This is a genomic window from Amycolatopsis sp. NPDC114504 (genome assembly GCF_055633595.1).
Window position 1 is genome coordinate 1,523,094 of the sequence record NZ_JBVKDU010000003.1, and the last position, 223,978, is coordinate 1,747,071.

The following is a 223,978-nucleotide window of genomic DNA, read 5'->3' on the forward strand; positions in this document are numbered from 1 at the left end:
CCGCCACCGCCGCGATCGTCGAGTTCCTCCGCCCGATCCCGGTCACCGCGCTGGTGCCGCTGGTGCTGCTGGTGATCGGCTCCGGCCCCGACGCGAAGATCTCCCTCGCGGTGTACGCCTCGCTGTGGCCGATCATGTTCAACACGATCTACGGCATGGGCGAGATCGACCCGGTGCTGATGGAGACCGCGCGGGCGTGCGGGACCAGCCGGTTCCGGATCCTGTCGTCGGTCGCGCTGCCGCAGACCGCGCCGTTCATCTTCACCGGCCTCCGGCTGTCGGCGACGATCGCGCTCATCGCGGTCGTCAGCGTGGAGTTCCTGGCCGGCTCCGAACTCGGGCTCGGCAACTTCATCCTCGTCGCCAGCACCGGTTCGACCCGGTTCGACCTGGTGCTGGCCGGTACCGTGGTGGCCGGGGTGCTGGGTTACCTGATCAACGAAGGCCTCGAACAGCTGGGCAAGCGGCTGTTCCGCTGGAGCAGCATCGACCGGGAGGCGATCGCGTGAGCACGGCGACTCTTTCCGGCCGGGTGGGCAGGCGGGCCGCGCGCGGCGCCGCCACCGTCGCCCGCAACTGGCTGCTCTTCGCGGTCCTCGTGGTCGTCTGGGAGTTCGCCGCCCGCGCGGGCGGCAGCAAGTTCTTCCCGCCACCGACGGAGATCGCGGTCGCGGCCGCGAAACTGTGGTTCACCGGGCCCGCGTCACACCTGTTCCTCACCGACGCGGTGTTCGACAACGTGTTCCCCAGCCTCGGCCGGATGCTCGGCGGCTGGGCGCTGGCCGCGATCGTCGGCATCGCGCTCGGCGTGCTGGTCGGCCGGTCCGCGCGGGGCATGGACTACGTCGGCCCGCTGTTCGCGTTCTTCCGCTCGATCCCGCCGCCCGCGCTGATCCCGGTGTTCGCGGTGCTGTTCGGGCTGAGCTCGGGGATGCAGATCGGCTCGATCATCTTCGGCGCGGTGTGGCCGGTGCTGCTCAACGCGGTCGACGGGGTCCGCTCGGTCGACCAGGTGAAGGTCGAGACGTCGCGTTCCTTCCGCACGCCCAAGCGGTACTGGATCACGATGGTGGTGCTGCCCGCGGCGGCGCCGAAGATCTTCGCCGGGCTGCGGGTGAGCCTGTCGATCTCGCTGCTGCTGATGGTCGTCTCCGAGCTGGTCGGCGCGTACAACGGCATCGGGCGCTCGCTGATGAACGCCCAGCAGGACTTCGACTTCCCGACCATGTGGTCGTGGCTGGTGCTGCTCGGCATCCTCGGCTACGTCTTCAACACGATCTTCCTGGCCGCGGAACGACGGGTGCTGGCCTGGCAGCCGACCCGCCTCGGCCGCGACTGACGCTGGAAAGGCCTCTCCCATGTCAACCATGCTCGAAGTGTCCGGCCTCAGCCACCGTTACGGCAGCGGCCCCAAGGCGCACACCGCGGTGAACGACCTGTCGTTCACCGTCGAGGCCGGGCAGCTGGCCAGCATCGTCGGCCCGTCGGGCTGCGGGAAGTCGACGCTGCTGCGCTGCGTCGCCGGGCTGACCCCGCCGACCGACGGCACGGTGAGCCTGCACGGCGACCGCGTCTCCGGCGTGCCGGACGACCTCGCCGTCGTGTTCCAGGACTACAGCCGGTCGCTGTTCCCGTGGCTCTCGGTGCAGAAGAACGTCGAGTTCCCGTTGCGCTGGCGGAAGATCTCCCGCGCGGAACGGCGTTCGCGCGCGGCCGAGGCGCTGGAGCAGGTCGGGTTGTCCACGGTGGGCGGGAAGTTCCCGTGGCAGCTGTCGGGCGGCATGCAGCAGCGGGTGTCGATCGCCCGCGCGCTGGCCAGCCGCCCGTCGTTGCTGCTGATGGACGAGCCGTTCGCGTCGGTCGACGCGCAGACCCGGTTCGAGCTCGAAGACCTGACCCGGCGGGTGCAGCGCGAGCAGGGCACCACGATCCTGGTCGTCACGCACGACATCGACGAGAGCGTCTACCTGTCCGACCGGGTGCTGGTGCTGTCGAAGTCGCCGGCATCGATCGTGGCGGACCTTCGCGTCGGACTGCCGTCCGAGCGCAACCAGATCACGACGCGCGAGTCGGCGGAGTTCGTGACGCTACGCGGAGAGGTGGCGCGGCTCCTGCAGGGCGGCACCCCGGCGGACGCGGTCGTGGCCGCGTCGGACGCCGCCGAGTGGGAGCTGGCCGAGCGGGCCAAGACCGGGACGCGGTCGAAGACCGGGAGCTGACCGGTCCACTGTGGACAGATCGAAGGGCCCTTCCTCCCGGATGACGGGAGGAAGGGCCCTTCGGCTAGCGGTCCGCGGAGTCGGGGAAGACGACGTGCCGGTCGGTGTGCCAGTCGAACAGGCGCCACTGCTCGACGTCGCGGCCCGCGCACGCCGGGAAGACCTCGATCACGATGGGGCCGCTGAGCTCGAGCGACAGCATCCCCGCTCGTCCCAGTGCCGCCGACTCGACGAAGCACTCGTGCTCCGTGACCATCCCGGTCAGCTGGCGGGCCTGGCGGTCGTACTTCGTCCGGTACTCGTCGAACGCCGTCTCCGCGTCCCCGGTGTCCCGGTAGCTCATGTCGACCGAGCCGAACAGGATCTGCTCGCGGTACGTCACGCGGAACGGGCACTGCGCGTGGAGGCGCTTTTCGACGTCCTCGCCTCGGAAGCCCACGATGGCGATGTTCACTGTCCGGGAGAACTCGGTGACCCGGCAGCCGATCAGCCGGGTCACCGCCTCTCTCAGCTCTTCGGTTGTCGACAAGTCAGTAGAGCGTCCGGTCCGACGGGGTCACCCGGATGTGCACCAACGTCGGGCGCTTGTCGTCCAGGGCGGCCGTCAGGCCCGGGACCAGGCCGGCCGCCTCGGTGATCGTCACGCTCTGGCAGCCCATGCTCGACGCCAGCGCCGCGAAGTCGATGCCGCCCAGCTCCGTGCCCGGGAGCTTCTCGCCGCCGATCGTCTCGCCGAGAATGCGGACCGCCGCGTACTCGCTGTTGTCCATGATCACGATCGTCAGCGGGAGCTCCTGGCGCGCGGCCGTCCACAGTGCCTGGATGCCGTACATACTGGACCCGTCGCCGACCACGCCGACGACCTTGCGGTCCGGGCAGGCGAGCGCCGCGCCGACCGTGCCCGGGACGCCGTAGCCGAGGGTGCCGCTCGCGATCGTCAGGAACCCCGTGTCGGTCGAGGTGATCGGCAGGTGGTCGTGCAGGATCCCGCGGTGGCTCGGTGCCTCCTCGACGACGATCGCTTTGTCCGGCAACAGGTCCGACAGCGTCGAGTAGACGTACTCGGCGGTCAGCTTCTCGCCGCTGGGCTTCGCGGGCCGCTCGATCGGCGCCGGTGCGGGCCGCGTGCTCTTGCTGACCGCGTTGAGCAGGGCGCGGATGCCGAGCTTCGGCGTCGCCCGGATGCCGGTGCCCTCGAACGCGCGCGCGAGGATCTGCTCGTCGTCGCTGACGATGAACAGCGGCGGCAACGGAGCCGCGTCGCGGCCGCGGTCGACGTGGTAGGTGAAGGCCGGGGCGCCGAGCACGACGACGAGGTCGTGGGCGGCCAGCTTGTCGGAGACGGCGCCGCGTTCGGGGTCGAGGAAACCCTGGAACAGCCGGTGGTTCTCCGGGAACGAGCAGCGGAACGACATCGGCGCGGCGTACACGCCGGCGTTGAGGCGCTCGGCCAGCGCGACGGTCTCCACGACGGCACCGTCCTGGTCGACGGCTCCCCCGACGACGATCGCCGGCCGTTCGGCGGCCTCGAGCGCGGCGGCGAGCTCGTCGATCGCTTCGGGATCCGCTGCGTAGCCGCGGATGCGGGGCCGGGAGATGTGGGGACGCTCGGTGGTGACGGTCCAGTCGTCGGCCGGGACGGACACGAACACCGGCCCGGACGGCGCCTGCGTCGCGACGTGATAAGCCCGCGACAGCGCGGCCGGGACGTCTTCGGCGGTGGCCGGTTCGATGGACCACTTCACGTACGGCTTGGGGAACTCCGGCGCGTCCATCGCCCCCAGGAAGGGATCGTGCGGCAGGAGCGCGCGGTTCTGCTGCCCGGCGAGGATGATCAGCGGCGTCCGGTTGCGGTAGGCGGTGAAGAGGCTGCCGAGCCCGTGCCCGACCCCGCCCGCGGAGTGCAGGTTGACCAGCACGGCCTGACGCGTCGCCTGGGCGTAGGCGTCGGCCATCGCCACGACGGAGGACTCCTGCAGGCCGAGGATGTAGTAGAAGTCGTCCGGCCAGTCGGTGAGGAAGGGGACCTCGGTGGTGCCGGGGTTGCCGAACACCGTGGTGAGGCCGAGTTCGCGGAGGAGGTCGCGGCTGGCGTCCAGGACCGTGCGCTTGTTCATCCGCTCAGCCTAATGCTTAGTCTTGCGAAGGAAAGCCCCCAAAGGGCCGCCGGAACCGTGACGAGCACGGCACCGGCGGCCCCGGGAGAACTCAGCCGATCAGGCCGGACAAGCCGCTCCCCTTGAAGGAGCCCCAGCCCGTCACCTGGTCGTACCCGGTCCCGGCGGTGAAACCGGTCGTCCCGTGCAGGGTGTTGTTGCCCGTCGTCACGTCGTGGAAGCCCGTGCCGTACGAGGACCCGTTGCCGATCGAGTAGAACTTCGGGTTCAGGTTGCCCAGGCCGCCGCCGTGGACCTGGTTCTGCAGCGTCGCGAACGCCGCCCACAGCGGGGCCGCACCCGACGTGCCCCACACCGTCTCCCACGAACCGGCCGTGTAGATGTAGTAGCCCGAGCCGCTCGCCGCGTCGGCCGAGACGTCCGGGACCTTGCGGTAGGTCGTGCTCTGCGAGGACTGCCACGACGGCGCCGTGAACACCGTCGAGATGCCGCCGCCCGTCGAGCCGTTGGACGCGCCGTCGTTCCACGCCTTCTCGCTGCTGTACGCGTTCGCCGACGTCACCGTCAGCTGCGTGCCGCCGACGCCCGTCACGTTCGGGCTGGACGCCGGGAAGTCCACGGCCTTCGCCGTCGAACCCGTCTGGCGGTAGCAGTCGGTCGTGCCGTCGTCGCCCGCCGCCGCGAAGTACGAGATGCCCTCCGCGGTGCCGGTCGCGATCGCGTTGCTGACGCTCTTCGCCGCGCTCGATCCTTCCGCGGATTCGCAAGCGCCCCAAGAGATCGAGACGACGTTGACCGTGTGGTCCGACGCGATCTTCTGGTACATCGCCAGCTCGCCGGCGTTGCTGTTCGGCGCCTCGTAGACGTAGTCGTTCGCCGCGGCCGCCAGCGCGTGCACGACCTCGATGTCGAGCTCGACCTCGATCTGGCCGTCGCCCGGCGACGAGTCGTAGTTCGCGCCGCTGACCGGGACCGTGGTCACCGAGCCCGCCGAGAGGCCGTACGTGCTGTCGTACTTGGTGATGTTGGACTTCTGGTAGCCGTCGAACTCGACGAAGCCGACCTTCACGCCGCTGCCGGTCGCCGAGAGACCGCTGGTGCCGTAAGCGGTCTTGAGGACCGGTGGGGTCACCGCCTTGACGACGTTGGGCTTCGCGACGGCCTGCGCGTGCGTCCGCAGCGCGTGGTTGTCGAGGCCGACGACGTTGCCGACGACGCTCGAGACGTCCGCCGGCACGGTCGGCGCGGCGTCGTTGGCGAAGAAGTCCCGGCCGGACGACTGGTCGTGGTAGGTCCCGATCCGGGTGTGGAACGCCGATTCGAGCTGCGCGGCCGAGCCGGTGAACGTGATGGCCTGACGGTTTCCGGAAACCTCGATCCCGGTGACGCCCGATTTCTCGAGGAATGAGACGGCCTTGCCGACGTCGGCCTGGGTCGGACCGTACTGCGCATTGAACTGTTCAGGCGTCAGAAAGCGGTGGTATTGCGGAGAAGCGGGGTTCTGCACGTCGGCGAGGAACTTTTCCAGCGCCTGCTGGTTGTGCAGTTTAAGGGAGAGGGCCGCGGTGATCCGCTGCCCGCCCGCGACGTCGCCGGTGCGGGCGCTGCTGACGAGTGGAGCGGCACTGTCGGCCAGGGTGACCAGGGGTTCCGTCGCCGCGGCGGCGGGGACGACCACGGCGAGGCCGAGCAACGCCGGCAGCGGCACGGCGGCCGCGACGAGCTTGCGCAAGCGCATGGGAGGATTTCCTCTCGGCGGTGGGGACCGGGCCTGCGCGGAATGGTCGCCGCAGGTTGCCGAGAAGCATAAGAAGCCGCCGACGCGCCGAGGAACCTACTTTTGTCTACCCTTTCGCGGTTCCCATTTTCATTTTCCGGGTGGTTTACCTCGCCATGGACATTCGATTATCGTCCGGAATGCCCGAGATCGTCGATCCGGTCGACGATCTCCCTTGCGTCCGCATTGCCGGAAAACCGGCCGGCCGCCGCCGACAGCGAGTGCAGCCGCTGCCGCGTCCGCGGTGACCGCAGCGCGACCGCCAGCCGGATCGCCTCCTCGCCGACGGCCGCGGCGACGTCGAGGTCGCCGTCCAGCGCGTGCACGGTGGCGAGCCAGATCAACGTGAGCGAGCGGCTGCGCGTCATGCCCCCGCCGTACCCGGCGATCGCGTCGGTGAGCGCGGGGATGCCGTCGCGGCCGTGCCGGATGTCGACCATCTGCGCCAGCTCGCCGTGCACCGTGCCGACCATCGCCGCCATGTCGGTGGGCCCGAAGAACGCGTCCCACGGTGAGGGGTCGCGCCCCTCGGCCTCCGCGAACTCCCGGCGGGCGCGCCGCAGGTAGGTCAGCGCCTCGGTGACGTCGGCCTTCTTGGCGTGCGCCCACGCCTGGTTGGCCGACAGGAGCGCCTGCGCGAGCTTGGAGTGCGCCAGCAACGCCGCCTCCCGGCCCAGCGCGAACTCCGCCAGCGCGGCGTCGACGGCGCCGTAGTGCAGGTGCAGCCGCCCGGTGCGGTACCGGATGTTGGCCTGGAGGTCGTCGTTCCCGGCTTCGACGGCCAGCTCCAGCGCCCGCTTGAACGCGGCCAGCGCGGCGGCGGGGCGGTCCTGGTCGAAGTTCGTCCAGCCGGCCAGGTTGTACAGGTCCGCGACGGCGGTGCAGAGCCTCCCCAGCACGACGGTCTTGGTCACGCCTTCCAGCAGCGCGACGGCCGCGGGCAGCCGCGACTCGACCGCCACCCGGCAGGCACCGCCGCCGTAGCGGTAGTCCAGGCCCCTGAGCTCGGCGACGACGTCCTCGAGCCGCCGCACGTCGGCGAGACCCACGCGTGCGCCACGCCGGTCATCCCGCCCTGCACTGCCGTCCATGGCAGCCCTCCGTCCGTAGAGGGCCGCTGATGGGCGACCCCCGTTCATTCCCCGCCGGGCCAGGCCGGAGCCTGCTCCTTCGAAGGACTGGCGCCGGGCAGCACCCCGGCGGCGGTCAGCACCACTCCCGTGGCGGTTTCCGCGATCTTGACGGCGGCCAGCAGGCCCGTGAGGGCGAGCGAGCCGCCGAGCCCCAGTTTCACGAACTCGTCTTCGGAGGGTCCGGTTCCGCGTTGACGCGGTAGCGCGCCGGTCACGATCCGGCCTTCCGGCTCGGTCCGGACACAGTCGGGCGACAGCCGCGGAGAATCAACCGCTGCCGCGCGACAGAAATCCACCGCATGGTCGAAGTCCTGGTTTCCTGCTGTCCACGCCACGAGTTCTCGAACTGAATACGCGCGCACACGGCGCCGCCTCCCGCACTGCAGATCGATTCCTGATGATCGCCCGGATCGTGAAATGCCGGACCACCGTAGCCAGCCGATCGCCCCGAAATCAGCCACCAACCAGGTCATATCCCGAAATGCGCGTGCAGCCGCACGCGCGGCGCCGGCTCGGCTCCTGCACGAGCCGAATGCAATTTCACCGTAAAGGAGGTGATTACCCGCACCCGAAAACATCGGCGGAAATCGTTTTATCCCGCCGATGTTCCGAGGAATTCCGGAAGTCGATCAGGATTTCACGAGTTCGACCCAGGTGCGCACCGATTCGGCGTCCACGGGAGCCTGCCAGCCGCCGGGCCGGACCGCACTCCCGACATGGAACCCGCGTACCCCGCCCGCGCGCAAGAGGTGCACCTGCTGCGCGCGCAGGCCGCCGCCGACGAGCAGGTCCGGTCCGCTGTCGCGCTGCGCGAGCCGCTGCAGCACGGAAAGCCCACTGCCTACCCCGTTCGGGTGCCCGGCCGCGAGGACCGTGTCACAGCCCAGCTCGGCCAGCTGGTCGTAGGCGCGCAACGGGTCCCGCGTGCGGTCGATGGCGCGGTGGAACGTCCACGGCAGACCGTCGACCTCCTTGATGAGCGCCTCACAGGCGTCCAGGTCGATCTCGCTGTCGATGTTGAGGAACCCGAAGACGAACTCGCGCGCACCCGCGTCGATCAGCCGGGCGGTGTCGGCACGCAGCCCCTCGAGGTCGCCGATGGCGAACGAACCGTTGTCCCGCAGCATGACCCGCACCGGGAGGTCGGTCGCCGAAAGCACGTCACGCAGCGTCTCGATCGACGGCGTCAGGCCGTCCTGAGCCATGTCCGTCACCAGTTCGAGGCGGTCGGCCCCGCCCGCCTGCGCGCCTTCGGCGTCCGCCGCGTCCAGCGCGATCACTTCCAGCAGGGGCGTCTTCGAGCTCATGCCTCATCCGTTTCACTGGTTCCGGGTGTCGTCTCCCCTCGCGTGCCGCCCTCGCCGGAAGCCGCCTTGAAGGCTCGTCATCCGCTCGCGCACCGCTTCCGGGGAAAGAGAGAGTATCGGCCGCTGCTCCGGCACCGCTCCGGGGCTCGCCGCCGAATCGGCGGCCTTCAGGAACGGCCAGGTGTCCTCGGCGCCGTCCTCCTGCTCCAGCTCGGCCGGTGTGGGCCACTCGTAGTCGGGTTCGATCGCGGCCGGCGGCGCGACGGGCGTCAGCCGCGGCTCGGTGTCCTCGTCGTCCGGGTTCGGCTCGGGCGCCGGCAGCGGGGGCGGCGGCGGAGGCGGGGGTGGTGGCGGCGGTGGCGGGCCCGCGGACAGCGCGTGCCGCGGCTCGGGCTGGACGGGCCGGGGTTCCTGCGCCACCGGGAGCGGTTCCACCGGCCGCCGCGGCGTCTCGGGTGCGGCCGCCCCGGGCGCCGCGGACGCGTCGAACCAGCGCGACAGGACGTCGCGGTAGGCCGGCATCCGCTCGGTCGGGGCGTCGAGGTCCAGGTGCGAGTCGTCGTCCGTGGTCGGCCACTCCGGGCTGTGGTCCCGGGCCACCACCGGGGCGCGGCGAGGCGGGCCCGCCTCGATCGACGGCGGCGTCAGCTCTTCCGGCTCCGGCTCGGGCTCGGGTTCCGGCGGCGTGAGCGGGGCCAGCGGGGCCAGCAGCTCCGGCTCGGGGGCCGCGGCGGGCTCGGCGGAGGGCGGCGGCGGCCCCGGCATCGGCGGCAGCTCGACGATCAGGCCGGCCGGCACCAGCACGGTCGCGATCAGCCCGCCGTCCCGGCCCGCGCTCAGGCTGACGTCGATGCGGTGGCGTGTGGCCAGCGTCGCGACCACGAACAGGCCCATCCGGCGGGACACCTCGACGTCGACGTCCGGCGGGTTCGCCAGCCGCGCGTTGGTGCGGTCGATCTCGGCCTGCGGCATGCCGGCGCCGTGGTCGATGATCTCGATCTGCCAGTCACCGTCGTGGGTTTCGGCGCTCGCGACGGTGACGGTCGTGTTGCCGGAGTAGCGCGTCGCGTTCTCCAGCAGCTCCGAGACGACGTGCACGAGGTCGTTGACGGCCTCGCCGCGGACCGCGACCTGCGGCGCCGGGCCGAGCTCGATGCGCTGGTAGTGCTCGACCTCCGAGAGCGCGGCGCCGACGATCTCGTCGGCCGCGACCGCGCCGGCGTCCTCGCGCGCCGAGTCCTGTCCGGACAGGACCAGCAGGTTTTCGCTGTTGCGCCGCATCCGCGTCGCCAGGTGGTCGAGCTCGAAGAGCCCGGCGAGGGTGTCCGGGTCCTGCTCGTCGGCCTCCATCCGGTCGAGCACCGACAGCTGCCGCTCGACCAGGTCCTGGCTGCGCTGCGAGAGGTTGACGAACATCGCGTTGACGTTCTCGCGCAGCATCGCCTGCTCGCCCGCCAGCCGGACGGCTTCCCCGTGCACCGCGTCGAACGCGCGCGCCACCTGGCCGAGCTCTTCGCGCGTGAACACCGGGACCGGGGCGACGGCGAGCCGTTTCCGCAGGTTCTCCGGCGCGGGCTCGGGGTCGGTGAGCAAGTTCTGCACGGCCGCGGGCAGCCGGTGCTCGGCGACTTCGAGTGCGGTCCGGCGCAGGATCCGCAAGGGGCGCAACAGGGACCGCGCGATGACGACCGACAGCACGCCCGCGACGAGCAGGACGCCGAGCACGACGCCGCCGTCCCAGATCGCGGCCGCGCGGGCCTGCGCCGCCAGGGCATCCGTGCGTTGCTGCAACTGGACCAGCAGCGCCTGCTGCACCTGGTGGGCGAGGTTCACCGTGTGCGTCGCCGAGACGTCCCACTGGTTCGCGTCGAGGCCGTTGAGGTTCTGGCCGTTCTCGGTGCGGGTGAGCGCGGACTCCACCATGTCGTTGCCGATGTCGACGACCAGGCCGATCACCGTGTCGTCGAACATCCGCTGCTGCTCGGGCGTCGCGAAGGTGCGGTAGTCGTTGCGCGCGGCGGCGAGCTCGGCTTCGGCACCGAGCAGCGCGCGCGTGCGGTCGCGGTTGAGGCTGCCCGCGGCGAGCGCCTCGGCCAGCACCGCGCGCTTGACCGACATCTGGTCCTTGATCCGGGCCAGCGCGTTGCCGGCCAGGCGCAGCCGCGCGAGCTCCGGGTCCGAGACGTCGGCGGCGGCCGAGTCGCTGATGTCGAGCAGACCGGAGATCAGCTCGCTGTAGGAGCGCAGCACGGCGTCGGCCGGGAACGCCGAGTGCTCCGCGGAGAAGCGAAGACCGCCGAGGACGCGCAACCTGTCATCGGTCTGTTGCAGGCTTTCCGCCGCCTTGGCGTCGAGCCGGGGTTTACTGTCGGCGAGGGTCCGTTCGAACGTGCCGATCGCCTGGTCGACGCGTTTGCGCTGACCGGTGAGGTCGGCGGTGTCGCCCTGGCGGTCCTGGGCGACGAACCGGACGGTGAGGTCGCGTTCGCGCTGCAGCTCGTGCAGGGCTTCGGCGACCGTGCTGTCCACGCGGCCGCGGGTGGCGAACTCCGCGAGCTGCCGGGCGTCGCGCAGGTCCGAGCTGATCCGCAGGCCGACGAGGGCGATCACCGCGAGCGCGGGGATGAGGAGGACGGCGAAGAGCTTCGTGCCGAGACGCCAGTTCCGGAGCCGCCACCGGCCACCGGCCGGACGTGGATCCGCCGCGTCGCCCTTGGGGGGACGCTGATCGCGACGGGTCACCTGGTTTCCTCTTCCACCGCGGGCGGGAACCCGCGTACCTGACGACACTCGAACCTACTGAACGGTAGCCCGCTCGATGAAGATCCGAAAGCCGCGCTGGCGCGATACGGCCCTGCCCGCGATCGTATGGGGCGCGGACCATACGATCCAGCACGAGAACCAGATTCTCGCGGTAGGTGAAGGTTCATGATCAGACGCGGACGGACGATTCCGCTGGTAGCGGCGCTTCTGGCGACCGCGGGGTGCAGCGTGTTCTCTTCCGGCGCGACCGCCACTCCGCCGCCATTGGAACGGACCACCCTGCGCGTGGGTGTGGGCAACGCCATCGACACGGCCCCGCTTCGGATCGCCGTCGCGGCCGGGAAGTTCGGCGCCACGGGCCTGAACGTGCAGCTCGTCGAGCTCGGCGGCGAAGACGGACTGGCCAAGGTCACCGCCGGTGACCTCGACGTCACCTTCACCTCCGACGTCGCGATGTTCCGCGCGGCGGCCGGCGGGACGACCCTGCAACTGCAGGGCGAGGCGTACACGTCCGGCCCCAACACGATGGCGCTGGTCACCCTGCCCGGCTCCGACTACACCGTGCCGACGTCGAAGAAGGCGCCCGAGATCGCGGTGAACATGCTCGACGACGTCGGCGCGCTGGCCGCCCGCTCGGTGCTCGGCACGGCGGGCGTCGACGTGGCGAAGATCAAGTTCAAGCAGGTGACGTTCGACGGGATGCCGCAGTCCCTGCAGGCGGGCGACGTCGACGCGGCCCTGATGATCGAGCCGTACATCACCCGCGCCGAGAAGGACCTCGGCGCCCACATCCTCGCCGACGGCGCCCGCGGCGCGACGCTCGACTTCCCGCTGTCGGCGTACGCGTCGGCCAAGCCGTTCGCCCAGGCCAACCCCCGGACACTGGCGGCATTCCGCACAGGACTGGGAGCGGCCCAGCAGAGCGCGACCGACCCGGCCATCGTCCGCGACGCCCTCCCGAAGTTCTCGGACATCGACACGACCACAGCAGCCCTGATCTCCCTCGGCTCGTACCCGGCGTCGCTCAACGGAATCCGCCTGCAGCGCGTCGCGGACCTGATGCACAACTCGGGCCAGCTCGCGGACCGCCTCGACGTCCAGTCGCTGCTCCCCGACCAGAACAGTTATTAGCTGTCACCAAACTTGCACTTGGTCTACTTTTGCACTCAGTCTACTTGAGGAGTGCGTGATGACCGACGTCCTGATCGCCGGAGCCGGCCCGACCGGACTGATGCTCGCCGCCGAACTCGCCCTCTCCAGCGTCGACGTGACCGTCCTCGAACGCCGCGAGGGCCCTGGCCTGCCGCGGCCCGTCGGCCTCCAGCCCCGCACCGCGGAACTGCTCGACCTGCGCGGCCTGGACACCGGCCCGGAGCTCGACGGCCCCAGCGGGCACTTCGCCGGTCTGCCGGTCGCGCTCGACCACAGCGTCTGGCGGACCCGACACCCCCGGGTCCTCAACCGCACGCAGGACGACGTCGAGGCGATGCTGGCCGAACACGCCGTGAAGCACGGTGCCGTCATCGAGCGCAGCCACGAGGTGACCACCGTCGACACCGACGCGGACGGCGTCACCGTCGATGGCCGCCGGGCCCGCTGGCTGGTGGCCTGCGACGGCGCGCACAGCACCGTCCGGCGGCTGCTCGGGGTGCCGTTCCCCGGCCGCACCGAGACCTACGTCGCCACGCTCGCCCACATCCGGCTCGCCGCCGCGTCCGAGCTCGTCCCGGCTCGCGCCGCGCACTTCAGCCAGGTGACGCGGCAGGCGAACGGCCACTGGTCGATGCTCACCCCGCTCGGCGACGGCGCTCACCGCTTCGTGTTCGGCTCTACGACGAAGCAGCCAGGCCGCGACGCGCCGGTGTCGGACGCCGAAGTGACCGAAGCGCTGACAGCCCTGTACGGCGCCGAGACGCGCTTGGGCGAGGTGTACGGCGCTTCGCGCTTCAACGACGCGACGCGGCAGCTGGAGCGCTACCGGCACGGCCGGGTCCTGTTCGCCGGCGACGCCGCGCACATCCACCCGCCGCTCGGCGGCCAGGGGCTCAACCTCGGCGTCCAGGACGCGATGAACCTCGGCTGGAAGCTGGCCGCGACGGTCCGCGGCACGGCACCGTCCGGGCTGCTCGACAGCTACCACGACGAACGCCACCCGGCCGCGGCGCGCGTCCTGCGGCACACGGCGGCTCAGCGCGTCTTCACGACGCCTGACCGCGACGAGAACGTCGAGGCGCTGCGCGAGATCGTCGTGGACCTCATGCGGACGCCGGACGGCAACCGCTACTTCAGCGGGCTGCTCTCCGGGCTGGGCCACCCGGACCGCGTCCCCGACCTCGACCTGACGACGGCGGACGGCCCGACGCGGCTTTCGGCGCTGCTGCACGACGGCCGCGGGCTGCTCCTCGACCTCGGCGACCACGCCACGCCGCCCGGCTTCCGCGGGCAGGTCGACGTCGTCCGCGCGGCCACCTCCGACGACGAGTACCGCGGCCGGCTCCTGCTGATCCGCCCCGACGGCTACGCCACCGACCCCGCCGACCTGGTCCGCTGGTTCGGCTAGATGTTCTCGCCCGGCGGCGCCAGGCACACGGTCCGGCGCGGCGGGCCCGGGTAGCTCAGCACCTGGTCGGCGTCCGGGCAGCTCTCCTCGCCGCGGTAGCCGGTGATGACCTCGGCGCGTTCCTTGGCCGCCGGGTCGTTGCAGCTCACCTTGCCGATCGTGGCCTGGTCGTCGACGTCGCGCAGGCACTCGCCGGTGCTGACGTTCAGCGCCAGGCAGAGCGTGCGCCGGGCGGTCGCGGCGGTCCCGGTGATCTGGAACCGCACGTAGTCGCCGGAGCCGCAGCGGAACGTCCCGGTGTAGCTGTCGTCGACCTTGTAGGTCGCGCTGTCCGTCCCGCAGCCGACGCGGTGGTAGGCGAGCGAGCCGCCGGTCTCGCGGGTCAGGTACAGGCAGTCGCCCTCGCCCGGCGGGCCGCTGCGGTCGGCCCAGTAGATGGTCATCGCGCCCAGCGAACCCAGGGCCAGCGCCAGGACGACGCACGCGGCGAGCGTGATCTTCACCTTCGTCGTGAACCAGTGCGGGATCGGCTGCCGGCCGGGCACCGGCGGCGGCATCGGCGGGGGCGCCGTCGCGTGGTCCGGCGACCGGAACGGGTTGTCGTCGAACGGTGGTGTGGTCAACGTGCCCTCCAGTGATCCCCTCGGCAAATCGTCCCACCGGCGACCCGCGACGGGAGCGGGCCGGAGCGAGCCACGTATAACAGTAGTTGTGACTGATGGCCCGCTGATCGTCCAGTCCGACAAGACCGTGCTCCTGGAGGTCGACCACCCCCAGGCCGGTGACGCGCGCGTCGCGATCGCGCCGTTCGCCGAGCTCGAACGCGCCCCGGAGCACGTCCACACCTACCGCATCACCCCCCTGGCCTTGTGGAACGCGCGTGCCGCCGGCCACGACGCCGAGCAGGTCGTCGACGCGCTGACGACGTACTCGCGCTTCCCGGTGCCGCAGCCACTGCTGATCGACGTCGTCGACGTGATGGGCCGGTTCGGCCGGCTGCAGATCGCCAACCACCCGGCGCACGGCCTCGTCATGTCGACCACCGACCGCGCGGTGCTGACCGAGGTCTCCCGCAACAAGAAGATCAGCCCGATGCTCGGCGCCCGGATCGACGACGACACGGTCATCGTGCACCCGTCCGAGCGCGGGCGGCTGAAGCAGGCGCTGCTGAAGGTCGGCTGGCCGGCCGAGGACCTCGCCGGGTACGTCGACGGTGAGGCGCACCCGATCGCGCTCGACGAGAAGGACTGGCACCTGCGCGACTACCAGCGGATGGCCGCGGACGCGTTCTGGGCGGGCGGGTCCGGTGTCATCGTGCTGCCGTGCGGCGCGGGCAAGACGCTGGTCGGCGCGGCGGCGATGGCGAAGGCGCAGGCCACGACGCTGATCCTGGTGACGAATACGGTCGCCGGGCGGCAGTGGAAGCGCGAACTGATCGCGCGGACGTCGCTGACCGAAGAGGAGATCGGCGAGTACTCCGGCGAGAAGAAGGAAGTCCGGCCGGTCACCATCGCGACGTACCAGGTGGTCACCCGCAAGACCAAGGGCGAGTACCGGCACCTGGAGCTGTTCGACTCGCGCGACTGGGGCCTGGTCGTCTACGACGAGGTCCACCTGCTGCCGGCGCCGGTGTTCCGGATGACGGCGGACCTGCAGTCCCGCCGTCGCCTCGGCCTGACCGCGACGCTGGTGCGCGAGGACGGCCGCGAGGGCGACGTCTTCTCGCTGATCGGGCCGAAGCGCTACGACGTGCCGTGGCGCGACATCGAGGCGCAGGGCTGGATCGCGCCGGCGGAGTGCACCGAGGTCCGCGTGACGCTGACCGACGCGGAGCGCCTGGGGTACGCCACGGCCGAGGCCGACGAGCGGTACAAGCTGGCGGCGACGGCGCAGACGAAGACCCCGGTGATCAAGTCCATCGTGGAGAAGCACGCCGGCGAGCCGACGCTGGTGATCGGCGCGTACCTCGACCAGCTGGAGATGCTCGGCGACGAGCTCGACGCCCCGGTGATCCAGGGCGCGACCCGCAACAAGGAGCGCGAGGAGCTGTTCGACAAGTTCCGGCGGGGCGAGATCAAGACGCTGGTGGTGTCGAAGGTCGCGAACTTCTCGATCGACCTGCCCGAGGCGTCGGTGGCGATCCAGATCTCCGGGACGTTCGGTTCCCGCCAGGAGGAGGCCCAGCGCCTCGGCCGGCTCCTGCGGCCGAAGGGTGACGGCCGCCAGGCGCACTTCTACTCGATCGTCTCGCGCGACACGGTCGACACGGAGTACGCGGCGCACCGCCAGCGGTTCCTCGCGGAGCAGGGGTACGCGTACCACATCGTCGACGCGGACGACCTGCTCCGGCCGCTCTGATGGCCCTGCTCGACGACCTCGCGCTGGCGTCCACCGCCACGGGTGCGCTGCTCGACCGGGTCGAGCCCGGGCAGTGGACGGCGCCGACCCCGTGCGACGAGTGGACCGTGCGGGACCTGACGGGCCACCTGGTCGGCATGGACCTCGTGCTCACCGCGATGTTCGCCGAGCAGCCGCCGCCCTCCCGCGACGTCGACCACCTCGGCGCCGACCCGGCCGGGGCGTTCCGCCGGTCGTCCGCGGCGCTGCTGGCCGCCGCTTCGGTGCCGGACGTCCTCGACCGCGTCCAGACGACGCCGGTGGGCACCACGACCGGTGGGGAACGGGTCCGGTGGCGGATCGCCGACCTGCTCACCCACTGCTGGGACCTCGTGCAGGCCACGGGATCGGCGGCGGACGTGCCGGCGGACCTGGCCGAGCGGACGCTTTCGTTCACCCGGGCCCAGCTGCCCGCGCAGCAGCGGGGCAGCCGGTTCGCCGAACCGCGGCCGGTGGCGGAGCACGCGCCGGTCCTCGACCGGCTGGCGGCCTTCACCGGCCGCGCCGTCCCGTGGCACCCGGCGCCCTGATCCCGACACGGCAGTGCGGGCCACGCCCCCTCGACGTGGCCCGCACTTCCGCGTGGATCAGTAGTTCGTGAGCTGGAAGCCGCTCACCCCACCGGTCTGCTCGACCCACGTGCCGTACGGGCCGCCGTCCTTCACCGTCAGCGAGCCGTCCGCGCGCAGCACGCCCACCCGGCCGGTGGGGGCGTCGACCTCGATCTCGGCCGCGCCCGAAAGCTGGTTGATCCAGCCCGCGTACAGGTTGCCCTGCTTGACCGAGGCGAGGCCGTCGGTGAAGACCACCCCGAGGTAGTCGCCGGACAGGTCGACCTGCTTCACCCCGGACGTCTGCTCGACCCAGGCGCCGTAGAGGCCGCCTTCCTTGACCGTCAGCGAGCCGTCGGTGCGCACGACCGCGAGCCGGCCGGTGCTCGCGTCCACCTCGACGTCGGCCGCGCCGGGCAGCTCGTCGACCCAGCCCGCGTACAGGTTGCCCTGCTTGGCGAACACCTTGCCGTTGTTGTCGACGACGGCGATGTAGTCGCCCGACAGCTCGACTTCCTTGGCGTTGTTGGTCTCCTCGACCCAGCCGCCCTGCAGGCCGCCCTCCTTCACCGCGACGGTGCCGTCGGTGCGCAGCACGGCGATGCGGCCCGCCGCCGACTCGAGCGCGAAGTCCTTGACGCCGCTCGCCTGGTGGACCCACTGCTGGTACAGGTTGCCCTGCTTGACGAACAGGTCGCCGTTGCCCGTGAGCACGCCGACCATGTCACCGTGCACTTCGGACTTGACCGCGCCGCCGCCGTACACGTTCGTCCAGCCCTCGAAGAGGTTGCCTTCCTTCACCTGCACCGAGCTGTCCCCGAACCGCACGCCGAGACGCGCGGTCACGGGCTTCTGCGGCTCGGACAGCCCGACCGGGCTGACGAACGCGGAGATCTGCTGGCCGGCGAGGTACTGGCCGACCCGGCCGGGCCCGGACCCGAACTCGACGCTGGTGGTGCCGGGGCCGCCGGAGCCCCAGTTGCCGTTGATCGTGCGGATCGTGCCGTCGGCGTTGACCGTGTCGACCATCCCGACGTGGTCGGCGTACCCGTTGCCCTGGTAGTTGAAGACGACCGCGTCACCCACCTGCGGGACGTAGCCGGAGTCGGTGTGCAGCGTGCCCTTCTGCTGGCCGTACAGGTAGAAGCTGCCGGCCGCGGCGGTGAGCCGGTCGACGTCGAGGTTGCGGTTGCCCCACACCCATCTGACGAAGTCGGCGCACCACGCCCACTGCATCCGGCAGCTGTCCATGAACCCGGTACCGCCGAGGCTGTTGGTGCTGCAGGTCTGCTTGTGCAGGTTGGCCGCGGCGAGGTCGCGGACGTCGGTGCGCGTGTCCGCGTGGGCCGGGACGGCGCCCAGCAGTGCGAGGACGGTGGCGGCGAGGACGGTCGTGGTGACGCGTTTGAGCGACATGGCGTTCTCCTTGAGGGGAATCAGCGGGTGCAGTCGATGGCGCCGTCGGCGACGGGGAGCGAGCCGCCGTTGAAGTAGGCGAGCGCTTTCTTGTAGTCCGCGCACCGGTTGAGCGACTCGGCCGGGTCGATGGCGTAGGAGTAGCCGATCGCGCGGCCCACCGCGCCCATGTCGTAGTTGTCCGCGGCCGCGTTGATGTTGTGGGAGCTCCAGTACCAGCGCGCGATCTTGGCGCTCCAGTCGAGCGACGCGGCGGCGTCCGGGTTGCCCAGGAGGTCGTAGCCGAGCGCGGTGCCCGCGGACCGGTAGTTGAAGTCGTTGGTCAGCTGGATGAAACCGCGTCCCCGGTACAGCTCGGAGTTCCCGGCTTCGCCCGCGTTGTAGCGGAAACCGCTCTCGTGCTTGAGCGTGGCGAGCAGCGCGGCCTTGCGGCTCGGCGTCGTGATGCCCCCGGCCGTCATCTCGGCGTTGAGGCTCGGCAGCCCGGCCGCGACGGTGTCCGTGGCGTAGGTGGAGCCGTAGACGGCGGTGATGTCGGCCAGCGACACCTGGCCACCCGTCGAAGGCGCGCCGGCGGCGGCGAGGGCCAGCTGCTGGACGCCGCCGGTCTGCTCGACCCACGTCCCGTAGAGGCCGCCGTCCTTGACGGTGACGCTGCCGTCGGTGCGCAGCACGCCGATGCGGTCACCGGCGATCTGGAGGTTGGCGGCGCCCGGGAGCTGGTTCACCCAGCCCGCGTAGAGGTTTCCCTCCTTGACGGTCGCGAGCCCGTTGCCGAGCACGACCCCGATGCGGCTGCCGGACAGCTCCAGCTGCTTGACCCCGGAGACCTCTTCGACCCAGGAGGACCACAGGTTCGACTCCTTGACCGCCACGGTTCCGTCGGTGCGCAGGACGCCGACCCGGTCGGCGGAGAGCTCGAGGTCGGCGACCGAGCCCATCTGGTCCACCCACGGCGCGTAGAGGTCACCCTCCTTGACGGTCGCCAGGCCGTTCTCGAACACGACGCCGACGCGGGTCGGGGTCAGCTCGAGGTCCTTGACGCCGCTGGTCTCCTCCACCCAGGGCGCGTCCAGCGCGCCGTCCTTCACCGCGACCGTCGTGTCGTCGCGCACCACGCCGATCCGGTTGCCGGCGAGCCGGAAGTCGCGGACGCCGCCCGCTTCCTCGACCCAGCTCGTCCAGAGGTTGCCTTCCTTGACGAAGAGCCGCGAGTCCGTGGTCAGCACGCCGATCCGGTCACCCGCGATCTCGAACTTCCGCACCCCGTCCATCTCGGGAACCCAGGAGTCGTAGAGGTTTCCCTCCTTCACGAGCAGCTTGCCGTCGGCCAGCACGCCGATGCGCTGAGCGCCCGGCGGCAGCTCCCCGGCCGACGCCGTCGCCTGCAGCCCGCCGATCGCGAGGCCCGCGACGAGCGCCGCGGTGGTCACCGTGGTCCTGACCGAAGACATGGTCGATCCCTTCTTCACCATGGGAAATCCGCACCGTCCCCTGTTCTCCTTCGGGGACGGGACGAGCCTCTCCCGGCGGGGTCAAAGAAACCTGAAAGCCGTTCTTCAGCTGCCGACCGGGCGGACGGCAGTCGCGAGCCGGCGTGGCTCCTGAGCCTCCCGGCTGCCGTGCAGCCGGAAGAGGCCCTCGGCCTCCGTCCACGCCGCTTCGGCGCCCGCGGTCTCGCCGAGGGCGTCGAGCGTCGTGGCGAGATCGCGCAGGGCACGGGCCCGCCAGACCGGCAGCACGAGCGCGTCCCACCACTGGACCGACCGTTCGAGGTGGGCGCGCGCTTCGGGGAACCGCCCGGCGGCCAGCTCGAGCTCGCCGAGGGTGCGCAGCATCAGGCCCTGGCCGAAGCCGTCCTGCATCTCGTGGCACGTGGTGAGGCACGCGAGCATGGCGTCGCGCACCTCGTCACCGCGTCCCTGGCGGATGCGGACCTTGACGAGCGCCTGCACGGCGTACGCGGACATCAGCGGGTCGTCGGCGCCGCGCAGCAGGTCCACCGCCTCTTGGCTGTAGCGGGCCGCTTCGCCGAGCCGTCCGGCGGCGCGGTGCACGAGGCTCAGCGAGCGCAGGGCGACCGCCCGGCTGGTCGCGTCCGCGTACCCCGCGACCGCGGCTTCGGCGGCGACGAGCGCGTCGGCCAGCTCGCCCTGTTCGGTGAGGACGCGGCCGAGCCCGTGCAGCGCCTCGACCTCCGCCTGTTCCTCGCCCAGCTCCCGCAGCACGGGCAGGACGAGGTCGAGGGAGTGCCGCGCCTGGGCGAACTGGCCGTACTCGCACTGCACGGTGCTGAGGTCGAGGCGGCTGACGGCCTGCCCGTGCCGGTCGCCGCCGAGCTCGTACGCGGCGAGGGCCTGCTCGTGGTAGGCGATCGACTCGTCGAAGCGGTCCTGCTCGTAGCGCAGCCAGCCCAGGCCCGACAGCAGCCTGGCCTCCCCGGTGCGGTCACCGGTCCGCCGCGCGGCCGCGAGCGCCGCGTTGTGCGTGCGCCACCACTGGCCGAACAGGTTGCGCACGGCGAACACCGACGAGCACAGCGCCGCGGCCAGCCGGGTGGCGACGTCGGTGAGGTCCAGCCCGCTGACGCGCTCGACCACGCCGACGAGGCCGGTCTGCTCGGCGTCGAACCACGCCTCGGGGTCGGTCAGGATCTCGTCGATCCGCGCCGGGTCGAGGTACCGGACCAGCGCACCCGCCTCCGCGGGGACGTGCGGCGCCCGGCGGCCCGCGAGCTCGACCAGCTCGAGCCAGCACTCGGCGGCCCGCGCGGTGACCGCCTTGACGTCGGCCGCGGACTCCTCGGCCTCCCCGCGTTCGCGGGCGAAAGCGCGCGTCAGGTCGTGGATCTGGTAGCGCGCCGCACCGCCGTCGTCCACTGTGGACAGGTCGAGCAGCTGGGCGTCGACGAGCCGTTCGACGGCTTCCTCCGCCTCGTGAGCAGCGCAGTCGAGCAGCGGCGCGGCGACCCACGCGCCGAACGAGGAGACGTCGAGCAGTCCGAGCCGGCGCAACGCGGTGCGTTCCCGTTCGCCCAGGTCGTCGTAGCTGAGGGCGAGACTGCCGCGTACCTCCAGGTCGCCGAGGGTGAGCTCCTCCAGGATGCGGTGCTGCACGCGAAGGCGTTCGGTGAGCTTGCCGACCGGCCACTGAGGCCGGGCGGCGAGCCGGGCCCCGGCGATGCGCACGGCGAGCGGCAGGTTGCCGCACAGGCGCACCAGCTCGCGGGCGGCTTCGGGCTCCTCCGCCACCCGCGTGCCGCCGGCGACCCGGCTCAGCAGCTCCAGCGCTTCCGCCTCGTCCAGGACGGGCAGGTGCAGGTGGGTGGCGCCGCCGACCGCGCCGAGGCGTTCCCGGCTGGTCACCAGCGCGGCGCAGGTGTGGCCGCCGGGCAGCAGCGGGCGGATCTGGCGTTCGTCGGACGCGTCGTCGAGGACGACGAGGATGCGCCGGTCGGCGAGCATCGTGCGGTAGAGCTGGGCGCGCTCCTCGAGGCGCGCCGGGCAGTCCTGGTCCGGCACGCCGAGCGCGCGCAGGAACCCGGCCAGCACCTCGGCCGGGTCGGCGCGGACGACCTGCACGCCGCGCAGCGAGGCGTAGAGCTGGCCGTCGGGGAAGTGCTCGCGCACGCGGTGCGCGACGTGCGCGGCGACGGTGCTCTTGCCCGCACCGGGTTTGCCGTAGACGGCGCACAGCCGCGACCCGGCGTCCGGTTCGGCCAGCGCCCGGGTCAGCTCCGCGACTTCGCGCGCGCGTCCGGTGAAGTCGGCGATGTCGAAGGGGAGCTGGCTCGGGACCCGCTGGGTCTCCCGCCGCGAGCGGCCAGACCGCCGTTCGTGTTCGTCGCGAAGGACGCGCTCGTGCGCGGCCTGCAGCACCGGGCCAGGTTCCAGGCCCAGCTCACCGAGGAGCGCCGCCCGGCCGTCCTGGTAACAGGCGAGCGCATCCGCCCGGCGGCCGCTCTGGTGCAGCGCGAGCATGAGCTGGGCGCGCAGACGTTCCCGCAGCGGGTGTGCGGCGACGGCCGCGGTCAGTTCCGGGACGAGGGAATCCCCTTCGCCGGTCTCGAGTTCGACGTCGACGCAGTCTTCCAGCGCGGCGACGCGCAGTTCGTCCAGCCGGGCGCGTTCGTTGTCCGCCCACCGGCCCTGCGTGCCGCCCAGCGCGGTCCCCCGCCACGCGGCGAGGGCATGCCGGATGAGGGCGACCGCGCGGTCCGGTTCCCCGGCGGCCCGCGCGCGGCGGCCGGCCGACAGGTCGTGGTTGAAGGCGTGCAGGTCGACCTGGTCGAGGTCGACGGCCAGCCGGTAGCCACCCCCGCTGCGCGCGATCACGTCGGGGTCGCCACTGCCCGCCAGCGCCCGCCGGAGGGCCGAGACGTAGGTGTAGACGGTGGCGCGGGCCCGGTCCGGTGGATCCTCGCCCCAGATCGCGTCGATCACCTGCTCGAGCGGGACGACGTGCCCGGCGTGCACGGCCAGCAGCGCGAGCAGGGTGCGCGGTTTCGGGCCGCCGAGGCCGATGACCCGGCCGCCGACCGCCACCTCGACCTGCCCCAGCACGTGGAACTCCATGCACCCTCTCCGCTGCCCGTTCGTCCTGGACGAGCCTGGCAATCGATCACCGCCCAGGCAAGATCCGCACCGGTGACCGGTCTGTCGGGTTCGTCTCGTCGTGCCCGGCCACCCCTTCGGCCCAACGGCGTGTCTCAGCAACACCTTGTGTCACACGAGTATCAGCAACGCTCTGACCTGCACGTTTGCGGATTCACTCGAACGGATGAGCGGCCGGATCGCTGGAAATTGTCGGACCCTCGAACTACTGTTCGAGGTGCAGTAGCCGAACACAAGTTCGAGGGGACGTCCATGACGATCGCACCGCTCCGCCCCGGTACGCCCGCACCGCCGGTCCAGACCCTGCCACCGGGCTCGTGGCACGGCCGGCTGTGGGTGTCCGACCTGCCCCTGACCCGGCCCGAGCGCTACCTGGGCTGTGTGGCCGAGTTCGAGCGGTCGGGGTTGTGGCCGGTGCTGATCCCCCACGACCAGCGTTTCGCGGCCAACGGCGAAGACTGGATCGACGACCGAGGCCGCCTGGCCCCGGCAGGCCACCGGGTGGGGTCGGCAGACCCGGCGGGAGCATTGAGCCGCTGGTGGGACACATCCTGCTGCGACGGCGCATGCCTCCGCCCATTCGGCGCCCGGTTCCCGGGCCTGGCGAAGCGAAGCCCCCGAAGGTCGGACCCATTGGCCGAGGCGGGCAACACGGGCTCGATCCTGTCGGCGCGCGCCCCACACAGGCTGGGCCTGGTCCAGACCGAGCGCCCGGCGGACATCCCGGCCCTGCTGGGCTGGACGGGCATGATCAAGTGCACGGACCAGGTGGCCGAGCTGTCGGCGGTGTTGCGCAGCTGGGAGGACCGTTTCGGGGCAACGCTGGTGGTGCTGGGGTTCGACACGCTGGAGCTGTCGGTATCGGCCCCACCGAGGAACCAGGCGAGGGCATTGACGGTGGCGGCAGAGCACCGGGCGTTCAGCCTGCCGACCTTCGCGGGGCAGCCGGGGAACTTGAGGGAGTACGCGTCGGGGTTGGTGCAGTCGAGGGTGTGGCGGTTCTCCTGGGCTTGAGTCGGGGGTGGAGGGCCGGGGTGGGGGGATCGGAGCTGCCGGGCGGCGACCCTCCGGCCCGAGCGGCGGAGGGCCGCAGGACAGCTGGCAGGCCGGGGCCCTGAGGGCCTGGGCGCTGGGCGGGGAAGCGGGGCCGGGCTGGCAGGGCCGCAGCGCGGGCGGCCGCGAAGCGGCTGGCCGCAGGGGGCCGGAGCCGCAGACGGCCACCAGCGAACTGAGACCACCGGAACCAGCCCACCACCAACCGCCAGCAAACAAACAAACCGAAGACCGAAAAAAGAGCTGGGAGGTCATCCCGTCGCCTGAGGCCGTCAAATCACTTCGAGCCAGGCCCGCAACCACCCCACCAAGGCAGGACAACAGCGCAACCTTGCGGGCCTGGCTCGAAGTGATAGGCCTCAATCAGGCGACGGGATGACCACCCAGCGACCCCAAAACAAACCCAACGACAAAAGCAACCCCCAGGCCATCCCAGAAGCCTGCCCGTCCGGCGAGGACAAAAGCGACAACCCAAAACCATGAGCAAACACCTCAAGGGCCCCATAAGACGCCCGTCCCCAAGATCAGGTCACCTGTCCCACCCCACAGCCCACCTGTCCGGGCACCACCCACACAGCCGAGTTTGGCCACCCCGTAGACCGGGAACCACCCCCCGCGGAAAGGCGGTGAGAACAATCGCCGAAATCCGCATAGGCACATCGGGCTGGCGCTACCCGCCATGGCGCGACGTGTTCTACCCCCACGGACTCCCCCAGCGGCGAGAGCTCGAGCACCTGTCCCACCGAATGAACACCGTGGAGATCAACGGCTCCTTCTACTCACTCCAACGCCCCGAGCGATACCGAGCGTGGTTCGACGAGACCCCAGCCGACTTCCTCTTCGCGGTCAAAGGCGGCCGCTTCATCACCCACATGAAGCAACTCCGGGACGTGGAGACAGCACTGGCGAACTTCTACGCCTCCGGAGTCCTCGCCCTCGGAGCGAAACTGGGCCCATTCCTCTGGCAGCTCCCACCCCGGCTGACGTTCGACCCCGACCGCCTCGCGAACTTCTTCGCCCTCCTCCCCCGCACGACGACCGACGCGGCAGAACTCGCCAAGAACCACGACGACAAGCTGAAAGGCACACCCCACCTCGAAGCCGGGCCGCGCAAACCGTTGCGGCACGCCCTCGAAGTCCGCCACCCGTCCTTCGCCGAACCCGCGGCGAAGGAACTACTGCGAAAACACGGGATCGCCCTGGTCGTAGCCGACACCGCCGGCCGGTGGCCGTTCCTCGAAGACCAGACCGCCGACTTCACCTACGTCCGCCTCCACGGCGACAAGGAGCTCTACGTCAGCGGCTACTCCGACGAGGCCCTCCGAGGCTGGGCCGACAAGATCCGGACCTGGCACGACGGCGGGAAGCGGGACGTCCACGTCTACTTCGACAACGACGTCAAGGTCGAGGCCCCCCGCAACGCCGAGACCCTCGCCGAACTGCTCGGCATCGCTTCACCGAACAAGACAGTGAGTGGACAGTGAGCGCCATCGGCTTGAGTAACCACGCGGGCGGACCGGCTTGCGTGCTGTCACTGGGGGTCGGCACGCGGGCGGTCCGCCGCACACACCCCCGCGTCAGCTCGCGGCGCCGACCAGGGCCGCCAGCTTCGCCCGGACGTCGTCCGCGTCCGGGTGGCCGATTTCCGTCAGCAGCCGGACCGAGCGGACCCAGCACTCCCTGGCCACCGCCCGATCGCCGTAGCGCAGGTGGATCGTGCCCAGCTGAGCCAGCACGTCCGCCGCCTCGTACTGCTCGCCCATCTCGAAGAACATCGAAACCGAGGCGCGGATGCACGCGATCCCCTCGTCGACCCGGCCCAGCCCGACCAGCGCGAGCCCGCGCGTGTGCTGGGTGAACCGCGTGTCCACCGGCTCGCCGTCCGGGCCGAGCACCGCCAGCGCCGCGTCGGCCAGCCGCAACGCCTGCTCGTGGTCGCCCATCGACGTGCAGATGTCGCCCAGCGCCCGCAGCACACTCGCCTCGAACGCCCCCAACCCCAGCTCGCGGACGATCTCCAGCGCCTGCATGCCGTGTTCGTACGCCCAGGCGTAGTCGTCGAGGTTGTGCGCCGCCATCGCCAGGTTGTACTGCGCCCGCGCCTCGCCCTCCCGTGCGCCGAGCTCGCGCTGGATCGCCAGCACCTGCTCCAGGAACCGCCGCGACTCGTCGTACTGCCGCGCGACGCCGTTGACGACGCCGAGCCCGCTCAGGATGCCCGCCTCGCCCGGCCGGTGGCCGCCGGCCTTCGCGGCTTCGAGCGCCACCGCGAACACCGAACGCCACTCGTCGAGCCGCGAGCGCGTCACGAAGTAGCTCTGCAGCAGCCACGCCAGCTTCCAGCAGACGTCGTCACGCCGGCGCCGCGCCAGGTGCACCGCGGCGATCAGGTTGCCGGCTTCCTCGCCGAACCAGTCCAGCGCGTCGTGGTACGACGCGAAGGTCAGGCCGCCGGGCGGGTCGTCGAGGTCCAGCAGCCGGTAGTACCGCTCCGGCCGCATCCGCCGTGACGCGTTCAGCGCCGACGCCAGGTACCAGTCCAGCAGCCGGTCCAACGCCGCGTCGCGCTGCGAAGCCGAGTCGACCTGCGAAGCGACTTCGCCCGCGTACGCCCGGATGAGGTCGTGGAACTGGTAGCGGCCCGGCCGCGGCTGGGCGAGCAGGTGCGCGGCGGCGAGGGTTTCCAGCATCGGCCGCGTCGCCGCGACGTCCAGCCCGGCGACCGCAGCCGCCGCCGGCACCGTGAAGTCGACGCCGGTGGGCAGCCCGAGCAGCCGCAGCAACCGCGCCGCCCGCGGCTCCAGCGCCTGGTAGGAATACGAAAACACCGAACGGATGTTCGTCCCCTCGCCGTCGGCGAGGTCGAACGAGCCGAGCAGGTCGGCCTCGAGCGAGTCGATGAACTCGTCGAGCGCCAGGTCGGGGAACTGCGCCGCCCGCACGGCGAGGATCCGGATCGCCAGCGGCAGCCCGCCGCAGTGGCGCACGAACCGCTCGGTCGCGCCGGGGTCGCGCGCCACCCGATCGAGGCCGATCGCCGACGCGAGCAGCTCGACGGCGTCCTCCTCGCCGAGCTCCTCCAGCGCGATCCGCCGCGCGCCGTGCGTCGCGACCAGCGCGCGCAGCTGCCAGCGGCTCGTGATCACGACCAGGCAGCCCGGCCCGGGCAGCAGCGGCCGCACCTGCTCGGTGCGGTTGGCGTTGTCGAGCAGGACGAGCAGCCGCCGTCCCGCGCTGTGCGTCCGCCAGCTCGCCGCGCGGCCGTCGAGGTCGCCCGGGATCTGGTCGCACGGCACGCCCAGCGCGGTGAGCATCGCCTCCAGCGCCGCGGACGGCTCGACCGGCTCGCCGGGCCCGTAGCCGCGCAGGTTGAGGTAGACCTGCCCGCCGGGAAACCGGTCGGCGATCTCGTGCGCGAAGTGCACGGCCAGGGTCGTCTTGCCGATGCCACCCATGCCCTCGACGGACGCGATCGGCGTCGACGTGTCGGCGTCGATCGCCTCCGGCAGCAGCGCGTGCAACGCCTTGAGGTCGCACTCGCGCCCGGAGAAGGCCCGCAGGTCGGCGGGCAGCTGGTGCGGCACCTGCGGTTCGACGCCGAGCCGGTACCGCGGCGGCGCGTGACCGTTGTCGGCGCCGGTGAGGATCGCCTGGCGGGTGCGCTGCAGCGACGGCCCGGGGTCGAGGCCCAGCTCCTCGGCCAGCACGGTGCTGATCCGGCGGTGGACGTCGAGCGCCTCGGCCTGCCGGCCCGACCGGTACAGCGCGACCATCAGCTGCTCGTGCAGCCGCTCCCGAAGCGGGTTCTCCCTGGTCAGCCGGGCCAGCTCGGGAATGACGGTGCCGTACTCGCCGACGTCGAGCAGGGCGTCCGCCCACTGCTCGCGGACGCGCAGCCGTTCTTCGGCCAGTTGCCCGGCCTCGTCGCGGTGCAGCGCGTCCGACTCGACGTTGAGCAGCGCCGCCCCACGCCACTGCCCGAGAGACTCGGCGAAGTGCGCGGCCGCTCGACGGCTTTCGCCGCGGTCCATCGCGGCCTTGCCCCGGATCGCGAGGGCGCGAAACCGGGAGAGGTCCAGCAGGTCGTCTTCGAGCTCGATCAGGTAGCCGCCGCTCTCGGTGCGGATCGCGACCTGGTCGCCGAGGGCGCGGCGCAGGCGCAGCACGTACGTCTGGAGCGCGCCCTTGGAGCGGCGGCGGTCGTCGTCCCAGAGCCAGCGGCCGAGCTCGTCGACCGGCACGACCCGGTTCGCGCGCAGCAAAAGCCCGGCCAAGACGATCAGCGGCCGGCTGCCCCCGAGCGGCACCGGGTGGCCGTCTGCCGTGACCTCGGCCGGACCCAGCACGCGGAAGTCGAGGACCACGGAGTCATTCTGGCCGGAAACGCGCTGTTCGGCACCCGTTTGCCAAAGTCGGGGATGGCATGATCGGCGACGATGAAGGTTTACGCGATCCCCCTGCGCAATCGCTTCCGCGGCATCACGGTCCGGGAAGGCGTCCTGCTGCCCGGCCCGGCGGGCTGGGGCGAGTTCTGCCCGTTCGCCGACTACTCGGACGCCGAGAGCGTCCCCTGGCTGCACGCGGCGCTCGAAGCGAGCGAGACGGGCTGGCCGGCGCCGGTCCGCGACCGGGTCGAGGTGAACACGACGGTGCCGGTCGTCGGCCCGGAGAAGGCGTACGAACTGGTCCGCGCTTCCGGCTGCCGGACGGCGAAGGTGAAGGTGGCGGACCCGCGTTCGTCGCCGGCGGACGACTGCGAGCGGGTGGCGGCGGTCCGCGACGCGCTCGGCCCGGCCGGCGCGGTGCGCGTCGACGCGAACATGGCCTGGGACGTCGACACGGCGGTCCGCGCGATCACGGACCTCGACAAGGCGGCCGGCGGCCTGGAGTACGCGGAGCAGCCGTGCCCGACGATCGAGGACCTGGCGGCGGTCCGCCGTCGGGTCTCGGTCCGCATCGCGGCCGACGAGTCGATCCGCCGCGCCGAGGACCCGCTGAAGGTGGCGGTCGCGGGGGCGGCGGACATCGCGGTGCTGAAGGTGGCCCCACTGGGCGGCGTACGCCGGGCGCTGGAGGTCGCGGAGGCGTGCGGGCTGCCGTGCGTGGTGTCGTCGGCGGTGGAGACGAGCGTCGGCCTGGCCGCGGGCCTGGCACTGGCCGGCGCGCTCCCGGAGCTGGAGTTCGCTTGTGGACTGGGGACGATTTCGTTGCTGGAAGGCGATGTCTGTGCGGCGCCACTGTCCCCTGTGGACGGTTACCTGCCGGTGCCGCGCCAGGCTCCGGAGCCGACAGACGCGTATCAGGCGTCAGCCGAAGTGCGGGCGGCGTGGGAAGCCCGGCTCGAGCGAGTGCGCGCCCTGTCGTAGGCCCGCACCCTCGCGAGCACATGGTTTTCCCCGAGGACGAGTTCAGGGTCGGGGTCCGGGCCGTTCCCGATGTGGGCGGGGGTCTCCGGAAGTCAGTATTGAGCCATGACGAACAGCGTGTACACCCCCGAAACCACCAAGAAGCTCCGCCGCAGCACCAGCGACAAGATGCTCACCGGCGTCTGCGGTGGCTGGGCCACCTACCTCGGCATCGACGCCAGCGTGCTGCGCATCGGCATGGTCGCCGCCGTGTTCCTGTCGGTCGGCGTCGCGATCCCGGTCTACGTCGCCGCCGCGATCCTGACGCCCGAAGAAGGCTCCTGAACCCGGGCGGGCGCCGGCTCGCAGGGGGAGCCGGCGCCCGCCGGATGATCGGGGGGTGCACCGATGAACGGCCCGGACGCCAAGGGGACGTCCGGGCCGTTCGGCGTAGTGCCGTGGGCCGACCGGCCCAAAAGGACACCGTGAACCCCGTACGAGGGGTTAGGGTTCGCGGTCGTGGATCAAGGAAGCAGGCAGGCCGCCAAGATCGTGGTCGGGGTCCTGGGTGGGCTCTACCTGATCGCGGGACTGGGCCTGACCGCGTTCGCCGCCTTCTTCGCGCTCGCCTTCAACGACACCGGCAGCACGAGCGTCACGAAGACCGTCCTGTACACCGCCGCCGGATTCGCGATCTGGGTCCTGCTCACCGGAATCGGTGCGATCGTCGTCGCGATGGAGGCGGAAGAAGCGAGCACTGCCTGGCTCGGGGGCCTCGGGGTGCTCGCGCTGGGCGTCGTCATCGTCGGCGCCTTCGCGGTCTGGTTCTTCACCCGGCCATGAAGAAAGCCCGGCCCGCCGAAGCGGACCGGGCTTTCCCGGAAAGCGCGTGGATCAGAAGTCCATGCCACCCATGCCACCGGACGGGTCGGCGGGAGCGGCCGAAGCCTTCTCCGGCTTGTCCGCCACGACGGCCTCGGTGGTCAGGAACAGCGCCGCGATGGAAGCGGCGTTCTGCAGCGCGGAGCGGGTGACCTTCGTCGGGTCCGGCACGCCGGCGGCGAGCAGGTCCTCGTAGACACCCGTGGCGGCGTTGAGGCCGTGACCCTGCGGCAGGCCCTTGACCTTCTCCACCACGACGCCGCCTTCGAGGCCGGCGTTGATCGCGATCTGCTTGAGCGGGGCCTCGACGGCCACCTTGACGATGTTGGCACCAGTGGCCTCGTCGCCCTCGAGCTTCAGACCGGCGAAGGCAGCCTCGGCAGCCTGGATGAGAGCGACGCCACCACCGGCGACGATGCCCTCTTCGACGGCGGCCTTGGCGTTGCGCACGGCATCCTCGATGCGGTGCTTGCGCTCCTTCAGCTCGACCTCGGTCGCGGCGCCGGCCTTGATGACGGCCACGCCGCCGGCCAGCTTCGCGAGCCGCTCCTGCAGCTTCTCACGGTCGTAGTCCGAGTCCGAGTTGTCGATCTCGGCGCGGATCTGGTTGACGCGACCCTGGATCTGGTCGGCGTCGCCCGCACCCTCGACGATGGTCGTCTCGTCCTTGGTGATGACGGCCTTGCGCGCCTTGCCCAGCAGCGACAGGTCGGCGTTCTCCAGCTTGAGGCCGACGTCCTCGCTGATGACCTGACCACCGGTCAGGATCGCGATGTCCTGCAGGATCGCCTTGCGGCGGTCACCGAAGCCCGGGGCCTTGACGGCGACGGACTTGAAGGTGCCGCGCATCTTGTTGACGATGAGGGTGGCCAGGGCCTCGCCCTCGACGTCCTCGGCGATGATCAGCAGCGGCTTGCCGGACTGGATGACCTTCTCCAGCAGCGGCAGGACGTCCTTGACGGTGGAGATCTTGGAACCGAAGAGGAGGATGTAGGGGTCCTCCAGCTCGGCTTCCTGACGCTCCGGGTCCGTCACGAAGTAGCCCGAGATGTAGCCCTTGTCGAAGCGCATGCCCTCGGTGAGCTCGAGCTCGAGACCGAAGGTGTTGCTCTCCTCGACGGTGACGACGCCTTCCTTGCCGACCTTGTCCAGCGCCTCGGCGATCAGCTCGCCGATGGTGCGGTCAGCGGCCGAGATCGAGGCGGTAGCAGCGATCTGCTCCTTGGTCTCGATCTGGACGGCGGCCTTGTGGAGCTGCTCGGTGATGGCCTCGACGGCCGCCTCGATGCCGCGCTTCAGGCTGATCGGGTCGGCTCCGGCCGCGACGTTGCGCAGGCCTTCCTTGACCAGGGCCTGGGCGAGCACGGTGGCGGTGGTGGTGCCGTCACCCGCGACGTCGTCGGTCTTCTTGGCAACTTCCTTGACGAGCTCGGCCCCGATCTTCTCCCACGGGTCCTCGAGCTCGATCTCCTTGGCGATGGAGACACCATCGTTGGTGATGGTCGGCGCGCCCCACTTCTTTTCGAGCACGACGTTCCGGCCCCGCGGGCCGAGGGTCACCTTGACGGCTTCGGCGAGGATGTTCAAGCCACGCTCGAGACCGCGGCGGGCGTCCTCGTCGAACGCGATCAGTTTGGCCATTGCGGTGTGGTCCTCCGGTATTGGGCGCCACCGCCGCGCTGTCTTGCGTTGCAGCGGCGGCAGCAGGACTCTTTTCCTCGGCCAGGCTCGGTGCCCGCGACGGACGACTGGACCCGGGTGGGGGCCAGCCTCACCGTCCCGACCTTTGGCACTCGACGGCGTCGAGTGCCAACTCCGTGTTTAGCACTCTGCGGGGGAGAGTGCAAGAAGGCCAGCTCAGCGCGGCACGATCAAGCGGGGGTCAGTTGCCGGGCTTGATGGAGATCGACGTCGGCGGGGCGTTCAGCGACGACGTCGGGTTGGTCTGCGAGTCGCCCGGGCCGACGGGGATGTTCGGGGCGGTCGTCGTGCCACCGCCGCCGCTGCCACCGTCGCTGAACAGGAAGATCGCGCCGACCACCAGGCCGGCCACGACGACCAGGCCCAGCACGATGAAGATCCACTTCTTGCCGCTGCTCTTCGGCTGGTGGAACGCGCCCGCGCCGCTCGCGGGCATCGGCGGGCGCAGCCGCATCGGGTCGCCCGGCGGGCCGTACCCCTGCGGGGGCATGCCCTGCGGAGGCATGCCCGGCTGCTGCGGGTAGCCGTAGCCCGGGGGCGGGCCCTGCTGGGGGTAGCCGTAACCGGGCGGCGGGCCCTGCGGCGGCATTCCCTGGGGTGGCATTCCCTGGGGCGGCATGCCTTGCGGCGGCATGCCCTGGGGTGGCCCCTGCGGCCCGGGCTGCTGGCCGTAGCCGGGCTGCTGCTGTCCTCCGTACGGATGCACGGGGGCCCCCTCTCCCTGCGGTGCGCTGTTCTGGTGCGGCCCCTGTTGTACCTGACCGGGGCGCTGCGGCGCGGGGATTCCACCCGAATTGGACCCGGGTGGGCCCGGTGGGGTGTCGGACGCCGCCTGGGCGCCGAGCGCGCGGCGGGCGGCCGCGATCAGCTCGACGCAGCTGGGGTAGCGGTCCGCGGGGCTCTTCGCCATCCCCTTCCGGATGACCTCGTCGATCGCCGGCGGCAGCGCGACGGCGCGGGAGATCGCCGGCGGTTCGCCGTTGAGGTGACCCTTGATCACGGTCGGCACGTCGCCCTTGAACGGCGGGCTCCCCGTCAGGCACGCGTACAGCACGCAAGTCAGGGCGTACTGGTCGGTGCGCCCGTCCAGCGGCTCGCCGCGCAGGTGCTCGGGCGCCGCGTACGTCGGCGAGCCGAGGAAGTCGCCGCCGCGCGTCCGGTGTCCCGTCGCGCCGCGGCGCGTCAGCCCGAAGTCGGCGACGTACACGTGCTCGCGCGAGGTCTCCTTCTTCGTCACGAGCACGTTGGCCGGCTTGACGTCGAGGTGGACCAGACCACGGTTGTGCAGGGTGTCGAGGGCGTCCGCGACCTGGTCGAGCATCGTCAGGGTGCGCGCGGGCGCGATCGGGCCGGCCGCGATCAGGTCGGCGAGATCGCCGCCGTCGACCATGCGCATGGCGATGTAGAGCATGCCGTCGAGCTCGCCGAAGTCGTACAGCGGCACGACGTTGGCGTGGTCGATCGCAGACGTGTTGCGCGCCTCGTCGACGAACCGCTCGCGGAACTCGGCGTCGGCCCCGAGGTGGTCACCGATGACCTTCAGCGCCACCTTCCGGCCGAGCCGCACGTCGGTGGCCTTGTAGGTCACACTCATGCCGCCCTTGCCGAGCACCCCGTCGATGCGGTAGTTGCCCAGCCGGCGACCGGTGAGGTCCCCCGACACATCGCCTGTCACGCCCGGCAGCCTAACGTCCCTGGTTCCGAGCCTGCCGGGGGTTCGCCAATCGGGTGATGGAGGTCGTTACGACACCTTGCGTACGTCGGCTGCCTGGCTGCGACCGTCGCGCCCGGACTGGACTTCGAACTCGACGCGGTCTCCTTCGTCCAAAGTGCGGAATCCGTCGGCCTGAATGGCCGAATAGTGAACGAACACGTCCGGTCCTTCGGTGGATTCGATGAACCCGTAGCCCTTTTCCGAGTTGAACCATTTGACGGTGCCGACAGCCACGGCGCCCTCCCTCAGCACAAAGGATCCGCTGGCCCGAGCGGATGCCAGCGGCGGAAGTGTCAATCACGCTACCGGAATTATTCCCCTCGGCAATGGGCAATTCGTCTGAAGATCACGCGCGGGAAAGGCGACTGTTGCGCGCCTGCACGAGCACCGTCCCGGGACCCGCGAAGTCGACCGCGAGCCCTTCCCCCGTGCGCAGCGACTGCGGTCCGCCGGGATCGAGCGCCCGCAACCGGCACTGCACGGTGTCGGGGTAGGCGAGCAGGTAGTCCGGCCGGACCGTGACCAGCTCGCCCTTGCCGAGCTCGAAGGCGTCCACCGGGCCGGGCGCGGCCAGCACGAGCGGGCCGGTTCCGCTGTAGTGCTCGAGGAACCCCGAGTCGGCGCCGAAAAGCTGCTGCAACGGCGTCCAGTTCGGGTCGTGCCGGACCGACGACGGCCGCACGAGCACGGCGTCGCGGTGCACCGACCAGCCCGTGCCGCCGCCCAGGTCGAGCGGGTAGACGTCGCCGGGGCGCAGCGGCGCGAAGTCGATCCAGCCGCCGTCCGAAGGCGCGGTGTAGACGACCGCCGTGGCCTTGCCCGCGCGGACGCCGCCGCGGCCCGCCGCCGCCTCGGTGACGCCGAAGCGGCTGGCGAGCAGCGTCTCGGCCGCGGCCTGCACCGACTCGCCCGGGTCGAGCAGGACGCGGGCGACGCCGAACCCGGGGGTGTGCCGGGTCTGGACGCGCATCAGCGGGACGGGACGTGCGAGATGATCCAGCTGACCAGCGCGGACGGGTTGCGCGTCTGCGTCATGATCTGGCCGGGACCGACGAAGTCGAACACGAGGCCTTCGCCGCTCTTCATGGACTGGATGATGCCCGTCGCGACCTTCCGGATCTGGTACTGCACGGTGTCGGCGTACGCGACGACGTGCCCGGTGTCGACGGTGACCATCTCGCCCTGCTGCAGGGTGATGGTCTCGACCGCGCCGTAGCAGGCGACGAGCAGCTGGCCCTGGCCGGTGGCGTGCGTCAGGAACCCGCCTTCGCCGCCCATCAGGTTCTTCATCCCGCCCCACTTGGTCTCGGTCTGCACGCCGTGCGACGACGCGAGCCAGCAGCCGCGGGTGACGGCCCAGCCGGTCCGGCCGTCGAGCGGGATCACCTGGATGTCGCCGGGCAGGTTGGCCGCGACGTCGACCCAGCCGCCGTTCTGCGGCGCGGTGAAGGTGGAGATGAAGAAGGACTCGCCGGAGAGGAACGCGCGGCCGAGGCCCTTCATGATCCCGCCCTGCGACTGGGACTGGACCTGGACGCCGTAGCTGGTGGCCATCATCGCGCCGGACTCCACCTGGCACGGCTCGCCCGGCGCCAGCATCATCCTGGCGACGGCGAACGAGGGCTGTTGACGGACCTGGACCTGCATGCGTGCTCCCCTGTGGCGTGCTCTCGAACGACGAGAGTCTTGCATGCCCTTCACAGGGGTGGAGGATGGTCCGGTGATCTCCGTCGACGACTACCGCGACCGGGTTGCCGCGCTCCTGGGCACCTCTCCCGCCACCGCCCTGCCCCTGGCCGACGCGGCCGGCCTCGTCCTCGTCGAGGACGTGCGGGCCGGCGTTTCCCTCCCGCCCTTCGACAACTCGGCGATGGACGGCTACGCGGTCCGCGCCGCCGACGTCTCGCGGACGCCGGTGACCCTGCCGGTCGCCGACGACATCCCGGCGGGCCGCGTCGACGTCGGAACCCTCGAACCGGGCACGGCGCACCGGATCATGACCGGCGCCCCGCTGCCGCCCGGCGCGGACGCCGTCGTGATGGTCGAGGACACCGACGGCGGCACCGAGACCGTGACGATCTCCGCCGCGGCCACGGAAGGCGCGCACATCCGGCACTCCGGCGAGGACGTCCTCGAAGGCACCATCGCGCTGCACGCCGGGACCGTCCTCGGCCACTCGCAGCTGGGCCTGGCGGCCGCCGTCGGGCTCGCCGAGGTGCGGGTGCACCGGCCGCTGCGGGTGCTGATCGCCTCGACCGGCACCGAGCTGATCGACGCGCCGGCGCCGCTGCGGCACGGCCAGATCTACGAGTCCAACAGCGTGATGCTCGCCGCGGCGGTCCGCGAGCTCGGCTGCGAGGTCGAAGTGGTCCGCAGTGTCGTCGACGACGTCGAGGAGTTCCGCAAGGTCATCGAGCCGAAGCTGGCCGACGCCGACCTGCTGGTCACCTCCGGCGGGGTCAGCGCGGGCGCGTACGAAGTGGTGAAGGACGCGCTGACCGGCCAGGGCGTCGAGTTCGCGAAGATCGCGATGCAGCCGGGCGGGCCGCAGGGCTGCGGCCGCTGGCAGGGCGTGCCGGTGGTGACCCTGCCCGGCAACCCCGTCAGCGTCCTCGTGTCGTTCGAGGCGTTCCTGCGCCCGGCGCTGCTGACGGCGCTGGGGCACACCGACGTCTCGCGCCGCCGCGTCCGGGCCCGGCTGACCGAGGCGATGTCGTCGCCGGGCGGACGCCGTCAGTACCGCCGGGGCGTGTTCACGCCGTCCGACCGGGAGGTCACCGGGGTCGTCGGGCCCCGCGGCGGCCCCGGTTCGCACCTGCTGGCCGCGTTCACGCAGGCCAACTGCCTGATCGTGCTGCCGGAGGACGTCACATCGGCTGCGGAAGGCGAGGAAGTGGACGTCCTGCTGCTCTGACCGGGAAGTCGCGCAGCTTCCGGTACGGCGCGAGCAGCGGCAGCGCGGCGATCAGCAGCACGGACGCGACCCAGAGCGTCTCGCGGACGCCGATCACCTCGCCGAGCGCGCCGCCGAGCACCCCGGCCAGCGGGATCGTGCCGTAGGCGACGAGAGACGCGCTCGAGGTGATCCGGCCGAACAGCTCGGGCGGGCAGTAGCGCTGCCGGAACGTCGCGGTCAGCACGTTCGAAGCGACGACACCCGCGCAGACGCCGAAGTCCGCGAGCACGAACAGCACCAGGCCGGGGCCCGGACCGGCGAGCGGGCCGAGCAGCATCATCGGCGCCGCGAAGGCTTCGCAGAGCAGGAACGCCCTCGCGGCGCCGAAGCGCGCGCCGAGCCGGCCGGCCAGTGCCGCGCCGAGCACCCCGCCCGTCGCGGCCAGGGCCAGGACCAGGCCGACGAGGCCGGGCCCCGCGCCGAGCGTGCGGGACAGGAAGACGATCTGGATCGACGTGTACCCGGTGAGCGCGAGGTTCGAGGCGGCGGCGAAGGCCATCATCGACCGCAGGTACCGGTCGCCGGCGACGAACCGCAGTCCTTCGGCGATCTGGCTGCGCAACGGCGTGCGCTCGGCCGGGACGACGGTCTCGCGCACCCGGATCGCCCGCACGCACAGCACGGAGATCCCGAAGCTGACCGCGTCCGCGAAGATTCCGCTGACCGGGCCGAACGCCTGCGCCAGCAGCCCGGCCAGGCCCGGCCCGGCGACCTGCGTCGCGGACTCGCTGCCCTGGATCTTGGCGTTGGCGCCGAGGAGCTCGTCCTGGCCGACCAGCGCCGGCAGGTACGCGCGGTAGGCGAGGCTGAAGAAGACCTTGGCGGCGCCGCCGAGCAGGGCCGCGCCGAGCAGGTACGGCATGGTCAGCGCACCGAAGGCGGCCGCGACCGGGACACTGCCGAACACGAGCATCGACACCGTGTTGCAGACCAGCATCACCGGCCGCTTCGGCAGCCGGTCGACCCACGCGCCGGCGGGCAGGCCGACCACCAGCCACGGCAGCCACGCGGCCGCGGTCAGCACGCCGACTCCGAAGGTGCTCGCCTGCAGCGTCAGCACCGCGACCAGCGGCAACGCCGTGCTCGCGACCATGCTGCCGAGCATGCTCGTGGTCTCGCCGGTCCAGAGCAGCCGGAAGTCCCTGTTCCCCCAGAGCCCCTTCACGGCTTGCCCAGCGAAGTCCGCGCGACGAAGAAGACCGGACGGCGCTCGACGCCGTCACCGGGTTCGGTGCGGTCCTCGAACTCGGCCAGCAGCAGCAGGACCCGCTCGTTCAGCTCTTCGAGCTCGGCGGCGGACAGGCGCATCCAGGTGTCCGTGCTGAACGCCACGCCCCGCCACTCCGGCGGGTAGGTCTCGCGCGTCGCGAGCCACTCGCGCGCGACCGCCATCTGGTGGTCGAGGGTCAGCACCTCGGCGGCCTCCGCGACCGGGTCGTCGGGGAAGTCGGCCGCGGCCCACCGCAGCGTCTTCGCTGTCCGCTTCCACCAGCGTTCCCGCTGGTCACGGGCCAGCTCGGGGGCCACTTCGACCAGCTTGGCCGCGGCCAGCACCTTCATGTGGTGGCTGATGTTGCCCACCGCCTGGTCGGTCTTGCCCGCCAGCATCGACGCCGTCGCCGGGCCGTCCAGGTGGAGCAGTTCCATCAGCCGTCGTCGCAGCGGGTGCGAAACCGCCGCCAGCACCTTCGAATCCCGGATCTCCCGGACGTCGTCGCTCATGAAGCACAAGAGTAGTTGTACAAGAGATGTTGTGCAATGACTCTTGTACAACCACCCGGGTAAGCTCGCGCCATGGGTTTCGTCGCATGGGTGATCTTCGGGGCGATCGTCGGCTGGGCGGGGAACCTCGTCGTCGGCGGCCGGGACCGGCGCCGGCAAGGCTGCCTGGTCAGCGTGCTCGTCGGCGTGGTCGGCGCGGCGCTCGGCGGGCTGGTCTACCGGCTCGCGACCGGCCAGTCCAAGACGTTCGACTTCGACTTCCCCAGCTTCGGCGTGGCCATCCTCGGTGCCGTCGTGCTGCTGGCGATCCTGCGGCTCGTGAACGGTCTCGGCCGTCGACCGAGCGACCATTCGTAACTTTTGCCGGACGAATCCCGAGCGGTGCCGTTCCGGACGTTAAAATGCTTCCTCACGCGCATCGCCCGGTGGCCGGGTGCCTGCGCCGTCGGGGGGCGCAGGCACCCGGCCGCGCTTCTTCGCCTCGATGACGACGTCGACGGCGCGCACCGGGTCCACCAGCCGCGGCACCGGCACCTCGTCGATCTCCCGGCACCACGCGCCCAGGAGCTCGTCGAGACGAGCTTCGGCGGTATCGCGGTGATCGGTCATCGTCCCCTCACAAGGTCTCTCGGCAGCGCCCCGAACGGCGTCGACTACTCAGTGTTGTCGTCGAATTCGACCTTGTGTTACCGGGATGTGGCCGCTCCCACCCGCTGCGGGGACACCCTCACGAGGGAGCCGACCAGGGGCGCGCGCCGACCCTCACCTGGGGCAGCGGTAGCGTGGGGGCGCCCGTACGCGGCCGCCGGACCCCGGCGCCGACGCGTCCTTCCGACACGAAACCAGGGGACCCGACCATGAGCGGCACCCGGCCGGAACCCGCCGGCAATCCCGTCGCCCACGCCCTTCAGCTCGCCCGCGAGACGCTGCCGCCGATGCACCCGGCCGGTCGCCCGTTCGTGGCGGGCGGCGTGGCCGCGACGCTGGTCGCCCGCCGGTTCTCCAAGCGCCTGGGCGTCCTCGGCGCGCTGACGACCGTGGCGATGGCCGCGTTCTTCCGCGAGCCGAAGCGGGTCCCGCCGCCGCGTGACGGCGTCGCGCTCGCCTCGGCCGACGGTCTCGTGTCGCTGATCGAGGAAGCCGTCCCGCCCGCCGAGCTGGGCCTGCCGGCCGAGCCGCGGATGCGCGTGTCGGTGTTCCTCTCGGTGTTCGACGTGCACGTCCAGCGCGTGCCGGCGAACGGCGTGATCGAGCGCGTCGCCTACCGGCCGGGCAAGTTCCTCTCCGCCGACCTGGACAAGGCCAGCGACGACAACGAACGCAACTCCGTGCTGATGCGCACCGAAGACGGCCACGAGCTCGTCGTCGTGCAGATCGCCGGGCTGGTCGCGCGCCGCATCCTCTGCGAGATCCGCGAGGGCGACAAGGTCGGCGCCGCCTCGACGTACGGCATCATCCGCTTCGGCTCGCGGGTCGACCTCTACCTCCCGCCGGGTTCGCGCGTGCTGGTCGCCAAGGGCCAGCGCACGGTCGGCGGCGAGACGGTGATCGCGGAGCTCCCCGCACTGCCTGCGTCCCTTTCGGAAGGCTGATCGATGGTCCGCGTGACCACCCCGGGCGTCCGGCTGCTCCCGAACGCCATCACCGTGCTCGCCCTGTGCGCGGGCCTGTCGGCCGTGCAGTTCGCGCTGACCAAGAACTTCGCCATGGCGATCGCCTCGATCGGCATCGCGGCGGTGCTCGACAGCCTGGACGGCCGGATCGCCCGCCTGCTCGACGCGACGTCGAAGATGGGCGCCGAGCTGGACTCGCTGTCCGACGGCATCTCGTTCGGCGTGGCGCCGGCGCTGGTCATCTACGTGTGGCAGACCGGCGCGGACCGGATCGGCTGGGTGGCGTCGCTGATCTTCGCCGTCTGCATGATCCTGCGGCTGGCCCGCTTCAACACGCTGCTGGACGACACCGAGCAGCCGGCGTACGCGAGCGAGTTCTTCGTCGGCGTCCCGGCGCCGGCGGGCGGCCTGCTGGCGATGCTGCCGCTGGTGGCGTGGCTGCAGTGGGGCGAGGGCTGGTGGTCCTCGCAGTACGTCGTGTGGGCGTGGACGGTCGCCATCGCCGCGCTGCTGATCAGCCGCATCCCGACGCTGTCGCTGAAGACGGTCAAGGCCCCGGCCAAGGCGATCGCGCCGCTGCTGCTCGGCGTCGCGCTGCTGGCCGCCGCGATCATCCAGTTCCCGCTGGTCGCGCTGATCGCGGCGATGATCCTGTACCTGGCGCACATCCCGTACTCGGTCTACCGGCACCGCTGGCTGGCCGCGCACCCCGAGGCCTGGACGGTCCCGCCGCGCGAGCGCCGCGCGATCCGCCGGGCCTCCCCGCGCCGCCTGGGCCTGCGGCGCCCGCTGCGCCGCCGGGTGGCGGGCGCGGCGATGCGCGCGGTCCGCCTCCCCCGCACCGGCGAGCCGATGCGCACCCCCCGCGAAACCTCCCAGAACGGCAACGGCCAGCGCCGCCGCTCCTGGCGCCAGATCGGCCTCCGCCGCAAGTAGCCGTGTCGACCCGCCAATCACGCGTGATGCCCTCCCAATCACACGTGATGCCTCCCCAATCACGCGAGATGCCCTCCTGGTCACGCGAGCCGACCGGGCCGGTACGGCGATCACGCGTGATCCGAGGGGCTTCACGCGTGATCAGCGGGGCATCACGCGTGATTGAAGGGGCATCACGCGTGATCAGGCGGTCGACACGCGTGATCGGGGAGACGACACGGGTTCTCGGCTCCTGGACGGCCGCCGGATCGCTAGGGTGAACGGCGTGAGCCACCCGCAGATCACGCTGACCGTCCGGCACACGCCGTCCGCGCTGGACACGCGCCGCGGCGTCGTCCGGCTGCACCCCGAAGTCCTCGACGCGCTCGGCCTGCGGGCCTGGGACGCCGTGCACCTCACCGGGGCCCGGGTCAGCGCCGCCCTCGCCGCGCCCACCGACGAGGCCGACGTGCCCGGCATCGTCCTCACCGACGACGTCACCATGTCGAACCTCGGCGTCACCGAGGGCGCCGAGATCGTGGTCGCGCCCGCCGACGTCGCCGGGGCCAAGACGGTCACCGTCGCCGGGTCGCGGCTGGCCAGCGTCTCAGTCAGCCCGCACATGCTGCGGCTCGCCCTGATCGGCAAGGTGCTCACCGTCGGCGACGCCGTTTCGCTGCTGCCGCAGGACCTCGCGCCGACGCCGGGGTCCGACCCGGCCGGCCTGCGCGGCCAGCTGTCCCGGGCGATCGGCGCGACCTGGACGAACGAGCTGCTCACCGTCACCGCGACCGAGCCGGCCGGCCCCGTCGCGGTCGGACCGTCCACTGTGGTCGTCTGGCGCGACGGCGCACGCCCCGCGCCCGAGCCCGCCGCGCCCCGGACGGCGACCGCGCTCGTGCGTACCTCCGCCGTCACCGCGGCCGAGGAGTGGATCGACGCGGAGATCGTCGAAGACGAGGTGGTGCTCGCGGAGGCCGTCGAGCCGGTCGTGCCGCTGGCCGACCTCATCGGTGCCGAAGCGACCGCGCGCAAGCTCGCCGAGTGGTTCGACCTGGCGTTCCACCGGCCCGAGCTGCTGGCCCGGCTGGGCGCGCCCGCCCACCTCGGCGTCCTGCTGTCCGGCCCCGAGGGCGTCGGCAAGGCGACGCTCGTCCACTCCGTCGCGAGCGAGTCCGACATCCGCGTGGTGCAGGTGGCCGCGCCGAACCTCGCGGTCCTGGACCCGAACGTCGCGGTCGCGCGCCTGCGCGAGGCCATCCGCGCGGCGGAGGGGCCCACGGTCCTGCTGCTCACCGACGTCGACGCGCTGCTGCCCGCGGCCACCCCGCCGCCGGTCGCCACCGTCGTGCTGGAGGAGCTGCGGACGGCGCTGCGGCGCGAACGCTTCGCCGTCGTCGCGACGACGGCCCGCGCGGAGTCCGCCGACCCACGGCTGCGCGCCGCCGACCTGCTGGACCGCGAGCTCGGCCTCGCCCTGCCGGACGCGAAAACCCGTCGCGAGCTGCTGAACGTCCTCCTCCGCGACGTCCCGCTCGACACGGGCATCGACTGCGGCGTCCTGGCCGAGCGCACTCCGGGGTTCGTCGCCGCCGACCTGATCGCCCTCCGGCGGGACGCGGCCCTGCGCGCGGCCCTGCGCCAGCGGGAGGCCGACGAGCCGCGGATCTCGCAGCAGGACCTCCTCGATGCGCTGGCCACCGTCCGCCCGGTCTCGATGTCCACTTCGGACAACCTGGCCACCGGCGGCCTGACCCTGGACGACGTCGGCAACATGGTCGACGTCAAGCAGTCGCTCACCGAGGCGGTGCTCTGGCCGCTGCGGTACCCGGACTCGTTCGCCCGCCTCGGCGTCGAGCCGCCGCGCGGCGTGCTGCTCTACGGCCCGCCCGGCGGCGGCAAGACGTTCCTGGTGCGGGCGCTGGCCGGCACCGGCGCGCTGAACGTCTTCGCGGTCAAGGGCGCCGAGCTGATGGACAAGTGGGTCGGCGAGTCGGAGCGCGCGGTGCGGGAGCTGTTCCGCCGGGCCGCCGAGGCCGCGCCGTCGCTGATCTTCCTCGACGAGATCGACGCGCTGGCCCCGCGCCGCGGCCAGTCGTCGGACTCGGGCGTCGCCGACCGCGTGGTCGCGGCGCTGCTGACCGAGCTCGACGGAGTCGAGCCGATGCGCGAGGTCGTCGTCCTGGGCGCGACGAACCGGCCGGAGCTGGTCGACCCCGCGCTGCTGCGGCCGGGCCGGCTGGAGCGCCGCGTCTACGTGCCGCCGCCGGACGCCGAAGCTCGGACCGCGATCCTGGTGGCCAGCTCGAAGAACACGCCGCTGGCCGCCGACGTCGACCTCGCCGAGGTCGCGTCCACTCTGGACGGTTACTCGGCCGCCGACTGCGCGGCGCTCATCCGCGAGGCGGCGCTGACGGCGATGCGCGAGTCACTGGAGGCCCGCGAAGTCACGGCGGCGCACCTGGACGCGGCGCGCAAGACGGTCCGGCCGAGCCTCGACCCGGCCCAGCTCGCGGCACTCGAGGCGTACGCGAAAACCCAGGTCGGCGAATGAAAAAGCGGCCGTCACCCCTGGGGTGACGGCCGCTCTCCCAAGCTCAGCTGCCCTTGTGGCCGGCCTGGTATTCCTTCGTCACGATCACTATCACGCCCGGGCTCGCGCCCTCGATCCCCGGGAAGCGCGGCTCCGCCTTGATCCCGAACTCCTGCGCGAGCTGTTTGGCCGCGGCTTCCTCGTCGGTGCCCGGGCGGTAGAACGCCGTCGTCGTCGGGATGGTGCCCTGCGAGTAGTTGCTGACCTCGTTGATGGTCCAGCCGCTCCCGCGGAAGTCCTCCGCCGCGCGGTCCGCCAGGCCCTTGATCGTCGAGTTGTTGAACACCCGGACGGTCACCCACTTGTTGCCCGCCTGGTGGTCACCGGGCTGGCCCGGCTGGCCGGACGTCGGCTGGCCCGGCGTCGGCGTGGTCGGCGACGGCGGGGTGGGCGACGTCGGGTTCGTCGAAGTCGAGGACGGCGGCGTCGTCGAGGTCGACCCCGGCGGCGGCTGCGACCCGGTGGAGCTGCCCGGTGAGCTGGGCGTGCCGCTCGGCCCGGCTTCGTTCGACCCGTCACCACTCAACGCGGACACGCCGCCGATGACCGCGGCGATGATGGCCACCCCGATCAGGACGACGCCCGCGGCCTTCATCGGCCGGGACATTCCCGAAAACACACTCATTTCAGCTCGATCCCCAGTCGCCGGGCGCCACGCTTGCGCTGGCGGGCGGCGCGCGTCTTGCGCAGCCGCTTCACCAGCATCGGGTCGGCTTCGATCGCTTCCGGCTTCTCCAGCAGCTTGTTGAGCAGCTGGTAGTAGCGCGTCGCGGACAAATCGAAGCGTTCGCGGATGGCGTTCTCCTTCGCCCCGGCATGTCGCCACCACTGGCGCTCGAAGACGAGGATCTCGACCTCGCGTTCGGTCAGGCCGGGCACGGGCTTCGGCGGCGACGGCTGCGGCTCAGCCATCGACTCCGCGGCGTCCATCCGAGTCCCTCTCAATCGGGCGTATGGCGAATCAGACCTAGCTCTTCCGCGGGCGCCATTCAACCACGGAAGCGCACGCCGACGTGGGCATCCGCGTCGGCGCGTCACGGTCTGATGCAGGTCTACCAGAGGGGTCCGACTAAACTGCGTGGTCGTGACCATCCACCCCATCGTGATCGCCGGCGAACCCGTGCTGCACCAGCCGACTCGGGAGATCACCGAGTTCGACGAGAAGCTGCGCACGCTCACCGACGACATGTTCGAGACGATGTACGCCGCCGAAGGAGTCGGTCTCGCGGCCAACCAGATCGGCCTCGACCTGCGGGTGTTCGTGTACGACTGCCCGGACGACGAGGGCGTCCGGCACAAGGGCCTCGTCGTGAACCCCAAGCTCGAGACGTCGGAGATCCCGGAGACCATGCCGGACCCGGACGACGACTGGGAGGGCTGCCTGTCCGCGCCCGGCGAGTCGTACCCGACGGGCCGCGCGACGTGGGCGAAGGTGACCGGCTTCGACGTCGAGGGCAACCCGATCGAGGTCGAGGGCACCGGCTACTTCGCGCGCTGCCTGCAGCACGAGACCGACCACCTCGACGGCTTCATCTACCTCGACCGCCTGGTCGGCCGGCACGCGCGCGCGGCGAAGAAGATGCTGAAGTCCAACAAGTGGGGCGTCCCGGGCAACTCGTGGCTGCCGCCGAAGACCCCCGAGGACGACGGCGCCGTCCTCTGACCCGCCCCCCGGTCGTGAGTGAGAAACAGGGTTAGAACACTGTTTCTCACTCACGACGGGTTTCAGCAGCCGAGGAAGTGGCAGCGCACCACCTTCGGCGTCTCCAGCGTCGAGCCCGCCTTGACGTCCTGCGCGAGCCGGACGTACTGGGCGTGCGTCCAGGCCAGCGGGGTCGCCGAGTTGTTCGGCGTGCCCGTCGCGAAGCCCGGCTGCCCCGACGGCGCGTTCTCGTCCCACACCTGCTCCGGCATGGTCTCCGCCGAGCTGCTCACCCGGCCGAGGTCACGCAGCCGCCGCGCGGCCGACGCCGGGTCGCCGAGCGTCAGCTCGTACTCGCCGCGCTCGCCGGCCAGCAGCGGCCACAGCCGGCCGAACGTCGTGCGGCTCTCGGCCGGGAACGTGTAGTCCCACGGCGAACCGTCGGCCTGCTCGCCGTAGCCGTCCTTGGTGTAGCGGTGCCAGAACTGGCCGGTCGGCGTCGTGAACGCGATGTCCTTGTCCGTCACCTTGATGCTGTTGCGAACCACCGGGTCGTCCGCGCGGTAGATGCCGAGCCGGACCAGGTCGAGGAAGCCCGCGTCGGTGACCGCGCGCTGGTCCATCGTGACGCTCGAGTTGCCGAGGTTGTACGTCGTCCCGGCGTTGGCGTTCGCGTCCTTGGTCAGCCGGACGAAGTACGGGTCCTTCGACAGCGGCCCGTTCGTGGTGATCGTCTGCTTCGGCAGGTCGGCCTTCATCTTGTCGGCCGCCGCGAGGTACCGGGCGGCGTCCGCCGGAGCTCCGTTGTGCGAAGCGATGTCCGCGGCGCAGACGAGCCCGGCGATCACCGACGCGATGGTCGACGGGGACCAGCCGTCCTGCTCCTCCCAGCGCTCCTGCTGGGTGTACGGCGCCCGCTGCCCGTTCGGGCCCACGTACCCGAGGATGAAGTCGGCGGCCTTCCGGACGCCGGGCCACAGGTCGTTGCGGCCGAGCTGCTGGGCCAGCACGATCGGGAAAGCGGTTTCGTCGAGCTGGATCGACGTCCAGTACGGCACGCCGTCGACCCGGCTGTTCTGCGGCATGTGCCCGTCGGCCTGCTGCTGGGTGCCGAACATGTACGACACCGAGCGGTTCGCGGCGGCCGTGTCGCCGCCGGCGGCCAGGCCGGTCGCGATCTGGTAGAGGTCACGCGGCCAGACCAGGTGGTAGGTGCCGGACGGCGACCACTCCGGGTCGTTGTTCCCGAAGCGCCACGGCATGCTCGGCGACGCGATGAAGGCGCCCGGGTGGTGCTTGTCCTCGCTCGCGGCGAGCGTCAGCATCGACGCCTTGTAGAGGTCACGCTCGGCGTCGGTCTTCAGCGACGACGGCGGCTTGCTGACGCCGCGCAGGTACTGTTCCCAGCCGCGGTCGTACGCGCGGGTGATGTCGCGGACGCCGCGTCGCTGCGACGCCTGCGCGCTGCCGAGCGCGTCGGCGGCCTTCGCGCCCATGCCTAGGGCGAGGGTGACGTGCCGGTTCCGGACGCCGTCGGCGCTCGTCTGCCCGGTCAGCAGGACGTTGCCCTTGGCGGCGGTGTCGTACTGCGCCAGCTTGAAGGTCTTCGTGAGCTGCGTGTTGCCGTCGGACGAGCCCGCGTAGCCGACGCTCGTCTTCGTGAACGCGGGCTTGGCGGTCAGCGCGGCGGCGTTCGTCGCGTCCTGCGCGGTGACGGCGTCGCCCTTGCGCGCGGCCGAGTCGTCGGAGCCGTCGTTGGTCAGGTCCGGGTCGGCGACCGCGTAGAGCTGGTACGGGCGCCCGGTGAGCGACTGGAAGTCGACGTCCACCAGCACGGTCGTGGCGGCCGGGTCGGTGACGTAGGTCTTGCGCAGCCGCCAGCGGTGCTGGTCGTCGGTGATCGTCTGCTCGTAGGTCAGGCTGTCGTCGTCGGTCCGCCGCACCTGCTGCGCCTTCTCGGCGTAGTCGAGGTCGGCGAAGCTACGGCCGTCCGTGACGACGAAGTTCATCGACCGGACGCTCGGCGTCGACAGGTCCGGGTAGTAGACCTCGGACATCTGGCCGCCCTGGAGCGTGAACCAGACGTTGCTGGACCGGTCGTGAGCCGTGCCGAAGCCGGTCTTGTTCGCGGGCAGCCAGCTGGGATGGGTCCCAGGAGCGCCGGGAGCCTCTCCCGCGGCCGCCGCGATCCCCGGGATCAGGCCGGTGACCAGCAGCCCGGCGAGGGCGCCGAACATGAGTTTTCGCATATCAACCCCACAGAAAGTCACTTCTGCACCGTTACAGAAGCGCCTGGAAGTGTCTCGCCGATCCTTCACCGGCGCATGGTCCGATCCGGTGAACCACTGACCGTCACTGGTCCGCCCGGCCGGTTCTCCAGCAGCGAACGGACTTCGGGCGCTTTCCGGCGCAGACTTGTAGTACCTGCAACGGTGTAATCGAGGTGCTCATGGAAGACGCGATGGACGCCTACTCGCGGGCGGTCAGCACGGTCGCCAAGACCGTCACCCCGCACGTCGCCGGGGTTCAGCTCGCGCGCGGCAGCGGCTCGGCCGTCGTCTTCGCCGCCGATGGCCACCTGCTGACCAACGCGCACGTCGTCGACGGCAACCGAAAAGGCGTCGCGACCTTCGCCGACGGCAGCGAAGTGCCGTTCGACGTCGTCGGCGCCGACCCGCTGTCCGATCTCGCGGTGCTGCGGGCACGCGGCGAGACGCCGTCGGCCGCTCAGCTGGGCGACGCCGACCAGCTCGTCGTCGGGCAGCTCGTCGTGGCCATCGGGAGCCCGCTCGGCTTCTCCGGCACCGTCACCGCGGGTGTCGTCAGCGCACTCGGCCGGGCACTGCCGGTGCGCCACGGCCGCGCGGGGCGCGTGATCGAAGACGTCATCCAGACCGACGCCGCGCTCAACCCGGGCAACTCCGGCGGCGCGCTCGCCGACTCCACCGGCCGCGTCGTCGGCATCAACACCGCCGTCGCCGGCATCGGGCTCGGGCTCGCCGTGCCGATCAACGCGACGACGCGGCGGATCATCGACACTCTCGTCGTCGAAGGCCGGGTGCGGCGCGCGTACCTCGGCGTCGTCGGGGTCCCGGCGCCGCTGCCGGACGACATCGCCGAGCGCACCGGGCAGAGCGCCGGGCTGAGGGTCCACGAGGTCGTCTCCGGCGGTCCCGCCGACCGCGCGGGCCTCAAGGCGGGCGACCTCGTGCTGACCGTCGGCCGCACCCGCGTCTCGGACGCCCAGGGCATCCAGCGGCAGCTGTTCGCGGAAGTGATCGGCACCGCACTGCCGATCACCGTGCTGCGCAACGGAGCCATGGTCGACGTGTACGCCACTCCGGCCGAGTTGGTCGGGTGACTTGAGTATCGCGCTCCGGCGTGGCATGGTCGGTGGCACAACACCAACGCGGGAGCTCGCGCCATGGCGGGCTGAGAGGGTGACTTGCGTTTCGCAGGCGTCACCGACCGCATGAACCTGACCGGGTAATGCCGGCGTAGGGAGTGAAAGTCGTTGACGACGCTCGAAAACAAGGACGTCTCCGTCACCACCGGCCCGATCACCGGTTCACACAAGGTGTATCACCAGACCGAATCCGGCCTGCGTGTTCCCGCACGCCGGATCGACCTCTCGAACGGCGAACACTTCGACGTCTACGACACTTCCGGCCCGTACACCGACCCCGAAGCCGAGATCGACGTCCACAGTGGACTGCACCGGCTGCGCGCCGGCTGGGCCGACGGGCGTGAGCACAACACCCAGCTCGGCTGGGCCAAACAGGGTGTCATCACGCGGGAGATGGAGTACGTCGCCGCCCGCGAACGGGTTTCCGCGGAGTTCGTGCGCGCCGAGGTCGCGAGCGGCCGCGCGGTGATCCCGGTCAACCGCAGGCACCCCGAGTCCGAACCGACGATCATCGGCAAGAACTTCCTGGTGAAGATCAACGCCAACATGGGCAACTCGGCCGTCTGGTCGTCGGTCGAGGAAGAGGTCGACAAGATGGTGTGGGCGACACGCTGGGGCGCCGACACGATCATGGACCTTTCGACGGGCAAGCGGATCCACGAGACGCGGGAGTGGATCATCCGCAACTCGCCGGTCCCGGTCGGCACCGTGCCGATCTACCAGGCGCTGGAAAAGGTCGACGGGGAACCGGAAAAGCTGTCGTGGGAGGTCTACCGCGACACCATCATCGAGCAGTGCGAACAGGGTGTCGACTACGTCACCGTGCACGCCGGCGTGCTGCTGCGCTACATCCCGCTGACCGCGCGGCGCGTTACCGGCATCGTCAGCCGCGGCGGGTCGATCATGGCCGCGTGGTGCCTCGCGCACCACCAAGAGTCCTTTTTGTACACGCACTTCGAGGAGCTCTGCGAGATCCTCCGGCAGTACGACGTCACGTTCTCCCTCGGCGACGGCCTGCGCCCCGGCTCGATCGCCGACGCCAACGACCGCGCCCAGTTCGCCGAGCTGGAGACCCTCGGCGAGCTGACGCACATCGCGCGTTCGCACGACGTCCAGGTGATGATCGAGGGCCCCGGCCACGTGCCGATGCACAAGATCAAGGAGAACGTCGAGCTCGAGGAAAAGCTTTGCGGTGAAGCGCCGTTCTACACCCTCGGTCCACTCGCGACGGACATCGCGCCGGCGTACGACCACATCACGTCGGCCATCGGCGCGGCGCAGATCGGCTGGTACGGCACGGCGATGCTGTGTTACGTCACACCGAAGGAGCACCTCGGCCTGCCGAACCGCGACGACGTCAAGACCGGCGTGATCACGTACAAGATCGCCGCGCACGCCGCGGATCTCGCCAAGGGCCACCAGTACGCCCAGGAGTGGGACGACGAGCTGTCGAAGGCGCGCTTCGAGTTCCGCTGGAACGACCAGTTCAACCTGTCGCTCGACCCGGACACCGCGCGCGCGTTCCACGACGAGACACTGCCCGCCGAGCCGGCCAAGACCGCGCACTTCTGCTCGATGTGCGGGCCGAAGTTCTGTTCGATGCGGATCACGCAGGACGTCCGCAAGTACGCCGAGGAGCACGGTCTGTCCACAGTGGAGGCGATCGAGGCCGGCATGGCGTCGAAGTCGGCGGAGTTCACCGAGTCCGGCGGCAAGGTCTACCTGCCCGTGGTGCAGCCGTGACACCGCCCACCGCCCTCACCATCGCCGGATCCGACTCCGGCGGTGGTGCGGGCATCCAGGCGGACCTGCGGACGTTCTTCGCCAACGGCGTACACGGGCTCGTCGCACTGACCGCGGTGACCGTGCAGAACTCCCTGGGCGTCCAGGGTTTCACCGAGATCCCGGCCGACGTCGTCACCGCACAGATCAAGGCGGTGGCGTCCGACATGGGCGTGAACGCGGCGAAGACGGGCATGCTCGCGACGGCGGAGATCATCCGCGCGGTCGCGAAGACCCTGGATGAGCTGGGGATGGACTTCCCCTTGGTGGTCGACCCGGTGGCAGCGTCGATGACCGGCCACGCGCTGCTCCGGGAGGACGCCCTGGAGGCGATCCGCACAGAGCTGTTCCCGCGCGCGACGCTGATCACGCCGAACCTGGACGAAGTCGGGCTCTTGACCGGCATCTCGGTTTCCGACGAGGCTTCCCAGCACGCGGCGGCGGAGGCACTGCTGGAGTTCGGCTCGCAGTGGGTCCTCGTCAAGGGCGGCCACATGCAGGGGACGTCCGAGTGCGTGGACCTGCTGTCGGACGGAAAGTCGTTCATCTCGTTGAGCGGCCCGCGGTTCAAGACGGAGAACACCCACGGCGGCGGCGACACGATGGCCTCGGCGATCACGGCGTCACTGGCGAAGGGCGCTTCGGTGCCGGACGCGGTGGCAGCGGGGAAGAAGTTCATCGAGCGCTGCGTCGCCGAGTCTTACCCGCTCGGTGCGGGTGTCGGGCCGGTGTCGCCGTTCTGGGTGCTGGACCGCTAAACACCGGTCGCCGGCCTGGCCGAACTCAGCGGCTAACGGACCGGCTGCAGCTCCCGGCCGTCGTACTCCTCGCGTGACGAGCGGATGCGGTCGAAGTTCGCCTGCGACCACGTGCTCAGCGCCACCAGGTGCGCCCCCACCTCCGCGCCCATCTCCGTCAGTGCGTACTCCACCGTCGGGGGCGTTGTCGGGTACACCGTGCGCGTCAGGAAGCCGTCGCGCTCCAGTTGGCGGAGGTTCTGGGTCAGCATCTTCTGGCTGATTCCGTCGACCGCGCGGCGCAGCTCGCCGAAGCGGTGCGGGCCGCGGGCCAGTGCGCCCAGCATCAGGGCCGTCCACTTGTTGGCCAGCAGATCCAGCACGTCCCGGCAGGGACAGCTGCGGAGGTAGACGTCCCAGGGTCCGTCCTGGTCACAGGTAGTTTCCACGAGGTACCTACTTTACGAACAAGTGCCTTCTGGCGAAAAGTGACGAACGCTCCGAGTATAGGGGGACACCCAGGAAGAAGGAGAGCAGAGATGCGCGTCGTGACCCAGGAGACCCTCGGCGGACCGGAGGTGCTCCGCGTCACCGAAGCACCGCGCCCGGAACCCGGGCCGACGGAGGTCCTGGTGCGGGTGAAGGCCGCGGGCATCAACCCCGTCGACTGGAAGGTGCGCGCCGGCGGTGGGTTCCTCGGCGAGCCACCGTTCACCGTCGGGTGGGACGTCGCCGGCGTCGTCGAGGAGGTCGGCTTCGGTGCCACCGGTGTCCGGGAAGGCGACGAAGTCCTCGGCATGCCGTGGTTCCCGCGCCCGGGCAACGCCTACGCCGAGTACGTCACCGCGCCCTCGCGGCACTTCGTGCGCAAGCCGGCCGGACTGTCGTTCGCCGAGGCCGCCGCGCTGCCGCTGGCCGGGCTCACCGCCTGGCAGGGTCTCGTCGACGTCGCCGATGTCCACAAGGGACAGCGCGTCTTCGTCGACGCCGCCGCGGGCGGGGTCGGCCACCTCGCCGTGCAGATCGCCAAGGCACGCGGCGCGCACGTCATCGGCACGGCCAGCGCCGGCAAGCACGACTTCCTGCGCGAACTCGGTGTCGACGAGCCGATCGACTACCACGACGCGCAAGCCACCACGTCCGATGTGGACGTCTACTTCGGACTCGTCGGCGAGGACAGCGATCTGCGCTGGCTCCCCGCGATCAAGGAGGGCGGCCTGCTGATCGGCGTGCCCAGCGGCGTCGCCGACCAGGTTGCCCGAAAAGCCGCCGAGCGCAATGTCCGCACCGAGCGGATCCTCGTGGAGCCGGACCGCGGCGGGCTGACCGGCCTCGTCGAGCTGATCGAGGCCGGTCAGCTGAAGGTCCGCGTCGAGCAGACCTTCCCGCTGGAAGACGCCGCCAAGGCGCACGAGCTGGGTGAGTCCGGCCGGGTGGCCGGCAAGCTCGTGCTGACCGTCTAACCCCGGGCGAGCACCTGCGGCAGCACCGTCGTGAGCCCGGTCCAGTCCGACGTGATCACCGACGCGTGCTGCTTCGCCAGGTCGGCGACGCGCTGGTTGGCCTGCTCGACCGTCGGGTTGTGCGCGTCGATCGCCGGCGCGACGTTCTGCCCGTCGGTCATCACGACGTAGTAGTGGTTGGCGTCGTACCACCACGGCCCGGTCTGCGTCACCCACGCGTTCGCGTCGCCGTCGAACACGACGAACCACGGCTTGAGGTCGGCGGTGTACTTGTCCCGCGGGTCACCGCCGGCCGCGCCGTGGACGGTCGGGAAGATGTTCGCGTCGCCGAGCTTGCCGGCGTTCTTGAGCCCGACCAGGTAGCGCGCGTACTCGACGTCCGTCTTGAGCGTGTCGGTCGGGTTCTGCTCCTCGACCGTGCCGGGGATGATCTCGGTGATCACGCGGCCCCGCAACGCGTCCACGGACGGCCAGTTGTCCGCTTTGGACGCGTCGTCGAGCGTGGCGTAGCTCCCGAGCAGCTCGGCCGGGCGGAACGCGACGCTGCCGAGGTGCGAGCGGAACGTCGCGTCCAGCTCGTCCGGGCCCATGCCGGTGTTGTCCGAGAAGCCCGTCTTCATCTCGAGCTTGAGCGTGATCGGCGTGTGCCCGGGGTGGGCGGCCAGCCAGATCCGGATGTCGTCGAGGCAGTACTCGAGGTTCTTGTTCTTGCCGCCGGTGTACAGCTGCGACGCCGACGTGGCCGCGACGCAGTTGTTGTTGTTCCCCAACGGGTTCGAGTGGCTGACCTTCCACTCGTGGGTGAAGAAGTCCGGCCAGACGTCGAGCTCGATCAGCGACGACCCGGCGTCGAGCGCCTGGGCCAGATAGCCGTAGGCCGCCGGGTCGTACGTGTTGTGCACGCCGACCGTCGTGACATGGGAGAGCTTTGGGCTGTCCGCGTTGGCAGCAGTCGCTCCCGAGAACGTGAGCGCTGCCGCGAGGAGGACCACCGAGAAGAGCTTCATCCAGGCTCCTTCGAACGTGAGTAACGTTCACAATGTCTCACCGTGGTTGACTGTTGATGAAGCAAAAGAGGCCGATTGGCCTAGACCAGAAGTCGGGAAACCACCATGACGACGAGCCCTCCCACGGCGTTGACCATCGCCGGGTCGGACTCCGGCGGTGCCGCCGGGCTCCAGGCGGACCTGCGCACCTTCCTGACCTGCGGCGTGCACGGCCTGGTCGCGGTCACCGCCGTCACGGTGCAGAACACCCTGGGTGTGCACGACCGCGCCGACCTGCCGCCGCACATCGTGGCCGGGCAGATCGAGGCCGTCGCGGCGGACATGGGCGTCGGGGCGGCCAAGACCGGTATGCTGGCGTCCGCGGAGATCATCAACGCCGTCGCGGCCGCGTGCGACAAGGCCGGGATCGGCCGCGACGAGAAGATCCCGTTCGTCGTCGACCCGGTCGCGGCGTCGATGCACGGCCACCCGCTGTTCGACGACGCCGGCCTGCACGCCCTGCGCGACGAGCTGCTGCCGCGCGCGACGGTGCTGACCCCGAACCTGGACGAGGTCCGCCTCCTGACCGGCATGACCGTGAAGGACCGCGAGGGCATGCACACCGCGGCCGTGGTGCTCCAGCGGATGGGCCCGAAGTACGTCCTGGTCAAGAGCGGTCACCTGCAGTCCGACCCCGAATGCGTCGACCTGCTCTTCGACGGCTCGACGTTCGTGGAGCTGCCGGGCGAGCGGTATCCGACGCCGCACACCCACGGCGCGGGCGACACGATGGCGTCGGCGCTCACGGCGGGCCTGGCCAAGGGCATGCCGGTGGTCGAGGCGGCGCGGTACGGCAAGTGGTTCGTCTCCCACGCCGTCGAGCACGCCTACCCGATGGGCGCCAAGGTCGGACCCGTCTCGGCCTTCTGGCGGCTGGCACCCGAAGAGCGCTGAGCACCCGCCCGGTTACCATCCCTGCGTTTACTCATCCTTGAACTGAGCAGGGGGCGGCCTTGACCGGGCGCGAGCGGGTGGCGAAGGTCCTCGAGGACCGCCGCTTCCAGAACTTCATCATCGCCGTGATCGTGTTCAACGCGACCACGCTCGGCATGGAGACGTCGACGTCCCTGATGAACGGCTACGGGACGCTCCTGCACGTCCTCGACCACATCGCGCTGGGCATCTTCGTCGCCGAGCTGCTCGCGAAGTTCTACGCCTACCGCGGCGCGTTCTTCCGCGACAACTGGAACGTCTTCGACCTGCTGGTCGTCGGCATCGCGGTGATCCCGGCGACCGGGCCGTTCGCCGTCCTGCGATCCCTGCGCGTGCTCCGGGTGCTGCGGCTGATCTCGGTCGTGCCGTCGATGCGCAAGGTCGTCTCCGGGCTGCTCGCGGCGATCCCCGGCATGGCGTCGATCGCCGCGCTGCTCGCGCTGATCATCTTCGTCGCCGGCGTTATGGCGACCAAGCTGTTCGGCGTCATCTCGCCGGAGAACTTCGGTGACCTCGGCACGTCGCTGTTCACGCTGTTCCAGGTGATGACCGGTGAGGCGTGGCCGGACATCGCGAAGGAGATCATGGTCCAGGCGCCGATGGCCTGGATCTTCTTCGTCGTCTACATCCTGGTGTCGAGCTTCGCGGTGCTGAACCTGTTCATCGCCGTGGTCGTCAGCGGCATGGAGGACGAGCTGCGCCAGGACATCCGCGAGGAAGAGGCGAAGCAGGCCGAAACCCAGGCGGCCGCGAACCAGGAGATCCTCGACGAGCTGCGCGCCCTGCGGGCCGAGCTCGCCGAGCTGCGGCGGGAAGCGGCTTAGCGGTCCTCGTCCGCGATCAGCGCCTCGAGCGCCGGGAGCGCCGTCGTCAGGGCTTCGCGGTGCTCGGGCGTCAGGCGGTCGAGACGTCGGTTCAGCTCCTGCACCCGCGTCGACCGGACGCCGGAGACGAGCCGCTCGCCCTCCTCGGTCGCCTTCGCCAGCCACGCGCGGCGGTCGACCGGGTCGGACTCGCGGCTGACGTAGCCCGCCTCGACGAGCGACGCGATGATCCGCGACATGGTCGCCGCGGCGACGCCCTCCTTCGCGGCGAGGTCGCCGAGACGCAGCTGACCGGAGATCACCAGCGTCGCGAGGGCCGAGATGGCGCCGTGGCCCGGGCCGGGTACCCCGGCCTGCCGCAGTGACCGGGACAGCCTGCCGACGGCGAGGTACAACCTGCCCGAGACGTCCTGGACGGAGGTGCTGGTCACGGCTGGCTCCTTCTGCCCTTGCCCCGCCGCGGGTGCGCCGGAAAGTGCCGACAACCTTACGGGTTCGCGGTGCACGTTCGGCGTTAAGGCACCCGTGTTCACCGGGGTGGACTCGATGCCTGCGCCCAGAACCGCTGCGGCACGCGCCCGGCGCTGCGGGCCAGGTGACCGGCGACGACGGCCGAGCGCATCGCCGCGGCCATCCGTTCGGGGTCCGTCGCCCGGGTGACGGCGGTGGACAGCAGGACGGCGTCGCAGCCGAGCTCCATCGCCAGCGTCGCGTCGGACGCCGTGCCGATTCCGGCGTCCAGGATCACCGGGACGCCCGCCCGCGAAACGATCAGCTCGATGTTGTGCGGATTCCGGATGCCGAGGCCGGTGCCGATCGGCGCGCCCAGCGGCATCACCGCGGCGCAGCCGGCCTCTTCGAGGCGCAGCGCGAGCACCGGATCGTCGTTCGTGTAGGCGAACACGGTGAACCCGTCGGCGGCCAGCCGTTCGGCGGCGTCGAGGGTTTCGATCGGGTCCGGGAGCAGCGTCCGGTCGTCGGCGTGCACCTCGAGCTTGATGAGATCGGTACCGAGCGCCTCGCGCGCCAGCTGCGCGGTGAGCACGGCTTCGGCGGCCGTGCGGCAGCCCGCGGTGTTCGGCAGCAGCTCGATGCCGAGCCTCTTCAGCAGTTCGAGGACGCCGGAGCCGCCCTCGGCGTCGGCGCGGCGCATGGCGACGGTGGTCAGCTCGGTGCCGGACGCGACCAGCGCGCGTTCGAGCACGGCGAGGTTCGCCGCGCCGCCGGTGCCGATGATCAGCCTCGACGACAGCTTGTGCGTGCCGATGACCAGCGGTTCTTCGTCCATTTCAGCCTCCCTGGACCGCGGTGAGCACGTCGAGTGCCGCGCCCTTGGGCACGGCGGTGGCCGCCCAGTCGCCGCGGCGGACGACGACGCCGTCGACCGCGACGGCGATGCCGGGCCGCTGGCCGCCCGACGCGTCGAGGACGTCGGCGACGGTCGCGCCGTCCGGGAACTCCGTCCACGTCCCGTTGAGCTTGATCTCCATCACACGTGCTCCTTTTGGTGCAGGCGGGCGGGCGAAGCCGCTTCGACGCCTTCGGGCGGCTTCTCACCCTCGAGCCAGGCGAGGACGGCGTCCGCGGTCACGGGGGCCATCAGCAAGCCGTTGCGGTGGTGCCCGGTGGCGGCGAAGACGCCGTCGTCCAGGACACCGACGTACGGCAGCACGTCCCGACTGCCGGCCCGCAGGCCCGCGGCGGTCTCGACGAGCTCGTACTCGGTGATCGCGGGGAAGACGCGCTCGGCGCCCTCGATCAGCTCGCGGACGCCGCGCGCGGTGACGGCCCGGTCGAAGCCCGCTTCGTACTGCGTCGCGCCGAGCACAAGCTCCTGGTCGCCGCGCGGGACGAGGTAGATCGGGCGCCCCTCGACGACGGCCCGCACGGTGCGCGACGGCGGCGGCAGGCAGCCGCGGCGCGGTTTCAGGCGCAGGATCTCGCCCTTGAGCGGGCGGACGGCGTCGGCGAGCTGCGGGTGCAGCCGCCCGGTCCAGGCACCCGCGGCGAGCACGACGGCGTCGGCGTCCGGGATCCGTTCGACGCGCTCGCGGACGAACCGGACTTTGTGGTTGACGCAGGCCGCGTACAGGGCGTGGAGCAGTTTCCGGTTGTCCACGGCCAGGTCGCCGAGCACGTGGAGTCCACTTCGGACGGACCCGACCCCGGGTTCGAGCCGCTTGGTCTCCCGGCTGGTGAGCCGTTCGGCCGCGCGGCCGAGCGAGTGCAGGTGGGCGGCGAGGATGTCGAGGTGCCCGGCGTCGGCGCTGTCGAACGCGACGACGAGCGTCCCGTGCTCGGCGAGTCCGGGGTCGACGCCCTCCTGCGCGAGGTCGCTCGCGAAGCCGGGCCAGCGCCGTAAAGAGGCTTCGCCGAGCGTGAGGACGTCCTCCTCGCCCGGCCAGGCCTCGGTGACCGGGGCGAGCATGCCGCCGGCCAGCCAGGACGCGCCGCCGCGGACGGGCTCGGGGTCGTAGAGGGTGACTTCGTGGCCGGTGCTCGCCGCGCGCCAGGCCGCGGACAGGCCGATGACGCCGCCACCGACGACGGCCAGGGTGTTCGTCATGGGAATCACGCTCCCTGCGCCGGCATGACCCGGATCAGGTTCCACGGTCGGAGCGGCAGCTCCCTCTCAGCCCGTCCCTCGGGCTCCCGTGCGGACTCCCTCACCCTACTGTGCCGTTGGTTGATAATCCAACCGCAGCCACGGCCGGATGACTTTCGCGGCAACGACACTTGCCGCTCGACGGCCGGCCTGCTTTGGTCGGATTATCAACCGCCGAGGTACGGTCGCCGCTATGCCCGCCCTCTCCGGTGACAAGATCCGCGCCCGCCTCGACGCCGCGCGCCTGTACCTGTGCACGGACGCCCGCACAGCCCGCGGCGACCTGGCCGCGTTCGCCGACGCGGCGCTGGCCGGCGGCGTCGACATCATCCAGCTGCGCGACAAGACCGGCGGCTCTCCGCTCGAGGCCGCGGCCGAGATCGCGGCGCTGGAGGTGCTGGCCGAGGCGTGCGCGCGCCACGGAGCGCTGCTGTCGGTGAACGACCGCGCGGACGTGGCACTGGCGGTCGGCGCGGACGTGCTCCACCTGGGCCAGGACGACATCCCGGTCCCGCTGGCCCGCCGCATCCTGGGCGACGAGGTGGTCATCGGCCGCTCGACGCACTCCGTTTCGCAGGCTTCGGCTGCCGCTGTGGAGTCGGGCGTGGACTACTTCTGCACGGGCCCGTGCTGGCCCACGCCGACGAAGCCCGGGCGTACCGCGCCGGGGCTGGACCTGGTCCGCGCGACCGCGGCTTCGGCTCCCTCGCGCCCTTGGTTCGCGATCGGCGGGATCGACGGCCCGCGGCTCCCGGAGGTTCTGGAAGCCGGGGCGTCGCGGATCGTCGTCGTCCGGGCCATCACCGAGGCCGAGGACCCCGAAGCCGCCGCGCGAGAGCTGCGGGCCCGCCTCCCCTGACCTACGGGGTCGGGGTGGTCGCCGCGCCCTGGCTGGTCGGCGGGGCCGAGGTCGTCGGCTGCTGGGCCGTTGTGCTCGGGGTCGTCGGGGTGGTCGTCGGGGACTGCGACGACGTCGTCGGCGGGGTGGTCGTCTCCGTGGTCGTCGACGGCGTGTTCGTCGGCGAGTCCTGGGTGTCGTTCGTCGAGGTCGACGGCGTTGTCGACGGGGTCGGGTCCGTGGTGCCCGATCCGCCGCCGAAGATCTTGCCGATGCTCGAGCCCGTGCCCGCCGCCACCTTGCCGCCCGTCGCCGCCTCGACGCCGACGATCGCCAGGATCGCCACCGCGAACGCCACCACGCTCGTGCCGATGATCAACGGCCAGCGCAGCTTCCGCAGCCGCGAAGGCTCTTCCTCGGGCGGTGACTCCGGCCGCGGAAGCCGCACCGTCGGCTGCTCGGCCAGCTCGACCTCGGAACCGGTCCCGCCGCGCCGGCGGATCCCCGACGTCGCCAGCTGCCGGGCCCTCGCCGCCGCCGCGCGCGTGCGCTGCAGCGAGCGCAGGTACACCTCGCCGCCGACCGTCGTGATCACACTCGCCACGCCCGCGCCCACGACGGTCCCCGCCACGCCGAGCGTCGATCCCAGCAGTGCCGCCGTCACCGCCGCCAGTGCCGCTGCCATCACCTGCGCGATCCGCAGGCCTGACTTCTCTTCCTTCGCTTCGGAAGCCGCTGCGTTCTCCTTGCTCATGATCCCGATCCGGTAGTAAGTCTTCTCCCCTGTCCAACGTCTAAGGCGCGCGAGGAACTCCCCGCGTTGCCGTGACGTGAGGAGGACCACTCCGTCTGTCCACAATAGACACTCCGGATCGAACACTTTCTTGACATACTCGGCACATGGAACTGGTGACGATCTCAGACATCGAGGCCGCGGCGAAGCGCGTCCAGGGTGTCGCCGTGCGCACGCCCCTGCTGCTCCAGACGTGGGACCCCCGCGGAACCCTGTGGCTCAAACCCGAAAGCCTGCAACCGGTCGGCGCGTTCAAGGTGCGCGGCGCGTTCAACGCGATCGGTTCCCTCGACGAGCTGCAGCGCTCCCGTGGCGTCATCGCTTACTCGAGCGGCAACCACGCGCAAGCCGTCGCTTACGCCGCGCAGCAGTACGGCGTGCCCGCGGTGATCGTCGTGCCGGACATCGCGCCGCGGATCAAGGTCGAGGCCACCCGCGCGTACGGCGCCGAGGTGATCGAGGTGCCGATCGGCGAGCACGAGGCCAAAGCGCACGAACTGGCCGCCGAACGCGGGCTGACCCTCGTCCCGCCCTTCGACGACGCGGCGATCATCGCCGGACAGGGCACGACGGGCCTCGAGATCGCCGAGGACCTCCCCGACGTCGAGGTCGTGCTGGTGCCGGTCAGCGGCGGCGGGCTGGCGTCCGGCGTCGGCACCGCCATCAGGGCCCGCGCCCCGCACGCGAAGGTCATCGGCGTCGAGCCGGCGCTGGCCGGCGACACGACCGAGGGGCTGCGCCTGGGCCGTCAGGTCGACTGGCCGCAGGCGGACCGCGCCCGGACGATCGCCGACGGCCTGCGCGCGCAGCCGTCGGAGCTGACCTTCGCACACCTGAAGGAGGTCGTCGACGCCATGGTCACGGTCTCCGAGGACGAGATCCGCGAGACCATGCGCACGCTCGCCCGCAAGGCCCGGCTGGTCGCCGAGCCCAGCGGCGCGGTGGCGACGGCGGCGTACCTGTTCCACGCCGAAGAGCTGCCGGCCGGACGCACGGTCGCCGTCGTCTCGGGCGGCAACGCCGACCCGGCGATGTTCGCGGAGATCCTCGCGGGCTAGGAACCGGCGACCGGGGTCCCGCCGCCGCGGACGTGCGTCGGCGGGCCCTCGACACCGCAGTGGTAGCACTCGCCCAGGTGCGGAGACTCGTCGGCGGCCGGGGGCGGAGGAGTCGGGGGCGCGAGGACGCCGTTGTGGATGCCCAGCGCGATCAGCCCGCCGGCGATCGCCAGCGCCGCGCAGATCACCAGCGCCATCCGCCACCCCGCGGTGAGCGCCACCGGGTCGGCGTACGCCTCGCCGGTCAGCCCGGCCGCCGCCGGCAGCACCGCCACCGCCAAGAGCCCGCCGGACCGCGCGATGGCGTTGTTGACCCCGGACGCGACGCCGGCGAAGCGGTCCGGGGCCGCGGCGAGCACCGTCGCGGTCACCGGGGCCACCACCGTCGCCAGGCCGAGCCCGAACACGACGACCGCCGGCAGCACCGCGCCGAGGTAGGACGCGCCGGGCGCAATGCGCAGCATCAGCAGCATCCCGATGCCGACGACGATCGGGCCGACCACCAGCTGCGCGCGCGGCCCGATCCGCTGCGCCAGCGCGCCCGACCGGCCCGACAGCAGCAGCATGACCACCGTGAGCGGCAGCCCGGCCAGGCCGGACGCCGTCGGCGAGTAGTGCAGCGACACCTGCAGCTGCATCACCAGCAGCATCATCACGCCGCCGAGCGCCGCGTACATGGCGAAGGTCAGCACGTTGGCCAGGGTGAACGTCCGGTCGCGGAACAGCGACGGCGGCACCAGCGGCTCGCGCGAGCGGTGCTGGACGACGACGAACGCGGTCAGCCCGGCGATCCCCAGCAGGCCCGCGACCAGCACGATCGGGTCACCGATGCCGCGTCCCGGCGCCTCCACCAGCGCGCCGGTGATCCCGGCGAGGCCGAGCGCGCCGAGCGCCGCGGCGCCGAAGTCCGGGTGCCCGGTCGCCTCCGGGTCGCGGGACTCGGGGACGAACTTCCGGGCCATCAGCACGACGACGACCGCGATCGGGACGTTGATGAGGAACGCGAGCCGCCACGACCAGACCTGGACGAGGAAACCGCCGAGCAGTGGTCCGGCGGCCGCGGCGATGCCGCCGAGCCCGGACCAGGCGCCGATCGCGCGGGCGCGGGCGTCGTGCGCGAAGGACGACTGGAGGATCGCGAGCGACCCCGGCGTCAGCAGCGCGCCGCCGATGCCCTGCAGGATCCGCATCGCGACCAGCATCTCGGTGGACACGGCGGCGGCGCACAGCCCGGAGGCGACGCCGAACCAGACGACGCCGATGAGGTACACGCGGCGCCGGCCGTAGCGGTCGCCGAGCGAGCCGGCGACCAGGATGAGCGCGGCGAGCGCCAGCAGGTAGCCGTCGAGGATCCATTGGAGCCCGGCGACGGAGGCGTTCAGCTCGGCGCCGATGCGGGGCAGGGCGACGTTGACGATGGTGCCGTCGAGCATCGCCATGCCCGAGCCGAGGATCGTGGTGGCGAGCACGCCGCGGGCGGCGTGCGTCCCCCATCGGATCCCGGTGTCTTCGGTGGCAGTCACCCCGCAACTCCACCTTGCGCGGTGATCGCCGTCAACACCGGGTCAGGGCATCAGCGTCGTGACGAACTTGTACCGGTCGCCGCGGTAGACCGAGCGGGCGTACTCGACCGGCTTGCCGTCCGTGGCGAACGAGTGCCGGGTCAGCCGGAGCACCGGCATGCCGACGTCGGCGCCGAGCATCTCCGCCTCTTCCGGACCGGCGAGCGACGTCTCGATCGACTCCTCCGCGCGTTCGAGTTCCACGCCGTAGTACTCGCGCAGAACGGCGTACAACGAACCGCCCGCCGAGACGTGCTTGCGCAGCCCGCGGAATCGGCCGGCCGGCAGGTGCGAAGTCTCCAGCGCCATCGGCTGCGAGTCCGCCAGTCGAAGCCGTCGAAGGCGAAGAATTTTCGCACCAGTACGGATTCCGAGCAGTTTCGCGAGATCGCCCTCGGCCGGGAGCTCCTCGAGCTCCAGCAGCTTCGAAGACGGCTTCAGGCCTTGGCGCCGCATGTCCTCGGTGTAAGAGGACAACTGCAGCCGCTGCGCGAGCTTCGGCTCGGCCGCGAAGGTGCCTTTGCCCTGCACACGGTGCAGGCGGCCCTCGGCGGTGAGGTCCGCCAGCGCCTGGCGCACGGTGGTGCGGGAAACCGTGAACTCCCCGGCGAGCGCGCGTTCGGTCGGGATCGGCGACCCGGGCGGCAGCACGTCCAGGAGGTCGAGGAGGTGCTGTTTCAGCGCCCAGTACTTGGGCTCGCGCTGCCCGCGCATCCCGGCGACGGCACTCGCCTCGCCCGTGGTGGTGGTCTCCAACATGCCCGACTCCCTATGTCTTCCCTCATTGCGCGCCACGTCCCCAGAAGAAACGTACCCTTTTCCCCAAACGCGCCGCCCCACTAAGATTGGTCTAGACCTGACCGACGCCGCCTGAGTCCGGTACATAATGCCGGAGGTGGAGAGGAAAATGATGACCGAACAACGGCCCGGCGAGCACATGGCCGCGGAGATCGCCCAGCAACCGGACGTCCTGGCCGGACTGGTGGGGCGTCAGGCGGAAATCGCCGAGGTGGCGGAAAAGATCTCACAACGGCCCCCGCGCTTCGCTTTGCTCGCCGCGCGTGGATCGAGTGACCACGCAGCGTTGTATGCGAAGTACCTGATCGAGGTACTGCTCGGCCTTCCGGCTGGTCTTGTCTCCCCGTCCACGGCGACGCTGTACGGCGCGCGGCCCGATCTGCGGGACGTGCTGTTCGTCACGGTCAGCCAGAGCGGTGGTTCGCCTGACCTGATCGAGGTCACCGAAACGGCGCGGCGCCAGGGCGCGCTGACGGTGTCCGTCACCAACACCCCGGACTCGCCGCTGCGGGCGGCGTCCGAACTGGGCGTCGACATCGGCGCCGGTCTCGAGAAGGCCGTCGCCGCGACCAAGACGTACTCGGCGACGCTGATGGCGCTCTACCTCCTGATCGACGCGGTGCGCGGCGGCAAGGCGGCCGACGCCGAGAAGATCGGCGAGCTGGCGCAGCAGACCCTCGACGGTGCGGCCGAGGGCGTCCAGCGCGCGGTCGACCGGTACCGCTTCGTGGACCGCGTCCTCACCACCGGCCGCGGCTACTCGTACGCGTCGGCGCTGGAGGGCTCGCTGAAGCTGGCCGAGACCAGCTACCTCGCCGCCCGCGCGTACAGCGGCGCGGACCTGCTGCACGGCCCGGTCGCGGCGGTGGACGGCGAGACCGCCGTGCTCGCGGTGACCAGCAAGGGACAGGGCGGCCAGGCGATGCACGAGGTCCTCGAGGCCGTCGGCAAGCGCGGCGCGGACGTCCTCGCCGTCGGTTCGGCCGCCTCGGAGGTGCCGGCGGCGCTGCGCATCGACGTCGCGCCGACGGTGGAGGAGCTCGCGCCGATCCTGGAGATCCTGCCCATCCAGCGGATCGCGCTCGGCCTGTCGCTCGCCCGCGGCGGCGACCCGGACAGCCCGCGCGGCCTGCTGAAGGTGACCAAGACCAGGTGACCTTCGCGATCGGCGTCGACGCCGGCGGCACGTCGACCAGGGCCGCACTGGTCGACGCCGCCGGCGTCGTGCTCGGCACCGGGCGCGGCGACGGCGCCAACCCCAACGCGCACGCGCCCGAGGTCGCCGCGGGCCGCATCGCCGACGCGATCGCCGAAGCGCTGGGGACGCACGACCCGCGCGACGTGCGGGCGTGCGTCGTCGGCATGGCCGGGGTCAGCAAGCTCAGCGACGTGCGCGTGGCGGCGGTGTTCGACGCGGCGTGGGCGCGGATAGGGCTCACCGGCGTGCGGGTGGTGGCCGACGCCGAAGTGGCGTACGCGTCCGCGACGTCGGCGCCGGACGGGACCGTGCTCGTCGCCGGGACCGGTTCCATCGCGGGCCGGATCCGCAAGCGCCGGCTGGCCGGCACGGCGGGCGGCTACGGCTGGCTGCTCGGCGACGAAGGCTCCGCGTTCTGGCTCGGCCGCGAAGCCGTCCGATCCACTTTGGAGGCTCTCGGGCGCGGCCTGTCCCTCGACGGGCTCCCGTCGGCGGTGCTCACCGAGGCACTCGGACCGTCCGGTTTGGACGTACGGACCGACGCGGAGCGGCTCGCCGCGGCACGCGCGTTGATCACGACCGCCAACGCCGAGGCGCCGGTCCGGCTCGCCCGATTCGCCCCTTTGGTGAGCGCCGCGCACGCCGCGGGCGAGCCCGCGGCGGGCGAAATCGTCACCCGAGCGGCCGAGCTTCTGGTCTCGAACGCCCTCGCCGCGCGCGAGCCCGGCGAGTCGACCCCGGTCGTGCTCGTGGGTTCGGTACTCACCGGAACCAGCCCGGTCGGCGCTCTCGTGCGCCGCGGACTGGCCGGGCTCGAGGTGCTGACCAGCTCGGATGGGGTGCTGGGGGCGGCCTGGCTCGCGGCCGTGGACGCTTTCGGCGAAGGGGTGGTTAGACCAGTATTTCCCTAAAAAATTGAGTAAAACGCGACGCGAAGACGCCAAAACGTCGACTCGACCCCCGTCGGCCGGGTAACGTAGTCCCTGGCCCCCGGACCCTCCCCCCTCGCCGGGGGCCGCCTTATGCCCCGGGTACGTCGTCCGGGCCGGTTTCGGGGGCCAGTCGCAGGCCGGGATGCTCCGGGGGCAACGCCCGGTAGAGCACCCAGCCACTCACCGCCACGGTCAGCGCGACGAGCGGCCACGACAGCACCGTGCGGGCCACGCCGAGCGCGATCACCTGGCCGGACCACCACAGCAGGCCGTAGACGACCACCCGCAGCACGTACTGGCCGAACACCCACACCCAGCTGGCGCGCGAGTAGGCCTTCAGCAGCACGGGGTCGCGCCGCCAGCGCGTCTTCTGGCCGAGCACCAGGCCGACGACGACGCCGAGCAGCGGCCAGCGGATCACGATGCTGGCCGCCCAGAGCAGCGCGCTGGCCACATTGGACATCAGCTGCAGGAGGAAGAAGTCCTGGGCACGGCCGGTGTGCAGGGCGATCAGCGCGGCGGCGACGACGGCGGCCAGGCTGACGACCAGCGCGCGGATCTTCCCGCCGCGGACCATCCGGAAGATCCCGAGGGCCACGGCGACCGCGATGGCGACGCCGGCGCCCCAGGCGATGGACTGCCCGGCCGCGAGCCAGCCGACGACGAAGCCGGCGGGCGGGATACTGGCGTCCAGCGCACCCCGGCGGCCACCGAGGATCTGCGCGAGCGACTCACGGGGTTCTGCGGACACGTGTCCAGCGTGCCGGATGGCGCCGCGGAGGCTGCCGGCAGGGAGATTTACGCCACAAGAGTCTGGTGATTGCCTTCGAGTGTGCGGTCTCACGGCATGCGGTAGGTGAAAACTACGTAATAGAGAGGCGGAGAAGGCCGACAAGATAAGACACTGTTACCGCAGGCTGAACACCGGTGGGGCCCGGATGGTTAGTTGGGGTGTACAACTACATGTCGGGGAGTCGGTCGCAGGACGGGAAGGGGACCCAGCGTGTACGGATTCGACAGCTATGTGGCGATCGGGGACAGCTTCACCGAGGGGCTCAACGACGAGCTGCCGGACGGCTCGTTCCGCGGCTGGGCCGACCGGCTCGCGGAGATCTTGGCCGGGGGGCGAAGCGGCTTCCAGTACGCCAACTTGTCCCTCCGGGGCAAGATGCTCGACGAGATCATGGACGAGCAGCTCCCGATCGCGCTGGAACTGAAGCCCGACCTGGTCACGCTGTGCGCGGGCGGCAACGACATCATCGTCCCGGGGGCGGACGTCGACGCGGTGGCGGCCCGGCTCGAGGAGGGCGTGGCCAAGCTGCGCGCGGCGGGCATCCCGGTGCTCATCTTCAACGGCCCGGACACGAAGGTGTTGTCCGTGATGTCGGTTTTGCGCGGCAAGGTGGGCATCTACAACGCCCACCTGTGGGCGATCGCGGAGCGCCACGGCGCCCGCATGGTCGACCTGTGGACGATGGAGCCGCTGCACGACCGCCGCGCGTGGAGCGACGACCGGCTGCACTTCTCACCGGAGGCCCACCGCCGCATAGCGATGAAGTCGGCGGAGGTCCTGGGGGTCCCGACGGCGGGCGACTGGAGCGAGCCGTGGCCCCCGGAAGCGGTCCCGAACCGCTGGATCGACTCGCGGCGGTCGGACCTGACGTGGACGAAGCTGTACCTGCTGCCGTGGATCCGCAGGCAGCTGCGAGGCCAGTCGATGGGGGACGGGCTGTCGCCGAAGCGGCCCCAGCTCGCACCGCTGCTGCCGATGGACGTCCTCGAGGTACCGGACAACGCCCAGGCGCGGCAGCAGGCCAGCTGAGACGGGTCGTGAGTGAGAAACAGGGTTAGAACACTGTTTCTCACTCACGACCGCCAGTGCCCGGCCGATCACAGCACGGCCAGTTGTCCACATGTCGACTTACCTGGGGACAACTTGTGGACCACCACCCCTTCTCCGGCTCGCCAACCCGCTCCACCCGGCTTACAGTCCCCTTATGTCCGGTGGACGTCGCTGGATCCTCGTGGTCCCGATCGCGGTGCTGGTCACCGCGCTGCTGGCGGGGGTCGTCACCTGGGCGCAAGGCGGGAGCATCCAGCGTGAGCTCACCGCCGACGCCCAGGCCGCGCTCGCCAACGCCGGGCTGACCAAGGGCAACGTCACCTTCGACGGCCGGGATGCCACCCTCACCGGCTTCGCCCCCGATCAAGCGCTCAAAGCCCTCGAAGTCGTCCAGAACGTCGATGGCGTGCGGGCGGCCCAGCTGCAGGGCGACGTCACCCCCGTGGCCCCGAACCCGAACCCGGCCACCACCAGCGCGCCGCCGCCCACCAGCAGCCCGCCGCCGACCACCAGCGCCACCGCTCCGCCGCCGCCCACCGACAAGGCCGGGGTGCAGGCCGAGATCGACCGGATGCTCGCCGAGGCGCCGATCACCTTCGTGCCGGACACCGCCCGGCTCACCCCCGAAGGCGAACAGGCCGCCCGCACCGTCGCGGTCGCCCTCGCCAAGTCGCCGGACACCTTCCGGTACCGCGTCACCGGCCACGCCGCCCGCGGGTCCGGCAGCGCGAGCGGCTCGCTGAAGCTTTCCCGGGACCGTGCCAGAGCCGTCACGCGGATCCTCACCACCAACGGGCTGACAGCCAAACGCGTGACCTTCCGGGGGCTGGGCGACACCCGCCCCGCCGGCGGCGGCGATGAAGACCGGCGCGTCGAGATCACGGTCGTTTAAGGGGTGATGGCGGATGGTGTGGCTGTTCGGGCAGATCTGGCTGTGGCTGATCATCGCCTTCGCCCTCGGCGCGCTCACCTCGTGGCTCCTCCTCCGCACCCGCCGGCCCCGGCCCCAGCCTGAACCCGAGCCCGAGTTCGTGGACGCCTACGACGAGCCCGAGCCGCTCGCCACCGAGCAGACGCAGTTCATCCCCGCGGCCTGGATGCAGCCCGAGAGCGACCGGCACGAACCCGTCCAGGACGACGAAGAACCGGAGCCCGCGGGCCACCGCGAAGGCCGGCTGCCGCTGCCCCCGCAGCGCGGCGCGCAGGCCGAGGACTGGCCGACCGAAGAGGAACCCGCCTGGCCGGAAGCCGACGAGGTCACCCCGCAGTGGCCACACCAGCCTGGGCGCGGTGGCTGACACCCATCCTGGTAAGTTCGGCTACGCACTGTGAGCGAGGCCGAGGAGGGGGTGGCGTGACGCTCCCCCATTGGACGCCCCAGCAGGTTCTGCCGCCGGGCCGCCACGCCTGCGACCTCGCCGACGTCTACGAACGCCTGGTCTTCGACGCCCCGCACCAGAACGAGCGCGAGATCCTCTTCAGCGCGCTCAACAGCTACCTCGGCGTCGCCCGGCGGATCATGCCGACCGGCCGCGCCTGGGTCGGCGGCGAGCTGATCACCCGGACCGCCCACCCGCCGCGCGGCCTCGACGTCGTCCTCATCCCGGACGAGTGGGGCGCGCTCAAGCGGCTCGACGACGCCGGCCGGTCCGCGCTGTACGGCCTGCTCACGCTGCGCGGCGTGATCGTCGGGCAGCCCGCGATGTACCTCGACCAGGTCCAGCCGGTCGGCGGGATGCTGGACGGCTTCCTGTGCCGTCCCGGCGACGAAGACGTCTGGGCCGAGGTCTGGGCCGAAGGCGGCAGGGGCTACCCGGAGATGATCTGGTGAGGAACGAGTTCCGGCGCATCGCCGACGAGATCCCCGGCGGCACGTGGCTCGACGACCTCGCGCGCGCCTCGGCGATGGCGGCGAACGCCAAGTTCGAACGAACGTCCCGCTCGCCGCTGCTGCACGTCTCGGTGATCGGCGAGCAGAGCATCGACGCCTACACCTTCTCCGACATCAGCCGCGCGCTGCAGGACGCGACGGCCAAGATCGGGCACATCATCCGGAACCCGTCCGGCGAGGTCACGATCGTCCAGCAGGCCGATCGCGACAAGGCGCCGCTGATCCAGCGCGGCCAGGCGGGCAACGCGATCTTCCTGGGCTTCCCCGAGCTCGACGCCGTCGACGACGCGCTGATCGTCGACGGCATCGAGACGCTGTCCGAGCGCGCGGTCAAGGAGCTGTGCGACTTCCTGCCGGCCAACGGCTCGGACGACGGCGCGCTCGACGCCGTGCTGCTGCAGCGCGACACCGTCCGCAACGCCGTGAGCGACATCGTCAACGCCGTCGCGAAGAACGCCGGCATCGGGATGGCGCTGACGCCGACGTCGGGCGAGCAGGTCACCCGCAGCATGACCACCGAGCAGGCCCGGATCCTGCAGGGCAGCCTCCGTGAGTCGCGCGAGGAGGTCGGCTACGAGACGGTGCGCGGGCGGCTCGACGGCGTCCGCACCCGCCGCCGGATCTTCTACCTCGACCGCGAGTCGGGCGGGACGATCCAGGGCGCCGTGGCGCCGGACCTGCTCGACGAGATCAAGGAGAACCTCGACCGCCCGGTGACCGCCCGGCTGCGCGTCGTGCGCACGACGACGATCGACGGTCGCCGCGGCCGTCCCGTTTTCGAGCTCCTCGAAATCACTCCCGAAGTGAGCCTTTTCGACTGAGAAGTCCGGCTTGCGACTTTCGTCTTGAACACCGGAACCGACGGTCGTCGTAGGCCGCCCGGCCAGGGAAACAGTGGGAACTCCGATATTCTTCCCATTGATCACCCGGCCACACCCTGCGCACGTTGTCAGGAAATACCGACACCTGCCGCGAAATGGTGGGACAATGACTTTTTCCAGAATGTAACAATTTCGTTCGTGGGCACTCTTATGGGTTAACGTCGTCGCACTCCCACCCGAAGGGGTCCGCATGATGACCGACCCGCAGTACCCGCCGCCGACCGCCGCGCGCCACGGACGGCCCGCGCCACCGGTGACGGCCACGGAGCGTCGTCAAGCGAACGCGAAGCCGGGGCGGAACATCCTCGCGATCGTGAGTCTCGTGCTCGGCGTGGCCGCCCTGGTCGTCGCTTTCGTCCCGGACATCGGGTTCGTCGCGTGGCCGCTGGGCGCGATCGGGCTGGTCTTGGCGGTCGTCGGGCTGACCCAGGTCAAGAAGGGGACGGCGGGCGATCGCGGGCTGGCGATCACCGCCACCGCGGTCTCGGTCGCCGCGCTGCTCTCGACGGGCGGGATGCTGGCGTACTCGACCTTCCTCGGCGGTGGCGAGTCCGGGCTGCACCTGCCCGCGGCGGCCGGGGACAAGCACACCGTGACGTTCCAGGTGACCTCCGCCGGCGGCGCGACCGTGCGTTTCGGCAGCCTGTCGGACCAGCGGACGGAGAACGCGCCGGCCAGCACCGACGCGTGGGAGGGCGCGGCGTCCTACAACAATGGTTCGTACCTGTTGACGCTGACCGCCGACACCCGCAATTCACAGCTCAACAACGAAATCAGCTGCGCCATTCTGGTCGACGGCAAGAAGGTCGCGGAAAACAGCGGGACGACGATCGCGCTCTGCACGGCGAACGTGAGCTGACCTGCGACGACCGGGAGCCTGACGACCGGCCGGCCTACCCCCAAGTCGGCCGGCCGGGCCGTCACGAGCCGCTCCTGGCGGCTCCCGGCCCCGGCGGGGTTTTCCCGCACGGGGCCCGGCGCCGGCGTCTCAGCCTGCCCCTCCCCTAGGGCTCAGCCGGCACTGCCGAACCTACGCGGACGCCGCCCGGGGCCACTAAGAATCCACTAAGGATCGACCCGGGAAGCCGGGTCGTGATCCATTCGCAACCGGCATTTATCTCCATGAATGTGGATCACCGCCGGAAAGTTGTCACGCGAAATCTTCACTGCAGTTCGGCGAGCTCGGTCCGGACCTCACCGACCAGCTTCGGGTGCACCCGCTCGTAAATGCGCACCGACAACGCCAGCTGCTCCCGCGCGCCGTCGAGATCACCGCGAGCCCGCAGCACCCGGCCCAGCGTCAGCCGCAGCGCGCCCTCGCGGGCCGCGAACTCCCGGCTGATCGCGAGGTCGATCGCCTCCCAGACGTACCGCTCCGCGGCCTCCAGGTCGCCCGCCCGCAGGCTGAGCTCGGCCAGCTTGTCCAGCGAGACGACCACGCGGTGGTCGTCGCCGAGCGAGCGGTCGATCGCCAGCCCCGCGAGCTGGTGGGCGATCGCGTCGGGCAGACGGCCCGCGCGCTTCTCCGCCTGCGCGCAGCTGCCCAGCGCCTGGCCTCGCAAAGTGACGTCCGAAGCCTCCGCGATCGCCTTGGCCAGCCGGTCGATGGCCTTCTCGTGCTCGCCGCGCCGGCTCAGGGCGCGGCCGAGGTGCAGGTCGACCGAGGTGACCAGCCGCTCGTCCGCCTGCCCGGCGGACAGCTCCAGCGCCCGCTCGGCGTCGGCCAGGCCGAAGCCCGGCAGGTCGAACGTCAGCGCGATCTCGCACCGCGCGAGCCGCAGCCAGCACTGCCCGGCGACGTCGCCCGCGGCTTCGGCGGCGGCGACGCCGAGGTCGGCCATCCGCGACCACTCGTCCAGCAGCGGGCACGCGACGCGGTAGCCGTGCCCGATCCGCGCCAGCCGCCAGACGTCGTCGTAGCGGCCCGCGGCGTACGCGGCGTCGAGGGCCGCGAGCAGGTTCGGCCACTCGGTCGCGAACCAGTCCTGCGCCGCGGCGAAGCCGTCCAGCGGCGGCATCGCCTCGTCGGCGAGCACGCCGGTGAAGTCGAGCGGGTCGGCGACGTGGCCCAGCCGGCGCCGCGCCCGATCGGCCACCGCCTGGTAGTAGCGGACCGTCCAGCCGACCGTCTCGTCGCGCTCCTTCTCGCCGAGCTCCTGTTCCGCGAGCTCGCGCAGGTAGAGCCAGACGAGGTCGTGCGGGGCGAAGACGTCCCGCGCGGTCTCGGCGATCAGGTTGTGCGCGGCCAGCGCGCGCAGCCGCCGCCGGGCCTCGACGACCGGGATCTGCGCCACCGCGGCCATCAGGTGCGGGCCGACCATCACCCCGGGCACCGCGCCGAGCTGCAGGAACGTCTCGGCGATCTCGCCCGGCAGGCCGCGGAAGGAGACGTCGAACGCGGCGCGCACGCCGTCGTCGGCGCCGTCGACCTGCAGCCCGGCCAGCCGCGTCCGCTCGTTGCCGAGCTCGTCGACGAGCTCCTCCGCGGTCCGTTGCGGACTCGCCGAGAGCCGCGCGCCGGCGATCCGCAGGGCGAGCGGGAGGTAGCCGCAGAGCCGGGCGAGCGTGTGGTTGTGCCCGGCCGGGCCGGCGAGCTCTTCGATGAGCCGGACGGCGTCCTCGGGTGCGAGCGTGCCGAGCACGCGCTGCTTGGCCGCGTTCGACACGGCGAGCCCGTCGAGGCGCGACCGGCTGGTCACCACCGTCATCGTCCGCGCGCTCGGCGGCAGCAGCGGGCGCACCTGCTCGGCGGTGCGGGCGTCGTCGAGCAGCACGAGCATCCGGCGCCCGGCGATCAGCGACCGGTAGAGCGCGACGCGTTCGTGCAGCAGCTCGGGGATCTTGGCTGTCTCGACGCCGAGGCCGAGCAGGAACTGCGTCAGCAGCTCGGCCGGTTCCAGCGGCGGGTGGTGCGGGTCGAAACCGCGCAGTGACGCGAACAGGACGCCGTCCGGGAACCGCGCCGCGACGCGGTGCGCCCACCACACGACGAGGCTGCTCTTGCCGACCCCGGCGGTCCCGGTGACGATCGCGATCGTCGTCTCGCCGGCCTCGGCGCGGGTGACCAAGCTGTCGAGCCAGGCCAGCTCGTCGGCGCGCCCGGCCAGGCTCGGCACCGCGGCGGGCAGCTGCGAGATCGGCTTGCCCGGCTCGGCGGCCGTGGCCGGGGTGGCGGCGGAGCCGCGCGCCGGGAGGTCGTCGTTGAGCACGCGCTCGTGCAGCCAGCGCAGCTCGGCGCCGGGTTCGACGCCCAGGGTGCGGAGGGTGGCGCGCGAGACGGTCCGGTACAGCTCGAGCGCGTCCCCGCGGCGCCCGGCGTGGTAGAGCGCCCGCATGAGCTGGCCGGCGGTCCGCTCGGCGAGGGGATCGGCGCGGACGATCGGGCTCAGCTCGACGATCAGCTCGGCGTGCCGGCCGAGGTCGAGGTCGGCGTCGACGCGGGCACCGTGCACGGCCAGGCGGAGGTCCTCCAGCTCGGGCGCCCGCAACGAGTCGGGCACGCCGCCGAGCGCCGGGCCCTGCCAGAGCGCGAGCGCCTCGGCGAGCAGCGCGGCGGCGACTTCCGGGGTGGCCGGCGACGCGGTGTCGAGCAGGGTGCGCGCCCGGTGGACGTCGATCCGGTCGGGGTCGACGTCCAGCCGGTAGCCCGGCGGGGTGGTCAGGATGCTCGGGCCGTCGATGTCCCGCAGGATCCGCCGCAGGTGGGAGACGTTGCCGTGGACGATGGTCCGGGCGGTGGCGGGCGGGTCGTGGCCCCAGAGCGCGTCGATGATCTCGTCGAGCCCGACGACCTTGCCCGGCTTGAGCGCGAGCAGGGCGAGCAGCCCGCGGACGCCGGGGCCGCCGATCGGGACGGCGACGTCGCCGTCGAAGAGCTGGACGGGCCCGAGCAGCTGGAACCGGCATTCGGCCATGCTCGCGCCCACCTCCCCGGGGGTCTCCCTCGCGCGAAATCAACCTACCGTGGTGACGGGTTGTCGAAGGGGGCCGGTACCAGGAGTTTTGGCCGTTCTGCGGATTCCGCAGCGCCGAGTGGGACGGGGTGCGACATCCACCGGCGGAGCGTCACCCCGGACGTGAGACGACCCCGTACCAGCGGTCCCGATCCGCTGGTACGGGGTCGTCGTAAAACTCCCGGCTGGGCCGCCAGGGGGCGCGGTCCACCCGTCGTCTTCGAAGGCGACCGGGCGGGTGAGCTCACCCCGAGCGAAGCACCCGCCGATCGTCCGCGAAGACGTCTGTCGCGCGGGCCACACGCTCGCACGGTGGCGACACGGTAACAAAGCGCACCGAGTCCGTCACCGGTGGGTTGTGACCTAGCGCGAGATCGGGGTCGAGTCGCGGCCGGCGATGAACGCGGGCCGCGGTGTGCTCGCCGCGAACGGCTCCTGCAACGCGTTCTCCACGCTGTTGAACACCAGGAAGATGTTCGAGCGCGGGTACGGGGTGATGTTGTTGCCCGAGCCGTGCATGATGTTCGAGTCGAACCACAGGGCCGAGCCGGCCTGGCCGGTGAACTGGTCGATGCCGTGCTCGGCCGCCATCTTCGTGATGTCGTCCTCGCTCGGCACGCCCACCCGCTGGTCCTTGAGCGACGCCTTGTAGTTGTCGTCCGGCGTCTCGCCGGCGCACTGGACGAACGTCCGGTGCGAGCCCGGCATGATCATCAGGCCGCCGTTGAACGGGTAGTTGTCCGTGAGCGCGATGGAGCAGCTGACCGCGCGCGGCGACGGCATGCCGTCCTCCGCGTGCCAGGTTTCGAAGTCCGAGTGCCAGTAGAAGCCCGTGCCCTTGAACCCCGGCATGTAGTTGACGCGGCTCTGGTGCACGTACACGTCGGAACCGAGCAGCTGCCGGGCCCGGTCCAGCACGCGCGGGTCGCGCACCAGCTCGGCGATCAGGCCCGAGATCTCGTGGACGTCGAAGATCGACCGGACCTCACCGGTGCGCGCCTCGCTGATCACGCGTTCGTCCCGGGCGAGCTCCTTGTCGGAGGACAGCCGCACCAGCTCCTGCCAGTACGCCTGGACCTCCCCGACGGAGAGCAGGTCGTCGACCACGGTGTAGCCGTTGGTCTCGTGGTTCGCCAGCGTGGCGGCGTCGATCGGACCGTCGGCTTCGGTGCCCCACACCGTGGGGTGCACGCGCGGCAGGTGGGCCGGCGTACCGGTGATCCGGGTCGGGTAACCGTCGTCGACCCGGGTGTCCGTCAGCGTCACGGCTTCGCCTCCTGTTTCCTCGCTGCTCTTACGCTTCCTCGACGACCAGCGGGTACACGCCGTTCTCGTCGTGCACCTCGCGGCCGGTCACCGGAGGGTTGAACACGCACACGCACTTGATCTCGGTCCGCGGCCGGACCTGGTGCTTGTCGTGGTCGTTGAGCAGGTACAGCGTCCCGGGCTTGAGCTCGTACACCTTGCCGGTGGCGAGGTCTTCGATCTCGCCCTCACCGGAGGTGATGAACACGGCTTCGACGTGGTTCGCGTACCAGAAGTCGTTGACAGTTCCCGCGTACAGCGTGGTCTCGTGCACCGAGAAGCCGACGCCCTCCTTGGCCAGGATGATGCGCTTGCTGCGCCAGTTCGGGGTCTTGATGTCGGCGTCGGTGTCGGTGACGTCGTCGAGGGTGCGGACGAGCACGTCGTACTCCTTTACTTCTTGAGGACGGCCTTGATCGATTCGTCGATGATCGAGAGGCCCTGGGTCAGTTCGTCGTCGGTCAGGGTGAGCGGCGGCAGGAGCTTCATGACTTCGCCGTCGGGGCCGGAGGTTTCCATCAGCAGGCCGCGCGCGAACGCCTCGGCGCAGACCCGGCCGGCCAGGTCGCCGTTCTCGAACTCCAGGCCACGCGCGAGGCCGCGGCCCTTGGCGGCCAGGTTCGCGTCCGGGTAGGCCTCGACGATGCCGGAGAAGGCGGCGGCGATGCGCTCGCCCTTCGCCTTGGTCGACTTCTCGAGCTCGTCGTCGCTCCAGTAGGCGTTGATCGCCTCGGTCGCGGTGACGAACGCGGGGCTGATGCCGCGGAAGGTGCCGTTGTGCTCACCCGGCTCCCAGACGTCGAGCTCCGGCTTGATCAGCGTCAGCGCCATCGGCAGGCCGTAGCCGCTGATGGACTTCGACAGGCAGATGATGTCCGGCGTGATCCCGGCTTCCTCGAAGCTGAAGAACGGGCCGGTGCGGCCGCAGCCCATCTGGACGTCGTCGAGGATCAGCAGGATGTTGTGGCGCTTGCAGAGGTCGTCGAGACCCTTCAGCCACTCCAGGCGCGCGGCGTTGATGCCGCCCTCGCCCTGCACGCCCTCGACGATCACCGCGGCCGGCTCGTTGAGCCCGCTGCCGGAGTCTTCGAGGAGCTTCTCGAAGTAGAGGAAGTCCGGCATCGCGCCGTCAAAGTACGCGTCGTACGGCATCGGGGTGGCGTGCACCAGCGGGACGCCGGCGCCGCCGCGCTTCATCGAGTTGCCGGTGACCGACAACGCGCCCAGCGTCATGCCGTGGAAGGCGTTGGTGAAGTTGATGACCGACTCCTTGCCGGTCACCTTCCGCGCCAGCTTCAGCGCCGCCTCGACCGCGTTCGCGCCACCCGGACCCGGGAACACGACCTTGTGGTTCAGGTTGCGCGGGTCGAGGATCTTGTCGCGGAAGGTCTGCAGGAAGTCGCGCTTCGCCACGGTGAACATGTCGAGCGCGTGGGTGACGCCGTCACGCTGGATGTAGTCGATCAGCGCCTGCTTGAGCCGCGGGTTGTTGTGCCCGTAATTCAGCGCGCCCGCTCCGGCGAAGAAGTCCAGGTAGGACTTCCCGCTCTCGTCGTAGAGATGGCTGCCCTGGGCGCGGTCGAACACGACCGGCCAGCCGCGGCTGTAGCTGCGGACCTCGGATTCGAGCTCTTCGAAGATGCTCATGACGTTTCTTTTCTCCTACTCGCCCGGATCTTTGCGTGCCGTGAGCGGACCGATGCGGTAAAGCTCTTCCGGTAGGTGTTCACCGTCGCCGGGGAAATCCGCACCGGCGAACAGCACCGTGGTTTCCACCGGCGCCTCCCAGCGCTTCGCGAAGGAGGTGAACAGCCGGATGGACGCTTCGTTGTCCGGGGTGATGGTGGTCTCGAGGTAACGCACCCCGTCGGCGACGAGCCGCGTGTACAGCGCATCCAGCAGCGTGCCGGCCAGGCCCTTTCCCCGCTGCGACGCGTCGACCGCGACCTGCCAGACGAACCCGACACCGGGTTCCTGCGGCCGGCGGTAGCCGGTCACGAATCCGACCGCCTTGCCGTCTTCACGCGCGACCACCGAAGTCTCGGCGAAATCGCGGCACCACAGCATGTATGCGTACGGCGAGTTGAGATCGAGCTTGGCGGAATCGCGCGCGATTCGCCACAGCTCCGCGCCGTCCGCCTTGGTCGGCGATTCGATCAAGTGCGTTACGGACATACTCAGGAAACGTAACAGAGAATTTTCGACCTGCCAGCGACGCAGCTCACCGACCCCGCAATGACCTGGGGCGACGCGGGGTACCCGGTGAGGAGTCCCACAAACCTGTTTGAAGTGGACGGTCCCGGGGCATACGCGCGGCTGGGTCGCGCACCCGTGGTTCGCGACCTACCCGCACCCTGAACCTTCGAGCCCGTGATCGCAAGGCGACGGGCCGTATTCCGCACGAGTCCGCACGAGCGGCGCCCTTGACCGGACGTCTCCCACTCAGCGGCCCCCGCGACGGTGGATCGTCCGGATCAGGCGCCGCGCCGGTGCCGCAGCCGGCGCCAGATCCCGCTCACCGGCATCACGACGGCCGGCAGGACCAGCAGCCCGGACACCACGAGCCACCACACCGCGCCTTCGCCGCGCCGCCAGCCGGCCACCACGCTGCCCAGCCAGCCGAAGAACGGCTGCGCGAGCGGGGGCAGGAACGACGCCAGCAGCAGCGCCGCCACGACCAGCACGCCCAGGGCCGCGAACAGCCGGCGCGCGGTGCGGCCCATGGTCAGCAACGCCGTCGCGAGGTAGATGACCGCGCCCGCCAGCACCGGGAGGCCGATCCACTGCAGGATCGCGCCGCCGCTGTCGCCGATGACCAGGCCGGCCAGCAGCGCCAGCACGCCCGCCGCCAGCGAGCCCGGCGTGCCCAGCTTGGACGCGCTCTGCGTGACCTTCGCCGTGCTCCGGGCCACCGTCCGCAGGATGCCCGCGACCGTCTTCGGCCAGCCGCCGGGCAGCCGGAACGCGACCGTCCCCGCGTTGACCGTCGCGGCGCCGAGCTTGACCAGCGTGCGCGTGAGCTGCGCCGTGCCCTGCTCGCCCGCGAGCTTCTCCGCCGACACCTGGCACGCCTGGAACACGCGCTGGGCGGCGGCCGCGTCGGCGATCGGCTGCGCGGCCCGCGTGCGGAACCCGGCCGACGCCTTCCCGCTGCACCCGCTCACCTTGACGTCGGCGGCCGCCCGCGTCGCGACGACCGGCAGCTCCTCCGCGGCGATCTCCGCCTGGCGCGCGCGGGCCAGCACCATCGCCGTCACGGGCATGCTGACCGGCCGCTCGGTGGCGAAGTCCACGGCGTTCAGCGCCGAGTCCAGCCCGAGGAACGCCAGCTCGGCGTCGAGCTGGCCGGTCAGCTCCCCGATCTCGGCGGGCTCGGCGTTGTCGTCGCGGTCGGGCACCCGCCACGCCGGCTTCAGCGCGGTGACCAGTTCGTCGCGGAAGGCTTCCGCCCCGACGAGCTCACGCAGGGTTTCCAGCCGTCGCGGGTCGAGCAGGCACTGCACCAGCCAGCCGACGCCGTCGACGCGGCCCCACATCCAGTCGCTGGCGCGCCACGAAGACTTGTAGAACGCGCCGAAGTAGTCGGCCTGCAACCCGGTCAGCTTGTCCGCCGACCGGCGTCGCTTGAGGTCCAGCAGCGTCCGCGAATCGGCGCTGACCTGCACGAGCTCGACCCGCTGGTCGACCGACGGCGCCTGCGCGAGCAGCCCCCGCGTCGCGACGTGCAGGCCGAGCAACCGGGCCTGGACGACGTCGTCGCCACCGCCGGGCAGATCCAGCCAGTCGAGCAGCGTCTTGACCGTGCCGGGCGTCTCGCCGCTCAGGGCGCGCAACGCCGGCGTCGCGGCCCGCAACGCCGTCACGACCATGGGCCAGGCCTGCGCGACGTCGTCCGAGCGGCCCAGCCCGGCCCACTCCCCGGCGAGCTCGCGGATCCAGGCGTCGAGCGTGCTGCTCGCGCCGGGTTCGTCGTGCGCGGCGACCCACTGCGCGAGCCGCACGCCCCGGGCGGAGGTCTTCCGCGCCGCGTGCAGCCCGGCCCGCGCGTTGTTGAGCTCCTTCGCCTGCGTGGGATCGGGGCCGAGCTTGAACCCGGCGTTGATCAGCTGCAGCCCGGTCGCCACGGCGTCGTCGAGCGCGCTCGTGCGGTACGCGACGAGGTCCGCGACGGTCATGCTCGCCGACGGCGGCTCCGGCGGGATGCCGCTGCTCAGCCCGGCCACGGCGACCGCGCGCAGCTGCTGCGACATCCCCGAGGCCCACTCCCGATCCTCGGTGTCCACATCGGACAGCGCATACCGGCGGGTGGCGACACGGACCAGCTCGGCCGCGTCCTCGGCCGTCCGCCGCTCCAGGTACGAAGTGGCGATTCCCTTGTCCACCAGGCATTCCGGGCCACCGCGCAGGCCCAGCGCCGCCAGCGAGACGCGGGTGTCGCGCGTCCGGACGACGGCGTCGTTGTGCCGGGTCAGGTCCTCCAGCTCGGCGCTGATCGACTGGCTCATCACCGTCGAGACGACCTTGCTCATCGCGTTCGACAGCAACGGCGGGTTCGCCGCGTCGCAGGCGATCTCGGTCGCCTCCCGCTCGCCGGTCGGCACGACGTAGAGCAGCAGGCGCCGGACGTCCGCGTGCGACGGACGTTCGAAGATCTCCCGCAGCGCCGGCCGCAGCGGCTTGTTGAGCAGCACACCGCCGTCGGTGAGCCAGTGCGAGCGGGTCAGGTCGGTGTAGGCGGTCATGTCGGGGTGCAGCTCGTCGACGCCGTCCGGGCCGATCGGCATCCGCGACAGCTCGAAGGCCCCCGGGAACGACGCGGTCGAACGCGCGGCGAGCGCCAGCGGGCCCTGCACGCCTTGCGTCCACAGTGGACCGTCGAAGCGGAAGAGCATGCGATGTTCGGTGTCCCGCACGAGGTTCCCGAGCGCGTCGTCGAACCGGGTGGTCTCGCCGTCGATCATGGTCCCGGTGAGCAGCACGGTGACGTCCGGCGGCTCGGCGGGCGCGGCCCCGGCGTCGCTGATCCGGTGCAGCGCGCGTTCGAAGTCGCCGAGCAGCACGCGGTCCCCGTCGAGGATCGACCGCGGCTGCGCCTCGGCCGGGTCGCGGACGAGGTTCTCGAGCGAGCCGATCTCGATCCAGGTGTCCCGCAGTACTTGCGGGGTGGAGCCGAAGGCCTCGGCCAGGCCGAGACAGGCGGCGTTGACCCCACCGGCACTGGTCCCGGTGAGCACGTCGATCGACACCGACGCGCGCAGGAGGTCGAGCAGCCGGCGGTAGAGCCCGGGTTCGGCGTCCCCTCGCGACTCGCGCAGCAGCTGCGACGTCTCGGTGGCGACCCCGCCCATCCAGATGGCGAGGCTGGCACCGCCCACCATGGTCATGGCCAGCCGGATCTCCTGCGGCCACGGTTCGGCTGATTGAGGCATGGGCTCCCCCGCCCGTCGTCGTACTGACGCAGAGTAGAGGCGCAAGGTGAGCGCAGGGATACGTCCGGGTGTACGGCCGTTCGGGTGGAGTTGTTCCGCCGTCAGGCCGCGAGGTGCTCCAGCAAGAGCACCTGCCCCTCACCGACCGCGAAGCCCAGCACCGCGCCCGTCGCGATCAGGATCCACTCGTCCTGCTCGAAGGCCGGCCGGAGCAGCCGCTCGAACTCGTGCGGGGAGAGCTCCTTCATCTTCGACACCAGGACGTTGCGGATGTCCATCGCGTCGGTCGCGTAGTCCTCGATGTACCGCATCGTCTCCGGGAGGCGGTTCATGATCTGCTCCGCGATCGCCAGCTTCACGTCCTGGTACTTCCGGCTGCCCACCGCGAAGACCAGCAACGGCCTCGCGACGCTGCCGAGCTCGCGGTCGAGCTGACGCTGGATCAACGCCAGCACCCGGTCCGACAGCGGGCCGTGGAGGATCGCCTCGATGACGTTGTGCGGCGTGATGATCTCCTGGGCGATCAACGAGCCGTACGCCTCCGCGACCTCCGCGCGCCGTTTGAGGAACAGCCCCTGCCACGTGACGCCGAAGTACTTGCGCGGCTCGATCGGGTAGAAGATCATCCGCAGTGCCAGCCAGTCGGTGAACCAGCCGGTGAACAGGCCGAACAGCGGCATGATCAGCGGGAACTTGAACAGCACCCACGCGACCATCTGGATCACGCCGATCGCGCCGCCGAAGACCAGGCCGGAGCGGGCGATGAACTTGAACTCCTTCGCGCCCGCCTCCTGGAAGATCCGGTTCAGCAGCCGCTTGTCCTTGACCAGGCTGGTGACGACCATGCCCTTGAGGTCGAACACACTGTCCACATCGGACTTGATCAGGTCGAGCACGGCCGCGACCATCCGCGGCGACTCGTGCTGGACGCGCTCGATCACCAGCCGCTGGACCCGCACCGGCAGCGACTCCCACAGCCCCGGCTGGTAGTGCCCGGCCACCTCGCGCACGATGTCCTCGACGCCCGCGAGCAGCGGTTTCTCGATCTCCTGGGCGATCCGGGACGCGTCCAGCCGCGCGACGACCTCGGCGGGTTTGATCAGCTGCTCGGTCATCGTGTCGCAGGCGATGCTCGCCATCCGCGCCGCGCGCTTGGGCACGATGCCCTGCCAGCCGAGGAACGGCTTGATCCCGATGAACTCCACCGGCTGGAACATCATCCGGATCGCGACGAGCTTGGTGCCGTAGCCGATCAGCGCGGCGACGATCGGGATCGAGACGTAGAGGGGCCAGTGCTGCGCGAAGTCGGCGACGATGCCGGCGAGGAACGACCCCATCCCCGGTCAGCCGAAGCTCGGGTCGCAGGCTTGCCAGAACTGCGCCCCCAGGCGCGAGACGTGGATCGTCCGCCGGACGTACTTCGCGCGTTTGACGTGCTTCTCCGCGTCGCGCACGGTCTCGTCGGTCAGCAGGATCTCGTACTGCGTCTCCAGCGACGGCACCTCTTCGTCGAGGTCGACCAGCCCCAGCCCGATCAGCCGCGTGACGTACCCGGGCACCTGGTCGGGCAGCGACACCCCGGCCGCCTTGCCGACCGTCGAGGCGTTGCGCAGCGCGACGCGCCCGCTGCCGCCGAGGCCGGTGCGCTCGACGACGTCGATCACCGGGAACGGCGAGCCGTCCGACAGCGCGGACAGGATGCGGGCCTCGTCCGGGGTCAGCTGACGCAGGATGATCGCGTAGAAGTACTCGCGCGCCCGCTCGCGGCCGAAGCCGATGGAGTGGTTGAGCAGCTCGGCCATCGCGGCGCGCAGCGGCTCGGCGTGGTTGTCGCGCGCGGGCACGATGGTGACGGTGGCTTCGACCTTGCCGGGCACCGCCGGGCGGTTCATCGCGGACGCCGCCGTCAGGGCCGCGTGGTACGGGTCGTCGACCTCGTCGAGACGGCGGCGCAGCTCGGCCAGCAGCTGCCGCTCGACCTGCCGCACCCCGCGTTCGGCGGTCTCGACGCCGGGGAGCTTGCGGCCCAGCGCGAACCCGGTGCGCGCGGCCCAGCCGGCCAGCTGCCCGGCGCGCCGCGCCAGGTCGGCCACCTCGTCCCCGGTGCCCCGGCCGTTCGGTCGCTCTGCGTTCACGAGCCCACTCCCCTCTGCTTCCGGGCTGATGCTACCTGCGGGTAGGCCGGATGGAGGTGTTTGGATGCCCACATGAGTCCGACGCGCTGGGGCCCGCCGATCGACGTCCTCCCGTACTTCTCCAAAGAAGAACAGGCGCTGATGACGCTGCTCGGCGCGCTGACCCCCGAGGACTGGGAGCGTCCGACGATGTGCGCGGGCTGGACGGTCAAGGACATCGCCGCCCACCTGCTCGGCGACAAGGTCGGCCGGCTGTCCCGCGGCCGCGACGGGCACGCCTCCGAAGCCCCCCGCCCGGGTGAGGCGTTCCCCCGGTTCATCGACCGGATCAACGAAGAATGGGTCGTCGCGTGCCGCCGTCTCTCGACGGACGTGCTGCTCACGATGATGTACGAGTTCATGGGCCAGACGACCGAGTACTGGGCGAAGCTGGACCTCGACGTGCTCGACGAACCGGTGAGCTGGGCGGGCGACGAGCCGGCGCCGCGCTGGCTCGACGCGGCCCGCGACTATTCGGAGTTCTGGGTCCACCACGTGCAGATCCGCGAAGCGCTGGAGCACACGCCGCTGGAGGCCGAGTACGCCGAGCCGATCGCCGACACGTTCGTCCGCGCACTGCCGCACACCCTGCGCGACGTCGACGCGCGCGTCGACGCGCGCGTCGGCAAGCAGGTCGGCTACACGGTCACCGGCGCCGGCAGGTGGTACGCCCGCCGCGAGCGCGACGGCTGGACGCTCGACCGCGGCGCACCGCCGTCCCGCACCCCGCTGGCCACCGTGACGACGGACCTGGACACGTTCTGGCGGCTCTGCACCCGGAACGCACCCGACCTCGGCCGGGTGCGGGCTTCGGGCGACGAAAACGTTTGCGCGCGGGTCCTGACGATGACCTCGATCATCGTCTAGCCGTCAGCGGCGACGGGCCTGCTTCCGCAGCTGCAGGATCCGGGCCCCGCCGATCAGGGCGACCAGTACCGCGCCGCCGATGGCTGAGAACAGCATGGCGATCGCCAGTGGCAGGCTGCCCTCGGCGCCGAAGAAGTGCACCGTTGCCGGGTCGAGGTTCTGCAGGATGAAGACCAGCAGCACCACCAGCACCACCAGCCCGGCGATGACCGCGACCCAGGTGCCGCTGATCCGCGTCGGCCGGGAGCGCTTCTTGGTGGCCGCGCCGGTCCGGGCCGGGGCCGGGCGCACCGGCGTGACCTCCTCGGCGCCGGGCCGGACGTCGCCGGCGCGCAGTTCGGCGGGCTCGAGGGCGCCCTCGGGCACCTCGTTCCCGGGCAGGTCGTGGTGTGTCGGGCCGGTGGGGCGGTCGGCCGCGCCCCCGCGCGCGTGCGTCATGTGACCAGTGTCCGTCCGGGACGCGGGGAGCGCTGAGCCAAACCCCCTAACGGGCGAAGCCGTCGACCTCCCGGAGTACGCGGAGCGTGTTCTTCCCGGCCAGCTTCGCGCAGTCCTCGTCACTCCACCCGCGTTCGAGCAGCGCGGCGAACAACACCGGGTACTTGGACGTGTCCTCCAGCCCCTCCGGCAGCGTGCCGACACCGTCGTAGTCGCCGCCGAGGCCGATGTGGTCGATCCCGGCGACCTCGCGGGCGTGCTCGACGTGCGCGACGACGTCGTCGACGGTGGCCTTCGGCTTGACCGGGCCGTCCCACTCCTTCACGAACTCGCCGCGCTGGGCCAGGTTCCGGTACTCCTTGCCGGCGGCCTCCATCGCGGCCTTCAGCTCGTGGTCCCACGCGGTGACCTTCGGCGAGATGAACGCCGGCACGAACGTGGTCATCGCGACGCCGCCGTTGCCGGGCAGCTGCGCGAGGACGTCGTCGGGGATGTTGCGCGGGTGGTCGTTCACCGCGAGGCAGGAGGAGTGGCTGAAGATCACCGGCGCCGAGCTGACCTCGATCGCCGCCCGCATCGTCGACGGCGCGACGTGCGAGAGGTCGACCATCATCCCGATCTTGTTCATCTCGCGCACGACGTCGCGGCCGAACTCGGTGAGCCCGCCGTGCTCGGGCTCGTCGGTGCCCGAGTCGGCCCAGGTGGTGTTGAAGTTGTGCGTCAGCGTCATGTACCGGACGCCCAGGCGGCGCAGGATCCGCAGCACGCCGAGCGACTCGGCGATGCTGTGCCCGCCCTCGGCACCCAGCAGCGACGCGATCCGGCCGTCGGCGAACGCGGCTTCGGCCTCGTCCGCGGTGTCGACCAGCCGGAGCCGGCCGGGGTAGCGCTCGGCCAGCTGGTGGACGACCTCGATCTGCTCGAGGACCGCGGTCACGGCGCTGTGGCCTTCGAACTCGCAGGGCACGTACACCGACCAGAACTGCATCCCGAGCTTCCCGTCGGCGAGCTTCGGGAAGTCGGTGTGCAGGGCAGGCTGCCGGACGGTCAGGTCGAGCGACGCGGCCGCCTCGACCGGGTTCGGGCCGCCGTGCTGCCGCAGCTCCCACGGCAGGTCGTTGTGCCCGTCGGCGAGGATGACGCCGTCCAGCAGTTTCGTAGCACGCTGTAGTGCCTCGTTAGTCATCGCCCGATCGTAGGGCGAGCCGATATACGCTCCGTACAAACGTCAGGGCGCGATCCACTTCGCGGCCGCGCGGACGCCGTCCACCGTGATCTGGTGCCCGCCGGGGTGGCGCTGCGTGACGATGTCGGCCCCGCGCTCCCGCAGCAGCCCGATCAGCTCCTCCGTGGACGCCAGGGGCGCCATCGGGTCGTGTTCGCCGTTCGCCAGGAAGACGCGGGAGCCGGACAGGTCGTGCGACGGCGGCTCCGGCACCGGCGACATCGCCGCGAACAGTGCGGCTTCGCGGACGACCTCCGGCCGCAGCAGCGTCACCGCGGCCGCGATGTTGGCGCCGTTGGAGAAGCCGACGGCGACGAGCCGCCGGTCACCCAGCCCGTACTTCTCGCGGGCTTCGAGGACGAAGTCGGCGAGCTCGTTCGCGCGCTTGACGACGTCTTCGTGGTCGAACACGCCCTCGGCCAGCCGCCGGAACCAGCGCGCGGCGCCGTACTCGGACACCGGGCCGGCCGGGGCCAGCACGGCGGAGTCCGGGCTCAGCTCGCGTGCCAGGCCGAGCAGGTCGTCGGGGCTGCCGCCGGTGCCGTGCAGCAGGAGCAGCAGCGGCGCGTCCGGCACCCCTTCGACGTACTTGTGCGCCAGCGTCATGACAGCTCCGGGTTGTTCTCGGCGGGGAGGTTGAGCTTGGGCAGCATGTGCTGGATCTCGTCGCGGCGCGGCTCGAGCCACGGCGGCAGCTTGAGCGCGCGACCGAGTTCCAGCAGCGGCTCGTCGATGGCGAAGCCGGGTTCGTCGGTCGCGACCTCCAGCAGCGTGCCGCCCGGCTCGCGGAAGTAGATCGAGCGGAAGTACTGGCGGTCCAGGATGGACGTCACGTGCACGCCCTGGTCGACGAGCTCTTCGCGCCAGGTCTTCTGCGTCTCTTCGTCGGGCGCGCGCCAGGCGACGTGGTGCACGGTGCCCGCGGCGACCAGGCCGCGCGGCGCGTCCGGCGTCACGAGGACGTCGACCAGCGCGCCCGGGCCACCCTCGCCGGCGGCGAACCGCAAACGATTGCTGTCCTGGGTGGCGAAGCTGAGGCCGAGGCCGTCGGTGAGCATGCCGGCGGTGGCGTCCTCCTTGTTCACCGACAGCGTCACCGAGTGCAGGCCGCGGACCGCGTGCTCGGCCGGGACCAGCTCGGTGTCCCACGGGTCGCGCGGGTCGCCCTGCGGGTGCGCGACGAGGGCGAGCTTCAGGCCGTCGGGATCACGGAAGGTGAGCGTGTCTTCGTTGTCGGCGTTGCGGACTTCGCCGGTCTCGACGCCGTTCGCCGCGAAGTGCTGCTTCCACCAGCCGAGGGAGGATTCGGGGATCGAGAACGACGTGGTCGTCGCCTGACCGGTGCCGTGACGGCCGCTCGGCGCGTCCGGCCACGGGAAGAAGGTCATCAGCGAGCCCGGCTTGCCGGCGCTGTCGCCGTAGTAGAGGTGGTAGGTGCCCGGGTCGTCGAAGTTCACGGTGGTCTTCACCAGCCGCAGGCCCAGGGTCCGCAGGTAGAAGTCGGCGTTGCGCTGCGGGTCGCCGCCGATCGCGGTGACGTGGTGCAGGCCGGACGTCTTGATCGCCATGGTTGCCTCCTGGTTTCAAGGTAACCGCAGAACCTCTTGCGAGCAAGATATATTCCGTACAGACTTTCCGGTAGGCTGAGCCGGTGGATCCGAAGACCGACGACGATGAGATCGTCACGTGGTGGGGCCTGGTCATCGAGGGCTACCTGGCCACGCAGGACAAGCTGATGGGCGAGATCGCCGACCGCCTCGGCCTCGCACCCGCGTCGTTCGACATCCTGCTGCGCCTGGTCCGCTCGCCCGACCACCGGATGCCGATGACCAAGCTGGCCACGGAGGCGGCGCTCTCCAGCGGCGGCTTCACGAAGGTGGCCGACCGCCTGGTGGCGGCGGACCTGATCTGCCGTGTCCCGAGCCCGGACGACCGCCGCGTCACGTTCGCGGCGCTGACCGACCACGGCCTGGACATGGCGAACAAGGCCAGGACCACGGCGGCGGAGATCCTGCGCCGCATCGTGCTGACCCCGCTGGGTGACGACGCGCCGGCACTCGCGGAAGCGATGCGAACACTCCGCGCGTTCAACGCCTGAGGTTGAAAAAGTCGAGGTCACAGCGGTGCGCGTCGCGGCGCACCATGGAAACCATGCTGACCGAATCGACCATCACGACCATGCTCCCGGTGACCGACAGCGAACGCGCCGGCCACTTCTACGCGGACTCCCTGGGCCTGAAGCAGACGGGGAAGGGCGAAGACGGAACGCTGTACTTCGCGGCGGGTGCGGGGGCCATCGGGCTCCGGACCATGCCGGCCGGAGCGCAGAGCGAGAACACGGCGTTGAGCTTCGAAGTCTCGGATCTTTCGACCGAGATCAGAGCCTTGGAGGGCCGCGGGGTGCGCTTCCAGGACTTCGACGTGGAGGGACTGAAGACGGTCGACCACATCGCGGAGCTGGGTAACGAGCGGGCCGCCTGGTTCACCGACTCCGAAGGCAACGTGCTCTGCCTGCACGAGGTCCTAGGCTAGGCCCGGCATCAGCTTCACCGCGTTGCCCCCGAGGACGCCGGTCAAGACGTCCTCGGGCAGGCCGAGCCCGGCCAGCTTCCGCACGTTGGCCGCCACCGAAGGCACCCCGGGCCAGTCCGTCCCGAACACGAACTTCCCGGCCAGCCGGGCGAGGTCGAACCGCTGGTAGTACTCCGGCAGCTTCTTCGGCGGCAACCCGGCGAGGTCCAGCCAGACGTTCTCGCGCGCCAGTGCGAGGAAAGCCGCGACGTCGTACCACCACCCGCGACCACCGTGGGCGAAGACGAACTGCAGCGACGGGAAGTCCTCGACCACATCGGACATCAGCTCGGGGTTCCCGAAACTGGTGCGAGAGCCCGGAAAGCTCGACGTTCCCGAATGGAGGATCACCGGCACCCCACGTTCGGCGCAGAGCGCGTAGACCGGGTACAGCTCCTTGTCCGCCGGAGAGAACGCCCCGTGCACCGGGTGGATCTTCAACGCCACCGCGCCCAGGTCCAGCTGCCGTGCCACCTCCGACGCCGGTGGGTGGTGCAGATACGGATTGACGTTCGCGACCAGCCGGAACCGCGTGGGGTTGTGCGCCACCAAAGGCAAGTTGTCCTCGATCGGCTGAATCCCGGTCGCCCGCGGGCTGTACTCGCAGAACAGCAGCACCCGGTCGACGCCCTCGGACTCCATCAGCTCGTCCATCGCCGACGGGATCACCGCACCGTCCGAGGAGTACACCGAACGCCACGGGTACGAACCCGCGAAGTCGTGCGCCCACTGCGTCCAGGCAGGCTTGAGCGTCGGCAGCCGCGGGGTGTGGACGTGCGCGTCCACCACGAAGTGCCCGTCGATCACGTGCTGGGCACCACCCGCAGGACGTCGCGGACCTGCTCACGGATCACGTTCCGGCGGATCTTGCCCGTCGCCGTCTTCGGCAGTTCCGCCAGTTCGACCACTCCTCGCGGACGCTTGAACGCCGCGAGACCTTCGCGGCAGAACTCGATCAGCTCGTCCGGGTCCACCGTAACCCCGGGAGCGGCGACGACGCACGCCACCGGCTTGTCGAGCCCGTCGGCGTCCGGTGCCGCGACGACCGCGACCTCGGCCACCGCCGGGTGCTGCCGCAGCCGTTCCTCCACTTCGGACGGCGACACCCAGATCCCGCCCGCCTTCAGCATGTCCCCGAACCGGCCCAGGCACGAATAGGTGCCGTCCTCGTTCCGGACGTAGCTGTCGCCGGTCCGCAGCCATTCGCCCTGGAAGACGAGCTTCGTCGCGTCGTACCGCGCCCAGTAGCCGGTCGCCGTCGACGGCCCGGCCACGAACAGCTCGCCCGGCTTGCCGACGGCGTCGATCACCGCGCCCGCCTCGTCGCGGATCTGCACGGAGTACCCGGGCACCGGGACGCCGGTGCTGCCCGGCCGCACCGACCCGGGCTGGTTCGACAGGAAGATGTGCAGCGCCTCGGTGGACCCGATGCCGTCGAGGATCTCCAGCCCGAAGCGGGCCCGGAACCGTTCGAACAGGGACGCGGGCAGCGGCTCGCCGGCCGAAACCGCCTGCCGCACCGAGGAAAACGAGTCATCCGGGACGTCGCTCGCGAGCAACGCCGCGTAGAACGTCGGAACGGCGAAGAACAGCGAAGGCCGCTCTTCGCGGACGCGTCTGGCGAACAACGCCGGCGTCGGACGCGAGGGCTCGAGCAGCGCCGTCCCGCCCGCCCCGAGCGGGAAGAAGCACGAATTCCCCAGCCCGTAGGCGAAGAAGAGCTTCGGGACCGACAGGAACCGGTCCGCCGGCGTCGTCTCGAGCACCCCGCGCGCGTACGTCTCGCACACCGCGCGGATGCTCGCGTGCCGGTGCATCGCGCCCTTCGGCTGTCCCGTCGTCCCGGACGTGTACAGCCACAACGCGGGCGAGTCCTCCCACGTCTGTCCACTTCGGAACGAGCCGGCCAGCGACGACCACTCGTGCGTCCGGACGCCGAACCCCGCGCCGTCCGACCGGTCGAGCAGGACGTCGGTGACCTCCGGCGCGAACCCGAGCGCGGTCACGGCCTGCTCGGCGAACTCGCCGGACACGCACAGCAGGCGCGCCCGCGAGTCGGCCAGCATCTTGCCCAGCTCGAGCCCGGTGACCATCGTCGACACCGGAACGGCGACCGCGCCGGCCAGCATCGCGCCGAGGATGCCGGTGAGCAGCTCGACGTCGTCGACCATGCAGAACATGACGCGCTCTTCGGGCCGCACACCGAGCTCGACGAGCCCGCCCGCGACCCGGCGCGACTCGGCCGCCAGCTCGGCGTAGGTGAGCGTGCGGCGGGGCGACACGACCGCGGTCGCGTCCGGGCGCCCGGCCGAAAGCAGGTACTCCGCGGCATTGAACCCTGTCGCCACCCAGACCTCCTACGTGAGGTAGACGTACTCGTAGTCGAAGGGCTTCCCGTTGATGCCCTGCCGCGGCGGGGCCACCCAGCTCGCGATCTTCCCCCGCTCGTACACCGGGTGCATCAGCGAGCGGACGAACGTCAGGTCCTCGGTGGTGGGCAGCCACTTGCTCTTGCCCGCCTGCCAGGTCGCCTCGTCGACGATGGTGCCGTCGGGAGTGACGTGGTGGCCGGAGTTTATGCCGACTTCGCGGTTGAAGCCAGGGTGCGGCAAGCGGAACGTGAAGTCGATCCCGGCGTCGGCGAGGATCTTGTTCCAGCGTTTCACGCCGGTCTGGCAGTCGGCCACGTACTCGCTGCGCAGGTCGAGGTTCAGCAGCAGGATCGCCTGCATCTCCTCCGCCGTCCAGGTGCCGTCGCCGGCCGGTTTCTCCAGCGTGCGGGCGTCGTCGGTGAGCTTGTGGTCGTCCTTGCGGCGCGTCTCCTGCCAGCGGCCCTTGAGCCCGGCGGTGTAGTAGTTCGCCGCGTTGGTCGAGGTCTCGCTGCCGAACAGGTCGAGCGAGACGGTGTAGTGGAAGTTGATGTACTTCTGGATCAGGGTCAGCGGGATCCCGCCGTGCGGGCCGATGTCGAGCGTGTCGTGCTCGCGGATCAGCTCGGCGCTGCGGATCACCACGCGGTCGACGCCGGTGGTGCCGACCATCATGTGGTGCGCCTCCTCCTTCAGCATGAACTCGCAGGTGCGCGAGAGCGGGTCGAAGGAGGACTCCTTGAGCGTGCCGAGCTGGTACTTCCCGTCGCGGTCGGTGAAGTAGGTGAACATGTAGAAGGCCAGCCAGTCGGCGGTCTCCTCGTTGAACGCGCCGAGGATGCGGGGTGCGTCGGGGCTGCCGGAGTTGCGCAGCAGCAGCCCTTCGGCCTCGTCACGGCCCTCGCGGCCGAAGTACGCGTGCAGCAGGTACACCATCGCCCACAGGTGCCGGCCCTCTTCGACGTTGACCTGGAACAGGTTCCGCAGGTCGTAGAGGCTCGGCGCGGTGAGCCCGAGGAGCTTCTGCTGCTCGACGGACGCCGGTTCGGTGTCGCCCTGGATGACGATCAGCCGCTGCAGGTCGGCGCGGTACTCGCCGGGCACCTGCTGCCAGACCTCTTCGCCCTTGTGCTCCCCGAAGGCGATCCGCCGGTCCGGGTCGCGCTCGGCGAGGAAGATGCCCCACCGGTAGTCCGGGACGTTGACGTGGTCGAAGTGCGCCCACCCCTCCCGGCCGACGCTGACCGCGGTGCGCAGGTAGACGCCCTGGGTCTCCAGCGTCGGGCCCATCTCGCCCCACCAGTGCATGAACTTCGGCTGCCAGCCCTCCAGCGCGCGCTGGAGCCGCCGGTCCTCCGAGAGGTTGACGTTGTTGGGGATCTTGGCGTCGTAGTCGATCTTCTCGGGCATCTGCGCTAGACCCGCTTCCTGTCGAAGACGGCCTTCTGACCCGTACCGTATCGGCGCAGCGCGCCGTCCGGCCCGGATGCGTTCGGCCGGGTGAAAATCCAGTTCTGCCAAGCCGCCAAGCGGCCGAAGATCTTGGTCTCGACGGTCTCGGGACCGACGAACCGGTGGTTGGCCTCCATGCCGGTGAGCGCGTCCGGGGAGAGCGACGCGCGGCCTTCGAGGGCGATCCGGATCTCGTCCTCCCAGTCGAGGTCGTCCGGGGCGTCGGTGACCAGGCCGAGTTCGACGGCTTCGGCCGCGCTCAGCTCGTGGTTCTTTTCGCGCGCGAGCCACGCGAGGTGGTCCTCGTCGCCGTAGAAGCGCGTCTGCAGCCGGGTCAGGCCGTTGCCCATCGGGAACGGGCCGAAGTTGGCTTCGCTGAGCCTGATCGTCGCTCGTTCGTCGGAATCTTCGTCGTCGATCGGCGGCCCGTCCAGGATGTACTGGCGGTCGGCGGCGAGCGCGAGTTCCAGGAGCGAGCCGGCGAAGCAGCTGCCGGGCTCGATCAGCGCGATCAGCGTGCGGCTGGTGACGTCGAGGCGCTTGAGCGTGCGCTTGAAGTACTGCGTGATCTCGTTGCCCAGCCAGTCCTTCGCGCCCAGTACGGCCTGTTCGTGCGCGAGCACCTTCTCCGGGTCGCCGACGGTCTTCAGGATCCACGTGCCGGCTTCGACCTCGTTGGTGCGCAGCCGGAGGATGGCGTCGTCCAGCTCGCGGGTCATGGCGAGGAACCAGCCGTTCGCGCCTTCTTCGTGCAGGTCACCGGGGTCGTTTTCGGGGCCCTTGACGGTGATGGTGACCTGGTCCTTGGTCACGTCCGTGTCGACATAGCGATGTTCGAGCGGGGTCAGCTCGATGCCACCCTCGCCGGTCCGGTCGGACTCGCGCGCGATCTCGCGGGCCCGCTTCGCCACGGCGTCACGGAACCCCTGGCGCGGCACCAGTTCGTCGACCAGCCGCCAGTCGACCGCGGTCTTCCCCTTGACGCCGTCGGAGCGGGTCGCGAAGACGTCGGCGAGGTCCCGGCGCACCCGCCGCTTGTCGACGACCCGGGTGAGCCCGCCGGTACCGGGCAGCACGCCGAGCAGCGGCACCTCGGGCAGCGCCACGGTCGAGGAGTTGTCGTCGATCAGGAGGATCTTGTCGCAGGCCAGAGCGATCTCGTAGCCGCCGCCGGCGCACGTGCCGTTCACCGCCGCGACGTAGGTCTGGCCGGAGTGCGCGGTGGCGTCCTCCATGCCGTTGCGGGTCTCGTTGGTGAACTTGCAGAAGTTCACCTTCCAGTGGTGCTCGGACGCCGCGAGCATCCGGATGTTCGCGCCGGCGCAGAAGACCTTGTCCTTCGCGCTGGTCACCACCACCACGCGGACCTCGGGGTGCTCGAACCGCAGCCGCTGCGTGGCGTCGTACAGCTCGATGTCGACCCCGAGGTCGTAGGAGTTGAGCTTGAGCTCGTAGCCCGGGACGAGCCCGCCTTGCTCGTCGACGTCCATTTCCAGCCACGCCACCTCCCCGTCGAGCTGGAGGCGCCAGTGGCGGTACTCGTCCGGACGGCGGTCGAAGGTCACCGGTGTGGTGGTGGTCACTCATCCGAGTGTCTACATAGTTCCGACGAACGTCAATGTTGTGTAGAAACTTGATCTCGCGAGGTCACCCGGTTGAGTGTCGCCCACGCCCAGGTGAGGAAAGCCCAGAGCGCGAGCCCCGCTGCGGCATCCGTGAAGATCGTCGCGAAGAAGAACCCGGGGATCTGCGGTACGCCGGTCAGGAAGTGGCCGAGCGTGATCATCCCGGCCAGCGAATAGACCAGCAGGAACGCCAGCGCCCGCGGATAGCGCCTTTGCACGTACGCGCGGTAGCCGAGCCAGCCGAACGTCGTGAACAGCACCCAGCCGAAGGCGACGACGATCCCCGCCACCGTGGCCGGGACGCCGGGCAGCTGCGGGTAATCGGCGACGCGGATGGCGTTGTGCGCGTAGTGGATTGTCGTGCTGACCAGCGAAAAACCGAGGATCACGCGGAGCTTCGCCAGCCCCTTGCCCTGCAGAACGTCCATCTCGGGCCCCCTTGCCGATTTGATAGATCGCTCTAGCGACGGTACCGCGCGGCGGCCGCGCCGGGCAAGACGCGGCCGCCGCGGGGGTCACACCAGATCGATGCGGTGCTGCGTCACCGGGTAGCCGGCCTTGGCGAAGGCCTTGGCCATCGGGATGTTGCCGACGTCGGTGCCCGCGACGATCTTTTCCGCGCCATACCCGATGAGGTCGTGCGTAGCCTCGACCACCAGGTCGTACGCGTAACCGTGACCGCGCTGCTCCGGCACGACGGCGACGTACCCGACCACGGGGTCGTAGGCGTTGCGGCTCGGCAGGACGAACCCGGCCAGCTCACCCTCGGGCGTGTACGCCAGCCGCCACCAGTCCCGCGGCGCCGGCATCCACAGCATGATGTCGAGGTCCTCGCGCGCGGCCGCGTCGAGCCCGTGCTCCTCGACCGTCTTCCGGACGTGCGCGTCGAGGCTGCCGACGTGCACCTTCTTGAAGACGTCGAGGATCACGTCGTCGTCCGGCTCGGGCCGGAAGACGAGCCGGCCGGTCCGCGCCGGCAGGCCGTTTTCCGGCGTCCAGCAGAACCGGTAGCGCTCGACGAGCTTGCGGTAGCCCGCCTTCTCGGCCGCCTCCACGCGGATGGTGACCTCGTGCGCGACGTCCGGGTCGTCCTGCCAGCCGGGCGGCGTGGTCAAGGCGTACTCCGCGCGCAGCGGGACCCTCTTCAGCAGCTCGACGCCCGCGTCGAAGTCGGTGAAGTCGAACCAGTCGAGCGCGATCGGTTCCTCGTCCTTGGGCGTGCCCCACCACGCGGCCCGCGCCACGACGACGTCGTCGCGCAGCGCGACCCAGACCCACTCGGGCCGGTATTCGCCCTTGGCCGCCATCTCGGCGAAGTCGTTGCCGAACAGCTTGCGGCCGACGAGGCCGCGGTCGGGCAGGGAGGTGAACAGTGATTCTTCGCCCGCTTCGAGCGGGCGCACGACCAGATCGGTCATGGAAGTCCTTCCGGGAGTACGCGCTCCCGGTCAGAAACCCGGCACCCTCGAGGCGAGGTGGGAGCGCGTGATCGGTTGCGTGATCATCGGACCCACCTCCCTTTCGCTCGTTCCGGGGTGCGCGGCTGAAGTTAGGGGCTCCCGCGGCGGGCGTCAACGTATTTTCTGGAGGACGACCCGCGTGCTCAGCCGGGGCTGCGCGTAGGAGTGCGAAGCCTCCAGGACGTACTCGCCGGCGATGTGCTGCCAGCCGTCCCGCCAGACTTCGACGGACCTCGGCGTGATGACGACGTCGGTCTCGACGGACTCGCCGGGTCCCGCTTCGACGCTCGCGAAGCCGGCCAGCCAGCGGGGCGGCCGGTCGCCGCGCTCGGTCGGGGCCAGGTAGAGCTGCACGACTTCACGGCCCTTGCGCGTCCCCGAGTTGCGGATGCGGACCCGGACGCGTGCGCCGCCTTCGTCGTCCGGGTAGACGTCGAGCTCTTCGTAGACCCAGGTCGTGTAGCCCAGGCCGTGGCCGAACCAGTACGCGGGTTGCGTCTCCGTCTTGGCGTAGGCGCTGTACCCGATGTACACGCCTTCGCCGTACTCGAGAACGCCTTCTTCCGGCGTCACGTCGGTGACCGGGGCGTCTTCGAGCTTCGCGGGCCACGTCGTCGGCAAGCGGCCGCCGGGTTCCTCGAGGCCGAGGAGGACGTCGGCGAGCGCGTCGCCGCCAGCCTGGCCGGGGAACCACGTGAGCAGCACCGCGGCGACGTCGGCGCGCCACGGCAGTTCCACCGGGGAGCCGGCGTTGACGACGACCACGGTGTTGGGGTTGGCCTTCGCGACCCTGGCGACCAGTTCGTCCTGCCTTCCCGGCAGTGCCAGGGAAGTCCGGTCGAAGCCCTCGCTCTCGACCTCGGCGGTGGTGCCGACCACGACGATCGCGACGTCCGACTTTCCGGCCAGGGCAACGGCTTCGTCGAGGGCGGCGTCCGGGTCGAGGACCGGGCCGCGGTGACCGAGCGCGAAGGTGACCCAGGCGAAGGTGCCGCGGGCGAACTCCGCCATCTCCGACGGGATCCAGTACGTCAGGCTCACGTCGACGAGCTCGCCCGCCGTCAGCTCGATCTCCCGGCGCTGCTCGATGACCTGCATGATCGACGTGAAGACGTCACCGCCTTCGGGCAGGTTGACGCCGTCGAAGAGGGTCTGCCCGGCGACGGCGAGGCGGAGGTCGCCGGGGCCGGTGACGGCGAAGGTGTGCGTCCCGGTTCGTTCCGGCAGGTAGGTGCCTTCGATCTCGACCGACGCGAGCGTGGCGAGGTCGAGCCCTCTCGGCAGCTCGCCGATCCAGTTGATTTTGGCTTCCCTGAGCGGAAATTCAGCCAATCGGGTGCCGTCCGCGGCTTTGGCGGTCGCGCGGAGCCGGAAATTGTCGGTGGCCGGCGGTAGCGTCGTTCGCGGATCGGCACCGATGGCGAAAGCCAGGTCGGTGCCCGGGGGAACGGCCTTCCGGAGGCCGTCGAGAGGGGAGACGATGTGGTCGGGGAACACGGTGGCACTGCCGCCGCCGAGGATCTTGGGGTCCTCGGCCAGCGCGCCGATCAGGGCGATGCTCTGCGGTTCGCGCAGGGGCAGCAGGCCGGTTTCGTTGCTGAGCAACACGAACGACCGGTGCGCGACCTCGCGCGCGATCGCATCGCCGTCCATAGTGGACTGTTTGGCGGCGGGGCTGTCGCCGAGCGCGCCGGTCCGGTGGGCCAGCAGGAGCACGCGGCGCACCATCTCGTCGACGACGTCTTCGTCGACTTCGCCGCCGCGCACGGCTTCCGCGAGCTGTTCCCCGAAAACCGTGCGGGGGCCGGGCATCGCGACGTCGAGGCCGCCGTTGGCGGAGGCGACGGTGTCGCGCGCGGCCAGCCAGTCGGAGACCACGAAGCCGTCGAAACCCCATTCGTCGCGCAGCACGCCGTGGAGCAGCTCGGCGTGCTGGGTCATCGTGGTGCCGTTGACGCTGTTGTAGGCGGCCATGATCCCCCACGGCTTCGCCCGCCGGACGATGAGTTCGAACGGCGCGAGGTAGAGCTCGCGCAGCGCGCGCTCGCCGACGTGGACGTCGGCGGTGAAGCGCTCGGTCTCGAAGTCGTTGGCGACGAAGTGCTTGACCGTGACGGCGACCCCGCCGTCCTGCACGCCGGTGACGTAGCCGGCGCCGATCATCCCGGTGAGGAGGGGATCTTCCGAGTAGGACTCGAAGTGGCGGCCGCCCAGGGGCGAGCGCTGGAGGTTGACCGTCGGGGCGAGCAGGACGTGCACGCCCTTGCGGCGAGCCTCCTGCGCGAGCAGCCGGCCGGCGCGCACGGCCAAGCGCGGGTCCCAGCTCGCGGCGAGGGCCGTCGGGCTGGGGAGCGTCACCGAGGGGTCGTCCGGGCTCCACCGGACTCCGCGGACGCCGACCGGGCCGTCCGAGAGCACCAGGGACCGGAGCCCGACCCGCGGGAGCGCGGGCAGGCTCCAGACGTCCTGGCCGGCGAGCAGGCTCGCCTTGGTGTCCAGGTCGAGCTCGGCCAGCAGCGCGTCGACGTCGAAGCTCATGGACCCGTACTCTACCTGGCGATGGGTAGTGAACGTTATGGTTCCGTGACAGCTTGTCCCGTAGGCTCGGGATCATGACCCGGGCCAGGGGCGCCGACCGCCGAGCGAGCATCGTCCGAGCGGCGTTCGAAGTGATCGCCGAACGCGGCTATCGCGGCACTTCGCTGGCCGCGGTCGCCGAACGCGTCGGGCTGACCCAGCAGGGGCTGATGCACTACTTCCCCACGAAGGAAGACCTGCTGGCGGCGGTGCTGGAGACCCGCGACGAGTGGGACCTGCTGCACTTCGGGCACGCCCCGCAGGGCGACGAGTCGTCGATGACGGTCAACCAGCTGGCCGAGCTGGTCGACTACAACACGACCCGGCCGGGGATCGTCCAGACGTACACGGTGCTGTCGGCGGACAGCGTCACGGAGGACCACCCGGCGCGCGAGTACTTCCACGACCGCTACGAGCGGGTGCGCGCGGGCATGACCCAGATGCTCGAACGCCACCGTGACGAGCTGCCGCCGGGCGCGACCCCGGAGCAGCTGGCACCGATTGCGATCGCGGTCCTGGACGGCTTGCAGCTGCAGTGGCTCCTCGACCCGGAGAAGGTCGACATGCCGGCCGGGTTCCGCACGTTCCTGACGCTGCTGGGCATCAAGCCGGACTGACGCTCGGCCTACAAATCAGCCCATGCCCACGCTCTGCCGCTCGACCTCGATCAGCGCCACGACCCGCTCCTGCTCCCGCGGGTACGGCTGCCCGATGTACTTGGTCGCGATCCGGTCGACGATCGCCCAGCCCGCGTCGCCGTCGACCCACTCCGCCACGCGGCCGCGGATGATCACCGGCTCGAACGGGTTGTCGACCGGCGTCAGGGACAGCGCGACCCGCGGGTCGCGCTGAAGGTTCTTGGCCTTGCGCGAGTCCGGGCCCGTCATGATCGCGATGTACTCGCCCTCGGGGTCGACCCAGAGCGGGATCGAGTGCGGGGCGCCGTCGGGCAGGACGGTGGCGAGGTGACCCACGACGGCGGTCTCGAGGATGCGGCGGATGGTGGCGTCGATCATGGCTTTCTCCTTTAGGCGATCGCGTAGTGGAGGTGGGTGACACCGGGCGCGGCGACGGCTTCGATGAGCCGCAACCGTACGTGCGAAGGCAGCTCCTGGAAGAACGACCGGCCGCCGCCGAGCAGGACCGGCACCTGGTGGAGGACGACCTCGTCGACCAGGCCCGCCGCCAGCGCCGACGTCAGGACGCCGCCACCCATGAGGCCGACGTCCTTGCCGCCCGCGGCCTCGCGGGCGGCCTCGATGGCCTCCTTGACGTCGCCGAACAGGGTCTGACGCTCGGTCAGCTCCGGCGCGGGCCGGTGGCTGACGAGGAAGAGCGGGGCGTCCGGGTGCGGGCTGCCGCCGCCGAAGTGGTCCGAGTCCTCGTAGGTGTTGCGACCCGCCACGATCGCGCCGACGCGGCCGGCCAGGTCGTCGAAGACGCGGGCGCTCGGCTCGCTGAGGGTGAAGAAGTCGAACACCCGGCTCCGCGTGTCGCCGTCGGTGTACCAGTCGAAAAGCGTTCCACCGTCACCGAGACCGTGCCCGGGGCCGGCGTCGCGGCCGGTGATGTACCCGTCCACCGACACCGCGTGGGCGGCGAAGACCTTGCTCATCGTCGCGATCCTTTCGGAGTTCCTTGAGGAGACTTCATGACCGTAGCAGTCAGAGTTCCCTGAGGGAACCCTGAATGCTAAAGTGGTCTCATGCAGCGCACGAACTTCAGCGAACTGGCCGCGTGCTCCATCGCGCGCACGCTCGACGTCATCGGCGAACCCTGGTCACCCCTGATCCTGCGGGACGTGTGGGTCGGCATCAGCCGGTTCGAACAGATCCAGGCCGACCTCGGCATCTCGCGCAAGGTCCTGACCGAACGCCTGAACCACCTCGCCGACCAGGGCATCGTCGAACGGCGGCCGTACGACCGGCGGCCGCGCTACGAGTACGTCCTGACCGAACAGGGCACCGAGCTCGTCGACATGCTCATGGCCATGACCCGCTGGGGCGACAAGTGGCTCGCGGGTGAGGCCGGCCCGCCGGTGCTCTACCGGCACCACGCGTGCGGCGAAATCACCACCGTCGACCTGCGCTGCACCCACTGCGGCGAGTCGATGCACGCCCGCGACATCGACGTGCTCCCCGGCCCCGGCGCGGCGAAGTAACCCTCAACGCAACCGCGGCTGGGCCACGACCTCGCGCAGCCGCCGCAACGTCCGCAGCGTCGTCTCCAGGTCTTCCTGGGACACCGATCGCGCGACGTCCTCCGCCCAGTCGACCTGCGCCACCCCCAGCTCGCGCAACGCCTCCTTCGCCCGCCGCGTCACCGACAACAGCGGCGCCCGCGCATCGGCCGGGTTCGGCAGGCGATCGAGCATTCCGTTGCGCAGCAAGCGGTTCACCGTCTCCTGCACGCTCTGGCGCCGCAGCCCGCGGCGGCGCGCCACCTCCGCGGCGGTCGCCGGGCCGTCCTCGAGGAAGCCGAGCACCTGCCACTGCGCCGCCGTCAGCCCGACCGGCCCCGTCAGCGCGTCACCCGCCGCCAGCAAGCAGCCGTTGCACGCGAAGACCGCGTCGATCACCCGGGTGAACGTCTCGGCTCGGAGGGACCACATGCGTGCTAGTCTCGCACATCGACAGGCACCTGTCGAAATGGAGACGCCCCATGGACATGCCCACCCTCGGCCCCGCGCACGCCGCCCTGAAGGCGTTCACCGGCGACTGGACCGGCACCGAAGACCTCGCCGCGTCGCCGTGGGCGCCCGCGTCGACCGCGCGCGCCGGCTGCGAATACCGCCTGGCGCTCAACGGCTTCGCGCTGGTCCAGCACTACCGCCAGCACCGCGAAGACGGCTCGGAGTTCCTGGGGCACAACGTCTTCACCGTCGACCCGCAGACCGGCGAAACGCTCTGGTACGGCTTCGACAGCTACGGTTTCCCGCCCGAGTCACCCGCCCGCGGCGACTGGAGCGGCGGCACGCTCGTCCTGGACAAGAAGACCGCGCGCGGGGTCGCCCGGCACCGGCTCACCCCGGACGGTGACACCCTGACCCACGAAATCGACGTCAAGATGGGCGAAGACCGCGAATTCAGCCCTTTTCTGCGCGCGCGGTACACCCGGGAAAACGGGCAGGAGGAAACAGGCGACGCCCCTCCCCCCTTGGCATGAGGGCGTCGCCTGTTTCCGGTCTGTGCCACCACATTCGCGGACCTGCCGACGCGGGCTATCCGGCGATCGGTCAATTACACAACAGATATTAGTTATTCTGTGTTGCTCGTTTTCAGGCCGTCCAGCGAGTGTGTCCCCGATGCTCTCGAAGGCCCAGGGAAAACGATTACTTTCACCCGAACGGCCTAGCGCCGGCACCCGCCCAGCGGGAGCCCGCCGACCCGCGGACGGCCGGAATTGTCGGACCCCCGGAGTAGAGATGGAGGCGTGCGCAGACCCGCCGGAACACCCCAGGACACCACGGAACCGCCCCCGTTGATCGGGGTCGAGAACCTGAAGATGCCCGAGTGGGCGCGCGTCGACGAACGCGTGGCCGACGCCGGGTTCGGCCAGGCCGTGCGCGCGTTGCCGGCCGCGGTCGCCGTCGTGCTGCGGCTGGCCTGGCGGACGTCGTCACGGCTGACGCTGCTGGCCGGCTTCGTGCACGTCGTCTCGGGCTGCGTCACGGCGTTCGGGCTGCTCGCGACCGCGAACGTCTTCACCGCCCTGCTCGAACAGGGCCCGACGCCGGACCGCGTGCTGCAGTCGTTGCCGGCGATCGCGATCGTCACCGGTTCGTACGCGGCGCGCGCGTTGCTCGACGCCGCCGTCGCGGCCGTCGAGGGGGCGCTGCGGCCGCGTGTCACCGCGGCGGCGGACGACGCGGTGACGGCGGCGGTCGTGCGCGTCGGGCTGATCGCGTTCGAGGACGCGGACTTCCGGGAGCTGGCGCGGCAGGGCGCGCGGTTCGGCGTCCGGGCGATCGAGACGAGCCTGCGCCGGGTGGCCGACCTGACGTCGTCGGCGATCTCGCTCGCGGCGGCGATGCTCACCGCGGGCCTGCTCAACCCGTGGCTGGCCCCGGTGCTGCTGCTCGCCGCGGCGGCCGACGGCTTCGCCGCCGCGCGCATCGCGAAGCTGAACTACCGGCACTTCATCGACACGGTCGGGCGCAACATCCGCAAGTCGGTCGTCGAGGAGGTCGCCACCTGGCGGTCGATGGCCCTCGAGCGGCACGCGCTGACGTTGCAGGAGCCGTTGCTCGGCGAGTACCGGCGCATCTCGCGCAGCTTGACGCGCGAAGAGGTGCGGCTCGCGCACCGGAGCAACCTGGTGCGGACCACCGGCCGGGCGGCGGCCGGGTTCGGCACCGCCGTCGCGTACCTGGTGCTCGGCTGGCTGCTCTACTCCGGCGGGATGGAGCTGGCGCTGGCCGGCACGGCGGTGCTGGCGATGCGCACGGCGTCGACGGCGCTGTCCAACACCATGCGCGCGGTCAACTCGCTGTACGAGGACTCGTTCTACATCGGCTTCTACAACCAGCTGCTGGTGGAGTCGGTCAAGCTGCAGCCGCCGCCGACGGCGCTGTCCGCGCCCGCCGACCCGGCCGAGATCCGGCTGGAGAACGTCACGTTCACCTACCCGGGCCGGAAGAGCCCGGCGCTGCGGGACATCTCGCTGACGATCCGGCGCGGCGAGGTGGTCGCGCTCGTCGGCGAGAACGGCTCGGGCAAGACCACCCTCGGCAAGCTGCTGACCGGGCTCTACCCACCGGACGAAGGCGTGGTGCGCTGGGACGACGTCGACCTCGCGCACGCCGACCCGGCGTCGGTCCACGGGAACATCGCGGTGATCGCGCAGGAACCGGCGGAGTGGCCGATGACGGCGGCGAACAACATCACGGTCGGCCGCCTCGGGCGCCCGGACCCGGACGGCCGGGCGTGGCGTGAGGCGGTGGACTACTCGGGCGCGGACGAGGTGATCGAGTCGTTGCCCGCCAAGGAGAAAACGATGCTGTCGAAGAAGTTCGACGAGGGCCACGACCTGTCCGGCGGCCAGTGGCAGCGCATGGGCATCGCCCGGGGCATCTACCGCGACGCGTCGGTCCTGGTGGCCGACGAACCCACGGCGGCACTGGACGCCCGCGCGGAGGCCCGGGTGTTCGCGGGTCTCCAGCACGCGAGCACGTCCCACGACGGCCGCCGCACGACGGTCCTGGTGACCCACCGGCTGGCCAACATCCGTTCGGCGGACCGGATCCTGGTGCTGGAAAAGGGAAGGCTGATCGAGCAGGGCACCCACGAAGAACTGATCCGCGAGGGCGGGGTCTACCACGAGCTGTACGAAATCCAGGCCCGCGCCTACCGCAACGGCACCGACGTTCCCGTTCCTCGCGGCACGCGCACCCGGGCAGCGGATTTACCCTCGCCACCTCGCGAGGCACACTGACCTGCCCAGCCCGTGGAGGCACGATGCGTCAGCTCACCCCCCTGGACGTGCAGTTCCTCAACGCCGAGTCGACCACCACGACCGGGCACGTCGGTGGTCTCTCGATCCTCGACCCCTCGACCGCGCCAGGCGGCGAACTCACCCTCGACGACCTGCGTGAGCTCATCGGCTCGCGGCTGCACCTCGCCAAGCCGCTCCGCTGGCGGCTGCTGCCCGTGCCGCTCGGGCTCGACCACCCGTACTGGATCGACGATCCCGAGTTCGACCTCGAGTACCACGTCCGGGAGATCGCCCTCCCCGCGCCGGGCGACGAGCGGCAGCTCGCCGAGCAGATCGCCCGCCTCACCGCGCGGCCGCTCGACCGGCGGCGGCCGCTCTGGGAGGCCTACCTGGTCCACGGCCTGCAGGACGGCAACGTCGCCGTCTACACGAAGGTCCACCACAGCGCGATCGACGGCGTCTCCGGGGCCGAGCTCATCGGCGTGCTCATGGACACCACCGCTGAGCCGAGGCCGGTCGAACCGCCGAAGAAACCGCAGAAGGAGCCCATCCCCACGCCGGTCGCGCTCGCGCTCAACGGGACGAAGAAGCTCGTGCTGCACCCCGTCAAAGCCGCGCTGCAGGTGCCGAAACTGCTGCAGCACCTCGACGAGGTCCCCGGCCTCGGCCGCTACCCCAGCGTCGGGCTGCTCGCGAAGGCCGGCAGCGTGCTCAACCGCGTCACCCGTCAGGGCTCCGGCCGCCACGAAGCCGACCGGCCGCGGCTCGTCGCGCCGGACACGCCGTTCAACGGGCCGATCAGCCCCCACCGCCGCTTCGCGTACGGCTCGCTGCCCCTCGACGAGGTCAAGCACGTCAAGAACGTCTTCGGCGTCACGGTCAACGACGTCGTGATGGCGTTGTGCGCGAGCGTGATGCGCCGGTGGCTCGTCGACCACGACGCCCTGCCCGACCAGCCGCTCGTCACGCTCGTCCCCCTTTCGGTGCGGACGCCCGAGCAGGCCAAGGACGCCGGCAACCAGGTGTCGGTCATGCTCGCGCCGCTGCCGACGCACCTCGCCGACCCCGCCGCGCGGCTGGCCGAGGTCACCACGGCGATGGTCGCCGCGAAGCAGCGGTACCAGCCGCTGCCGGCGTCGTGGCTGGTCGACTTCAGCGGGATGCTCCCGGCCGCGCTCGGCGGGCTCGCCGCCCGCGCCACCATGCTCTTCCTCGGGGCCACCGCGCCGGTCGTGAACCTCGTCGTGTCGAACGTCCCCGGGTCGCAGAGCCCGCTGTACCTCGCGGGCGCGCGGCTGCTCGCGAACTACCCGGTGTCCGCGATCACCGACGCGAGTGGCGGGCTGAACATCACCGTGATGTCCTACGACGGCAAGCTGGACTTCGGGTTCGTCGCCTGCCGCGAGCTGATCCCGGACGTCTGGGACCTGATCGACCACCTGCACGACGCGCTGGCCGAGCTCACCAAGCTGGCCGCCGAGCACACCCGGGAGGCCTGATGGCGGAGCGCGTCGCGGCGGTCGGCGGCGTCGAGCTGTGCCACGAGACCTTCGGAGACGCGGGCGACCGGCCGCTGCTGCTCGTCATGGGGCTCGGCGCGCCGATGATCTGGTGGGACGAGAAGTTCTGCGAAACCCTGGCCGCGCAAGGGTTTTACGTCATCCGGTTCGACAACCGGGACGCCGGGCGGTCGAGCCGGATGCGGGGCCGGGCCAACCTCGCGCAGGCGTACCTGCTGCACAGCGCGCCGTACTCGCTCGCGGACATGGCCGCCGACGCCGCGGGCCTGCTGGACGTGCTGGGCGTCCCGGCCGCGCACGTCGTGGGCGCGTCGATGGGCGGGATGATCGCGCAGACCCTGGCCATCCGGCACCCCGAGCGGGTGCTGTCGCTGACGTCGATCATGTCCAGCACCGGCGGCCGGCTGGTCGGCCGGCCGAGCGGCAAGGCGATGTCGATGCTGCTCAGCCCACCGCCGCGCAACCGCGCGGACTACGTCGAGCTGCTCGTGCGGACGTTCCGGCTGATCGGCTCGCCGGGCTACCCGTTCGACGAGGCACGCATGCGGGACCGTGCGGAGCGCACGTTCGACCGCGGCGTCCACCCGGGCGGCACGGTGCGCCAGCTCGCCGCGATCATGGCCGAACGCGATCGCGCGCCCCGGCTGCGCAGGGTGCGAGTGCCGGCCTTGGTGGTGCACGGCGCCCGAGACCCGCTGGTCAACGTGTCCGGTGGCCGAGCGACGGCCCGCGCGATCCCGGGCGCGGACCTCGACATCGTCCCGGGCATGGGCCACGACCTGCCCCGCGCGGTCTGGCCGCGGGTGATCCGGGGCATCACGCGCCTCGCCGACCGTGCGGAAGTGGCGCACACGCGTGATTGAGCGGGCATCACGCGTGATTGAAGGGGCATCACGCGTGATCGGGGGGTCGACACGGGTCAGCCGGCGAGCGTGATCGAGCCCAGGTGGGAGAAGTGGGCCGCGACGCGGGAGCCGGGGCGGACCGGGACCGCGTCCGTCATGCCGCCGGTCAGGACCAGCCAGCCCGGCTCCAGGGCCAGGCCCCGCGCGCCCAGGGCGTTCGCTGCCAGGGCCAGTGCCTCCGCCGGGTGGCCCTGGACCGCCGCGCCCGTCGCCGTGTCGACGATCTGGCCGTCGACCTCCAGCAGCGCCGCTTCCAGCGAAAGGTCGAGGGACGCGGGCGGCAGGCCGACCGGGCCCACGCTGAAGTACGCCGACGAGCCGTTGTCGGCCACGGCGTCCGGGAGCGTGAAGCGGTAGTCGGTGTAGCGGCTGTCGATGACCTCGATGCCGCCGTACACGCGGTCGACCGCGGCCAGCGCCGTCGCCGCCGTGACACCGGGGCCGACCAAGCGATCCCGCATCACGAAGACCAGCTCCGGCTCGGCCCGCGGGTGGATCAGCGAGGGCACGGGGACGCCCGCCGGCAGGACCATCGCGTCCGTCAGCCAGGCCAGCAACGGCGAGTCGATGCCCATCCGCTGCTGCTTCGCCCGGGACGTCAGGCCCAGCTTCAGCCCGACCAGCGTCTCGCCGCGGGCCCGCCGCAGCCGCAGGGCCTCGTCCTGGATCGCGTACGCCGTGTCGACGTCCAGCCCGGGCCACTCCTCCGAAAGCGGTGCCCGCTCCGAAACCGTCCCCAGCAGCGCCGCGGCCGCCTCACGCACGTTCACGATTCCTCCGAAGCAGGGGCGAAGACGGCGGTAACGCTGCCGAGGCCGGCGATGGTCGCGACGATCGTGTCGCCCGGCGACACCGGGATCGCCCGGGTCATCGACCCCGGCAGCACGACGTGCCCGGGTTCCAGCGTGACGCCCAGCGGCCCCACCGTGTTCGCCAGCCACACCAGCGAGTTCAGCGGCGAGCCGAGCACCGCGCCGCCCGCGCCCGTCGCCGCCACCGCGCCGTTCTGGTAGAGCACACAACCGGCCAGCCGCAGGTCCACGGAACCCAGCGCCGTCGGGCTGCTGCCCAGCACCACCCCGCCGGACGACGCGTTGTCGGCGATCGTGTCGAACAGCGAAATCTTCCAGTCCTGGATCCGCGAGTCGACGATCTCCAGCGACGGCAGCACGAAGTCGACCGCCCGCACCGCGTCGGCGACCGTGACGCCGGGACCGCGCAGCGCCGAGCCGAGCACGAACGCGATCTCCGGTTCGATCCGCGGCTGCAGGAACGCCGACGTCGGGATCGCCTGGTGCTCGAGGTGGAACATGCTGCCGGTGAGGTGCCCGTAGTCGGGCTGGTCGACACCCATCTGCCGCTGCATCGCGGCGGACGCGAGCCCGACCTTGTGCCCGCGGACCGCGTCGCCGCCCTCGACCCAGTGGCGCACCTGCTCCTGTTGGATCCGGTACGCGTCCTCGACCTCCGCGTCCGGGTAGGTCTTGATCAACGGCTCGACCGGCTCACGCGTCGCGTAGGCCCGCGCCAGTACGGCGGCGGCCTCCTGCACCTTGCTGACGTCCACTCCGGCGACTCTGCCTTGGGGGCACCCCGGGCACAAGCCTCGACGTTCCACCCAACGGAACTCTCGCCAGGTAACCTCTTGCGCGCGAGACAATCTGGGCGTACCGTTCGAGGCACCACCAGGAAGGGACGTGAGGGACATGGCACCGACCCAGGCCGAGGTCGCCAAGCTCGCCGAGATCCGTGACGAGCTGCGCGAGCGCCACCTGCACCCCGCCGCCGAACGCCCGGCGACGAACGGGCGCGGCATCCACCACACCGCGCTGATCTCCAGCGACGTCGAGCGGACCATCGGGTTCTACCAGGACATCCTGGGCTTCCCGCTCACCGAGCTGATCGAGAACCGCGACTACCCCGGCTCGAGCCACTTCTTCTTCGACGTCGGCAACGGCAACGCCGTCGCCTTCTTCGACCTGCCCGGTCTGGACCTCGGCCCGTACGCGGAAGTCCTCGGTGGACTGCACCACCTGGCCCTCTCCGTCACGCCCGAACGGTGGAGCGCGATCAAGGACAAGCTCGACGAAGCCGGCGTGAAGTACCTGCTGGAGAGCAAGACCTCCATCTACCTGTCCGATCCGGACGGTGCCCGCGTCGAGCTGATCTCCGACCCGCTCGGCGAAATGTACGGCGAGAAGATCGGCTGAAACCGTGTTCCCGGCGCCGCGCGCCGTTTAGCCTGTGCGCGACGCCTGGAGGTCCGATGTCCGACTGGTCGCTCTCCCGCGCGAAGGCGCGCCTCGATCACCGCGAGCTGCTCGACGAGCTCACCGCGCGCACGCGGTTCGAGGTCCGGCTGCACCTGAACGAGCCGATGACCAACGGCGCCTACGACGAGCTCACGAGCATCTTCGCGATCGGGCACGGCGAGTGCGCCACGCTGCTGGCGCACCACCGGCTGCTCCCGTGGTGGGAACGCTCACTGCTGCACCGGTACGCGCGGCGCCTGCACGGCAAGGCGATCACGCGCAGTGTCGGCGTGGTGCCCGCGGAGGTCGCACCGCAGGCGGCCCGCGCGTTCGGCGCCGAGATCGCCGAGCTCGCACCCGGCTCCGGCGACACCGGCGCGAAGTACGACCTCCAGGGCCGCGGCCTGCTGACGGTGTTCCGCATCGCGGTCGGCGCCAAGGGCGAGGTCTGGCCGGACCGCCACGAAGTCACGACGACGTCCGCCCGCAACATCCTGACGTGTGCCGCGACCTTCGCCCACCGCAAGCCGTGGCATGTGATCTGGCCCGTGTACCGCGTCCGCGGCCTGCGGCTCTGGAAGCTTTGACGCCCGCCGCGCGTTCCATCGGTATGAACCCAGCGGAAATCCTCGAGGGCGCCAAGACGATTGCCGTCGTCGGCCTGAGCCGCGACCCGGCCAAGGCGGCGCACGGCGTACCGGCGGTCCTGCAGGCGCACGGCTTCCGGATCATCCCGGTCCACCCGACCGCGACCGAGCTGCTCGGCGAGAAGGTCTACCGGTCACTGAAGGACATCCCGGAGCCGGTCGACGTCGTCGACGTCTTCCGGCCGTCTCCTGAAGCGCCGGGCATCGCGCGTGAAGCCGTGGAGATCGGCGCGAAGGCGTTGTGGTTGCAGCAGGGCATCGTCTCGGCCGAGGCACGCCGCATCGCCGAAGAGGGCGGGCTCGAGTACGTCGAGAACCGCTGCACCGCCGTGGTCCGCGCGACGGCCGCGATCTCGAAGAACTAGACGGGACGACGTTCCTCACCGAGACGCTGCGAATCCCCACCGGGCACGGCGAGGCCGACGCATTCGCCGCCTTCCCCGGCGAGGGCGGGCCGCACCCCAGGGTGCTGATGTACCCCGACGGCTTCGGAATCCGGCCCGGCTACTGCGTCGGCGGTCCGGCTCCACTGGGATCGCCTGCTGCCGCTGCCGGCCGACAACACCTAGGCCGACGCTCCGAAGTGGACGATGCGGTGGTTCCCGGTCTCGGCCACCCAAACCCCGCCCAGCCCGTCGTCGGCCATGTGCCTCGGTGCGCTGATCGGCTCGGTCGTGTCGGTCAGGGCCGCGCCCGTTCGGGTGTCGAAGCGGGCCACGCGGCCGGTGTCGTCGACCAGCAGCCGGCCGACCGGGTCCAGCGTCAGCCCGCGTGGCCGGTCCAGCCCGCCGAACTCGCGCACGAACCCGCCCCACCACGAGAACTGCACCACGCGGCGGTTGCCGGTGTCGGCGACGTAGACGTTGCCCGCCGCGTCGACCGCGACCCCTTCCGGTGCCTTGAGCCGCCCGGACAGCACGCGCACCAGGGCGCCGTCGTGGGTGAACGCCTGCACGCGGTCGTTGCCCGTGTCCGCCACCCACACCCGGCCGCGCACGTCGACGGCGATGCCGGACGGCGCGCGGAACTGGCCCGGCCCCGAGCCGGGCCCGCCGAACGCACGCGGGAGCGCCGCGACTTCACTGGTGGCCACGCTGCCAGGATCGCCGACCGCGAGCCACGGCGGCCAGTACCGAAAAGAGTGTTCAACGACTGTTCGGCCGTCGCTCACCAGGTCCACCGTGAGCACGTCCGCCGCTCCAGAAAGCTGTACGCGGGCAGCGGCCCGACCCAGTCGGCCTGGACACCGCCGCCGCGGGCCAGGCCGGTGACCGCGTCGCGGACGACGAGCAGGTCGCCCATCCCGACCAGGAACGCCCACCGCTCGTCGGCGGACTCGCCCGCCGGCAGCGACACCGAGTCGCGGGCGCGTTCGGCGACCTCGCTCAGCAGCACGTCGGAGCGGGCCGCGCGCCAGGCGGAGTCGGGTTCGGTGAACCGCAGGCAGACGTGCACCTCGGCCAGGCCGTCGAGCCGGTCGAGGTCGGCGCGGTAGGTGTCGGCGGCCGGGGCCAGCACCTCCTCCCGGACGGCGTCCTCGTCGTCGGCCACGGTGCCGAACCGGACCGGCAGCACCGGCCCGCCCTCGACGAGCGCGGACACCACCGCCAGGTGCACCGCGGGGTCCGGCTCGGGTTCGCCGACGACCATGGCCAGGTCCTCCCAGCACACCGTCCGCGGCGCCCGCGCGTGCCCGGCGCGCACGACGCCGTAGAGCTGCAGCGTCACGGCTGTTCGACCGGGATCACCGGTTCCACCGGCACCGCCACGGCGGGGGTCGGCGGCGGGGGCGGGATCAGCCCGGTCGTCTGGCCGAGTCCCTGGGAGATCTGCCCGGGCACGGGCGTGTTCTGCAGCCGCTGCATCGCTTCGAGGTACCGGATGTAGGTGTCGACGCTGGCGATCACGATCCGCGCCTCGATCGCCAGCAGCTCGATCCCGATCACCGACACCCGCACCGAAGCGTCGATCACGAGTCCCTTGTCGAGCAGGATGTCGAGCGTGTCGGCGAGGCCGCCGCCGGTCTGTCCCGGTCTGGTCAACTCGGTCCTTCCATGGTTTCGTCGAGGGCCGCGCGGATCTCGGCGAACCGGAGCTCCAGCGCGATCAGGGCCTGGCCGAGGTCTTCGACCTGGTCGTCGGTGAGCGTTTCCATCCGCCGCAGCGCCTGGCGTTCGAGCACTTCGCGGAGGATGTCGAGCACGGTGACGACCAGGTGGCCGAGCCCGCGGCCCGCGTCGGCGGGGATCCGGACGGGCCCGCTCACCCTTCGAGCCCGAGCAGCAGCAACCGCAGGTCGAGCCGCACCAGGTCGATGCCGGCGAGCGAGATGATCACGTCGCCGGTCACGACGGCGCCCCGGTGCACGACCCGGTCGAGCAGGTCGGCGACGGCTTCCACCGCGGCGTCAGCCATCGGCCGTCACCCCGAGCTCGATGTCGGTGAAGGAGTACGGCGGCCACGGGCCGGAGGTCTCCACGGTCGCGCCCGCCGTGCGCAGCTCGCGGGCGAACCACTCGAACTCGGCGTGGAACGCGGCTTCCCGGCCGGTTTCGACCAGGTAGGCGGTGTTGACCAGCACGCCGTGCGGCAGGGCCCGCCCGATGCTGTCGGCGGCGTGCCGGCGCAGCGCGCCTTCGAGCCGTCCGGCCGCTCCGACGATGTCCTCGCGGGCGCGCTGGACCGCTTTCAACCGTTCCCGGCGGCGGACGAGGTACTGCGTGCCGGTCAGGCCCGCGGCGTCCGGCCGCGTGGTCGTCGCCGGTTCGGCGTGCCGCACGCGGACGCCCCACTCCCGGTGCCCGGCCACCTCATCGAGGCAGTCGCGGGCCTGGTCGTAGGCGGCCGCCAGCAGCCGGCGGACGGCGTCTTCGCCGTCGAGGACCGTGCCGAACCGCAGCGGCAGCACGGGTTCGTGCCGGAACACCGCGCGCACCACCGCGTCGTGCTCGCGGGCCAGTTCGGCGAGCGCGCCGTCGACCGGGTCGAGCGTGTCGATGCGGTCGAAGCGCGCCGGCTCCGCCTCCGAGACGACCACGCCGAGGTCCCGGTAGCCGATCAGGCGCGGCGGCCCGATGTCCAAAGTGGCCGGACGGTTGCGGGTGATCGCGTACGCGGACAGCCAGTCGCTCACCGCGGCTCTCCCGTCCCGATCGGCGCGGGCAGCCGCGCCTCCAGTTCGGAAACGCGGGCAGCCAGCTCTTCACGGTGGGCGTTCGGCGAGAAGAACGGGTCGCCGGTCCACCAGTCCATGCCCATTTCCCGGGCGGTCTGGGCCGAGGCGATGAACAGCCGGATCCGCAGGGTCAGCAATTCGACGTCGACAACGCTGACGCCGATGTCACCGGCTATCACGACACCCTTGTCGAGCACGCGTTCCAGAATGTCCGCCAATGAATCGGACGAAGCGGCCAAGTGTCACTCTTCCTTTCAGGAATCGGTGGCGCCCCGCGTGAACCGCCGGAGCCGCTCACAGGCGGCGAGCTCGCCGGCGGCGTCGAGGTCCACCCGGTAGGTGGCCATCACGCTGGTGGAATCCGGGATCCGGGCCAGCTCGACGACGTCGACGAGCACCGACCAGCCGCCGTCGGCGCGGGTCCGGAGCCCGGTCACGGCGTGCGGGGTCAGCCCCGTGACCACGCCGAACTGGGCCGTCCCTTCGCGAATGGCGTCGGCGGCGCGAAGCCGGGAAACGGATTTCTCGGAGTCTTCTTGAACGGTGTTATCGTAGGCAGGGAACGGTTGCTGCGATTCCGTCATCGCTTTCCTGATCTCGGGTGGGTGCCCACCGTAGCAACGGGCACAACCACCCGCAGATGAGCTAGGACACGGTATTTTTCACCGGTTCGCGGTAACGAATGGGCTCTCTGCGGCAACCGGCGGCGGCAAACGGACCACTGCCGAACGCCCAGCGGAACCAATTCCCGGATTCCGCCCGGTATATCACGATCGAGTAACGTCTACCAGCCGGTAGCCGACGCCCCGGACGGTCTCGATGGTGCGGGTGCCGAACGGGACGTCGATCTTGCGCCGCAGGTACCCGATGTAGACCTCGACGACGTTCTCGTCGCCGTCGTAGTGCGCGTCCCAGACGTGGCTCAGTATCTCGTTCTTCGTCAGCGCGGTCCCCGGCCGGCGCAGCAGGAACTCCAGCAACCCGAACTCGCGCGCGGTCAGCTCGATCCGCTGCTGTCCTCTGTGGACGGTGCGCGCGGAGGGGTCGAGCCGCAGGTCGCCCGCCTCCAGCACGGCGGGACGGGCCGGCGCGCCGCGGCGCAGCAGCGCCCGCAGCCGGGCGATGAGGACGACGAAGGAGAACGGCTTCGACAGGTAGTCGTCGGCGCCGAGGTCGAACGCGTCGGCTTCGTCGTACTCGCCGTCCTTCGCGGTGAGCATCAGCACCGGCGTCCAGTTCTCGGCCGCGCGCAGGCGTTTGAGCACCTCGTAGCCGGACAGCTCGGGCAGCATGATGTCGAGCACGACGACGTCGTACTCCTGCTCGGTGGCCCGCCAGAGCCCCTCGCGTCCGGTGTGCGCGACGTCGACGGTGAACCCCTCGGCGACCAGGCCGCGCCGCAGCGTCTCCGCGAACTCGCGCTCGTCCTCCACGATCAGCAGGCGCACTACTCCTCCTCCGGCAGTTCGAGCACCGGCAGCTCGAGCACGAACCGCGCGCCCGGCTCGGCCGGCTCGCTGTAGCGCGCCCGGCCGCCGTGGCGCGCCGCGATGCCCGCCACGATCGGCAGGCCCAGCCCGGTGCCGCCGTGCCCGCGCTGCCGCGACGCGTCGAGGCGGACGAACCGCTCGAAGATCCGCTCGCGGTCGGCTTCCCCGACGCCGGGGCCGTCGTCGCTCACCTCGACGACGGCGAGGTCGCCGCGCACCGAGCTGACGACGCGGATGCGCGAGCGCGCGTGCCCGCGGGCGTTGTCGACCAGGTTCCGCACCGCCCGCCGCAGCTGGGCCTCGCTGCCGCGCACCTTCGCCGGCCCGGCCCGGACCTCGACGTCCAGCGCGCATTCGCCGCGGACCCGCTCGGCTTCGGCGCGGACGATGTCGTCGAGGTCGACCTCCGTGCGCGACGGCCGGTCGGTCGTGTCGTCGGTGCGGGCGAGCACGAGCAGGTCGTCGACGAGCTCGCGCAGCCGCGCGGCTTCCCGGGCGATCACCGGCACCAGGTCCTCGGTGCTTTCCGGGTGCCGCCCGGAGACGTCGAGCGCGGTGCTGATCGTGGACAGCGGCGAGCGCAGCTCGTGGCTGGCGTCCGCGACGAACCGGCGTTGCGCCGCCTGCGCCGACGCGAGCCTGCCGAGCATCTCGTTGAGCGTCACGGCCAGCCGGTGCACCTCGTCGCCGCCCGGCGGCAGCGGGACGCGGGCGGCGAGGTCGCGCGTCGAGATCTCGGCGACGGTCCGGCGCATCCGCTCGACCGGCCGCAGCGCCGAGCCGACCGCGCGGTAGACCGCGAGCCCGGCGATCGCCAGCAACGGGATCGAGATCAGCCCGAGCAGCAGCGTCAGCCGCGTCGACGCCTCGGTCACGGGTTCCAGCGACCGCGCCGAAATCACCGTGTACGGCCCGCCCGGCCCGTTGACCTGCTGCGACACGACGCGGTAGTCGTCGCTGTCGCCGTTGAGCCCGAGCGGGAGGGTCTCGATGCTTTCGTGGCCGACGGTGGGACGCGCGGTGGTCAGCGGCGGGTGCCCGACGATCGCCGGGTCGCTCGCGATCGGCACGCCGCGCGCGTTGAGCACCTGGGTGACGGCCTCGGTGTCGCCGGTGCTGGCGACGTCGGACGCGCTGAGGTCGCGCGCGCCTTCGCGGACGAGCTGGATGGCGACCTGGCGGCCGGTGCTGCGGGCACTCTCGGTCACGCTGCGGTCGAGCGACTCTTCGAGCAGCACCACGACGACGGCGAGCGCGGCCGCGATGGCCAGCGCGAGCGCGAAGACGGCCACCGCCGTGGTCCGCATCCGGACGCCGGTCGCGGCGATCACCCTGCCCAGTTTCACGAACTCAGCGTAACCACGGACGGCCGCCGTCACGACGTCCGCCGACGGCGCGTGGCGGTGAGCCGCTCCACGCGCAGACGGTCGACCTCGGGCAGTTCGAGAGCCGGCAGCGGGTGCCCGGCCGTCCAGGTCAGCAGCAGGTCGGCCAGCACGGGGTTGCGGGCGAGCGCCGGGCCGTGCAGGTAGGTGCCGACGATCCGGTCGGTCACCGCCCCTTCGGTGCCGTCGCCGTTGCCGGTCCCGCGCACGACGTGCCCGAGCGGTTCGCTGTCGGCGCCGAGCTTGCTGACGCCGAGGTGGTTCTCGAACCCGGTGAGCGGCGCTCCGCCGAGGATTTCCGAGGACGTCGCGACCAGTTCGGAGACCGCGCGGCGTTCGCCGGGCTCGGTGACGACGTCGAGCAGGCCGAGACCGTCGTGGTCGACGCCGTCGAGGCCGCGGAAGCGGGTGCCGAGCACCTGCAGGCCCGCGCAGACGCCGAAGACCACCGCCTGCGGCGTCAGCGCCCGCCGGTACTTCCGCAGGTGGGCCGCGGCCAGCGCCTGTGCGCCGTCCTCGCCGCCGCCGAGCAGGTAGAGGTCCAAAGTGGACGGAACCGGCTCGCCGAGCCCGACCGGCACGACCTCGGCGTCGAGCCCGCGCCAGCGCAGCCGCTGGCAGAGGACCTGCGCGTTGCCGGTGTCGCCGTAGGTGCCGAGCACCTCGGGCAGCAGGAGTCCGATGTGGACGATCGAGTCACGCACCAGGCAGCCTGCCGACGAGGTCGCGGAACGCGGTGTAGTTGGCGACGAGCTCGACGCCACCGGGCGGCAGCGCGTCGATCGCGGCGACCGGGTCGGGTTCGGCCCAGTGCGCGACCTCGGCGTAGCAGAGCCGGACGGCGAGGTCGGCCCCGCGCTCGCCGGTGACGACGACCTGGCGGCCGCGCAGCCGTTCGAAGTGCACGTCCCAGAGCCACGACAGGTCTCGGCCGTCGGCCTCCTGGGCGTTGACCGCGACGACGACGGGGGTGTCCTCGTCCAGCACCCGCAGCGTTTCGACCCAGCCGGCCGGGTTCTTGGCCAGCATCAGCCGCACGGAGTGCCGCGACCGGCGGATCGTCCGGTAGCGGCCGCCGATGTCGGTGATGGTCCGCAGCCGAGCGGCGGCGGTGTGCGGCGGAACACCGAGCCGGTGCGCGGCGGCGAGCGCGAAGGCGGCGTTGGATCGGTTCGCGTCCCCGGGAAGCCGCAGGTCCAGGTCGACTTGACGACCGCCGGGGGTGTCGACGAGATCGCCGTCGAGGGTCCAGGTGGGCTCGGGGCGGGCGAGGCCGCAGGCGCAGCTCCAGTGGTGTTTGGTGTGGGTGATCGGGCCGTCGCAGCGCGGGCAGGCGGTCGAGTCCCCGGTCCAGCGACGGCCGGCGCCGACCCACACGGGTTTCGCGGCCACGCTCGCCGCGGAGGTGACGAGAACGTCGTCACCATTGGCGACAATCGTGGTTCCGGGGTGGTTCTCGATCGCTTTGCGCAGATCTCGTTCGGTGGAACGAACCTCGCCGACGCGGTCGAGCTGGTCGCGGCTGAGGTTGAGCAGGACGAGCACCGCGGGTTCCAGCTGGTCGGCGACCCAGGGCAGGTAGGTCTCGTCGACTTCGAGAACGGCGTAGGGGGCGTCGGGGCGCGCGGCCAGGGCGGCGAGGACGCCGTCGGGCATGTTGGCCCCGTCGCTGTTGGCGGCGACTTCGGCGAGCGCTTCGAGGGCCCGGGTGATCATCAGGGCGGTCGTGGTTTTGCCGTTGGTGCCGGTGACGAGAACGACGGTGCGGTCCCGGCCGAGCCGCCGCAGGGCTTTCGGATCGAGGGCAAGGGTGACGCGGCCACCGATGACACCGCCTTTGCCGAGGCCGGCCCGCCGGGAGAGCCAGGCGGAGACCCGCCCGGCGGTCACGGACGCGCGGGTACGGAGGGGGCTTCGGGCGGTCACCGGGTGGATGGTGCTCGGGAGGCGCTGTGATTTCGCTGAGTCCGTGACCCGGGTCTCGGCCGGTGCTGCTCGGTCCTCCCTGGCTGGGCCTCCCTGGCCGGGTTCGCTGCGGCCGGCAGGCGCCGGCGAAGTCGCAGTCCCGGCTCGCTCGATCACCGGCGGGCCGGTGGGCAGGTCGGGTGAGGTCGCGAATGAGTCATGGGCGACACCACCGCTCGGCGCACGGAAGGCAGCGCGCGGAGTTAGCCGCCTGAATGTCGTGAACGATTTCGTACACAGCCCCCGCCGACACAGCCCCCGCCGACACAGCCCCCGCCGACACAGCCCCCGCCGACACAGCCCCCGCCGACACAGCCCCCGCCGACACAGCCCCCGCCCGTCCCTGGGGGGCGTCCCTGTTCCAGCGTATCGACCCCCACCGACGAAAAACGCGAAAAGCCACCACCCGAGCCGGTTTGTCCACATTACGGCCACCCTGGGGACAACTCCTCTACTCCCTTCACGGCCCATTCACGGATATGAACCACCCACCGTCGAACTTGTCGAACAACCCCTTCCACGCCTCCACAACCGCCATAGGTAGGGAACTTAACCATCGGAGGTTGTACCAATTAGCCTGCGCAACTAACCGCATTCTTGTGAGACGTTTCAAGATCTTCCCCACATACATCGGAGGTGTTACCGTCCAACCCCACCCAGCGGAAATGCGTACCGCTGAGCGGAAACGGGAACGTCCAACGGAGGGCATCGTGGGACCGGAGCGCGTACTGGAGAACAGCGGAACTCTCGAACGCGGGCTCGCGGTGCTCGAGCACGTGGGTCGGCACCAGGAGATTTCCACCAATGCGATCGCGCGGCAACTGGGGCTTTCCCGCAGTGCCGCCTACCGCATCGTCGGCACCCTGAAGAGCCTCGAATACCTCGAAGCCGACCAGGTCACCGGGCGGGTCAGGCTCGGCACGCGGCTCGTCGAACTCGGGGCCCGGGCCATGGCCGCCACCGATCTGCACCGGTGTGCGCCCCGGTACCTCGCGTCGCTCGCCGAACGGTCCGGGGAGACCACCTACCTCGCCGTTCCCGACAACGACACCATGGTCTACGTCGCGACCGAACGCAGTGCCAGCGCCGTCACCCTCGCCTGCCGGCTCGGCACGCGACGGCCGCAGCACGCCACCTCGCTCGGGAAAGCCTGGCTCGCCGCGCTGCCCGAAGCCGATCGGGCCGAGCGTGTCCGGCGGATGAAGCTCGACTCCCTCACGCTCAAGACGATCAACGATCCGCTCCGGCTGCTCGACGACCTCGCGCGGACCAGCCGTCGCGGCTGGGCGGTCGACGAGGTCGAGAACGAGCCCGACGTCGGGTGCGTCGCCGCCGCCGTGCGCGATCACTCCGGGCGGCCGATCGCCGCCATCTCCATCGCCGGGCCGGCGCCGCGCGTACTGCGCCGCCTCGACGAGCTCGGTGCCTCCGTCGCCGGGACCGCCGCCGCCCTGTCGCTGCGGCTCGGATACGTCCGGGGGCAGCGGGGATGACCTGGCTCCAGGACTACCAGCCGGCGGGCGGACTGTGGGTCTCCGCGCTGCTCGCCGCGCTCCCGATCATCGTGCTGCTGGTCGCGCTCGGCGTCGTCCGCCTGTCCGCGCACCTGTCCGCCGCCCTCGCGCTGGTCACCGCGCTCGGCGTCGCCCTGCTGCTGTACCGGATGCCGGCCGCGCTGGCGTTCGACTCCGCGGCGATGGGCGTCGTGTTCGGCGTGTGGTCGGTGGCCTGGATCGCCTTCCACGCCGTGTACTTCCACAACGTCACCGTCGCCACCGGCCGGTTCGACGCCATCAAGCGCGTGCTCGCCGGGTTCAGCGAAGACCGGCGGCTGCAGGCGCTGCTCATCGCGTTCGGCTTCGGCGCGCTCCTCGAAGGCGTCGCGGGCGGCGGGTCGCCGATCGCGATCACCGCGGCGATGATGGCCGCGCTCGGGTTCCCGCCGGTGAAGGCCGTCGTGCTGGCGCTCCTGGCGAACACCGCGCCGGTCGCGTTCGGCGGGCTCGGCAACCCGCTGATCGTGCTCGGCCGGCTGACCGCGCCGATCATGCACCTCAAGCAGGACCAGGCGACCGAACTGTTCTCGGCGGCGGTCGGCCGTCAGGTGCCGGTGCTCGCGCTGATCATCCCGGCGTTCCTGGTCGTCGTGCTCGCCGGCTGGAAGCGCATGCTCGAGGTGTGGCCGGCGGTGCTGACCGCCGGGCTCGCGTTCGCGGCCATGCAGTTCGTCGCGTCCAACTACATCAGCGCCAGTCTGGTCGACGTCCTCGCCGCGCTCACCGCGATGGCCGCGCTGTGGATACTGACGCGGTTCTGGCAGCCCGCGACGGTCTGGCGTTTCGACGGCGAAGAAAGCGCTGTCAAGAGTCTGGGCGCGGCGCAGTCCGAACGCGGCGCGCTCTACGCGTGGATGCCCTACATCATCCTGATCCTCGCCATCTTCCTGTCGCGGATCGGCACGATCTTCAAGAACCTGCCCACCTGGCTCGACCTGACGAAGCTGCTGCACAAGGCGGACTGGATCTTCGCCTGGCCGGGGCTGCACAACCACGTCGTCCAGCACCCGCCGATCACCGCGAAGAACGCGCCGTACGCGGCGACGTTCACGGTGGACTTCCTGTTCTCGCCCGGAACGGTCGCCCTGGTCGCGGCGGTCATCGCCGGCTTCGCGATGGGTGGCCGGGCGGGGCTGCTGGTCAAGACGTACCGGCAGACGCTGTTCCAGATGCGCTGGGCGCTCGCGACGATCTTCATGATCCTGGCGATCGCGTTCGTCATGAACTACTCGGGCGCGACGCAGACGCTGGGCCTGGCGCTGGCGACGACGGGCGCGGTCTTCCCGCTGTTCTCGGCGTACATCGGCTGGCTGGGCGTGTTCCTGACGGGCTCGGACGCGTCGACGAACAGCCTGTTCGGCCCGATGCAGGTGATCTCGGCCCAGCAGCTGAACCTGAACCCGATCCTGGCGGGCGCGACGAACACGTCGGGTGGCGTGATGGGCAAGATGATCTCGCCGCAGAACCTGTCGATCGGCGCGACGGCGATCGGGCAGAGCGGCAAGGAGGGGTCGCTGCTGCGCCAGACGTTCCTGTGGTCGCTGCTGCTGACCGGGGTGGTCGGCGTGATCTCCCTGCTGCAGGCGACGATCCTGACGGCGATGATCCCGTCGCCCTAGGCTGGGGCGCATGAGTGAGTCGCTGGCGTCCTTCGGGTACGAGCTGGGCCTGCTGAAGCGCGTCCGCCGGTCGGGCTGGTGGCACGCGGGGGTGCGCGACCCGGAGTCGGTCGGCGAGCACAGCCTGCGGGCGGCCCAGCTCGCGGCGTTGATCGCGACGGAGGAGGGAGCGTCGCCGGAGCGGGCGGCGTTCCTGGCGCTGTGGCACGACACGCAGGAGACCCGGACGGGTGATCTTCCGCTGACGGCGGTGGACTACCTGAAGAAGCCGGAGCCGCGGGAGATCACGGCCGACCAGACGGCCGCCTTGCCCGCGCGGTCCCGCGAGCTGGTGCGCGACGCGGTCGACGAATACGAGACCCGCTCGTCGGCCGAGGCGTTGTGCGCCAAGGATGCCGACAAGCTGGAGATGCTGCTGCAGGCGCTGGAGTACCGGGACATCGGGGTTCAGCGGGTCGACGAGTGGATCGGGTCGGCGACGAAGGGCCTCACGACGGAGACCGCGAAGAAGATCGCGGAAGCGGCGTTGACGCTGTCACCGATGGCTTGGCGGGACCGCTAGTCGCTCATCGCCGCGGAGTCGATCGTCCCGTCCGCGACACTGTGCCCGATCAGGCTGTGCGCCTGGCGGAACCGCTTGCGCGACTGCGCGAACAAATAACCGTCGGCCAGCAGGACCAGCGCGACGGCGATCGCTTCGAGCCACGCCGGTGCGGTCAGGTTCACGCACACCGCCACGGCGAGCACCGGGAGCGGCAAGAGGATGGCATCGCGGAATTCGCTCTCCGCCTTGAACCGGCTGTACTCGGCGAACAGTTCGGGCTTCGCGACGATCAGCCGCGGGGACACGTGCAGGACCTCGCGCACCGCCTCGATCGCGATGCGGTCCACCTCGTGCGGGTTGATGCCGCGCGGCGTGGCGTCGGAGCTCAGCTGCTCCTGGCGCTGCCGGTGCTCCTGCCGGATCCGGCCGCGGATGCGCTCGACGGTCCGGCCGCTCACCGGCCGGAACACGGCCAGCGGGCCACCCGGCAGGTGGTCGAGGTCCGCCGCGGTGAGCCGGAGCAGGTAGGCATGGCTCAGCCGGCCGAAGGTCGCCGCGACGAGGCTGCCGGTGACCTCGCCGATCAGCAGGCACAGCACGCTGATCGCGACGAGCCGGCCGCCCGTGCCGAACAGCTCCAGCAGCTCCAGCGCCGGTTTCCCCAGCAACCCAGCCTGCGGCGGGTGGTAATGGCCGATCAGGAGCCAGCCGGCGCAGAACCACATGTAGCCCGCCACCAGCGCACTGCGGACGTCCCGGAAGCCGGGCAGCAGCGAGGCGAGCACCGTGTCAGCGCCCCACCGCCGTCGCGCGGTCCAAGAGCAGCGCTCGCTCGCGGGCGTTCTCCGTCATCTCCGCCGCCCTTCTGAACTCCTGCTCCGCCTCCGCCAGCCGGCCCAGCTTCTCCAGCAGGTCGCCGCGGACGCTCGGGAGCAGGTGGTAGTCCTTCAACGCCGGCTCGTCGGCCACCGCGTCGACCACCTCCAGACCCGCCGCCGGGCCCCGGGCCATCGACACCGCCACCCCGCGGTTCAGCTCGATCACCGGGGACGGCTGGAGCTTTCCGAGGCCCTCGTACAACGCCGCGATGCGCGTCCAGTCCGTCTCGTCCGCCGTGCGGGCGCGGGCGTGGCACGCCGCGATCGCCGCCTGGGCCGAATACGGGCCGTACGCACCCTCGGCGATCTGTTCCGACAGGGTCAGTGCCGCCAGGCCGTGCTGGATCAGCAGGCGGTCCCAGCGGGCGCGGTCCTGCTCCAGCAGGAGCACCGGCTCGCCGTTCGGGCCGGTGCGGGCCTTCGAGCGCGACGACTGCAGCTCCATCAGCGCGACCAGGCCGTGCACCTCGGACTCGCCCGGGATCAGCCCGGCGAGGACGCGGCCGAGGCGCATCGCCTCCTCGCAGAGAGCCGGGCGCATCCAGTCGTCGCCGCGGGTGGCCGAATAGCCCTCGTTGAACACCAGGTAGATGACCTCGAGCACGGACGACAGCCGCGCGACGCGTTCGTCGCCCTCCGGCACCTCGAACGGGACCTTCGCCGCCGCGAGGGCCTTCTTCGCCCGGACGATCCGCTGCGCGATCGTCGACTCGCTGACCAGGAAGGCGCGCGCGATCTCGTCCGTGGTCAGCCCGCCGAGCATCCGCAGCGTCAGCGCGACGCGGGCCTGCGTGTTCAGCACCGGGTGGCAGGCGACGAACAGCAGGCGCAGCAGGTCGTCCTCGATGTGGTCGTCGAGGGCCGCGTCGAAGTCGGGCAGGACGCCCTCGCCGAGCTGCTGGTCGCGCCCGACCTCTTCGAGCTTCTCCGCGTACCGCTCGTTGCGGCGGAACTGGTCGACCGCGCGCCGCTTGGCGATGGTCATCAGCCACGCGCCGGGGTTGCGCGGCACGCCGGACTCCGGCCACTGCTCCAGCGCCGCGACCAGGGCGTCCTGCGCCAGCTCCTCCGCGAGGCCGACGTCGCCGCGGGCCATGCGGGCCAGACCCGCGATGAGCCGCGGCGACTCGATCCGCCACACCGTCTCGACCGTGCTTCGGGCGTCCGCAACCGTCACCCGGCCATCAGACAGGGTGATCCGGCGCGGTGCAACCCACTAGCCGCTGATCGTGCGGATCTCGATCACGCCGCCCTGCTCCTCGGGATTCGGCGCCTGCCGCATCAGCTCGACGACCTCCTCGAGCGACTCGCCGTTCAGCACCCAGAACCCGGCGACGAGCTCCTTCGTCTCCGCGAAGGGACCGTCGATGACCTTCGGCTCGGTGTCGCCTTCGAAGACGACGCGCACGCCTTCCGCACTCGACGTGAGGCCCTCGGCGATGACGATCCGGCCCTCGTTCAGCAGCCGCTCGTTGAACTTCGACATCTCGGCGAGCGCGACGGCGCTGGGCTGGAACCCGGCCGCCTCGGATTCGGGGCTGGCCTTCACCATCACCATGAACCGCATCGCGTCACGCCTTCCGCGCGCTCTGCGCGCGCAGCCGGCCTTCCAGCTCTTCGACCTCGGGCGTCATGTTCTCGAAGTCGGACGCCTCCGCGACGCGCCGGATCTCGACCTCGCCGGCCTCGCCCTCGGGGTTCGGCATCCGCTTGATCCACTCGATCGCCTCGTCACGGTCGCGGACCTGCAGGATCCAGAAGCCGCCGACGAGCTCCTTCGACTCGGTGAACGGGCCGTCGACGACCTTCGGGGTCTCCTTGCCGTCGAAGACGACCCGGGCGCCTTCCGCACTCGGCGCGAGGCCCTCGCCGGCCAGCAGGATGCCGGCCTTGACCATCTCCTCGTTGAACTTCCCCATCTCGGCCAGCAGCTCGGCGCTGGGGGCCTTGCCATCGGTGGCCTCGTTCGTCTTGACGATCACCATGAACCGCATCGCGGTCTCCTCTCGCTCGGTCTGCCTACGCGTCGAACGGCGGGGTCCCGGATCGACAGCTTCCGCCAGAAATCTTTCGCGACGGAAAACTAGCAGCTCAGGGCGGCTTCCGCGGGGCAAATCGGACAGGGGAGAATCGTCAGCCGTGGCGGTACTCCCCGACGACCTCTCCTCCGCGCTCGACGACGAGCTGGCCCGGCACCCCGTGCCGCGGCTCGCGCAGTCCGTCGACCGGCTCAGCACGCGCTACCGCCAGGGTGACGCGGCTACCTCGCCCATCCTCAGCTCCGAAGCCGACGTCGCCGCGTACGCCGGCTACCGCATGCCTGCCACCTATGCCGCCGTACACGCTGTGCTCGCCGAAGCCGCTTCGCGCGTGCCTGGCTTCGAGCCGCGGACGCAGGTCGACGTCGGTGGTGGCACCGGTGCCGCCGTGTGGGCGGCCGCCGCCGTCTGGCCGTCGCTGGCGAAGTGCACGGTTCTCGAGCAGGTCGCCGGGGCCATCGGGCTCGGCAAGCGGCTGGCCGCGGGTGCCCGGAACGCCGCCGTCCGGGGCGCCGAGTGGCGACGCGGCTTCGTCGACCCGGCCGCGCCCGCGCCGGAAGCCGACCTCGTCACGCTGTCCTACGTCCTCGGCGAACTGCCGGACGCCACCCGCGACGACGTCGTGCGCTGGCTGGCCGCCAAAGCGGGAACCGTCGCGCTCATCGAACCCGGCACCCCCGCGGGCTACGAACGGATCCGCGCCGCCCGCGCGCAGCTCATCGGCCTCGGCTTGCACGTCGTGGCGCCGTGCCCGCACGACGCCGCCTGCCCGATCGTGCCCGGCGAGGACTGGTGCCACTTCTCCGCGCGGCTGCCGCGGTCGGGCCTGCACCGGCGGCTCAAGGCGGGGACGCTCGGCTTCGAGGACGAGAAGTTCGCCTACGTCGTCGCGTCGCGGTCCGCGCCGGAACGGCCGGACGCGCGGATCATCCGGCACCCGAAGAAGCACAAGGGCTGGGTCGCGCTCGACCTCTGCACGTCGTCGGACGGGCTCAAGCCCGGCGTCGCCGTCTCGAAGAAGCAGGGCCCGCGCTACCGCGCAGCGCGCGACGCCGAGTGGGGCGACGGCTGGTCGGCGAACTGACCGCTAGGGCATCCGCACGGTCCGCAGGAACGCGGGCAGCCGCCACGGCCGCGGCCCGCTGATCCGGACCCCGCCACCCAACACGGCCCGATGGCGGGAGATCCGGCCGAACATCATCGGCACCAGCACCGCCGGGTCGAACGTCAGCCGCACGTCGGCGCGGCCGTCCGGGGCCTCCAGCCGGAGCGAGCCGTGCTGCAACGCCAGCACCGCGGGTGCCGTCGAAGCCGACCGGAACTCGACCGCGATCCGGCGCGAGGACGGCGTCGCGTCGTCGAGCAGGCGGCCCATGTCGTTGCGCACCATGCCGAACAGGAACAGCTCCAGGAACAACGCCTCGTGCGACGCGGGGATCGGCCACGGCCGCCCGATCGCGCGGGCGATGTCGAGGCCGTGCAGCAGCATCTCGTTGACCAGGTGCGCGAGCAAGCCGGCCACCGGCACGCGCGAGCCGCCCAGCCACCACACCGGCTTCTCGGGGTCGGCGTCCGCGCTGACCAGAAGCACCTCGGCGATGTCCGCGCGCAACCGCTCGGCCAGCCGGCCGGGATCGCGTTCCGGGTACAGCTCGAGCGCGAGCGCGTTCATCCGCGAGATCGTGTCCACGCTGGCCGTGTCGATCCGCTCGGCGAGGCCCGGCAGGGGCAGCGGACCGCCGTCGCCGCGGATCATCGACGTGTACATCAGCGCGATCATCCCGACGTGCGACGCCGTTTCGGCGATCGTCCACTCGCCGAGCGACGTCGCGTGCGCATCCCGCACGCCCGTCAGCAGGTCCGCGAACCGGGCGCCGGTCTCCGGCAGCGCGGCGCGCACCGCCTGCCACTGCGAAGGTGCGATGGTCACGGCTATCGACGGTAGGAGCCCGGACGGCGTCCCGGGTCTCCGAAGGTGCGGTTATCTTCTGGGCATGATCCGGCTCCTGCCCCGGTCGACCCGGTGGCGGGTCGCCCTCTTCGCCGCGCTCGCTTCGGCGCTCGTCCTCGGCCTCGGTTCCTACTGGTTCGTCGAGGCACTGCGCAGCGGCCTGGAAAGCTCCGCGAACCAGCTCGCCAGCGAAAAGGCCGGTGCGGTCGCCGGGCTGCTCGACGCCGGGGTCAAGCCCGTCGACGTCGCCAAGCAGCTCGACTACAGCGGCTACTGGATCAGCCCCGACAAGTCCGACAGCTGCCCGGACGCCCCGCGCACGAACGTCGGGCAGGCCGTGGTCTACGGAACGGACTGCGTGCTCGGCTGGCCCTTCGGCGGCGAGAACACCGTCGTGTCGCAGTCCGGGACCCTCGACGACAAGCACTTCGTCCGGGCGTCGGTGCCGATCGACCCCGTCGGTCTCGAAACCGTCGCCACCGCCCAGCGGATCCTGTGGGGCGGGGTGCCCGCGGCCGCGCTGCTCGTCGGCGGCGTCGCGTGGTTCGCCGTGCGACGGTCGCTGCGCGCGGTGGGCGGCATCCGCGCCGAGGTCGACGGCGTGCGCGCGGGCGACCTCGGCCGCCGCGTCCCGGTCCCGGACTCCGGCGACGAGATCACCGAGCTCGCCGTGACGATGAACGAGATGCTGGCCCGGCTCGACCGTTCGGTGCGGCGGCAGAGCCAGTTCACCGCGGACGCGTCGCACGAGCTGCGCACGCCGCTGGCGTCGCTGCGCACCCAGCTCGAGGTGCAGCTCGCCCACCCCGACCGGCTGGACTGGCGCCGCAGCTGCGAAAACGCCGTGCTCGACGTGACGCGGATGGAGACGCTGGCCGCGGACCTGCTGCTGCTCAGCAAGCTGGACGCGGACCAGCCGGCCGGTACCGAGCCGGTGGCGCTGGCGGACCTGGTGTCCGAACACGTCGCCGCGCGGGTCCCGCATGACGGCGTCGAACTGCACCTCGAAGCGTCGCCGGTGGTGCGCGGCCACGCCGGACGGCTCGAGCGCGTGCTGCGCAACCTCGTCGACAACGCCGAGCGCCACGCGAAGAGCCGCGTGACGATCACGCTCACCGCGTCCGGCGGCCAGAGCGTGCTGACGGTCGAGGACGACGGGCCCGGCATCCCGCCCGAGCAGCGGGAGCGCGTCTTCGACCGGTTCGTGCGGCTGGACGAGGACCGCGCCCGCGAAGACGACGGCGGCTCCGGGCTCGGCCTGGCGATCGCCGCGGAGATCGCGCGGGCGCACGGCGGCACCCTGCGCGTCGCCGACGGCGAGTCCGGCGCGCGGCTGGAGCTGCGTCTTCCGCTTGCCTGAAGACGTCTTCAGCTCTCTTAAGCTCCGGCTCAGCGTGGCCTCAAGAGCATCCCGCCATGCTGATCGACCTCGCGCCGGCTCCGGCGCGCACGCGCGACACCCGCGCGATCCCCTACGTCGTCGCCGCGGTCGCCTTCGCCGGGTATGCCGCCTGGTCGCTGCAGCGGCTCCGGACGTTCGACGCGAGCGGGTTCGACCTGGGGATCTTCGAACAGGCGGTGCGGTCCTACGCGCACGGGCACTGGCCGGTGTCGGACCTGCTCGGCGCGGACTACCCGACGCTCGGCGACCACTTCCACCCGATCCTGGCGCTGCTCGCGCCGTTCTACCTGCTCTGGCCGTCGCCGGCGTGCCTGCTGGTCGCGCAGGCCTTCCTGTTCGCGCTGTCCGCGGTGCCCGTGACGCGCTGCGCGGTTCGCGTGCTGGGCGCTCGCCGCGGTGCGGTCGTGGCCGTGGGGTACGTGCTGTCGTGGGGGCTGCTGTCCGCGGTGAACTTCGACTTCCACGAGGTCTGCTTCGCCGTCCCGATGGTGGCGTTCGCCGCGGAACACCTGCTGCGCGAACGGTGGCGGGCGGCGGTGTGGTGCGCGCTGCCGCTGGTGCTGGTCAAGGAGGACCTGCCGCTGACGCTCGCCGCGGTGGGCGTGGTCCTGGTGCTCAACCGGCAGCGACGGCTCGGCTGGGCGGTGGTCGTCTTCGGCGTGGCGACGTCGGCGCTGCTGGTGACGGTCGTGCTGCCGGCGTTGAACCCGGCCGGCGCCTACGCGCACAGCGGCGGCCTCAACCCCTTCGGCGGGTCGATCGTCAAGGTGTCGATGCTGCTGGCCCTGGTGGTGCCGACGGCGTTCACCGCGCTGCGATCGCCGGTGCTGCTGCTGGCGGTGCCGACGCTGCTCTGGCGGCTGGTCTCGGCGAACGACCGCTACTGGGGCATGGGCTACCACTACAGCGCGGTCCTGATGCCGATCGTGTTCCTCGCGGGCGTCCGCGGCGCCCGGCGGCTCGCCCGGCTGCTCCCGGCGTGCGCGCTGGTGGCCGGGCTGGCTTCGCTGGGCCTGCAGGCGGCGCACCTGACGGACGGCGTCTGGACGCCGTCGCAGCGGGCCGGCATCGACACGGTGCTGGCGCGGATCCCCGACGGCGCGACGGTGCTGGCGTCGAACCGGCTGGCCCCGCGGCTGACGTCCCGCTGCACGGTCCTGTTCTTCGACGGCGTGACGAAGCAGCGGCCGGAGTGGGTGGTGGTGGCGAAGCCGGAGCAGTCCTGGCCGACGACGCTGGCCACGAAGGCGCTCGCTCTGGAAGGGCTGAAGAGCACGGGCTACCGGCGCGTCGACGAGACGGACTCCGTCGTGCTGCTCCACCGTGCGTAGAAAGGCCGCAGCGGTAACCGGCCAGTCGGGGGGCGTGCCGGCCGGTTACCGCCGCACCGAGAAAGAGGGAGCCACACGCCCGGAATGACGCGTGGCTCCCCGCTTCACCCGATCGAGTGACGGACTGGGCCGTTAGGCCGGATCGGCCAGGATGCCGTTCACGTAGGAACCCGGGTGGGTCGCCGCGTCCTGGCGAAGCACCGGCAGGTCCGACGGCCACTTCGCCGTCAGCGCCGTGGTGGAGCCCGGCGGGATCGTGTTCAGCTTCGCCGGCGTCCACGCGGGCTCACCGGCGGCCGGCTTCACGACCGTGATCGTCGCCGACGCCGTCGTCCCCGCGGTCACCTCGTTGTACTTCACGCCGTTGTCGACGCGCGGCAGGTGGTAGACCGGGCCGAACGTCGCGTCGTCGGGGCCGACCAGGTCGACGCCCGGTACGCCGTACAAGCCGCACGTGTGGTCCGTGGTGTTGCGGTAGGTCAGCGGGATGTCGAACTGGCCCGGCGCGTCGTTCTTCTCGGCCGGCTTGCCCAGCAGGACCTCCAGGTCCGCCGTGGTGCAGCGCGGCGTGCTCGTCGACGCCGTGGCCACCCCGCCACCGGACGCCCCCTGCGCCGCGGCCGGAGCCTGAGCCGGCGCATTGCCTCCAGCCGGAGCCGGGCTCGCCGACGTCGAACTACCGCACGCCGCCAGCGCGAAGGCCCCCGCCACCGTGCCGATCCCCATCAAGATGCGCTTCATGACATTCCTCCCTGTGTCGGAAAAGCTCAGCTGCTGACCGGCGTGACCTGCACCGTGTCGCCCTTCAGCGGCGCCCCGGCGGGCCATTCGACGCTCACCGGCTGGCCGAACGGGCCGGTCGGCAGGTCGAACGTCACGAACGTCGGCGAAGAAGGCGCGGCCGCCGAGCGCTGCACGATCCGCGACACGGCCGGGTGCCCCTCGCGCAGGTTCACCGGCACGGACTCACTTCCGTCCGTGGTCGCGGTGACCGGCAGCCGCTGCCCGCCGGCGATGAAGGTCAACGCGGTCGGCGCGCCTTCGAGCTTGCAGTTCGTCGTCGGCGAAGCCGCGGTGTAGGTGAGGACGTAGGCCTCGTGGCCGGCGGCGTTCGACGGGTCGGGCGCCACGGTCACGTGGACGTCCGACGCCCCGCACGGCGTGTCGCTCGGCATGGCGTTCGCGGCCCCGGCCGCCAGGACCAGCCCGCCGGCCGCCAGACCCCCGACGATCAGCGCGGTGACAGTTCGCTTCATGGTCATCCTCCCTCGTTCCGTGATCAACTGGACTCACAGTGAGAGATGCCCGGGGGCCGCCCGGGGATGCGCCGCGATGGGGTCGATCACCCGAAAGCAACCCCGCCGGGGGCCAGACGTCAAAACAGATGTCAGCTTCGGCCGAAGCAGACGAACGGCATCAGCGGTTCCGCCTGGGCCGCGTCGGCCAGGGCACGCGCAGGGGGCGTGCCCGCCGAGAGCGCCCGGTGGTAGGCCAGCATCACGCCGCCGGCCGTGCGGTCGTCGACCCGCGCCACGCTCGAGACGACCGTCCGGCTCCCGCCGTAGAGCAGCGCCGCCGTGAAGCCGAGGACCTCGTCGCCGTCGCGGACCACCGCCTGGCCGACGTCGCACGAAGACAGCACCACCTGCTCGGGCGCCGTCGAAAGCTGCTGGACGTCGTAGGCCATCAGCGGCCCGTCGGCCAGGTTCAGCCGGGAGAACAGCACGTTCTCCTGTTCGTGGTGGCCGTGGGCGGCGAAGTGCGCGAGGCGGCAGCCGTCGAACGCCTTGAGCGTCGCCGAGACCGTCGCGTCCGCGCCCGTCAGCACCTCGGCCTCCGGGTAGAACGGCGCCAGCAGCGAAACCTCGTCCTCGGCGTGGGTCAGGTCCGAGCCGGCCACCAGCAGCGGCGCCCCGGCCGCCCGGCGCGGACGGCGGCCCGCGTCGAGCCAGGCCGACGACGACGGCGTGACCGTCACCGGACGCCCGCGCAACGTCGGCAGCAGGCCCCACGGAATCGCCGAAAGCGCACCCGTCGGCACGACGACGACGTCGAGGTCGCCGAGCCGGGAAGCCAGCGGTGCCAGCAGGATCCCGTCCAGCGCGGTGACCTGCGTGCGCACCGAACGGCGGATGACCTGGTCGAGCTGCGGCGGCAGCTGACGCCCGCACAACGCGTCGAGGTCACTGTGCAGCCGCGCGACCGGTTCGGCGACGGCCGACGCCGGGCCGAGTTCGATCAGCGCCACCCGGTGGTTCGCGATCACCTGCGCGCACAACGCGCCGTGGTCGGCGAGGAAGCAGACCATCGCGCTGCCGGTCTCCGCGAGCTCGTCGCCGACCTCGCGCAGCTTCGCTTCCGGGTGGTCGACGTCGGTGCCCTCGGCCTGCCAGCCCTTGGCGCGGATCTCGCGTTCCAGTGCGGCACAACGCTTCACGGCCTGGGTGTCCGGCTTCCCGGACAGCTCGCCCGCGCGGATCTGCATCGAGAGGTACCGCAGCTCGGCGACGGCGTCGACGGTCTCGGGGTGCGCGGGCGGGCGCACCGGCCGGAAGCGGAACGCCTGCGCGCGCGAGCGGTCGAGCCACCGGAAGACGACGCCGGGCGAGCGCTGGGCCAGCGCGGCGGCGAGGCCGGCGTCGGCGAGCTCCTTGCCCAGCGACGTCGTCGCGGTCTGCAGGTCGATGCTGCCGAACCGGCCGCGGTGGCGCTCCAGCTGCGTCAATCCGGCTCGCGCGTTCGCGAAGGTGATGCGCCGGTCGCCGCTCGCGGCGCCGAGCTCGGCCAGTGCGAGCCGCCGCACCAGGCGGTTCTCCAGCGGCGCGGCCCGGCGGTCGCGCGCGGCGATGCCCGCGCGGGCGCCGTCGAGGTCGCCCAGGACGATGCGCGCGCGGGCGGCCAGGAGCGCGGCGATTTCGGCGTCGTTGCGCAGGCCCAGCCCGGTGAGCCGGCCGGCCAGCGCGGTCGCTTCGGTGGCGACGCGGGCGATCCGCCGTCCGGCCGCGAAGTCCGCGCGCAGCACGGTCAGCTGCGCGACCGCCGCCCAGGTTTCGTTGCCCCGGCGGCGAAAGCGGCGTTCGGCGCGGCCGGCCCAGCTCCGCGCGGTCGACGGCTCGCCGCTCGCCAGCGCGGCCAGGGCGCGGGTCAGCTCGGCTTCGGCGTGTTCCTGGTTCATCCGCAGCCGCGGGAACAGTTCCAGCGCGGCGTCGAGCTCGGCGGCGGCCTCCTGCGGCAGCCCGCCCGCGAGCAGCGCGCGGGCCTTGTCGACGGCCAGCACCGGCAGCATCCCGACGCTCTGTTCGGCGTAGAACCCGCTCGCCGCGTCGAAGTCCCGCAGCGCGCCCGGGATGTCGCCGGTGAGCACGCGGGCCTGCCCGCGCCCGTGCGCGGCCTTGGCGAAGATCCGGGCCAGGCCGTCTTCTTCGGGCTGGCCGGCACCGATCTGCTCGCACTGGTCGAGATCGGCGAGCGCGAGCCGGACGCGCCCCGCGTACTGGTGCAGCATCGCGCGGTTGAGCAGCGTCCGCGCGAGCACGACGAACTCGCCGGCCTGCCGCAGCAGGGGGATCGCTTCGTCGAAGCACGTGAGGGCTTCGTCCATCCGGCCGATCAGGATGAAGACGAGACCCCGTTGCTGACGCAGGATCCCGCGCCCGGCGTCGGACACGAGGACGTCGGCTTCGTCGAGCAGCGCGAGCCCGCGGGTGCTGTTGCCCAGCGCGGTTTCGACGGCGGCGTACGTGCCGAGCACGCGCGTGGCGAGGTCGGGCCAGGACGGCCATTCCGGCGGCGGTCGCGTGGCCGGCAGCCCGAGAAGCCGTGCGGCGGACCGGATCAGGCGGCCGCCGACCACGGGCTGGCCGTTGTTGGTCGCCGCGACCGCACGCCGATGCAGGTCGCGCACCCGGTCTTCCGCCCTCGGCGACGCGACCACAAGCTGCCCTTCCGGCCGGGGCCGTCCTCCTCGGCCGAGAAGGACGTCCCGGATCGTACCTCCGGGCTCGGGTGGTCCGGGAGTTCTCGCCGGATGGGCAGACTGCCGCGGCTGGTCGTGAGTGAGAAACAGTGTTCTAACCCTGTTTCTCACTCACGACCAGCCGCGGAAGACTCAGAGTTCGATCGCCGTGTGGTCGCTCGCCGCCGCCAAGCCCCGCGCCGCAACCGGACCGAGGCCCGCGACGCGATGGCCGTGCTCACCACCCCGACCGGCCGAGGTGCGGGCCGCCGGGCCCAAGAGCACCGGCGGCCGCTCGCCGCCGACACCGCCGCAGCCGCTCGCACTCGCCGAACCGAGACCAGCACGAACCGGCCGGCGCCCCTCGCGCAGCGAAGCCGCGACCCGCCAACAACCGAACCCCGCCGCCGTCAGAGTTCGATCGCCGGCGTGCTCACCGTCCTCGACCGGCCCGCGGTCCGCACCAGCACCTGCACCATCCCGTGCGGTACCGCGCTCACCGCGAACCGCCCCTCCGAGTCCGATGTGGTCGTCAGGGGGCCGTTCGCGGTGCGGACCTCGATCGGGTGCTCGGCCGGCGGGGTCAGCCAGCCGTCCAGGCGCATCGTCCCGCTGGGCTCGGGGCTCACGTTCACCATGATCGTCAAGCTTTCGCTGTCGAACGTGATGAGCCGCCCCTGCTCCGCCGCACTGCGCGCGACGGGCATCCCCTCCTGTTCCCGGATGCGCATCACTTCGAGGTCGACGTCCTCCAGCTGGATCGCGAAGCGGATCTGCTCCACCAGCGTGGCGGGCATCGGGTCGGCGTCTTCCCACAGCTCGCGCAATCCGGTCAGCAGCCGGAAGTCGAGCTCGTCCAAGGGCTCGTTCGCGCCGGGTGGTTCGACGGTGGTCACAGCCAATCTCCTTCGCCGTTGGCGAGTAGCTGCTCGCGCAGGCGCGCGAGGCAACGTCCCCTTGTCGGGCCGATACTCCCCCTCGGCATTCCCAGCCGGGCGCCCACTTCGGCGTAGTCCGGCCGGTGCACGAACGCCACGATCCGCAGCAGGCTGCGGCAGCGTTCGGGCAAGGTGTCGACCGCACGCCACAAACGAGCGCGCTGGTCGTCGCGCAGCACCCCCTCCTCGGGTGCCGGTGACGCTTCGGACAGCCGCTCCGGAAGCTCCGGCAGCGGCCGCTCGACCTGGCGTTTTTCCCCAGCCCGCCAGGCCTCCCGCTTCGTCACGGTGATCAGCCAGCCGGTCAGCGCGACCGGCGAGCGGATCTCCGCGAAGGAGCCGAGCAGGCGCAGCCACGTCGTCTGCACGACGTCGGCGGCCTGATCGGCGTCCAGACCCTGATCACGCGCGACCTGCCAGAGCAGCGGCGTGAGCAGGGAAACCAGTTCGTCCAGCGCCGCGCGGTCGCCCTCCCGCGCGGCGTCGAACAGTGCCGCTACCCGGCTGTGGTCGGTCTTGGCCACGGTCACAGCGAGCCCAGCGCGGTCCAAGCGCGCTTGACGACGGTGTCGCGGTCGACCGTGGCCAGATCGCCGGACTGGAACAGGGCCTTGGCGATCTCCGCGGCGGCGAGCGGCGCGGCGAACGACGTCCCGTCCCAGACCGCGAAGCCGGCGCTGTAGTCGTCCGGGTCGAAGGAGTTGCGGCCGGGCAGCTCGTGGTCGGCGGCCGCGCTGCCGCGGACGTCGGTCGGGTACGTGCTGACGACGCCGGCGCCGGTCGCCCAGCACTTCACCCACGGGCCTTCGTTGGAGAACAGCGCCTTGCTGGTGCCGACGTCGGGGTTGAGCGCGCCGACGCTGATCACCTGCGGGCCGCAGCCGGTGCCGAGCGGCTGGTCGGCGAAGGCCGCCGGGTAGAAGCGGCGGGTGGTGGCGTCGTTGCCCGCGGCCGCGACGACGAGCACGCCCAGGCCGAGCAGGTCGGCGATGGCCGCGCCGAACTGGCCGGTGAAGGCGACGTCGGCCGGGTCTTCGACGTAGTAGCCCATCGAGATCGAGACGACGTCGACCATGTCCTGGGGCCGGTTGTTCGCCTGCGCGTTCCGGACGCGGTCGGCGAGCAGGTGCAGCGCCAGCAGCACGTCGGCCTCGTACGCGACGCCGTCGCTGTGCACGACGCGGATCGCGAGCGTGTCGGCTTCGGGGCAGGCCTGCCGGATGATGCCGGCGATGAACAGGCCGTGCCCGGTGTCGGTGTCGACGTCGCCGATCAGCGGCTGGCCGGTCGTCGGCGCGTCCCAGTAGTCCTCGAGGAACTGGGTCGGCAGCGTGGTGCCGGAGTCCTGCTCGGCCTGCAGGATCGCGGCCTGGATGCCGGGGGCGACGGTGAGGCCGGAGCCGGCGGGCGGCGGGCCGCTGCGGTCGGCCATCCCGAACCAGCGGTGCGGGCCGATGCCGGTGTCGAGCACGGCGACGACCGGGCGCCGGTGCGCGGGCTTCTTGCTGCGGTAGGGCGGGTCCGCGGCGAGCGTCACCGGGATCCGGTTGGCGCCGTGGGTGCGCCCGTACGAGCTGCCCGCGCCGAACCCGCTGGTCTCCCACGGCGTGCCGCCGAGGCCGCTGGTCTCCCACGGCACCCCGCCGAACACCGGCGAGGTGAAGAGCAGGTGCTCGACGGAGACGTTCCGGACGATCTCCGGGTCGATCTCGGGCTTCTCCCCCGAAGCGGCCGACCGCAGCAGCTGCAGCGCCTTCCAGCAGTCGACGACGACGGGGTCGGAGTCCTCGCGGACCTGCAGCAGGGCGCGGACGGGCAGGTCGTCGAGCTGGCGGGCGCGGCCGTAGCCCTTGCTGTCGTCACCGCGGTCGGCCGGCACGGCGTAGATGCCGATGCGGGCGAGCACGCGGTTGATCGCGCCCAGGCTCTCCTGGTCGCGCAGGTACCGGTTGGGGAGCAGGAAGGTGCCCGGCCGGTAGACGGTGGTGCGCGGGACCGGCTGCCCGGCGGCGACGACCGCCGTCGCCGGGTCGAGCACCCGCGCGCCGTGCCGGTCGAGCAGCTGCCTGGGCGGGGTCGGGAGCTCGTTGAGCGTGCTCGCGTCCTCCGCCGCTGCTGCCGCTGCCGCGGTCTCGTCTCGCACGAACTTGACGACCATCGGGTCCACCCTCCGCCATTGATCACTGATGGCACCCGGGAAAGACCGGTGAGCCGCCACCGGGATACGACACGGACATCACGAATGGGTAACGACGACGGCAAACGGGTGACGACGTATCTGGCGGGACCACCTCACCCACTTGGCCGTCCGTAGGTCACGGATCGAACGGATCGAGTCGGGGAGATCAGCATGGTTCCGCTCCGGGTGAGCGCGCAGGAGGCAAGCCGGCCCGCGCCGGCGCGGGGGCTGGGCGGTGTGTTCACGCCGGAACCCGCGACCGGCGGGGGCAGCTTCGCCGTGCCGCTCGACCTGCCACCGGGTCCCGGCGGCGTCGCGCCCGCGCTGGTGCTGCGGTACACGACCGGCGCGCCGAACGGCGCCTTCGGCGGCGGGTTCGCGCTGCCGCTGCCGCACGTCCGGCTGGCCGGCGGCCACGCGCGCGCCGGTGACGAGGGCCGGCTCGCCCGCCGGGGCGACGGCTTCGTGCTGACCACCCGGTCGGGGGTCCGGCACGTCCTCGGCACGACCGACGGCGGCCGGGCCGCCGGTTCCGCCTGGTACCTCGAACGGACCGAGGACGCGTTCGGCAACGCCGTGGCGTTCGACTGGGCGCACCACACCGGGCAGGCGTACCTCGCGCGGGTGTCCTACGGACCGTACGAAGTGGACTTCACGTACGAGCCGCGGCCGGACGTCCTGCGCTGGGGCCGCAGCGGCACCCTCGTGACGACGGCGCTGCGGTGCGCCCGGGTCGACCTGCGGGTGCCCGCGGACGCGCGGCCGCTCGTCCGGCGCTGGCGCTTCGGCTACGACGAAGACGACTTCACCGGCGCGTCCCTGCTGACGTCGGTCGCGCTCACCGGGTTCGACGCGCACGGCGCCGAGGCGGCCGCGCCGATGCTGCGGCTGGCCTACGCCCGCACGGAACCGCCGGCCCCCCAGCGGGTCCAGCGCGCCGCGAAAGCGCGGACCGGCGGCAGTGTGCTGCTGCTCGACGACGCCGTGCCGTACTTCTCCCTGGAGGCCGCCGGCCTGCCGCGCACCGGGCGGCTGAGCGAGATCGACAACGGGATCGGGCTGCGCACGTCGGTCGAGTACGCGACCGTCGAGACGGTTCCGGTCGTCCGGCGCGTCACGCGGCGCGAAACGGTCACCGGGCAGGCCGGCGTGACCGAGTTCGAGTACCACGACAGCCGGACCGCCGGCTTCGGCCGCGTCGTCCAGGACGAGCTCGGCGACGAGTACACGCCCACGCTGCGGACCGTGCGCTGGTTCGGCGACGGCGGCCTGCTGGACAAGGAAGAGATCTACGGACTCGACGGCTCCGACGAAGAGGATCGGCCGTACCGCCGGGTGGAGCACGCTCGCCGTCCTCAGTGGACGCGTTCGGTCGCGACCGTCTTCGAGCGCCGGGAGCGGCCGGTCTCGGTCACCACGACGGAGACGGCCTTCGACGCCGCCGGCAACCCCGTGCGGGAGGTCGAGACGACCAAGCGGCCCGGCCGCGAACCGGCCGTCCGCGAGACGCGCACGACGTACGCGACCGCCCCCGAGCGCCGGTTCATCGCGCTGCCCGCCCGCGTGCGCGAGCTGGACGGCGGCGGGAAAGTGCGGTCCGACAAGGTGTTCCGCTACGACGAGCGGCCCGACGGCAGCGCCGGGTCCCACGGCCTGCTCACCGCGCGGGAGGAGCTGGTGCTCACCGACGCGCTCGTCGCCGACGTCTACGGCTCGCACCCGCCGGACTTCCGCCACCACGGCTACCACCGGCGGCCCGGCGAGGACGGCTGGTGGACGACGACGTTCCACGGGCGGCTCGACACGGTCGCCGGGCTGCGCACCACGACGACCGGCCCGCACGGCCACACCCACGAGGTGCGCTACTCCGCCGACCGGTGCTTCCCCGAGGTCGTCTCGGACCCGCTCGGGAACGTGACGTCGACGCGGTACGACGTCCGCACGGCGCGCGTGTGCGAGGTGGTCGACCCGGCGGGCGCGGTGACCACGGTGACGCTCGATCCCCTGGGGCGTCCCGAAACCGTGGTGCGGCCGGGCGACTCGGCGGACCTGCCGACCGTCCGGTACCGCTACGACGGGGCGCGGGTCACCACCGAGCAGCGGGCGGTGTCCGGCGAGGCGGAGGTGCTCGTGACGGCGGAGCTGCGCGACGGCGCGGGCCGGCTGCTGCAGCGCCGGCACGCCGAGCTGCTCGGCGACGTCGTCGACGAGCACCACGAGTACTGCGCGCGCGGCCTGGTGTGCCGCACGAGCCGGGCCTTCCGCGACGGCGAGCGTCCGGTCGCTCACGAAGAATTCCGCTACGACGCGCTGGGCCGTCCGCTGAACGGCGAAAGCCCTGAAGAGCACCCTCACGGTGTGCGGGACCTGCTCGGGCGGGAGCTGCGGGACGCCGAGGGCGCGGTGCACGCGCGGGACGCCGCCGGCAACCCGGTCGAGACGCGGACGGCGGGCGGCCACACGGTGTACCGCGTGCACGACGCGGCCGACCGCGTGGTGGCGGTGCTGGTCGACGACCCGGGCGGCACCCCGGTCACGACGTTCACCTACCACGACGGTGGGCTCCCGGTGCCGCTCGAAGCGGGGCCGCACAGCTGCGGACGGCTGGTGCGCGTCGCCGACGAATCCGGCGTGACGCTGTTCGGCTACGACGCGCTTGGCCACCCGGTCGAGCGGCGCTGGCGGCCGGCGCACGTGGCCGTCGAGTACCGGCTGGACGTCGTGCGCCGCGCGGACGGGCGACTGTCCGAAGTGGTCTACCCCGACGCCGGCGACGGGCGGCTGACCGTCCACCACCAGTACGACGAGGTCGGGCGGCTGGTGAGCGTGCCCGGTTTCATCGACTCCGTCCAGTACGACCTGAACGGCCGCCGCACCGCGGTGCACCACGCGAACGGCGTCAGCGAGCTCTTCGCCCCGGTGCACGTCATCACGGGCCCGGGCGGCCTGCTGCACGAGGTCGTGGCGCGGGAGCCGGGGGAACCGCGGGCGGGCAGCGAGATCCGCGACGCGTTCGGCCGGCTGCGCGGGGTCCACGGCGACGACGGCGTCAACGCGCTGTACGGCTACGACCACAGCGGCCGCCGGGTCCGCACGCTGATCACCAACGGCACGCGCATCCACGAGGTCCTGACCCCGGACGACCTGTACGCGGTCGAGGACGGCGAGCTGGTGGCCGTGGTGGCGGGCACGGTCCGCCGCTACGCGGACGACCGCCGGCACCACCTGCACTTCGACACGGCCGACACCATCGCCCTGGTCACCGACGAGACCGGCGCGATCGTGAGTGGGAAACAGGGTTAGAGCCAATTACTTTTTGACTACCTACCTGTGACCTGAGGAACCTGGGTCGACACGTCTCACGTCGAGCAGGTGTCCTTGACTGTCGAACTCGCTCGCTCAACCGGGGGTGTTGTACAACGCCCCCGGTTGAGCCGCCTTCGGAGCTACCCAAGGTAGCGGTGCTAGATCGACGCAGAAAGCTGGGCGACTCACCCACGCATGATGCGGCAATCTAGTTGGCAATCACGGTCGCACGGTGGAGCATCGACACATGAAGCCTCCAGACACACCAGAGGGTGACCACCTAATAGGCGAGACCCAAAGATCTACGCTGCAGTGTTTCGTACAGTATCGCCGGTTCGCTTTAAGCCTGAAGACGTCTTCGAGGCATGGGTTATCGGAGTACCTGAATGCAGCGGCCCGGTGCGAGTTCAGGCCCGAACCCGCTGGGTTGATGAGGGGCATGAAAGTCCCACACCTCGTGAGCTGTGGATTGACGTACGCGGCCCAGTCTCAACGTTGGATCACGCCGGTAAGCAATTCGAACGCCTCGCAATTCACCTTGCCCACATTGCATCTTTCGTCGCGAACATTGCCTCGGGTACGCCCGAAGTGCACATCATCTATGATGCAACACCTGAGTCTACGTCGCGTGAGTTCTTAGAAGTGTTCATCCCGGACGAAAGTGGAGGAATACGCGAGGGACGCATCGTGGACGTGCACGAGCTTCAACAGTTCTTCCCAACACAACAGGATTCATCTCCGGATGCACGAATGGGATCAGCAATCTACAAGTATTGCCAAGCGCTCGCACGCTGGAGGCTGAGTGAAGAAGCTCTAGCACTATCTTTTCTGTATATGGCCGCAGAAACATTGACCAAATCCATAATTCGCTCTCACTGTAGCAAGTATCAGCTAACGGAGATTGAACTTGCAGCCAGAAATGGCATTGATACATCAGTAGCTGACAAGTGGAAGCATCCCCTTGATGTTTGGGCAAGACGCGATGTCATATTCGACGGCGACAAAGAAGTCTATCGAGAAGCGAGATATGCCAGTGACGGCATGGAGCATGGCTTTCTGACACTCGACGAGGTTCACGCAAGAGCAATAGCGGTGACCGCTCGCACTTTTAACTATGTGCGCCGTGCAATACTCCGCATAGTTGGGGTTACGCCGGAAGATTTTCCTGAGCTATACGAACGTCACCCTAAAGATGTTGAATCGATTCGCAAGGTCATCCGAGGGCGATTCGAAGGCGACGGAAGCGATCCAGCGCCAGAGAATCTCGAATACCCGATGCTCACTTGGCACTCGCGCGTCGATTCATTTAAGCGTGAAGGCGGAGCGTTCAAACTCTCACTAAACGAAAAGTACACCGCACAGTGTTCACCTTCTTACACTTTTACAGGAACTGGCTTCGAGCTTCGAGGGCGAGTCGAGCCGGGACGCCCTGCGCTAGAAACTATAACGACACTGACATTGTCGCAGGTGTCGCCCACGGAAAAAACACATCTAGACGATGCGCTCAATTTACTAAGAGCAACCCTCGCCTTCGCTTCAGAAACTTTCCAAGCCGGTCAGACTCGAGGGTTCTCTGCACGCAAGGAGCAGGCGGTCGCAATTTTCATCGAGAGTATTTCCCTGGCGGAGTCGATCGAACTGCTAGTTAAAGATCGACGCCCCATCGAAGCGGCAATCCTCCTTCGGTCAATCTTCCTCGGTGCGAGCCGTTTGCAATCTCTGGCGATAAGCAAAACCCTGACGGAGTTGCGTTGCGATTGCGACTAGATGCCGTCGGACATTTTGCCCAGATTGCCGGCAACATGGAGGCGGTCGCCGAACTTGAACGGAAAGCGCAAGAACTCGCAAGAGAAGAAGGCTTTGAGATACCGAGCACGGCCCCTCCGCTCACCGAATCGGGCTACTTCAGAGAGAGCGAGGAGCCCTTGCGATATACGGAATTACTTGCTCGTGGCGACGGGTTTGCGGGTGCGATGCATATGACTGGAAACAAAGACGCGGAAACTCTAGAGGCAAGTACGCAGATAAATGAAGGCGACCATGCAGAGACCGTCGCATTGAATACTGCGGAAGCTCTGCTGATTGCAACCGGAGCGCTTGCGGCATCCTTGAGCTGGCAATACGACTCAGCCAGGGCCGAGGCGCTGACTTTCAAGGGCAAGGTGATTGCCGAAAAACTCGATCAAAGCTGACTGGCTATCCTTAATGGGCAACGAGGCGCCCAGCACGCCCGCGGAGGGTCCACCTGGGCCAATTGGCCGCTACCGACGCCGTGTGTGAGATTGCTAGCCACGCTGACGTAATATGTGGACCCGTGGTGGTGGGTGCTGCTGGCTGGGGTCGCGGTGATCGGTGCCGGAGTGGCTGCGCTGGTGATGTTGCGGCTACGGGTGCGGCGCTGGCAAACGTTGGGAGCGCTGACGCTGGGGGTGTTGATGGTCGCGGCGGGATGGGTAATGCTGGAAGTGGACTCCGCCCGCCACGCCCGCCAAACACAACAGGAACTGAATCAGGCCCACGATGAGGCCGTGGCCCGGATCTTGCCCCGGAGCCCGGCGAGCATGGTCGACTTTCTGGCGGAACGGATCGCACGCCCGACACCAGACGCGATCGCCGACGCGTGTTTCGTCTTCGCGCCCGCCGCCGGGCACCAACTCGCCGACGCCCGGCACGTGCCTAACTGCCCGGCCGCTATCCGCGCGATGGCCGCAGAGGTCACGGCGGCGGGCGACTACGTGAACAACCTCTACCTCTCCGGGCAGGCGTCCCGGTCCAACCCGGACGGCACGTTGTCGGTGGACGCGTGCCACCTGGATTTCAGCGGAATGACCGACGACACGCCGCACGCGAACCCCGGGCCACAGATCGGGTGGTTGACGCTCGCGCAGCAACGGGGGCAAGGGAACCTGATCGTTGGCTACCGCTCGTGCTGAGCTGACCTAAGCCCCCGCCGCGCGTACAACTGACAACGTTGGCTTTATCAGGGTGATAAGCCACTGTCGTCGGTTAGGTCGCCAATCAAACATGACTCCTCACACGACAGAATTCCCATTAGGATTTGCCATAAGCCGGATCCTCTCTTTATGCCCATCCATCACCCTTTTCAGCTCTCGATGATGTGCATGAGTAGCACGGATTTTGAACGAAGGAACCAATAGCAACCATTTCACGCAGATCATAATGAGAAATAATTCTGAATATTGACTTCGGAGGAGTTTCCGCGCGACACCCGCTATCGCGTCGCGATTTTCCTTTATCTCTGTTATGTGCTCACCACTTTCGATCGTTTCCAGCGTTACGATCAGGGTCGAGCGAACAGAATATATCGCGTCGTGACAGACCTTGCGAGTCTTGCCACGGCAGCGAATTCTGGCAATCAACGCCAAATGTTTTGTGCATGTATCGATATCCTCGCGAAGTTGAATCTGACTCGGCCCATCGATGGTGGCCGAGCTAGTGATATGCGAAGCACTTATATCAAGACTGACAATAAGATCGCGCTTATCTCGCGCTGCCGAGACAATTCGATCCTTTCGCACCTCAAGATAGGGTCGAAGCAGCACGTCCATTACCAAGGTAATTGTTGCGGCAGTTATAGCGCTGATGATCGCCGCTTGCACGTTCACTGATTTACACCCCGAATCTACCGTTCGCCCAGGTTGATCCGCTCGTCGTCGCCTACTCTTGCCCAGCTTAGGTCACTGCGATGCGTGACGGTGAGAGCGCACGAGGAGCACTAACCTCCTCCATAACTAGACCTCTTCGCGTCGAAATCTCTTCCTTCTGAACCCAGATCTCTTCGCATGAGGTGCAGCAGTTTCCCATGCTTGTCTACATCAATCGCCACGTGCCATATCTCGTCTGCGCGCACTTCATTTCTCGAATGAAATACGTGATTCACCATCTTGAGAAAAGTAAGAATGTCACTGGATATTTCTTCGAGCACGCCTGTAACTTCTACCGATGCGATTAGTGCCGCCGAAACGCTCAGTTCGGGGATCTTCCGAAATGTCTGAATGAGGGCAGTTATCGCGTTTTCCTGATCTTCGGAAAGTTCGACAACGGCGACCATATCGTGGATCGCGTGCAGGCTCCTGAAAATCTCTAAGTAGAGTTCCTGACGTGCGTCATAGAGTAACTTTCTGCGTTCGAGATCAGATTTGTGTTCGATCTCAAGGTTTAGCCGCTCGTTGGTCTTCCTATTTGTATGGTGGGCCACTAGCCATGACGTGACCAGCGTGAGTGCGCCAGTGAGCGCAACCGAGGTGAGGGTAAACCACCAAGGTGTATTATTTGGCACAGCTAATTTCCCCTCGGCTAGGCGACAAACGCAAGAACCTTCAGATTAGCCGACGAGGGCCGCCGGCTGCTTGGAGATCCGTGCTACCCCGACCGTTGGGTCTCCCCCTTGCTGGATGTTGTCAATAGGAAGCCGTGCGGGGCGGCCTGCGGTGGCCGACTCGGACACGTTCGGGTTGAACGCACGGAAGCCGGACCGGTAGGACGGGTCTACGTAGAGTAGTGTCCCGGCAGAGTGCGTCAGTGAGCAAGTTTGGTTTCTGCACCGCTTTCCGATCATTGATAGATCAGAGATCCACGCATTTCATGACAAATGATCGATGTAGGGTGTAGCATACTTTAATGACGCGCTTAAAATCTGCCCATATTCGCCGATCTGCACACGGCGCGATGTCGATTTCGGTTCTGGCCGTGATTGTCGGAACTTGGAGCCATTGGTGGCCGGGCTGGCTCGCCGTTACACGTTGGTGGGCATCGTGGTGGTGGGTGTTACTGGCAGTCGTTGGCCTGACTGTAGGCACTATTCTCGGATCGGTCGCCCGGCGACGGGGGACAGCGGAAGCGAAAGGGTGTGTAAAATCAATTAAATCTTGGTCTTCGGTATCCGGAATTCGCGGCTTAGTTATTCAACCGGGCTCTACCGTGGAAAGATCAAAACAAAATCCTGATGGGCAGTTTAGGTGGTCGGTTGTAACTACTGGAATCACCTGTCTGACCCTGGTTGGCGGCATGGTGCTCGAAGTTAATTCGCAGTCAGCCTCCGAAGAAAACCGGTTCTACGACCGTTTTTCGGCGGCAAACTCGCAAGTTGGAATGGTTGGGTCTGAACATTTGGAGAATAGGGTGGGCGGAATCTACGTGCTTGAGCAACTTGCTCGCGACCAGCCTCAACATCAGTCCGTGGTAGTGGAGCGGCTTTCGACCTTCGTGCGCGACAGCTTGCCAAAAGCGGATCTAGATTCCGGACGACGCGACGAGTGTAAGATTCCCGGCTACTCGAAAGGTGCCCCCTTGAGTTCTGATGTTCAGGCTGCATTGAAGGTGCTCGGCCGACGAAATCAGACGAACGATAATGGTTCTTTTGTAGACCTAAGGGGCGTTCAGCTGGCTGATACCGACCTGGAAGGCGTACATCTTGAGGGCGTTGACCTCTCGTATGCAAACCTTGACGGGGCAAACCTTATGGGTGCAATTCTCATGAATGCACATCTCACACGGACAAGCCTTGTATGCGCATCCTTGATAGATGCAAACCTTCGACATGCAGAAATCGATGAATCAGACCTGACTGAAGTGGACTTTAGGGGAGTTGCACTAGACGATGCGAGGGTTTCTTGGTCCACACTTAATGGCAGTAACTTCATGTATGTGGATCACAACGACGGGACATTGATTATTGATTTAGGCTCACATGATGTCCAGGGGCGTTGGTGGCAAATATTTCACATGGGCGAAGTGGTATAGGGTAAGATCGGCAATTGGCGAAGGCGACCCGTCCCCGATCAGGTCATGGTAGGTAGCGCGGTCGTGTCGGCTGGTTGGGCTCGACGCGAACGCGTTTCGGGTTGAACGTGCGGAACCCCGTCCGATCAGAGGGGTCCACGTAGAGCGTGTCCCGGCCAAGCGCATCGGCGAGCATCGCGCGTTTTTCGCCGATGTCGGCGGCGTCCCACTTCTCGGCCGCTTCCTCACGGCTCATCGCCTCTGTGGGGCCTTCCGGGTTTCCCCCAGCCAACTACTCCCGCTCGGCCTCCAACCGCGCCAGATCGGCGACCAGCGGCTCGTTTGCCCGGTCGAACGCCTTATCGGTCATCTTCCGCGCGCCCCACTTCGCCGCGATCGCTTCCTGCCGCGCCTCACACTCGGCGATCTCCCGGTCAACCTGCGCGAGCCGGTCGGAGATCCGCGCCCGGACGGCCTTGATCGCCGCCGCATGGGTCTTGTCCGACATCCGGGCGATCACCATTCCCCGAATCTCCCGGTCCACCGACCGCACATCAGCAGCGACCTTCCCGCACCCGCCGCGTGCCTTCGTGCACGCGTACTGCCGCCGCCGGGTCCCGTCCGGGTACTCCCCGACGTGCGGACGCCCGGACAGCTTCTTGCCGCACCCCGGGCACGTCGCGATACCCGACCCGACGTAGGACAGCCCCGGCCGCCGCCCCCGCGTCCCCCCGGCAAACAACGCGCGCAACCGCTCAAACTCGCCCGGATCGACGATCGGATCGCCCGGCATGTGCCCGACGATCGCGCCGTCGTGCTCGATCAACCCCGCATTGCGCGGCCGCAACAGCAGCGCTTTTGACCTTCGCCGGTACCCACTCGCCCCCGGTGGTCGTGCGCAACCCGGCCGCATTCCACTCGGCGCACAACTGGCGCTGTGACACCCCGGCCAGCACCGCCGACGTTCCCGCGCGCAACGCGGCTCGCTCCCGCTCCACCAGCGCCGCCGGAACCTGCGCCCGGGTGTCCTTGCCGTCCTTATCCAACGCCGCTTCCCGGGAGACGGTCCGGTCCAGACCGGGAAACCCGAACGTGCGTCCTTGGTGGTGCGGAATGCCCTTCCGTCGCAGCACGTCGAACCGACGGGAGATCCGCTGCGACGCCTCATCGGAGTTGCGCTGATTGTGCGCCACTTCCTGCCGCAACTGGAACCGGTCGTTGTAGTCCGACAGGTCATACCGACCGTGTGACGACGCGACCGTGAACGAGTCGAACCCCAACCGCGTGATCACGTCGCGGTTGTCGGCGTGCTGAGTCTCGCACTTCTCCAGCTTCCCAGCCTGGTTGCGGGACAGCCGGGCGAGGAGTCCAAGATCGACTGTCGGCCGTCCTGACCTGCGTTAACCTGGTGTGAGTGGGCCATGCGACCACGGTAGGTCGTCAGGTGACGGTTGGTTAGAACACTGTTTCCCACTCACGACAGCCTCAGTCCAGCACCGCCAGGTCGAGCCGCTCGAGCCGCGCCGGATCCGCGAGGATGTCGATCTCCACGATGCGCCCGCCGGCGACCGTGAAGCCCAGCACCGAGAACGGCCGCCCGTCGCGGGTGCCGACCACGCCCGCCGCGCCGTTGACCAGCGCCCGGCGGACCGTGCCGCCGCCCGCGCCGAGGCGGGAGAACGTCAGCGCCTGGTTCGCCACCGCCGCCGGGCCGCGCACCTCGACCGAGCCGCCCGTCGCACCGCGGTCGGCGCGCAGCACGACCTCCGGGTCGAGGACCGAGACCAGCGCGTCGAAGTCACCGCCGCGGGCCGCCGCCAGGAAGGCGTCGACGACTTCGCGCTGCCGGGCCAGGTCCGGGTCCGGCGCCACCGGGGCGCCTTGGACCCGCCGCCGGGCCCGGCTCGCCAGCTGCCGGGTCGCCGCTTCGGACCGGCCGACGATCGGCGCGATCTCCTCGAACGGCATCGCGAACATGTCCCGCAGCACGAACGCCAGCCGCTCGCCCGGCGTGAGCGTGTCGAGCACGACCAGCAGCGCGAGCCCGACCGAGTCCGCCATCAGCGCCTGGTGCTCGGGGCCGACGTCGTCGCGACTGATGATCGGGTCGGGCACCAGGACGTCCCACGGCTCCTCGCGCCGGGCCTTGCGCGAACGCAGCATGTCGAGGCAGACGCGGCCGACGACCGTGGTCAGCCAGCCACCCAGGTTCTCAACGGCGGCCGAGTCGCTCCGGCTCAGCCGCAGCCACGACTCCTGGACGGCGTCCTCGGCCTCGGTCAGCGAACCCAGCATCCGGTAGGCGACGGACCGCAGGTGGTCGCGGTGGGTCTCGAAGCTCTCGGCCAGCAGATCGTCGTTCACGGGTCGTCCTTTCGCGTACGTCACCACCTTGACGTATCGCGCCGGAGGATTGTGACAGATCGGACGACTGGGTACCGCTGAGCGGTATCCACCCTTGACGTACGATATATGACCGCATAATCATCGGATCTCTCCGACGAAGGAGTGGCCATGAGAGTCCGAGCCTGCCTCGCCGCGGTCATCGTGCTGCTGGCGAGTCTGGTCACCCCCGCGAACGCCGAACTGTTCAACCCGCGCCAGGACTGGCTGCGGGCGTCGACGGCCGGGCTGTTCCTGCACTGGGGGATGTTCACCGCGCCGCGGCACACCGACTGCGCCGCCTGGGAGCACGACGTCACCGCCGGCGGCTGGACGCCGGACTACTGGATCGACGAGGCGACGAAGCTCGGCGCGTCCTACGTCGTCCTCACCACCTTCCACAGCCGGCTGGGCTACGCGCGGCCGTGGCCGTCGAAGGTCCCCGGCAGCTGCTCGACGCAGCGCGACTTCCTCGGCGAGCTGATCGCCGCCGGCAAGGCCAAGGGCGTCCGCGTGATGCTCTACATGACCGACGACCCCCAGTGGCACAACGAAACCGGCCACGAGTCGCTCGACTCGGCCGCCTACTCGGCGTACAAGGGGCACCCCGTCGACCTGACGACGCGTCCGGGCTTCGGCGAGTTCAGCTACGACCTGTTCGACGAGGTCATGGACCGCTACTCCGACCTCGCCGGGTTCTGGATCGACAACGACAACGAGTACTGGGAGCAGCACGGGCTCTACGAGCACATCCGCGAGAAGCGGCCGTCCTGGTTGCTGAGCAACAACAACGAGGACACGCCCATCATGGACACGGTCAGCAACGAGCAGAAGACCGGCATGACGCCGTCGTACGACTACCCGCAGGCGATCTACACGCCGATGCCGCGGCTCACCGAGGCCGACTACAAGCTGCCGACCAACGGCGACTGGTGGTACAGCGGCGGCGACCAGGCCGTCGACGTCCGGCTCTCCACCGGCCGCTACATCACGAACGCGGGCTCGTCGATCAAGTCACTGATGGCCGAAACCGCCATGCTGAACGGGAAGTTCCCGCCACAGCAGGAGGCGTTCAACACCTTCATGGCGTCCTGGACGCAGCCGATCAAGGAGTCGCTGCAGGGCACCGAAGGCGGCGGATACATGTACGGCGGCATGCAACCCGGCTTCTGGAACGACGGCGCGCACGGCGTGATCACCGTCAAACCCGGCGCGAAGACGCAGTACGTGCACGTCGTCACGCGGCCGTCGACGAACCTGGTCCGCCTGCGCGACAACGGTTACCGCGTCACTGGAGTGTCCGACGTGCGCACCGGCAAGCCGATGAAGTTCGCCCAGTCCGGCGGCTATCTGTCCATTCTGGACATCAAGGACTGGGACACCTACGACACGGTGTTCAAAGTGGACACTGCCGGTCAGCAGTACTTCTACGACAAGAGCACGATCAAGGCGACCGCGTCGGCCTCGGCGCCCGGACACCCCGCGGCGAACCTCGTCGACGGCAGCTACCTGAACTACTGGGACGCGGGTGGGCAGCAGCCGGTGTCGGTGACACTCGACCTGGGCAAGAAGCGCTCGACGGCGTACCTGGCGGTGCACGAGCGCGAGTCGTCGCCGACGGCCGCGCGCGAGTCCTTCGGGCGCGCCGAGGACTCCGCGCGGATCAAGGACTACCGCGTCTACGCCAGTGACGACGGGACCAACTGGGGCACGCCGGTCCGCACCGGCGCCCTGCCGAGCACCCGCGGCGTGCAGTTCGTCGACGTCGGCGAGGTGCACGCGCGGTACCTCAAGCTCGAGGTGCTGAACACGTGGTCCGGCCCGCAGGCCAAGCCGTTCTTCCACCAGCTCGCGCTCGACGAGATCGACGTCGCCTACGGCTACCCCGACCCCCGCGGCGAGGTGCCGCTGGAGGCGGAGTCGTGGCGCAACGGCTTCGAGGGCAAGGCGTCGCCGGTGTGGTGCGAGGCGTGCTCGGGCACGGCCGCGGTCACCGGGCTCGACCGCGGCGCGGTCACCTTCCGCGGCGTCCAGGCTTCGGGTCCGTCCCGGCTGCAGCTCGACACGACCGGGCCGGGCACGCTCGCGGTGAGCGTGAACGGCGCCGCGCCGATCACCGTCAGCGCTCCGGCGGCGATCGCCGTGCCGCTGAACGCCGGCGCCAACACGATCAAGGTGTCCGGGACCGTGGGTCTCGACCGGATCGCGGTGGCACCGCTGCCACCCGAGTCGTACACGCCCAAGACGACCTTGACCGTGGAACCCGCTGGTGTGCAATGGGTTTCGCCGGGTCAGCAAGCGCTGAAGGTCACCGCCTCCCTGCGGCTCGACGTCGACGATCCGCTCGACCAGGTCTCGCTGGCCCCGGTCGTCCCGGCGGGCTGGACGCTCGAGGGTGCCCCCGTGACCGCGTCGCACCTGCGGCTCGGTCAGGTCCTGAGTGGATCGTGGACGGTGACGGCCCCGGCCGCCCAGGACGTGACCATCCCGGTGACGGCGTCGTTCACGACACTCGGCCGCGCGAAGACGGTGAGCAAGCCGGTGCAGGTGAAGCAGCGCCCGGCCGACCGCGTGTTCATGCGCGAGGCGGAGGACTCGGCCAACGACATCGGCGACGCCGGCGTCACGAGCTGCTCACCGTGCTCGGGCGGGCAGAAGGTGCGCAACATCGGCGGCGGCGCGGGGGCGGCGGTGACGTTCCCGGCGGTGACGGTCGCCGCGGCCGGGCAGTACACGCTCTACCTCGACTTCACCGTGAACGGCGACCGGTCGTACTTCGTGTCGGTGAACGGCGGCGCGCCGGTGGAGGTGAAGGTCAGCGGCGTCGGCAACAGCACGCCGTACACCACGTCGGTCCCGGTGACGCTGAACGCGGGCGCCAATACGATCCGGATCGGCAACGACCGCGCGGGCGCTCCGGACCTGGACCGGATTTCACTGGGTTAGCTCCCTCAGCACCCGGGCCGGGTCGACGTCGACGGCACGGCCCGGGTCCCCGCCCGCCGCACTCCAGGCGACGGAGACCCACAGCTCGGCGTAGTCCCCTCGCTCGACCCCGGGCAGCTGCCAGGTGAGCCGCGCACCATCGGCCTCGACGGCATCGGCGAGCTGCCTCGACCAGTAGGGCGGCACGTGCTGCCCGTCCCGGGAACAGCGAAGCAGCTTTTCGGCATCGGGACCGCCGACGCTCACGACGGCGTCGGCGGTCTCGACGGTGAAGGTGCCATCGCCGGCCTGGACGTCCTCGGGTGGTGCGTCCAGCTCCGCCTGGACGGCGAACTCGCTGAGCGTTTCCCGGGCCAGGACGCGGAAGATCGTGGTCTCCCGGGTGACACCGGACTGCTCGGGGGCGGTGGTCCCGGAGAGCACGTCGAGCCGGACGGACCGGTGCCGCCACCGGCACAGCCGTGCACCCGAGTCGAGGCCCCAGGTGTGTTCGGGTCTCGCGGGCACGTCCCACCCACCGACCCGGACGGCGAACCGCACATCACCGAGCGGAGTGACGACATCGAGCGCCCGCGGAGGTGTCCGTGACAGGACTTCGGTGTCCAGCATGCAGTGATCCTTACCCCGCACCGAGAGCCCGTACACGAAGGTCACCCGTCCGTGGAAAATGGACAGCATGCTGAACGAGTTGCCCCGGCTCCCGCCGGTGGGCGCGGTGATCGAGCGGGACGGGCCGATCGTCCGGACGCACTACGGCACCCACGGCGAGGTGAGCCACGAGCCGCTGCCGGACGGCGACCTCGACGCGCTCGTCGCGCGGCAGGTCGAGGCGTTCGCGCGCCGGAACGAGCCGGTGGAGTGGCCGGTGTACGGCGACCCGCGGCTCGCCGAAGCCCTGCTCGTCGCGGGTTTCACGGCGGAGCCGGAACGCGCGTTGCTCGTCTGTCCGATCGGGACCGACACCACCCCGCTTCCCCGAATCGGCCACGACTGGCCCGCGCACCAGCGCGTCTCCGAACTGGCCGCCGAGACCGGCCCGCACCGCCGTCCGTACGCCGAGTTCCTCGCCGACGCGGCCCACCTGGACCGGTCGTCCGAGGTCGTCCTCGACGGCGATCGGGCCGCGTGGCTCGAAGAAATCGGTGACCGCATGGTCGTCGGCGGGATCACCGACCCCGGCTTCGCGGCGACGGTCGCCGGCCACGACTGGCGGGCGATGCCCCGCGTCGGCGAGGCCCATCCGGGCGTGCGGTCGCTGCTCGCGGAAGCCGACGGCGAACTGCGCGAAGCCTTCGAGGCGGCCGGGATGCGCGAGACCACCACCGTCACCCGGTACCGCTTGCCGTCCCCCGGCGAGCCCGCGCGGACCCGGCCGGTCCGCCGGCTGTTCTCCGAGCCGGAGCACGACGAGATCTGGGCCCGCTTCCACGAAAAGTTCGCCTTCCGGCCCGACACGAGGGCGTTCCCCGGCATCACCGAACCGGCGGGTTCGGCGACCTGGCACGTCGGCGACCTCGGCGACGCGCAGCTGGACGCCCTGTCCGACGTCGTCCACAAGGGACTGCGTGCCGTCGGCGAAGAGCTGTACTGGCTCGACTGGCACCACGCGGGGTACCGCTTCGACCCGGCCAGGGTCGACGGCGCCGGGCCGCGCTGGCCCGGCGCCGTCTTCCCGGACGGGGACTACCACATCTACCTCACGCGGGACCTCCGCCTGGGCACTTTCGGGCACCCATGGGAAGAAACCGTCTGCGTGTGGGGTGAGCTCCTCACGCGGATCGACGCCGAGCTGACCGTAGCGCTCGGCGAGCCGCTCCGGCGGTCAGAACCCTGAGGTCCCGTTGGGCGTGCCCAGGCCGGTCGGCCCGTCGTAGCCGGCACCCGCCGTGCAGAGGTAGGTCCCGCCGCAGCTGCCGTTCGAACCCGACGTCACGTCGTACAGCCCGCCGGTGTGGGCGTACGGGTACGACCCCGACGTCACCGCGGTGCCCGCCAGCGCGTACACGCTCGCGATCACCGGCGACGACAGGCTCGTGCCGCCGACCTGGACCCAGCCGTCCGCGCCCTGCGCGAGACCCAGGGACAGCAGCAGGTCGCAGAACGACGAGCTGCCGCAGCTGTTGTACGTGTCGTAGACCCCGAGCCCGGTGGCCGGGTCCGCGACCGCCGAGACGTCCGCGACCGTCCTCTTCGCACACGCGGTGTCGTGCTGCCACGCGGGTTTCGCCTCCAGCGCCGAACAACCGCTGCCGCTGCCCTTCCACGTCGTCTCGGTCCAGCCGCGCGTGGTGCTCGTGGACTTCTTCAACGTCGTGCCGCCCACCGCCGTGACGTACGGCGACGACGCCGGCCAGCTGACGCCGTAGCCGGAGTCACCGGACGACGCCGTGACCGCGATGCCGGGGTGGTTCAGGTGCGCGTCCGCGGCGAGGACCGTCGAGTCCTCGGTGCCGCCGTAGCTGTTGGAGATCGCCACCACGCCGGGCGTCGCCGCGGCCGTGTCGACCGCGGTCATCAGCGGGTCGGTGTCCGGGGAGTTGGCCTCCACCAGCAGGATCTTGCAGTCCGGGCAGGTCGCCGACACCGCGTCGAGGTCGAGGCTGATCTCCTCGGCCCAGCCGTAGTCGGGCGCCGGCAGCGGGCTCGCCGCGCCGTTCTGGTTGACCTTCTTGAAGCAGCCGTTGGCCGTCGTGCACGCGGAAAGCCCGCGGGCGGACCGGAACTTGGCCAGGTCGGCCTCCGCGGTGGGCGCGTCCTGGGCGTCGACGATGGCCACCGTGCGGCCGTTCGAGTGCAGGCCGCCGAGGTTGTACGCGGCCTGGATCTCCGCCGGCCCGTAGCCGACCGGGGTGGACGTGACCAGCGGGCCGTTGCCCTTCGGCGAGCGGATCGCCTTGCCGAGGCAGTGCATCTTGCCGGACGTGGCACAGCCGAAGTTCACGACACCGCCGCTCTGCAGCGGCGTGGCTTCGGCGGTCGAGGTGGCCACCGTCAGCGGGGCCGTGATCAGGGAGAGGACGACGAGGGACCGGAGCAACCGTGGAGGCGCCATTGCCTACTCCTCGGTAGGGGACGAGGTGTGGCACGGGATCGTCGCATGTCACTCGTTCGTGGTCACCCGCTCGATGGATGTTTCTCGGTTCAGTCATTCGCCCACCGCACCGCCAATCGGACGAATGGTCACGAACCCACTCACCCTGACGAGACATTGGTCCAGACAAGTGTTACCAAAAAGAGATCGAAGCACCACTCACCGGGAGCTAATTTGTTGTGACTCACAACGAATGCTCGTGGATCCCCAACGGCGGAGGTGTCACGGCGTGAACCGGACCCTGAACAAGCTTCGACGACGCGGCCCGAGGTTCGCGCTCGTCGCCTCGGCACTGCTGGTGGCGGCCGGGCTCAGCGCCCCCGCCGCCCTCGCGGCCGACGACTACACCCAGAGCGTCACCCAGCTCAGCTCGACGCAGCTGCAGATCGACTTCACCCCGACGACCCCCGCGGTGTACGTGGACGTCCACTACACCGGCGTCCCGGGCGTCGGCCAGCAGAACGTGCGGATGGTCAACGGCTCCGGCACCTGGCGGACCACCGTCAACGGCCTGAGCACCGGGAACACGCTCGACTACTGGTTCACCTACGAGAAGAGCGGGCCGCAGTACGACACCCCGCACTTCACCTACACCGTCGGCGGCAGCACGACGACGGTCGCGGCGCCGACGTTCAGCCCGCCCGGCGGCACGTACTCCAGCGCCCAGACGGTGACCATCAGCAGCGCCACCTCCGGCGCGACCATCCGGTACACCGTCGACGGCTCGACGCCGACCGCGTCCTCGACGCTCTACAGCGGACCGATCAGCGTCCCGAACTCCCGCACGGTCAACGCGATCGCGCTCAAGTCCGGTTCGACGACGTCCCCCGTGTCCAGCGCGAGCTACACGATCGGCACCCAGGCCGGCTGCCCGACCCAGTCGGACACGCCGAACTTCGGCTCGAACGTCCGGATCTTCGACCCGGGCATGTCCGCGGCGACGATCCAGGCGCAGCTCGACACCGACTTCAACAACCAGAAGGACACGCTGACCGCGCAGATGGCGGACCGGCGCGTCGCCCACCTGTTCAAGCCGGGCACGTACAACAACGTGCACGACAACGTCGGCTTCTACACCTCGGTCGCCGGCCTCGGCCAGAACCCCGGTGACGTGCTGATCAACGGCGACGTCACGGTCGACGCCTTCAACGCCTCCGACAACGGCGTCGCGCTGCAGAACTTCTGGCGCTCGGCGGAGAACATGGCGGTCAACCCGTCCGGTGGCCAGGAGCGCTGGGCGGTCGCGCAGGCCGCGCCGTTCCGCCGGATGGACGTCCGCGGCGGGCTGCAGCTGTACCCGGCGAGCTACGGCTTCGCCAGCGGCGGCTACATCGCCGACACGAAGGTGGCCGGCCAGGCCGCGTCGGTGTCGCAGCAGCAGTGGTACACCCGCGACTCGCAGCTCGGCAGCTGGAACGGCGGCGTCTGGAACATGGTCTTCTCCGGCACCAGCGGCGCGCCGGCGAACACCTTCCCGAACCCGCCCGAGACCACCCTCTCGACGACCCCGGTCTCGCGCGACGTGCCTTACCTCTATCTCGACGGCACCGGCAAGTACCGCGTGTTCCTGCCTTCCCTGCGCACCAACGCGTCCGGCCCGAGCTGGGCGAACGGCAGCACCCCCGGCACGTCGGCGCCGATGAGCCAGTTCTACGTCGTCAAGTCCGGTGACACGGCCTCGTCGATCAACAACGCGCTCGCCGCGGGCTGCAACCTGTTCTTCACGCCCGGCGTCTACCACCTCAACCAGACGCTCAACGTGACCAAGGCCGGTACCACCATCCTCGGTATCGGCTACCCGACGCTGGTGCCGGACAACGGCGTCAACGCGATGCAGGTGTCCGATGTGGACGGCGTGCGGCTCAAGGGCCTGCTCTTCGACGCGGGCACGACGAACTCGCAGGCACTGCTGACGGTCGGCCAGTCCGGCTCGTCGGCGTCGCACGCTTCGAACCCGACGACGGTCCAGGACGTGTTCTTCCGGATCGGCGGCGCGATCGCGGGCAAGGCGACGAACAGCCTGATCGTCAACAGCGCCAACACGATCATCGACCACATCTGGGCGTGGCGCGCCGACCACGGCAACGCGGGCACGTACGGCTGGAACACGAACACGGCCGATACGGGGCTCGTGGTGAACGGCGCGAACGTGCTGGCCACCGGCCTGTTCGTCGAGCACTACCAGAAGTACCAGGTGATCTGGAACGGCCAAGGCGGGAGGACGATCTTCTTCCAGAACGAGATGCCCTACGACGTGCCGAACCAGGCGTCGTGGAACGCTCCATCGGGTGTCGCGGGGTACGCCGCCTACAAGGTCGCGTCGAACGTGACGTCCCATGAGGCGTGGGGTCTCGGGAGCTACTGCTTCTTCGACACGAACCCGGCGGTGTCCAGCTACCACGCGTTCGAGGTGCCGAACACCAGCGGCGTCAAGTTCCACAGCCTGCTGTCGGTGTCGCTCAACTACCGCGGCACGATCACGCACGTCATCAACGACACCGGGGCCGTGACGCCCACGGGCACGGTGCCGGTGAACGTGGTCAGCTACCCGTAACCGGGTGAACCAGCGGCCCCCGCACCGGACCCGACCCCGGTGCGGGGGCCGCTGTGTTTCTCAAGCGACGTGCAGGATCGCGTCGGCGTTCTCGAGCACCTCCGGGGTGAGCGGCGCGTACCGGTAGTCGTTGTCATCCCGGGTGCGACCGGCCGGGATCTCGGTGGTCAGCTTCCACGTCTCGGTCTCGCGCTGCAGACGTCCTTCGTAGGTGTCCGCGGCCGGCTCGCCGAGGCCGAGGGCTTCGCTGTGGCCGAGGCTGCCGGCGACGAAGGCGTACCGGTCGCCGAGCCGCGACGCGACGATCGCCCCCGCGCCGGACCCCAGGTGGGCATTGTGCGCGAACACCAGGGTCCGGCCGGGCGCCGAACCGTGGATGTCCAGGAGGTTCCGGGCCATGATGACCGCCCGGGCGCTGGCGAGGCGGGCGATCCGCGTGTCCCGGTCCCCGGGCAGCGCCGACGCCGCGTGGTAGCGCAGCAGGTCGAGCCCGGCGTTCGCGTGGATCCGCGCGCGGCTCGACTCCGCGGTCTCGACGCGGGCGTCGAGGGCCATGAGCAGGTCGTCCGCGATGACCCGCAGCTCGCGGGCCTCGGGTGACGCGCCGGGCGACGCGGCCGGGTCGAGGATCGCTTCCGAGCGGCTCCAGCGTTCGTCGTCCCCGGTCAGGGCCGCGATGTCGACGTCGAGGCCCAGGTGGTCGCGGACGTGCTCGAGGTAGGTGCGCGGGCTGGGCGCGCTGAACATCTCGGTCGGGGCGTCGAAGCCGTGGAAGGCCAGCGGTGCGTCGGCGGTCTCGTTGTACTCGCGGATCCACTCGAGCAGCTGCCGGTTGGCGGCCACGTCACCGAAGCCGTGCGAGAACTCGCCGTCGAGCGCGGCGACGCGGTCGGTCTCCAGCGCGATCGACCGGAAGCCGTGCCCGGCGAGCCGGGCGAACAGATCGTTGCGGATCAGCCCGAAGGCCGGTTCGAAGTGCGTCGGCTCGCCGAACGCGAGCAGTTCGGCCGTGAAGTCCGTGAGGTCCATGTGGTTGAATCGTATCCTTGAATGCTCCATTGAGACCTGCTGACCTCGCGCGCGAGCACGGCATCTCCACGCAGGCGGTCCGCAACTACGAGCAGGACGGCTTCCTCCCGCGCGCCTCGCGCACCGAGAGCGGCTACCGGATCTACACCCCGGTGCACGCGGCAGCACTGCGTGCCTTCCTCGCTTCGGTCCGGGCGTACGGGCACGCGACGGCCGGCGGGATCATGCACGCCGTCCACTCCGGAAGCCTGGATCGCGCTTTGACGCTCGTCGATCGCGGGCACGCGCAGCTGCTGCGCGACCGCGAAACCCTCAACACGGTCCGGAAGGCCATCGGCGACCTGACCGCCGAGCCGGCCTCGGCGCCGGCCGGGACCGGCTGGTCGATCGGCGAGCTGGCCCACCGGCTCGGCGTCACCGCGGCGACCGTGCGGGCGTGGGAGCGGGCGGGCATCCTGACGCCGTCGCGCGACCCCGCCACCGGCTACCGCGTGTTTAACGCGCCCGATATCCGCGACGCGGAGCTGACCCACCTGCTCAGGCGCGGCGGCTACCCGCTGGAGCACATCGCGACGGTGATCGAGCAGGTCCGCACCGCGGGCGGCACCGAGTCGCTGGCCGGCGCGCTGAAGACCTGGCAGGACCGGCTCACGGCGCGAGGCGTCGCCATGCTCGACGCGGCCGCCCGGCTCAGCGAGTACCTCGCCTCACAGCCGTGACTTCGGGTGCAGCCGGTCGTACTCGAGCGCGGCCGAGTGCTGGGTGCGCACCGGAAGGGACTTCTCCTTCTCGTCGTCGACCTCGTTGAGCCCGAGCTGCACGGCTTGGCGGATCTGCTCGCGGTTGTCGCGCACGACGGCGGAGAAGAAGTCGTCGATCCGAGGGTCGACGAGCACTTCGAGCAGCACGCGGAACGACGTGTCGACGACCGTCCGCACGATCTCGTCGTGGAACGGGAGCCGCTTGAGCTTCCCGAGCTGCGGGTCCTGGGCGATCTTCTCGGCGATGATCGTCCGCAGCTCGGCCTTGTTGGCGTCGAGCGACTTGGCGAGGTTTTCGGGGTAGTTGCCGGTTTCCAGCACCTTGACGACCTCGTCGAGCACGGCGATGGTGATCGGCTTCTTGATGGCCTTGACGATCGGTTCGGACAGCTTGTCGACGAGCCGGTAGGTGAACTGCTCTCCGAGTGCCCGGTCCGCGGCCCGCCCGATCCGCACCAGCAGCAGCACGACGCTGACGAACTTGTGCGCGACCATCGCCGGGTGCGCGACGGGGATCATGGCGAACAGCTCGTACCAGTTGCGCACGAGGAACTTCTTGGCCCACCGGCGTTTCCGCCACCGCCAGAGGAACTCGAGCAGGAAGAGCCCGCAGATCCCGCAGTCGACGTAGAAGATCACGAGGCCGACATCCCGCGCGGGCGGGCTGAGCACCATGAACCCGAGCAACCCGACCGACCCGGCGGCGAGGACGAGCATGATCCAGTCATCGGCGCGCACGTTCCCGGGCAGGATCCCGCTGTTGAGCTCCGGCTCGCGGGCGTCGCGAAGGGTGGCCATGCCCGATGATGGCACGCAGGGCGCCACTCAGCCGCTTCACCGCTCCGGGCGCAGCCTCCTCGTCCGGACCGCGAACAGCGCCGTGCAGGCCGCCGCCGTGAGCAGCAACGCACCGGCCGAGCCCAGCCACCACGGCCAGTCGTGCGTCCACAGCCGATCCGCCGCCCCGGCCTGAGGAAGATCCACGGTGGCGGCCCCGGCGGCATACCCCCACCGAGCGGGCGCGAGCCAGGACAGCTGAGCCAGCACCGGCCGCCCGGCGACCGGGATCATCCCCCCGCAGAGCACGAGCTGAGCCATCACCGTCACGACGAGCACGGGCGTCGTCTGTTCGAGCGACCGCACGAGCGCCGACCCGAGCAGGCTCAGCAGACAGGAGGCCAGCGCGGTGAGCCAGACCGCGACCCCGAGCTCAGCGACCGGCCGGGGCAGCAGGACGGCGTCGACCGGCCCCGGCTTGACCGCCGTGACGACACCGACGAGCACCGCGGACTGCACGGCCGCGACCAGGGTGAAGACAGCCGCCTTCGCGAGCGCGTACGCGCCGGGCCGCAGGCCGACGGCTCGTTCACGCAGGAAGATCGCCCGCTCGGCGACGGCTTCCCGCGCCGACGCCGCCGCGCCCATGAACGCCGCGCCGACGAAGACCAGCACGAGCATCTGCGCGGCTTCCGTCGGATGCTCGGGCACCGACCGCCGCAGCCCTTCGTGCCCGGGCACGGCCAACGCGAGCACGGCCAGCACGACCGGGACGAGCAGCAGGAACAGGGCGTACCCGGGATCGGCGAAGATCAGCCGCAGGTGCCGCGCGGCGAGCGTGCCGACCTGGTGCCCCAGCCCGGCGTGCACCGACGGCGGTCCGGCGGACGCCTCGGGCGGCGGCGCCGGGCTCACCGGGGCCGGTTGGTGCGGCGGCGCGGTTCCCGCGACCACGCGGTGGAAGATGTCGGCCCAGTCGGCTGTGCCGAACCGCGCCCGCAGTTCCGCGGGCCGCCCGCTGAACACGGGGACGCCACCGGGCGCGAGCAGCAGGACGAGGTCGCAGCCGTCGAGGTGGGTGACGTTGTGCGTGACCACCACGACCGTCCGCCCGGCGTCGGCGAGCTCGCGCAGCCGGCCCATGATCTGCTTGTCGAGGGCCGGATCCAGGCCGGACGTCGGTTCGTCCAGCATCAGCAGCGACGGCGCGGTCAGCAGTTCGAGCGCGATCGACACGCGCTTGCGCTGTCCGCCGGACAACCGGTGGATCGGCTTGCGCGCGTGTTCGGTCAGCTCGACTTCGGCGAGCGTCTCGGCCACCCGGCGCCGGCGGGCCGCCGCACCGGTGTCGTCGGGCAGGCGCAGTTTCGCCGCGTAGGACAGGGCACTCCGGGCGGTCAGCCGCGTGTGGACGACGTCGTCCTGCGGCACGACCCCGACCCGCCGCGCCACGGCCGACCGCTGCCGGTGCATGTCGTAGCCGTCGTAGGTGATGCGTCCGCTGGTCGGCGCGACCTCGCCCGAGAGCACCTTGAGCAGCGTCGACTTCCCCGCGCCCGACGGCCCGACGACGGCGACCAGCTGCCCGGGGCGCAAGTCCAGCGAGACGCCCGAAAGCAGCGACCGGCCCCCGACGGCGAACCCGACGTCGTCGGCCACGAGCCGGGTCCGCTCCCCGCCGGTCGCGACGAGGTTGTCGCCGTCGACGCGGAGATCGGTGGCCCCGACGGTGATCCGGTCACCGTCGGCGATCGGCGAGCGCCCGGCGACCGGGACGCCGTTGACCAGCGTCGGGTTCCGGCTGCCCAGGTCGGTCAGCCGCCACGCCCCGCCGACGCGTTCCAGCCGGGCATGGCGGCGGGAGACCTGAAGGTCGCCCAGCACGATATCGTTGTCGGAGGCCCGGCCGATGGTGATCCGGACCCGGTTGCCGATCCACACGCCGGTCAGCCGGTCGTGGTCGGGGACGTCGGCACTTCGCCGGGCAGGCCCAGCAGCTCCGCGGTACCGAGGACGAGGTAGCTGGCGTTGCAGCAAGCCCGTCGGTTTCCTGTCACGCCCTCCCACTGGATCCGCAGCCTGAGGACCCCACTGATGTCCAAGTCGATCGGGACCGGGCTGCCGTACGGCACCGCCCCGTTGAACACCTCGCGGCCGTCGGCGAAAATCTCCAGCTGCATCTTCAACGAAGAATCGCCCGCGTTGTCGTCGATGCCCGCCGTGGCGGTGAACCGGCGGAAACCCTTGGCGATGTTGTACTCGACGCCTTGCGTTTGGGTGCTGACCTCCACCGAACTGCCGAGGGCGTGGAGGTAGTTCTTGCCGGCGATGTTGGTGTTCTGGACGCTGCTGTTCCAGTCGCCGGACGCGGGACGGACGGAGTCGAGGTAGACCAGCTGGGCCTGGCGTGCGACCGTGAGCTTCACCGTTCCGCCGATCGCCGCTCCGGCGGCCGGGTCCTGCTCGATCACCTTGCCGTCATCGGCCGTCGCGTCGATCTTGTCCACTGTGGTCACTTGGATACCGGGCAGTACGTCCTGGGCGTCCGCGAGCTTCTTGCCCACGACGTTCGGCATCACGCTGGGTTTCGCCGTCGTCGTCACCGAAGGCGAATCGACGGCGGGCGCGACACTCGCCGGCGCGGAGGTCGTCGGCGCCGCGATCGGTGCCGGACCTGCGTTCGACGACGGCCGGAAGACGAACCAGCCGCCCGCCAGCAGGGCGAGCACGACGAACAGGGTCAGCACGACCCGGCCGCGGCGACGGCGTTTCGGCGGGGACACGTTCACTCCTGTCGGCATGCTGGGCGAAGCGGTCGCGACGGGACGGCGGGGTGGCGGCGCCGGGGTGCCGTACACGGTCTGCGTGCCCAGGCCCGTCTCGTTGAGGGCCACCGGGGGCGGCGGGGTGGCGAGCGGGAGGACGAGCGGCTCCTTCATCAGCTCCAGCACAAGCGCGTCCAGGATGGTCGCGACCTGCTGGGCGGAGTCGGGCCGGTCCGACGGTCGCTTCGCCATCAGCCACGAGAGGACGTCCCACAGCTGGTCGGGCACGCCGGCGGGGCGGCCCGGAAGCGCGCTCTCGTGCAGCCGGATCACGGCGAACGTCGACTGCCCGGCGAACGGCGTCACCCCGCAGCACAGCTCGTACAACAGGATGCCGAGCGAGTACAGGTCGGACGCGGGCGTCGCTTCGAGGCCCTTGCCCAGTTCCGGGGCGAGGTACTGCGGCGTCCCGACCAGCAGCGACCGGCGGCCCAGGTCGGTGGCGGTCGCCAGCCGCGAGATGCCGAAGTCCGTCAGGCGCGGCACGGTCCCGTCCATCAGGACGTTCTCCGGCTTGACGTCGCGGTGCACGACGCCGGCCCGGTGCACGGCCGCGAGCGCCGCCGCCACCCCGGCGCCGATGCGCGCGACTTCGGCCGGCAGCAACGACTTCTCCGCCGTCAGCCGGGCCCGGAGATCACCGCCGCCGACCAGGTCCATCACGATCGCGACGGTCTCGCCCTCGACGACCAGGTCGTGCACGCCGACGAGGTTCGGGTGCCGCAGCCCGACCAGGATGGACCGCTCCTGCAGGAACCGCGCCACCAGCTCGGGATCCTCGACGAGCTCGTCGCGCAACACCTTGAAGGCGTAGGCCTTCCCTTGCTCGTCGGAGCCGGCGAAGACCCGCCCCATCGCACCCGTGCCCAGCTGGTCGCCCAGCCGGTACCGGCTGCCCAACGCCTTTTCCATCTGCGGGACCTCCAAAAGAAACTCAGTCTTCGGGCTTGTTCCCGAAGAGTCCGTCGAAACCGGAGAAGAGCCGCCACGCGAACGGCGAGAGGTTCATGAGCGCCCGGGTGACGCCGGCGCGGTTCCGGAGTTCGGCCTGCCAGCCGAGGGAGCCGCCGATGCTCCGGTCGGCCTCGGCGACGAGCGGGACCGCTTCGTCCTTGTGGCCGGTCATCGCGAGCGCGATGCCGAGGTCGAGCTGGGTCCGCATGGTGTCCGGGTGGAACGGCCCGATCGACTCCCGCTGCTTTTCCAGCAGCGGCCGGAGGATGCCGGCGACCTTGTCGTACTGCTTGAGCTGGCCGTGTGCCTGCGCGGTGGAGTAGCGCAGCCAGTGGTGCAGCGGGTGGTGCTCGTGGAACACGTCCCGCACCGGCTTTTCCAGTTCCGCGAACTCCCGCAACGCCCGGTTCGGGCGGCCACGGGTGACCGACGTGCGCGCGCATCGGACACCGGCCGCCAAGGCGAGCGGGCTCTCCTTCCCCAGCAACCCGATCAGCTCGTCCCGCGCGGACCGCAGCTGAGCTTCCAGCGCGTCCCAGTTCTCGTCGCGGAGCTTGAGTTCGGTGAGCTCCAGCGACATCTCGGCTTCGGCGTGCACGCCCATCGCCTCCAGCCGCAGCGGATGCCGCTCGTGGTCCGGCGTGTCGTACTCGTGGACGATCGCTTCGGCGGTCTTCCGCGCTTGCTTGAGCTCACCGAAGATGATCCGCAACCGGGCCAGTTCGAGCCGGGCCCGTGGATCCGGGTCGTCGACCTCGATGAAGGCGAGCGCCTCCCGGAAGCGTCCGCGCATCCGCTTCGCGACGGCCAGGTGCACCCGCGCCTCGGGCTCTTCGCCGTCCGGCACCGAGTCCGGCCAGATCGGGTCCGCTTCCGCGAACCGCCCCAGCTGGTCGAGCGCGCGGGCGCAGGTGAGCCGGGCGCGGAACGCGTCCCCGGAGTCCACGAGCGGGCGGCAAACCTTGACGGCCTCCTCGAAGTCACCGGCGTCGACCAGCGCCTCGGCCGCGGCGACGCGGTCGGCCGGCCCGGCGTCCGCGGCCAGGATCCGCTGGGCCGCTTCCCGCGCGGCCACGACGTCACCCCGTCCGCGGAACCAGTCCAGCCCGATCCGCAGCAAGCGGGCACGCTGACCGGCGGGGACGCAGTCGTGCCCGGCGAGCGCCGCGGCGTGCCGGTGGAGGCGTCCGGCGTCCTCGGTCAGCTCGAGCACGGCCGCCGCGGTCGCGCGCGTGAGGTCGTCGTCGACGCCCGCGGCGTCGCGGATCAGGGCGTGGATGTCCCACTCGGTCCCGAGGTGGATCAGCAGCGCGCGCCGGGCGAGCTCGGCGACCGCGTCGGCGACCGGTTCGCCCGGCAGCACGCGTCGCACCAGGTCGGCCGGGACGGGTGCCCGGGAGATCGCGGCCGCGATGTGCAGGATCCGTCGCGCGGTCGGCGTGCACTCGCCGACCGCCTGCCGCAGGACGTCCGCGGCGGTGTCCGGAACGGAGTCGAGGGCCTCGGCGAAGCCGACCGCACCCCGGCGGTCGCGATACGCGGTGACCACGCTCGTGAGGACGATCGGGTGGCCACCGCACCGTTCGACGAGCCGCCGCACCGCCGCGAGCTCTTCGGGGGCGTCCGACCCGGCGATTTCCGTGTACAGCGCGGAACCTTCGTCCGCGGACAAGCCGGTCAGGTCGACGACGGGAGCGGGCCAGTCCGGGTTTCCGGACCGCGTGGTGAGCACCGTCCGGACGAACGACGTCGGCATCACGAGCTGGTCGAGCACGTCGGCCGGCAGCTCCGACGGGACGTCGTCGATGATCCACAGCTGCGGTTCCCCGGCGGCTTCGACGCGCCGGGCGACCGCGTCGCGAACCTGGTCCGGCGGCAGGTCGCCGAGGTCCCCCGCGAGCCCGCGGAGGTGCTCGTGGAACCGGGCGAGCGCGCCGACGGGGTCGTCCTGACCGAACAGGCCCAGCCACCGCACCCCGCCGGGGAAGGCGTCCCGGAACAGGAACGCGTACTGCTCGGCCAGGCTGGTCTTCCCGAGCCCGGCGAACCCCCGCACGACGGCGAGCGCCGCCGACGTCCGCGGCGTGGTGGCCGGGAGCTCACGTGCGTGCAGGGCGCTGTGGATCGCCCAGAGCTGCCGGTACCGGCCGACGAACCGCCGTGGGCGCAGCAGCCGGGGCAGCACCGGTGCCGTGTTGCGCGCCGAACCCAGCGGAGTACCCGCGGCCCGGACCATCTCGGCGATCCGCTTGACGGTGGCCGCGCGTTCCTGATCGTTCTGCGGCCACGACGCGTAGGCGCCGTCCTCCAGTTCGACCGGAGCGATGTGGTTGCCGTCGGTCTCGGGGTTGACGACGAGCACCCGGCGCCGGGGATCGCCGAGGCGTTGCGCCGCGAGGAAGGCGGACGTCAGTTCCCATTGGCAGGCGTACCGCGTCGGGAACCGCCGCGAGTAGTAGGCGAGCAGCACCTTCGACTCGGCGAGAGCGGCGTCGAGCCGTTCGGTGATGCCCTCGAACCGCTGGATGTCCTTGTCCCGGAAGACCCGCAGGCCGGCGGCTTCGAGGGCGTTCTGCAGCGCGATCACCTCGACGCTGTCCGCCCAGGTAAAGCTGAGGAAGATGTCGTAGGTCAAGCCGCACCTCCGGAGCAGGTGAAGTCGTCCAGCCAGCTGATCCGCCGGAAGCCGAACGCTTCGACGGCGGCTCGTGGTGAGCTGAGCGCTTCCGGCGTTTCCGCCCGCAGGACCAGCTCACCGCCGACGTTGTGGACGGAGAGCGGCACGGTCACGCGGCCGGCCTTCCCGAGCGGAAGCTCGATGCGGCAACCGTCCCAAGTGGACACGACAAGCAGCCCGGGCGGTGCCGCGGCGGGCGGGAACACCGCGATCACGACGAGCCGCACGAGCTGCCGGACCTGCCGCAGATCGGCCGCCACCGACCGCCGCCGCACGGCGAGGAACGGCGTGCGCGACGCGGTCGTCCCGGAGCCGAGGTAGGCGGACCGGCCGTCGGCCAGTTCGTAGGCGCAGCCGAGTGTTGCGGCCCCGCTCACGGCTTCGACGGTCAGCAGCCCGATGGCACTTTGCCGACGATCCAGGGTGACGGCCGGCGTCTTCGCCCCGAGCTGCAGCCGCCGGCCGGCACCGAGCCGCACGACGGGCCGTCCGGGCCGCCCGGTCCGGTGGGCCGGTGGCGCCGGCCGGGAGGCGAGATCGAGCGACGCACTGTCGAGGACGGTGCTCTCCCGTGAGAGGGGCGCCGGTGTGGCATCGAGGTCGAGCGAGGCGCCGCCGACCCCCGCCGGTTCGGCATCGAGGTCCAGCGAAGCGCCGCCCACCACCGCCGGCTCGGCATCGAGGTCAAACGAAGCACCCACCACCGATTCGGCCCCAAGGTCCACCGAAGCACCTCCGACCCCCGGCGCAACCACCCCGCGCCGCCGCCGGAGGAGGAACGGCAGATCCGCCCGCACCCCCGCCCCACCGGGCGCCGTGAAATCCAGAGTCATCGCAGAACCCCGTAATCCCCGGCCAGCTCCGCGATCCCCGCCCGGTAACCCTCGCCGAGCACCTTGAACTTCCAGCCGCCGTGGTGCCGGTACACCTCGCCCAGCGCCAGCGCGGTCTCGCCGTCGAGAGCGGGCGCCAGGTTCTCCGACCGGACCAGCTCGCGGTCGTCGCGGGGGTCGAGCCCGCGCACCGTCAGCGTCCGCAGCCGGCCGAGGCCGCGGCGCAGGCCGTTGCCTTCGTTGACGTACAACACCGCGACGATCCGCGACACCTCGTCGGGCACCGCGCCGAACACGACTTCCACCTGCTCGGCGTCGTCGCCGGTCAGTGCCACCGATCGGCTCGGTTCGGTCAGCTGGTTGAAGAAGACGAAGTCCTCGGCCGAACGGGCGCGCCGCGCGCCGTCGCAGAGGATCGCCGCCATGACCAGGCTGTCGGCCAGTGCCGGTTCCGGGCCCGCCTCCCACCGGACGCCGAGGACGATGCCGGGCAGGTCCGGGATTTCGCGGGTCAGCTCGACGTTCGAGCCGCGTCTGAGTGCAGCCATCACAGGTCCAAGTCGGAGTTCGAGAACTTGCTGCGGAGGAACGTCTCCTGGGTGCGCAAGGCGTCCGTGGCCCGGCCGCGTTCGGCGTCCTGCAGCGAGATCGCCTCGTCCAGCAGCGCTTCAAGCGGGGATCCGTTCGCGGTGTCGCCGGCCCGGATGACTGCTTCCAGGGTTGTCGGCAGGTGGTCGGTCACGATCCCGGCGATCGCCACGCGCGTGTGGATGTCCGGCGCCTCGCCGTCGCCGAGGAGCTCGGCCAGCACGTCGGTGATCTCCCGCGCGGTGACCACGGCGGACGGCGGCAGCAGGCCCGAACGCGCGTTGACGAACCGGATCAGCGACGCGAGCTCGGCCCGCAGCGCCTCCGGCGTGTCGTCCGGAGGTGCGTCGGCGAGCACCGGGACGAGCCCGGTTTCCCTGCGCAGCCAGGCCATCGGCTCACCTCGTGCCGTCGTGCCGGCGGGTGCGCTCGAGGTACGGCTTGGCGCGGTCGAGCTGGCCCTGCAGCGCGGCCACCGTGTCCGCCATCGAGTCCGTCGCCTGCGCCCGGAACGTGTCCAGCGCGTCCATGGTCGCGAAGACGTTGTCGAACGCCGCCTGCAGCTTCCCGATCTCGATCGTCGACGACGCCGCCTGCTGGTTGATCTCCGCGCCCTGCTGCTGGAGCTGGCGCGACGTCGCCTCGATCAGGTCCGACGTCGTCGCGTTGAGGGCCGTGACCTGCTGCAGGACGAGCTTCTGGCGGGCCAGCGCCTGCGAGACGATGACCGCGGTGCGCAACGCCGAGATGGTGGTCGTCTGCGCCCGGTCGACGCCCTTGATGAGCTCGATGTTGTTGCGGCGCACCAGGTCGAGGGCCATGTACCCCTGCACGGCGACCGCCATCTGGGTCAGGATGTCCTGCCGCCGCTGGCGGACGCCGAACAGCGCGTCGGACTTGAGCGTGTCCGCTTCTTCCGTCCGGCCGAGCGCCTGGAGGTCCGAGACCTTCCGCTCGATCTCGGCGTCGAGCGCGCCGGCGAGCTCGTTGTACTCGGTGAGCTTGCCCATCGTGGTCCAGAGGTTGGCCTTCTCCGTGTCGATGCTCGCGTTGTCCTTGCGGAGCTCGTCCTGGCCGGAGTCGAGCGACCGGATGATGGCGTCGATGTGCGACTGCGCGGTCTGGTACTTGGCGAAGTACCGGTCGACGCGGTCGCCGCCGGGCAGGAACTTCAGCAGCCGGCGCACGCCCTTGAGGTCGGCCCGGTTCGGGTCGAGCTCGGTGATCGTCGAGCGCAGGTCGATGAGCGTCGCCGACACGCGGGTCTGCGCGTCGTCGCGGGGCACGCCCTTGCCCGGCAGCTTGGCGGCGGGCCGGTCGAGCATCCGGTTCGACATCCCCGCCGCCGCCCGCATGTCCCGGTCGCCCATCGACGTGATGCCCTGGATCTTCTGGGCGTAGACCGGCGAGTGGAAGTCCAGCTCGGCCAGTTCCGCGACGAACGCGCGGGCCTTCCGCTGCAGCTCCGCGCGTTTCGCGGGGTCCATCGGCACGGCGCCGGCCGCGTCCTGCTGTTCGACGACCCGGACCGGGGCCGGCGGGGCGAGGAACAGCCCGCTCCCGGCCGGTTGCTGCGTGACCGGCTGCGACGGTGGCCCGCCGAGCTCGAGATCCGACATCGGAACACCTCCTGGTTCTGGGTCTGGGTCGCCGGTCGCCGTCAGAGGTGCCGGGACACGGCGGGCAGCAGGTCGCGGAACGTCCGGCCGGTGGCGGCCGCGCCGATGGCGGTCATCGCCCAGCCGCCGGGTTCGCGGGTCAGCTTCGCCATGATCTGGGCGGTGTGCCGGCCGGACCCCGAGAGGTCGTAGCGGGCGATCTCTCCCTCGTTCGTCTCGTCGACGAGCCGGCAGTAGGCGTTCTCGATCTGGGAGAAGTCCTGGCCGGTGAAGGAGTTGACGGTGAAGACGATCGTGGTGACCTGCACGGGGACCCGGCCGAGGTCGACGCGGATCGACTCGTCGTCACCCTCGCCCTCGCCGGTGAGGTTGTCGCCGGTGTGGCGCACCGAGCCGTCGGTGCTGTTCAGCTGCTTGAACCAGACCTGGTCGACGAGCTTGTCGCCCGCGTCGAAGAGCAGCGCCGACGCGTCGAGGTCGATGGTCTGCGCCCGGCTGCCGAACAGGCCGCGCTTGCGCATCGCGTCCCAGCCGAGTCCCATCCGGACCCGCGTGAGCGTGTGCCCGTCGGCCTTGGTCAGCGAGACGCGCTCGCCCTTGCTCAGTGTCACAGTCATTTTCGTGTCCTTTCTCAAGGGGTGAGGGCCAGCCGCCGGTTCCGGACGACCGACGACAGCAGTGCCGTGCCGATGAACCCGACGCCGACCAGCCCGGTGACGATCTCGGGCACCTCGTAGCGGATGGTGCAGAGCAGGAGCACGGCGAGCGCGCCGATCGCCCACTGCGCGCCGTGTTCGAGGTAGGCGTATTCGTTGAGCGTCCCGTTGCGGACGAGGAACACCGTGAGCGCGCGGATGTAGGCGGCGCCGATGCCGAGCCCGATCGCGATGACGACCGGGTCGGACGTGATCGCGAACGCGCCGACGACGCCGTCGAAGCTGAAGCTCGCGTCCATCACCTCGAGGTAGAGGAACAGGACGAACGCGCCCTTGCCGGCGACGGCCGCCGGATGGCCACCGCCTTCGTCCGGTTCGAACAGCTCGCTCAGCCCGCTCACGAGCAGGTAGGTGATGAGGCCGAGCGCGCCGGAGACGAGGACACTGACCGGCTTTCCCGCCGGAGCGAGGAAGTCTGCGGTCAGCAGGAGCACGCCGGCCGCGACGACCACCGAGATCTGCTTCAGGCGGCCGATCCGGGCGAGCGGGCGTTCGAGCCACGACAGCCAGGTGAGCTCGCGCTCCTCGAAGATGTAGTTCAGGAAGAGCATCAGCAGGAAGACGCCGCCGAAGGCCGCGATGGCCGGGTGCGCTTCGTGCAGGACGAAGGCGTACGTGCCCGGGGTGTGGATGTCGCCGCCGGCCATCGCGAGGTGGTAGGCCGCCGCCGGCGACAGCTTCGCGGTCAGGCACACCACCACGACCGGGAACAGCAACCGCATCCCGACGACCGCCACCAGGATGCCGACCGTCAGGAACAGCCGCTGCCACTTCCGGTTCATCCGCCCGAGCACGCCGGCGTTCACGACGGCGTTGTCGAAGGACAGGGAGATCTCCAGCACCGCGAGCACGGCGACGACGGCGAGCCCGAGCGTTCCGCCGTACCAGAACGCCAGCAGCAGGCCGGCCGCCGTGATCGCCAGCGATCCGCCGAATGTCTTCAGCACGATTTCACTCCCGTGTCCGTGAGCCGGTCAGACGGCGTTGATCCCGTAGTCCTTGGCGATTCCGGCCAGGCCCGAGGTGTAGCCCTGGCCGACGGCCCGGAACTTCCAGTCGCCGCCGTTGCGGTAGAGCTCGCCGAAGACCATCGCGGTCTCCGTGGACGCGTCTTCGGAGAGGTCGTACCGGGCCAGTTCGGCGCTGTCGGCCTGGTTCACGACGCGGATGAAGGCGTTGCGCACCTGCCCGAAGGCCTGGCCGCGGGATTCGGCTTCGTAGATGGAAACCGGGAACACGATCTTGTCGATCTCGGCCGGCAGGTTCGCGAGGTCGACGGTGATCTGCTCGTCGTCGCCGTCCCCGCCGCCGGTGAGGTTGTCGCCGGTGTGCCGCACCGCACCGTCCGGTGTGGTCAGGTTGTTGAAGAAGACGAAGTGCTTTTCGGACAACGCGTTGCCGTCGGTCCCGAGCGCGATCGCGCTCGCGTCGAGGTCGAACTCCTCGCCGCTCGTGGTCCGCTCGTCCCAGCCGAGGCCGACGGTGACCGCGCTCAGCCCGGGCGCCTCCTTGGTCAGCGAAACGTTGCCACCCTTGCTCAGGCTCACGCCCATTTTTCCTCCTCGGTCGCCGAGAATTCACCGGTGACGACGCGTGCATTCACGACGTCCACCGGTGTCGGCAGAAGAATGGTTTCCGTTACCCGGAAGAGCGCTTTGCGTTTTCCGGTACCGCCGATCGACGGCGGATATCATTCCCAGTCGCCGGATCAGCTCAGCACGTTACCGGCGGCACCGCGCTTGACCAGATCGTCACCATTGCCGGGCGCCCGGGCGGAAGCGTCGCGTTTTTGTCGTGTTTCCGACGCGGCTTTCCCCGGCCGGATACGGCACGCTGGAAGAAGGCGCTCACGCGAGGAGGAGCATGGCGCGCACCCCGCACGGCCGGTCAGGTGGCCGGCTGCCAGCCCACCCCGTAGGACCTCGCGGGCTGGAGGTCGTGGAAACCGGTGTGCACTTCGCCCGCGTTGTCGAGGAAGAGCGGCTTGCGGGCCGGCACCGGGTCGCCCGCGTCCTTGGAGAGGTCGCCGTCGATGCGCCAGATCCGCTGCGGCGGCTCGTTCCGGTCGAACCGGACATTGAGCTCGAAGCTCTCGCACGGGAATTCCGGCGTGCAGCAGTAGAACGGCGCCGGCAGCTCTTCCAGCCGGACGCGGAAGAAGAACTCGTGCTGGTCACCGGCGTCCAAAGGCCGCGGGGGACGCAGGCGGAACGCCACCCGGGTGGACGAGACCATGCGCACGGAATGCACCTCGCCGCCCGAGACGACGTCGATGCCGAGGCCGAGGAGGTCGGGCTCACCGGTCGTGCTGACCGGGCGCGCGAGGGAGACCCCGTGCTCGATTTCCGCGAGCCCGGCGACGTGGCTGACGATCTGCCGCGTTTCGAAGACCTCGGCGGCGGCGCCGGCGAGGGTCAGCCGGACGGCCAGCGCCGACGTGTGCCACGGGCCCTGGCTGGTCACCGGCGTGCCCCCGAACGCCGCCGGCGCTTCGTACGCGGCTTCGGCGATGAGGTAGAGGACGTCGTCGGCGCGACGCTGCATCGTGCGGATGTTGCGGTCGGCCCCGCTGCCCAGCAGTTCGAGGCGCGCGGTGTAGCGCTCGTTCGCGCCGGTGTCGATGCCCAGCACGATCCGCGCGGTCTTCCGCTGCGATTCGGGCAGTTTTTCGATCAGGGCGCGCAGCCGGGCGACGACCTTGGCGCGGACGGTTCCCGGGCTGTCGTCTTCGAGAACACCGCACACCGCGCGCAGTTCTTCGCCGACCTCACCGGGCAGGTTCTTCGCTTGGACACCCAGACCTTTGCGAAGCAGTTTCAGCTCCGTTGAGAGAGCGATGATCTTCGCGCCGGCCGCCTCCTGAGCCAAGCCGCCACCTCCGTTCTGGTCGCTGCGGGGAAGTGTACTCATCGTCCGCCTCCCGCCACGGAGCCGTCACCTGTTTCCGGCCTGTTTCCGTAACCGGGAAACAGCGCAGGTCGAACTGGTCAGCACCGTTTCCTCCTGAATGGCAACAGGAAACGCCTTTTCTCGTCGAATTCACCGGGTGAAGCTGGTGACGCCGAAATACCTCGGCGGAACAAGCAATTCGATCCGGAAAGGTGAACGCGATGCACACGCACCTCATCATCGTGCTCGGCCAGCTGGTCTCCCTGCTGGGCTGACCAGGAACAGGCCGGCGGGCCCGGGCCGCCGGCCGTCCTTCCCCCCGATCCCCCAATACAGGATGATTGACCAATGCAGGAATTTGGAGCTGAATTGAAACGTCGACGGACGTCAGTCGGCATGTCACTCACCGGCCTCGCGACCGCCGTACATTTCACCAAGGGCTATCTCAGCAAGGTGGAGAACGGCAAGGCCCGGGTGAACCGGGAGCTGGCCAAGGCCTGCGACCAAGCACTCGACGCCAAGGGAGAACTGCTCGCCCTCGCCGCGGAACCGGGATCGCCCGCACGCCGCAGAGCGGGCGGCATCGCCGGGCTGCCGGACGGCGGCCGCTGGTTCGTCGGCCGGGAAACCGAGCTCGACGCGCTTTCCGCGCTGCTGCTGGACCCGGACGACGCCCGCGTCGGCGTGGTGCACGGAATGGCGGGAGCGGGCAAGACGGCATTGGCCGTCGCCGCGGCCCGGCGGGTCGAGAGCGCCTTCCCCGACGGTTCCCTCTTCTTCGACCTCCGCGGGCACACCCCGGGCGCGAGCGAGCTTTCGCCCGGCGAAGCCCTCGGCCGGCTGCTGCGGCTGCTCGACGTCTCGGCCGACCAGCTGCCCGCCGACGAGGACGGCCTGGCCAACCTGGTCCGCGACCAGCTGCGCAACCGGCGGATGATCCTCGTGTTGGACAACGTGCGGTCCGCCGAACAGATCCGCGCGATCGTCCCGGGTGAGACGTCCTCCCGGATCCTGGTGACCAGCCGCGGGCGGCTCCCCGCGCTCGACGACGCCTGGCACTTCCCGGTCGACGTGCTGCCGCCCGAGGACGCCGTGCGGCTCCTGCGGTCCGTCGCGGGCGAGCACGCGCCGGACGACGAAGGCGTCGCGACCGAGCTCGTCCGGCACTGCGGACGGCTTCCGCTCGCGATTCGCATCGTGGCCGCCCGGTTCGTCGCCGGCGGCTGGACGGCGACCAGACTGCGTGACCGGTTAGCCGACGAGAAGACTCGGCTCGCCGCGCTGGACGACGGCGAACGAAGCGTCGCGACGGCGTTCACCGTTTCCTACGAATCCCTGCCCGGCGACCAGCGGCGGCTGCTCGGCCTGCTCGCCCTCCACCCCGCGACCGCCGCGGAGATCGCCGCCGTCGAAGCGCTCACGGGCCTCGGCCCCGGCGAAGCCGACCGGCTGGTGGACCGCCTGCACGACGCGCACCTGGTGGTCCGCGACGAACGGGGGTACGTCGAGCTCCACGACCTGATGCGGATGTTCGCCTCGACGCACGCGCTTCCCGACGTCGAGCCGGCAGACCGCGAAGTCGCCGTGGGACGGCTGGTCGACCACGCGCTCATGACGACGCTCGCGGCCGACGAACTCGCGGAGCCCTACCGGTTCCGCCCGGCCACCGGTCTCCCGGCCCCGGCCGAAGTTCCGTTCACCGACGCGGAGGGCGCGCTCGCCTGGCTGGCCGCGCAATGGCCGACGCTGGCCGAGATCGTCGATTCGGCGTTCCGGCACGGGTTCCACGACCGCTGCTGGCAGCTCGCTTTCGTGCTCCGCGCGTTCTTCTTCCGGGAGAAGCTGTTCGAGCCGTGGATCCGGACGCACGAGCGCGCGCTCGAGGCCGCGCGAGCGACCGGCGACCTGAGTGCGACCGGGATGATCCTCAACAACCTGGGCATGGCCCACATCGAGTCGGGTCGCGTCGACGAAGCGATCCGATTCCACCAGCAGGCCCAGGAGTGCTTCGCCGAGGCCCTCGACGACCGCGGCGCGATCGACGCACTGTCCAGCCTGGCGTGGGCGCGCCTGTACCGCGGCGAAGCCGAAGCGACGTTGACCGACCTGACGACGGTGTTGAACGTCTACCGTCGGACCGGCCGCACCCGGAACGTGGTCATCGCCCTGCGCGGCATCGCCCTCGCTTCGGCGGCGTTGGACCGGTTTCCCGAGGCGCTGTCCAGCGCACGCGAGGCCGTCGAGCTCGCTCAGCTGCCGGTCGACCGCGCGATGTCGGTCAACGGCGAGGCATGGGTGCACTTCCGCGCCGGGCAGTGGGACGACGCCGAGCGCGGCTATCGCCGAGCGGCCGAGCTGGCAGACGACGCGGGCAGCGAGTACGAGCACGCGCGGGCGTTGACGGGCCTGGGCAACACGGCAGCAGGCCGCGGCGACCGCCAGGCGGCGGCCCGCTGGTGGGCGGAGGCCGCCGAATACCGGGTCACGCTCGACCCCACCGTGCTCGGCGAGGCCGCATACCGGAACCGCCTCGCCGAAGCGGCGTGATCAGAAGACGACGAAGAAGATGAGCCGTTTCGCCTGCCAGGTCCAGATTCTCCAGACGTAGCGGAGGGCCAGTGCGGCCAGGACCAGGCCGATGAGCCCGCTGAGGACCGAGCCGTGCCCGAGCAGGACGAACCCGCCGATCGTCAGGACGACGGTCCAGGCTGTCCACAGCAGTCCGTAGCCGACACGGCGGCCCTCGCTGTAGGGCCGGACTTCGGCGGTCCGGCCGGTGGGTGACTGCGCTTCCGCACTCATGGCGTCTCCTCTTCGGGGGCGAATTCGGCATTCCTGCCTTGCAGTCGCCGCGCCGGCGGAACGCGTTGCCAAGGCCCGCGCATTGTCGGGCTTCTGACGCGTTCAGCAGGAACCAAGCCTTTTACCGGTCGGATTCTCACCATCGACGCCCACGCGTGATCAGCGTTTCCGACCTTCTTGGGCAACGGAAACGCCTTGTAGCAACAGACTTCCGGCGCGCACCATTGATGCAGTCCCGAATTCCGCGAAAACGCGAAATCCCCATTTCGAGGAGCCTGCCATGATGGTCGTCTGTTCTTTTTCCGCTCTTGTCCGCGCCGCGCTTTTCCTCGTCGGGCTGGCGCTGGTCGCCGGTGTGGCGCTGGCTGGCCCCAGCGCGCCGGCGAGCACGCCCGGTCAGGGGCCGGCGGTCGCCACCTCCGAGCCCGTCGAGCACTGATGCCCGGCGCGAGCCGCTACTGCCCCAGGTGCTCGACGAGCTTGGCCAGCTGGTCGGCGTACCGCCGCACGAAGTCGGGCGAGTCCGGGGCGGCCCCGGTCAGCCCCTCGGCGATGTGCGGCAGGGTCACCGGCGCCATCGCCGCCGCCATCAGCAGCACCGTCAGGCAGGCCGGGTCGACCCACTCGGGCAGGTTCCCGGCGGCCTTCATGGCCGCGATCTGCTCGACCGTCCCGGCCAGGCGCCGCGTCCTCGGCTCGTTGTCGGGATCCGTCTCGGCGCTCTCGTACTCCAGGCCGGACCACGCCACCAGCCGCATCCCGTCGCGGCCCGTCACACCCTCCAGCGCGTGCTGCCGCACCTGCTCCGACAGCGGCATGTCGGGTGCGACGAGCTCGCGCTGCCGCTCGGTCCACTGCTCCGACAACGCCCGGTACAGGCCTTCCTTGCCGTCGAAGTAGTACGAAATCAGCTGCTGGTTCACCCCGGCGCGGCCCGCGATCGACGCGATCCGCGCGCCCGCGTACCCCTTCGCCGCGAACTCCGCCCCCGCCGCCTCCAGGATCAGCCGGCGGGTGCGCTCCGGATCCCGTTGCCGCTCCTGGGGTTTCGGCGAACGGCGAGGCTTCGAGGCGGTCACGCCGCGACTATACGTCAACCAACCGCTTGACTCTGCGGAACAGAAGGGTGACGAGCCGGCAGCGCCGTCGTCAGCGCGAGCGCCAGCACCAGCACCCCGGCGCTGACCGCGAGCGCGCCCGCCGTCGCGGACGCGTACCCGCCGTCCAGTCGGCCGAAGAACACCGTGCCGAACACCGCGATCCCGGTCGCCGTGCCGAGCTGGACGGTCGTGTTCACGACGCCGGACGCCGCGCCGGCCTGCTCCGGCCGGATCTCCGCCATCGCCGTGCCGAACAGCGCGTTCAGCACCGCGCCCATGCCGAGTCCGACACCGATCACGGGCACCAGCAGCGCCCACCCGCTCAAGGCGGCGCCCTGCTCCACCACGAGAACGGCGACGGCGACCAGGCTCACCAGCAACACCGCGACGGCGCCCGCGGCGAACTTCCGCCCGAGCGCCGGGGCGAGCCGCATGGCGAGAACGTTGCCCGCGACGATGCCGAGCGTCGACGGCGCGAACGTCAGCGCCGCCTCCCACGGCGAGAACCCGAGGCCCAGCTGCAGGTGCAGCGTCAGGATGAAGAAGACGCCGACCCCGGTGTTGACGCAGAACAGGACCGCCTGGCTGCCGGCGAGCCGCTTCACCAGGTCCGGCGGGACCAGCGGTTCGCCGCCGCGGCGAGCCTGGATCCGCTGGTGCAGCACGAAAACGCCGAACAGCGGGACCGCGGCGACCAGCAGTCCGATGGACCAGGCCGGCCAGCCCAGCTCGCGCCCCTGCACCAGCGGGTAGAACACGGCGAAGAGCGCCGCGGTCAGCAACGCGAGGCCGCCGAGGTCCAGTCGGCGCCGGAGGAACCCGGGCCGGCTCGGCATGGTCACGGCCGTCCCGGCCAGCGCGAGCACGCCGACGGGCACGTTCACCAGGAAGATCGCGCGCCAGCCGGTACCGAACAGGTCGGCCTGGGTCAGCGCGCCGCCGAGCAGCGGTCCGGCGAGCCCGCCGACCGGGAACGCGCCCGCGTACCAGGCCATCGCCTTCGGGCGCTCCCGCTCGTCGAACTCCGCGTGGATGAACGAAAGCACCTGCGGCACCATCAGCCCGGACCCGACGCCCTGCACCCCGCGCGCGGCGATCAGCACGCCGACGTGCCCGGCGAGCCCGGCGGCCAGCGACGCGGCGGTGAACACGAGCATCCCGGCCACGAACAGCTTCTTCGTGCCGTGGCGGTCGCCCAGGCGGCCGCCGGTGATCAGCGTCAGCGCGAACCCGAGCGCGTATCCGGCCGAAATCCACTGCAGCGCGGCGTCTCCGGTGCCGAGCTCACGTTGGACGGTCGGCAGCGCGACCGCGACGATCTGGTTGTCGATCATGTCCACCAGGACGGCCAGCACGGCGACCGCCAGTGCCCACCACCTGAGCGCGTGCTTCTCCACGACGTCCCCCCTTGCCCCACCGGCCTAGCCCGACGCAGCAATAATCAGCCAGTCGACGTACTCTGTCAACTAGTTGTTTGATTGGGTCAGTCGTCGAGATGGAAGGATCAGGTTTCGAGGACCTCCCGGAGCTTCTGCGCGAAGGCTTCGGGCTGGCCGGCGTAGCCGTAGTCGCCGCCGAGGAAGCCGCCGTGGTGGCTGGGGAACACCACCGCCTCCTGGCCGAGGCGTTCGGCGGTGGCGAGCGCGGTGTGTCCGGTCATGACGTCGACGGACTCTTCGCCCACCGCGATCACGACCCGCGTCGGCGCCGCGTTCAGCGCGTCGACGTCCAGCCGGTAAGCCGTGACCGCCAAGGAGCGGTCGGACAGCAACGGGTCGTCGCGGCGGCCGTCGTCTTCGGTCGGCATGCCGAACTGGGCCGGGTCCGCCGCGGGCAGCGCGAAGTAGTCGTCGGTGAATTCACCCTTCCACGAGGTCATCGTGATGAAGGCGGCCATGCCGGCGCCGAAGCCCCGAGCCAGGTAGGCGTCCCGCATGGCCTTCCCGGCCCGCTCGGCGGCGGCAGCATCGGGCAACACCCCGACAAGCGGCGGCTCGTGCGCGACGAGGGTGCTGACGTCATCGGGATAGGCGGTGACGAGCGCGAGCGAGGCGATGGCGCCCCCGCTGCTCCCGAACACCTCGACCGGGCCGGCGCCGAGAGCCTGGATGACGCGGTGAAGGTCACCCGCTTGGGTGGCGGGAACGTGGTCTTCCCGCCCGTCTTTGCGGACGCTGCGCCCGAGCCCGCGCGGGTCGTAGGTGACGACGGTCCGGTCGGGGAAGTACGAGGCGAGGGTGGTGAACCCGCTCGCGTCCATGGGTTGCCCGACCATCAGCAGCGGTGGCCCGGAGCTGTCAGCGGGCCCGCGGATGTCGTAGACGACGTCGGCCTCGGGCGTTTCCAGTACGTGCGTGGTGGTCATGGTTCCTCCCCTGGTCCGGGACTCGGGGGAAGCGTAAACCGGGGTACCGACAGTTCCGGCGTTCCGCACGGTGGCAGGGTGGTCGCGCGCCGTGGTGTCGATCCACGTGGGCGGGGCTCATGAGGCCCTGCTGGTTGCCGAACCGCGCGCGTTGAGTGGTGGAGGAGGGAGTCGAACCCTCTGTGCCACAAGGACGTCCGGGTTACAGCCGGCTGGAGCTCCACAGCTCCGTCTCCACCGGATCGCCGGGCACGCAAGAGAAAGCCGCCCTGACCGGTTTCCCGATGGGCGGCTCCGCGAGCACGATGACGCGCTACGTCACGACGGAGGGCCCTTGTGTTCCCACATATAGATCACGACGGCTCCTCGACTCGCTTGGTGTGAAAGCATCCTCGCTCACCCCGTCGAGGCAAGTCAACGCAATAACGCACGGCGTCTTGACCGGCGGCGGCCCTTTGGGGGATTTCCTTCGCAAGACTAAGCGTTAATCTGTCGGCATGATCAAGCGCACGGTCCTGGACGCCACTCGCGAACTCCTCCGAGAACTCGGCCTCACCACGGTCTTCGGCAACCCCGGCACCACCGAAGTCCCCTTCCTCACCGACTGGCCCGACGACTTCGACTACGTCCTCGGCCTTCAGGAATCCTCGGTCGTGGCCATGGCCGACGCCTACGCGCAGGCCACCCGCCACCCCGTTCTCGTCAACCTGCACTCCGCCGGCGGCGTCGGCCACGGGCTCGGCAGCCTCTACACCGCCTACCGCAACCGGACGCCGCTGATCATCATCGCCGGACAGCAAAGTCGCGCTCTCCTTCCGCACGAACCCTTCCTCGGTGCCGTCGACGCCCCCGAATTCCCCAAGCCGTACGTGAAGTGGTCCATCGAACCCGCCACCGCCGAAGACGTCCCGGCCGCGCTCTCCCGGGCTTTCCACGTCGCGACGCAGGCGCCGTCCGGGCCGGTCTTCCTGTCCGTTCCCGCCGATGACTGGACCGCCACCACCGAACGCCCCGCCATCTCCCGGCCGCGCATCCGTGGCTACGCACCGGATCCCGAGGCGGTCGACGAGCTCGTGGCCGCGCTCGAAGCGAGTGAGCGGCCCGCGATCGTCGTCGGTGGCGCCGTCGACCAGGACTCGGCCGTCGTCGAGACCGTCGCGCTCGCCGAACGGCTGAACGCCGGTGTGTTCGTCGCGCCCATGTCGTTCCGGTGCTCCTTCCCCGAGAACCACCCGCTGTTCCAAGGCTTCCTCGATCCCGAACGCGGCGCGATCTCCGACAAGCTCGCCGCCCACGACCTCGTCGTCGTGCTCGGGGCGCCCGCCTTCACCTACCACGTCGACCGCGGACGGGGAGACGCTCCGCTGCCGCCGCTGTTCATCGTCAGCGACGACGAGCAGATCCTCGCCCGCGCCGCCGAAGGCACCGGCATCCGCACCACGCCGAAGCTCGGCATCCGCGCCCTGCTCGACGCCGTTCCCCAAAGCGAACGGCCCGCGCCGGCCCCGCGCGAACGTCCCGCGAAGCCCACCGGCGAGACGCTCACCGGCGAGTACGTCTACTCGACACTCGCGGACCTGTTGCCGGACAACGCGATCGTCGTCGAAGAGGCGCCGAGCCACCGCGGGATCCTGCACGACCACCTGCCGATCACGCACACCGACACGGGCTTCTTGACGATCGCCAGCGGCACGCTCGGCTACGGCGTCCCGGGTGCGGTCGGCGCGGCACTCGCCCGCCCGGACCGCAAGGTCGTCGGCGTCGTCGGGGACGGCTCCAGCATGTACGGCATCCAGGCACTGTGGACGGCCGCCCGTCAGGACCTCCCCGTCACCATCGTGATCATCGACAACACGGAGTACGCGGCCGTCCGCCTCTTCGGCGACTCGATCGGCGTCGCGAAACTGCCGGGCACCGCGCTGGGCGGCATCGACTTCGCCGCGCTGGCCTCGAGCCTGGGCTGCCAGGGCGTGACGATCACCGAGCCGTCCGGCCTGATCCCCGGCCTCACCGCGGCACTGGACGACAAGCGCCCGACGCTGGTGCACATCCGGGTCGTCTCGTCGGAGAAGTCGCCCTACTGACCAAGCCCCGCAACGAAAAAGCCTGGCCGGCTTCCTCTCGGAGCGAGAGGGAGCCGGCCAGGCCGTGGAACGTTTTGGCGGTGGATCAGGTAGTCGCCTGCGGGGCGATCATCGCCGCGGCGTCGACCTTGGTCGTGATCGCGCCCATCTGGAGCATCAGGTCGGGCACCCGCTGCAGGCGCCGGGCGTCCAGCGTGGCACCGAAGCTGGGCAGGCTGAGCAGCTTGGACGAGTCCTCGTCGATCTTCGCGTACTTCACCAGCAGCGGCTCGATCTTGGACCGGTCACGGTTCGTCTCGCTGGTCGCCTTCTGCAGGGCGCGCTGGAAGGCCGCGAGGGTCTTCGGGTTCGCCTGCACCCACTTCGAGGACGCGCCGTAGCCCGACAGCGGGAAGTCCTGCGTCGCGCCGGTGTTGACGTCGATCACCGGGATCGCGCCCGCGGTCTTGGCGGCCTGCGAGAGGAACGGCTCGGGCAGCAGGGCCGCGTCGACCTGACCCTGCGCCAGCGCCGCCGCGACGTTCGGGAACGGCATCGGGACCCAGTTCACCTTCTCGATGTCGACGCCGTGGTCCTTCATCAGCGACTTGGCCAGCAGGTCGCTCGCCGTGTTGCGGGCGGTCATCGCGATCCGCTTGCCGGCGAGGTCGTTGACCGTCTTCACCGGCGAGTTCGGCGCGGTGACGATCGCGACGGACTTCGGGCTGACCGAGGTCGCGTCCGCGACGAGCTGGATGTCGGCCGCGCCTGTGCTCTTCGCGACGAAGAACGGCATGTAGCTAGAGATCGCGATGTCGGTTTCGCCGGAAACCGCCTTCGTCAGTGCCGCCTGGCCACTCGCGGCCATGACGGCCTCGACCTCGAGGCCCTCGGCCTTGAAGAAGCCGGCGTCCTGGGCGAGCCACAACGGAGCGGTGTCGACGGTGGGCAGGATCGCGACCTTGATCTTCGTCTTTTCCAAGCCGCCGCCGGTCGACGACGCGTTCGAGTCGCTCGAGCCGAGCGCGCTGCAGCCGGTGAGGGCAGTGGCGGCTGCGACGGTGAGGGCGAGCCCGAGCGCGGCGCGGCGAGTGCGCACCCGGCCACTGCTCATGGCGTTTCCAAGCAAGGCCTGCTCCTTGTTCAAAAAGGTGACGGTTCGTGAACCGAATCCGATGGAAGTGCGTGACTCGATCTCCGGAGTCACGCGGGCCACTGTAGAGAAGGTGACCGCTTGCTCACAACGGGTGCGATCAACACCCAAGAGGGTGACTCGCATCACTCTTTTGGCCTCTGGTCTAGGCCGGCTACTCCACACGTCGTAGCCGTTCACCCAGCGTAGGACCCAGATCTGGAATATGAGATGACAAGAACTGACCCGACCGGACGAGCGCGACAAGGGTGCTCACGCTGTCACACCAGCGGGATCGATTTCACCGGCCGGTGAGCACTTCGGACATTTCAGCGAGACAACCGGCGCGCTCGATCGCCATCGACAATTTCGATCCGGACACTCCGCGTGATCGGATCCGGGCTCGCTTCGCACCGGTCGATGAGGTCGCCCGGAATTCACGGGCGTTCGGAGCCGCCAAGGGGGCTCGAACCCCTGACCTTCTGTTTACAAGACAGATGCTCTACCAGCTGAGCTATAGCGGCGTGGCGCGTGAAGCGCCGCAGCCAGTGTATCGGGCCATCCAGAAGATCTCCCCGAGAGGCATGATCCCCAGCTCCAGGCCACTATGGAGCAACGTGGTGCACGCCACTGCAACAGTGGACACACCCGCGTCGATGGTCCGGGAGAGAGACGTAGAGCGAGGAGGTGGATCTTGAAGATCAACGAGCGCACCAACGGGGGCACCACGACCAGATGGCCCCTCCTCGAACCTCCCGAACAACGTCCCCGGGCCCACCGCCCGAACCTCCTCAAGCGCCGCCCCTGGCACGTCCTCGAAGCACCCACCGGTGAGTTCCCCGCCGTCGACGCCGACGCGGCCATGGGGCCGCAGCTGCCCGACGAGGCCACCGTCAACTTCGTCCTCGACCTGAGCCTGCGCATCGGCGAGGTCCAGATGGCGAGCGGCGCCGGCGCCTCCGACGTCACCGCGACGATCATCGCCATCGCCGCCGCGCTCGGGCTGCCGCACTGCGAGGTCGACGTCATCTTCACCTCGATCACCGTCACCTGTCACCGGGGCAGTGACCTCTCGCCCGTCACGGCGCTGCGCGTCGTGCGGAGCCGGAGCCTCGACTACACGCGGCTGACCGAGACCGAGAAGCTGATCCGGCAGATCGTGCGCGGGAACGTCGGTGCCGAGCAGGCGCAGACCGAGCTGGAGCGGATCACCTCGGCGAAGCACCCGTACCCGCGCTGGGTCGCGACGCTCGCCTGGGGCGGCCTCGCCGTCTTCATCACCGTCCTGCTCGGCGGCGGCCTCGACGTCGCGCTGGTCGCGGGCGTGATCAGCGCCGGGATCGACCGGCTCGGCCGGCTGCTCAACCGCTATTCGCTGCCGTTCTTCTTCCAGCAGGTGGTCGGCGGCCTGTTCGCGACGCTGTCGGCGATGGCCATCGTGAGCAGCGGCCTCCTCACGACCGACCGGCCGACGCTCGTCGTCGCCGCCGCGGTCACCGTGCTGCTGTCGGGGCTCTCCACCGTCTCGGCGGTGCAGGACGCCATCACCGGCTACAACGTCACCGCCGCCGGCCGCACCATGGAAACCGCGCTGATGTCGGCCGGGCTGATCGCCGGGGTCGTGCTGGCCCTGCGGATCGCCGTCCTGCTCGAACTGCCGCTCACGCCGCTGCCGGAGGTCGCCAGCTCGACGCCGCAGCACCTGCCGCAGGTCATCATCGGCGGCGCCGGTGCCTCGGCCTGCTTCGCGCTCGCCTCGTACTCCAAGATGCGCGCGATGCTGGTCGCGGCGGCGGCCGGGACCATCGGCGCCGCCGTCTACGGCACGCTCATGCTGTCCACGCTGGACGGCGTCAGCTCGTCCGCGATCGCCGCGACGCTCGTCGGTTTCTGCGGCGGTGTGCTCGCCCGGCGGCTCGGGGTTACTCCACTGGTGGTCGCCGTGTCCGGGATCACTCCGCTGCTTCCGGGGCTGTCGACCTACCGCGGTCTGTATCAGATCGGGGTCGAGCCCGGCGGGAACATCTCGACGCTCATGACGGCCGTCGCGATCGGGCTTGCGCTGGCAGCGGGCGTGGTACTCGGCGAATGGCTCGCCCAGCCGGTACGGACCGGCCTGGGCAGGCTCGAGCGACGGTTCGCCGGACCACGCATGGCTGGTCCGCTCGAAGCCGCCGATCGACGCTTGGAGTAACCCGACGGTCACCGGCTGTTCATCGCTCACGCGATAGGGTTTCACTCTGGGGCCGCGACCCGGGACGCGAGGAGCATCAGACGTGACTGAACAGGAGAACGGGAACCAGGCCGACTTCGTCGTGGTGGCGAACCGGCTACCGGTCGACCTCGAACGCAGCAGCGACGGCGAGCGCCGCTGGACGGCCAGCCCGGGCGGTCTGGTGTCCGCCCTCGAGCCGTTCCTGCGGTCGCGGAAGGGGGCCTGGGTCGGCTGGCCGGGCATCCCCGACGTCGACGTGGAGGAGTTCGACGACGACGGCCTCGTCCTGCACCCGGTCTCGCTGAGCGCGGACGAGGTCCGCGACTACTACGAGGGCTTCTCCAACGCCACGCTCTGGCCGCTCTACCACGACGTCGTCGAGCGCCCGGTGTTCGACCGGGTCTGGTGGAACAGCTACGTCAAGGTGAACCAGCGGTTCGCGAAGGCCAGCGCCGAGGTCGCCGCCCAGGGCGCGACCGTCTGGATCCAGGACTACCAGCTGCAGCTGGTGCCGGCGATGCTGCGCGAGCTCAGACCGGACCTGCGCATCGGCTTCTTCCTGCACATCCCGTTCCCGCCGGTCGAGCTGTTCATGCAGATGCCGTGGCGCGCCGCGATCATCCGCGGCCTCACCGGCGCCGACCTCGTCGGCTTCCACCGCCCCGGCGGGGCGCAGAACTTCCTCTGGCTGTGCCGCCAGCTGATCGGCCTCGAATCGACGCGCGGCGCGGTCGGCGTCCGGTCGCGGCCGGGCACCATGCAGGTCGGCGACCGGACGGTCCGGGTCGGCGCCTTCCCCATCTCCATCGACGCCGCCGGGCTCGACACCCTCGCCCGCACAAAGGGCGTCCAGGAGCGGGCCGCGCAGCTGCGGCGCGACCTCGGCAACCCCAAGACCGTCCTGCTGGGCGTCGACCGCCTCGACTACACCAAGGGCATCGACCTGCGGCTGCAAGCGCTGCACGAGCTGCTGCACGAGGGCAGGCTGCAGCCGGATGACGTCACGTTCGTCCAGCTGGCCACCCCCAGCCGCGAGCGCGTCGAGCACTACCAGCGGATGCGCGGCGAGATCGAGCAGATGGTCGGGCGGATCAACGGCGAGTTCTCCCGCGTCGGCCACCCGGTCGTGCACTACCTGCACCAGTCGGTCGATCGCACCGAGCTGGCCGCTTTCTTCACGGCGGCGGACGTCATGGTCGTGACGCCGCTGCGTGACGGGATGAACCTCGTCTGCAAGGAGTACGTCGCCGCCCGGCACGACCTCGGGGGCGCGCTGGTGCTGAGCGAGTTCGCCGGCGCGGCCGCCGAGCTCTCTAGCGCATTCCTCGTCAACCCCCACGACCTGGACGGGGTGAAGGACGCTTTAGTAGCTGCCATTACGCTCGACCCGGCTGAGGGCCGTCGCCGGATGCGCGCCATGCGTCGCCAGGTCCTCACGCACGATGTCGATCGTTGGGCGCGCTCTTTCCTACAGGCTCTGGGTGCCGAAGCGGTCGATTAGCCCGAACGACCACGCACGAGCTCCTGAGGAGGAGTGTTGACTGCCGAGGCCCTGCCCGCCGAGTTGCGGCGCGCGATCGTCCAGATCGCCCGTACTCCGCGTCTGCTGGTCGCTTGCGACTACGACGGCACGCTGGCACCCATCACGCTCAACCCGGACGAGGCACGCCCGCTGCCCGAGTCCGTCGGGGCCCTCAGATCGCTCGCCGGTCTGCACGAGACCACCACGGCGGTCATCTCCGGCCGCGCGCTGCGTGACCTCGCGACGCTCTCCCGGCTGCCGTCCGAGGTGAACCTCGTGGGCAGCCACGGCTCGGAGTTCGACATCGGCTTCATCCACGCCCTCGACGAGAAGGCGCGGGAGCTGCACCGGCGGCTGGAGGCCGAGCTCGAGCAGCTCGTGCTGGACGTCCCCGGCGTGTCGCTGGAGGTCAAGCCGGCGAGCATCGCGGTGCACGTGCGCCGCGCCGAGCACGAGGCCGGGCGCCGCGTGCTCGCGTCCGTCCACTCCGGACCGTCCACATGGGAGGGCGTGTCGACCACCGACGGCAAGGAGGTGGTCGAGCTCGCGGTCGTCCAGACGGACAAGGGACGCGCGCTCGACATCCTGCGCCACCAGGTCGGCGCCACCGCGGCGATCTTCCTCGGCGACGACGTCACCGACGAGAAGGCCTTCGCCCGCCTGTCCGGCCCGGACCTGGGCATCAAGGTCGGCGACGGCGAGACGCTCGCCGGGTTCCGCGTGCCGGACACCGTCGACGTCGCACTGGTCCTCGGCTTCCTGCTGGAGGAGCGGCGCAACTGGCTCTACGGCGAGTCGGCCCCGCCCATCGAGCGGCTGTCGATGCTGGCCAACGAGCGCTCGGTCGCGCTGATCACGCCGGACGCCAAGCTGACCTGGCTCTGTCACCCGGGGCCGGACGCGCCCGCGGTGTTCGCGGACCTGCTCGGCGGCGAAGGCGCGGGCCACTTCTCCATCAAGCCGCACCGCAACGGCCTCCCGCTCGGCCAGCGCTACCTGCCGAACACGATGACGGTCGAGACGCGCTGGTCGCGCCTGCTCGTCACCGACTACCTCGAGCCGGAGAGCCCGCAGCACCGCACGGACCTGATCCGCGTCATCTCGGGCGAGGCGGTGGCGAGCGTCAAGTTCGCGCCGCGCCCCGAGTTCGGTGGCGTGCCGGTCAAGCTGGAGATCACCGAGGGCGGCCTGCGGGTGCTCGGCACGTCGGAGCCGTTCGTGCTCTACTCGCCGGGCGTCGAGTGGACCCTCACCTCCGACGGCCTCCACGACACCGCCACCGCGCTGGTCCAGCCGACGCCGACCCAGTCCGTCGTGCTGGAACTGCGCTGCGGCACCACGGACCTCGGCGAGCACGAACTGTCCGAAGTGGAACGCCGCGACCGCGCGGGCCGCTACTGGAGCGAGTGGACGTCCAAGCTCCAGCTGCCGAGGGTGCAGACCGACCTGGTGCTGCGCTCGGCGCTGACCCTGCGCGGCCTGGTCAACACCGACACCGGCGGCGTCCTCGCCGCGGCGACGTCGTCGCTGCCGGAGGAGATCGGCGGCGTCCGCAACTGGGACTACCGCTACTGCTGGATCCGCGACGCCGCGATGACCGTGCGGGAGCTCGCGCACCTGGGCTCGATCGAAGAGGCCGAGGGCTACCTCAAGTGGCTGCACGGCGTGCTCGCCACGCTGGCCGGCCCCGAGCGGCTCCACCCGCTGTACACCCTCGCGGGTGGCGTCATCGGCGCCGAAGCGGTCATCGAGTCCCTGCCCGGTTATGCCGGTTCTCGCCCGGTTCGCGTCGGCAACCTCGCGAACCACCAGGTGCAGCTGGACGTCTTCGGCCCGGTCGTCGAGCTGGTCGGCACGCTCGCCGAGGCGCGCGGCGAACTGCGCGACGAGGACTGGCAGATGGTCCGCGCGATGGCGGAGGCCGTGACCCGGCGCTGGAACGAGCCGGACCACGGGATCTGGGAGGAGCGGCACGTGCCGCGCCACCGGGTCTACTCCCGCGTCATGTGCTGGGTGACCATCGACCGGGCGGTGAAGCTCGGCGAGCAGTACGGCCGGGGCGTCCCGGGCGCCTGGCCGACCCTGCGCGACGAGATCAAGGACGACGTCCTCGAGCACGGCTGGAACGACGAGGTACAGGCCTTCACCACGGCCTACGACGGCACGGACCTGGACGCGGCGTCGCTGTTCGTCGGGCTCACGGGCCTGATCGACCCGGCCGACGAGCGCTTCCAGCAGACGGTGACCGCGATCGAGGCGGAGCTGCGCAGTGGGTCCACTGTGTACCGTTACCGCCGCGACGACGGCCTCCCGGGCGGCGAGGGCGGCTTCCACATCTGCGCGGCGTGGCTGATCGAGGCGTACCTGCTCACCGGGCGGCGCACCGAGGCGCAGGAGCTGTTCGACCAGATCGTCGCGGCCGCCGGCCCGACGGGGCTGCTGCCCGAGCAGTACGACCCCATCGCGGAACGGTCCCTCGGCAATCATCCGCAGGCCTATTCGCACATCGGGCTGATCCGGTGCGCCAACTTGCTGGCCGCGAATTAGCCCTTTCGTACTGAAGTGCCGTCAAGGCCACCTTGCGGGCGTCCGTCGCCCGTAAGGTGGCCTTGACGGCATTCGGAGGTGGTGGATGCAGGGGACGTTCGGTCAGGTCGAGTTCGTGCCGCTACCGCCCCGGTTCGCCGACCGGGTGCGCTGGGGCTCGGTGGTCGTCGGGTGCTCGATGATCGCCGGGATGGTGCTGCTGTTCGGGCTCACGACGTTCCTGCAGGGCATCGTCCACGGTCACGCCTTTCCCGACACCCTGGTCGGAAAAGCCGCGGCGGTGCTGCCCCCGCTGGGCGTGCTGGCGATCTCCATGCTGGTGCTGAGCAGCCGCCGGTGCCTGCGCGGCAACTACCTGGTCGTCGCCAGCGCGGCGTCGGCCCGCAACGCGCTCGTGTTCACGTACGTGCTGACGCTCGTGCTGACTCTCGGGTCGTTCGCGGTCCCGATCGTGTTCCGGGTGTGGCGCGACAGCCCGCAGTTCCGGGCGCCGGACCTGCTCACGACGTTCGCCACGCTCGCCTTCGCCACCATGGGTTTCCTGGCGGGGATGTTCTACGTGCGGCCGTCGGTGCAGACGCTCCGGAAGTTCAGCGACCACCCGATCTGGTGAGCCGCCCGCCGGCCTGACCGTCCACAATGGAGTAGTTCACCCCTGGCACCCGCCCGCCCTGACGTGCACAGATTTCTTTGCACAATTTCCTTTGCATGGCTACAGTGGCGTCATGACCAGCGCTCCACCACCGGAAGAGCTCGACCCGGACGCCCTCAAGGCCGTCACGCACCCGCTGCGCCGCCGGATCCTCGGCGTGTTGTCGGCCGGGCCGGCGACAGCCACGAAGCTCGCCCAAGCCTTGGGCGAGAACAGCGGCGCGACCAGCTACCACCTGCGGGAACTGGCGCGGTTCGGGTTCGTCGAGGACGTCCCGGAGCTCGCGCGGGGCAAAGAACGGTGGTGGCGGACACGGCCGCGGGACATCCGCTGGCCGCGCCGCAGTGAGCAGAGCGCCGAGTCCCAGGTGCTGTTCGACGACATGCAGCGCCAGGGGTTCGAGGACGACCTCGAAAAGCTGAACCGGTTCGCGGAAAAGCGTGACGAGCTTCCCGGCGACTGGCCGGACGCACTGTTCTACGCACGCGGTGGCACTTGGCTCACCGCCGAAGAGCTGCACCAGTTCTGGAACGACTACATGGAGCTGTTCCGCCGGTACTGGCGAGCCGAGGACGACCGGTCACCGGAAGCGCGGCGCGTGCTCGTGCGCCTGCTCGCGTTCCCGGAACCAGGGGAATGACCATGACAGGGGGATTCACATGCGAAGAGGGGCTCTACTACTGGCCGGGGTGATCCTGGCGGTCACCGCGTGGGCACCACCGGCTTCGGCCGCGGACAGCGAGGTGACCTTCACGAACGGCCGGGTGACCTTGCACGGCACCGTCATCGCACCCCCCGGCGGCACGAAGCTGCCGGGCATCGTGATGATCCACGGCTCGGGGGCGCACACTCGCGAGGAATTCCGCGAACAGGCGGAAGCCTTTGCACGGCAAGGCATCGCGACACTCATCTACGACAAGCGCACCGAAGATTACTCACTGCTCGAGCGCTCCTACTCGACACTCGCGGACGACGCGCTGGCGGCGGTCGAGGTCCTGCGCGCACGGCCGGACGTCGATCCGGCGCGGGTCGGTGTCTGGGGGGTGAGCGAGGGCGGCTGGGTCGCGCCACTGGCGGCGTCGAAGTCACCCGACCACGTCGCTTTTGTCGTGACCGTCGGCGCCAACGGCGTCGAGCCGGCGCGGCAGCAGGCGTGGGCGATCGAGAACCAGTTGCGGCGCTTGGGAATGGACGGCTCGATGGTGAAGATGGCGTCGTCGACGATGATGCGTCAGCTTGTCGACAGCGAAGTGTTCCCGGAGGCGCACCACGACTCGGTGGCGGTGCTGAAGAGCCTGCGTCAGCCGGTACTCGGGTTGTGGGGCGCGAAGGATGTCCTGACGCCGCCGGGAGAAGCCCTCCGGATCTTCCAGGATTCGTTGGCGCACCACACGTTGCGGGTCTTCCCGGACGCGCAGCACCAGCTGCGCCGGACCACTGACGGCTACGACAAGCTGCCCGGGTACGCGCCTGGGTACCTGGAGCTCGTGGGCACGTGGGTGAACCACCCGCCCGCCGCGTCCAGCGCCGACGCGCCGCCCGCGCAGGACCGGCAAAGCTTCGAGCTGACCCCGTTGAGCTGGTACGAGTCGACTTGGCTGCAGCTCGCCGTTCTGGTGTTCCTGCTGGTGGCGTTCGGCTTCGGGCTGGGCCGCGGCGCGGCGCGCCCGGCTCGCTGGCTGGCGGCGACCGGGTTGCTCGCGGTGGTCGGCTTCCTGGTCGTGGACGTGCTGATCCAGGTCACCCTGGGCCGGCAGCTGGGCCCGGTGGTCGCGGGACGTCCGTTGCCGTGGCTGGCGTTGCAGCTCCTTTCGCTGGGCGCGGTGGCCGCCGCCATCGGCACGGCGGTGGCGTGGTGGCGGCGCCGCACCCCGCGGCTCGGCGTCCTGCTCGCCGGCGGCGTGGTGTTCGTCCCCTGGGCGGTCTACTGGGGACTGCTGGCGGTTTAGGCGGCGTAGCCCTTCGGCGGGATCAGCGTCGCGAGCTGGTCGAAGCTGAGCCAGTAGAGCTGGTTCCCGCCGAAGTTCGCCGGGTCGGCGATCTTGACGGTCCGGTCGGAGCTGTCGTACCCGATCACCGTGAAGTAGTGGTAGATCGTGTAGTTCGGGTAGCCCGGCGGGTGGTTGTTCGCGGGCGCGACGATGTTGGCGACGATCGCGTACCCGTTGTTGATGTCGAGCACGATGTCGTTCCAGAGCAGGTCGCGCTGGGCCTGGGTCGGCGGGTCGTTCGGCATCTCCTTGGTCTCGTACCAGGAGGTGCCGAGGTCGGCGTTGAGGACGCCGGTGACCTGACCGACCCAGTCCGTGCCGTTGGTGGTCGTGCCGAGCTGCGCCGCGAGGGTGCCCTGGCTCGGCACGTTCCCGGTCCGCGCGGAGATGGCGATCCGCGTGGCGGCCGGGCCACACCAGTAGCCGGTCTCCTGCACCTGGTACTGGATGTTGAGCACGGCTTCGGTGGTGGCCTCGGCGACCGCGGGCAGCGAGACGAGCCCCATGGCGGCGATGAGCGTGACGAATCCCAGCCGGAATCTGCGCATGACGGTCCTTCCCCAGTTGTGACGTCGGTTGGCCAACGCCTCACCGAGGCATGATCCCGGCAGAATTCACCCGCCGTCTCTCACCCGACCCCGGATGGATCACGACAAAGGTAGGTTCGCCCCGTGAACGCTCGCGGGGGCTGCGGGCAACTGGGGGCATGCAGGTGATCCACGAGGGATCGGAGATCTGGGGGCACGACCGCCCTGACCTGGGCGGAGCCGAGCCCGGGCCGGCGTTCGGCCGGCTCTTCGACGCCCACGCCGTCGCGTTGCGCCGATACCTGGCGCGGCGGGTCGGCGCCGAACCGGCGAACGACCTCGTCGCCGAGACGTTCCTGGTCGCGTTGCGGCGTCGCGAGAGCTACCGGCCCGAGCTCGGCACCGCCCGGTCGTGGCTCTACGGCATCGCGACCAACCTGCTGCGCCACCACGTGCGGTCCGAGATGCGCGGGCTGCAAGCCACCGCGCGGCTCGCGCGCGCCGGCGACACCAGCCACGCGGGCCACGACGGCCGCGTCGCCGAGCAGGTCGACGCCCAGGTCCGCGCCGCCCAGCTCGCCGGCGCGCTGGCCGAGCTCAGCCCCGCCGACCGCGACACGCTGCTGCTCGTGTCGTGGGCCGGGCTGGAACCGGCCGAGGTCGCGGAAGCGCTCGGCATCCCGCCCGGTACCGTGCGGTCCCGGCTGCACCGGATCAGACGCTGGCTCAGGACGAACGCCCCGGCTCAAGAGGAGGTGCAGGACCTTGCGTGAAGACAACGTCCGGAAGATCTGGTCCGACGCCGAACTCGACACGGCGCTGGCGGACCTGCACGCCGACGTCGACGAGGACGACGGGCTGACCTTCGCCCGCGCGTCCCTCATGGCCGCGGCGGGTACCACGGAGACACCGCCGGCCCCGCCCCGCCGCAGGAGCTGGCGGTGGATCGCGGTGGCCGCCGCCGTCGTCACGGTGGTGGGCGGGCTCGGGATCGTCGTTTCGCTGCGGCCGCCGGCGCCGGAGCCGGCACACCCGGCCGCGCAGCTCGCCGACCCCGAGCGCCCGCTCGCGCCCGGCGAGTTCCACTACGCGCAGAAGCTCGCCTGGGTCTCCCAGACGACCTTCGGGGTGCCCGTGCAGCTCCAGCAGTCGGTCGAGCTGTGGATCCCGGCCGATCCCACCGGCGTCTGGCACCGCCGCACGCGGTGGACGGGCGGGGTGAACGGACCGGACGCCGACACGCAGGCCAAGCTCAAGGTCGACCGGACACCCGTCGACGAATACGGCCCGGCCGGTGTCTTCCCCGGCCGGCCGCCCACGAACTGGCTGGTACCCGACGCGGCGTTCGTCGCGTCGCTCGTGCCGGACCCTGTGCAGCTGACCAAGGACCTGTCGCGGGACTTCCGCGGGCCCACCGCGTCGCCGTCCATCGAGGCACTGCCGATGGCTCGTTCGGTGCTCGCACTGGGCCTGCTCCGCAAGGACGTCCGGATCGCCCTGCGAGACGCCATCAGCACGTTGCCCGGGATCTTCACCAAGCCGTCGCAGGCCCCCGACGGCCGCCCGGCGACGGTCGTCGTGTCGATGGAGACGGGTGACCGCCTGTACTTCGACCCCACGACGGTGCAGCTGCTGGCCGCGACCGACAGCTCCGCGATCATCCACCGGAACGACGCCCCGCTGAGCACGTCCCAGAAGCCGCCGAGCTCCGCCTCGATCCCGGAGACGACGATCACGATGTCCTCGCAGATCCCGCCGGCCCCGACGACACCGCAGATGTGGGGTGACCGGAACGCGGAGTACTCCTACGCGATCACCCGGACGTCGGGGTGATCAGCGGGCGTGACTGGCCGCGTTCAACGCGTCCGCGACGTTCGCCACCTCCAGGACCCGGATCCCGGCCGGCGGCTTGCCGGAGTCCGGTGGCACGAGCGCGTGCGTGAACCCCAGCCGGGCCGCCTCCGCCAGGCGGCGGCCCACGCTCGGCACCCGGCGGATTTCGCCCGCCAGCCCCACCTCGCCCACCGACACCAGCCGCGGCGACAGCGCCACGTCTTCGAACGAGGACGTCAACGCCAGTACCAGCGCCAGGTCGATCCCCGGCTCGGTGATCTTCATGCCGCCGACCGTCGCGGTGTACACGTCCTTGTCGCCGAGCTTGAGGCCGCCGCGCTTCTCCAGCACCGCCAAGACCATCGCCACCCGCGCCGAGTCGAGCCCGCTGACCGCGCGGCGTGGCTGGGGCGCCGACGTCGACGACACCAGCGCCTGGACCTCGCCCAGCATGGGCCGCTTGCCCTCCATCGACACCGTGATCGCCGTGCCCGGCACCGGCTCCGCCGTACGGCTGATGAACAGCCCCGACGGGTCCGGCACCCCGACGATGCCTTCTTCCTGCAGTTCGAAGCAGCCGATCTCGTCGGACGCGCCGAACCGGTTCTTGATGCCGCGCAGCATCCGCAGCGTCGAGTGCTTGTCGCCCTCGAACTGCAGCACGACGTCCACCAGGTGCTCCAGCACGCGCGGGCCGGCCACCGAACCGTCCTTCGTGACGTGGCCCACCAGCACCACCGGCAGCCCGCGCTCCTTCGCCACCGCGACCAGCCCGGACGTCACCGCGCGGACCTGCGTCACGCCGCCCGGTGAGCCGTCGACCTGCGGGGACGCCATCGTCTGCACCGAGTCGACGATCAGCACGCCCGGCTTGACGTCGTCGATGTGCCCGAGGATGGCCGAAAGGTCGCTCTCGGCGGCCAGGTACATGCGGTCGTGGACGTTGCCCGTCCGCTCGGCGCGCAGCCGGACCTGGCCCGCGGACTCCTCGCCCGTGACGTACAAGGAGCGGTCGACCGTCTTCGCCCACTGGTAAGCGACTTCGAGCAGCAGCGTCGACTTGCCGACGCCGGGCTCACCCGCGAGCAGCACCACCGCGCCCGGCACCAGGCCGCCGCCCAGCACCCGGTCGAGCTCCGAAACCCCGGTGTGGCGGGCGCGCGCCGCTTCGACGTCGACCTCGCCGATCGGCCGCGCGGGCGCACTCGGCGCTCCGGCGGCGACGCGCTGGATGGCCGGCCTGGCCGGCACCCCGCGTTCCTCGAGCGAGCCCCATTCCTGGCACTCCGGACACCGGCCCAGCCACTTCGCCGCTTCGTACCCGCAGCTCGCGCAGCGGTAGGTGGTCCCTTTCTTCACCCCGCGAGGCTATCGGCGACCACCGACAAAACCGGGGACCTACTCCTTGACGTGTGCCGGAGCCGCGATGGGCACCTCGACGGTGACGGGGCCCGCGTTCTGGAAGACGAAGGTGACCTTGATGGTCTGGCCCGGCCACAGCGGCTGCTTCAGCGCGGGCAGCGTCACGGTGCCCTTGCCGACGGTCGCCGGGGCGGCGGTCGGCGTCGCGCTGGTCGACGGCGCCTCGGCCGACGAAGACGACGTCGCGGTGCCGGTGGAGCTGGTGCCGGTCGAGCTGGTGCCCGTCGCGGTCCCGGTCGCCGTCGGCGCTTCCGAAGACGAAGCCGGCGGTGTGGTCTGCACCTCGTTGGTGGACTCGACGGCGTCGTCCGGGCCGATCACCAGGGAGTGCCCGGCGACGATGGTCTTCGAGCCGCCGACGGTCGCCTGCGCGCCGTCCTCGGTCGTCACCGAGACGAGCGAGTCGTCCTGGGAGCCCTGGTTCACGATCGTCAGCGTCAGCGCCGGGGTCGCGCCGGCCGGGTAGCCCGGGCCGGACGTCGGGTACTGCACCGCGACGTCGCGCAGGACGATGGTCTTGACCTGGCCATACGTGCCGTTGACCGCGGGCTGCTGCGAGTCGGTCTGGGTGATCTGGCCGGCCCCGCACCCGGCGAGCGCGAGCGCGGCACCGAGCGCCAGCACGCCCGCGCCGAGCACGCGACGATTCTGCAGCCTCACGTCGCAGTCCTTCCCTTTTCACGGCCTCGTCCCCGCGAAGACTAGCCGGGCGCGATCTCCCGCACCGAACCGGTCCGCGTTGCGCCCAAGATCAACCGTCCACAAAGGAATTCGTTGTGCCCGTTGACACCCGCCCCGGCCACCTGCGTGAGCATGGGGGTCGGACGTTTGTCAACCCCCGCTCAGGCCGCTGACCTGCGAGGACGAGTCCGGCCCGCTAGGTGGGCACTGGCGGACCGTGATAGGATGGAGTCAGCGAAAGGGGCAGAGGACACATGGTTTTCAAGGTCGGAGAGACCGTCGTCTACCCGCACCACGGTGCCGCACTCATCGAAGCCATCGAGACCCGCGTGATCAAGGGCGAGGAAAAGAAGTACCTCGTCCTCAAGGTCGCGCAAGGGGATCTCACGGTTCGCGTGCCCGCTGACAACGCCGAGATCGTAGGCGTACGCGATGTCGTCGGGCAAGAGGGACTGGACAAGGTCTTCGATGTGCTGCGTGCTCCGCACACCGAGGAACCAACGAACTGGTCTCGTCGGTACAAGGCCAACCTCGAGAAGCTCGCCTCCGGCGATGTGAACAAGGTGGCCGAAGTGGTGCGCGACCTCTGGCGGCGAGAGAAGGACCGCGGACTTTCAGCCGGCGAGAAGCGCATGTTGGCGAAGGCGCGGCAAATTCTGGTCAGCGAGCTCGCGCTCGCGGAGGGCACCGACGAGGACAAGGCTGAAGTCCTCCTCGACGAAGTTCTGGAAACCGCGACGGTTTGAGCCCAGGGCGTCTCACCCGACGGGCGGGTGAGTGCCTCTACGATCGCGAACCGATGAACGTCGTCGTGATCGTGACCGTCGCACATCATGCCTCCGACGGAGAGCTCGCTCTCACGCCGGTCCATGGTGAGGCGCTACTCACGCACACCGTGCGGGGGCTGCTCGGAGTACCGGAGATCGATCTGGTTCTCGTGGCGGCCCCCCAGCGGTGTGCTTCGTTGTTTTCGGAGGCCCTCCGTGTCTTCGAACAGCCTGGTCTCCGGTGCCGGGTCGTGCCCGGCTCGCTCCGGGAGGCTTTCGCCACCGTCGAGCCCGATCTTGCCCGTGACTCAGTTGTACTCCTCCACGACGCGTTGCGAGCCTTCATTCCTGCGGCGACCGTGCGTGCTGTCATCGACGCGGTCGGTGACAATCCGGTCGTCGTGCCGGTGCTGCCGATGGCGGACACGGTGAAGGTGACCGACGCCTCGTTCATCGTCGGCACGGAGGACCGCACGCGGCTGCGCACGGCCCAGACCCCGATCGGCTACACGCTCGAGGCGTTCCGGGCGGCCGAGCCGTGGGACGTCACCGGCGCGGCGACGGTGGAAGGGCACCCGGACGCGATGCGCGTCACGACGGATTTCGAACTGTCACTGGCCGAGGCGATCGCGGCGGCACCGAAGAACGAGGAGACGCTGTGAGGATCGGCAACGGGGTGGACGTCCACCCGGTCGAAGCGGGCCGCGAGTGCTGGATGGCGGGCCTGCTGTGGCCGGACGTGGACGGTTGCGCGGGCCACTCGGACGGCGACGTGGCAGCCCACGCCCTGTGCGACGCCCTGCTGTCGGCGGCGGGGCTGGGGGACCTGGGCGCGGTGTTCGGCACCGGCGACCCCCGGATGGACGGCGCGCACGGGGCGGACATGCTCGTGGAGGTCCGAGGTCTGGTCGAGGCGGCGGGCTGGCGGGTGGGCAACGCGTCGGTGCAGATCGTGGGCAACGCACCGCGGGTGGGGAAGCGGCGCGAGGAGGCCCAGAAGGTGCTGTCGGAGGCGGTGGGCGGCCCGGTGAGCGTGTCGGGGACGACGTCGGATGGGTTGGGTTTGACCGGGCGGGGCGAGGGGATCGCGGCCTTCGCGACGGCGCTGCTGCTGGCAGCGGAATAGCCACCTTGGCGGCGGCTGTCCACAGCTGGGCCGACGGTCTACTTCTGCGACCCGCACGCCCCCGGCCCCGAACCGCGGAATAGCCCCGCGCCGGGGCCCGTTCGGCGTGATATGGCCCTCACCCTCTCGGACGATGTCCGCGCGCTGATCGACGGGAAGAACTTCGCCACCGTCGCCACCCTCGATCCCGATGGCGGGCCACAGACCTCCGTCGTCTGGGTCGGGCTCGATGGCGGGGATCTCGTCTTCAGCGCGACCGAGGACCGCCGGAAGGTCCGCAACCTGCGCCGCGACCCGCGCGTCAGCGTCTCCATCACCGACGCCGCGAACCCGTACCGGCACACCCAGCTGCGCGGCCGGGTCACCATCGAGCCCGACCCCGGCAAGACCCTCCCGAAGACCCTCAGCCACAAGTACCTCGCCCAGGACCCGCCGGCGGAAAACGAGAGCACCGAGCGCGTGATCGTCCGCCTCCACGTCGAGAAGGTCGCCGGCAACGTGAAATAGGGTCCGGACCATGTTCAACGAAGCCACCAAGGCCCTCCTCGACGGCCGCAACTACCCGGTCGTCGCCACCACCAACGCCGATGGCTCGCCGCAGAGCTCCGTCGTCTGGGCCAAGCGGGACGGCGACACCGTCGTCTTCGTGACCGTCCAGGGCCGGCGCAAGGAGCGCAACATCCAGCGCGATCCGCGGGTCTCGCTCTCCGTCTTCGACCTGGCCGACCCCGAGAACTACGTCGAGATCCGGGGTCGCGCCGAGGTCACCGTCGAGGGCGGCCCCGAGCTGAACCACGAGCTGGCCCACAAGTACACCGGCGCGGACTTCCCGGCCGAGCCGCCGGAGGTCGTGCGGGTGCTCGTCCGCCTTGTTCCCGAACACATCACAGGGCATTCGGCCTGACGATCCCGTTAGGCTGGAAACCATGACGATCAGGGCGGTGTTGTTCGACTTCTCCGGCACGCTCTTCCGGCTCGAGCAAGACGAGTCGTGGCTCGCCGAACTGACCGACCACGAGGGCACGCCGCTCGACATCGAGGCGCAGGCCGAGCTGATGCGCCGGATGACCGCGCCCGTCGGGCAGGTCGTCGAGCTGGATGCCGAGCACGTGCACGCCTGGCACAACCGCGACCGCGACCCCGGGCTGCACCGGAAGGTCTACCTCGAGGTGCTCAAGAAGTCCGGCGTCCCGCACGTCGACCAGGCCGAAGCCCTCTACAACCGGCTCATCACGCCGAGCCAGTGGACGCCGTACCCGGACACCGAGGCCGCGCTGAAGGCCGCGTCCGAAGCCGGGCTCAAGGTGGGCGTGCTGAGCAACATCGCCTTCGACATCCGGCCGGCCTTCACCGCGCGCGGGTGGGACGCCTACGTCGACGAGTTCGTGCTGTCCTTCGAGGTCGGCGCCATCAAGCCGGAGCTGGAGATCTTCCGCAAGGCCGTCCAGGCCCTCGGTGTCCCGGCCACCGAGACGCTGATGGTCGGCGACAGCGAGGAAGCCGACGGCGGCGCCCGCGCGCTCGGCTGCGAGTTCGCGCTGGTCGACCCGCTGCCCACCGCGGAGCGGCCGGACGCCCTGCTCACGGCCCTGCGCACCCACGGCGTCGCCTAACCGCCTGCGACCTCGCTCACGCCCACCCCGTACCCTTTGAGGGTGGCCCTTCACCTTTTCGACACAGCGACCCGGAGCGTGCGGGAGTTCCACCCCGTCCGTAGCGGAACGGCGTCGATCTACGTGTGTGGTGCCACCGTGCAGGGCGTTCCGCACATCGGGCACGTCCGCGGCGTCCTGAACTACGACGTCCTGCGCCGCTGGCTCGTCCACAGTGGACTCGACGTGCTGCTGGTCCGCAACGTCACGGACATCGACGACAAGATCCTCACCAAGGCCGCCGAAGCCGGCCGGCCCTGGTGGGAGTGGGGCGCGACGCACGAGCGCGCCTTCGAGGAGGCGTACGAGCGGCTCGGCTGCCTGCCGCCGTCGGTCAACCCGCGCGCGACCGGGCACGTCACCCAGATGGTCGAGCTGATGGAACGCCTCATCGAGAGCGGCCACGGCTACGTCGCGGACGGCGACGTCTACTTTTCGGTCAAGTCGTTCGACGAGTACGGCAAGCTGTCCGGCCAGGTCCTCGAAGACGTCCAGCAGGGCGAGACGCCGACGCGCGGCAAGCGCGACCCGCGCGACTTCACCATGTGGAAGAGCGCGAAGCCGGGCGAGCCGTCGTGGCCGACGCCGTGGGGCGCCGGCCGGCCGGGCTGGCACCTGGAGTGCTCGGCGATGGCGACGTCCTACCTCGGCGCGGAGTTCGACATCCACGGCGGCGGCATCGACCTGGTCTTCCCGCACCACGAGAACGAGCGCGCCCAGTCGAACGCGGCGGGCGACGCCTTCGCGCGGTTCTGGCTGCACAACGCCTGGGTGACCATGTCCGGCGAGAAGATGTCGAAGTCGCTCGGCAACACCGTGTCGATCCCGTCGATGCTGGAGCGCTACCGGGCGCCGGAGCTGCGCTACTACCTGGTGCAGCCGCACTACCGCTCGACCATCGAGTACTCCGACGGCGCGCTGTCCGAAGCCGCGCAGGGCTACCGGCGGATCGAGACGTTCCTGCGTCGCGCCGCGCAGTCGGGCGAGGTGACGCTGGGCACGGTCCCGGCGGAGTTCGCCGCCGCGCTCGACGACGACCTGGCCACCCCGCAGGCGTTCGCCGTGGTCCACACCACGGTGCGGGACGGTAACGCCGCCCTCGACGCGGGCGACACCTCCAAGGCACTCGAATTCGCCGCGGCCGTCCGCGCGATGACCGACGTGCTCGGCCTCGACCCGCTGTCCGCGCGCTGGTCGGAGGCGGGCGGTTCCGACTCGCCCACCAAAGAGGCACTGTCCCGGATCGTCGAAGGGCTGCTGACCGAACGTCAGCAGGCCCGCGCCGAGAAGGACTTCGCCCGCGCGGACGCTGCCCGTGACCGCCTCCAGCAGGCGGGCATCGTGGTGGAGGACACCCCCAATGGTCCTCAGTGGACGGTCAAGTCCGACTGATCTCGGCAACAACGCAAGGAAACTTTCACCATGGCAGGCAACTCGCGGCGCCAGGGCGCGATCCGCAAGACGGGCACCAAGAAGGGCGCCGTCGTCGGCTCGGGCGGTCAGCGCCGCAAGGCCCTCGAGGGCAAGGGCCCGACCCCGAAGGCGGAGGACCGCCCCGGGCACAAGGCCTACCGCTCGGCCAACGCCGCGACGAAGCGCGACCAGGCGCGGCAGAAGAAGGCCGACAAGCCGGAGCTGATCGCCGGGCGCAACCCGGTGGTCGAGGCGCTGCGCGCGGGTGTCCCGGCGACGGCGTTGTACGTCGCGCTGAACATCGAGATCGACGACCGCGTGAACGACGCCGTCCGGCTTGCCGGCGACAAGGGCATCTCGATCCTGGAGATCCCGCGCGAGGAGCTGGACCGCAAGACGAACCGGGCCGTGCACCAGGGCCTGGGCCTGCAGGTCCCGCCGTTCGAGTACGCCCACCCGGACGACCTGATGGCGGCGGCCCGCGACTCGGGTGAGATCCCGCTGTTCGTCGCGCTCGACGGCGTCACCGACCCGCGGAACCTGGGCGCGGTGATCCGCTCGGCGGCCGCGTTCGGCGCCCACGGCGTGCTGCTGCCGGAGCGGCGCAGCGCGGGCATGACGGCGGTGGCGTGGCGGACGAGCGCCGGCACGGCGGCGAAGCTGCCGATCGCGGTGGCGACCAACCTCACCCGCCAGCTCAAGGCGTGGGCGAACGACGGCCTGATGCTGGTCGGCCTGGACGCGGACGGTTCGGTGGACATCGACGAGCTCGCGCTGGCGGCGGACCCGCTGGTGATCGTGCTGGGCTCGGAGGGCCGCGGCCTGTCCCGCCTGGTCCGCGAGACGTGCGACGCGACGGTGTCGATCCCGATGGCGGCGGGCGTGGAGTCGCTCAACGCATCGGTGGCGGCGGGCGTGCTGCTGGCCGAGGTGGCGCGACGGCGTCGTGTCGCCGGTCGGGTCTGACACGACCACCCAGTCGGGTTAAGGTCACCGTCGGATAACTCGAGGGGACCCGATGTCGTTCGTTTCGCCACTGTTCCTGTGGTACTTCATGCCGGCGGTGCTCATCGCCGTGCTGGTGTGCCCGCGGACGTGGCGAAACGGCATCGTCGCGACCGCCAGCCTGCTGTTCTACACGATCGGCGCGGGCGCGTTCGTGTTCCTGCTGCTCGGCTGCATGATCGTCAACTTCCTGGCCGGCCCGCTGCTGGCACCGAACCCGTTCGACCTCAACGGCGCGCGCCGGCGCAAGATCCTGATCGCGGTGGTGTCGCTCGACGTCACGGTGCTGCTGATCTGGAAGTACGCGGGGTTCGCGACCCAGCAGATCGCGGCGGTGGCGCACTGGTTCGGCGGAAGCGTGCCGGTGGCGAGCCTGGTGGTGCCGATCGGCATCTCGTTCTACACGTTCCACCACATTTCGTACGTGGTGGACATCTACCGCGGCGAGCGTCAGGCGCTACGGAACCCGGTGTCGTTCGCGGCGTACATCGCGATGTTCCCCCAGCTGGTGGCGGGCCCGATCGTCCGTTATCGAGAGATCGCCGACCAGCTCCCCCAGCTGCGGTCCCATCGCCTCGACGACCTGGCGGCCGGGTTCCCGAGGTTCGCACTGGGCCTGTGCAAGAAGACGATCATCGCCGACTCGCTGAGCCCCCTGGTCGAGGCGTGTTTCAAGGTGCCGCCCGACCAGATGACGTTCGCAACGGCTTGGTTAGGCGCGATCGGCTACACGCTCCAGCTGTTCTTCGATTTTTCGGGCTATTCGGACATGGCAATCGGCCTGGGCCGCATGCTGGGCTTCAGGCTGCCGGAGAACTTCGCCCGCCCGTACTCAGCGGTGACGATCACGGAGTTCTGGCGCCGCTGGCACATGAGCCTGAGTCGTTGGTTCCGCGACTACGTGTACATCCCCCTGGGCGGCAACAGGAACGGAGCGGCCCAGACATACCGCAACCTGTGCATAGTGTTCGTGTTGACGGGCTTCTGGCACGGAGCGCAGTGGACATTCCTGATCTGGGGCTGCTACCACGGAGCGCTCTTGGTGATCGAGCGCCGATTCGGCCTGGACCTGGACCCAGCAGTGCGCTGGAAGCGCTACTCGCGCAGGGCATTGACGATGCTCCTGGTGGTATTCGGCTGGGTGTTCTTCAGATCAGCAGACCTGGGCCACGCACTATCAATGATCGGCCACATGCTGATCCCGGACTTCGACGGCCTGGGAGCGGGCGTAGCAGAGGCATTCACAAACCAGAGGCTGGTATTGCTACTGGCAGCGTTGGCGGTATTCCTCCTACCAGCCCACCCGGTAACAGGCCCACTGCTGGAGTCGAGCCGAAGCAAGCCGGCAACAGCCCTGCGCATAGGCGTGATGACGGTAGGCCTGCTGTACGCGGCAATCCTGATCGCAACAGGAACATTCAGCCCCTTCTTGTACTACCAGTTCTAAAAGCCGAGCGAGCAGACCAAACGCAGGCCATCAACCACACCACCCCACCGAACCGATACGCAGCGACTTCAGCGGCCGTCACACCGGGTCAAGGCACGCTTTCCCGCCTTGACGCGGTGTGACGGCCGTTGAACAATCGAGCGTTCGGGTCGATGGGTTACTCAGGCAACAAGCCGAAGCCAACCCTCAGCAAGAACAGCATGCCCAGCCGGAGTCGGATGAATCCCATCCTCAGACCACCGCTCCGCCTCCCCCAGCTCGGCGAAAGTCCGATCCGCGGCAAGAAGATGCGCGCCGTACTCATCAGCCAACTCCCGAACCACCTGGATCTTCACGTCCAAGTCAGCACGCCACTCCTCCCGCACAGCCTCATCGATGACCACAACCCGTTCTTCCCCACCCACATGAAGCACCCGCTCGACAACTCCCTTGACCGGCAGCAGAAAAGGTTCGACCAGGATCACCTCGACCCCCGCCGAGGCGAGCGGCGCCAAAAGCCGCTCATACCCGGCTGAGAACTCCTCCACGGGAATCGCCCGCCCCCGAGGATCCAGCGTGTGCCACCCCATGTCATTCACCCCCACAAGGATCGAAACGACATCCGGCCGCACATCGAGCACATCCCGCCGCCACCGAGCCTCAAGATCCATCACCTTGTCACCAGCATGCCCCGCATTCACCCACCGCACCGGCCGGTCAGGATGCTCGAAGCACCACGAACCAGCAACCAGCAACGGATACCCACACCGCTCCTCACCCGGCGGACGCCAAAGATCAGTGATCGAATCGCCCGCGAACAGGACCGTGCTCCCAGCCTTCAGCTTGATCGTCATGTGCCGAGCGTCGCGCCGCGGACTGGCAGGGAACGCACACGCGGCTGGTGCCGACCTGGCACCATGATCGACGACCAGTCAGAAAGGCAGCGCATGACCGAGCCGACCGACCTCGCCAAGGTGCCGGGCGTGATCCCCTACGTCGACCACCACGTCGGTCCCCGGCGGCTGCTCACCGTCGAAATCCCCCACCTCGGCCACACCGTCCGCGCCTACTTCCCGATCGCCGGCATCGACGGACGGCAGTACGTCGTCTCCTGGGGGTCCGTCTCCTTCGAGATCCCCGCCGACCGGAACGTGCACGTCAGCGTGCACCTGCAGACCAACAGCGGGCACGACCACACCATCACCCCGTTCGCCTCGACCATCCTGCCGCCGCATCCCGCGCCGATGCGGCTGGTCGCCCAGTTCGCGCCCAGCCAAGGCCCGCAAGGCGCGCTCGTTCCCATTGGCTGACTCCGTGCTCGCAACGCGATACCTCTTCCTCACCCGCCACGGCGAGGCGGGGCCCGACGGCGCGCTCACCGAAGCCGGGCAGCGCCAGGCTGTCCTCCTCGGGCGGCGCCTGCGCGACGTCCCCGTCACCGCCGTCCACCACGGGCCGCTCCCGCGCGCGACCGGGACCGCGCGGCTGATCGCCGCCCAGCTGCCCGGGGTCGCGGTCCACGAAGACGACGCCGCGGGCGACTTCGTCCCGTACCTGCCGAGGCGCGAGGAGCTGCCCGAGACGTCCGGCGACCTCCTGCTCGCCTTCGCCCGGCAGCACCCGCCGGCGGACGAAGAGCTCGCCGCCGAGGCCGAGCGCCGGTTCACCGGGCCCGTGCCCGGTACCGAGACTCGGTTCGAAGTGCTCGTGACGCACAACTTCCTCGTCGGCTGGCTCGTGAGCGCCTCGCAGGACGCGCCCCGGTGGCGGTGGCTCGCGCTCAACCACGCCAACGCCGGATTGACCGTCATCCGCTACTCGCCGAACCGGCCGGCCGCGCTGCTGACGTACAACGACCTGAGCCACCTGCCCGCCGAACTGCGCTGGACCGGCTTCCCACCCGACTTCTACGTTCCGTAATCGGTGAACGCGGAGCGTCGCCGCCGAGGAAAAGGTGCTCGCCCTAATGGCCGAACCTGTCAGGATGGCCGGATGAGTCCCGTTCCCTCGCCCACGTCCGTTCGGCTGAGTGACTACCTCGCGGCCGACTCCGTCGTCGATCACGGGCACCCCACGATCCGGGCGCGAGCCAAAACCCTGGCGCCCGCGGGCGAAGATCCCTTCGAGCGCGCGAAAGCCGCCTTCCTCTTCGTCCGGGACGAGATCGAGCACGTGATCGACGCACGGGATCCGCGCGTCACCTGGCGGGCGTCGGACGTTCTGCGCGAGCGCGTCGGGATCTGTCACGCGAAGGCGCACCTGCTCGCCGCTTTGCTGCGCGCACAAGGGATCCCGGCCGGGTTCTGCTACCAGGAGCTCTCCGCGCTGCACGGGCTGAATGCCGTGTACCTGCACGGCAAGTGGTCACGTCTCGACGCCCGCGGCAACCGGACGGGTGCCCGCGGGGAGTTTTCGCTCGACGAGGAGAAACTGGCCTGGCCGGTGGACACCGCACGCGGCGAACGCGATCACCCGGAGATCCATCCGGCGCCCGCACCGGTCGTCGTGGATTTCCTGATGACGGCCGAACCCGGCCCGCGCTGGTACGAAAACGGTCTCCCGGCGGCACTTTGACCCAGGTTTTCCGTGATTTTCGGAAAACTCGGCAAGCCGGTTAATTATTGCCGAGAGTGACGTCTGTCCGTCAGCCTTGTCCCCCGAACTTCTTATTTCGCACGTCCCGTCAGGCGCGTAAAGTGACTCCCCGCGCTCGAACAGACACTTTACGCATTCGTCCGTTCGGGTGGTTCGAGGGAGGTGAAGCAAGTGGCCGCGGAGGGCGGATCCCGCCGCCGTACCCCACTGCAGGAGATCTTCTGGACCAGGACGAGCTTGCTCCTCACGGTGCTCGTCGTCGTCGCCGGCCTCAGCCTGTGGCTCGCCGGCCTGATGGACCCCGGCACCGGGAAGAACCTGGTGACGTCGCTGGGCACCGGCACCCTGATCTCCGCGATCGTGGGGTTCGGCACCACGCTGATCACCGCCAGCGCTTCGCAGAAGGCGCTGGTGACCCCGGTGATCGAGGAAAGCAGGCGCGCGCTGGAAGACCTGAGCTCCGAATACCGCGCGCTGAACAAGGAGTTCTTCCCCACCGACGTGTTCGAGGCGACCACCGACCCCGATCCCGCGTTCAACCGAGCGCTGATGGCCGACCTCGACGCGACCCGGCAGTACTTCTTCCGCGGCTTCTCCGGCCGGCACGCGGCCGCGCGCCTGTTGCTGTCCCGCACGGAACGCGAACTCCGGGCCGTCATCGCCGATCCGCGGGACGCCAGCGCGATCAGCGGGCGCGCCCGCTACCTGCTGCGCCGCGAAGCCGGCGACGTCGACTCGGACCAGATCCAGACCCGGCTCGACGAAGAGATCCGGATCGGGCTCGCCGGCCTCTTCCTGGCCCGCAGCCGCTGCGCGCAGGTCGACATCACCGTGGTCGCGGACCCGCCGCTGGACCGGCTCGAGATGTTCGACGACAGCGTGTGGGTGTCGCTCTACAGCGACGTCCGCGGCGCCACGAAGCTGTACCCGCGGACCCTGCGGTTCACCGAAGGTTCCTTCCTCTACAACATGGAGCGCGCCGAGTTCGTGCGCGTCTCGCAGTCCCGGACCGGCCGCCACTTCCGCATCACGTCCGCCACGACGCGGACGGATTTCCTGGCGCTGTTCGAAAAGATCACCGGATCACCCTTGTCCGAGGAGCAGTTCCACGAGCTGGAAAGCAAGTTCCACGCCTTCCGCGCGGAGTTCTCCGAAGTCGCCGAGCTAGGGAGCTGACCTTGCTCACCCGCCTGTCCCCCCTGTCCGAACTGGCCATGCGCCTGCGTGCGGCCGAGTTCCCCCTCGCCGCCGGCTGGCGCGCGGTCGACGGCTGGTTCCGGCCGTGGGCCGCCCAGCCCGGCCTGCGCGACGAGCTGCGCGAGCAACTCCGCACGTTGACCACCGCGCAGGCCGCGAAAGTGCTGCGCTCGTCCCGGGAAACGACCACGCACTTCGCCTGGTGCCTGCTCGATTCGCCGGCCGACCCGTTTTCCTTCTGGCTGCACGAATACAAGGCGCAGGAGGACTGGCGGGAGGGCTACGCGGATTCCGTGCACAACCACAGGTACCACTTCTGCACCACCATTCTCCGCGGTGACTACCTGCACGAAAGGTACGAGACGACGCTCGACCCCGGCACCGGGCTGATCGCGTCCGTGCGGCGGCGCAGACGGACGTTGTGCCAGGCCGGCTCCTGCGCCCGCATGCTGGCCGACGAATTCCACCGGATCCCCCAAGCGGCCGAAGGGACGATGACGTTCCTCGTGAAATCACGTCCGGTGAGCAGTTTCAGCCTTTCTTTCGATCCCGCCACGGGAATCGGCCATCGTCACGTTCCGGCAGAGGTCCGATTGGGGGAATTGGCCGAACGCATCTAGCTACACACCGGCGTCAGCGGCGCTTACCATTACTCCACCCGTCTGCACACCACGGCCGGGATCGGAGAGGTGTATGCGCACGCAGGAAAGCACGATCGACCATGTCATCGTCGACGCCGTCGAAAACCGGGTTCACCGGCTATGCCGCCGCTATGCCGAACGGCTGCAGTTCCACGGCTGGCACCACGTGAGCTTCGTCCGCGCGAAGGCGGCCGGTTTCGCGGAGCACAACGGCGCCGACCGCGCCGTCGTCGAGGTCGCGGCGCTGGTGCACGACGTCAACTACCTGGTGCTCCGCAACTCGCCCGCGGCGGCGGGCCGGAGCCTGCGGCTGGAGATCCTCGCGGAGTGCGAGGTCCCGTCGCGAGTGGCGCACTGGATCGACGAAATCGTCGACGAAGCCGAAATGGCCACCCGCGGCCGCGACATTTCGCTGGAGGCGCAGGCCCTGAGCGACGCGGACACGCTGTTCAAGGCGCTGCCGGTGACGCCGGTGGTGCTCGCGCACCGGTACCTGCGCGAGAACGGCCTGAGCCTGCGCGAGCTGGCGAACAAGATCGTCGGCGAGCAGTGCGACGTCCACGACGAGGGGTACTACTTCTACAACCCCGACGCGGCGGCGACCTACTCGCGCTGGGCGATGGCGAACCTCCAGCTGTGGCAGTGCATCAAGGAGGCGGTCGACGACCCGACGGTCGCGGAGCTGCTGGACGCCGTCCACGCCGTCGACGCGCTGGCGTCCTGATGTGGGCCGTCATCGGCGTCTGGGACATCGCGCCGGAGAAGATCGACGAGCTGCGGGCGCAGGTGCCGCTGATGGCGTCGAGCAAGGTCGGCACGCCGGGGTTCCTGCACGGGACCTGGACGCTCGACGGCCACATGGTGCAGGTGTACGCCGACGAGGCGAACGCGCGCCGCTACCACGAAGCCATGCTGGCCCAGGGAGCGACCGAGCAGCCCGGCGTCCGGTGCGTCGTCTGGGCCGTGGCCGAGGTCGGCGCGGAGTCCGGGCACTAACCCTGGCCGTACCCGCGCAGCCGGTCGACGACCTTGGCCACCTCGGGTGGCGGCAGCAGGCTCGGCCGGCCGGCGCTCTGCGCGAGCAGCCACACCCGGCAAGCCCACTCGAGCTGCTGGGCCCGGTGGTAGGCGGCCTCGAGGCCGTCGCCGTAGGTGAGGGTGCCGTGGTTGGCCATCAGGCAGCCGCGGCGCCCCTCCAACGCCTCGAGGACGGCCGCCGCGAGCTCGGGCGTGCCGTAGGTGGCGTAGCGCGCGACGCGCACGGACGGGCCGATCGTGGCGATGATGTAGTGGATCGGCGGGACCTCGCGCACGAGGGTCGACACGGCGGTGGCGTGCGGCGCGTGCGTGTGGACGACGGCGGTGACGGGCTCCCGGTCGGGATCGCGCACGTCCCAGTAGACCGACAGGTGCACCGGCAGCTCACTGGTCGGCTTGAGCGAGCCGTCGACGACCTGGCCCCCGAGGTCGACGACGGCCACGTCGGCCGGGGTCATGCTCGAGTAGGGCACGCCGGTCGGGGTGACGGCGACGAAGTCCCCGGCCCGCACGGAGACGTTCCCGGAGGTACCGACGACCAGGCCGTCCCCGACCATCCGGCGCGCGTAGGCGCAGACGGCGGCCCGCTCGGTCTCGAGGATCATGCGCGGGTCCCGTCTCGTGGGTGATCAAGCAGCTGCCATGCAGACTGCCAGCCACCCACGAGCTTCGGCCACCTCCCCGGCCGGGGGATATGTGTGAGTTTGGCCCGGCGCCTCCCGAAGATCCGGGAGGCGCCGGCGTCTGGGGGAAGGTCAGGCCTTCGCCGGGGCAGCGGGCGGAGCGGCCTTCGCCGGAGCGGCCGATGCCTTCGCGACGGGGGCGGGAGCCGGCTTCCGGTCGCCGTTCGCGCCGGCCGGGGCCTCGTCGACCGGGGCCAGCAACCGCATGGCCTCCTGGACCGCCACGTCCGTCGCCGCGATCCGCTCGGCGACCTTCGTGCGCAGGTCCAGCGCCAGCTTGCGGTTCTGGTCCGCCGTCGCCTGCTGGGCCTTCGCCGACGCCAGCGCCGCCTCGGTCTCCTGCTTCTTCCGGGCGTTCTCCTCGTCGAAGTTCTTCTTCCGCGCGGCCAGCTCCGCCGCCGCGACGCGGTCCGCCTCCGCACGCGCCTCGGCCGCCGCCGCTTCGGCCTTCGCGTCCGCTTCCTTGCGCGACCGCTCGGCCGCCGCGGCCAGCTCGACCCTCTTCGCGCCCGCCGCCGCGTTCAGCTTCTCGATCTCGCCCTTCGCCTCGGACCGCAGGCGCGCGCGCTCCTCTTCCGCGTCCTTCGCCAGCTTGTCGGCCGTGCGGCGGGTCTCGTGCGCGTACTTGTCGGCCTGGTCGCGGGTCGACGCCGCGTCCGCCTCCGCCGCCGCGCGCAGGTCCGCGATCTCCTCCTCGGCCAGCTGCATCATCATCCGGACGCGCTCGGCCATGGCGCCGGCGCCGGACGGGCTCGAGCTCATCCTGGCCAGGGCGGCCTTCGTCTCGGCCAGCTCCTTCTGCGCGTACGCGAGGGCCTTCGAGAGGTCCGACGACGTCGCGACGGCTTCGTCGCGGCTGCGGGACGTCTCGCGCAGGTCCTTGCTCAGGCCGGCGAGGTGTTCGTCGACCTGGCGCTGGTTGTAGCCGCGGACACCGACGGCGAACTGGGCGGTCTTCGGGGTGGAGCGGGGCTTCTCAGGCGCGACCATCGGGCCACCTTAATGAGCAAGGGACCTTCAGGACGTACCGCCAAACGGATGCATCACGAATTTGGGAACCCCCGGTGACGCATGGCATCCTGACCGGTGTTGACCAGCGGTTGACGCGAGGAGGCCACTTTGGACACACAGGCCGTCCTCGCGGACATCGGCGAGCACTGGCACGTGTACGCCACCATGCCGCTCATCGCCGCCCTGATCGGCTACCTCACCAAGCGCGTCGCCATCGAGATGATGTTCCGGCCCCTCGAGTTCCGCGGCATCAGGCCGTTCCTCGGCTGGCAGGGCGTGATCCCGGCGAACGCGCGACGGATGGCCACGACCGCCGTCGATCTGCTGACCCGCAACCTCGTCGACCCGCAGGAGATCTTCGCCCGGCTCGATCCGGAGGAAATGCTCAAAGAGCTCGAAGCGCCCCTGCTCAAGGCCGTCGAAGACATCACCCGCGAGGTCATGGAGACCTACCAGCCGCGGCTGTGGGAACTGCTGCCGGAGCGGGCGCAGCGGCTGCTCGTCGACCAGGTCCGCGCGCAAGCCCCCGAGGTCGTCAAGCGGCTGCTGCGGGAGGTCTCGACCAACATCGACGACGTCCTCGACGTCAACGACATGCTCATCGGCGCGATGGTCCGCGACAAGTCGCTGACGTGCCGGCTGATCCGCGAGGTCGCCGCGCCCGAGTTCAAGTTCATCGCGCGCTCGGGCATCTGGTTCGGGTTCGTGATCGGGCTCGTCCAGTTCGTCGCCTGGGCGCTGACGAAGGAGCCGCTGATCATGCCGATCTTCGGTTTCGTCACGGGCTTCGTCACGGACTGGCTCGCCCTCAAGATGATCTTCTACCCGCGTGAGCCCCGCGGGTTCGGGTTCTTCCGCTGGCAGGGCATGTTCCAGAAGCGCCGTCAGGAGGTCGCCGCCGACTACGGCGCGCTGATCGCCGACGAGGTGCTCACCGTGCGGAACGTCATGGAGGCCGTGCTGACCGGGCCGCGCGCGGACAAGCTGTTCGCACTGGTCACCCGCGAGGTGCAGCGGACGATCGACGCGCAGGCGAGCATCGCCAAGCCGCTGGTCGCGCTCACCATGGGCGGCCGCGAGTACCAGGAGATGAAGCGCGCGGCGGCCGAGAAGGCCATCGCCTACCTCCCCGAAACGGTGAAGCACGTCGAGAGCTACGCCACCGGCGCGCTCGACGTCCGCAACACGATCGTCGACAAGATGCAGCAGCTGACGCCGCTCGAGTTCGAAGGCATCCTGCGACCGGCCTTCAAGCAGGACGAATGGAAGCTCATCGCCGTCGGCGCGGTCATCGGCGGGCTGGTGGGTGAACTCCAGGTGCTGCTCCTGCTGCACTGATCAAGTGCCGATAGCGTGCGCGAGTGGACTTCAGCTCGCACTGGCAGGTGTACGTCACCATGCCGTTCATCGCGGCGCTGATCGGGTACGTCACCAAGCGCGTCGCCATCGAGATGATGTTCCGGCCGCTCGAGTTCACCGGGATCAAGCCGTTCCTCGGCTGGCAGGGCGTGCTGCCGGCGAACGCCGAGCGGATGGCGGCGACGGCCACCGAGGTGCTGACGACCAACCTCGTCGACCCCAAGGAGATCTTCGCGCGGCTCGACCCGGAACAGGTCGCGAAGGAGATCGAGCAGCCGCTGCTGCGGGTCGTCGAGGACGTCACCCGCGAGGTGATGGAGACCTACCAGCCGCGGCTGTGGGAGGTGCTGCCGAACGGCGCGCAGCAGCTGCTGCTCAAGCGCGTCCAGGCCGAGGCGCCGAAGGCGATCACCAAGATCATGCGGGAGATCGCCGGCAACATCGAGGACGTCCTCGACCTGCAGCACATGGTCGTGACGAACCTGGTCCGCGACAAGGCGCTGCTCAACCGGCTGATCCGCGACATCTCCCGGCCCGAGATGCGGTTCATCGCGCGCTCGGGCATCGGGTTCGGGTTCATCCTCGGCTGCGTCCAGCTGGTGGTCTGGGCGCTGACGAGGTCGCCGGTCGTGCTGCCGCTGTTCGGCCTCGGCATCGGCTGGCTCACCGACTGGCTGGCGCTGAAGATGATCTTCCTGCCGCGGGAGCCCCGCCGGTTCTTCGGGCTCTACACCTGGCAGGGCATCTTCCAGAAGCGCCGTGACCAGGTCGCCGCCGACTACGGCGACATGATCGCCCGCGAGATCATCACCATCCCGAACCTGCTGGAAGCGGTGCTGCGCGGGCCGAAGTCCGACCGGCTGTTCGCGATGATCACGCGTGAGGTGCAGAAAACGATCGACGCGCAGGCGAGCGTCGTCAAGCCGTTCGTCGCCATCGCCGTCGGGACGAGGAAGTTCCAGGAGATGAAGCAGACGGCGGCGGCGAAGGCCGCGGAGCGCGTCCCGGAGACGATCCGGTACGCCGAGAACTACGCGATCAACGCGCTCGACGTGCGGAACACGATCGTCGACCGGATGAAGAAGCTGAGCGCGCTGGAGTTCGAGCAGCTGCTGCGGCCGGCGTTCCGGCAGGACGAGTGGAAGCTCATCGCGGTCGGCGCGGTGATCGGCGGGCTGGTCGGAGAACTGCAGGTGCTCGCCCTGCTCGGGTAGCCGGTACGGTTTCGCTCTCGGGTGTGCGAGGGAGGTCGGGGTGGACGCTGTCCTGCACGACCTCGCCCTGCACTGGCCGCTCTACGCGGCGATGCCGTTCGTCGCGGCGCTGATCGGGTACGTCACCAAGCGCGTCGCCATCGAGATGATGTTCCGGCCGCTGGACTTCCTCGGGATCCCGCCGCTGCTCGGCTGGCAGGGCGTCGTCCCGAAGCACGGCGGGCGGATGGCGGCGGTGGCGACCGAGCTGCTGACCGCGAACCTGCTGGACCTGCGCGAGGTCTTCGGCCGGATCGACCCGGTGATCATCACGAGCGAGCTGGAGCAGCCGCTGCTGCGCGCGGTCGACCACATCGCGCGCGAGGTGCTCGCCGAGCACCACCCGCGGCTGTGGGAGGTCATGCCGACGCTGGCCCAGGAGATGCTGATCAAGCAGGTCCAGGCGTCGGCGCCGCGGCTGGTCCGGGAGTTCCTCGACGACGTCCGCGAGAACCTCGACGAGGTCCTCGACGTCCAGCACATGACGGTCCAGCGCCTGACCCGCGACAAGGCGCTGCTCGTCCGGCTGATCCGCGAGACGTCCCGGCCGGAGATGGCGTTCATCGCGCGGATGGGCATCTACTTCGGCTTCGGGCTCGGCCTGGTGCAGACGATCGTGTGGGCGTTCACGCGCGAGCCGTGGGTGCTCCCGGCGTTCGGCGGCGTGATCGGGCTGTGCACGGACTGGCTGGCGATCAAGCTGATCTTCGTCCCGCGCGAGCCGGTCCGCGTCGGCCGGGTGATCTTCCAGGGCAAGTTCCAGCGCCGGCGCGCGGAGGTGGCGCGGCAGTACGGCGAGCTGATCGCGAACGAGGTCCTCACGGTCCAGAACCTCCTGGACGCGGTGCTGCGGGGCCCACGCGCCGACCGCCTCGCGGCCATGGTGGAGCAGATGGTGTCCTCGGCGGTGGACAGGCAGATGCCGCTGTCGTTCGCGGTGGGCGGCACGCGGCTGAAGGAGATGAAGCACGCGGCGGCGGTGAAGGCGCTGGAGCAGCTGCCGGACACGGCCCGGTACGCCGAGGGCTACCTGACCGAGGCGATGGACGTCGCGAAGATGATCGAGCAACGCATGCTGGCGTTGACGCCGTTGGAGTTCGAGGGCCTGCTGCGGCCGGCGTTCCGCCAGGACGAGTGGAAGCTGATCGCGGTCGGCGGGGTGATCGGGTTCCTGGTCGGGGAGCTGCAGGTCCTGCTGATGCTGGGTTAGGCCGCCGCGACGAGCGCCGGTTCCACCGCGCTCACCCGCGTCCGCCTGTCCCGCTGCCAGGCGATGATCCGGCAGACCACGTAGATCAGGAACGAAATTGCCGTCACGAACGCGCTCACCGGCAGCCCCGGGGCCAGCGACAGCACGATCCCGCCGATCGCCGACACCTCGGCGAACACGACCGACAGCACCGTCGCCTTCCACGGTGACGCCGTCACGCGAGCCGCGGCGGCCGCGGGCGTCACCATCAAGGCGACGACCAAGAGCGACCCGACCACCTTCACGCTCAACGCCGTCGAGACGCCCACCAGCAGCGCGAACACCACCGTCAGCGTCTTCACCGGGACCCCGCGCGCGACAGCCACGTTCCGGTCCACCGAAGCGAACAACAGCGGCCGGTAGACCACCGCCAGCACCGCCAGCACCACCACCGACGACACCACGAACAACGTCAGGTTCGTCGAGTCGATCGTGATGATCTGGCCGGTGAGGATGCCGAACTTGTTCCCGGACCGTCCTTTGTAGAACGACAGGAACAGCACACCCATACCCAGCCCGAACGACAGGATCACGCCGATCACCGAGTCGCGGTCGGCGTCACGCGCGCCGAGGATGCCCAGCAGCAGGGCCGCGACCACCGCGCCGATCAGCGCGCCGTACTCGACGCCGATGCCGAGCAGCAGGGCCGCCGCGCCGCCGGTGAACGCCAGCTCGGACGTCCCGTGCACCGCGAACGACATCCGCCGCATCACGATCAGCGGGCCCAGCACCCCCGCCACCAGGCCGAGGATCGCCGCCGCGAGCAGCGCCGTCTGGACGCCGTCGAGCTCGGTGATCAGCTCCCAGGTCTTGCCGAAGTCGAACAGATCCAAGACTCAGCCCACTTGTTCTTCGACGTCGTGTTCGTGGTGGTGCGGCTCTTCCTCGCACAACGCGCTCTGCGCGCCGGCGATGTGGATCTGCCCGCCCACCTTGAGCACCTCGACGCGGGTGCCGTACAGCTCCGACAGCGTCTCGGTGGTCATGACCTCGTCCGGCTTGCCGATCCGGAACGAGCCGTTGACCAGGTACAACACCCGGTCGACGAACGGCAGCACGGGGTTGATCTCGTGCGTCACGAACAGCACGGCGGTGCCGGCCGTGCGCCGTCGCGAGTCGATCAGCTCGCTGATCGCGCGCTGGTGCGCCAGGTCCAGTGACAGCAGCGGCTCGTCGCAGAGCAGCACCTCGGGGTCGCCGACCAGGGCCTGCGCCACCCGCAGCCGCTGCTGCTCGCCGCCGGAGAGACGTCCGACCGGCTGCTTCGCGTACCTCGTCGCCCCCACCGCTTCGATGGCTTCGGAAACCCGGCGACGTCGCGCGGCCATGCCGAAGAGGCCGGGGCCCCAGCGGTGGCCGTCGAGGCCCAGCCCGACCAGGTCGACACCACGCAGCGTCAGCGACTCGTCGATCGCGCGCTGCTGCGGGATGTAGCCGACCTTGCGGTTCGCGCCGCCCGGGCGGCCGCCGGCGATCTCGACCGCGCCCGCCGACAGGCCCTGCATGCCGAGCAGCGCCTTGAGCAGGCTGCTCTTGCCGGAGCCGTTGGGGCCGAGCACGGCGAGGAACTCCCCCGGCTCGACGACGAGGTCCAGCCCCGACCAGAGGGTCCGGGGGCCGAACGCGAGTCCCGCACCGCGGACCCGGACCGCGGGGCGTACGTCGTCGGAGACGGAAACAGGAGCCATGCCTACTTCAACGCTCCTGCCAGCGCTTCGACTTCCCCGGTCATCCAGCCAATGTAGTCCGTCACACCTTGCGGCAGCGTCTCGGTCACGTCGACGACGCCGATCCCGGCGGCCTTCGCCTGGCCGACGACGTCCTGGGTCAGCGGGGTCACCGTCTGGGCGTTGTTGATCAGCGCCTTGACCTGCTTGGTGGCGATGAGCTGCTTGTATTCGCTGACCGCGCCGGCCGGGACGTCGGTGTCGTTCTCCACGGCGTCCGAGAAGGCCTTCGGCGTCGCGTCCGTCAGCTTCGCGCTCTCGAGCAGGTAGTGCGCCACCGGCTCGGTGACGACGACCTTCGCGCCCGGGTGCGCCGCGCCGAGCTCGCCGAGGCGCTTCTCCAGCGCGTCGACCTTCGCCTTGAACGCCGTCGCGTTGTCGGTGAACGCCTGCTTCGACGCGGGCTGCAGCTCCCCGAGCTGGGCCGCGACCTGGTCGGCGACCTTGTCGGCGCCCGGCAGGTCGTACCAGACGTGCTCGTTCTCGTCGCCGGTCGCGGCGATGTCGTAGGCGACGAGCTTCTTCGCGTCGCCGGCTTGAGCGGTGAGCTTGTCGAAGAACTCGTCGTAGCCGCCGCCGTTGGACAGCAGCAGCTTCGCGTCCTTCGCCGCCAGCGCGTCGTCAGCCGTCGTCTCGTAGGAGTGCGGGTCGGCCGAGGGGTCGTGGATGATCGACTTGACCTCGATCTTGTCGCCGCCGACCGCGCTCGCGACGCTGCCCCAGACGTCCGTCGAAGCGACGACCTTGATCTTGTCGGACCCGCCGGACTGCCCGCCGCCGTCGGAACCGGATGTTCCCCCGGAGCACCCGGCCAGGGCGAGGACGGACAGAGCCGAAGCGGCGGCGAACACGCTCCTGGTGCGGCGGGAACTCATGCGAGGACTCCTGGGTTGAACGCTGAAACGCTAATGGAAACCGTTGTCAGATTCACCTTACCCCATCCGGATGACTTCCTGGCCATCCGATCGCGTTTTGGTGTATGCGTCTTCGTGCATGCGGATCGAGACATCGACCACCCGGGGTGTCTCTTCATGAATTCGATCTGAACCGTTACGGTTTGCTGATGGGACGTCCTATTCGCACCCGGAGGCAGGCGACACTGGCGTCGCTCGCGGCGGAGCTCGGTGTGTCCAGGACCACGGTGTCCAACGCCTACAACCGGCCTGACCAGCTGTCCCCGGAACTGCGCCGCCGCGTCCTCGAGACCGCCCGGCGCCTCGGCTACCCCGGTCCCGACCCCGTCGCCCGCTCGCTGCGCACCCGCCGGGCCGGCGCCGTCGGGCTGCTGCTCACCGAGAACCTCTCCTACGCCTTCCGCGACCCCGCCGCCGTCGGCGTGCTCGAAGGACTGGCCCTGGCCTGCGAAGACGCCAGCGTCGGCCTGCACCTGGTGCCGGCCAGCCCGGGCCGGGAAGACGTCGCCGCGGTGCACCGCGCGGGCGTCGACGGCTTCGTCGTCTACTCCGTGCCGGACGACGACCCGCACCTGGCCGCCGTGCTGGAACGGCCGGTGCCGACGGTGATCATCGACCAGCCGAGCATCGAGGGCATCGACCGTGTCGGCCCGGACGACGCGGCGGCGGTCGGCAAGATCGCCGAGCACCTGGTGTCCCTCGGCCACCGCCAGGTCGGCGTCATCTGCATGCGGCTGGCCCGCGAGCGCAACGACGACTTCGTCTCCCCGGCGCGCCAGAGCGGCGCGCACTTCCACGTCCAGCGCACCCGGCTCGAGGCCCTCGCCGTGGCGTTCTCGGCGGCCGGCGTCGACTGGGCGGGCGTCCCGGTGGTCGAGCGGTTCGACCACACGGTGGACGACGGCGCGTCCGCCGCCCGCCAGCTGCTGGACGCGTATCCGCAGATCACGGCGGTGATCTGCACCTCGGACATCCTCGCGCTCGGCGCCATGGCCGAGGCCGAGCGGCGGGGGCTGCGGGTGCCGCAGGACCTGACCGTCACCGGCTTCGACGGCATCGCCGAGGCCGAGCGGATCGGGCTCACCACGGTCCACCAGCCGGTGCTGGAAAAGGGCAAGACGGCCGGACGGCTGCTGCTCAGCTCGGGCGAGCGAAGCGCCCCGAAGGTGATCACGCTGCCGACCGAGCTGCGCGTCGGGCGCACATCGGCACCCCCTAGAACGGTCGAGGAGCCCTGGTTCGGGGGCTGACCCGTGACATAGCTCGTAGTGCATTGCTCGAACGGGTACTCACCAGGTCAAATGAAGTGGTACGCCCGCGCCGCGGGGCCACTGGCCGGAAGGTGACCGATGACCTCGATCGACGTTCTGCTCAAGCGCAACCAGGAACTCGGCGAAGTGACGCCGGGCGACCGCTCGTCGGCCAAGCCGTCGCTGCAGGTGGCCATCCTCACCTGCATGGACGCCCGGATCCGGGTGTTCGAGCTGTTCGGCCTGCTCCAGGGCGAGTCGCACGTCCTGCGCAACGCGGGCGGCGTGGTGACCGACGACATGATCCGCTCGCTGGCCCTTTCGCAGCGCAAGCTGGGCACCCGCGAGGTGCTGATCGTCCAGCACACCGAGTGCGGCCTCTCGACGGTCACCGAGGACGACTTCAAGGACGAGCTCGAGGAAGCGACCGGGTTGCGCCCGACCTGGGCGGTCGAGGCGTTCCGCAACGTGGAGAACAGCGTCCGGACGTCGGTGGAGCGGGTGCGGCGCAGCGCGTACCTGCCCCACACGGAGAACGTCCGAGGGTTCGTCTACGACGTGAAGACCGGGAAGCTCACCGAGGTCAAGTAGGCGTTGCGCGTCCTCTTCTCGGCGCTCGCGTCGGCCGGCCACACCTACCCGATGGTCCCGCTCGCGGTCGCGGCGCGGGACGCCGGGCATGAGGTGCACTTCGCCGCCGGCGAGCACGTCCACGCGCCGCTGGACCGGCTCGGACTCAGCCCGTTCCGGCCCGCGGACTCGTTCTACGAGATCTACGCCGAAGACCTCGAGCCGGACCTGAAGCGGCTGCGGCCTGATCTCGTCGTGCACGGGTGGGGCGTCCCGGAGGTGGCCGTCGCCGCGCGGCGCGCCGGGATCCCCGCCCTGTGGCACGGGTTCGGCAGGCTGTTCCCCGAAGGGATCGGACTCGAACGCCCGGCCGGCGGGACGCACCTGGACATCTGCCCGCCGTCCCTGCAGGACAAGGACTTCCTCGCGACGGCCGAGCGGATCGCCCTGCGGCCGGTGCCCTTCGCCGAGCCAGGCGACTTCCGGCGCCCTCTGATCTACCTGACGCTCGGCACCGCGTTCGGCACCCCGGAAGTGCTCGAGACGGCGATCGAGGGGCTGGCCGCGCTCGGCACGCACGTCGTGGTGGCCACCGGCGGGGTGACCCTCGGGCCGCAGCCGGCCCACGTGACGGCCCGGGCCTGGGTACCGCAGGCGGCGGCGATCTCGCAGGCGGACCTCGTCGTGCACCACGGCGGCAGCGGCACCACCCTCGGTGCGCTCGCCGCCGGCGTCCCGCAGCTGGTCCTGCCCCAAGGCGCCGACCAGTTCGCGAACGCCGACGCGCTCGTCGCCGCCGGTGCCGCGCTGCGGCTCCTGCCCGGCGAGCTGACCGCGGACGCCATCGCTGAACAGGCCCGGAAGACCTCCTCCTGCCGCGACGCGGCCCGCGCACTCGCCGCGGAGATCGCGGAAATGCCGTCGCCGGACGAGGTCGCTCGCGCGCTGCCGAAGCACGCGAAGTAGCCTCCCGGCGTGGCTGTGGACGCTGACGTACTGCTCGACTGGTTCTCCGCGCACGGCCGGGACCTGCCCTGGCGCGAGCCGGACTGCTCGGCCTGGGGCGTGCTCGTCAGCGAAATCATGCTGCAGCAGACGCCGGTCGCGCGGGTGCAGCCGATCTGGCACGAGTGGATGGCGCGCTGGCCCGTGCCTTCCGCGCTGGCCGCGTCGTCGCAGGGTGAGGTCGTGCGGGCCTGGGGCAAGCTCGGTTACCCGCGGCGCGCGCTGCGGCTCCACGAAGCCGCCGGGGTGATCGCGCGGGACCACGGTGACGTCGTGCCGTCCGATGTGGACACCCTGCTCGCGCTGCCCGGGATCGGGGCCTACACCGCCCGCGCCGTCGCCGCGTTCGCCTACGGGCGGCGGGCGCCGGTCGTCGACACGAACGTGCGGCGGGTCGTCGCGCGGGCCGTGCACGGGGCCGGGGACGCCGGGCCCGCGTCGAACACCCGGGACATGAACGACGTCGAGGCACTGCTGCCGGCTGACGACGCGCCCGCCGCGAAGTTCTCCGCCGCGATCATGGAGCTCGGCGCGCTGATCTGCACGGCGCGGGCGCCGCGGTGCGCCGACTGCCCGGTTTACGACGAATGCGCGTGGCAGCTCGCCGGCCGCCCGGAGTACGCGGGCCCGGCCAAGCCCGTGCAGAAGTTCGCCGGCACCGACCGTCAGGTCCGCGGGCTGCTGCTGGACGTCCTGCGCGGTTCCGAGGGCCCGGTGGAGAAGGCCCGCCTCGACCTGGTGTGGCACGACGGCGGCCAGCGCGACCGCTGCCTGGACTCCCTGCTCGCCGACGGCCTGCTCGAACAGACCCGCGACGGGCTCTTCGCACTGCCGGGCGAACACTAACGCGCTACAACAAAAGTTGGTCAATAGTTGTCATCGGCGCGATGCGGAGCTACCTTTTCCCGCATGGTCACTGTTGACCGCCGGACCCTGCTCAAGGCGGGGATGACCGCGACCGCGGCCGGCGCACTGGGGATGACGACCACGGGTACGGCTGCCGCGGCCGTGCCGACGCCGACGATCCACCCCACCTCCGAGTGGGGTGCACGGGCCGCCACCGGCCCGATCGTCGTGGAGAACCACAAGCCGACCTACATCGTCGTGCACCACGCTGTCGATCCGCCGATGAACAACGACTTCTCGCTGGCGCGCGCGTTCTACGTCGCGAAGTTCATCCAGGACCTGCACATGGACAAGAACGGCTGGATCGACAGCGGCCAGCAGTTCACGAACAGCCGCGGCGGGTTCGTCACCGAAGGCAGGCACCGCAGCCTGGAGATCCTGCGCGGCGGCACCCAGCACGTGCAGGGCGCGAACGTCGGCAACCACAACAGCGAGGTCATCGGCATCGAGAACGAGGGCCTGTACAGCACGGTGGACGTGCCGCAGGCGCTGTGGGACTCGCTGGTGGGCCTGGTCGCCTACATCGCGCACCAGTACGGCATCGCGCCCGAGTTCATCAAGGGCCACCGCGACTTCAACTCGACCGAGTGCCCCGGCACGGTGCTCTACAACCGGCTCCCGGAGCTGCGGACGGCGGTGGGCCGCGTCCTCGGCGTCTCGGTGGCCCGCGCCGAGGCCGAGTGGCCGCTGCTGAAGCCGGGCGACGCGGGTCGCCAGGTGCAGCTGGCCCAGCGGTTCCTGCGGACGTCCGGGTTCGACGTGCCGACCGACGGCGTGTTCGGTAAGTCCACAAAGGACGCGGTGGCCGCTTTGTCCGTTCAGGCCGGGCTGCCGCGCCACACGTGCACCGCGACGAAGGCGACGGACGAGACCGGCTTCCTCGGCGCGGACGTCTGGCCGCTGATCGTCCCGGCGGACCGCTCCACCGCGGCTTGGCGGGCGGACCTGTCTCGCGCCTAGCGAGCCAGGACCTGGCTCAGGAAGGCTTCCACGGCACCCCGGTAGGTCTCCGGGGCTTCGTCGTGGGGCAGGTGTGCCGAGCCGGGCACGACCAGGTGTTTCGCGCCCGGCACCCGCGCCGCGACCGCCGCCTGCTGACCGGCGGGCATCGCCGTGTGCTCGCCCTCGACCAGCAGCAGCGGGCAGCGGATCGCGTCGACGACGTCCCAGTAGTCCCGGCGGCCCCATTCGGCGGCGATGACGTACAGGTCCTCGAGGTCGGCGACCAGGTGGAACCCGTCGGAACGCTCCTCGACGCAGTCGGCGAAGTACTCGCCCGCGTCGCCGAAGAACTCGCGGACGTGGTCGAGCGACTTGAACGGCACCGGCCAGCTCTCGAAGTACCCGCGCCACGTCTCGACGGTCCGGCCGCGCTGGTCCGGCGCGAAGTCCTCGGACACCACCGCGCGCACGAGCTCGGGGTACTTCGCGGCGGTCGTCCACGCGTGCAGGCCGCCCATCGAGTGCCCGATGAGCACCGCCGGGCCGGCGTCGAGCGTCCGCAGCGCGTCGGCGACGTCGTCGGTGAACCGCTCGGTCGTCCAGGGCCCGACACGCGGCGCGCTGCCGTGGCCTCGCGCGTCGAGGCCGTACACCGCGCCGTACGGCCGGAGCCACTCCGCGACGCGGCTCCACGTCCGCGCGCGACCCATCAGTCCGTGGAGCAGAACGATCGGCACGCCGGTGCCGCCGAAACAGAGCACGCGGCCACCTAACCACAAAACCGCAGGTGCGGAACGTGACCAAGTGATCGCAATCCATCACCTATGGTGGTGGGCATGCGCCGCCGACTCGCTGCCCTCGCCGTCTGCGCCGCGGTGATCGTCGCCGCGGCCTGCGGCGGTGACGCCGTCACGGCGCCGCCCCCGCCCGCGCCGATTCACCCGGCGCCGGGCGCGTCCGGCGCCGGTGATCCGTACTACCCGGAGGACGGCAACGGCGGGTACGACGCGCTGAACTACCACGTCGACGCGACCTACGACCCGCCGAGCGGCCACCTCGACGGCGACACGACGGTCACCGCGAAGGCCACCCAGGACCTCAGCCGGTTCGACCTCGACCTGCGCGGGCTCGACGTCCACAGCGTCGAGGTCGACGGGCAGCCGGCCCGCTTCACCCGCGAGAAGGCGTTCGAGCTGGTCATCACGCCGGCGGCGCCGATCCGCGCCGGGACGACGTTCCGCACCCGCGTCCGCTACGGCGGCGACCCGGCGAAGACCCCGCACGACGGTGGCAGCGAGAACGGCTGGCAGCACTCGTCCGACGGCGGCGCGTACATGGTCGGCGAGCCGCACTCGGCGGCGTTCTGGTACCCCGTGAACGAGACCCCGCGCGACAAGGCGTCCTTCACGCTCACCGCGCACGTCCCGGCCGGGTGGACGGTGATTTCGAACGGCCGCGAGGGCCCGCCGGGGACGTGGACCGAGCCGAACCCGGTGGCGAGCTACCTGACGACGATCGCGATCGGCAAGTTCGGTGTCGACAGGTCGACGTTGCCGGACGGCACCCCGGTGGTCACGGCGTACGCGCCCGGCACCGAGGCCCGCCGCGCGATCGGCGACCGCCTGCCGGAGGTGCTCACGTTCCTGAGCAGCAAGTTCGGCCCGTACCCGCAGTCGGCGGCCGGCGGGATCTTCTTGAACGAGGACGTCCGTTTCTCGCTGGAGACGCAGACCCGGCCGACGTACGCGAAGTGGGCGGACCTGCCGACACTGGTGCACGAGAACGCCCACGAGTGGTTCGGCGATTCGGTATCGCTGACGAACTGGTCGGACATCTGCCTGAACGAGTGTTTCGCGTCGTACGCGCAGTGGCTGTGGGCCGAGCGCGAGGGCCAGACCCTGGACGACCGCTACCGAGCGGCGATCGAGATCACCCGAGGCAGCACGGACTTCTGGGCGCAGAAGCTGGTCGGCATGGGACAGGGTCACGAGTTCGAGGGTGTGTACAACAAGGGAATCCTGGCGCTGCACGCGTTGCGCCGCCGAATCGGCGACCCGGCATTCAACCGCCTCCTGCACGACTGGCCATCCCACTACCGCCACGGCAACGCGACCTGGGCCGACTTCGAGAAGATGGCTACGCAGGTAAGTGGGCAGAACCTGAAGGCGTTCTTCGACGAGTGGTTCCGCGGGACAACGCTCCCCGCGGACGCCGACCTCTTCCCCGGCTCACTGCGCAGCTGAGCCGCCCAGCAAAGACCGCGTCAACGCACTCCGCGCGTCCTGCATCTCCCGCAGGGCCCTCGTCAGCTCCTCGTCGCCCACCACGACGTCCTCGTCCGGGCGGGCGGCCAGCGACAGCAGCGACGCCCGCCTCAACAGCTCCTTCGCGAACGACGCCGTCACTCCCTCCGTCGCCGCCACGATCGGGGCCAGGTCCGCTGTCAGCTTCAGCCCTCGCGAGTACAGGCGGAGCAGCGCCAGCCGGCCCGGTGCGTCCGGCAACGGGATCTCCACCGCCAGGTCGACGCGGCCCGGGCGGTCGGCCAGGGCCCGCTCCAGCTCGCTCGCGCGGTTGGTCGTCAGCAGGAACGTCACGTCCGCGTCGCCGCCCACGCCGTCCATCGCGTCGAGCAAGGTGAACAGCAGCGGCTGGACCTGCGGCCCGTAGCTGCGGTCCTGCGCGACCAGGTCGACGTCCTCGAGCACGACGACGCTCGGCTGCAGCCGCCGCGCCAGCTCCGCGGCCTTGCCCACGAACCGCATCGCCGTGCCGGTCAGGATGATCACCGTCGTCTCCGGCAGGCGGCCCATCAGGTAGCGGACCGTGTGCGTCTTGCCGGTGCCGGGCGGGCCGTGCAGCAGCAGCCCGCGCTTGAGGTGCTGGCCCGCGGCCAGCAGCCGCTCGCCGTGTTCGGCGATGCCGACCGTGTGCCGCTCGATCGCGTCGAGCACGCCCTCCGGCAGCACGACCTCCTCGCCGGTCAACGCCGGCCGCGGGAGGAACGTGAGCAGCTCGTTCGCGCGGTGCTCGCTGGTGCCGAAGGCCAGCACCTGCCCCCGCAGCAGGTCGTGTTCGGCCATCAGCAGCTCGACGTGGTTGCGGACTTCGGTGGCGACCGCCCGGGACGTCGCGAGGACCTCCAGCCGGCACTGCTCGAGCCCCCACTGCGGGGTCGCCCCGCGGATGGCGAGCAGCACCGGCTCACCGTCCGGCGCGCTCGTGCCGACCAGCCCCAGCTGGACGGCTTCGGTCGCGTCGTGCGGGCCGGTCGCCGTGGTGGTGTAGTCCACCGAGCCGAGCTCGTACATCCCTCTGCTGCGCGCGGTGGCGAGCATCCCGATGAGGTCTTCGTGCGTGCGCTGGCCACCCGCGATGCCGAACCAGCCCACGGCCGTGCCGTGCGCGGCGAGGTAGGCGTCGACCCCGCGCTGGATGTTGGCGTGCTCCCACATCGGCCAGTTGCGGGTCACGACCACCACTTCCGGCAGCGGTGCCCCCAGGTGGCCGGTCACCCGCTCGATCAGCTCGTTGGCTTGGCCGTCCGCGACTTCGTCGGCGGTGGCTCGGACGATCCGGGCGATATCGGTGGCGAGGTCGCGCTCGGTACTCCCCATGACATCAACAGTGGCACGGGTCACACTTCCAGTCCAACTACTGTGGGACCCATGAGTGTCGTGAAGATCAATGCGATCGAGGTCCCCGAAGGCGCCGGCCCCGAGCTGGAGAAGCGGTTCGCCGGGCGGATGCACGCCGTCGACCAGCAGCCCGGCTTCCTCGGGTTCGAGCTGCTGCGCCCGGTTTCCGGCGAGACGCGCTACTTCGTCTACACGAAGTGGGAGACCGAGGAGGCGTACCAGGCGTGGGCGAAGGGCGGCCCGGCCGCGGCCGCGCACTCGGGCGAGCGCGCCAAGCCGGTGTCCACCGGGGCGAACCTGCTCGAGTTCGAGGTCGTCCTCGGTTCGCAGCCGGGTGAGTGACGCTCTCGAGCGGGCCGCGGAGCTCCTGGACGGCGCCGGCACGCTGCTGATCTGCGCCGGCGCCGGCATGGGCGTCGACTCCGGGTTGCCGGATTTCCGCGGCGGCGAAGGGTTCTGGCGCGCGTATCCGCCGTACGCGCGCCTCGGGCTGCGGTTCGAGGAGCTGGCCGACCCGCGGCACTTCGCCGACGACCCCGAGCTGGCCTGGGGGTTCTACGGCCACCGGCTCGCGCTCTACCGGAAGACGGTGCCGCACGAGGGTTTCCGCCTGCTGCTCGAGCTGGGCTCACGCCTGCCCGGCGGCACCGGCGTGTTCACGTCCAATGTGGACGGACAGTTCCAGGAGGCGGGCTTCGGGCTCGTCTCCGAGGTGCACGGCTCGATCCACCACCTGCAGTGCCTCAGCGAGTGCACCCGCGAGATCTGGCCGGCGCCCGCCGAAGACGTCGTGATCGACGAAGAGACGATGCGCGCGGTACCGCCACTGCCGTCGTGCCCCCGCTGCGGCGGCCTGGCGCGCCCCAACATCCTGATGTTCGGCGACGACGCGTGGGTCCCGGACCGCGGCCAGGCCCAGCTCCACGAGCTGACCGCGTGGCGCCGCACGGCCCGTGACCTCGTGGTGGTGGAGATCGGCGCGGGCCAGGCGATCCCGACGGTCCGCCGCTACGCCGAACTGGCGAGCGCGGCGAGCGGCGCGCTGATCCGCATCAACCCCCGCGAACCCGAGATCCGGCACAACCGGGGCGTCTCGATCGCGGCCGGCGCCCTGGAAACGCTCACCGCGCTCCTCGGCTAAGACCTGGTCTCGAAACTCGGCGTGTCGCCAGGTGAACCAACGGCCCGCCCCTGGCTCCGCACCGCCCGCCGGTGGGCCCGGCGCGACGGACCGGAGGTCTGTCAGAGAGACTGGGGGCCAGTGCCCGCCCTCTCGACCTGGAGACTTTGATGCCGCAAGGGACCGTCCGCTGGTTCGACGCCGAACGGGGTTTCGGCTTCCTCGCGCCCGAGGACGGCTCGCCGGACGTGTTCGTGCACGCCTCCGAGATCGTCGGGGACGGCGGCGCGAAACTGCTCCGCGAGGGTCAGGTCGTCGTGTTCGAGGTCGGCGAGAACGACCGCGGGCCCCAGGCGCTGCGCGTTCGCGTCACCGCCGATGCGGCCACCGGCAGCGCCGTGGGCCTGCTCGGCACCGTCAACTGGTACGAGCCGGGCAAGGGGTACGGCTTCGCGTCGCCGGACGGCGGCGGCGCCGACATCTTCGTGCACAGCTCCGCCATCGTGACCGGCGGCGTGCTCACCGAGGGGCAGCGGGTGGCCTTCCTGATCGTCGAAGGCGAGCGCGGCCCGCAGGCCGAGCACGTGATCCCGCTGGGAGCAGGGGCCGGCTCACCCGCTGCGGCCGGTGTCGCGGACGGTGCTGACGGCACGGTGGCCTGGTACGACGAGGACAAGGGCTTCGGCTTCATCAACCCCGACTCCGGCGCCGGGGACGTCTTCGTTCACGCCCGGGCCCTGGCCGAGGGGCTGACGTGGCTCG

217 protein-coding genes, 2 tRNA genes and 2 riboswitches (2 of these 221 only partly in view) are annotated in these 223,978 nt (G+C 70.5%); of the genes, 100 read left to right on the plus strand and 119 right to left on the minus strand.

Annotated features, from left to right (window positions below; all coding sequences use genetic code 11):
- The 3 genes in view from ACZ7PG_RS28725 to ACZ7PG_RS28735 are tightly spaced (at most 19 nt apart) and all read left to right on the plus strand, a layout consistent with a single transcriptional unit that may run on beyond the window.
- Positions 1-509 carry the 3' portion of an ABC transporter permease gene (locus tag ACZ7PG_RS28725; RefSeq protein ID WP_470242150.1) on the plus strand. 262 nt of this gene lie to the left of the window's left edge, so the window shows 509 of its 771 coding nt (coding positions 263-771); its start codon lies off the left edge, out of view; its stop codon occupies positions 507-509.
- A complete protein-coding gene (locus ACZ7PG_RS28730) occupies positions 506-1,339 on the plus strand; it encodes an ABC transporter permease (protein WP_470242151.1) in 834 nt (277 codons plus the stop codon). The genes ACZ7PG_RS28725 and ACZ7PG_RS28730 overlap by 4 nt, the downstream gene beginning before the upstream one ends.
- Positions 1,340-1,358: 19 nt before the next feature.
- On the plus strand, positions 1,359-2,219 hold the full coding sequence (locus tag ACZ7PG_RS28735) for an ABC transporter ATP-binding protein (RefSeq protein WP_470242152.1): 861 nt from the start codon (positions 1,359-1,361) through the stop codon (positions 2,217-2,219).
- 64 nt (positions 2,220-2,283) lie between these two features.
- On the opposite strand, the gene ACZ7PG_RS28740 is transcribed toward ACZ7PG_RS28735, so the two are convergent.
- From ACZ7PG_RS28740 to ACZ7PG_RS28770, 7 genes are all read right to left on the minus strand, one after another.
- Positions 2,284-2,748: a hypothetical protein gene (locus ACZ7PG_RS28740; RefSeq protein WP_470242153.1), complete on the minus strand. Its 465-nt coding sequence runs from the start codon at positions 2,746-2,748 to the stop codon at positions 2,284-2,286.
- Between the two features lies 1 nt (position 2,749).
- A complete protein-coding gene (gene mdlC, locus ACZ7PG_RS28745) occupies positions 2,750-4,336 on the minus strand; it encodes a benzoylformate decarboxylase (protein WP_470242154.1) in 1,587 nt (528 codons plus the stop codon).
- Between the two features lie 91 nt (positions 4,337-4,427).
- A complete protein-coding gene (locus ACZ7PG_RS28750; protein WP_470242155.1) occupies positions 4,428-6,074 on the minus strand; it encodes a S53 family peptidase in 1,647 nt (548 codons plus the stop codon).
- 167 nt (positions 6,075-6,241) lie between these two features.
- On the minus strand, positions 6,242-7,204 hold the full coding sequence (locus tag ACZ7PG_RS28755; protein ID WP_470242156.1) for a hypothetical protein: 963 nt from the start codon (positions 7,202-7,204) through the stop codon (positions 6,242-6,244).
- Between the two features lie 44 nt (positions 7,205-7,248).
- Positions 7,249-7,407, minus strand: coding sequence for a hypothetical protein (locus ACZ7PG_RS28760; RefSeq protein WP_470242157.1), 159 nt, complete (start codon positions 7,405-7,407; stop codon positions 7,249-7,251).
- Between the two features lie 468 nt (positions 7,408-7,875).
- Positions 7,876-8,553 (minus strand): copper homeostasis protein CutC, encoded by a 678-nt coding sequence (locus ACZ7PG_RS28765; RefSeq protein WP_470242158.1) that lies wholly within the window; start codon positions 8,551-8,553, stop codon positions 7,876-7,878.
- A 12-nt stretch (positions 8,554-8,565) separates the two neighbouring features.
- On the minus strand, positions 8,566-11,295 hold the full coding sequence (locus ACZ7PG_RS28770; RefSeq protein WP_470242159.1) for a sensor histidine kinase: 2,730 nt from the start codon (positions 11,293-11,295) through the stop codon (positions 8,566-8,568).
- A 186-nt stretch (positions 11,296-11,481) separates the two neighbouring features.
- Here ACZ7PG_RS28770 and ACZ7PG_RS28775 point away from each other — a divergent pair, with 186 nt between their 5' ends.
- Both ACZ7PG_RS28775 and ACZ7PG_RS28780 read left to right on the plus strand, forming a co-directional pair.
- Positions 11,482-12,447, plus strand: a complete 966-nt coding sequence (locus ACZ7PG_RS28775; protein ID WP_470242160.1) for an ABC transporter substrate-binding protein — start codon at positions 11,482-11,484, stop codon at positions 12,445-12,447.
- Between the two features lie 58 nt (positions 12,448-12,505).
- On the plus strand, positions 12,506-13,876 hold the full coding sequence (locus ACZ7PG_RS28780) for an FAD-dependent oxidoreductase (RefSeq protein ID WP_470242161.1): 1,371 nt from the start codon (positions 12,506-12,508) through the stop codon (positions 13,874-13,876).
- Here ACZ7PG_RS28780 and ACZ7PG_RS28785 read toward each other — a convergent pair.
- Positions 13,873-14,499 (minus strand): LppU/SCO3897 family protein, encoded by a 627-nt coding sequence (locus ACZ7PG_RS28785; RefSeq protein WP_470242162.1) that lies wholly within the window; start codon positions 14,497-14,499, stop codon positions 13,873-13,875. The genes ACZ7PG_RS28780 and ACZ7PG_RS28785 overlap by 4 nt on opposite strands.
- Positions 14,500-14,587: 88 nt before the next feature.
- Between ACZ7PG_RS28785 and ACZ7PG_RS28790 the strand changes: the two genes are divergently transcribed.
- Entirely contained in the window at positions 14,588-16,234 is a 1,647-nt protein-coding gene (locus tag ACZ7PG_RS28790; protein WP_470242163.1) for a DNA repair helicase XPB, read from the plus strand.
- Positions 16,234-16,803, plus strand: a complete 570-nt coding sequence (locus tag ACZ7PG_RS28795; RefSeq protein ID WP_470242164.1) for a TIGR03086 family metal-binding protein — start codon at positions 16,234-16,236, stop codon at positions 16,801-16,803. Before ACZ7PG_RS28790 ends, ACZ7PG_RS28795 begins: the two co-directional genes overlap by 1 nt.
- A gap of 57 nt (positions 16,804-16,860) precedes the next feature.
- Here the strand turns inward: ACZ7PG_RS28795 and ACZ7PG_RS28800 are convergent, their stop codons facing one another.
- The 3 genes from ACZ7PG_RS28800 to ACZ7PG_RS28810 all read right to left on the minus strand — a co-directional run bounded on the left by ACZ7PG_RS28800 (position 16,861) and on the right by ACZ7PG_RS28810 (position 22,814).
- A complete protein-coding gene (locus ACZ7PG_RS28800; protein WP_470242165.1) occupies positions 16,861-18,240 on the minus strand; it encodes a CHAP domain-containing protein in 1,380 nt (459 codons plus the stop codon).
- 20 nt (positions 18,241-18,260) lie between these two features.
- Positions 18,261-19,694 (minus strand): glycoside hydrolase family 19 protein, encoded by a 1,434-nt coding sequence (locus ACZ7PG_RS28805; protein WP_470242166.1) that lies wholly within the window; start codon positions 19,692-19,694, stop codon positions 18,261-18,263.
- 105 nt (positions 19,695-19,799) lie between these two features.
- Entirely contained in the window at positions 19,800-22,814 is a 3,015-nt protein-coding gene (locus tag ACZ7PG_RS28810) for an AfsR/SARP family transcriptional regulator (protein ID WP_470242167.1), read from the minus strand.
- A 291-nt stretch (positions 22,815-23,105) separates the two neighbouring features.
- Here ACZ7PG_RS28810 and ACZ7PG_RS28815 point away from each other — a divergent pair, with 291 nt between their 5' ends.
- The gene (locus tag ACZ7PG_RS28815; RefSeq protein WP_470242168.1) at positions 23,106-23,867 is read left to right on the plus strand and encodes a DUF4253 domain-containing protein; all 762 of its coding nucleotides are present in this window, start codon (positions 23,106-23,108) and stop codon (positions 23,865-23,867) included.
- Between the two features lie 665 nt (positions 23,868-24,532).
- On the plus strand, positions 24,533-25,390 hold the full coding sequence (locus ACZ7PG_RS28820; protein ID WP_470242169.1) for a DUF72 domain-containing protein: 858 nt from the start codon (positions 24,533-24,535) through the stop codon (positions 25,388-25,390).
- Between the two features lie 93 nt (positions 25,391-25,483).
- Here the strand turns inward: ACZ7PG_RS28820 and ACZ7PG_RS28825 are convergent, their stop codons facing one another.
- Entirely contained in the window at positions 25,484-28,270 is a 2,787-nt protein-coding gene (locus ACZ7PG_RS28825; RefSeq protein ID WP_470242170.1) for an AfsR/SARP family transcriptional regulator, read from the minus strand.
- Positions 28,271-28,342: 72 nt separating this feature from the next.
- Here ACZ7PG_RS28825 and ACZ7PG_RS28830 point away from each other — a divergent pair, with 72 nt between their 5' ends.
- From ACZ7PG_RS28830 to ACZ7PG_RS28840, 3 genes are all read left to right on the plus strand, one after another.
- Entirely contained in the window at positions 28,343-29,272 is a 930-nt protein-coding gene (locus tag ACZ7PG_RS28830) for an o-succinylbenzoate synthase (protein ID WP_470242171.1), read from the plus strand.
- A gap of 105 nt (positions 29,273-29,377) precedes the next feature.
- Positions 29,378-29,596 (plus strand): PspC domain-containing protein, encoded by a 219-nt coding sequence (locus ACZ7PG_RS28835; protein WP_470242172.1) that lies wholly within the window; start codon positions 29,378-29,380, stop codon positions 29,594-29,596.
- A 174-nt stretch (positions 29,597-29,770) separates the two neighbouring features.
- On the plus strand, positions 29,771-30,094 hold the full coding sequence (locus tag ACZ7PG_RS28840; RefSeq protein ID WP_470242173.1) for a hypothetical protein: 324 nt from the start codon (positions 29,771-29,773) through the stop codon (positions 30,092-30,094).
- A gap of 51 nt (positions 30,095-30,145) precedes the next feature.
- On the opposite strand, the gene groL is transcribed toward ACZ7PG_RS28840, so the two are convergent.
- The 5 genes from groL to ACZ7PG_RS28865 all read right to left on the minus strand — a co-directional run bounded on the left by groL (position 30,146) and on the right by ACZ7PG_RS28865 (position 35,195).
- A complete protein-coding gene (groL, locus tag ACZ7PG_RS28845) occupies positions 30,146-31,774 on the minus strand; it encodes a chaperonin GroEL (RefSeq protein ID WP_155540626.1) in 1,629 nt (542 codons plus the stop codon).
- A gap of 241 nt (positions 31,775-32,015) precedes the next feature.
- On the minus strand, positions 32,016-33,509 hold the full coding sequence (locus ACZ7PG_RS28850) for a serine/threonine-protein kinase (RefSeq protein ID WP_470242174.1): 1,494 nt from the start codon (positions 33,507-33,509) through the stop codon (positions 32,016-32,018).
- Positions 33,510-33,575: 66 nt separating this feature from the next.
- The gene (locus ACZ7PG_RS28855) at positions 33,576-33,782 is read right to left on the minus strand and encodes a cold-shock protein (RefSeq protein WP_005164266.1); all 207 of its coding nucleotides are present in this window, start codon (positions 33,780-33,782) and stop codon (positions 33,576-33,578) included.
- 112 nt (positions 33,783-33,894) lie between these two features.
- Positions 33,895-34,518: an AIM24 family protein gene (locus tag ACZ7PG_RS28860; protein WP_470242175.1), complete on the minus strand. Its 624-nt coding sequence runs from the start codon at positions 34,516-34,518 to the stop codon at positions 33,895-33,897.
- Positions 34,518-35,195, minus strand: a complete 678-nt coding sequence (locus tag ACZ7PG_RS28865) for a TIGR00266 family protein (RefSeq protein ID WP_470242176.1) — start codon at positions 35,193-35,195, stop codon at positions 34,518-34,520. The genes ACZ7PG_RS28860 and ACZ7PG_RS28865 overlap by 1 nt, the downstream gene beginning before the upstream one ends.
- Before the next feature lie 73 nt (positions 35,196-35,268).
- Between ACZ7PG_RS28865 and moeA the strand changes: the two genes are divergently transcribed.
- Entirely contained in the window at positions 35,269-36,462 is a 1,194-nt protein-coding gene (gene moeA / locus ACZ7PG_RS28870; protein WP_470242177.1) for a molybdopterin molybdotransferase MoeA, read from the plus strand.
- Here the strand turns inward: moeA and ACZ7PG_RS28875 are convergent.
- The gene (locus ACZ7PG_RS28875) at positions 36,416-37,669 is read right to left on the minus strand and encodes an MFS transporter (RefSeq protein ID WP_470242178.1); all 1,254 of its coding nucleotides are present in this window, start codon (positions 37,667-37,669) and stop codon (positions 36,416-36,418) included. The two genes, moeA and ACZ7PG_RS28875, sit on opposite strands and share 47 nt — an antisense overlap.
- Positions 37,666-38,226, minus strand: a complete 561-nt coding sequence (locus ACZ7PG_RS28880) for an ArsR/SmtB family transcription factor (RefSeq protein ID WP_470242179.1) — start codon at positions 38,224-38,226, stop codon at positions 37,666-37,668. The genes ACZ7PG_RS28875 and ACZ7PG_RS28880 overlap by 4 nt, the downstream gene beginning before the upstream one ends.
- A 72-nt stretch (positions 38,227-38,298) precedes the next feature.
- Here ACZ7PG_RS28880 and ACZ7PG_RS28885 point away from each other — a divergent pair, with 72 nt between their 5' ends.
- On the plus strand, positions 38,299-38,583 hold the full coding sequence (locus tag ACZ7PG_RS28885; RefSeq protein ID WP_470242180.1) for a GlsB/YeaQ/YmgE family stress response membrane protein: 285 nt from the start codon (positions 38,299-38,301) through the stop codon (positions 38,581-38,583).
- A 39-nt stretch (positions 38,584-38,622) separates the two neighbouring features.
- Here the strand turns inward: ACZ7PG_RS28885 and ACZ7PG_RS28890 are convergent, their stop codons facing one another.
- A complete protein-coding gene (locus tag ACZ7PG_RS28890) occupies positions 38,623-38,835 on the minus strand; it encodes a hypothetical protein (protein WP_470242181.1) in 213 nt (70 codons plus the stop codon).
- Between the two features lie 248 nt (positions 38,836-39,083).
- On the opposite strand from ACZ7PG_RS28890, the gene ACZ7PG_RS28895 reads away from it, so the two are divergent.
- The 3 genes from ACZ7PG_RS28895 to ACZ7PG_RS28905 all read left to right on the plus strand — a co-directional run bounded on the left by ACZ7PG_RS28895 (position 39,084) and on the right by ACZ7PG_RS28905 (position 43,308).
- Complete coding sequence (locus ACZ7PG_RS28895; protein ID WP_470242182.1) at positions 39,084-39,818, plus strand: phosphatidylserine decarboxylase; 735 nt, start codon at positions 39,084-39,086, stop codon at positions 39,816-39,818.
- A 3-nt stretch (positions 39,819-39,821) separates the two neighbouring features.
- Complete coding sequence (gene pssA, locus ACZ7PG_RS28900) at positions 39,822-40,775, plus strand: CDP-diacylglycerol--serine O-phosphatidyltransferase (RefSeq protein WP_470242183.1); 954 nt, start codon at positions 39,822-39,824, stop codon at positions 40,773-40,775.
- Positions 40,776-41,040: 265 nt separating this feature from the next.
- On the plus strand, positions 41,041-43,308 hold the full coding sequence (locus ACZ7PG_RS28905; protein WP_470242184.1) for an AAA family ATPase: 2,268 nt from the start codon (positions 41,041-41,043) through the stop codon (positions 43,306-43,308).
- 43 nt (positions 43,309-43,351) lie between these two features.
- Here the strand turns inward: ACZ7PG_RS28905 and ACZ7PG_RS28910 are convergent, their stop codons facing one another.
- Together ACZ7PG_RS28910 and ACZ7PG_RS28915 are read right to left on the minus strand one after the other, a co-directional pair.
- On the minus strand, positions 43,352-43,972 hold the full coding sequence (locus ACZ7PG_RS28910) for a LytR C-terminal domain-containing protein (RefSeq protein WP_470242185.1): 621 nt from the start codon (positions 43,970-43,972) through the stop codon (positions 43,352-43,354).
- Positions 43,969-44,277, minus strand: a complete 309-nt coding sequence (locus ACZ7PG_RS28915; protein ID WP_470242186.1) for a DUF3263 domain-containing protein — start codon at positions 44,275-44,277, stop codon at positions 43,969-43,971. The genes ACZ7PG_RS28910 and ACZ7PG_RS28915 overlap by 4 nt, the downstream gene beginning before the upstream one ends.
- 154 nt (positions 44,278-44,431) lie before the next feature.
- Between ACZ7PG_RS28915 and ACZ7PG_RS28920 the strand changes: the two genes are divergently transcribed.
- Entirely contained in the window at positions 44,432-45,010 is a 579-nt protein-coding gene (locus ACZ7PG_RS28920; protein WP_470242187.1) for a peptide deformylase, read from the plus strand.
- A 62-nt stretch (positions 45,011-45,072) separates the two neighbouring features.
- On the opposite strand, the gene ACZ7PG_RS28925 is transcribed toward ACZ7PG_RS28920, so the two are convergent.
- The gene (locus tag ACZ7PG_RS28925; protein WP_470242188.1) at positions 45,073-47,238 is read right to left on the minus strand and encodes a glycoside hydrolase family 15 protein; all 2,166 of its coding nucleotides are present in this window, start codon (positions 47,236-47,238) and stop codon (positions 45,073-45,075) included.
- A gap of 200 nt (positions 47,239-47,438) precedes the next feature.
- On the opposite strand from ACZ7PG_RS28925, the gene ACZ7PG_RS28930 reads away from it, so the two are divergent.
- The 3 genes from ACZ7PG_RS28930 (at position 47,439) to thiD (ACZ7PG_RS28940) (ending at position 50,935) form a co-directional block, all read left to right on the plus strand.
- Positions 47,439-48,350 (plus strand): S1C family serine protease, encoded by a 912-nt coding sequence (locus tag ACZ7PG_RS28930; protein WP_470242189.1) that lies wholly within the window; start codon positions 47,439-47,441, stop codon positions 48,348-48,350.
- A gap of 38 nt (positions 48,351-48,388) precedes the next feature.
- Positions 48,389-48,510, plus strand: a riboswitch (TPP riboswitch).
- The gene (gene thiC, locus ACZ7PG_RS28935) at positions 48,504-50,138 is read left to right on the plus strand and encodes a phosphomethylpyrimidine synthase ThiC (RefSeq protein WP_470242190.1); all 1,635 of its coding nucleotides are present in this window, start codon (positions 48,504-48,506) and stop codon (positions 50,136-50,138) included. (Overlaps the previous riboswitch by 7 nt.)
- Positions 50,135-50,935 (plus strand): bifunctional hydroxymethylpyrimidine kinase/phosphomethylpyrimidine kinase, encoded by an 801-nt coding sequence (gene thiD / locus ACZ7PG_RS28940; RefSeq protein WP_470242191.1) that lies wholly within the window; start codon positions 50,135-50,137, stop codon positions 50,933-50,935. Before thiC ends, thiD (ACZ7PG_RS28940) begins: the two co-directional genes overlap by 4 nt.
- A gap of 32 nt (positions 50,936-50,967) precedes the next feature.
- On the opposite strand, the gene ACZ7PG_RS28945 is transcribed toward thiD (ACZ7PG_RS28940), so the two are convergent.
- Positions 50,968-51,363 (minus strand): winged helix-turn-helix transcriptional regulator, encoded by a 396-nt coding sequence (locus ACZ7PG_RS28945; RefSeq protein ID WP_470242192.1) that lies wholly within the window; start codon positions 51,361-51,363, stop codon positions 50,968-50,970.
- A gap of 90 nt (positions 51,364-51,453) precedes the next feature.
- On the opposite strand from ACZ7PG_RS28945, the gene ACZ7PG_RS28950 reads away from it, so the two are divergent.
- Positions 51,454-52,377, plus strand: coding sequence for an NADP-dependent oxidoreductase (locus ACZ7PG_RS28950; RefSeq protein ID WP_470242193.1), 924 nt, complete (start codon positions 51,454-51,456; stop codon positions 52,375-52,377).
- Here the strand turns inward: ACZ7PG_RS28950 and ACZ7PG_RS28955 are convergent.
- The gene (locus tag ACZ7PG_RS28955) at positions 52,374-53,384 is read right to left on the minus strand and encodes a phosphatidylinositol-specific phospholipase C domain-containing protein (RefSeq protein WP_470242194.1); all 1,011 of its coding nucleotides are present in this window, start codon (positions 53,382-53,384) and stop codon (positions 52,374-52,376) included. The two genes, ACZ7PG_RS28950 and ACZ7PG_RS28955, sit on opposite strands and share 4 nt — an antisense overlap.
- A 105-nt stretch (positions 53,385-53,489) precedes the next feature.
- Here ACZ7PG_RS28955 and thiD (ACZ7PG_RS28960) point away from each other — a divergent pair, with 105 nt between their 5' ends.
- Together thiD (ACZ7PG_RS28960) and ACZ7PG_RS28965 are read left to right on the plus strand one after the other, a co-directional pair.
- The gene (gene thiD / locus ACZ7PG_RS28960; RefSeq protein ID WP_470242195.1) at positions 53,490-54,317 is read left to right on the plus strand and encodes a bifunctional hydroxymethylpyrimidine kinase/phosphomethylpyrimidine kinase; all 828 of its coding nucleotides are present in this window, start codon (positions 53,490-53,492) and stop codon (positions 54,315-54,317) included.
- Positions 54,318-54,376: 59 nt separating this feature from the next.
- Positions 54,377-55,180: an ion transporter gene (locus ACZ7PG_RS28965; protein WP_470242196.1), complete on the plus strand. Its 804-nt coding sequence runs from the start codon at positions 54,377-54,379 to the stop codon at positions 55,178-55,180.
- Here ACZ7PG_RS28965 and ACZ7PG_RS28970 read toward each other — a convergent pair.
- The 4 genes from ACZ7PG_RS28970 to thiO all read right to left on the minus strand — a co-directional run bounded on the left by ACZ7PG_RS28970 (position 55,177) and on the right by thiO (position 57,746).
- Positions 55,177-55,611, minus strand: a complete 435-nt coding sequence (locus tag ACZ7PG_RS28970) for a MarR family winged helix-turn-helix transcriptional regulator (protein WP_470242197.1) — start codon at positions 55,609-55,611, stop codon at positions 55,177-55,179. The genes ACZ7PG_RS28965 and ACZ7PG_RS28970 overlap by 4 nt on opposite strands.
- Positions 55,612-55,709: 98 nt before the next feature.
- Positions 55,710-56,468, minus strand: a complete 759-nt coding sequence (gene thiG / locus ACZ7PG_RS28975) for a thiazole synthase (RefSeq protein ID WP_470242198.1) — start codon at positions 56,466-56,468, stop codon at positions 55,710-55,712.
- Position 56,469: 1 nt separating this feature from the next.
- Entirely contained in the window at positions 56,470-56,670 is a 201-nt protein-coding gene (gene thiS / locus ACZ7PG_RS28980) for a sulfur carrier protein ThiS (RefSeq protein WP_470242199.1), read from the minus strand.
- Complete coding sequence (gene thiO, locus ACZ7PG_RS28985) at positions 56,670-57,746, minus strand: glycine oxidase ThiO (RefSeq protein ID WP_470242200.1); 1,077 nt, start codon at positions 57,744-57,746, stop codon at positions 56,670-56,672. Before thiO ends, thiS begins: the two co-directional genes overlap by 1 nt.
- Positions 57,741-57,846: riboswitch (TPP riboswitch) on the minus strand. It overlaps the preceding gene by 6 nt.
- 132 nt (positions 57,847-57,978) lie before the next feature.
- On the opposite strand from thiO, the gene thiE reads away from it, so the two are divergent.
- Positions 57,979-58,644 (plus strand): thiamine phosphate synthase, encoded by a 666-nt coding sequence (thiE, locus tag ACZ7PG_RS28990; RefSeq protein WP_470242201.1) that lies wholly within the window; start codon positions 57,979-57,981, stop codon positions 58,642-58,644.
- Between the two features lies 1 nt (position 58,645).
- On the opposite strand, the gene ACZ7PG_RS28995 is transcribed toward thiE, so the two are convergent.
- Positions 58,646-59,377 carry a hypothetical protein gene (locus ACZ7PG_RS28995; RefSeq protein WP_470242202.1) on the minus strand — a complete coding sequence of 244 codons (732 nt, stop codon included), beginning with the start codon at positions 59,375-59,377 and terminating at the stop codon, positions 58,646-58,648.
- Between the two features lie 146 nt (positions 59,378-59,523).
- Here ACZ7PG_RS28995 and ACZ7PG_RS29000 point away from each other — a divergent pair, with 146 nt between their 5' ends.
- Complete coding sequence (locus tag ACZ7PG_RS29000) at positions 59,524-60,474, plus strand: threonine ammonia-lyase (protein WP_470242203.1); 951 nt, start codon at positions 59,524-59,526, stop codon at positions 60,472-60,474.
- Here the strand turns inward: ACZ7PG_RS29000 and ACZ7PG_RS29005 are convergent.
- Together ACZ7PG_RS29005 and ACZ7PG_RS29010 are read right to left on the minus strand one after the other, a co-directional pair.
- Positions 60,471-61,997: an MFS transporter gene (locus ACZ7PG_RS29005; RefSeq protein ID WP_470242204.1), complete on the minus strand. Its 1,527-nt coding sequence runs from the start codon at positions 61,995-61,997 to the stop codon at positions 60,471-60,473. The genes ACZ7PG_RS29000 and ACZ7PG_RS29005 overlap by 4 nt on opposite strands.
- Positions 61,998-62,039: 42 nt before the next feature.
- Positions 62,040-62,795 (minus strand): GntR family transcriptional regulator, encoded by a 756-nt coding sequence (locus ACZ7PG_RS29010; RefSeq protein ID WP_470242205.1) that lies wholly within the window; start codon positions 62,793-62,795, stop codon positions 62,040-62,042.
- Positions 62,796-62,943: 148 nt separating this feature from the next.
- Between ACZ7PG_RS29010 and ACZ7PG_RS29015 the strand changes: the two genes are divergently transcribed.
- Together ACZ7PG_RS29015 and ACZ7PG_RS29020 are read left to right on the plus strand one after the other, a co-directional pair.
- Positions 62,944-63,990, plus strand: a complete 1,047-nt coding sequence (locus ACZ7PG_RS29015) for an SIS domain-containing protein (RefSeq protein WP_364630804.1) — start codon at positions 62,944-62,946, stop codon at positions 63,988-63,990.
- The gene (locus ACZ7PG_RS29020; protein ID WP_470242206.1) at positions 63,987-64,943 is read left to right on the plus strand and encodes an N-acetylglucosamine kinase; all 957 of its coding nucleotides are present in this window, start codon (positions 63,987-63,989) and stop codon (positions 64,941-64,943) included. The genes ACZ7PG_RS29015 and ACZ7PG_RS29020 overlap by 4 nt, the downstream gene beginning before the upstream one ends.
- Before the next feature lie 109 nt (positions 64,944-65,052).
- Here ACZ7PG_RS29020 and ACZ7PG_RS29025 read toward each other — a convergent pair whose 3' ends face one another.
- A complete protein-coding gene (locus ACZ7PG_RS29025) occupies positions 65,053-65,715 on the minus strand; it encodes a DUF3159 domain-containing protein (protein WP_470242207.1) in 663 nt (220 codons plus the stop codon).
- 252 nt (positions 65,716-65,967) lie between these two features.
- On the opposite strand from ACZ7PG_RS29025, the gene ACZ7PG_RS29030 reads away from it, so the two are divergent.
- From ACZ7PG_RS29030 to ACZ7PG_RS29055, 6 genes are all read left to right on the plus strand, one after another.
- The gene (locus ACZ7PG_RS29030; RefSeq protein ID WP_470242208.1) at positions 65,968-66,786 is read left to right on the plus strand and encodes an SGNH/GDSL hydrolase family protein; all 819 of its coding nucleotides are present in this window, start codon (positions 65,968-65,970) and stop codon (positions 66,784-66,786) included.
- Between the two features lie 175 nt (positions 66,787-66,961).
- Positions 66,962-67,699, plus strand: a complete 738-nt coding sequence (locus ACZ7PG_RS29035) for an OmpA family protein (RefSeq protein WP_470242209.1) — start codon at positions 66,962-66,964, stop codon at positions 67,697-67,699.
- A 13-nt stretch (positions 67,700-67,712) separates the two neighbouring features.
- Positions 67,713-68,105, plus strand: a complete 393-nt coding sequence (locus tag ACZ7PG_RS29040; RefSeq protein ID WP_470242210.1) for a hypothetical protein — start codon at positions 67,713-67,715, stop codon at positions 68,103-68,105.
- Positions 68,106-68,161: 56 nt separating this feature from the next.
- Positions 68,162-68,638: a DUF6932 family protein gene (locus ACZ7PG_RS29045; RefSeq protein WP_470242211.1), complete on the plus strand. Its 477-nt coding sequence runs from the start codon at positions 68,162-68,164 to the stop codon at positions 68,636-68,638.
- Positions 68,635-69,519 carry a hypothetical protein gene (locus ACZ7PG_RS29050; RefSeq protein ID WP_470242212.1) on the plus strand — a complete coding sequence of 295 codons (885 nt, stop codon included), beginning with the start codon at positions 68,635-68,637 and terminating at the stop codon, positions 69,517-69,519. The genes ACZ7PG_RS29045 and ACZ7PG_RS29050 overlap by 4 nt, the downstream gene beginning before the upstream one ends.
- A gap of 250 nt (positions 69,520-69,769) precedes the next feature.
- Positions 69,770-70,438, plus strand: coding sequence for a DUF4190 domain-containing protein (locus tag ACZ7PG_RS29055; protein ID WP_470242213.1), 669 nt, complete (start codon positions 69,770-69,772; stop codon positions 70,436-70,438).
- 304 nt (positions 70,439-70,742) lie between these two features.
- On the opposite strand, the gene ACZ7PG_RS29060 is transcribed toward ACZ7PG_RS29055, so the two are convergent.
- The 8 genes from ACZ7PG_RS29060 to ACZ7PG_RS29095 form a co-directional block, all read right to left on the minus strand.
- The gene (locus ACZ7PG_RS29060) at positions 70,743-73,493 is read right to left on the minus strand and encodes an AfsR/SARP family transcriptional regulator (RefSeq protein ID WP_470242214.1); all 2,751 of its coding nucleotides are present in this window, start codon (positions 73,491-73,493) and stop codon (positions 70,743-70,745) included.
- Between the two features lie 402 nt (positions 73,494-73,895).
- The gene (gene thpD, locus ACZ7PG_RS29065; protein WP_470242215.1) at positions 73,896-74,798 is read right to left on the minus strand and encodes an ectoine hydroxylase; all 903 of its coding nucleotides are present in this window, start codon (positions 74,796-74,798) and stop codon (positions 73,896-73,898) included.
- A 28-nt stretch (positions 74,799-74,826) separates the two neighbouring features.
- On the minus strand, positions 74,827-75,219 hold the full coding sequence (locus tag ACZ7PG_RS29070; RefSeq protein ID WP_470242216.1) for an ectoine synthase: 393 nt from the start codon (positions 75,217-75,219) through the stop codon (positions 74,827-74,829).
- 11 nt (positions 75,220-75,230) lie between these two features.
- Positions 75,231-76,484, minus strand: coding sequence for a diaminobutyrate--2-oxoglutarate transaminase (ectB, locus tag ACZ7PG_RS29075; RefSeq protein WP_470242217.1), 1,254 nt, complete (start codon positions 76,482-76,484; stop codon positions 75,231-75,233).
- Positions 76,485-76,499: 15 nt separating this feature from the next.
- The gene (gene ectA, locus ACZ7PG_RS29080; protein ID WP_470242218.1) at positions 76,500-77,012 is read right to left on the minus strand and encodes a diaminobutyrate acetyltransferase; all 513 of its coding nucleotides are present in this window, start codon (positions 77,010-77,012) and stop codon (positions 76,500-76,502) included.
- 299 nt (positions 77,013-77,311) lie between these two features.
- Complete coding sequence (locus ACZ7PG_RS29085; protein ID WP_470242219.1) at positions 77,312-80,266, minus strand: patatin-like protein; 2,955 nt, start codon at positions 80,264-80,266, stop codon at positions 77,312-77,314.
- Between the two features lie 101 nt (positions 80,267-80,367).
- Positions 80,368-81,603 carry a DUF445 domain-containing protein gene (locus ACZ7PG_RS29090; protein ID WP_470242220.1) on the minus strand — a complete coding sequence of 412 codons (1,236 nt, stop codon included), beginning with the start codon at positions 81,601-81,603 and terminating at the stop codon, positions 80,368-80,370.
- Positions 81,604-81,609: 6 nt separating this feature from the next.
- Positions 81,610-82,401: an Abi-alpha family protein gene (locus ACZ7PG_RS29095; protein WP_470242221.1), complete on the minus strand. Its 792-nt coding sequence runs from the start codon at positions 82,399-82,401 to the stop codon at positions 81,610-81,612.
- Between the two features lie 72 nt (positions 82,402-82,473).
- Between ACZ7PG_RS29095 and ACZ7PG_RS29100 the strand changes: the two genes are divergently transcribed.
- Positions 82,474-83,307, plus strand: coding sequence for a maleylpyruvate isomerase family mycothiol-dependent enzyme (locus ACZ7PG_RS29100; protein ID WP_470242222.1), 834 nt, complete (start codon positions 82,474-82,476; stop codon positions 83,305-83,307).
- A gap of 3 nt (positions 83,308-83,310) precedes the next feature.
- Here the strand turns inward: ACZ7PG_RS29100 and ACZ7PG_RS29105 are convergent, their stop codons facing one another.
- From ACZ7PG_RS29105 to ACZ7PG_RS29120, 4 genes are read right to left on the minus strand one after another with little or no spacing between them, the layout of a single operon-like run.
- Positions 83,311-83,745, minus strand: a complete 435-nt coding sequence (locus ACZ7PG_RS29105; protein WP_470242223.1) for a LapA family protein — start codon at positions 83,743-83,745, stop codon at positions 83,311-83,313.
- A gap of 46 nt (positions 83,746-83,791) precedes the next feature.
- Complete coding sequence (locus tag ACZ7PG_RS29110; protein ID WP_470242224.1) at positions 83,792-84,931, minus strand: dipeptidase; 1,140 nt, start codon at positions 84,929-84,931, stop codon at positions 83,792-83,794.
- A gap of 42 nt (positions 84,932-84,973) precedes the next feature.
- A complete protein-coding gene (locus ACZ7PG_RS29115) occupies positions 84,974-85,576 on the minus strand; it encodes an alpha/beta hydrolase (protein WP_470242225.1) in 603 nt (200 codons plus the stop codon).
- Positions 85,573-86,538 (minus strand): ring-cleaving dioxygenase, encoded by a 966-nt coding sequence (locus ACZ7PG_RS29120; RefSeq protein ID WP_470242226.1) that lies wholly within the window; start codon positions 86,536-86,538, stop codon positions 85,573-85,575. The genes ACZ7PG_RS29115 and ACZ7PG_RS29120 overlap by 4 nt, the downstream gene beginning before the upstream one ends.
- An 83-nt stretch (positions 86,539-86,621) precedes the next feature.
- On the opposite strand from ACZ7PG_RS29120, the gene ACZ7PG_RS29125 reads away from it, so the two are divergent.
- Together ACZ7PG_RS29125 and ACZ7PG_RS29130 are read left to right on the plus strand one after the other, a co-directional pair.
- Complete coding sequence (locus ACZ7PG_RS29125; RefSeq protein WP_470242227.1) at positions 86,622-87,068, plus strand: MarR family winged helix-turn-helix transcriptional regulator; 447 nt, start codon at positions 86,622-86,624, stop codon at positions 87,066-87,068.
- Between the two features lie 53 nt (positions 87,069-87,121).
- Positions 87,122-87,502: a VOC family protein gene (locus ACZ7PG_RS29130; protein WP_470242228.1), complete on the plus strand. Its 381-nt coding sequence runs from the start codon at positions 87,122-87,124 to the stop codon at positions 87,500-87,502.
- Here the strand turns inward: ACZ7PG_RS29130 and ACZ7PG_RS29135 are convergent.
- From ACZ7PG_RS29135 to ACZ7PG_RS29165, 7 genes are all read right to left on the minus strand, one after another.
- Positions 87,494-88,348 carry an amidohydrolase family protein gene (locus ACZ7PG_RS29135; protein ID WP_470242229.1) on the minus strand — a complete coding sequence of 285 codons (855 nt, stop codon included), beginning with the start codon at positions 88,346-88,348 and terminating at the stop codon, positions 87,494-87,496. The two genes, ACZ7PG_RS29130 and ACZ7PG_RS29135, sit on opposite strands and share 9 nt — an antisense overlap.
- On the minus strand, positions 88,345-89,889 hold the full coding sequence (locus ACZ7PG_RS29140) for a benzoate-CoA ligase family protein (protein ID WP_470242230.1): 1,545 nt from the start codon (positions 89,887-89,889) through the stop codon (positions 88,345-88,347). Before ACZ7PG_RS29140 ends, ACZ7PG_RS29135 begins: the two co-directional genes overlap by 4 nt.
- A gap of 9 nt (positions 89,890-89,898) precedes the next feature.
- On the minus strand, positions 89,899-91,320 hold the full coding sequence (gene boxB, locus ACZ7PG_RS29145) for a benzoyl-CoA 2,3-epoxidase subunit BoxB (protein WP_470242231.1): 1,422 nt from the start codon (positions 91,318-91,320) through the stop codon (positions 89,899-89,901).
- Positions 91,321-91,325: 5 nt separating this feature from the next.
- On the minus strand, positions 91,326-92,945 hold the full coding sequence (gene boxC, locus ACZ7PG_RS29150; protein WP_470242232.1) for a 2,3-epoxybenzoyl-CoA dihydrolase: 1,620 nt from the start codon (positions 92,943-92,945) through the stop codon (positions 91,326-91,328).
- Between the two features lie 32 nt (positions 92,946-92,977).
- A complete protein-coding gene (locus ACZ7PG_RS29155) occupies positions 92,978-93,415 on the minus strand; it encodes a hypothetical protein (RefSeq protein ID WP_470242233.1) in 438 nt (145 codons plus the stop codon).
- Positions 93,416-93,502: 87 nt separating this feature from the next.
- Positions 93,503-94,405, minus strand: a complete 903-nt coding sequence (locus ACZ7PG_RS29160; RefSeq protein ID WP_470242234.1) for a GNAT family N-acetyltransferase — start codon at positions 94,403-94,405, stop codon at positions 93,503-93,505.
- A gap of 153 nt (positions 94,406-94,558) precedes the next feature.
- Positions 94,559-96,985: a beta-glucosidase H gene (locus ACZ7PG_RS29165; RefSeq protein WP_470242235.1), complete on the minus strand. Its 2,427-nt coding sequence runs from the start codon at positions 96,983-96,985 to the stop codon at positions 94,559-94,561.
- Positions 96,986-97,059: 74 nt separating this feature from the next.
- Here ACZ7PG_RS29165 and ACZ7PG_RS29170 point away from each other — a divergent pair, with 74 nt between their 5' ends.
- Complete coding sequence (locus tag ACZ7PG_RS29170; RefSeq protein WP_470242236.1) at positions 97,060-97,641, plus strand: TetR/AcrR family transcriptional regulator; 582 nt, start codon at positions 97,060-97,062, stop codon at positions 97,639-97,641.
- A 15-nt stretch (positions 97,642-97,656) separates the two neighbouring features.
- Here the strand turns inward: ACZ7PG_RS29170 and ACZ7PG_RS29175 are convergent, their stop codons facing one another.
- Both ACZ7PG_RS29175 and ACZ7PG_RS29180 read right to left on the minus strand, forming a co-directional pair.
- Positions 97,657-98,040, minus strand: coding sequence for a TIGR03618 family F420-dependent PPOX class oxidoreductase (locus ACZ7PG_RS29175; RefSeq protein WP_470242237.1), 384 nt, complete (start codon positions 98,038-98,040; stop codon positions 97,657-97,659).
- An 11-nt stretch (positions 98,041-98,051) separates the two neighbouring features.
- Positions 98,052-98,639, minus strand: a complete 588-nt coding sequence (locus tag ACZ7PG_RS29180) for a dihydrofolate reductase family protein (RefSeq protein ID WP_470242238.1) — start codon at positions 98,637-98,639, stop codon at positions 98,052-98,054.
- Positions 98,640-98,729: 90 nt separating this feature from the next.
- Between ACZ7PG_RS29180 and ACZ7PG_RS29185 the strand changes: the two genes are divergently transcribed.
- Positions 98,730-99,185: a winged helix-turn-helix transcriptional regulator gene (locus tag ACZ7PG_RS29185; protein WP_470242239.1), complete on the plus strand. Its 456-nt coding sequence runs from the start codon at positions 98,730-98,732 to the stop codon at positions 99,183-99,185.
- Positions 99,186-99,188: 3 nt separating this feature from the next.
- Here the strand turns inward: ACZ7PG_RS29185 and ACZ7PG_RS29190 are convergent, their stop codons facing one another.
- Positions 99,189-99,635, minus strand: coding sequence for a MarR family winged helix-turn-helix transcriptional regulator (locus tag ACZ7PG_RS29190; protein ID WP_470242240.1), 447 nt, complete (start codon positions 99,633-99,635; stop codon positions 99,189-99,191).
- 50 nt (positions 99,636-99,685) lie between these two features.
- Here ACZ7PG_RS29190 and ACZ7PG_RS29195 point away from each other — a divergent pair, with 50 nt between their 5' ends.
- The 4 genes from ACZ7PG_RS29195 to ACZ7PG_RS29210 all read left to right on the plus strand — a co-directional run bounded on the left by ACZ7PG_RS29195 (position 99,686) and on the right by ACZ7PG_RS29210 (position 104,840).
- Positions 99,686-100,189, plus strand: a complete 504-nt coding sequence (locus ACZ7PG_RS29195) for a DUF1579 family protein (protein ID WP_470242241.1) — start codon at positions 99,686-99,688, stop codon at positions 100,187-100,189.
- A 339-nt stretch (positions 100,190-100,528) separates the two neighbouring features.
- Complete coding sequence (locus tag ACZ7PG_RS29200) at positions 100,529-102,457, plus strand: ABC transporter ATP-binding protein (protein ID WP_470242442.1); 1,929 nt, start codon at positions 100,529-100,531, stop codon at positions 102,455-102,457.
- Between the two features lie 23 nt (positions 102,458-102,480).
- On the plus strand, positions 102,481-103,956 hold the full coding sequence (locus tag ACZ7PG_RS29205; RefSeq protein WP_470242242.1) for a WS/DGAT/MGAT family O-acyltransferase: 1,476 nt from the start codon (positions 102,481-102,483) through the stop codon (positions 103,954-103,956).
- Positions 103,956-104,840 carry an alpha/beta fold hydrolase gene (locus ACZ7PG_RS29210; protein ID WP_470242243.1) on the plus strand — a complete coding sequence of 295 codons (885 nt, stop codon included), beginning with the start codon at positions 103,956-103,958 and terminating at the stop codon, positions 104,838-104,840. The genes ACZ7PG_RS29205 and ACZ7PG_RS29210 overlap by 1 nt, the downstream gene beginning before the upstream one ends.
- A gap of 56 nt (positions 104,841-104,896) precedes the next feature.
- Here ACZ7PG_RS29210 and ACZ7PG_RS29215 read toward each other — a convergent pair whose 3' ends face one another.
- Entirely contained in the window at positions 104,897-105,652 is a 756-nt protein-coding gene (locus ACZ7PG_RS29215; protein ID WP_470242244.1) for a 2-keto-4-pentenoate hydratase, read from the minus strand.
- Complete coding sequence (locus ACZ7PG_RS29220; RefSeq protein ID WP_470242245.1) at positions 105,649-106,449, minus strand: 2-keto-4-pentenoate hydratase; 801 nt, start codon at positions 106,447-106,449, stop codon at positions 105,649-105,651. Before ACZ7PG_RS29220 ends, ACZ7PG_RS29215 begins: the two co-directional genes overlap by 4 nt.
- A 139-nt stretch (positions 106,450-106,588) precedes the next feature.
- Here ACZ7PG_RS29220 and ACZ7PG_RS29225 point away from each other — a divergent pair, with 139 nt between their 5' ends.
- From ACZ7PG_RS29225 to ACZ7PG_RS29235, 3 genes are read left to right on the plus strand one after another with little or no spacing between them, the layout of a single operon-like run.
- A complete protein-coding gene (locus tag ACZ7PG_RS29225) occupies positions 106,589-107,092 on the plus strand; it encodes a VOC family protein (RefSeq protein ID WP_470242246.1) in 504 nt (167 codons plus the stop codon).
- Positions 107,093-107,148: 56 nt separating this feature from the next.
- Positions 107,149-107,721 carry a hypothetical protein gene (locus ACZ7PG_RS29230; RefSeq protein WP_470242247.1) on the plus strand — a complete coding sequence of 191 codons (573 nt, stop codon included), beginning with the start codon at positions 107,149-107,151 and terminating at the stop codon, positions 107,719-107,721.
- 23 nt (positions 107,722-107,744) lie between these two features.
- Positions 107,745-108,146, plus strand: coding sequence for a CoA-binding protein (locus ACZ7PG_RS29235; protein ID WP_470242248.1), 402 nt, complete (start codon positions 107,745-107,747; stop codon positions 108,144-108,146).
- A 200-nt stretch (positions 108,147-108,346) separates the two neighbouring features.
- On the opposite strand, the gene ACZ7PG_RS29240 is transcribed toward ACZ7PG_RS29235, so the two are convergent.
- From ACZ7PG_RS29240 to ACZ7PG_RS29295, 12 genes are all read right to left on the minus strand, one after another.
- Positions 108,347-108,874: an NHL repeat-containing protein gene (locus ACZ7PG_RS29240; RefSeq protein ID WP_470242249.1), complete on the minus strand. Its 528-nt coding sequence runs from the start codon at positions 108,872-108,874 to the stop codon at positions 108,347-108,349.
- A 74-nt stretch (positions 108,875-108,948) separates the two neighbouring features.
- Positions 108,949-109,509, minus strand: coding sequence for a GvpL/GvpF family gas vesicle protein (locus tag ACZ7PG_RS29245; protein ID WP_470242250.1), 561 nt, complete (start codon positions 109,507-109,509; stop codon positions 108,949-108,951).
- Positions 109,506-109,823, minus strand: a complete 318-nt coding sequence (gvpJ, locus tag ACZ7PG_RS29250; protein ID WP_470242251.1) for a gas vesicle protein GvpJ — start codon at positions 109,821-109,823, stop codon at positions 109,506-109,508. The genes ACZ7PG_RS29245 and gvpJ (ACZ7PG_RS29250) overlap by 4 nt, the downstream gene beginning before the upstream one ends.
- Complete coding sequence (locus tag ACZ7PG_RS29255; protein ID WP_470242252.1) at positions 109,820-110,047, minus strand: gas vesicle protein K; 228 nt, start codon at positions 110,045-110,047, stop codon at positions 109,820-109,822. The genes gvpJ (ACZ7PG_RS29250) and ACZ7PG_RS29255 overlap by 4 nt, the downstream gene beginning before the upstream one ends.
- A complete protein-coding gene (gene gvpJ / locus ACZ7PG_RS29260; RefSeq protein WP_470242253.1) occupies positions 110,044-110,196 on the minus strand; it encodes a gas vesicle protein GvpJ in 153 nt (50 codons plus the stop codon). Before gvpJ (ACZ7PG_RS29260) ends, ACZ7PG_RS29255 begins: the two co-directional genes overlap by 4 nt.
- Entirely contained in the window at positions 110,189-110,914 is a 726-nt protein-coding gene (locus ACZ7PG_RS29265) for a GvpL/GvpF family gas vesicle protein (protein WP_470242254.1), read from the minus strand. The genes gvpJ (ACZ7PG_RS29260) and ACZ7PG_RS29265 overlap by 8 nt, the downstream gene beginning before the upstream one ends.
- Positions 110,911-111,195, minus strand: coding sequence for a gas vesicle protein (locus tag ACZ7PG_RS29270; RefSeq protein WP_470242255.1), 285 nt, complete (start codon positions 111,193-111,195; stop codon positions 110,911-110,913). The genes ACZ7PG_RS29265 and ACZ7PG_RS29270 overlap by 4 nt, the downstream gene beginning before the upstream one ends.
- 15 nt (positions 111,196-111,210) lie before the next feature.
- Positions 111,211-111,540, minus strand: coding sequence for a gas vesicle protein GvpO (gene gvpO, locus ACZ7PG_RS29275; RefSeq protein WP_470242256.1), 330 nt, complete (start codon positions 111,538-111,540; stop codon positions 111,211-111,213).
- 183 nt (positions 111,541-111,723) lie between these two features.
- Positions 111,724-112,404 (minus strand): response regulator transcription factor, encoded by a 681-nt coding sequence (locus ACZ7PG_RS29280; protein ID WP_284746845.1) that lies wholly within the window; start codon positions 112,402-112,404, stop codon positions 111,724-111,726.
- Entirely contained in the window at positions 112,404-113,792 is a 1,389-nt protein-coding gene (locus ACZ7PG_RS29285; RefSeq protein WP_470242257.1) for a sensor histidine kinase, read from the minus strand. The genes ACZ7PG_RS29280 and ACZ7PG_RS29285 overlap by 1 nt, the downstream gene beginning before the upstream one ends.
- A 29-nt stretch (positions 113,793-113,821) precedes the next feature.
- Positions 113,822-114,535 (minus strand): type 1 glutamine amidotransferase, encoded by a 714-nt coding sequence (locus ACZ7PG_RS29290; protein ID WP_470242258.1) that lies wholly within the window; start codon positions 114,533-114,535, stop codon positions 113,822-113,824.
- Positions 114,528-115,721, minus strand: coding sequence for a MurT ligase domain-containing protein (locus ACZ7PG_RS29295; protein WP_470242259.1), 1,194 nt, complete (start codon positions 115,719-115,721; stop codon positions 114,528-114,530). The genes ACZ7PG_RS29290 and ACZ7PG_RS29295 overlap by 8 nt, the downstream gene beginning before the upstream one ends.
- Before the next feature lie 785 nt (positions 115,722-116,506).
- Here ACZ7PG_RS29295 and ACZ7PG_RS29300 point away from each other — a divergent pair.
- The 3 genes from ACZ7PG_RS29300 to ACZ7PG_RS29310 are packed head-to-tail and all read left to right on the plus strand — an operon-like array spanning position 116,507 to position 119,533.
- Positions 116,507-117,289 carry an IclR family transcriptional regulator gene (locus ACZ7PG_RS29300; RefSeq protein ID WP_470242260.1) on the plus strand — a complete coding sequence of 261 codons (783 nt, stop codon included), beginning with the start codon at positions 116,507-116,509 and terminating at the stop codon, positions 117,287-117,289.
- On the plus strand, positions 117,286-118,971 hold the full coding sequence (locus tag ACZ7PG_RS29305; RefSeq protein WP_470242261.1) for an L-lactate permease: 1,686 nt from the start codon (positions 117,286-117,288) through the stop codon (positions 118,969-118,971). The genes ACZ7PG_RS29300 and ACZ7PG_RS29305 overlap by 4 nt, the downstream gene beginning before the upstream one ends.
- A 10-nt stretch (positions 118,972-118,981) precedes the next feature.
- A complete protein-coding gene (locus ACZ7PG_RS29310) occupies positions 118,982-119,533 on the plus strand; it encodes an HD domain-containing protein (protein ID WP_470242262.1) in 552 nt (183 codons plus the stop codon).
- Here the strand turns inward: ACZ7PG_RS29310 and ACZ7PG_RS29315 are convergent.
- From ACZ7PG_RS29315 to ACZ7PG_RS29330, 4 genes are read right to left on the minus strand one after another with little or no spacing between them, the layout of a single operon-like run.
- The gene (locus tag ACZ7PG_RS29315; protein ID WP_470242263.1) at positions 119,530-120,300 is read right to left on the minus strand and encodes a hypothetical protein; all 771 of its coding nucleotides are present in this window, start codon (positions 120,298-120,300) and stop codon (positions 119,530-119,532) included. The two genes, ACZ7PG_RS29310 and ACZ7PG_RS29315, sit on opposite strands and share 4 nt — an antisense overlap.
- A 4-nt stretch (positions 120,301-120,304) precedes the next feature.
- Positions 120,305-121,570 carry an RNA polymerase sigma factor gene (locus tag ACZ7PG_RS29320; RefSeq protein ID WP_470242264.1) on the minus strand — a complete coding sequence of 422 codons (1,266 nt, stop codon included), beginning with the start codon at positions 121,568-121,570 and terminating at the stop codon, positions 120,305-120,307.
- A gap of 39 nt (positions 121,571-121,609) precedes the next feature.
- Positions 121,610-121,960, minus strand: a complete 351-nt coding sequence (locus ACZ7PG_RS29325) for a YciI family protein (protein WP_470242265.1) — start codon at positions 121,958-121,960, stop codon at positions 121,610-121,612.
- A gap of 4 nt (positions 121,961-121,964) precedes the next feature.
- Entirely contained in the window at positions 121,965-122,387 is a 423-nt protein-coding gene (locus ACZ7PG_RS29330; RefSeq protein WP_470242266.1) for a YciI family protein, read from the minus strand.
- A 145-nt stretch (positions 122,388-122,532) separates the two neighbouring features.
- On the opposite strand from ACZ7PG_RS29330, the gene ACZ7PG_RS29335 reads away from it, so the two are divergent.
- Positions 122,533-123,516: a small ribosomal subunit Rsm22 family protein gene (locus ACZ7PG_RS29335; RefSeq protein ID WP_470242267.1), complete on the plus strand. Its 984-nt coding sequence runs from the start codon at positions 122,533-122,535 to the stop codon at positions 123,514-123,516.
- A 3-nt stretch (positions 123,517-123,519) separates the two neighbouring features.
- Here ACZ7PG_RS29335 and ACZ7PG_RS29340 read toward each other — a convergent pair whose 3' ends face one another.
- Positions 123,520-124,362, minus strand: coding sequence for a maleylpyruvate isomerase family mycothiol-dependent enzyme (locus ACZ7PG_RS29340; protein WP_470242268.1), 843 nt, complete (start codon positions 124,360-124,362; stop codon positions 123,520-123,522).
- 64 nt (positions 124,363-124,426) lie between these two features.
- Between ACZ7PG_RS29340 and ACZ7PG_RS29345 the strand changes: the two genes are divergently transcribed.
- Entirely contained in the window at positions 124,427-125,743 is a 1,317-nt protein-coding gene (locus tag ACZ7PG_RS29345) for a sensor histidine kinase (RefSeq protein ID WP_470242269.1), read from the plus strand.
- A gap of 56 nt (positions 125,744-125,799) precedes the next feature.
- Positions 125,800-127,116, plus strand: a complete 1,317-nt coding sequence (locus ACZ7PG_RS29350; protein ID WP_470242270.1) for a DUF2079 domain-containing protein — start codon at positions 125,800-125,802, stop codon at positions 127,114-127,116.
- A 132-nt stretch (positions 127,117-127,248) separates the two neighbouring features.
- Here the strand turns inward: ACZ7PG_RS29350 and ACZ7PG_RS29355 are convergent, their stop codons facing one another.
- From ACZ7PG_RS29355 to ACZ7PG_RS29380, 6 genes are all read right to left on the minus strand, one after another.
- Positions 127,249-127,857, minus strand: a complete 609-nt coding sequence (locus ACZ7PG_RS29355) for a DUF4232 domain-containing protein (RefSeq protein WP_470242271.1) — start codon at positions 127,855-127,857, stop codon at positions 127,249-127,251.
- Between the two features lie 26 nt (positions 127,858-127,883).
- Complete coding sequence (locus tag ACZ7PG_RS29360) at positions 127,884-128,372, minus strand: DUF4232 domain-containing protein (RefSeq protein WP_470242272.1); 489 nt, start codon at positions 128,370-128,372, stop codon at positions 127,884-127,886.
- A gap of 131 nt (positions 128,373-128,503) precedes the next feature.
- A complete protein-coding gene (locus tag ACZ7PG_RS29365) occupies positions 128,504-131,020 on the minus strand; it encodes a CHAT domain-containing protein (protein ID WP_470242273.1) in 2,517 nt (838 codons plus the stop codon).
- 461 nt (positions 131,021-131,481) lie between these two features.
- Positions 131,482-131,967: a hypothetical protein gene (locus tag ACZ7PG_RS29370; RefSeq protein ID WP_470242274.1), complete on the minus strand. Its 486-nt coding sequence runs from the start codon at positions 131,965-131,967 to the stop codon at positions 131,482-131,484.
- The gene (locus ACZ7PG_RS29375; protein ID WP_470242275.1) at positions 131,964-132,539 is read right to left on the minus strand and encodes an RNA polymerase sigma factor; all 576 of its coding nucleotides are present in this window, start codon (positions 132,537-132,539) and stop codon (positions 131,964-131,966) included. The genes ACZ7PG_RS29370 and ACZ7PG_RS29375 overlap by 4 nt, the downstream gene beginning before the upstream one ends.
- Positions 132,536-134,167, minus strand: a complete 1,632-nt coding sequence (locus ACZ7PG_RS29380; protein ID WP_470242276.1) for a S8 family serine peptidase — start codon at positions 134,165-134,167, stop codon at positions 132,536-132,538. The genes ACZ7PG_RS29375 and ACZ7PG_RS29380 overlap by 4 nt, the downstream gene beginning before the upstream one ends.
- Before the next feature lie 192 nt (positions 134,168-134,359).
- Here ACZ7PG_RS29380 and ACZ7PG_RS29385 point away from each other — a divergent pair, with 192 nt between their 5' ends.
- The 4 genes from ACZ7PG_RS29385 (at position 134,360) to ACZ7PG_RS29400 (ending at position 140,427) form a co-directional block, all read left to right on the plus strand.
- Positions 134,360-137,491, plus strand: coding sequence for a SpvB/TcaC N-terminal domain-containing protein (locus ACZ7PG_RS29385; RefSeq protein ID WP_470242277.1), 3,132 nt, complete (start codon positions 134,360-134,362; stop codon positions 137,489-137,491).
- Positions 137,492-138,181: 690 nt separating this feature from the next.
- Positions 138,182-139,261, plus strand: coding sequence for a hypothetical protein (locus ACZ7PG_RS29390; protein ID WP_470242278.1), 1,080 nt, complete (start codon positions 138,182-138,184; stop codon positions 139,259-139,261).
- A complete protein-coding gene (locus ACZ7PG_RS29395; RefSeq protein WP_470242279.1) occupies positions 139,246-139,686 on the plus strand; it encodes a hypothetical protein in 441 nt (146 codons plus the stop codon). Before ACZ7PG_RS29390 ends, ACZ7PG_RS29395 begins: the two co-directional genes overlap by 16 nt.
- A 132-nt stretch (positions 139,687-139,818) precedes the next feature.
- Positions 139,819-140,427 (plus strand): hypothetical protein, encoded by a 609-nt coding sequence (locus ACZ7PG_RS29400; RefSeq protein WP_470242280.1) that lies wholly within the window; start codon positions 139,819-139,821, stop codon positions 140,425-140,427.
- Between the two features lie 99 nt (positions 140,428-140,526).
- Here ACZ7PG_RS29400 and ACZ7PG_RS29405 read toward each other — a convergent pair whose 3' ends face one another.
- Together ACZ7PG_RS29405 and ACZ7PG_RS29410 are read right to left on the minus strand one after the other, a co-directional pair.
- Positions 140,527-141,120 carry a hypothetical protein gene (locus tag ACZ7PG_RS29405; RefSeq protein WP_470242281.1) on the minus strand — a complete coding sequence of 198 codons (594 nt, stop codon included), beginning with the start codon at positions 141,118-141,120 and terminating at the stop codon, positions 140,527-140,529.
- Positions 141,121-141,230: 110 nt separating this feature from the next.
- Positions 141,231-141,794 (minus strand): hypothetical protein, encoded by a 564-nt coding sequence (locus ACZ7PG_RS29410; protein WP_470242282.1) that lies wholly within the window; start codon positions 141,792-141,794, stop codon positions 141,231-141,233.
- A 341-nt stretch (positions 141,795-142,135) separates the two neighbouring features.
- Here ACZ7PG_RS29410 and ACZ7PG_RS29415 point away from each other — a divergent pair, with 341 nt between their 5' ends.
- Entirely contained in the window at positions 142,136-143,257 is a 1,122-nt protein-coding gene (locus ACZ7PG_RS29415; RefSeq protein ID WP_470242283.1) for a pentapeptide repeat-containing protein, read from the plus strand.
- Between the two features lie 43 nt (positions 143,258-143,300).
- Here the strand turns inward: ACZ7PG_RS29415 and ACZ7PG_RS29420 are convergent, their stop codons facing one another.
- From ACZ7PG_RS29420 to ACZ7PG_RS29435, 4 genes are all read right to left on the minus strand, one after another.
- Positions 143,301-143,492 carry a hypothetical protein gene (locus ACZ7PG_RS29420; protein ID WP_470242284.1) on the minus strand — a complete coding sequence of 64 codons (192 nt, stop codon included), beginning with the start codon at positions 143,490-143,492 and terminating at the stop codon, positions 143,301-143,303.
- Between the two features lie 36 nt (positions 143,493-143,528).
- Entirely contained in the window at positions 143,529-144,029 is a 501-nt protein-coding gene (locus ACZ7PG_RS29425; protein ID WP_470242285.1) for a hypothetical protein, read from the minus strand.
- The gene (locus ACZ7PG_RS29430; RefSeq protein WP_470242286.1) at positions 143,992-144,516 is read right to left on the minus strand and encodes a hypothetical protein; all 525 of its coding nucleotides are present in this window, start codon (positions 144,514-144,516) and stop codon (positions 143,992-143,994) included. Before ACZ7PG_RS29430 ends, ACZ7PG_RS29425 begins: the two co-directional genes overlap by 38 nt.
- A 205-nt stretch (positions 144,517-144,721) precedes the next feature.
- On the minus strand, positions 144,722-145,600 hold the full coding sequence (locus ACZ7PG_RS29435; RefSeq protein WP_470242287.1) for a sigma-70 family RNA polymerase sigma factor: 879 nt from the start codon (positions 145,598-145,600) through the stop codon (positions 144,722-144,724).
- A 150-nt stretch (positions 145,601-145,750) separates the two neighbouring features.
- On the opposite strand from ACZ7PG_RS29435, the gene ACZ7PG_RS29440 reads away from it, so the two are divergent.
- Entirely contained in the window at positions 145,751-148,564 is a 2,814-nt protein-coding gene (locus tag ACZ7PG_RS29440) for an alpha-L-fucosidase (RefSeq protein WP_470242288.1), read from the plus strand.
- Here the strand turns inward: ACZ7PG_RS29440 and ACZ7PG_RS29445 are convergent.
- A complete protein-coding gene (locus ACZ7PG_RS29445; protein WP_470242289.1) occupies positions 148,553-149,173 on the minus strand; it encodes a hypothetical protein in 621 nt (206 codons plus the stop codon). The genes ACZ7PG_RS29440 and ACZ7PG_RS29445 overlap by 12 nt on opposite strands.
- Before the next feature lie 67 nt (positions 149,174-149,240).
- Here ACZ7PG_RS29445 and ACZ7PG_RS29450 point away from each other — a divergent pair, with 67 nt between their 5' ends.
- On the plus strand, positions 149,241-150,398 hold the full coding sequence (locus tag ACZ7PG_RS29450; protein WP_470242290.1) for a DUF2716 domain-containing protein: 1,158 nt from the start codon (positions 149,241-149,243) through the stop codon (positions 150,396-150,398).
- Here the strand turns inward: ACZ7PG_RS29450 and ACZ7PG_RS29455 are convergent.
- The gene (locus ACZ7PG_RS29455) at positions 150,387-151,616 is read right to left on the minus strand and encodes a S53 family peptidase (RefSeq protein WP_470242291.1); all 1,230 of its coding nucleotides are present in this window, start codon (positions 151,614-151,616) and stop codon (positions 150,387-150,389) included. The two genes, ACZ7PG_RS29450 and ACZ7PG_RS29455, sit on opposite strands and share 12 nt — an antisense overlap.
- Positions 151,617-151,884: 268 nt before the next feature.
- On the opposite strand from ACZ7PG_RS29455, the gene ACZ7PG_RS29460 reads away from it, so the two are divergent.
- Entirely contained in the window at positions 151,885-154,209 is a 2,325-nt protein-coding gene (locus ACZ7PG_RS29460; RefSeq protein ID WP_470242292.1) for a chitobiase/beta-hexosaminidase C-terminal domain-containing protein, read from the plus strand.
- 60 nt (positions 154,210-154,269) lie between these two features.
- Here the strand turns inward: ACZ7PG_RS29460 and ACZ7PG_RS29465 are convergent, their stop codons facing one another.
- Positions 154,270-155,238 (minus strand): erythromycin esterase family protein, encoded by a 969-nt coding sequence (locus tag ACZ7PG_RS29465; protein WP_470242293.1) that lies wholly within the window; start codon positions 155,236-155,238, stop codon positions 154,270-154,272.
- Positions 155,239-155,267: 29 nt separating this feature from the next.
- Between ACZ7PG_RS29465 and ACZ7PG_RS29470 the strand changes: the two genes are divergently transcribed.
- The gene (locus ACZ7PG_RS29470; RefSeq protein ID WP_470242294.1) at positions 155,268-155,957 is read left to right on the plus strand and encodes a TioE family transcriptional regulator; all 690 of its coding nucleotides are present in this window, start codon (positions 155,268-155,270) and stop codon (positions 155,955-155,957) included.
- On the opposite strand, the gene ACZ7PG_RS29475 is transcribed toward ACZ7PG_RS29470, so the two are convergent.
- From ACZ7PG_RS29475 to ACZ7PG_RS29530, 12 genes are all read right to left on the minus strand, one after another.
- Entirely contained in the window at positions 155,946-156,797 is an 852-nt protein-coding gene (locus ACZ7PG_RS29475) for an ion transporter (protein ID WP_470242295.1), read from the minus strand. The genes ACZ7PG_RS29470 and ACZ7PG_RS29475 overlap by 12 nt on opposite strands.
- Positions 156,798-156,833: 36 nt before the next feature.
- Complete coding sequence (locus ACZ7PG_RS29480; RefSeq protein WP_470242296.1) at positions 156,834-158,717, minus strand: ATP-binding cassette domain-containing protein; 1,884 nt, start codon at positions 158,715-158,717, stop codon at positions 156,834-156,836.
- Between the two features lie 5 nt (positions 158,718-158,722).
- Entirely contained in the window at positions 158,723-160,513 is a 1,791-nt protein-coding gene (locus tag ACZ7PG_RS29485) for a protein kinase domain-containing protein (protein WP_470242297.1), read from the minus strand.
- Between the two features lie 22 nt (positions 160,514-160,535).
- The gene (locus ACZ7PG_RS29490; protein ID WP_470242298.1) at positions 160,536-163,190 is read right to left on the minus strand and encodes a tetratricopeptide repeat protein; all 2,655 of its coding nucleotides are present in this window, start codon (positions 163,188-163,190) and stop codon (positions 160,536-160,538) included.
- Entirely contained in the window at positions 163,187-163,957 is a 771-nt protein-coding gene (locus ACZ7PG_RS29495; protein ID WP_470242299.1) for a hypothetical protein, read from the minus strand. The genes ACZ7PG_RS29490 and ACZ7PG_RS29495 overlap by 4 nt, the downstream gene beginning before the upstream one ends.
- 104 nt (positions 163,958-164,061) lie before the next feature.
- Positions 164,062-164,613 carry a TerD family protein gene (locus ACZ7PG_RS29500; RefSeq protein ID WP_470242300.1) on the minus strand — a complete coding sequence of 184 codons (552 nt, stop codon included), beginning with the start codon at positions 164,611-164,613 and terminating at the stop codon, positions 164,062-164,064.
- The gene (locus ACZ7PG_RS29505; RefSeq protein WP_470242301.1) at positions 164,613-165,047 is read right to left on the minus strand and encodes a hypothetical protein; all 435 of its coding nucleotides are present in this window, start codon (positions 165,045-165,047) and stop codon (positions 164,613-164,615) included. Before ACZ7PG_RS29505 ends, ACZ7PG_RS29500 begins: the two co-directional genes overlap by 1 nt.
- A gap of 4 nt (positions 165,048-165,051) precedes the next feature.
- The gene (locus ACZ7PG_RS29510) at positions 165,052-166,272 is read right to left on the minus strand and encodes a toxic anion resistance protein (RefSeq protein WP_470242302.1); all 1,221 of its coding nucleotides are present in this window, start codon (positions 166,270-166,272) and stop codon (positions 165,052-165,054) included.
- A gap of 41 nt (positions 166,273-166,313) precedes the next feature.
- Positions 166,314-166,889 (minus strand): TerD family protein, encoded by a 576-nt coding sequence (locus tag ACZ7PG_RS29515; protein ID WP_470242303.1) that lies wholly within the window; start codon positions 166,887-166,889, stop codon positions 166,314-166,316.
- Positions 166,890-166,903: 14 nt separating this feature from the next.
- Positions 166,904-167,935 (minus strand): DUF475 domain-containing protein, encoded by a 1,032-nt coding sequence (locus ACZ7PG_RS29520; protein ID WP_470242304.1) that lies wholly within the window; start codon positions 167,933-167,935, stop codon positions 166,904-166,906.
- A 27-nt stretch (positions 167,936-167,962) separates the two neighbouring features.
- A complete protein-coding gene (locus tag ACZ7PG_RS29525) occupies positions 167,963-168,541 on the minus strand; it encodes a TerD family protein (protein WP_470242305.1) in 579 nt (192 codons plus the stop codon).
- 334 nt (positions 168,542-168,875) lie between these two features.
- Positions 168,876-169,898 (minus strand): hypothetical protein, encoded by a 1,023-nt coding sequence (locus ACZ7PG_RS29530; RefSeq protein ID WP_470242306.1) that lies wholly within the window; start codon positions 169,896-169,898, stop codon positions 168,876-168,878.
- A 327-nt stretch (positions 169,899-170,225) separates the two neighbouring features.
- Here ACZ7PG_RS29530 and ACZ7PG_RS29535 point away from each other — a divergent pair, with 327 nt between their 5' ends.
- Entirely contained in the window at positions 170,226-172,424 is a 2,199-nt protein-coding gene (locus tag ACZ7PG_RS29535) for a helix-turn-helix domain-containing protein (RefSeq protein ID WP_470242307.1), read from the plus strand.
- On the opposite strand, the gene ACZ7PG_RS29540 is transcribed toward ACZ7PG_RS29535, so the two are convergent.
- Positions 172,425-172,679 carry a hypothetical protein gene (locus tag ACZ7PG_RS29540; protein ID WP_470242308.1) on the minus strand — a complete coding sequence of 85 codons (255 nt, stop codon included), beginning with the start codon at positions 172,677-172,679 and terminating at the stop codon, positions 172,425-172,427.
- A 280-nt stretch (positions 172,680-172,959) separates the two neighbouring features.
- Between ACZ7PG_RS29540 and ACZ7PG_RS29545 the strand changes: the two genes are divergently transcribed.
- Positions 172,960-173,118 carry a hypothetical protein gene (locus tag ACZ7PG_RS29545; RefSeq protein WP_470242309.1) on the plus strand — a complete coding sequence of 53 codons (159 nt, stop codon included), beginning with the start codon at positions 172,960-172,962 and terminating at the stop codon, positions 173,116-173,118.
- A 16-nt stretch (positions 173,119-173,134) separates the two neighbouring features.
- Here ACZ7PG_RS29545 and ACZ7PG_RS29550 read toward each other — a convergent pair whose 3' ends face one another.
- From ACZ7PG_RS29550 to ACZ7PG_RS29565, 4 genes are all read right to left on the minus strand, one after another.
- Positions 173,135-173,758 (minus strand): TetR/AcrR family transcriptional regulator, encoded by a 624-nt coding sequence (locus ACZ7PG_RS29550; protein ID WP_470242310.1) that lies wholly within the window; start codon positions 173,756-173,758, stop codon positions 173,135-173,137.
- A 14-nt stretch (positions 173,759-173,772) separates the two neighbouring features.
- A complete protein-coding gene (locus ACZ7PG_RS29555) occupies positions 173,773-175,176 on the minus strand; it encodes an MFS transporter (protein WP_470242311.1) in 1,404 nt (467 codons plus the stop codon).
- 107 nt (positions 175,177-175,283) lie between these two features.
- A complete protein-coding gene (locus ACZ7PG_RS29560) occupies positions 175,284-176,144 on the minus strand; it encodes an alpha/beta fold hydrolase (protein ID WP_470242312.1) in 861 nt (286 codons plus the stop codon).
- A gap of 156 nt (positions 176,145-176,300) precedes the next feature.
- A tRNA-Tyr gene (locus ACZ7PG_RS29565) sits at positions 176,301-176,383 on the minus strand.
- Between the two features lie 258 nt (positions 176,384-176,641).
- Here ACZ7PG_RS29565 and mdlC (ACZ7PG_RS29570) point away from each other — a divergent pair.
- Positions 176,642-178,228: a benzoylformate decarboxylase gene (gene mdlC / locus ACZ7PG_RS29570; protein WP_470242313.1), complete on the plus strand. Its 1,587-nt coding sequence runs from the start codon at positions 176,642-176,644 to the stop codon at positions 178,226-178,228.
- Positions 178,229-178,313: 85 nt separating this feature from the next.
- On the opposite strand, the gene ACZ7PG_RS29575 is transcribed toward mdlC (ACZ7PG_RS29570), so the two are convergent.
- Together ACZ7PG_RS29575 and ACZ7PG_RS29580 are read right to left on the minus strand one after the other, a co-directional pair.
- On the minus strand, positions 178,314-179,321 hold the full coding sequence (locus ACZ7PG_RS29575) for an ABC transporter substrate-binding protein (RefSeq protein WP_470242314.1): 1,008 nt from the start codon (positions 179,319-179,321) through the stop codon (positions 178,314-178,316).
- 469 nt (positions 179,322-179,790) lie between these two features.
- Positions 179,791-179,863: transfer RNA gene (locus ACZ7PG_RS29580), tRNA-Thr, on the minus strand.
- A 170-nt stretch (positions 179,864-180,033) separates the two neighbouring features.
- On the opposite strand from ACZ7PG_RS29580, the gene ACZ7PG_RS29585 reads away from it, so the two are divergent.
- The 6 genes from ACZ7PG_RS29585 to ACZ7PG_RS29610 all read left to right on the plus strand — a co-directional run bounded on the left by ACZ7PG_RS29585 (position 180,034) and on the right by ACZ7PG_RS29610 (position 188,224).
- A complete protein-coding gene (locus ACZ7PG_RS29585) occupies positions 180,034-181,533 on the plus strand; it encodes a threonine/serine exporter family protein (protein ID WP_470242315.1) in 1,500 nt (499 codons plus the stop codon).
- An 82-nt stretch (positions 181,534-181,615) separates the two neighbouring features.
- The gene (locus ACZ7PG_RS29590) at positions 181,616-183,055 is read left to right on the plus strand and encodes an alpha,alpha-trehalose-phosphate synthase (UDP-forming) (protein ID WP_470242316.1); all 1,440 of its coding nucleotides are present in this window, start codon (positions 181,616-181,618) and stop codon (positions 183,053-183,055) included.
- 36 nt (positions 183,056-183,091) lie between these two features.
- Positions 183,092-185,623: a trehalose-phosphatase gene (otsB, locus tag ACZ7PG_RS29595; protein ID WP_470242317.1), complete on the plus strand. Its 2,532-nt coding sequence runs from the start codon at positions 183,092-183,094 to the stop codon at positions 185,621-185,623.
- Positions 185,624-185,708: 85 nt separating this feature from the next.
- Positions 185,709-186,236, plus strand: coding sequence for a hypothetical protein (locus ACZ7PG_RS29600; protein ID WP_470242318.1), 528 nt, complete (start codon positions 185,709-185,711; stop codon positions 186,234-186,236).
- A 112-nt stretch (positions 186,237-186,348) separates the two neighbouring features.
- The gene (locus ACZ7PG_RS29605; RefSeq protein WP_470242319.1) at positions 186,349-186,915 is read left to right on the plus strand and encodes an ArsR/SmtB family transcription factor; all 567 of its coding nucleotides are present in this window, start codon (positions 186,349-186,351) and stop codon (positions 186,913-186,915) included.
- Positions 186,916-186,964: 49 nt separating this feature from the next.
- The gene (locus ACZ7PG_RS29610) at positions 186,965-188,224 is read left to right on the plus strand and encodes an alpha/beta hydrolase family protein (RefSeq protein ID WP_470242443.1); all 1,260 of its coding nucleotides are present in this window, start codon (positions 186,965-186,967) and stop codon (positions 188,222-188,224) included.
- Here the strand turns inward: ACZ7PG_RS29610 and ACZ7PG_RS29615 are convergent.
- The gene (locus ACZ7PG_RS29615; protein WP_470242320.1) at positions 188,221-188,814 is read right to left on the minus strand and encodes a C39 family peptidase; all 594 of its coding nucleotides are present in this window, start codon (positions 188,812-188,814) and stop codon (positions 188,221-188,223) included. The genes ACZ7PG_RS29610 and ACZ7PG_RS29615 overlap by 4 nt on opposite strands.
- Before the next feature lie 158 nt (positions 188,815-188,972).
- On the opposite strand from ACZ7PG_RS29615, the gene ACZ7PG_RS29620 reads away from it, so the two are divergent.
- Together ACZ7PG_RS29620 and ACZ7PG_RS29625 are read left to right on the plus strand one after the other, a co-directional pair.
- Positions 188,973-189,566, plus strand: coding sequence for an RNA polymerase sigma factor (locus ACZ7PG_RS29620; RefSeq protein ID WP_470242321.1), 594 nt, complete (start codon positions 188,973-188,975; stop codon positions 189,564-189,566).
- The gene (locus ACZ7PG_RS29625; RefSeq protein WP_470242322.1) at positions 189,559-190,626 is read left to right on the plus strand and encodes a CU044_5270 family protein; all 1,068 of its coding nucleotides are present in this window, start codon (positions 189,559-189,561) and stop codon (positions 190,624-190,626) included. The genes ACZ7PG_RS29620 and ACZ7PG_RS29625 overlap by 8 nt, the downstream gene beginning before the upstream one ends.
- Here the strand turns inward: ACZ7PG_RS29625 and radA are convergent, their stop codons facing one another.
- A complete protein-coding gene (gene radA / locus ACZ7PG_RS29630; protein WP_470242323.1) occupies positions 190,627-191,985 on the minus strand; it encodes a DNA repair protein RadA in 1,359 nt (452 codons plus the stop codon). It abuts the gene before it with no gap.
- Positions 191,986-192,024: 39 nt separating this feature from the next.
- Positions 192,025-192,708: a copper chaperone PCu(A)C domain-containing protein gene (locus ACZ7PG_RS29635; protein ID WP_470242324.1), complete on the minus strand. Its 684-nt coding sequence runs from the start codon at positions 192,706-192,708 to the stop codon at positions 192,025-192,027.
- 275 nt (positions 192,709-192,983) lie between these two features.
- Between ACZ7PG_RS29635 and ACZ7PG_RS29640 the strand changes: the two genes are divergently transcribed.
- The 9 genes from ACZ7PG_RS29640 to ACZ7PG_RS29680 all read left to right on the plus strand — a co-directional run bounded on the left by ACZ7PG_RS29640 (position 192,984) and on the right by ACZ7PG_RS29680 (position 200,139).
- Complete coding sequence (locus tag ACZ7PG_RS29640) at positions 192,984-193,475, plus strand: CarD family transcriptional regulator (protein WP_004559016.1); 492 nt, start codon at positions 192,984-192,986, stop codon at positions 193,473-193,475.
- Between the two features lie 53 nt (positions 193,476-193,528).
- Complete coding sequence (locus ACZ7PG_RS29645) at positions 193,529-194,158, plus strand: IspD/TarI family cytidylyltransferase (RefSeq protein ID WP_470242325.1); 630 nt, start codon at positions 193,529-193,531, stop codon at positions 194,156-194,158.
- Positions 194,155-194,622: a 2-C-methyl-D-erythritol 2,4-cyclodiphosphate synthase gene (gene ispF / locus ACZ7PG_RS29650; protein WP_470242326.1), complete on the plus strand. Its 468-nt coding sequence runs from the start codon at positions 194,155-194,157 to the stop codon at positions 194,620-194,622. The genes ACZ7PG_RS29645 and ispF overlap by 4 nt, the downstream gene beginning before the upstream one ends.
- A gap of 111 nt (positions 194,623-194,733) precedes the next feature.
- Positions 194,734-195,129, plus strand: coding sequence for a PPOX class F420-dependent oxidoreductase (locus ACZ7PG_RS29655; RefSeq protein WP_470242327.1), 396 nt, complete (start codon positions 194,734-194,736; stop codon positions 195,127-195,129).
- Between the two features lie 10 nt (positions 195,130-195,139).
- A complete protein-coding gene (locus ACZ7PG_RS29660; RefSeq protein WP_470242328.1) occupies positions 195,140-195,526 on the plus strand; it encodes a PPOX class F420-dependent oxidoreductase in 387 nt (128 codons plus the stop codon).
- Between the two features lie 22 nt (positions 195,527-195,548).
- Positions 195,549-196,235: an HAD family hydrolase gene (locus ACZ7PG_RS29665; protein WP_470242329.1), complete on the plus strand. Its 687-nt coding sequence runs from the start codon at positions 195,549-195,551 to the stop codon at positions 196,233-196,235.
- A 42-nt stretch (positions 196,236-196,277) separates the two neighbouring features.
- Complete coding sequence (gene cysS / locus ACZ7PG_RS29670; RefSeq protein WP_470242330.1) at positions 196,278-197,666, plus strand: cysteine--tRNA ligase; 1,389 nt, start codon at positions 196,278-196,280, stop codon at positions 197,664-197,666.
- A gap of 30 nt (positions 197,667-197,696) precedes the next feature.
- On the plus strand, positions 197,697-198,653 hold the full coding sequence (gene rlmB, locus ACZ7PG_RS29675) for a 23S rRNA (guanosine(2251)-2'-O)-methyltransferase RlmB (protein WP_470242331.1): 957 nt from the start codon (positions 197,697-197,699) through the stop codon (positions 198,651-198,653).
- 52 nt (positions 198,654-198,705) lie between these two features.
- Positions 198,706-200,139: an MBOAT family O-acyltransferase gene (locus tag ACZ7PG_RS29680; protein WP_470242332.1), complete on the plus strand. Its 1,434-nt coding sequence runs from the start codon at positions 198,706-198,708 to the stop codon at positions 200,137-200,139.
- A gap of 161 nt (positions 200,140-200,300) precedes the next feature.
- Here ACZ7PG_RS29680 and ACZ7PG_RS29685 read toward each other — a convergent pair whose 3' ends face one another.
- Positions 200,301-200,972 carry an SGNH/GDSL hydrolase family protein gene (locus tag ACZ7PG_RS29685; RefSeq protein WP_470242333.1) on the minus strand — a complete coding sequence of 224 codons (672 nt, stop codon included), beginning with the start codon at positions 200,970-200,972 and terminating at the stop codon, positions 200,301-200,303.
- Positions 200,973-201,065: 93 nt separating this feature from the next.
- Between ACZ7PG_RS29685 and ACZ7PG_RS29690 the strand changes: the two genes are divergently transcribed.
- The 7 genes from ACZ7PG_RS29690 (at position 201,066) to ACZ7PG_RS29720 (ending at position 205,547) form a co-directional block, all read left to right on the plus strand.
- Positions 201,066-201,428: a hypothetical protein gene (locus tag ACZ7PG_RS29690; RefSeq protein ID WP_470242334.1), complete on the plus strand. Its 363-nt coding sequence runs from the start codon at positions 201,066-201,068 to the stop codon at positions 201,426-201,428.
- A gap of 4 nt (positions 201,429-201,432) precedes the next feature.
- Positions 201,433-202,038 carry a histidine phosphatase family protein gene (locus tag ACZ7PG_RS29695; protein ID WP_470242335.1) on the plus strand — a complete coding sequence of 202 codons (606 nt, stop codon included), beginning with the start codon at positions 201,433-201,435 and terminating at the stop codon, positions 202,036-202,038.
- A gap of 72 nt (positions 202,039-202,110) precedes the next feature.
- Complete coding sequence (locus ACZ7PG_RS29700; RefSeq protein WP_470242336.1) at positions 202,111-202,692, plus strand: transglutaminase-like domain-containing protein; 582 nt, start codon at positions 202,111-202,113, stop codon at positions 202,690-202,692.
- Positions 202,693-202,875: 183 nt separating this feature from the next.
- Positions 202,876-203,889, plus strand: a complete 1,014-nt coding sequence (locus ACZ7PG_RS29705) for a hypothetical protein (RefSeq protein WP_470242337.1) — start codon at positions 202,876-202,878, stop codon at positions 203,887-203,889.
- A gap of 2 nt (positions 203,890-203,891) precedes the next feature.
- Positions 203,892-204,530 carry a hypothetical protein gene (locus ACZ7PG_RS29710; protein ID WP_470242338.1) on the plus strand — a complete coding sequence of 213 codons (639 nt, stop codon included), beginning with the start codon at positions 203,892-203,894 and terminating at the stop codon, positions 204,528-204,530.
- A gap of 73 nt (positions 204,531-204,603) precedes the next feature.
- Positions 204,604-205,275, plus strand: a complete 672-nt coding sequence (locus ACZ7PG_RS29715) for an HD domain-containing protein (RefSeq protein WP_470242339.1) — start codon at positions 204,604-204,606, stop codon at positions 205,273-205,275.
- Positions 205,275-205,547, plus strand: a complete 273-nt coding sequence (locus ACZ7PG_RS29720) for a hypothetical protein (protein WP_470242340.1) — start codon at positions 205,275-205,277, stop codon at positions 205,545-205,547. The genes ACZ7PG_RS29715 and ACZ7PG_RS29720 overlap by 1 nt, the downstream gene beginning before the upstream one ends.
- On the opposite strand, the gene ACZ7PG_RS29725 is transcribed toward ACZ7PG_RS29720, so the two are convergent.
- Both ACZ7PG_RS29725 and ACZ7PG_RS29730 read right to left on the minus strand, forming a co-directional pair.
- Positions 205,544-206,194, minus strand: a complete 651-nt coding sequence (locus ACZ7PG_RS29725) for a class II aldolase/adducin family protein (protein WP_470242341.1) — start codon at positions 206,192-206,194, stop codon at positions 205,544-205,546. The genes ACZ7PG_RS29720 and ACZ7PG_RS29725 overlap by 4 nt on opposite strands.
- Positions 206,195-206,344: 150 nt before the next feature.
- Positions 206,345-207,262, minus strand: a complete 918-nt coding sequence (locus tag ACZ7PG_RS29730; RefSeq protein ID WP_470242342.1) for a coiled-coil domain-containing protein — start codon at positions 207,260-207,262, stop codon at positions 206,345-206,347.
- A 129-nt stretch (positions 207,263-207,391) separates the two neighbouring features.
- Between ACZ7PG_RS29730 and ACZ7PG_RS29735 the strand changes: the two genes are divergently transcribed.
- The 3 genes from ACZ7PG_RS29735 to ACZ7PG_RS29745 are packed head-to-tail and all read left to right on the plus strand — an operon-like array spanning position 207,392 to position 211,105.
- The gene (locus tag ACZ7PG_RS29735; RefSeq protein WP_470242343.1) at positions 207,392-208,621 is read left to right on the plus strand and encodes a DUF445 domain-containing protein; all 1,230 of its coding nucleotides are present in this window, start codon (positions 207,392-207,394) and stop codon (positions 208,619-208,621) included.
- Positions 208,622-208,680: 59 nt separating this feature from the next.
- Positions 208,681-209,856, plus strand: a complete 1,176-nt coding sequence (locus ACZ7PG_RS29740; protein ID WP_470242444.1) for a DUF445 domain-containing protein — start codon at positions 208,681-208,683, stop codon at positions 209,854-209,856.
- 40 nt (positions 209,857-209,896) lie between these two features.
- Positions 209,897-211,105, plus strand: a complete 1,209-nt coding sequence (locus ACZ7PG_RS29745) for a DUF445 domain-containing protein (protein WP_470242344.1) — start codon at positions 209,897-209,899, stop codon at positions 211,103-211,105.
- On the opposite strand, the gene ACZ7PG_RS29750 is transcribed toward ACZ7PG_RS29745, so the two are convergent.
- The 3 genes from ACZ7PG_RS29750 to ACZ7PG_RS29760 are packed head-to-tail and all read right to left on the minus strand — an operon-like array spanning position 211,102 to position 213,746.
- Entirely contained in the window at positions 211,102-211,977 is an 876-nt protein-coding gene (locus tag ACZ7PG_RS29750; protein WP_470242345.1) for a metal ABC transporter permease, read from the minus strand. The genes ACZ7PG_RS29745 and ACZ7PG_RS29750 overlap by 4 nt on opposite strands.
- Positions 211,978-211,980: 3 nt before the next feature.
- Positions 211,981-212,832, minus strand: a complete 852-nt coding sequence (locus ACZ7PG_RS29755; protein WP_470242346.1) for a metal ABC transporter ATP-binding protein — start codon at positions 212,830-212,832, stop codon at positions 211,981-211,983.
- 2 nt (positions 212,833-212,834) lie between these two features.
- Complete coding sequence (locus ACZ7PG_RS29760) at positions 212,835-213,746, minus strand: metal ABC transporter solute-binding protein, Zn/Mn family (RefSeq protein WP_470242347.1); 912 nt, start codon at positions 213,744-213,746, stop codon at positions 212,835-212,837.
- A 188-nt stretch (positions 213,747-213,934) separates the two neighbouring features.
- Here ACZ7PG_RS29760 and ACZ7PG_RS29765 point away from each other — a divergent pair, with 188 nt between their 5' ends.
- The 5 genes from ACZ7PG_RS29765 to ACZ7PG_RS29785 all read left to right on the plus strand — a co-directional run bounded on the left by ACZ7PG_RS29765 (position 213,935) and on the right by ACZ7PG_RS29785 (position 218,476).
- Positions 213,935-215,035 carry a LacI family DNA-binding transcriptional regulator gene (locus tag ACZ7PG_RS29765; protein ID WP_470242348.1) on the plus strand — a complete coding sequence of 367 codons (1,101 nt, stop codon included), beginning with the start codon at positions 213,935-213,937 and terminating at the stop codon, positions 215,033-215,035.
- 99 nt (positions 215,036-215,134) lie between these two features.
- Complete coding sequence (locus ACZ7PG_RS29770) at positions 215,135-215,626, plus strand: beta-class carbonic anhydrase (protein WP_364609734.1); 492 nt, start codon at positions 215,135-215,137, stop codon at positions 215,624-215,626.
- 3 nt (positions 215,627-215,629) lie between these two features.
- Positions 215,630-216,571: a glycosyltransferase gene (locus ACZ7PG_RS29775; RefSeq protein WP_470242349.1), complete on the plus strand. Its 942-nt coding sequence runs from the start codon at positions 215,630-215,632 to the stop codon at positions 216,569-216,571.
- Between the two features lie 9 nt (positions 216,572-216,580).
- Entirely contained in the window at positions 216,581-217,456 is an 876-nt protein-coding gene (locus ACZ7PG_RS29780) for an HhH-GPD family protein (RefSeq protein WP_470242350.1), read from the plus strand.
- 63 nt (positions 217,457-217,519) lie between these two features.
- A complete protein-coding gene (locus ACZ7PG_RS29785; RefSeq protein WP_470242351.1) occupies positions 217,520-218,476 on the plus strand; it encodes a peptidoglycan recognition protein family protein in 957 nt (318 codons plus the stop codon).
- Here the strand turns inward: ACZ7PG_RS29785 and ACZ7PG_RS29790 are convergent.
- Complete coding sequence (locus ACZ7PG_RS29790; RefSeq protein ID WP_470242352.1) at positions 218,473-219,219, minus strand: alpha/beta fold hydrolase; 747 nt, start codon at positions 219,217-219,219, stop codon at positions 218,473-218,475. The genes ACZ7PG_RS29785 and ACZ7PG_RS29790 overlap by 4 nt on opposite strands.
- 75 nt (positions 219,220-219,294) lie before the next feature.
- Between ACZ7PG_RS29790 and ACZ7PG_RS29795 the strand changes: the two genes are divergently transcribed.
- Entirely contained in the window at positions 219,295-220,701 is a 1,407-nt protein-coding gene (locus ACZ7PG_RS29795) for a M1 family metallopeptidase (RefSeq protein ID WP_470242353.1), read from the plus strand.
- On the opposite strand, the gene ACZ7PG_RS29800 is transcribed toward ACZ7PG_RS29795, so the two are convergent.
- Positions 220,687-222,075, minus strand: a complete 1,389-nt coding sequence (locus ACZ7PG_RS29800; RefSeq protein WP_470242354.1) for an AAA family ATPase — start codon at positions 222,073-222,075, stop codon at positions 220,687-220,689. The genes ACZ7PG_RS29795 and ACZ7PG_RS29800 overlap by 15 nt on opposite strands.
- 51 nt (positions 222,076-222,126) lie before the next feature.
- Between ACZ7PG_RS29800 and ACZ7PG_RS29805 the strand changes: the two genes are divergently transcribed.
- From ACZ7PG_RS29805 to ACZ7PG_RS29815, 3 genes are all read left to right on the plus strand, one after another.
- Positions 222,127-222,438 carry an antibiotic biosynthesis monooxygenase family protein gene (locus tag ACZ7PG_RS29805; RefSeq protein ID WP_470242355.1) on the plus strand — a complete coding sequence of 104 codons (312 nt, stop codon included), beginning with the start codon at positions 222,127-222,129 and terminating at the stop codon, positions 222,436-222,438.
- Positions 222,431-223,237 carry an SIR2 family NAD-dependent protein deacylase gene (locus ACZ7PG_RS29810; protein WP_470242356.1) on the plus strand — a complete coding sequence of 269 codons (807 nt, stop codon included), beginning with the start codon at positions 222,431-222,433 and terminating at the stop codon, positions 223,235-223,237. Before ACZ7PG_RS29805 ends, ACZ7PG_RS29810 begins: the two co-directional genes overlap by 8 nt.
- A 149-nt stretch (positions 223,238-223,386) precedes the next feature.
- Positions 223,387-223,978, plus strand: partial view of a cold-shock protein gene (locus ACZ7PG_RS29815; RefSeq protein WP_470242357.1) — the 5' portion only. Its footprint extends 356 nt past the window's final position; the window shows 592 of its 948 coding nt (coding positions 1-592); the start codon lies at positions 223,387-223,389; its stop codon lies beyond the right edge, outside the window.

Coding starts and splice junctions, on each gene's coding strand:
- ACZ7PG_RS29575 (WP_470242314.1), bottom strand. CDS start 179,321: ATGAGCAGTGGCCGGGTGCGCACTCGCCGCGCCGCGCTCGGGCTCGCC.
- ACZ7PG_RS28955 (WP_470242194.1), bottom strand. CDS start 53,384: ATGAAGCTCTTCTCGGTGGTCCTCCTCGCGGCAGCGCTCACGTTCTCG.
- ACZ7PG_RS29085 (WP_470242219.1), bottom strand. CDS start 80,266: ATGCCTCAATCAGCCGAACCGTGGCCGCAGGAGATCCGGCTGGCCATG.
- ACZ7PG_RS28815 (WP_470242168.1), top strand. CDS start 23,106: ATGACGATCGCACCGCTCCGCCCCGGTACGCCCGCACCGCCGGTCCAG.
- ACZ7PG_RS29715 (WP_470242339.1), top strand. CDS start 204,604: ATGCGCACGCAGGAAAGCACGATCGACCATGTCATCGTCGACGCCGTC.
- ACZ7PG_RS29225 (WP_470242246.1), top strand. CDS start 106,589: ATGGCACCGACCCAGGCCGAGGTCGCCAAGCTCGCCGAGATCCGTGAC.
- ACZ7PG_RS29185 (WP_470242239.1), top strand. CDS start 98,730: ATGCAGCGCACGAACTTCAGCGAACTGGCCGCGTGCTCCATCGCGCGC.
- ACZ7PG_RS29170 (WP_470242236.1), top strand. CDS start 97,060: ATGACCCGGGCCAGGGGCGCCGACCGCCGAGCGAGCATCGTCCGAGCG.
- ACZ7PG_RS29505 (WP_470242301.1), bottom strand. CDS start 165,047: ATGGCCTGGCTGCGCAGGGAAACCGGGCTCGTCCCGGTGCTCGCCGAC.
- ACZ7PG_RS29345 (WP_470242269.1), top strand. CDS start 124,427: ATGATCCGGCTCCTGCCCCGGTCGACCCGGTGGCGGGTCGCCCTCTTC.
- ACZ7PG_RS29040 (WP_470242210.1), top strand. CDS start 67,713: ATGGTGTGGCTGTTCGGGCAGATCTGGCTGTGGCTGATCATCGCCTTC.
- ACZ7PG_RS28865 (WP_470242176.1), bottom strand. CDS start 35,195: ATGCAGGTCCAGGTCCGTCAACAGCCCTCGTTCGCCGTCGCCAGGATG.
- gvpO (WP_470242256.1), bottom strand. CDS start 111,540: ATGACGGAATCGCAGCAACCGTTCCCTGCCTACGATAACACCGTTCAA.
- boxB (WP_470242231.1), bottom strand. CDS start 91,320: ATGCCCGAGAAGATCGACTACGACGCCAAGATCCCCAACAACGTCAAC.
- ACZ7PG_RS29200 (WP_470242442.1), top strand. CDS start 100,529: ATGCCCGAGTGGGCGCGCGTCGACGAACGCGTGGCCGACGCCGGGTTC.
- ACZ7PG_RS28750 (WP_470242155.1), bottom strand. CDS start 6,074: ATGCGCTTGCGCAAGCTCGTCGCGGCCGCCGTGCCGCTGCCGGCGTTG.
- ACZ7PG_RS29690 (WP_470242334.1), top strand. CDS start 201,066: ATGACCGAGCCGACCGACCTCGCCAAGGTGCCGGGCGTGATCCCCTAC.
- ACZ7PG_RS28895 (WP_470242182.1), top strand. CDS start 39,084: ATGAGCGGCACCCGGCCGGAACCCGCCGGCAATCCCGTCGCCCACGCC.
- mdlC (WP_470242154.1), bottom strand. CDS start 4,336: ATGAACAAGCGCACGGTCCTGGACGCCAGCCGCGACCTCCTCCGCGAA.
- ACZ7PG_RS29760 (WP_470242347.1), bottom strand. CDS start 213,746: ATGAGTTCCCGCCGCACCAGGAGCGTGTTCGCCGCCGCTTCGGCTCTG.
- ACZ7PG_RS29190 (WP_470242240.1), bottom strand. CDS start 99,635: ATGTGGTCCCTCCGAGCCGAGACGTTCACCCGGGTGATCGACGCGGTC.
- thiE (WP_470242201.1), top strand. CDS start 57,979: ATGCCCGCCCTCTCCGGTGACAAGATCCGCGCCCGCCTCGACGCCGCG.
- ACZ7PG_RS29230 (WP_470242247.1), top strand. CDS start 107,149: ATGTCCGACTGGTCGCTCTCCCGCGCGAAGGCGCGCCTCGATCACCGC.
- ACZ7PG_RS29475 (WP_470242295.1), bottom strand. CDS start 156,797: ATGGCCACCCTTCGCGACGCCCGCGAGCCGGAGCTCAACAGCGGGATC.
- groL (WP_155540626.1), bottom strand. CDS start 31,774: ATGGCCAAACTGATCGCGTTCGACGAGGACGCCCGCCGCGGTCTCGAG.
- pssA (WP_470242183.1), top strand. CDS start 39,822: ATGGTCCGCGTGACCACCCCGGGCGTCCGGCTGCTCCCGAACGCCATC.
- ACZ7PG_RS29010 (WP_470242205.1), bottom strand. CDS start 62,795: ATGTTGGAGACCACCACCACGGGCGAGGCGAGTGCCGTCGCCGGGATG.
- ACZ7PG_RS29100 (WP_470242222.1), top strand. CDS start 82,474: ATGAGTCCGACGCGCTGGGGCCCGCCGATCGACGTCCTCCCGTACTTC.
- ACZ7PG_RS29725 (WP_470242341.1), bottom strand. CDS start 206,194: ATGATCCTCGAGACCGAGCGGGCCGCCGTCTGCGCCTACGCGCGCCGG.
- ACZ7PG_RS29465 (WP_470242293.1), bottom strand. CDS start 155,238: ATGGACCTCACGGACTTCACGGCCGAACTGCTCGCGTTCGGCGAGCCG.
- ACZ7PG_RS29035 (WP_470242209.1), top strand. CDS start 66,962: ATGTCCGGTGGACGTCGCTGGATCCTCGTGGTCCCGATCGCGGTGCTG.
- ACZ7PG_RS29330 (WP_470242266.1), bottom strand. CDS start 122,387: ATGCGGTTCATGGTGATCGTCAAGACGAACGAGGCCACCGATGGCAAG.
- ACZ7PG_RS28780 (WP_470242161.1), top strand. CDS start 12,506: ATGACCGACGTCCTGATCGCCGGAGCCGGCCCGACCGGACTGATGCTC.
- ACZ7PG_RS29440 (WP_470242288.1), top strand. CDS start 145,751: ATGAGAGTCCGAGCCTGCCTCGCCGCGGTCATCGTGCTGCTGGCGAGT.
- ACZ7PG_RS28795 (WP_470242164.1), top strand. CDS start 16,234: ATGGCCCTGCTCGACGACCTCGCGCTGGCGTCCACCGCCACGGGTGCG.
- ACZ7PG_RS29355 (WP_470242271.1), bottom strand. CDS start 127,857: ATGAAGCGCATCTTGATGGGGATCGGCACGGTGGCGGGGGCCTTCGCG.
- ACZ7PG_RS29310 (WP_470242262.1), top strand. CDS start 118,982: ATGAGTGAGTCGCTGGCGTCCTTCGGGTACGAGCTGGGCCTGCTGAAG.
- ACZ7PG_RS29305 (WP_470242261.1), top strand. CDS start 117,286: ATGACCTGGCTCCAGGACTACCAGCCGGCGGGCGGACTGTGGGTCTCC.
- ACZ7PG_RS29350 (WP_470242270.1), top strand. CDS start 125,800: ATGCTGATCGACCTCGCGCCGGCTCCGGCGCGCACGCGCGACACCCGC.
- ACZ7PG_RS29120 (WP_470242226.1), bottom strand. CDS start 86,538: ATGGCGATCAAGACGTCCGGCCTGCACCACGTCACCGCGATCGGCGGC.
- ACZ7PG_RS29795 (WP_470242353.1), top strand. CDS start 219,295: ATGCGCCGCCGACTCGCTGCCCTCGCCGTCTGCGCCGCGGTGATCGTC.
- ACZ7PG_RS29325 (WP_470242265.1), bottom strand. CDS start 121,960: ATGCGGTTCATGGTGATGGTGAAGGCCAGCCCCGAATCCGAGGCGGCC.
- ACZ7PG_RS29805 (WP_470242355.1), top strand. CDS start 222,127: ATGAGTGTCGTGAAGATCAATGCGATCGAGGTCCCCGAAGGCGCCGGC.
- ACZ7PG_RS28930 (WP_470242189.1), top strand. CDS start 47,439: ATGGAAGACGCGATGGACGCCTACTCGCGGGCGGTCAGCACGGTCGCC.
- ACZ7PG_RS29385 (WP_470242277.1), top strand. CDS start 134,360: ATGGTTCCGCTCCGGGTGAGCGCGCAGGAGGCAAGCCGGCCCGCGCCG.
- ACZ7PG_RS29600 (WP_470242318.1), top strand. CDS start 185,709: ATGCAGGGGACGTTCGGTCAGGTCGAGTTCGTGCCGCTACCGCCCCGG.
- thiD (WP_470242195.1), top strand. CDS start 53,490: ATGACGACGAGCCCTCCCACGGCGTTGACCATCGCCGGGTCGGACTCC.
- ACZ7PG_RS29640 (WP_004559016.1), top strand. CDS start 192,984: ATGGTTTTCAAGGTCGGAGAGACCGTCGTCTACCCGCACCACGGTGCC.
- ACZ7PG_RS28805 (WP_470242166.1), bottom strand. CDS start 19,694: ATGTCTTCGGTCAGGACCACGGTGACCACCGCGGCGCTCGTCGCGGGC.
- ACZ7PG_RS29195 (WP_470242241.1), top strand. CDS start 99,686: ATGGACATGCCCACCCTCGGCCCCGCGCACGCCGCCCTGAAGGCGTTC.
- ACZ7PG_RS29455 (WP_470242291.1), bottom strand. CDS start 151,616: ATGGCGCCTCCACGGTTGCTCCGGTCCCTCGTCGTCCTCTCCCTGATC.
- ACZ7PG_RS29545 (WP_470242309.1), top strand. CDS start 172,960: ATGATGGTCGTCTGTTCTTTTTCCGCTCTTGTCCGCGCCGCGCTTTTC.
- ACZ7PG_RS29000 (WP_470242203.1), top strand. CDS start 59,524: ATGGAACTGGTGACGATCTCAGACATCGAGGCCGCGGCGAAGCGCGTC.
- ACZ7PG_RS29620 (WP_470242321.1), top strand. CDS start 188,973: ATGCAGGTGATCCACGAGGGATCGGAGATCTGGGGGCACGACCGCCCT.
- ACZ7PG_RS29115 (WP_470242225.1), bottom strand. CDS start 85,576: ATGACGCTGGCGCACAAGTACGTCGAAGGGGTGCCGGACGCGCCGCTG.
- thiS (WP_470242199.1), bottom strand. CDS start 56,670: ATGGAGATCAAGCTCAACGGGACGTGGACGGAGTTCCCGGACGGCGCG.
- ACZ7PG_RS29770 (WP_364609734.1), top strand. CDS start 215,135: ATGACCTCGATCGACGTTCTGCTCAAGCGCAACCAGGAACTCGGCGAA.
- ACZ7PG_RS28735 (WP_470242152.1), top strand. CDS start 1,359: ATGTCAACCATGCTCGAAGTGTCCGGCCTCAGCCACCGTTACGGCAGC.
- gvpJ (WP_470242253.1), bottom strand. CDS start 110,196: ATGGCTGACGCCGCGGTGGAAGCCGTCGCCGACCTGCTCGACCGGGTC.
- ACZ7PG_RS29515 (WP_470242303.1), bottom strand. CDS start 166,889: ATGACTGTGACACTGAGCAAGGGCGAGCGCGTCTCGCTGACCAAGGCC.
- thiG (WP_470242198.1), bottom strand. CDS start 56,468: ATGGACGAAGAACCGCTGGTCATCGGCACGCACAAGCTGTCGTCGAGG.
- ACZ7PG_RS28885 (WP_470242180.1), top strand. CDS start 38,299: ATGGGTTTCGTCGCATGGGTGATCTTCGGGGCGATCGTCGGCTGGGCG.
- ACZ7PG_RS29015 (WP_364630804.1), top strand. CDS start 62,944: ATGATGACCGAACAACGGCCCGGCGAGCACATGGCCGCGGAGATCGCC.
- ACZ7PG_RS29785 (WP_470242351.1), top strand. CDS start 217,520: ATGGTCACTGTTGACCGCCGGACCCTGCTCAAGGCGGGGATGACCGCG.
- ACZ7PG_RS29510 (WP_470242302.1), bottom strand. CDS start 166,272: ATGTCGGATCTCGAGCTCGGCGGGCCACCGTCGCAGCCGGTCACGCAG.
- ACZ7PG_RS29740 (WP_470242444.1), top strand. CDS start 208,681: ATGCCGTTCATCGCGGCGCTGATCGGGTACGTCACCAAGCGCGTCGCC.
- ACZ7PG_RS28950 (WP_470242193.1), top strand. CDS start 51,454: ATGCGCGTCGTGACCCAGGAGACCCTCGGCGGACCGGAGGTGCTCCGC.
- ACZ7PG_RS29090 (WP_470242220.1), bottom strand. CDS start 81,603: ATGGGGTCGTTCCTCGCCGGCATCGTCGCCGACTTCGCGCAGCACTGG.
- ACZ7PG_RS28835 (WP_470242172.1), top strand. CDS start 29,378: ATGACGAACAGCGTGTACACCCCCGAAACCACCAAGAAGCTCCGCCGC.
- ACZ7PG_RS29175 (WP_470242237.1), bottom strand. CDS start 98,040: ATGATCGACGCCACCATCCGCCGCATCCTCGAGACCGCCGTCGTGGGT.
- ACZ7PG_RS28765 (WP_470242158.1), bottom strand. CDS start 8,553: ATGAGCTCGAAGACGCCCCTGCTGGAAGTGATCGCGCTGGACGCGGCG.
- ACZ7PG_RS29210 (WP_470242243.1), top strand. CDS start 103,956: ATGGCGGAGCGCGTCGCGGCGGTCGGCGGCGTCGAGCTGTGCCACGAG.
- ACZ7PG_RS28915 (WP_470242186.1), bottom strand. CDS start 44,277: ATGGACGCCGCGGAGTCGATGGCTGAGCCGCAGCCGTCGCCGCCGAAG.
- ACZ7PG_RS28880 (WP_470242179.1), bottom strand. CDS start 38,226: ATGAGCGACGACGTCCGGGAGATCCGGGATTCGAAGGTGCTGGCGGCG.
- ACZ7PG_RS29360 (WP_470242272.1), bottom strand. CDS start 128,372: ATGAAGCGAACTGTCACCGCGCTGATCGTCGGGGGTCTGGCGGCCGGC.
- ACZ7PG_RS28755 (WP_470242156.1), bottom strand. CDS start 7,204: ATGGACGGCAGTGCAGGGCGGGATGACCGGCGTGGCGCACGCGTGGGT.
- ACZ7PG_RS28800 (WP_470242165.1), bottom strand. CDS start 18,240: ATGTCGCTCAAACGCGTCACCACGACCGTCCTCGCCGCCACCGTCCTC.
- ACZ7PG_RS29685 (WP_470242333.1), bottom strand. CDS start 200,972: ATGACGATCAAGCTGAAGGCTGGGAGCACGGTCCTGTTCGCGGGCGAT.
- ACZ7PG_RS29445 (WP_470242289.1), bottom strand. CDS start 149,173: ATGCTGGACACCGAAGTCCTGTCACGGACACCTCCGCGGGCGCTCGAT.
- ACZ7PG_RS29525 (WP_470242305.1), bottom strand. CDS start 168,541: ATGGGCGTGAGCCTGAGCAAGGGTGGCAACGTTTCGCTGACCAAGGAG.
- ectA (WP_470242218.1), bottom strand. CDS start 77,012: ATGTCCGTAACGCACTTGATCGAATCGCCGACCAAGGCGGACGGCGCG.
- ACZ7PG_RS29160 (WP_470242234.1), bottom strand. CDS start 94,405: ATGACCGATCTGGTCGTGCGCCCGCTCGAAGCGGGCGAAGAATCACTG.
- ACZ7PG_RS29205 (WP_470242242.1), top strand. CDS start 102,481: ATGCGTCAGCTCACCCCCCTGGACGTGCAGTTCCTCAACGCCGAGTCG.
- ectB (WP_470242217.1), bottom strand. CDS start 76,484: ATGAGCATCTTCGAAGAGCTCGAATCCGAGGTCCGCAGCTACAGCCGC.
- ACZ7PG_RS29560 (WP_470242312.1), bottom strand. CDS start 176,144: ATGACCACCACGCACGTACTGGAAACGCCCGAGGCCGACGTCGTCTAC.
- ACZ7PG_RS29130 (WP_470242228.1), top strand. CDS start 87,122: ATGCTGACCGAATCGACCATCACGACCATGCTCCCGGTGACCGACAGC.
- ACZ7PG_RS29660 (WP_470242328.1), top strand. CDS start 195,140: ATGTTCAACGAAGCCACCAAGGCCCTCCTCGACGGCCGCAACTACCCG.
- ACZ7PG_RS29665 (WP_470242329.1), top strand. CDS start 195,549: ATGACGATCAGGGCGGTGTTGTTCGACTTCTCCGGCACGCTCTTCCGG.
- ACZ7PG_RS28775 (WP_470242160.1), top strand. CDS start 11,482: ATGATCAGACGCGGACGGACGATTCCGCTGGTAGCGGCGCTTCTGGCG.
- ACZ7PG_RS29415 (WP_470242283.1), top strand. CDS start 142,136: ATGACGCGCTTAAAATCTGCCCATATTCGCCGATCTGCACACGGCGCG.
- ACZ7PG_RS29730 (WP_470242342.1), bottom strand. CDS start 207,262: ATGGTCGCGCCTGAGAAGCCCCGCTCCACCCCGAAGACCGCCCAGTTC.
- ACZ7PG_RS29530 (WP_470242306.1), bottom strand. CDS start 169,898: ATGAGTACACTTCCCCGCAGCGACCAGAACGGAGGTGGCGGCTTGGCT.
- ACZ7PG_RS29155 (WP_470242233.1), bottom strand. CDS start 93,415: ATGGACGTTCTGCAGGGCAAGGGGCTGGCGAAGCTCCGCGTGATCCTC.
- mdlC (WP_470242313.1), top strand. CDS start 176,642: ATGATCAAGCGCACGGTCCTGGACGCCACTCGCGAACTCCTCCGAGAA.
- ACZ7PG_RS29105 (WP_470242223.1), bottom strand. CDS start 83,745: ATGACGCACGCGCGCGGGGGCGCGGCCGACCGCCCCACCGGCCCGACA.
- ACZ7PG_RS29450 (WP_470242290.1), top strand. CDS start 149,241: ATGCTGAACGAGTTGCCCCGGCTCCCGCCGGTGGGCGCGGTGATCGAG.
- ACZ7PG_RS29420 (WP_470242284.1), bottom strand. CDS start 143,492: ATGAGCCGTGAGGAAGCGGCCGAGAAGTGGGACGCCGCCGACATCGGC.
- ACZ7PG_RS29655 (WP_470242327.1), top strand. CDS start 194,734: ATGGCCCTCACCCTCTCGGACGATGTCCGCGCGCTGATCGACGGGAAG.
- ACZ7PG_RS29700 (WP_470242336.1), top strand. CDS start 202,111: ATGAGTCCCGTTCCCTCGCCCACGTCCGTTCGGCTGAGTGACTACCTC.
- ACZ7PG_RS28810 (WP_470242167.1), bottom strand. CDS start 22,814: ATGGAGTTCCACGTGCTGGGGCAGGTCGAGGTGGCGGTCGGCGGCCGG.
- ACZ7PG_RS29800 (WP_470242354.1), bottom strand. CDS start 222,075: ATGGGGAGTACCGAGCGCGACCTCGCCACCGATATCGCCCGGATCGTC.
- ACZ7PG_RS28830 (WP_470242171.1), top strand. CDS start 28,343: ATGAAGGTTTACGCGATCCCCCTGCGCAATCGCTTCCGCGGCATCACG.
- ACZ7PG_RS29535 (WP_470242307.1), top strand. CDS start 170,226: ATGCAGGAATTTGGAGCTGAATTGAAACGTCGACGGACGTCAGTCGGC.
- rlmB (WP_470242331.1), top strand. CDS start 197,697: ATGGCAGGCAACTCGCGGCGCCAGGGCGCGATCCGCAAGACGGGCACC.
- ACZ7PG_RS29605 (WP_470242319.1), top strand. CDS start 186,349: ATGACCAGCGCTCCACCACCGGAAGAGCTCGACCCGGACGCCCTCAAG.
- ACZ7PG_RS29165 (WP_470242235.1), bottom strand. CDS start 96,985: ATGAGCTTCGACGTCGACGCGCTGCTGGCCGAGCTCGACCTGGACACC.
- ACZ7PG_RS29060 (WP_470242214.1), bottom strand. CDS start 73,493: ATGGCCGAATGCCGGTTCCAGCTGCTCGGGCCCGTCCAGCTCTTCGAC.
- ACZ7PG_RS28890 (WP_470242181.1), bottom strand. CDS start 38,835: ATGACCGATCACCGCGATACCGCCGAAGCTCGTCTCGACGAGCTCCTG.
- ACZ7PG_RS28910 (WP_470242185.1), bottom strand. CDS start 43,972: ATGAGTGTGTTTTCGGGAATGTCCCGGCCGATGAAGGCCGCGGGCGTC.
- ACZ7PG_RS29055 (WP_470242213.1), top strand. CDS start 69,770: ATGATGACCGACCCGCAGTACCCGCCGCCGACCGCCGCGCGCCACGGA.
- ACZ7PG_RS29500 (WP_470242300.1), bottom strand. CDS start 164,613: ATGGCTGCACTCAGACGCGGCTCGAACGTCGAGCTGACCCGCGAAATC.
- ACZ7PG_RS29755 (WP_470242346.1), bottom strand. CDS start 212,832: ATGGCTCCTGTTTCCGTCTCCGACGACGTACGCCCCGCGGTCCGGGTC.
- ACZ7PG_RS29110 (WP_470242224.1), bottom strand. CDS start 84,931: ATGACTAACGAGGCACTACAGCGTGCTACGAAACTGCTGGACGGCGTC.
- ACZ7PG_RS29720 (WP_470242340.1), top strand. CDS start 205,275: ATGTGGGCCGTCATCGGCGTCTGGGACATCGCGCCGGAGAAGATCGAC.
- thiO (WP_470242200.1), bottom strand. CDS start 57,746: ATGACGAACACCCTGGCCGTCGTCGGTGGCGGCGTCATCGGCCTGTCC.
- ACZ7PG_RS29765 (WP_470242348.1), top strand. CDS start 213,935: ATGGGACGTCCTATTCGCACCCGGAGGCAGGCGACACTGGCGTCGCTC.
- ACZ7PG_RS28860 (WP_470242175.1), bottom strand. CDS start 34,518: ATGCGCGTCCAGACCCGGCACACCCCCGGGTTCGGCGTCGCCCGCGTC.
- ACZ7PG_RS29615 (WP_470242320.1), bottom strand. CDS start 188,814: ATGCGCAGATTCCGGCTGGGATTCGTCACGCTCATCGCCGCCATGGGG.
- ACZ7PG_RS29485 (WP_470242297.1), bottom strand. CDS start 160,513: ATGGAAAAGGCGTTGGGCAGCCGGTACCGGCTGGGCGACCAGCTGGGC.
- ACZ7PG_RS29180 (WP_470242238.1), bottom strand. CDS start 98,639: ATGAGCAAGGTCTTCGCCGCCCACGCGGTGTCGGTGGACGGGTACATC.
- ACZ7PG_RS29540 (WP_470242308.1), bottom strand. CDS start 172,679: ATGAGTGCGGAAGCGCAGTCACCCACCGGCCGGACCGCCGAAGTCCGG.
- ACZ7PG_RS28925 (WP_470242188.1), bottom strand. CDS start 47,238: ATGCGAAAACTCATGTTCGGCGCCCTCGCCGGGCTGCTGGTCACCGGC.
- ACZ7PG_RS29645 (WP_470242325.1), top strand. CDS start 193,529: ATGAACGTCGTCGTGATCGTGACCGTCGCACATCATGCCTCCGACGGA.
- ACZ7PG_RS29425 (WP_470242285.1), bottom strand. CDS start 144,029: ATGCCGGGCGATCCGATCGTCGATCCGGGCGAGTTTGAGCGGTTGCGC.
- ACZ7PG_RS28995 (WP_470242202.1), bottom strand. CDS start 59,377: ATGAGCAAGGAGAACGCAGCGGCTTCCGAAGCGAAGGAAGAGAAGTCA.
- ACZ7PG_RS29235 (WP_470242248.1), top strand. CDS start 107,745: ATGAACCCAGCGGAAATCCTCGAGGGCGCCAAGACGATTGCCGTCGTC.
- ACZ7PG_RS29680 (WP_470242332.1), top strand. CDS start 198,706: ATGTCGTTCGTTTCGCCACTGTTCCTGTGGTACTTCATGCCGGCGGTG.
- ACZ7PG_RS29380 (WP_470242276.1), bottom strand. CDS start 134,167: ATGGTCGTCAAGTTCGTGCGAGACGAGACCGCGGCAGCGGCAGCAGCG.